Source organism: Sphingomonas oligoaromativorans, assembly GCF_011762195.1.
Lineage (GTDB): Bacteria > Pseudomonadota > Alphaproteobacteria > Sphingomonadales > Sphingomonadaceae > Solisphingomonas > Solisphingomonas oligoaromativorans.
Genome location: NZ_JAASQK010000003.1, coordinates 164,068 through 386,449, shown reverse-complemented (window position 1 = coordinate 386,449; position 222,382 = coordinate 164,068). Strand labels below are relative to the sequence as shown.

The window sequence follows — 222,382 nt, the reverse complement described above, 5'->3', positions numbered from 1 at the left end:
CGAATCTGGAAGGATCATCAAGATGGCGGAGCGGGAGGGATTCGAACCCTCGAGGAGCTTTGGACCCCTACACACTTTCCAGGCGTGCGCCTTCGACCACTCGGCCACCGCTCCGTGCCGGGGGCTGCTAGCGACATCGGAGCGCTTCCGCAAGCTCTCGCGCTATGGCAGGCTGCCGGAATGCGTCGATCCGTCCTGTCGCCCGCCTTTCTCGCCCTTCTGCTGACGGCGGCGTCGCCGCCTCCTGCCGCCCTGTCACCGGGCGAGATCGTCGCTGCGGCGCCTCCCGGCGCGTGGCAGGCGGTTGCGCCCGACGATCTGCTGGTGATGGATCTCACCAATGGCCCGCGCGTCGTGATCGAACTGGCGCCCGACTTCGCGCCCGTCCACGTCGCCAACATCCGGGCGCTCGCCCGCGCGGGATGGTTCGATGGCAGCGCGGTGGTGCGCGTGCAGGATAATTATGTCGTCCAATGGGGCGGTGCCGACGGGAAAAAGCCGCTTCCGGCCGGTGTGATCGCGCATCCGCCGGCGGAATATGAGCGGCCGCTGGCCGGGCTGACGGTGCGGCCGCTGGGCTCGCCCGATGCCTATGCGCCGCGTGTCGGCCATGCGGATGGCTGGCCGGTCGCGAGCGACGGCCGGACGGCGTGGCTGACCCATTGCTACGGGATGGTCGGCGTGGGCCGCGACATGCCGCCCGACACCGGGACCGGCGCCGAACTCTATACGGTGATCGGGCAGGCGCCGCGCCATCTCGATCGCAACATCGCGCTGGTTGGCCGGATCGTGGAGGGGATCGAGCTATTGGCGGCGCTTCCGCGCGGAACGGGCGATCTGGGCTTCTATACCGATGCGCGACAGAGGCTCGCGATTCGCCGGGTGCGGATCGCGGCCGACATGCCCGCCGCCGAGCGGCCGCGTTTCGAGGTTATGCGCGGGGACTCGCCGGCCTTCGCCGCCTATCTCGATGCGCGCGCCAACCGGCGCGACGCCTTCTTCGTGCGCCCGGCGGGCGGGGTCGATCTCTGCAACGCGCCGGTGCCCGTCCGGCCTCGGCATTAGGGTCTAGCGCGGTCGCTCGTTGCGCGAGGGGGCGGGAGCAGGAACCGCCCTATGCGCAGAACCGCCGGACGGGCCGTGCCAGCCATGGCCACCGGGGCCTCGGCCTCCGTTTCCACCATGCCAGCCGCCGCCGGGGCGCCCGTTCCAGCCGTGTGGGCCATGCCCCTTCCATCCGGGGTTGCCATGCCCGCCGGCCCAGCCGTGTCCGCCGTTCCATCCATGGCCGGGGCCGTTCCAGTGGTGGCGATGGCCGCCACGGTCGTAAACATAGAAGCCGGTGCCCGGATAATAGAAGCCGTCATACCAGCCATAGCCCGGCCAGCCATCATAGCCGCCATAGCCATCGCCATAGACGTCGCCGTAAAAGCCGCCGCCATAGACTCCGTAGCCGTCATAGCCGTCGTCGACACATCCGCCGAGCGCCAGCGCCGCGCCGGCCAGCGCCAGCAGCGGAAGCGCCCTGCGAAGCCGCCCCCGGCTCATGCTGTCGCGTGCCATCTCTCTCTCCATCGCGGAGGGGTTGCCTGGAGAAACCATTGTATCTCATGGGCTTGAACCGGCGCTGAACCCGCCCGGCCGACGATGGACAAGCGCGCGGTCAGAAGGGCAGCAGCTTCGATTGCGGCGTGAACTTCATATAGCCGACATTGGCGCCCAGCCGCCAGCCGACGCCCAGCCGGATCGGGATCAGCACGATGTCGCCACGGCGCAGATAGCTCGCGGTGAAGCCGCCGATGAAATAAGCGGTGCCCTCCGCCGCCGGGAAACGATGATAGGCATCCTGGCTGTCGTAGAGATTGTAGACGAGGATGAATTCCTTCGACGCGTTGCCGCCAATGTCGAAGCCCAGCGACGGGCCGGTCCAGTAGATCGGGCGGTCGCCCTCCACCTTGTGGTGCAGCACGCCCGAGCCGTAGCGCAGGCCGATGGCGAAGGCGCCGCTCGCCTCGCGGCCGGAGATATAGGCGGTGGGGCGGCCCTGATCCTTGAGGATCTTCTCGATGATCTTGGCGAGGCCCTCGGTGCCGCGGCCGAATACGCCCTCGGCGGCGTCGAGCACGTCGCTTTCCTGATAGGTCTGCGAATCCGAGGCTCGCGAGGCGTTGGTGGACGGCGGGGCGGCGCGCTCCTCGCTCTCTTCGGGGGCGGATGCCGGCGGTGGGGCGCCGCGATCCTCGGCGAGCGGAGGGGTATAGGCCGGGCCGCTGGTTTCGGGCTGGCCGTTGCCGAGCGCGTCGGCATGGGCCTGAGCGGAGGACGGGTCGACCGTGCGGATCTGCGCTGCGGCCGGCTGAGCCAGCAATCCGCCGAGAGCCGCGATGCCGGCGGCGGCCCCGAGCCGACGGGCGATGATCGTCATGAAACCTGTGCTCCCCAACTTCTCAAGGCTCTGGTTAACCGCGAAGCGCCTTAGCACGCAATGAATGGCAAGGGGGATGGATGCGGCACGACTCAATGGCAGCACATTTCACCGCGCAGAGGCAGTTGTGCAGTCCGAAAACCGTCGCTATAGCCCCCCGAAGCCGGCCCGGAGACGTGGGTGAGTGGCTGAAACCAACGCTTTGCTAAAGCGTCATACGGGAAACCGTATCGAGGGTTCGAATCCCTCCGTCTCCGCCACAAGCCCCAGAGGCATCGGTCACGCCGGCCCTTTCGAACGCATTCTCCGCTTCGTCCATCCGTGCCCCCACGAGGGTCAGGGGCCAGAGAGCTCTTTCAGCGCGGTGTTGGAGTCGGCGATCCTGTCCGGGTCGGCGGTGGCGCGCGTAAGGACGAGGGCACGCCCCTGCACATAGTCCCTGGCGGCATTGACGCAGTCGAGCGCGATGACGCGGCCCTGCTTCAGATAGACGATCGAGAAGGAGCGCGAAGCCGGATCGCCGCGCAATATCGCACGGTCATGGCCGGTCGAGAGGCCGACCGTCTGGAGCCGGAGATCATATTGGTTGGACCAGAACCAGGGCACCGCATGATAGGCTTCCGGCTCGCCGGTGATGGCCTTGGCCACCGTGGTCGCCATATCGTTGGCGTTCTGGACGGATTCGAGGCGGATCGCCATGCCGCCGGCAAACCCGTTGGCATGGAGCGCGCAATCCCCGACGGCGAAGATATCAGGCAGGGACGTACGGCCATGCTCGTCGACCGCCACGCCGTTACCGCCCTCCGCGCCGGCCGCCATCAGCGGCTCGACCGCCGGCAGGATGCCGATGCCGACGATCACCATCTCCGCCGCAATGATCTCGCCGTCCGCAAGGGCGACGCCCGTGACGCGGCCGTCCGTGCCCGCGATCCTCTCGACCCTCGCCCCCAGCCGGACATCGACACCATGCGCGCGATGCTCGCCCTCGTAGAAGCGCGACAGGGCTTCGCCCGCCACCCGTGCCAGCACACGATCGAGCGCTTCCAGCACCGTCACCCGCTTGCCGAGCTTGGACAGGACAGCCGCCGCCTCCAGCCCGATATACCCGCCGCCGATCACCACGACCCGCTCCGTCGAGCCCAGCTCGGCGATCATCCGGTCGACATCGGCGCGGCTGCGCACCGAATGGACGCCGGCGAGATCATGGCCTTCGCAGGCGATGCGCCGCGGATGACCGCCCGTTGCCCAGATGAGCTGGCCATAGCCGATCGTCGTGCCGTCATCGGTGGTGACGACATGCGCCTGGGGATCGACCGTGACGACACGCCGCCCGGTCAGCATCTCCACCTCGCGCTCGGCCCAGAAGGCGGCGGGGCGGATCATGATCCGCTCGAAGGGCTTTTCCTGCGCCAGATAATCCTTGCTGAGCGGCGGCCGTTCATAGGGAAGCTCGGGCTCCTCCCCGATCATCGCGATGCTGCCCGCGAACTTGCGCTGGCGCAGCGCGATTGCCGCCTGCGCGCCGCCATGGCCACATCCCACGATCACGACATCGGTGCGCATTGCGTTTCCCACGTCCCGTCCCTCCTCAACGCGGTGCCATGCGGATCGCACCATCGAGCCGGATCACCTCGCCGTTCAGCATGGGATTGCCGAGGATGCTCTCCACGAGCCGCGCATATTCCTCCGGCCGGCCGAGCCGGCTCGGATGCGGCACCTGCGTGCCGAGGCTGTCTTGCGCGGCTTGCGGCAGACCCATCAGCATCGGCGTCAGGAAGATGCCCGGCGCGATCGTCATCACCCGGATACGATGCTGGGCGAGATCGCGCGCCACCGGCAGCGTCAGCCCCACCACGCCCCCCTTGGAGGCCGCATAGGCCGCCTGCCCGATCTGCCCGTCATAGGCGGCGACCGAGGCGGTGTTGACGATCACGCCGCGCTCCTCGCCCACGGGCTCGGCGACGCACAGGCGGGCGGCGAACTGGGCGATCAGATTATAGGTGCCGATCAGATTGATCTCGATCGCCTTGCGGAAAGCGTCGAGCGGATGGGGTTTGCCCTCCTTCGACACCGTCTTGATCGCGGGCGCGACGCCGGCGCAGTTGACGAGGATGCGGGCGACGCCCTGCGCCTCCGCCGCACGATCGAGCGCGACCCCGACATCGCCCTCGCCGGTCACGTCGGCGCGCAGGAAGAGGCCGCCGATCGCATCGGCATGGGCACGGCCCGCCTCCTCGTTGAGATCGAGGATCGCCACCTTCGCGCCGCGCGCGGCCAGCATCGCCGCCGTCGCTCCGCCGAGCCCGGAGGCGCCCCCCGTCACGATCGCCGATGCACCCTTGATCTCCATGTCTTTCCCTCTTCAATCCTTGAGACGGACCAGGCCTTCCTGCGCCACCGAGGCGACCAGACGGCCGTCCCGCGTGAAGATGGTTCCGCGCGCCAGCGTGCGCGCGCCGCCCGTGAACGGGCTGTCCATCGCGTAGAGCAGCCATTCGTCGGCGCGGAAGCGCCGGTGGAACCAGATCGCATGATCGAGGCTGGCATCCTGCAAGCGCGGATCGCACCAGCTCACCCCCAGCGGCAGCAGCCCGGTGTGCATCAGATAGAGATCGGAAGCGTAACAGAGCATCCGCTGATGCTCGGCCGGATCGTCGCCGAGCGGCTTCCTGAAGCGGAACCACAGAGCCCGCCGGGGCAGCGACGGAGACGGCGAGACGGTGACGAAGGGTTCCACCGAACGGAAGTCGATGCCGATGTCCCGATCCCAGAAGGCGGCGCGGTGCGGGGGCATTCCGGGCAGCGCCGCCGCAATCACGTCATCCTGCGACGGCAGCGTCTCCGGGTCGGGCACGGCGGGCATGGGTGTCTGCTGGCCCGGCCCCTCCTCCTCGACATGGAAGGAGGCGGCGAGGTTCAGGATCACCGCATCGTCCTGCGTTGCCTGCACGCGCCGGGCGGAGAAACTGCGGCCGTCGCTGTCGCGGTGGACGGTGAAACGGATCGGCCGGTCGACGCGGCCGGCGCGCACGAAATAAGCGTGGCAGCTATGCACCAGCCGGCCGGCCGGCGCGCCGCGCTGCGCGGTCGCCAGCGCCTGCGCCAGCACATGGCCTCCGAACAGGCGCTCCAGCGGGCCACCGGTCGGCGGCACGGTGAAGACATCGGGCGCCACTTCGTCGAAGACGAACAGATTGGCCGGTACGCCGCCACGATCGGTCACGGGCTTCTCCTTGCTGTCCGAACGGCTTGGCAAAGCCGCCGCCGGAGGGGAAGCTGTGATCCTATCGAGGTGATGCCGATGACCGAAACCGCCCGCCCCTTCTCCGCCGCCCGTCCCAGCCGCTGCTTCGAGGATCTCGTGGTGGGCGAGGTCCGCCGCTCCGCGGCCCGCACCGTCAGCGAGGCCGATATCCTCGCCTTCGCGCGCGAGTGGGATCCGCAATGGTTCCACAGCGATGCCGAGCTGGCGCGCGGCTCCGTCTTCGGCGAGGTGGTCGCGAGCGGCATCCACGTCCTCGCGCTCTGGCGGCAGATGGATCATGAGATCAATTCCGACATCGACTTCGTCTGCGGCGTCGGCTGGGACGAAGTGCGGATGCGCAAAGCCGTCCGCGCCGGCGACAGCATCCATGTCACCTCCGAAATCGTCGAGCTGCGCCCATCGGCCTCGCGCAGCGATCGTGGCACCGCCATCACGCGCTACGCCGTCGTCAACCAGCGTGGCGAGGAGGCGGTGAGCTTCACCAGCATCAACCTCGTCTACACCCGCTCCGGCAGGCAGAGGGACGCGGCCAGCGCCTCCGCCTCCGCATAGGCCGTCGCCATCGCCGCCTCGACGACATCCTCCGGCCCGTAGGTCGGGCGGACATGGATCGTGTGGATGGCGCTGACGCCGATGAAGCGCAGCCAGGATTCGAGATAGGCGCGCTGGAAGTCGAAACCGGCCAACGGCCCGTCCGGCCGGACGTCGAGCGCGCCCGACGCGACGATCAGCGCGCTGCGCCCGGCGGCATGGCCCCGCCCTTCGCCGTCCACGACCGAAAAGGTCATGCCCGGCTGCGTGATGAGGTCGATATAATGTTTGAGCCGGTAGGGAATGCCGAAATTCCACATCGGCACGCTGAACAGCCAGGCATCGAACGACAGGAAATGCGCCGTCTTCTCGCGGATCGCATCCCAGTCACCGCGCACCGCCTCGCCGACGGGATCGCCGGCGATCAGGGCATAGCGTCCTTCGATGACGGGGCCGTCCAGCTCGGGCAGATCCGCCTCGAACAGGCCCAGACGCTCGACCTGCACGCCAGTCAGCCCCGAGATCAGCCGCCGCGCGACCGAGGCCGACCGCGAGCGCCCTCCGCGGGGGCTCGCCTCGACATGAAGCAGGCGGCCGATCGCCCTAGTCATCGGGAAGCTCGGCGAAGACCGTCCCGTCCTCGACATGGACGGGATAGACCGGCAGGCATTTCCTGGTGAGATTGCCCGACGGCGTGCCGTTGCGCAGATCGAAGCGGACACCGTGCAGCGGGCAGAAGAGATAAGGCCCCTTCACCCGCCCGCCTTCCAGATGGGAGAAGGCGTGGGTACACATATTGTCGGCCGCGAACAGGCCGGCGGTGCTGCGGCAGAGGAGGACGGAGCGCCCGGCTACGTCGAACGCCTTGTTGGCCCCTTCGGGCACCTCGCTGAGCGGAGCGATGCGGTGGCGGGCCATCAGCGCCTCTGATCGAAGCGGCGGCCGAGCATCGCGCTGGCGATGTTGACCTTCTGGATATCGATGGCGCCGCCGGCGATGCCCCAGCCCCAACTGTCCCGCAGCCGCCTCTCCATCGGGAATTCGCGCGAATAACCATAGGCGCCCATCAACTGCACGGCCTCCCCCGCCACCTCGCGCGCGATCGAATTGGCGAAGCATTTGGCGGTCGAGCTGTCGAGGATCGAGGGCAACCCATCCTCCGCATTGGCCGCCGCGCGCCAGATCAGCAGACGGGCGGCATCCACCTTCATATGCATCTCGGCGAGCTTGAGCTGCACCGCCTGGAACTCGACGATGGCCTTCCCGAACTGCCTGCGTTCCTGAACATAAGCGGCGACGTCCTCCAGCGCGCCGGACGCCTGCCCCAGCGCCATGGTGGCATTGCCGCAGCGTTCGAGATCGAACGTCTCCATCAGCTTCCGAAAGCCGCCCGCCGGCACCACGATATGGTCGAGCGGCACCTCGACATCGTCGAAATGCAGATCGCACGAGGGCACGCCGCGGAAGCCCATCAACTGCTCCGGCGGGCCGAAGCCGAAGCCCGGCATTCCCTTTTCCACCACCACCGCGCCGATCGCTTTCGGGCCGGGATCGTCCGACAGGCGGCAATAGACGAGATAGGCATCGGCATGGCCGCCGCCCGAGCACCAGCGCTTGGTGCCGTTGAGGATCAGCCTGTCGCCCTTCACCACGCCCTTCGTCTTGAGATCGGTCAGCGCCGAGCCCGCGTCCGGCTCGGACATGCCGATCGCCACCACCATCTCGCCCCGGCACACCGCCGGCACGATCCGCTGCTTCAAGGCGTCCGACCCGAAATGCTCGATCGCCCGCACCGGGCCGACCGAGGATTCGAAGATCGGGAAGGCGACCGCCGAGGATATCCTGGCGAACTCCTCCAGCACGATCAGCGCTTCGAGATTGCCGAGGCCGAGGCCACCCAGAGCCTCCGGCACATTGATCCCGAGGAACCCCATCTCGGCATAGCGTTTCACCAGTTCATGGCTGGGCGGCCTGTTGTCGCGCTCGCACGCGGCCGCGATGGCCGGCAACTCGGCGCGGGCGAAAACGCGGGCCGCCTCGCGCAATTCCTCCTGCTCGGACGTGAGCCTGAAATCCATGCCTCTCCCCCGCCTGTCCTATCGCGTCACCCAGTCGCCCAGCACCTGCTCGACGCGGGCTTCCGGCGGCACCTGATTGAGCCCGATCCGGCGATCCAGCTCCTCATGCCAATGGTAGATCCGCCGCTCCTGATAATTGAGCGGTATCCCGCGAAAGCCGCCGCTCTCCAGCGAGTCCTGGATCTGGGGAGCGTATTGGAGATCCTCGTAGAGGATGCGCTCCCAGTTGCGGATGCGCGTCTCCCAGAGTGGATGCGGTTGCTCGGGATCATGGTCCGGCGCGATCCAGCTCGACACCACCCGGCAGCTTCGCGGCCCCGTCGGCCAGAATTGCAGGATCGGAATGCCGCTGTCCGAAGGCGGCATCACGAAATTGGGATAGATGTGATAGCTGACATTGTTGTTGGCCGCGAGATCGCCCACCGTATCGATCCGCGGCATTCCGATCGTGCCGGGATCCTTCCAGTCCGGCCGGCTGTTGGGCGTACACATGCGGCTGTGGCCATTGGGCCAGAGCGTGACGATCATGCCGCGATGATCGAGGAAGCGGTCCACCGTCGACTGGTGGATGGACTTGATGTGATAGACCTCCAGAAAGGCGTCGAGCAGCACCTTCACATTGCAGCCGACCTCATAGCTGCGGCTGTCGACGAGGCGCAGGCGGTCGAGCTGGAACTGATCCAGCTCCCTAGCCATCGGGCCGATATGATCGATCAGCGGCTGGGCGTCCGGGTCTTCGTTGATGAAGATCAGGCTGCCCAGCATCTCGCAGCGGACCGGCACCAGCGAACGGCAGGCGAAGTCCAGCTCGACGAAATCGCGCTTGTCGCGCACCGCCGTCAGCTTGCCCTCCAGCGTGTAGCTCCAGCCATGATAGCCGCACACGAAGCCGCGCGCCTCGCCCGCGTCTCCGGTCACCAGCGGCGCGCCGCGATGCTGGCAGGTGTTGTAGAAGGCGCGGACCTCTCCCTTCAGGTCGCGCAGCACGATCACGGGCGCGCCGGTGTTGCGGGTGAGGAACCAGCGGCCGGGCGTCGCCACCTGATCGGTGTGGCCCGCATAGAGCCAGGCCCGCTTCCACATGCGATCCTTCTCGAGCGTCAGAAATTCGGGATCGACATAGCGACGGCCGGGAATGTCGGGCAGCCTGGGAAAGCCCTCGGGCGGCCCCTTGCGCGCCCGCTCGTCGTCCATGCGCTGATAATCGTCCCGTGCCCGGTCGTGGTGGATGGCATCCATCGATCCTGTCCCGTCGGTCTTTTGTCGTTGCCGATTGACTCGACCTAGCACAGTTCGACATAAAAACAATCATGAATGCTTTTTTATCGACACCGCACGCCCTTTCGCTGCACCATCTGACGGCGCTCGATGCCACGCCGGAGGAATTGATCGCGATCGCGGGGGAACTGCGCTGCGATCATGTCTGCCTGTTCGCCCATGTCCCGGAGGCCGCGCGGCACGTCTATCCCCGTGTCGGCGAGGGCGATGTGCCGGCGGTGGCGGAAGCGTTGCGCAAGGCGGGCGTCACGCTGTGCAACATCGAGGTCTTTCCGCTCGATTCCGATCCCGACTGGGCGGGTTTCGGGAAAGCGCTGGCGGTCGGCCACGCACTCGGCGCGACACGCGCGACCGCGCATGTCCATGATGCCGACGAGGCCGAAGGCGCGCGGCGGCTGGCCCGGCTCTGCGACATGGCGGCGGGGTTCGGCATCATCGTCGGGCTGGAGTTCAACGGCTTCTCGGCGGTGCGGACGATCGATCGGGCGGCCGCGATCCTCGCCGCCGCGGATCGCGCCAATGTGGCGCTGGTGTGCGATATGCTGCACCTCGTGCGCAGCGGCGGCGGCGCGGCGGACGTAGCGCGGCATCGCGACCGGATCGGCTATCTCCAGCTTTCGGACGGCCCTTCCGACATCGCCGCCGATCTGCGCTGGCACGAAGCGATCCGCGAGCGGATGTTGCCCGGCGACGGCGCCTTCCCGCTCGCCGCGACTCTCGCCGCGATCCGGCCGGGCACGGTGATCGACATCGAAGTGCCGCAGGCCGCCGCGCGCAAGGCCGGTGTCAGCGCACGCGAACGGGCGCGCCGGGCCGTGACGGCCACGCGCCACCTTCTCCCCCGAGCCACCAGCGAGGCACGGCCATGAGCTTCCGTCCGCAGATCATCCAGCACGCCTGGGTCGTGCCCGATCTCGCCACCGCGGCGCACCGCTGGCACGCGACCACGGGCATCGGCCCCTTCCTCGTCAACCGCGAACTGAAGCTGGATCAGCCCCGCTATCGCGGCCAGCCGACCGCCACGCGCTTCTCCACCGCTGTCGCGCAGCATGGCGAGGTGCAGATCGAGCTCGTCGAGCAACATGACGACAGCCCGTCCGCCTATCGGGACACGGTGCCGGCGGGGACGATCGGTTTCCACCATGTCGCCTTCATCGCCGGGGATTTCGACGCCGCGCTGGCGCACTATACCGATCGGGCTTTCGCGGTGGCGGCGGACGGTCGCTTCGGGCCGATGCGCTACGCCTATGTCGATACCGCCGTGGCGCTCGGCCATATGATCGAGATCGTCGAGGACAAGCCGGCCATCCGCGCCTTCTTCGCGGCGGTCCGCAAGGCGGCCGAGCGCTGGGACGGCGATCCCGCGACGTTGCTGCGCGAACTAGGCTGACAGCGCCACCGCGCGACCGAAAGCGAAACCGCAGCTTTCGTCGACGATCTGGAGCAGCTCCACGACATTGCCGTCACAGTCGCGCCCATAGGTGGCGCGCGTCGCCGCCGATCCACCGGGCGGGCAGGCGAACTCCATGCCCAGCCCCCTCAGCCGCTCATATTCGGCGAAGACGTCGTCGCAATAGAAGCAGAAATGGATGAGGCCATGATCGCACATCCGCGGATGCATCTCGCGGCCCTGCGGCGCGGAATATTCGAACACCTCGATGTAGAGATTGCCCAGCCGGATCATCTGGTAGCGCGCCGCGCTGTCCTGCAAGCCAACCATGGTGTCGATGCGGTCGTTGCCCGGCTCCCAGCCCCCGCCGCCGCAGCGCTCGAAGCCGAACCAGCGTTCATAATGATCGACGAAACGGCCGATGTCCGGCGTCGAGACGGCGAGATGGTGAACGCCCCGGATCATGACGGCGCCCCGGCGGCCTTCGCCGCCTGCACCGCCGCGACGATCTCCGCATTGCGGGGATTGCGGCGCAGCGTCAGGCCGCCGCTCACCTGAAGCGTCTGCCCGGTCAGGAAGCAGGCATCGGAGGCGAGCCACGACACCGCCTCGGCGACATCCTCGCTGGTGCCCACCCGGCCGAGCGGATATTCCCTGGCGAAGGCCGCGATCACGGCCGGGTTGCGGCCGGCCTTGCCGGTCATCGGCGTCACCGTGAAGCCCGGCGCGACCGAATTGGCGCGGATGCCGCGATGGCCGAACTCGTTGGCGATGCAGCGGATGACATGATCGGCGCCGGCCTTGGTGCCCATATAGGCGGCGTGATCCTCCAGCATGATCGTCGCCGTGGCAGAGGATATCTGGATCAGAGACCCGCCGTCGCGCATCACACGCAGCATGGCCTGATAGAAGAGAAAAGCGCCGACGAACTGGAGCGCGGTGATCCGCTCGATCTCCTCCTTCGACGTATCGAGGAAGGGGCGGAGCAGGCCCCAGCCGGTGGCGTTGACGGCGATGTCCACCCCGCCGAAACGCTCCCGCGCCGTGGAGGCGAGCCGCGCCAGATCCGCCTCGCTGGTGAGGTCGCAATCGTCGACGGCGAGGCCGCCCAGTTCCGCCGCCAACTCGGCCAGCGGCTCGGGATCGCGTCCGGCGACCACCAGCCGCGCGCCGTCGGCCGCCAGGCGCCGGGCGATCGCCTGCGCCATATTGCCCCGGCCGGCAGCCCCCACGACCACCGCCACCTTTCCCGTCAGATCGGCCATGCTCCTCTCCTTTTACTCGATAAAGACATTCATGACTGCTTTTTTCAAGACTCGATCCGCACAACCCCGTCGCTCGCAAACGCAGCACAAAATCCCGGTTTCCGAGGTGAAGCAGCCTCATAAAAAAGACATTTATGATTGTTTTTTGCAAGCGACATGCTAAGCCGGTCGCAACAGGGAGCCACATGAACCGATGGACGATGACCAGCCGACCGCCCCGCCGCGCCCCCAGGCCCGCCCCGATCCGAGCGATCCCACGCGGCCGAAACGCGGGCTCGACGAAGCGGCGCTGGCGACGCGCGAGACGGTATTCCGGCCGGACCTGCTCGCCGGCCATCGCATCCTGATTACCGGCGGCGGCAGCGGCATGGGCAAGGCGGCCGCCTTCCTCGCCGCGCGGCTGGGCGCCGACGTCGCGATCTGCGGGCGGGCGGCGGAGAAGCTGGAAGCCACGCGCGATGCGATCCGCGCCGCCACCGGGCGCGACATCCTGATCCGCGCCATGACCATCCGCGATCCCGATGCCTGCGAGGCGCTGATCGGCGAGGTGCATGACCGGCTGGGCGGGCTCGACACCCTGGTCAACAATGCCGGCGGACAATTCCCGCAGGATGCGATCGATTTCAGCCGCAAGGGCTGGCTGGCGGTGATCGACACCAATCTGAACGGCACCTGGTGGATGATGCAGGAGGCCGCCCGACGCTGGCGGGCGGAGGGCCAGCCGGGGCATGTCATCAACATGGTCGCCAATGTCGAACGCGGGATGCCGCAGGCGGCGCACACCTGCGCGGCGCGGGCGGGCGTGATCTATCTGTCCAGGACGGTCGCGACCGAGTGGGCGCCCTTCCGCATCCGGGTGAACTGCGTCGGCCCCGGCGTGATCGAGACGGAGGGTTTCGGCGTCTATCCCGAGGAGGCGCTCGGGCGCTTCCATATGGCCAATCCGATGAAGGTGCGCGGCAATGCGTGGGATGTGGCGGAAGCGATCGTCTATCTGGCCTCGCCGGCGGCGCGTTTCGTCAATGGCGACCTGATGATTATCGACGGCGGTCAGGCTCAGTGGGGCGTGGTGTGGCCGGGCGGGATGCCGGACTATTTCAACGAAGGCGGCGCGGCCTGACGACGCGCGCGAGGGAGACGAGGATGACGGGACGGGTGGCCGGCAAGGTGGCGCTGGTGACGGGCGGCGGCTCGGGGCTCGGCAAGGCCGATTGCGAGGCGCTGGCCCGCGAAGGCGCCGTCGTCATCGTCACCGACGTGAGGCTGGAGCCGGCGCAGAAGGTCGCCGATGCCATCGGCGGCGTGGCGATGGCGCTCGACGTCGCCTCCGAGGAGCAATGGATCGCCACCATCCGCGCCATCGAGGATCGGTTCGGCCGGCTGGATATCCTCGTCAACAATGCCGGCGTCGTGCTCTCCGCCGATGTCGAGGGGACGACGCTGGACCAGTTCCGCTTCGTCAATGCCGTGATGAGCGAGGGTGTCTTCCTCGGCTGCAAATATGCCATTCCGCTGATGAACAGGGGCGGTGGCGGATCGATCATCAACATGTCGTCGACCGGCGCGCTGCTCGGCTACCCGATCTTCTTCGCCTACTCCGCCGCCAAGGGCGCGGTGCGGTCGATGACCAAGTCGATCGCGGTGATGTGTCAGGAGAAGGGTTACAAGATCCGCTGCAACTCGGTGCATCCCGGCGCGATCGAGACACCGATGGTGCAGGAGGCCGAGGGAAGGCCCGGCGATGAGCAGGCGGTGCCCGAAGGCGTGCTGCCCGCAGGCTCCAAGGGGGCTCCGGCCGACATCGCCGCGATGGTGCTGTTCCTCGCCTCCGATGAATCGCGTTTCGTCACCGGCGCCGAATTCGTCGTCGACAATGCGGTGACGATCCGCCCCTTCTGAGGCTGGCGCTACTTCGCCAGCCAGCGATCCAGTTCCGTATGGAAATGGCGCAGCCGCGCCTCCTACTCGCCCCAGAGCGGGCCGCGGAAGCCGCGCGAGCGCGCGCCCGCCTGCACGATCGGCAGCAGATCGCTGTCCTGATCGAGCACCTCGCCCATGCCCGGCGGCTCGCCGAGCCCGGTGTGGATCACCTCCGGCCGCGTGGCGCCGGTGAGGTCCACCTCATCGCCCAACCCCATCCACAGCGGCGCGCCATAGCCCGGCACGTCGATATGCCGGTACAGGATCGTGGTGTCGTAGACGAACTGCTCGGGGTCGTCCGCGTGCGGCTTGAAACGGTGGAGGAACACCGCCTCGGGATGGCAACCGATCTGGGCATTGGGAAAGATGCCGAAGATCGTGCTGTCGGTGAGTTGCGCATCGCTGAACCGGCCATAATCGAGGCCGAGCTTCGCCGCCCGGTCGCGCTTGGCCATGGCGATCGCCGAGCGGCTGTCCTGCGCGGTGCCCTGGAAAGTCGCCGGGTCCAGCCCCGCATCGCTGAGCATCACGGCGATGCCGGGGTTGATCCCCTGCTGATCGGGGAAATGCGAATTGGGCTGGCCGAAGGGCACGAACTGGCGGCTCATGCCATGGGCATAGAGATCGATATGGGTGCGATCGTCGAGCATCCCCATCGTCTGCGGGTGGATCGCGTGGAGATGATAGCTTTCGTAGAAGGCATCGATCCCCCCCTTCCAATTGGCCGCCCAGTCCGATCGGCGATGCTGGACGACGTGCATCTTCCCGATCTCATAGGTCTCCAGCATCGGCAGGATGTCGCCGAGATATTCGGCGAGCGGCGGTACGTCGTCGGACATCGAGAGGAAGACGAGACCCGCCGCCTCATCCACCTTCACCGAGGTGAGATCCGTGCCGTGGCACAGCACCTCGGGGCGGAAGGTCTCGGCATCGGTGACGCGCAGGTTGCGGCCATCGAGGCCGAACTGCCAGCTATGGAAGGGACAGGTGAAGCTGGCCTGCGAGCCGACATCCCCCGTCACCAGCCGGCTGCCGCGATGCGGGCAGACATTGTAGTGCGCGGCCAGCCCGCCATCCTCGCGGCGGACGATGAGGAAGCTCTCGGCGCCGATGTCGAACTTCATCCAGTCGCCGGGCTCGCGCACGTCGCTGACCGGCCCGGCGAACAGCCAGGTCTTCGTGAAGACCTTCTCCCACTCCGCCTCGAAGAACGCCCGCGAGGTATAGCGGATCGGATCGGGCCGCGCGGTGCCGTTGTCGACATGGGGCGCCGCCCGGTCGAACGGATGTCGCGAGTCCCGGTGGACCGTCCAGCCGCGCGGATCATAGTTCATGCGCCCTCTCCCATCTTCCGGTCGAGTTCGGCATGGAAATGGCGCAGCCTCGCCTCCTGCTCGCTCCACAGCGGCCCGCGGAAGCCGCGCGACCGTGCGCCGGCCTGCACGATCGGCAGCAGATCGCTGTCCTGATCGAGCACCTCGCCGAGCCCCGGAGGCTCGCCGAGGCCGGTATGGACGATGTCCGGCCGCATCTCCCCGGTCAGGTCGATATCCTCGCCCAGCCCCATCCAGGCGGGCGCCGCATAGCCCGGCGCGTCGATGTGCCGGTAGAGAATGCAGGTGTCGTAGGTGAACTGGTTGGGATCGGTCGGGTGCGGCAGGAAGCGGTGGAGGAACACCGCCTCGGGGTGGCAACCGATCTGAGTGTTGGGGAACAGGCTGTAGACCGTCGAATCGCTCAACTGCGTATCGCTGAACTTGTCATAATCGAGCCCGTAGTCGGCCGCGCGCCGGCGCTTGGCGGCCTGTATGGCGGCGCGCGTCTCGTGCGCGGTGCCGGAGAAGGTCGCGGGGTCGATGCCGGCATCGCGCAGCATCATGGCGATGCCCGGATTGACGCTCTCCTGATCGGCGAAGCGCGGGCTCGGCTGGGCAAAGGGCACGAACTGCCGGCTGAAGCCGCCCGGATAGAGATCGATCTGCGTGCGGTCGTCCATCAGGCACTGAGTCTGCGGATGGACGGCATGGAGATGGTAGATCTCGGCGAAGGCATCCACCCCGCCCTTCCAGTTCGCCCCCCAATCCGACCGGCGATGCTGGACGACGTTCATCCGATCCATGTCGTAGAGCTCGAGATGCGGCAGGATCGGCGCCAGCCATTCCCTGAGCGGCTGGATATCCGGGTCCATCGCGATGAAGACGAGGCCCGCCGCCTCCTCGCAGCGCACAGACGTCATGTCGAGATCGTGGCAGAGCACCTCGGGCCGGAAGGTCTCGCGATCGGTGACGGCGATATTCTCGCCCTCCAGGCTGAACTGCCAGCTATGGAAGGGGCAGGTGAACCGGGAGACGCTGCCGAAATCCTGCGTCACAAGCCGGCTGCCGCGGTGCGGGCAGACGTTGTAATGCGCGTGGACGTCACCATCCTCGCCGCGCACGATGATGAAGCTCTCGCGGCCGATGTCGAACCGCGCGAAATCGCCGGGCTCGCGCACATCGGAGATCGGGCAGGCGAGCAGCCAGCTCTTCGCGAACACCCGCTCCCACTCGGCATCGGCGAAGGCCTTGTCATGATAGCGGTCCGGCTTCGGCCGCGCCGTGCCATTGTCGATATAGCGGTGCGCGTTGAACGGGTGCGGCGCGCCGATGTGGATATCCCACAGGCGGAAATCGAAGTTCATCGCCCTCTCTCCTGCCGAGTCCGGGTCGGGCCGGATCGACAAGCATAAAAAAACATGCATGAATGTTTGACAAGTCGGAATCGCAACCGGGCGGCCGACCCGCCGGCAACCGGGAGGAGAATGGGATGAGCCGTGCGTTCGGGCCGATCTTTCAGGTCGCTTATGTGGTGGAGGATGTGGAGGCCCATATCGACCACTGGACAAGGACGATGGGCGTCGGCCCCTTCTTCCGCTTCCCGCTGCCGCTCCCCTTCGCTTGGCTGGAGGTGCGCGGCGAGCGCGTGCCGGTGGATGCGCCGATCTACGAAAGCGTGGCGATCGCCTACAGCGGCGAGACGATGATCGAACTGATCCAGCCCGGCCCCGCCCCGTCCACCTATCGCGAATTTCTCGATGCCGGGCGGAAGGGCGTCCACCATCTCGGCACCTTCACCGACGACTATGACAAGCAGATGGCCGCCGCCCGCGCGGCCGGCATCGGCGTGGCGCTGGAGGGCGCGCTGCCGCTCTCCCGCTTTGCCTATCTCGATACCGACATCCTGTTCCCCGGCACGATGGTGGAGGTCATCGAGCCCCGTCCCTCGATGATCGAGCTGTTCGATGGGATCAGGGCCGCCTGCCGCGACTGGGACGGTCGGGAGCGCATACGGGCGATGTAGCCCGCGTCAGGGCTTGCCCTTGCGCAGACCATCCGCCCGCATACGCAGATATTGGCGGAGATGGGCGCGATCCTCGGCGCTCAGTTCCTCGAAGCGGGGCATTCCGTTGGGCACCAGCATTCCGTCATGGACGATGGCATCGAACGTCTCCGGCGAGACGATCGCGCCCGAGGTGCGCAGGTCCGGCGCGGTGCCGCCCGCGATCGCGCCGCCGCCATGGCAGACCGCGCAGCGCATGTTGAAGATCGCCTCCCCGACCTTGGCGGCGACAGGATCGGCCTTGAAGTCCGGGTCGCTCACCGCCTTCGGCGTGTAGGGAATCTTCGGCGGCAGCGTCCCCTTGCCGTCGAGCGCGAAGGTCAGCACGCGGCGCGCCTGCGTGCGGTAATCGATGCCGAACTTCGCGAGCAGCGGGCCGAACAGCCCGGCGCTCGTTCCCATGCCGGCGATCACCGTCACATATTGTCGGCCGTGGACCATATAGGTGATCGGCGGCGCCACCACGGCGGCCCTGGCGTCGAAGGTCCAGAGCGTCTTGCCGTTTGCCGCGTCATAGGCGGTGAAGCTCGAATCCGGGTGCCCCTGAAAGACGAGGCCGCCGCCCGTCGCCATCACCCCGCCGTTGAAATGGCCCGGCATCGGAAGCCGCCACGCCTGCGTCTGCGTCACCGGATTCCAGGCGACGAGATAGCCCTGCGTCTTCTCCCCCTTCGGCACCTCGATATCGGGCCGCACGCCATAATCGAGCGCCATCCCGCCGACGCGCTGCCAGTTGGCGGCGGTGATGCCGCTGTCGTCATAGGTGACCTGAAGGTCGATCGCGGGGATATAGACGAGCCCCGTCTGCGGGCTGAACGCCATCGGCGGCCAGCTATGCGCGCCGACCGGCGTGGGGCGGAAGGTCACCGGCCCCTTCTCGTAATGGATGTTGGGTTCTTCCACCGGGCGGCCGGTCTTGAGGTCGATGCTCTTCGCCCAGGTGGTGGTGACGAACGGCTTGGCCGAGATCAGCCTCCCGTCGGTGCGGTCGATCACATAGAGGAAACCGTTCTTGGGCGCGGTGATGAGCACCTTGCGCGGTTTCCCGTCGATGGTGAGATCCGCCAGTTCCATGTCCATCGCGGCGTTGAAGTCCCAGCTTTCGCCGGGGTTGATCTGATAATGCCATTTGTACGCACCGGTCTTCGCGTCGACGGCGACGATCGAGCAGAGGAAGAGATTGTCGCCCTTGCCCTCGCTGCGGATCTTGCGGTTCCAGGGGCTGCCGTTGCCGGTGCCGAGCAGGATGGTGTCGCTTTCCGCGTCATAGGTGATGGCGTTCCACACCGTGCCGCCGCCGCCATATTTCCACCACGGGCCTGCCCAGGTCTTCGCGGCCATCGCCATGGCCTTGTTCTCGAAGCCCTTCGAGGGGTCGCCGGGCACCGTGTAGAAGCGCCATCTCTGCTGGCCCGTCTCGGCGTCATAGGCGGTGGCGTAGCCTCGGATCGAGGCCTCGTCGGCGCCGCCATGGCCGATGATGACCATCCCGTCGAACGCACGCGGCGGGCCGGAGATGAAGCGCTGGTCGTCCTTGCCCATCGTCTCGGCGGTCCAGACCGGCCGGCCCGTCTTCGCGTCGATCGCGATCAGCCGGCCGTCCTGCGTGCCGATGAAGACCTTGCCGTTCCAATAGGCGATGCCGCGGCTGCCCCAGCCCTGCCGGAGCTTGTGGCCGGAGACTTCGGGCGCCTTGGGATCATAGGTCCACAACAGCCTGCCCGTCGCCGCCTCGAAGGCGCGAACGACGGCATAGCCGGTCGCGGTATAGACGGTGCCGCCCACCTCGATCGGCCCGCTGGCCGGGTTGCCGGGCGGCAGATCATAGGACCAGACGAGGCCGAGCCGCTTCACCGTGTCGCGGTTGATCTGATCGAGCGGGCTGTAATGCTGCTCGCCATAGGTGCGCCCGAAGGCCGGCCAGTCCCGCCCGTCGCTGCCGTCATGGAGCTGCTCGCGCCAGCCCGGCGGCCCCATGTCCGGCACCACCGCCACCTTCCCGGCCGGCGCCCCCGAAGGGGAATGGCAGGCCGGCAGCGCCAGAGCGGAGCACAGGCAGGCAAGGACACCAGCACGCATCGGCGATCCCCATTCTCGTCAGGCGCCAGAACAGCATGAATGCAGGGATATCCACCTGATTCATCGATACTTTTTAATATGATCCTGCTAGGATCAGGGCATCGCGAGTCTCCCCCGCCCGATGGCCGATCGTTCGCCCGAAGAAGGGATCGAGAAGGAGGAGAGACCATGCCCAATATCGACGTGCCTGACGCCCATATGACCGATCCGCTCGGCTATGTGCTGAGCCATCACGCGCCGGAGATCGGCCGCGCCGCCGGCGATTTCGTGCGCTCTGTCTATCAGTCGATGCGCCTGCCGCTCCGCGTCGCCGAGGCCGCGCGCTACCGCACCGCGCAGATCAACGGTTGCCTCGTCTGCCAGAGCTTCCGCGCCGGCGACCATCTCGATGCCTATCTGGAATCGGTCGGCGGCGATGCCTCGCGCTCGGTGGTGGCGCGGGGTGGAGAGAAGCCGGACGAAGCCTTCTACGCGGCGGTGGCGGAATGGCGCGCCTCGCCGCTGTTCGACACGCGCGAGCGGCTCGCCATCGAATATGCCGAGCGACTGGCCGACAATCCGCGCGACCTGCCGCAGGACGGCGCCTTCTGGGATCGCCTCCGCGCCGCCTACAGCGACGCCGAGATCGCCGACCTGACGCTGGCGATCGGCTGCTGGATGGCGATGGGCCGCTTCACCCATGTGCTCGGCCTCGACACGGTGTGCATGACGGACATGCTCCAGCCCGCCGGCTGATGCGACAAGGGCGGCCGGCAGACATGCGGGCCGCCCCATCGCTCAATTGCCGAACTTGAAGCCGAACTCGGCGCCGAAATAGCGCGGCGCGCCATATTGGCCGTCCGCCCACAGGCCGCCCACCACCTGCGCCGCCGTCAGATAGCGCTTGTCAGTGAGATTGCGGCCGACGAAGCGGACATAATATTTGTCCTGCGCCTCGGCGAGCGTGAGCGAGGCGTTCACCAGCGTGCGGGCGTTGAGATAGGTGTTCTCGTCCGGGCTGGTGATCGACTGGGTAGCGAGGTTGCGCCCGGTATAGGCGACGTTGCCGTTGAGCTGGACCTTGTAACGATCCCCCAGCGGCATCTCGTAGGTGGCGTCCACGGTCCACTGCCATTTCGGCAGACGATCGAGCGGTGCGGTCGAGAGGTCGTAGCCGGCCGGGATCGGCGTCACATATTTCTTATATTTGCCATCCTGATAGCCCATCACGCCGCGCAGCGTGAGGCCGTGGACGGGGATCAGCGTCGTCTCCAGCTCGACACCCTTCACCGTCGCCTTGGCGGCGTTGAAGAAGCGCGTCACCTGGAATTGCTGGCCATCCACCACCAGCGGCACGACGATCTGCTTCTGGAGGTTTGTGTAGTCGACATAGAAGCCGGTCAGGTTGAAGCGCAGGTGGTGATCGAGCAGTTCGGTCTTCACGCCGGCTTCATAGCTGTCCGCCTTCTCCGGCTTGGTCGCCGAGGCGGCTTCGGCGAAGGCCTGCTGATTCTCGGTGCCGTCCGCATTCACGAAGGGGTGGAAGCTGCCGATCTGATCGTTGAAGCCGCCGCCCTTGAAGCCGCGCGAATAGGTCGCATAGCCGTAGATGGTCGGCGTCGCCTGCCAGCCGATGCTGGCGCGCCACGTCGGCTCGTTGGCCCGGTCCTTCACCTTGATGACGCCATCGGGATAGGCGAAGACATTGGCGTCGAGCGCATCCTGCAACACGATCGACGGATCGAAGCCGCCGGTGAGCTGCTGCTGGAACACCTGCTGGCGGCCCCACCAGGTCTTGCGTTCCCAGGTGTAGCGGCCGCCGGCGGTCAGCGTCAGCGTCGGCGTGATCTTCAGCGTTCCCTCGATGAATGCCGCCGTCGAGCGCGCGTGCTGGGCATTGCAGAGCAGATAGGGATTGTCGTTCCACGGCCCGAACGCCAGCGGCCCGCTCGACAGATCGAGGAAGCCGAGGAGCTGCGCCACGCAGAAGTCGGTATTGTCCTTCTGATAGAAGCCGCCGGCGACGAAGTTGAACGGCCCCTTGAACGAGGACGCGAAGCGCAGCTCCTCCTGCCATGTCTTGCGGTTATCGTCGCGCTGGGCGTCGAACAGCGAGAGCACCGTTCCGTCCGACGCGACCGGCGCCGAGCCCATATAGGTGTTGGGCAGGCGTGAGCGCTGATAGCGATAGCCGCTGACCGAGGTGAAGGTGCCCCAGTCCATCTTATAGTCCATGGTGAGATAGCCGCCGTCGACCGAGATCTTCTGCCCCGATCCCATCTTGAGCAGCGCACCCTGCCGGTTGGTGATCGCGGCATTGTCGAGCGGGTCGCTGTGCTGGTTGGCGGCGGCGCCGAGCCCGAGCGTCGAGAACAGAAATGCGCTGCTGTCCGGCGTCAGATTGATCGCCGGCACGCTGTCCGACCGATCGCGCAGATATTCATATTGGGCGAGCGCGGTGAAGTTGGAGCTGGGCTCCCACAACAGCTTGGCGCGGGCGTTCCACACATCCTGCCCGCCGATCGCCTTGCCGTTGCCGCACCCTTGCGCACCGGCGAACTTGCTCGCGAAGGCCGAGGTGTTGAGCGGCGTCACGGGGCCGAAGCAGCCACCATCATGATAATAGCCGTCCGATCCGGTGTGGCCGATCACACCCCGGAAGGCGAGCGTGTGGCCGATCGGGATGTTCACCGCGCCCTGCGGGATCACCGTGCCGAAGCTGCCGGTCTGCATCCGGCCTTCCACCTCGAAATGATCGAGGTCCGGCCGCTTGGTCTTCACCACCACGGCGCCGCCGGTCGTGTTCTTGCCGAACAGCGTGCCCTGAGGGCCGCGCAGCACCTCCACCTGCGCGACGTCGAACGTGTCGAGCAACTGGGTCTGCACCGAGGGCACGACGAAATCGTCGACCAGCACCGCCACCGGCGGCTCGAAATAGACGATGATGTTGTTCTGGCCGACACCGCGGATCGAGAAGGACGCCGCGTTGAAACCGGTGATCGTCGCCGCCGAGAAGTTCGGCACGAAGGCGGCCAGATCGCCGATATTGCGGGGGCTCGCCTGCTGGATCAACTGCGAGTCCACGGCGGACACCGCGATCGGCGTCGTCTGAAGATTGGTCGCGCGCCGGGTGGCGGTGACGACGATTTCCTGAAGGCCGCTCGTCCCCGCTGTCGATGGGGCAGCCGCCTCGGCGGCAGGCGTCGGGGTGGGCGGCGGCGGCGCATCCTGCCCCCATGCCGGAGAAGCCATCGCGGCCATTGCAATGACGCCGAACGCGGTACTGCTCAACCACCGATGATGGGTCATCCCCTCGCTCCTCTCCCCTGTGGCACGACTTTACACGCCGCGCTCTCCAGAACGGCCTCAACTTACCCCGGTCCATAAAAAAAGCAATCATTCATGTATGTTTTACTTTGGGCCGGATTTCGCCGAGTTCACGGGCTTTTGATGCATCGCAGCAAGCTTCGAGCATCAAAATATGCCCTCTTGAAAAATCAGTCATGATTGTTTTCAATTGCCTCCACGGAAGATGCGAATCCGCACGCCGCAACCGGGAGAGGACGATTGGCCTACAGCTTCCTGTCGCGTTTCCGCATCAAGCCCGAACGGGAGGCCGAGTTCATCGGCCTCGCCCGCCGGATGGAGGGCCTGGTCGATCTCGAACCGGGCACGCTGGGCTTCCGGTTCTTCCGGCTCGAAGCGCCGCACATGTTCGCGGTGTTCGAGTCCTTCGTCGACGAGGCCGCCGACAAGGCGCATATGGAAACGGAGCATGGCCGGCCGCTGATCGAGCGGATGATCGGCTGCATGGACGGCGGCTATGAACGCGAGATGCTCCTCGATCTGGAGGCCGGCCAATGACGGACGCCCCGATCTACACCTATGGCCGGATGCTCCGCGCGAGCGCGGCGGCGCGGGGCGAGGCGGATGCGCTGGTCTTCCCCGACCGGCGATCGAGCCACGCGGAGCTGCATGAAGCGGCGCGCGCATGGGCCAGGGCGTTCATCGCCATGGGCATCCGGCCGGGGCAGAATGTCGGCATCCTGCTCACCACCCGCCCGGAATTTGTCGAGTTGCTGTTCGGCATCGTGATGGCGGGCGCGGTCGCGGTGCCGGTGAATGCGCGGTATCAGGCGCATGAGTTGGCCTTCGTGGTGAAGGATGCCGATCTCGTCACCCTCGTCACCACCGGCAAGGTGGCCGATCAGCTCAACTTCGCCGAGCGGCTCGGGGCGGCCTTCCCCGCGCTCGGAAAGGCCGATCCGCAGGCGCTGCACCTCGATGCCGCCCCCATGCTGCGGCGGATCATCTGCCTCGATCCCCCCTGTCAGCCCTTCATGATCTCGCGAGATGCCGCGCTGGCCATGGGCGAGGGCATCGCCGACGCCGATCTCGACGCCCGCATCGACGCCGTCGATCCCGAGGACATCGCCTTCATCCTCTACACATCCGGCACCACCGCCAATCCCAAGGGCGCGCTCATCAGCCATCGCGGGATCATCGGCAACAGCCGCAATCTGGGCGTGCGCTACCGGGTGACGGCCGAAGACAAGGTCTGGTCGCCGCTGCCCATCTTCCACATAGCCGGCATCCTGCCGCTCACCATGGTGCTGGATGCGGGCGGCGCCTATCTCACCGTGCCGCATTTCGATGCGGGCACCGCGCTCGCCATGCTGGGGCGCGAGGGCGCGACGGTCGCCTATCCCAGCTTCGTCACGATCATGCAGGATCTCATCACCCACCCGAGCTTCCCGACGACCGATCTTTCGAAGCTGCGGCTGATGAACTCCAATTTCGCGGTCCAGCCGGCGTGGATCAGGGAGGCGATGACTAGGGCGATGCCGCACACCGTGCAGGTCGGCACCTATGGGCTGACCGAGGGCGCGGGCACGATCTGCACCAGCCATATCGACGACAGCTTCGAACTGCGCACCGGCCGCCTCGGCGTGCCGCTCGCCGAATGGGAGGTCCGCATCGTCGATATCGAGACCGGTCGCGACTGCGCGCCCGGCGAACGCGGTGAGATCGTCGCGCGCGGGCCGAACATGCTGAAAGGCTATTACAACGCGCCCGAGAAATCGGCCGAAGTGCTGCGCGGCGGCTGGTTCCACACCGGCGACATCGGCTCCTTCGACGAGAGTGGCCACATCATGTTCCACGGCCGCACCAAGGACATGCTGAAGGTCGGCGGCGAGAATGTCGCGGCGGCCGAGATCGAGTCGATGCTTCAGACGCATCCGGCGGTGAAGCTGGCGCAGGTCGTGGGCATTCCCGATCCCCGCTATGTCGAGGTGCCGGCCGCCTTCGTCGAACTGGTCGCCGGCGCCACCGCCTCCGAGGCGGAGCTGATCGCCCACTGCAAGGGCCAGCTCGCCAGCTTCAAGATTCCGCGCCATGTGCGCTTCGTCGAGGAATGGCCGATGTCCACTTCCAAGATCCAGAAATACCGGCTGCGCGCCCGCCTCATCGCGGAACTCGGGCTCGGGGAGGCGGCATGAGCGGCAAGAGCTTCATCGCCGAACTGCGCTGCAAGCCGGACAGGCGCGCGGAGCTGATCCGTCTTCAGGCCGAGCTGAAGAGCCTCGTCCGCCAGACCGAGCCCGACGCGCTGGTCTATGAACTGTTCCAGTCCGACGACGACCCGGACCTCTTCCAGGTGGTGGCGACCTTCCGCGACGATGCCGCTTTCGATCATCACATGCGGATCGACTTCCACGAACGGCTCGTCCCGCCCATCCTCGACTGCCTCGCCGGCGAGATGAAGCTCCGCTTCTACCGGTCGCTCGGCGCATGACCCACGCGGAGGAGATCGACGATCTCATCGCCCGGCGCGACATCTACGCGGTGCTCACCCGCTATTCGCGCGCGCTCGACCGCTGCGACGTGGAGCTGATGAAATCGGTCTACTGGCCCGACGGCAGCGACCATCATGGCGTGTTCGACGGCAACGCCGCCGAGTTCGCCGAATTCATCGTCCGCGAGATCCAGAACTGGTTCGAGGTGACGATGCACGCGCTGATGAACGTGCATATGGAGATCGACGGCGACACCGCCTGCACCGAAACCTACCTCTTCGCCTATCACAAGGTCCGCGCCGAGAAGGCGCCCGACATCTTCGGCGCGCGCTACATGGCGATGTTCGAGGGCCATGGCCTCGATACCGGCCATCATCATTTCTATTTCGGCGGCCGCTATCTCGACCGGCTGGAGCGCCGCAACGGAGAGTGGCGGATCGCGAAGCGGCAGGTGGTGATGGACTGGAACGACAATCACCCGTCCGGCGAAATCCTGACGCAGGGCATGTTCGCCACGCTCCGTCCGCGAGGTGCGCGGGGCGCGGGCGACCTGACCTTCTCCAATCGCCCCTAGAGCAGTTCCGGCCGCTCGATCAGCGCGGCGAGCGCCGCCATGAAGCGGCCGGCATCCGCGCCGTCGATCGCGCGATGATCGCAGGACAGCGACAGGTGCAGCACCGGCACCACCCTGATCGCGCCTTCGTCGTCGATCGGCTCCGGCCGCGCCGCGCCGACCGCGAGGATCGCGCCTTGTGGCGGATTGATGATCGCATCGAACTGCTCGACGCCGAAGCCGCCCAGATTGGAGAGCGAGAAGCTGCCCCCGCTGAACTCCTCGGGGCGGAGCTTGCCGGCCTTCGCCTTGCGGATGAGCGCCGCCATCACGCCACGGATTTCCGCGACTGGCCGATCGTCGGCGCGCGTGACGATCGGGGTGACGAGCCCGCGTTCGGTCGCCACCGCCACCGCGATGTCGGCCGAGGCGAAGCGATGGATATCCTGGCCCTGCACCTGGATGTTGAGCTGCGGCACCTCCATCAACGCCAGCGCACAGGCGCGGATCAGATAGTCGTTGACGCTCGGGCGCTGCTCCCCGGCCGCCGCCGCGCGCAGCGCCAGCAGGCGATCCGCGCGAACCCGGCGGCGCACATAGAAATGCGGGATGGTCTGTTTGGCCTCGGTCAGCCGGCGCGCGATCGTGCGCCGCATCGACGACATGGGGATGATCTCGACGCCGCCGGAGGATGGCACGACTGCGGCGGCCGCAGGGATCGCCGCCAGCACGTCCGCCTTGCGGATGCGTCCGCGCGGGCCGCTGCCGGTCAGCCCCTCCAGCGGCACGCCATGCAGCGCGGAGAGCCGCCGCGCCATCGGGGTCGCAAAGCAAGAGGAAGGCGGCGAGGATGGCAGCACGCCGACCAGATGCGGCGAAACGGAAGGCCGAAGCGCCTGATCGACATCCTGCGCCGTGATCCGCCCGCCCCGCCCGGAACCATGCAGGTCGGCGACGTCCAGCCCCGCCGCCTGCGTCTTCTCGCGGGCCACTGGACTGATTGCCAGCCCGTCCGGGATTTCGCGCACCCGTTCGATGGCAGGCGGAGGCATGGCGACGCCCTGCTCGCTTCCGTCGAAGCGCGCATCGACCGCGCGGAAGCCCGCGATCACCGCTTCGACCTCCTCTGCACTGGCCTCGCCGCCATCGGACAGCACCGCCAGCAGCGCGCCGACCGGATAGGTCTGTCCGGCCTCGGCGATCAGGCGGACGAAACAGCCATCGGCTTCCGCCTCCACTTCGTTGGTGATCTTGTCCGTCTCGATCAGCGTCAGCACCGTGCCTTTGGCGAAAGGCTGGTTCTCGGCCACCATCCATTCCGCGACGGTGCCCTCGCTCATCTCGATGCCCCATTTGGGCATGGTGAAGGGCCTGAGCTTCGCCATCCGCGCCTCCCTCAGCGGAAAGCGAGGACGCGGCGCACCGCGGCCTCGACCTTCTGCGGGGACGGCACCCATGCCCGCTCCAGCTCGCGGGCGAAGGGGATCGGGCTGTGCGGCCCCGTCACCAGTCCGGGCGGCGCCTTCAGGCTGGTGAAGGCCCTGGTCGCCACCAGCGCGGCGATGTCGGCGGCGAGGCTGCACCGGGGCGGGCTTTCGTCCACCACCACCAGCCGGCCGGTCGCTTCCACGGAATCGAGGATCGCCTCCTCGTCGAGCGGGCTGGTGGTCCGCAGGTCGATGAGGTCGGCGCCGATGCCGTCCGCCGCCAGCCTGTCGCAGGCCTTTTCCGAAAAGCCGACCATCCGCCCGCAGGCGACAATGGTGACGTCGCCGCCCTCGCGCACCATGCGCGCCTCGCCGAAGCGCTGGCGATGCTCACCGTCGGGCACCTCGCCCTTCACGCCATAGAGCGCCTTGTGCTCGAAGAACATCACCGGATCGTCGCCGCGCAGCGCCTCGGTGAGCAGACCCTTGGCGTCGGCGGGGGTGGCGGGCAGCACCACCTTCAGCCCCGGCATCGCCGTCAGCATCGCATAGACCGACTGGCTGTGCTGCGCGGCCGTGTTCATCCCCGCGCCGTAGATCAGGCGGATGACCGCCGGGCAGCGTGTCCTGCCGCCGAACATGTAACGGAACTTGGCGATCTGGTTCCAGATCTGGTCGAGGCTGACGCCGACGAAATCGGCGAACATCAGCTCCGCCACCGGCCGCTTACCAGCCAGCGCCGCGCCGGCCGCCGCGCCGACGATGGCGCTCTCCGAGATCGGCGTGTCGATCACCCGCTCCGGCCCGAACCTGGCGAACAGGCCGCCCGATGTGCCCCAGATGCCGCCGATCGCCTCCGGGCCGCCGGCCGTGCCGTTGCCGCCCACGACGTCCTCGCCGAGCAGCATGATGTCGGGATCGCGCTCCATCTCGGCGTGGAGGGTGGAGAGGATCGCCTCACGGATGGTCATGACGGCCATGTCGGCGGCGCTCCTCAGAGATAATCCACATAGACGTCGTCGGCGACGGTCTCGGGATCGGGTGGCGGCGCCGCGCGAGCCTCGGCCACGGCGCCGTCGATCAGCGCGGCCACCTCTGCGTCCACGGCGTCGAGATCGGTGATGTCGAGCAGCTTCGCTTGCCCCACCTTCGCGCGGAAGGCCTTGAGGCAATCGCGCTCCTCGCGGATGCGGTCCAGCTCACCCTTGCCGCGATAACGCTGGGGATCGCCCTCGAAATGGCCGTAGAAGCGCTCGGTATCCAGTTCGATCGCCGCCGGGCCATGGCCTGCGCGGACATGCTCAAGCAACTCGCCCATCGCGGCATGGGTGTCGAAATAGTCGCAGCCGTCGGCGCGCCATGCCTTCATGCCGAACGCCTCGGCGCGGCTCGCGATGTCGTTCGCGGTGCCGACGGCATAGGCGTCGCCGGTATGCTCGGAATAATGGTTGTTCTCGAACACGAAGATGGCCGGCGCCTTCGTCACCACGGCCATGTTCATCGCCTCGAAGGTCGTGCCCTGGTTGCACGCGCCGTCCCCCGAGAAGGCGATCGCGACGCGCCCCCGGCCATCGAGCCGCGCCGCCAGCGCCGCCCCCACCGCCTGCGGCGCGCCGCCGCCGACGATGCCGTTCGCGCCCAGCATCCCGACGGACAGGTCCGCGATGTGCATCGATCCGCCGCGCCCCTTGCAGAGCCCGCCCGCACGGCCGAATATCTCCAGCATCATCCCCGTCACGTCGCAGCCCTTGGCGATGCAATGGCCATGGCCGCGATGGGTGGAGACGATCATGTCGTCGACGCCCAGATGATCGCAGACGCCCACCGCCACCGCCTCCTGCCCGGCATAGAGATGGGTGAAGCCGGCGATCTCGCCGGTCTTGATCTCCTCGTGCAGCCGCTCCTCGAACCGGCGGATGGTGGCCATGCGGCGATAGGCGCCGATCAGTGCTTCGCGGCTGAGCTGCATCCCCATCCCCTCACAGGTCGCCCGGCCGCTTGCCGTGCGGATAGACATGGTCGTCGATCACCTTGTGGAAATGGCGGATGCGCAGCTCCTGGTCCCCGATCCACAGGCCGGGGAAGGCATCGGAATACATCCCCTTCTGCACGGTCGGCAGATTGAACGCGTCCTGATCGAGCACCTGCCCGATGGAGCGGTCGCCATGCTTGAAGCGCTTGTGTTTCGGCCGCTCGGGCCAGGGCTGGCCCTGGGGCACCAGCTCGAACATCCAGATGTCATAATACATCTTGTCCGGGTCCGTGGCGTGCGGGCGCTGGCGGAACATCATGATGTCGTCCGAATGGACGTTGAGCGAGACGTTCGGGAAGATCATGTAGTGATAATCGTCGGTGAGCTGATCGTCGTTCAGCTCGGAATAGTCCTTGCCCTGCGCCGGCCCGTGCTCGCGCTTGAAGAGCTGCACGTCGCGGCGGATATCGGAGACGCGCCCCTCATAATCGGCCGGGTCCATCCCCGCCTTCACCATGATCTCATGGATCGCCGGCGGAATGGCCGACGGCAGCGCCACGCGCGGGCTGACCGTCGCGAAGGGGATCAGATAGCGGTTGTGCCGGCCGTAGCAGTCGATCTGGACGTTGACGTCGTCCAGATACCATTGGAGCTGCGGGTGGATGCCCTGCACATGATAGGTTTCGTTGAAGGCATCGACCGACGTCTTCCAGTTGCAATCCCACTCCACGGTGATGTCGCGCACCCAGGCCATGCGCTCGGCATGATAAGGCGCGATATGCTGCTGCATCGGATCGAGATAATCCGAGAGCGGTTCGACATCGGGATTGAGCGAGAACCAGACGAAGCCGCCCCATTCCTCACAAGGATAAAGCTTCATCCGCATTCCCGGAGGGCCGCCCTGCGGGAAGGTATCAAGATCGGGGATGCGCTCGATCCTGCCGTCGAGGCCATAGGTCCAGTGGTGATACATGCAGCGGAAATTCTGGACGTTGCCGCGCCCCTCCGGCCGCAGCTTGTTGCCCCGGTGAAGGCAGACATTGGGGAAGGCGCGCACCGAGCCATCGTGCTGGCGGACGATCAGCACGCTCTCCTTGCCGATCTCGGTGCAGATATAGTCGCCGGGCTCCCCCAGATCGTCGGACCGGCCGCCGAGCAGCCAGACCTTCGTCCAGATCCGCTCCCACTCCAGCTTCATGAAATCGTGCGAGGTATAGCGCCCGGCCGGGATGACCTCGTGACCGAGCTCGGGCGTTTCCGCCTTCCAGGCCGGCGTGCCGTCCGGCCAGTCCTGCGGGTTGACCCGGATCACGTCGATATGGCGTTTGACGTCCATCGCTGCCGCCCGCTCGTCAGAAATGCGTCCGGTTCGTGAAGCCGCCATCCACGACCAGATGCGAGCCATTGCACCAGCTCGCGGCGGGGCTGGCGAGGAAAGCGATGCAGCGCGCCACCTCCTCGGGCGTGCCCAGCCGGCCGGTCGGCTGCTGGCGGAGCTGGGCCTGATAGAATTTCTCCATCGTGCCCTTAATCATGTCCCAGTTGCCGCCCTCGAACTCGACGGGGCCTGGCGAGACGATGTTGACGCGGATGCCGTCCTTGCCATGGAAGAGCGCGAGCTGCTTGCCCCATGTTACGAGCGACGCCTTCATCGCGTTATAGGGCTGCGGCCCGCCCATCGCCTCCCCGGCCGAGGTGGTGGCGACCAGCACGATCGCGCCGCTCTTCTGCTCGGCCATCGCGGGGATCACCGCCTCGACCGCGCGGACCGGCCCCATCACGTCCACCTCGAAGGCGTTGGACCAATATTTCTCGCTGCCCATGCCGCCGCCCGCGGAACTGAGCGGGATCAGGACGTCGCAACCGCCAAGCTGGTCGAGCGCCCAGTCGAGCCAGGCCCTGTAGTCGTCGGCCTTCTTCACGTTCACGGCCTTGCCGACCACGCTGGTGCCGTAGCGCTTCAGGCTCGCCACCGCGTCCTTCACGCCATCCTCGGATCGGGCGGTGACGGCAAGGTCGCAACCCTCGCGCGCCAGCGTCTCGGCGACCGCCATCCCGATGCCGCGCGCCGCGCCCACGATGATCGCCCGCTTGCCCTGTAGCCCGAGATCCACCGCGCCTCTCCCGCTTCCCGTTCTCGCCGTTGGCCGGCCTTCGCCCTTTTCTGGACCAGCGATTGCCGGAGAGCAATACTAAAACATGCATGAATGTTTTTTTGATGATGCGCCACAACATGGCATCCGGGGCGGGGCAAGCTGTGCTAAGGGGGATATGTCGCGGTGCTTGACAGCGCGACCAAAAAACAAACATGCTTGTCTGAAGAAGGATGTATCATGGCGCTCGCAGCAGTTCGTTCAGGCACCACCACCCGCCAGCCGCGCGAGCGCGGACAGGGCGGGCAGACCCAGCAGTCGCTGAAGAGCGCGCAGACGCGGGCCAAGCTGATCGACGCCACGATCCGCTGCATCGTCAAGGTGGGCTATGCCAACACCACCACGCCGCAGGTCGCCGCGGAGGCGGGCCTGTCGCGCGGCGCGATGCTGCACCATTTCGAAAATGGATCGGCGCTCATCAAGGCCGCGATCGTCGAGCTGCACGAGAAGCGGCTCCGCGCCTTCCGCCGCGCGGCGGAAACCGAAAGCCACGATGTCGACACGCTGGTGCGGACCTATTGGCGACAGCTTCAGAAGCCGGCCTTCATCGCCTTTCACGAGCTGGCGCTGGCGGCGCGCACCCATGCCGATCTGGCCCGCATCCTCCATCCGCTCCAGGTCGAATATCGCGAGCGCTTCAACGCGCAGGCGATCGCCCTCTTCCCCGAATGGCAGGAGGACCGCGAACGGTTCGACCTCGCCATGACGCTCTCGCAGACGATGCTGGAAGGCATGGCGATCCACCGGCTCACCGGCGCGATGGACGAGGCGATGGTGGAACCCATGCTCGGCCTGCTCGAAGAGCAGATCCGCGCGATGAATCCCCGATTGTCGAAAGGTCAGCCTGATTGAGGCGGGCGCCCCCAGCGGATCGCGCGGCGGAGCAGCTCGGCATAGATCGGGTAGTTCCAGGCACAGCGCTGGGGATGCGGCCAGAAATCGGCCAGCGGGCGGAGATCATAATGGCCCCGGCAATGGCCGAGGGTGAGATAGAGTACCACCCCCTCGCCCACCCGCCGCTCGTAGAGGACGGGCACCTCCGCCTCGTCCCATGCGCGGTCGCGGAATTCGGGGCATTCGCCGGTGAAGCTGGTGTGCAGCAGCACGTCGATGTCGGCGGTGCGGTGGGTGAGGTAAAGCTCGTCCTCCACGCGGAAATCGCGCAGGCCCCGGGTCAGGTCATGATCGGGGCGCGTCACCATCACCTTGAACGGGGCGATCGGCGGATGGCCGGCGAAGCGCGTGCCGAGCAGCGCCGTGAAGGCCGGATTCTCGTCCGGCGTCTCGACCACGCCGTCATCGGCGAAGCGCAGCACGGAATTGGTGCCGTGCAGCGCCAGCCAGCGCCCCCCGCGCCGCAGGAAGGCCCCGAGCGCGGCCGTGCCGGCGGCATCGGGCAGCAGATCGCAGGTGTAGGTGATGAGCAGATCCGCCGCCGCCAGATTGGCGAGGTCCGCATAGTCGGCCGCTACCGTGGCGCGGATGTCCGGCTGCTCGGCCAGCAGCTTCAACAGCTCCAGACGGGCGAAATCGATATCATGATACTTCCCGGCCGCGATCAGATGGACCTTCATCCCATCCCCTCCCCTGCGTACGCACGCATGAGGCTAGGCGGGCCGGCGGGCTTGGCAAGAGGAGGGGTCACGCGATGAGCGGCCGGCTTCAGGGGCCGCTCGCCGGCGTGAGGGTGATCGACCTCACCAGCGTGCTGATGGGGCCTTATGCGACGCAGATCTTCGCCGATCTCGGCGCGGATGTCGTCAAGGTCGAGGCGCCGGACGGCGACACCACCCGCTATCTGCCGCCCGGCCCCGATCCGGCGCGCGGCGGCATGTTCCTGAACGTCAACCGCGGCAAGCGCAGCCTCGCACTCGATCTCAAGCAGCCGGCCGCGCGCGACGCGCTGCTGAAGCTGATCGAGGGGGCGGACGTGTTCGTCCATTCGATGCGGCCCGGCGCGATCAGGCGGCTGGGGCTCGACTATCCGGCGCTGCACGCGATCAATCCGCGCCTCGTCTACGCCAATCTCTACGGCTTCGGACGCGAGGGGCCGTATCGCGACTATCCCGCCTATGACGACATCGTGCAGGCGGCCTCCGGCCTCGTCGATCTCCAGGCCCGGCTGTCCGAAGGGCGACCGACCTATCTCGGCACCGTCGTCGCCGACAAGGTGGCGGGGCTGACCGGCACCTATGCGATCCTCGCCGCGCTCTTCGCCCGCACCCGTACCGGCGAGGGGCAGGAGGTGGAGGTGCCGATGTTCGAGACGCTCGTCTCCTTCACGATGATCGAGCATCTCTGCGGCGCGCTGTTCGATCCGCCGCAGGGGCCGCCCGAATATCCGCGCGTCACCGCGACCGCGCGACGCCCCTATGCGACGCAGGACGGCTTCATCGGGGTGATGATCTACAACGACAAGCATTGGCGCAGCTTCTTCCAGGCGCTCGGCGATCCCGAATGGACGCTCGACCCGATGTTCGCCTCGATGCGCAGCCGGACGGAGAATATCGGAACGGTGCTGACGAAGCTCGCCGAGGTGATGCGGGAACGGACCACCGACGAATGGCTTGCCCTGCTGCGCGCGGCCGAGGTGCCGGCGATGGCGATCGCGACGCTGTCCGATCTGCTCCACGATCCCCATCTGGAGGCGACCGGTTTCTGGAACGAACGGGAAAGCGAGTTCGGCCGGCTGCGCTTCCCCGGCATCCCCACGCGCTTTTCCGCCACCCCCGGCGCGATCGGCGATCCCGGCCCGGCACTGGGCGCGGACAGCCGGGCGATCCTCGCCGAAGCGGGGCTGGCCCCCGCCGCGATCGACGCACTGCTGGCCAGCGGCGCGGCGCGCGCTCCGGCATGAGCGGGGCGGGGCCGGAAGCGCATTGGCGCGCGGCGCTGGCCGAGGGGCGGCTGCTCCTCCAGCGCGCGCGGGCGAGCGGCACGGTGATCTTCCCGCCGCGCCTCGCCGAACCGGGCAGCGGCGATATCGCGCTCGACTGGATCGAGGCGAGCGGACTCGGGACCGTCCATGCCGTCACCGTCATCGCCCGCAAGCCGCCCGAGCCGCCCTACAATGTCGTGCTGGTGGAACTGGACGAGCATGTCCGCCTGATGAGCCGCGTCGAGGGTATCGCGCCCGATGCCGTCACCATCGGGATGCGCGTCCGCGCCCGGATCAGCGAGGAGGATGGCGCGCCCCTGCTGCTGTTCGAGCCTGTTTGATGGGCGGCCAATTCCCGCGCGGCGCGGCCTCCATTGCTGGCCTCGCCACCTTCGGGATCGGCGAGATGCCCGGCTGGTCCTCGCTGGAGCTCGCGGCGCAGGCCGGGCTGCGCGCGGTAGCGGACGCGGGGATGACGATGGCGGAGGTGGATGCGCTCTTCATCTGCCTGCCCGACGATCAGCTCGCGGGGTTGAGCTTCGCCGAATATCTCGGCCTCGCGCCGCGCTTCACCGATTGCAACCGCACCGGCGGATCGGCCTTCATGAGCCATGTCGCCACGGCCTCGATCATGCTGGCGGCGGGCTATATCGACTGCGCGCTGATCGCCTATGGCGCGAACCAGCGCAGCGCCGGCGGCAGGCTCGCGACGCCAGTGAGGAGCAATCGCTGGGAGGCGCCCTATCACCCGCTCTTCCCGGCCTCCTCCTACGCGCTCGCCGCCTCGCGCCATATGCATGACTATGGCACCACCCGCGCGCAGCTCGCCGAGGTGGCGGTGGCCGCACGGCGCTGGGCGGATACCAACCCGGAAGCCTTCGCGCACGGCCCGCTCACCATCGACGAGGTGCTGGCGGCGCGGATGCTCTCCAGCCCGCTGTCGGTGAGGGACTGCTGCCTCGTCACCGACGGCGCGGCGGCGCTGCTCCTTACACGCACCGATCGCGCCCGTGGCGGGCCGAAGGCGCCCGTCGCCATCCTCGGCGCGGCGGCGGCGACCTGGCACAACGCCATCTCGCAAATGCCCGATCTCACCACCACGGCCGCCGCCGAATCCGGCCCGCGCTCCTATGCGATGGCAGGGCTCGGCCCCGCCGAGATCGACGTAGTGCAGCTCTACGACGCGTTCACCATCAACACGATCCTGTTCCTGGAGGATCTCGGCTTCTGCCCCAAGGGCGAGGGCGGGCGCTTCGTCGAGGGCGGGATGATCGCGCCGGGCGGGCGGCTGGCGGTCAACACCAATGGCGGCGGGCTCTCCTGCTGCCATCCGGGCATGTATGGCCTGTTCGCGCTGGTCGAGGCGGCGCGGCAGGTGCGTGGCGAAGCGGCCAACCAGATCGGGGGCGTCGAGGTGGCGCTCGCGCACGGCAACGGCGGCACGCTCTCCAGCCAGGCGACGGCGATCCTTGGATCGGCCGCTACGCTTTAGCCCGCCCCTCGGCATAAGCGGCAATGCCTTCACGCGAGGCCGCCGACGCCAGCGTCTTTTCGCCATAGAGGCGCCCGAAACGCAGGCTCTCGTCGATCGACGCGTCCGCAGCCATGTCGTGCAGCATCTTGGCGTTGCGGACGGCCTCGGCATCATAGCCGGCGATCATCCCGGCCAGCGCCATGGCGCGCGGCAGCAGCTCGGCCCCCGGCACGACTTCGGTCACGAGGCCCAGTTCATGCGCGCGCCGGGCGGAAATCGGTTCGCCGGTCAGGATCATTCCCAGCGCGGCCGCGCGCGGCACCGCGCGGGCAAGGCGCTGGACGCCGCCTGCGAACGCGAACAATCCGCGCTTCACCTCGGCCAGCGCGAAATGGGCATGGTCCGCCGCCACGACGATATCGGCCGCCAGCACGATCTCGAAGCCGCCCGCCACCGCCGGGCCATTCACCGCGACGACCAGCGGCTTGTCCCGCCGGCGTTCGGTGATCCCGGCAAAGCCCCGGCCGGGGACGAGACCGAGCCCGGCACCACGCTCGGCCGCTTCCTTCAGATCCATGCCCGAGCAGAAGGCGCGGTCGCCGGTGCCGGTGAGCAACACGGCGCGGAGGGCCGGATCGCGCTCCGCCTCATCGATGGCGGCATCGATAGAGGCGGCGGTGGCGGCATCGATGGCGTTGCGCCGCGCCTCGCGGGTGATGGTGATGCAGAGGATCGCCTCTCGCCGCTCGATCCGCGCGCCCTCGCCCATGCCGCCGCCTCCCGCCCGTCCTGCCATCGCCATAGCATGTCTAGCAGAGGAACCCGCCATGGACATCGAAGCGCGCATCGCCCGGCTGGAGGCGGAATCGGAGATCCGGGGGCTGATCGCCCGCTATTGCTTCACCATCGACGACCGCGACCTGCCCGCCATCGCCGCGCTCTTCACCGATGATGCCCGTGTCGCATCGGAGGACGGCGTGATGGAGGCGCGCGGGATCGACGCGATCATGGCGCAATATCATGGCCGCTTCGCCGTTCTGGGGCCGGGCGCGCATTATATGCACGACGTCATGCTCGACTTTTCGGAGGATGACCCGACCCATGCCACCGGCCGCGTCTCGGGCCATGCGGAACTGTGGCGGCGGGATCGGATGATGGTGGCGGCCTTGCGCTATCGCGATGCCTATCGCCGCACGGAGGCCGGCTGGCGCTTCGCCGAACGCATCATCGGTTTCCTCTATTATGTGCCGGTCGGGGACTATCCCGGCATCCTCGCCCATCGGGACCGCAACCGCGCCTATGACACGCCGCGCCCCGCCGACTTCCCCGAGGCGCTGCCGACATGGCGCCATTATGAGGAGCGCGGCCCCGCCTGATCCCCGCGCATCGGATGCTCCTTCGTTCAGCCGTTGGACAGCCGCCTTTTCATACCCTATAGGGGTATAGTATCATCGATCGGACAGGGCATGAGTCACGTCGCCAGGGAAAAGCAGAAGCTGCTCAACCGGCTGAAGCGGTTGCGGGGGCAGTTGGAGGCCATCGAACGCGCGGTGGAGGCCGATGCGGAATGCGCGCGCGTGCTCCAGCAGGCGACGGCCTGCCGCGGCGCGCTGGACGGCTTCATCGGCGAGGTGATCGAGGATCATATCCGCGAGCATATGATGGATGCCGCCTCCCCCGACGATCCCCGCACGCAAGCCGGCGAAGAGCTGGTCGCGATCGTTCACGCCTATCTGACCTGAGCCCCATGAGCCGCCACCAGCACGACGCCCATGCCGGGCATCATCATGACCACGAAGCGCATGACCATGACCATCATGGGCATGGGCACGGGCACGACCATGGTCACGATCATCACCATCATCACGGCCTCGGCCACAGCCATGCGCCGGCCAGCTTCGGCCGCGCCTTCGCGATCGGAACGGCGCTCAATTTCGCCTTCGTCGGCGTCGAGGCGGCCTATGGCCTGGTCAGCGGCTCGATGGCGCTGCTCGCCGATGCCGGCCACAATCTCGGCGACGTGCTCGGCCTGCTGATCGCATGGGGCGCAACCGTGCTCGCCAGGCGCGGGCCGGGCGGGCGCTACACCTATGGCCTGCGCAGTTCGTCGATCCTCGCGGCGCTGCTCAATGCGCTGCTGCTGCTGGTGACGCTGGGCGTCATCGCGGTGGAGGCGATCCGTCGCCTGCTCGAGCCTGCCCCCGTCTCGGGCGGGACGATGATGATCGTCGCCGGCATCGGCATCGTCATCAACACCGCCACCGCGCTGATGTTCATGCGCGGACGCGATCACGACCTGAACATCCGCGGCGCCTTCCTCCACATGGCGGCGGATGCGGTCATCTCGGCGGGCGTGGTGGCGGCGGGGCTGCTCGTCGTCGCGACCGGCTGGAGCTGGATCGACCCGGTCACCAGCCTCATCCTCGTCGTGGTGACCGCCATCGGCACCTGGGGGCTGCTCCGCGATTCGGTGAACCTCAGCCTCCATGCCGCGCCGCCCGGCTTCAACCCGGAGGAGATCGGCGCCTTCCTGCGCGGCGTCGACAAGGTGACGGCGATCCACGATCTCCACATCTGGCCGATCAGCACCACCGAGACGGCGCTCACCGTCCATATGCTGATGCCGTCGGGCTATCCGGGGGACGCGTTCACGGTGGAGGTGGCCGCATCGCTCAGGGCGCGGTTCGGCATCGACCATGCGACGATCCAGATCGAGACGGAGCATGACACGCCCTGCGCGCTCGATCCGGCCTGCCGGGAAAGCGCCGCCGTCTGACGGTGCGGAGCTTCAGCGGCGGACCAGCCCGAACAGCCGGTCGCAGTCGAGCGCGATCCGCGCGGGCGTGACGTTGGTGACGCCGAGCAGCAGCCCCGGCCGCCGCGCGCCCGCGCCATACCAGCCCGAGAGCGGCACCGGCGCCAGGCCATAAGCCAGCGCGCGCCGCGCCACATCACCGTCGTCGACGCCTTCGGACAGGTCGACGCGCACCGCCAGCCCGCCCATCGGATGCACCGTCACCCCCTCGCCCTCGTGCGGGTGCAGCGCCTCCCGCAGTGCATCGGCGCGGGCGATATAGAGGCGCTTCATCCGGCGCAGATGGCGCAGATAATGGCCTTCCGCGAGGAAGCTCGTCACGGCGCGCTGTGCCTCCAGCCCCGGCGCGGGCGCGAGGCAGGCGGCGTAATCGCCGAAGCGCTCCGCCAGCCCCGCCGGCACCACGAGGAAGCCGAGCCGCAACGCCGGGCTGATCGTCTTGCTGAAGCTGCCGATATGGATCACGCGCCCTGCCAGATCGAGCGAAGCCAGCGCCGGCGCGGCGCGGCCGCGCAGTTGCAGCTCGCTCAGATAATCATCCTCGATCACCCATCCGCCGGTGCGCCCGGCCCAGTCGAGCAGCGCCAGCCGCCGGTCGAGCGCCATCGTCAGCCCGAGCGGCGCCTGCTGGCCCGGCGTCACCACCGCCAGCGCCGCGTCCGGGGCGAGCGCCTCCCCCGCCCCCACGTCGAGCCCCTTCGCGTCGACCGGCACCGGCACCGTGTCGACGCCGCCAAGCTCCAGGGCATGACGGGTCAGCGGAAAGCCCGGACTCTCCACCCAGGCGCGCCGCCCGCGCATCCCCAGCGCACCCAGCGTCAGGCCCAGCCCGCCCGCGAAACCGGCCGTGACGATTACCTGCGCCGGCAGGCAGGCGATGCCCCGCGCATAGCCGAGATAGGCCGCGATCTCCTGCCGGAGCGCGGGCAGGCCACGCGGATCGGGATAGCTCACCGGCTGCGCCGCCGCCGTCCGCGCCGCCGCCGACAGCAGCCGCGACCACAGCTTGAACGGAAAGGCATCCTGCGCCGGCACGCCCATCTGGAAAGGCAGCGGCTCCACGCCATGATCGTAGAACAGGCCGGGCAGCGGCGGCCGGATCGCCCTGTCGGCCGGCCGCGCCTCGACCGGCGGACGATCCGCCACGAACGTGCCCGCCGCCCCCGCGGACACGAGGAACTGCTCGTCCATCAGCCGCTCATAGGCCGCGCGGACCGTGCCGCGCGCCACGCCGAGCTGCGCCGCCAGATCACGCCAGGACGGCAGGCGCGCGCCGGGTTCCAGCCTCCCTTCCCGCACGGCGCGGCTGATGGCGTCATGGATCTGGAGAGCGAGCGTCCTCCGCGATCGGAGGTCGAGCGAGAGGTCGAGCGCGGCGTTCATGGCGCGATGGTACAAGAATTGACGCCGGTCTTGGTTCTTTTTCGGAAACTGCCCGTGCGCGAACCACGGAACCCCCAACCCAGGAGAAATCCCGATGGCTCACCATTACCTTCTCGCCGCCGCCGCCCTGCTGGCGACGCCCGCGCTCGCCGCGCCCCAGAACACCACGGTGACGCCGCAGTTCGCGCACGCGATCCCGAACATCCCCGGCAAGTCCCTGAAGGCCGTGGTCGTCCGCTATGCGCCGGGAGGCACGTCGCCCGCGCATCATCATGCCTCCTCGGCCTTCATCTATGCCTATGTGCTGGAAGGCGAGATCCGCAGCCAGGTGAACGACGAGCCGGCCCGCGTCTATCATGCCGGCGAGAGCTGGTACGAGACGCCCGGCGCGCACCACAAGGTCAGCGAGAATGCGAGCAAGACCAAGCCCGCCAAGCTGCTCGCCGTGTTCGTCGTCGACAGCGCCGACAAGGTGCTGACCACCCCCGACACCCACTGACGAAGAGAGCGCCCGGGCCGGAAGGGGGGAGCGGCCCGGGCGCTTCATCGCGCGAACGCTGAGCAGGGAGAGAAACTCAGAGTTCGATCGCCGCGATGATTCCGAAGATGGTGACCGCGCAGGCGATCACCACGGGGATGGAGAGAATCTGGATCGCCGCCTCGCGGCCGTTGATATGCCCCGTCCAGGTGTTCAGCCCCCTATCGAGGAAGCGGGCGAGGCCCGGCCGCCCTGCCCGCGCCGGCTCCTGCTTCAGGAAGAAGATCGGCACCGCGAAGAACACGGCCATATAGGCGCCGCTGATCGCCACCATCATCGCGGCGCGCAGATTGCCGGTGTAGAGCGTCAGGAACGCGCCCATGATCGCGCCATAGGCCGCCAGGATCATCCAGCCGAGCGCCGCCGGAACATCGGGCGCCGCCGCCTCGCCCATCACCGGCGCCCGGGCGACGACCGGAATCGGAGTGGGGCAGAGCGGCAGACCGAGCTGAACGTCATGGACCCCGTGAAGCTCGTGGTCCCGATCGAAGCCGTAAGCGAAAGAGTCCATGACCGGTCTCCTGTGCGCCCGCCGCGAAGGGCGGCGGAGAAGGTGCGAGGGAAGGACGCAAACAACGGGATGCACCGCCCGGAGGTTTGGGGAGGGAGAGGGGAGAGCCCCTCCGGGCGATGCAAGGCGTGGATGGCGGGAGCGGCCCCGCGCCATCGTCAGGCGGCCACAGCCGGCCTGTGATCGTAGAATTCCACCTGCATCCGCATCGCGCCGACCGGCTCGACATGGTGCAACTGGCCGGGCCGGATCAGTCCGGGGGTGGAAGGCGTGAGCAGGGCGGGCGGCACGGAGCCGTCCTCGATATGATAGCAGACGGCGCCTTCCAGCACGCGGATCACGCCCCATACGCCGGCTTTGGTGGAGTGCGCCCGGCGCAGCGCCTCCGGCAGCGTCTCCGCGTCGAACACGGGGGACGATCCGTAGGGGCTGGACGCCGGGGCCGCCGGCTCCGCCGCGACCGGCGCCTGCGCGGGGCCACGGAAACGGACGGCATGTTGGAGATTTTCCGAAATACGGCGCGCCTTGGCCTGCATGGCGGCGGCGCCTTCGGGCGAAAGCATCTCGGCGGTGGTCCGTTCCCAGATCGCCAGCCAGCGCTGGAACAGTTCGGGCGTGATGCGATCGGCATGGATCAGATGCTTCATCATCGGATTGCCCTTGTAGCGCCCGGTGGTCAGCATCACGGACGACCAGAAGGCGGCGAGCCGCTCCAGATGGTCCGGCCAGTCCTCCACGATGCTGTTGAACACCGGCCCCAGTTCCGCGTCCTCGCGCACGCGGCCGTAGAAGCGATCCATGAGCGCCGGCAGCGCGGCCTCGTCGATGATGGGGGTCTGTTCCACGACTCACCTCTAATCATTCATCTGAGATGCATGTATCTTGAGGCAGAGAAACATGCAATAGAAATACATGTTATTTTGCGACAGCCCGATTCCGGCTAGGCAAGCGGTATGAAACTGACGCGCTACACCGATTACGCGATGCGGGTGCTGATCCACCTGGGCTCGCGGGACGATGGCGATGGCGGCGGGCTCTCGTCGATCGCGGAGATCGCGCGGGTCTACGACATCTCGCAGAATCACCTGATGAAGGTGGTGCAGGATCTCGGCCATGCCGGCTTCGTGGAGACGGTGCGCGGGCGCGGCGGTGGCATCCGGCTGGGCCGGCCGGCCAAGGACATCAATCTGGGCGAGCTGGTCCGCCATACCGAGGCGGGCTTCGATCTGGTCGACTGCTCGACCTGCATGATCCAGTCGGCCTGCGGCCTGCCGCGCGTGCTGGCCGAGGCGACCCGCGCCTTCCTCACCGTGCTCGACAATTATTCGCTGGTCGACCTGCTCGACCACCGGCTCGATCTGCGCCGCCTCTTCTCCTTCGAGGACGACAAGCAGCCCTAGGCCGAGGCGCAATCCCAGGACGGGGTGCCGCGGAAGCATTCGACGAGGAAATCCACCATCGCGCGCACCTTGAGGCTCAGGTGCCGCCGGCTGGGGTAGACCGCGAGGATGTCGATGTCCGGCAGGCGATAGTCGGGCAGCAATTCGACCAGCCGCCCGGCGCGGATATCCTCGCCGACGAGGAAGGTCGGCTGGTTGACGATGCCCAGCCCCGCCAGCGCCGCCGCGCGCAGCGTGCCGCCATTGTTGGCGTGCATGATCGGGTTCATGCGGACCGGATGCGTCTTGCCCTGGGCATCGATGAAGGGAAGCGTGTCCCCGCCCGTCCACAGGCTGTAGGCGAGGAAGCTGTAGCGGGGCAGCTCCTCCAGCGTCTGCGGCGTGCCGGCGCGGGCGAGGAAGGCCGGCGAGGCGCAGAGCATGTTGCGCGAATCCGCCAGCTTGCGCCCGACATTGGCAAGCGACCCGCTGCGCGAGATGCGCACCGCGAGGTCATAGCCCTCCTCCACCAGATCGACGACGCGATCGCTGAGATCGATGTCCAGCTCGATATCGGGGTGGCGGGCCATGAACTTCGGCCAGAGCGGCGCGAGATGGTTCGTCCCGAAGCTCACCGGCACGTTGATGCGCAGCCGCCCCCTTGGATGGAGTGCCGAGGCCGACGCGATCGTCTCCGCCTCGGCGACATCCTCCAGGATCGACTTCGCCCGCTCATAGAGCGCCTCGCCGCTCTCGGTCAGCGACAGGCGACGCGAGGTGCGGTTGAGCAGCCGGGTGCCGAGATATGCTTCCAGTTCGGATACATAGCGTGTCACATTGGCGGGCGATGTATCCAATGCGTCGGCGGCGCGCGTGAAACTGCCTCTGGCCACCACCGTGGCGAACACCTCAAATGCACGCAGACGATCCATCGCGCTTCCCATCATTTCGTTTTACTGAAAGATATATGCAGTTTCGCCCCATTTATCCAGCATAGCCTGAAGCCTACTTACGATGCCGAGGCTGCGATCGGGCAGCCGGAATGGATGGAAAGGAAGTCATCATGGCACGTCTCTCCAACAAGACCGCGCTCGTCACCGGCGGCACCAGCGGCATCGGCCTGGAAACCGCCCGCCGCTTCATCGAGGAGGGCGCCCGCGTCATCGTCACGGGCACCAACCCGGACAATATCGCCGAGGCCCAGCGTGTGCTCGGCCCCGACGCCCTCGTCCTCAAGGCCGATGCAGGCGACGTCGCCGCCCAGAAGCTGGTGGCGGATGCGGTGAAGGCGCGCTTCGGCACGCTCGACATCGCCTTCCTGAACGCCGGCATCGCCGATTTCGGCCCCGTCGAGCAGTGGACGGAAGCCGCGTTCGACCGCAGCTTCGCGATCAATGTGAAGGGGCCGTATTTCCTCGTGCAGGCGCTTCTGCCGGTGCTGGCGAACCCGGCGTCGATCGTGCTCAACACCTCGATCAACGCGCATCTGGGGATGCCCGGTTCGAGCATCTATGCCGCCACCAAGGCCGCTTTCCTGTCGATGGCGCGCACGCTCTCGGGCGAACTGGTCGGTCGCGGCATCCGCGTGAACGCGGTGAGCCCCGGCCCGGTCCGCACCCCGCTGCACGATCGTCTCGGCTCGACGCCCGAGGAGAATGCTGCGATCGGCGATGCGATCAAGGCGCAGATTCCGCTCGGCCGCTACGGCCGCTCGAAGGAGATCGCGGACGCGGTGATCTTCCTCGCTTCCGACGAGGGCGGCTTCGCGCTCGGCACCGAGATCATCCTCGACGGCGGCATGGCGACGCTCTGAGCGCCGCCCTCCCCTGAATGTCCCGCGAGGGGCGGCCGGTCAGGCGATGGCCGGCCGCCCTTCGCGGCGCCTGGCGTCCCACACGGCCACCGCCCAGATCGCGAAACCGCCCAGCGCCAGCGCGCAGCCGACCGGCCCGGTCGAGGTCCAGCCCAGCCCGGCATCGATGGCCAGCCCGCCCAGGAACGGACCCAGCGCGTTGGCGGTGTTGAACGCCGAATGGTTGAGCGCGGCGGCCAGCGCCTGCGCATGTTCGGCGACATCCATCAATCGCGTCTGGAGCGCGGTGCCGAGCGCGCCGCCGATGCCGATCAGGAACACGTCCGCCATCATCCACCACAGATGCGGCGCGGCGAGCGGGAAGAGGATCAGCATCAGCGCCGAGAAGAGCAGCAGGCCGCCCGCGGTCGGCATCAGCGCCTTGTCCGCGAACCACGGCACGACGATGTTGCCGATGGTCATGCCGAGGCCGAACACCATCAGCACCACCGGCACGAAGCCCGGCGAAACATGCGTCACCTCCACCAGCGTGGTCGCGAGATAGGTATAGACCGCGAACAGCCCGCCGAAGCCGACCGCGCCGATCAGCAGCGTCAGCCACACCTGCACCTTGCCGAGCGCGCTCAGCTCGCGGAGCGGGCTGGCATCGGCGTGCGGCACGTCGCGCGGGGCATAGAGGATGACGAGCGCGACGGTGAGAAGCGCGAGCCCCGCGACGATCGCGAAGCCCGAGCGCCAGCCGATCGCCTGCCCGATCCAGCTCGCCGCCGGCACGCCGATCACGGTGGCGACTGTCAGGCCGAGCATGATCCGCCCGACCGCCATCGCGCGCCGGTTCGGCGGCACGAGCCCGGTCGCGACCAGCGCGGCGATGCCGAAATAGGCGCCGTGCGGAAGCCCCGCGATGAAACGGAACAGCAGCAGCCAGCCATAGCTCGGCGCCATGGCGGAGAGGCCATTGCCCAGCGCGAACATCGCCATCAGCGCGATGAGCTGCGTCCGCCGCGCGAGCTTCGCGCCGATCACCGCGATCAGCGGCGCGCCCACCACCACGCCCAGCGCATAGGCGCTGATGACATGGCCGGCGGTCGGCTCGTCGATGCCGAGCCCGCGCGCGAAATAGGGGAGCAGGCTCATCGAGGCGAATTCGGTCGTCCCGATCGCGAATCCGCCCATCGCCAGCGCGAACATGACGAGGCCGGGATGCGCGTGCGCTCCCTGCGGTGCGGACATGGCGAAACTCCGGGTACGATGTGGGCCGGCCGGGGTATCGCATATTTCATGCCGCGTCGCAGCATTTATCCTTGGGGCCGGGAAAGCCGCCGCGTCAGATAAGGCCCCGCGGCCCGAAGATATGGATCAGATTGCCGTCGGGATCGCGCAACATCGTGCCACGGCGATCGACGGAGATCCGCATTTCGGCCCAGACCATCTCGACGCCCCGTTCGGTGAAGCGGGCGGTCGCGGCGGGCAGGTCGTCGATTTCCAGCACCAGCGCCTTCCAGCCCAGCACGTCGAGATGATGCGGCGGCGCGGTGCGGTCGACGGGCGTGAAATCGCCACCGGTGTGGCAGACCAGTTCGATACGGAGGCCCGCGCCATCGATCATCGCATAGTCGGCGCCCACGGCGTCGAAGCGGCCACGTTCGGCAAGGGTGAAGCCCAGCACGTCACCATACCAGGCGACTGCGCGCTCCAGATCGGAAACGGCCAGCGCGACATTGTTGAAGCGGAGCCTCATCGGCGCCTCCCTCCCAAAGAAAGGGATCGCGAGCCGGAACGATCCCGGCCCGCGACCCGGACGGATCAGGCGTTCTGCGGGAAGAGCGCGCGACGGGTTTCCTCGTCGAAATCGGTCTTCAGCGTCAGCGCTTCCTTGATCGCATGGGCGCGTGCGGCGGCCGGGCGAGCCGAGATCTCGTCGTGCAGGCGCTTCACGTTCGGATAGTCGGTGAGGCCCTTCTCGCCGAGGATGTAGCCGGCGGCATTGCCCCAACCCCACAGCGCCATGTCGGCGATGCTATATTCGTCACCGGCGAGGTAGCGGTTGGTGGCGAGGCGCTCGTCGAGGACGCGATAATGGCGCTCGACTTCCTTGAGATAGCGGTTCTGGGCGTAGGGCAGCTTTTCCGGCGCGTGGTGGAGGAAGTGCACCGCCTGACCCGAGAAGGGCGAGAGGCCGGTCGCCACGAAGAACAGCCAAGAGATGGCCGCACCGCGCGCCTTGTCGTCGGTCGGCAGGAACTGGCCGTGCTTCTCGGCGAGATAGAGCAGGATGCCGTTGGAATCGAACACGGTGGTGTCGCCATCGACGATCACGGGCACCTTGTTGTTCGGGTTGATCGCGTGGAACCAGTCCTCATGCTGCTCGCCCTTGAAGGTGTCGACCTTGATGGTCTCGTAGGCGAGGCCCAGCTCCTCGAGCAGCAGCGCGGTCTTCATCGGGTTGGGCGACGGGTGGAAATAGAATTTCAGCATCATGGGTCTCCTGAGGATGCAGGCAGGGGTTCGGGCACGCGGGCCGCGTGACCGGGTGTCGGGCGGGCCTCCGGGGGAGGCCCGCGGGATGGGGTGGGATCAGCCCAGCGTTTCGCGGTTGGGCGGGCTGTCCAGATCGAGCACCGGGCCGGCCGGCACGACGCCATGCGGATTGATGGTCCGATGGCTCTGGTAATAATGCTTCCTGATATGCTCGAAGTTGACGGTCGGAGCGACGCCCGGCGTCTGGTAGATGTCGCGCAGATAGGCCGAGAGGTGCGGATAATCCGCGATCCGGCGCAGGTTGGTCTTGAAGTGGCCGACATAGACCGCGTCGAAGCGGATCAGCGTCGTGAACAGGCGGATGTCCGCCTCGGTCATGTCCGTACCCACCAGCCAGCGACGCTTCGACAGCCGTTCCTCCAGCCAGTCGAGCGTGTCGAACAGCGGGAAGACCGCCTCCTCATAGGCCGCCTGCGTGGTGGCGAAGCCGGCCTTGTAGACGCCGTTGTTGAGCGTGTCGTAGACGCGCGCGTTCACCGCATCGATCTCGGCGCGCAGCGCTTGCGGATAATAGTCGCCCGGCGTCGCGCCGATGCCGTCGAACGCCGAGTTCAGCATTCGGATGATCTCGGAGGATTCGTTGTTGACGATCGTGCCGCGCTGCCTGTCCCACAGGATCGGCACCGTGGAGCGGCCGGTGTAAGAAGGATCGGCGGCGGTATAGACCTCGTGCAGGAAGCGCGCGTTGTGGATCGGATCGGGCACCACGCCGGGGGCGTCGGCGAAGGTCCAGCCCTTCTCCAGCATCAGCCAGTTCACCACCGAGACGGAAATCATCTCCTCCAGCCCCTTGAACGCGCGCAGCAGGAGCGCGCGGTGCGCCCAGGGGCAGGCGAGCGAGACATAGAGATGATAGCGGCCGGGCTCGGCCTTGAACCCGCCCTCGCCGCTCGGCCCGGCGCTGCCGTCGGCGGTGATCCAGTTGCGGAAGGCCGCATCCTTGCGGACGAAGCGCCCGCCGGTCGACTTGGTCTCGTACCAGACATCGTGCCACTGACCGTCGACGAGCATGCCCATATCCGTCACTCCGCAAGGGATATCCGCCTCGCCCTTGTCAGGGGTGCGGGGAATGGGGCCGTCTACCCAGCATGTTTGGCCATATCGATGGCCCGCGACTGATCGCCGCGTTCCGTTTTCCTGAACGATCGCCCGTCAGGTGCTGAGCGGCAGGCCGAGCCGCACGAGCAGCCCGCCCAGATCCTCGCTCTCTTCCAGCGCCACCTGCCCGCCGTATATCTCCGCCACGTCGCGCACGATGGCGAGGCCGAGGCCGGTGCCCGGCTTGCCGGTGTCGAGCCGGGCGCCGCGCTCGAAGATCTTCTCGCGCTCCGCCTCGGGGATGCCGCGCCCGTCGTCCTCGACCAGTATCTCGACGCGGTCGTCCTGCTGCTGCACGGTCACGAACACGCGCCCGCCGCCATATTTGGCGGCATTCTCGATGAGGTTGCCGAGCAGTTCGTCCAGATCCTGCCGCTCCACCCGGACCGCGAGGCCGCGCGTGCCGTCCAGATCGATCACCACCTCCGGGAAGAGCCGGTCGACCGCATGGCTCACCGCCGTCAGCGAGGCCCAGACATCCGCGCGGCTCTGCGCCGATCCGCGCCGGCCGACGGCGCGGGCGCGGGCGAGGTGATGGTCCACCTGCCGGCGCATCGTCCGCGCCTCGCGCATCACCGTCTGCGGCAGATCGGGCGCGCCCGCCGTCACCGCGTTCATCACGACGGTCAGCGGCGTCTTCAGCGCATGGGCGAGGTTGCCGGCATGGGTGCGCGCCTCCTCGGCCTGTTTCTCGTTGTGGGCGAGCAGGTCGTTCAGCTCCTCCACCATCGGGCGGATCTCAAGCGGCAGCGCGACGTCGACCCGCGCCGCCCGTCCCGAGCGCACCGCCGCGATCGCGAGGCGCACCCGGCGCAGCGGCCACAGGCCATAGACGATCTGGAGCGCCGACAGCAGGATGAGGCCAAGCCCGAGGATGGCGAAGCTGCGGATCATCGTCCGGCGCAGCACCTTGATCTGGCCGTCCAGCACGTCACGGCTCTGCGCGACCTGGAAGCGCCACGTCACCGACGATCCCGGCAGCTTCACGTCGCGCTCGACCACGCGCAGCGGCTCGTCGCGGAACTGCTGGCTGTCATAGGCGTGGATGTCGGGATAGGCGTGGGCCATGTCGACGCTGAGCGTCTGGTCCCACAGCGAGCGGGACGGGAAGACGTCATGCCCCTTGCCGGACACCTGCCAGTAGAGGCCCGAATAGGGCTCCAGGAAGCGCTGGTCGGCGAGCGGGCGGCTGAAGCGCACCTCCCCGTCCGGCCCGATCTCCGACTGGAGGATCATCGAGTTCAGCACATATTGGAGCGAATCGTCGAAATTCCGCGTGATCGCGCCGGTCAGCACGCGGTCCAGCGCCACGTCGCCGCCGGCGAGCAGCAGCATGATCCACAGCGCCGCCATGCCGATCATGCGGCGGGTGAGCGACCCCGTGATCCGCGCGCTGCCCCGCCATTCCCGGCCCCGTGGGCGCAGGAAGGCGATGATGCGCAGCATGTTGAGCGGGCCGATCCACCAGCGCTCGCGCCGGCGGGGATCGCCGGCGGGCGCGGCGTCCGGGCCGGGCTCAGGCGTTGGCGGCGTCGGACTCTTCAAGGCTGTAGCCCAGCCCCCGGATGGTGGTGATGATATCGGTGCCGAGCTTCTTGCGGATGCGCGTCACGAACACTTCGATGGTGTTGGAGTCGCGATCGAAATCCTGATCGTAGATATGCTCGATCAGCTCGGTGCGGCTCACCACCTTGCCCTTGTGGTGCATCAGGTAGCTGAGCAGCTTATATTCCTGCGCGGTGAGCTTCACCGGCTCGCCCGCCTTGGTCACCTTGCCCGAGCGCGTGTCGAGGCGGACATCGCCCGCCACCAGCTCGGAGGAGGCATTGCCCGACGCCCGGCGGATCAGCGCGCGCAGGCGGGCGATCAGCTCTTCGGTCTGGAACGGCTTGGCGAGATAGTCGTCGGCGCCGGCATCGAGGCCCGCCACCTTATCCGACCAGCTATCGCGCGCGGTCAGCACGAGCACGGGCATGTCCTTGCCCTCCTTGCGCCAGCGGTCGAGCACGGTCAGCCCGTCGACCTCGGGCAGTCCGAGATCGAGGATGATCGCGTCATAATTCTCGGTGGAGCCCAGATAATGCCCGTCCTCGCCATCGGTCGCGAGATCGACGGCATAGCCCGCGCCCTCCAGCGTGGCCCGGAGCTGCCGCCCGAGCGTGGGTTCGTCCTCGACGACGAGAATGCGCATGTGCCTGGGCCTTTCCCTGTTCCTTGCCGCCTATCTGGCGCGGCAAAGATGAACGGGCAAGCAACGAGTGGGTTGCGCGGCCCGGAAAGCCCTCAGCGGGGCGAGCGGCCAACCTCCTGGCCGGTACGGCCATCCACGTCGATCCAGCTCACCGATCCGTCGCGCATGAACTTCAACCGGTAATTGCCCGAGCCCGCGTCATAGTCCGAACCGAGATAGTCGTAGCCGCGCATCCCGTGCTGCCACTGCTGCTGGATATCGCGCAACGGGCGCGCGCCCTCGCGCATCGCCTCGCGCGCGCGATACTGGTCGGGCGGACGGCGCGGGCCGGCATCGGCGGCCGACAGGCCGACGACGAGCAAAGGCACACACAACAGATACCGTCTCATCCGCATGGGGCTCGCATAGCCATGAAGGCTTGAACAAGCCGTGAATGCCGAGCCCATATTGGGACAGACGCCATTCTCGACGGGCTGTGGCCCCGGCGCATCGCATGGCTACCATTTCGGCGCGTCATGCCCTAGCTCCGCACCATCATGGCTGCACCCGTTCTTTCCTATGAAGACCTTGGCGTCGTCCAGGGCTCCGGCTGGCTCTTCCGGCACCTCGACATCCACATCGGCCAGCGCGACCGCCTCGCGCTGATCGGCCGCAACGGCGCGGGCAAGACGACGCTGCTGAAGCTGATCGCCGGCAAGCTCGATTCGGACGAGGGCCGCCGCACCATCGTGCCCGGCACGCGCGTCATCCTGCTGGAACAGGAGCCGGCGCTGACCGGCTTCGCGACGCTGCGCGATTACGCCCTCTCCGCCCCCGACGCGCCGCTGCCGCACGAAGTGGAGGCGATCGCCGACCAGCTCGGCATCGATCTCGACCGCTCCTCCGACACTGCATCGGGCGGCGAGCGCCGACGCGCCGCGATCTGCCGCGCGCTGGCGCAGGAGCCCGACGTGCTGCTGCTCGACGAGCCGACCAACCATCTCGACCTCGCCGCGATCGAGTGGCTGGAGGAGTGGCTGGCGCGCTTCACCGGCGCCTTCGTCGTCATCAGCCACGACCGCGCCTTCCTCACCCGCCTCACCCGCCAGACGCTGTGGCTGGACCGTGGCGGCGTGCGCCGTGCCGAGATCGGCTATGGCGGCTTCGAAGCGTGGACCGAGCAGGTCTATGCCGAGGAGGAGCGCAACGCCCAGCGCCTCGACGCGAAGCTGAAGCTGGAGGAGCATTGGCTCCAGCGAGGCGTGACGGCGCGCCGCCGCCGCAACCAGGGCCGGCTCGCCAAGCTGATGGAGATGCGCGCCGCGAGGAAGGCGATGGTCGGACCGCAAGGCACCGCCGCGCTCGCCACCGCGACCGACGACGCGCGCTCCAAGACCGTCATCGACGCCAAGGGCGTGACCAAGCGCTTCGGTGATCGCACGATCATCAAGGATTTCACGCTGCGCGTGCAGCGCGGCGACCGGATCGGCATCGTCGGCGCGAATGGTGCTGGCAAGTCCACGCTGCTCAAGCTGCTCACCGGCGAGATCCAGCCCGACGAGGGCACGATCGTGCAGGCCAAGACGCTGAACGGCGTCGTCATCGACCAGCAACGCAAGCTGATGGCGCCCGAGAAGCGCGTCCGCGACGTGCTGGCCGACGGCGGCGACTGGATCGACGTGCTCGGCACCAAGAAGCATGTGCAGGGCTATCTCAAGGAGTTCCTGTTCGATCCCTCGATCGCCGAGGCCAAGATCGGCTCGCTCAGCGGCGGCGAGCGCTCGCGCCTGCTGCTCGCCCGCGAGTTCGCCCGTGCGTCCAACCTGCTGGTGCTCGACGAGCCGACCAACGATCTCGACATGGAGACGCTGGACCTCTTGCAGGAGGTGATCTCGGACTATGACGGCACCGTCCTGCTCGTCAGCCACGACCGCGACTTCCTTGACCGCACCGTGACGATCACGCTCGGCCTCGACGGCTCGGGCAAGGTCGATGTGGTGGTCGGCGGCTATGACGACTGGGCCAAGCGCCGCGCACCCAAGGCGGAACCGAAGCGCCCCTCTGCTCCCAAAGCAGATGCGCCACAGGCCGCCGCCGCGCCGCCGAAAAAGTCCAAGCTCAGCTACAAGGACCAGCGCGACTTCGACATGCTGCCGGGCGAGATCGAGAAGCTGGAAGCCGCCATCGCCCGCGACGAGGCGGCGCTGGCCGATCCCGATCTCTTCGCCAAGAACCCGACGCGATTCGACACGCTGATGAAGGCGATCGAGACCACGCGCGAGAAGAAGGACGCCGCCGAGATGCGCTGGCTGGAGCTGGCGGAGATGGCGGACAATCTGGGCTGAGCGACAATTTTGGGGCGGATGGCGACAAAAGGGTTGCAGTCCGCCCCCAGCCGATCTAACAGCCCGCCTCCACAGCGCGCCCGTAGCTCAGCTGGATAGAGCATCAGACTACGAATCTGAGGGTCGGACGTTCGAATCGTTCCGGGCGCGCCAATTTCCCCCGCAATTACGATCGCGATCGTCGATGGGAGCATCTCCCGCGACGACCCGACGCGCGGACATCCATCGCCTGCACGAATATTCCGCCGGTCGGCGTCGCCGGTGCGGCCGGACGACACCGCCACTCACCGGGCGCCCTGTCGCGCCCGGTGATCGAAAGCAGGCGTTCAGCCCTGGATGAACGCGAGCAGATCGGCGTTGATGATGTCGGCGTGGGTCGTACACATGCCATGCGGCAGGCCTTCGTAGCTCTTGAGCGTCCCGTTCCTCAGGAGCTTCACCGAAAGAGGGGCGGAATCGGCATAAGGCACGACCTGATCGTCCGTCCCGTGCATCACCAGCACAGGCACCTCGATCGCCTTCAGATCCCCGGTGAAGTCCGTTTCGGAGAAGGCCTTGATGCAGTCATAATGGGCCTTGGCGCCGCCCATCATGCCCTGCCGCCACCAATTGAGGATAATGCCCTCTTTCACCTGCGCACCCTCGCGGTTGAAGCCGTAGAAGGGGCCGGCCGGCACATCGTGGAAGAACTGCGCCCGATTGGCGACCAGAGCGGCGCGGAAACCGTCGAACACCTCGATCGGCAGCCCGCCGGGATTGGCCTCGGTCTTCAGCATCAGCGGCGGGACGGCACCGATTAGGACCGCCTTGGCAACGCGGCCCGGCTCGGCGCGCGCGACGTAGCGGGCAACCTCGCCGCCGCCGGTGGAGTGGCCGATATGGATGGCGTTGCGGAGATCCAGCTTCGCCGCCAGCTCGATGACGTCGGCCGCATAGGTGTCCATCTCGTTGCCGGTGTCGGTCTGGCTCGAACGGCCATGGCCGCGCCGGTCGTGCGCGATCACCCGATAGCCCTTCTCCAGGAAGAACATCATCTGCGCATCCCAGTCATCGGCGCTGAGCGGCCACCCATGATGGAAGACGAGCGGCTGGGCATCCTTCGAACCCCAGTCCTTGTAGGAAATGATCGTGCCGTCTTTGGTGGTGAAAGTGCCGTCGGCCATGATCGCTTTCCTCTTTCGATGATGGAGATAAAGAATGGTGCAATATCGAATGCCGTGCGCACGATCGGAATATCTGCCATGCGCAGGGCGACCGGTCCGTAAATGGCCGATCCGCCCCTTGGCAAGACCGCTTTCTTCATTCTCCAGGGGCTGAGATCGGGGAAACATCTTCGCCCTTTCGCGCCAGGCCGTCCCCCGTTTCAGGCGACCAGCAGCCGCCCGGCCTGCGCGCGCGCTTCGTCGGTCACTTCGGCGCCGGAGAGCATCCGCGCGATCTCCTCGCGCCGCTCGGCCGCGTCGAGCAGGCGGACGCCGGTGCGCGTGACGGTGCCGTCATGGCTCTTGGCGATGAGCAGTTGCCGATCCGCGCGCGCCGCCACCTGCGGGCTGTGCGTCACCACCAGCAACTGCGCCTTGGCCGAGAGCCGCGCCAGCCGATCGCCGATCGCCGAGGCCACCGCGCCGCCGACGCCCCGGTCGATCTCGTCGAAGATCATCGTGCGCGCGCCCGCCGCCTCCGCCAGCGACACCTTGAGCGCGAGGATGAAGCGCGACAGCTCGCCGCCGGACGCGATCTTGGCCAGCGGCGCGAAGGGGGCGCCCGGATTAGTCGAGATCAGGAACTCCACCCGGTCGCGCCCCTCGGCGCTCCATTGCGATTCGGGCAGCCGCTCGATCGAGGTGCGGAATCGCGCGGCGTCGAGCTTGAGCGGCGCCAGCTCCTCCGCCACCGCCCGGTCGAGCCGCCCCGCCGCCTCATGCCGCGCGGCCGACAGCGCGCCCGCTTCCTCTTCATAGACCGCGCGGGCGGCCTTCACGGCGCGCTCCAGCGCCGCCAGCCCCTCGCCCCCCGCCTCGATGCGGGCCAGGCGCTCGGACAGCTCCTCCGCCAGCGCCGCGAGTTCGTCGGGCTGGACGCGATGCTTGCGCGCCACCCCGCGCAGATCGAACAGCCGCGTCTCGATCCGGTCGAGCCGCTCGGGATCGAAGGCGAGCGCCTGTGCCGCCGCCTCCAGCGCCTCCCCGGCCTCGGCCGCCTCGATCACCGCGCGGTCGAGCGCGGCCAGCGCGGAGGCCAGCGCCTCATGCTCGTGCGCCACCCGGTCGAGCCGCCGCGCCGCCTGCCGCAGCGCCGCCAGCGCGCCGTCCGATCCATCGAGATGCTGGGAGACGCCGGCCATATCCTCGGCCAGCCGCGCGCCCTTCTGCATGGCGGCGCGCTCCCCGGCGAGCACCTCCTCCTCGCCGGGCTCGGGAGCCAGCGTGGTCAACTCGCGGACGGCATGTTCCAGCCATTCGCGATCCCGCTCGGCGCCTTCGAGATCGGCCCGCGCCTGCGCCAGCCCGGCCTCGGCGGCGCGCCAGCGGGCGTGGGCCTCGCCGAGCGGCGCGAGATCGAAGCGACCGAAAGCATCGAGCAGCGCGCGATGGCCGCGCGCGTTGAGCAAGCCGCGATCGTCATGCTGGCCGTGGATCTCGACCAGCCGCCCGCCCAGTTCGCGCAGCAGCGCGGCGGAGGCGGGCTGGTCGTTGATGCTGGCACGGCTGCCGCCATCGGCCTTCACGATGCGCCGCACGATCAGCGGCTCGCCGGGTTCGCCCGTCAGCCCGTTTTCGGCGAGCAGGCCGGCCACGACCGCATCCTCACCCGGATCAAAGCTCGCGGTGACGACCGCCTGCGACGCGCCGTGGCGCACCAGCCCGCTGTCCGCCCGCTGGCCGAGCACCAGCCCGAGCGCATCGAGCAGGATCGACTTGCCCGCCCCCGTCTCGCCGGTAAGCGCGCCGAGACCCGCGGTGAAATCGAGGTCCAGCGCCTCGATCAGCACGACGTCGCGGATGGCGAGACGGATCAGCATGGCCCCTCTCTACGCGATCATCGCGCGAATGAGAACAGGCCATGAACAAAAAGCATCGGCAGGCGCTCGCCCGCCGGGGCTCACTTCTCCGACTTGTCCTTGTGGTGCTTCTTCTGCCTGGGCTCATGCTGGCCGTGATGGCGGCCCACCGTCTGGGGCGCCTTCTTGGTGATGAGCGTGTAGGCGCGCTGATACCATTTGGAGCCGGGATAGTTGTTGCCCAGCACCGCGGCGGCCTTCTCGGCCTCCACCGGCACGCCCAGCCCGAGATAGGATTCGGTCAGCCGCTCCAGCGCCTCGGGGACGTGGGTGGTCGTCTGATATTTGTCGACCACGACGCGGAAGCGGATGATCGCCGCCAGCCACTGGCCGCGCCGCTGGTAGAAGCGGCCGATCTCCATCTCCTTGCCGGCGAGGTGATCGTTGACGAGATCGGTCTTGAGGCGGGCATCGGCGGCGTAGCGCGAATCCGGGTAGCGGCGGATCAGTTCGCCCAGCGCGTCGAGCGCCTGCTGGGTGATCTTCTGGTCGCGGGTGACGTCGTTGATCTGCTCGTAATAATCGATCGCGATCAGGTAATAGGCGTAGGGCGCGTCGCGGTTGCCGGGGTGGATGGACAGGAAGCGCTGCGCCGAGGCGATCGAGGCGTTGTAGTCGCGCGCCAGATAATAGCTGTAGGCGCTCATCAGCTCGGCGCGGCGCGCCCAGATCGAATAGGGATGCTGGCGCTCCACCTCGTCGAAGAGCTGGGCGGCGATCTTGTATTGGCGCCGGTCCAGACGATCGCGGGCCAGCGTGTAGAGCGTGTCCACATCGCGGGCGATGAAGCGGGTATCCGCCTTCTTCTTGCCGCCGCCGGCACAACTGGCGAGGGGCGCAAAGGCGATCGCGGCAAGGGCCACGAGGAGGAGCGGGCGGGTGGCGGAACGCAGCATGACGATGCTCTTAGCGGCTCGATCCGAATGAGGGAAGCGGCCCGGATGATGGGCCGATGGCGAGGCCGGACAGTTTCGCTGCCGGCCTGAATGCGCTCTTAACGGTTTGATGGCACAAGGCGAGCCATGTTGCGCGTGCTGACCCTCTCCACCCTGTTCCCGGACGAGACACGGCCGACCTTCGGCGTGTTCGTCGAACGGCAGACATTGGGCCTCGCAGGCCTGCCCGGCGTGGAGGTGGAGGTGGTGGCGCCGGTGGGCCTGCCGCCGGGGCCGCTCGCCCGCCATCCGCGCTGGAAGGCGCTCGCGACGCTGCCGGCGGACGAGATGTGGAAGGGCCTCCCCCTCCACCGCCCGCGCTTCACCGCGATGCCGGGGCTGGGCGGTTTCAATCCGGGCGCGATGGTGCGCGCGCTGACCCCGTTCCTGACCGACATGCGCCGGCGCTTCCCCTTCGACGTGATCGACGCGGAATTCTTCTTCCCCGACGGCCCGGCCGCGACCCGGCTGGGCGAGGCGCTGGGCGTGCCCGTCTCGATCAAGGCCCGCGGCGCCGACATCCACCATTGGGGCCGCCGGCACTGGACGCGCGGGCAGGTCGCCGATGCCGGGCGCGGCGCGGCGGGAATGCTCGCGGTGAGCGCGGCGCTGCGCAACGACATGGTGGCGCTGGGCCTGCCGGGCGAGCGCATCCGCATCCATTATACCGGCGTCGACCTCGCCCGCTTCCGCCCTGTGGCGGATCGCGAGGCCGCCAAGGCCGCTCTGGGCATCTCTGGGCCGCTGCTGCTGTCGGTCGGGGCACTGATCCCGCGCAAGGGCCATGCGCTCGTCATCGAGGCGCTGGCGCGGCTGCCGCGCGGCACGCTGATGATCGTCGGCCAAGGCCCCGAACGCGCCGCGCTGGAGGCCCAAGCGGCGGCACGGGGGCTGAGCGACCGGGTGATGCTGCTCGGCCCCCGCCCGCATGAGGCGCTGCCCGCGCTCGCGGCGGCGGCCGATGTCGGCGTGCTGGCGTCCTCGTCGGAGGGGCTGGCCAACGCCTGGGTCGAATCGCTCGCCTGCGGCACGCCGGTGGTCATCAGCGACGTGGGCGGCGCGCGGGAACTGGTCGACCGGCCCGCCGCCGGGCGAATCGTCGCGCGCGATCCGGCGGCGATCGCGGCGGCCGTGGCGGACCTGCTCGCCTTCCCGCCGGACCCGGCCTCCGTCCGCGCGGCGGCCGAGCGTTTCACATGGGATGCGAACGCGCTGGCGCTGCGCGATCACCTCGCCGGACTGGCGGGGCGCTAGCGGTCCAGCCGCATCAGCGCGGCGACGATCTCGCGGCCCTCGGCGCGCAGCACGCCCCAGGCATGGGCGGCGGCGCGACTGTCCATCACCTCGAGCCCGATGCCCTTCGCCTCCAGCGCGGCGGCGAAGGCGGGCGACGGACGGCGCAGCGCCGCCCCGGTGCCGAGCAGGAGAAATTCGGCCGCCGGCTCGCGCGCCAGCAGCGGCGCGATGGCGTCAAGGTCGAGCGCGTCGACCGCCGGCGCCTGCCACGCCACCGCCGTCTCCGGGGTCAGCAGCACGCCCTCGGCATAGACCTGCTCGTCGATCCTGAAGCCGCCGCCGGAAAAGCCGCGAATGGCCGGGCCGGCGGCGACGGGATCGGGGGAGAATTTCGCCATGTCAGGGCTTCGGCGCGATCCGCTCGGCGCGGTCGCGGCCCGCCTTCTTCTTGTCGGTCGCCGCCGCCATCTGCCGGAAGCGGGACTTGTCGAGGCCGAGCGAGATCAACAGCGAGGACGAAACATAGATCGACGAATAGGTGCCGACCACGACGCCCAGGATCATCGCCGCCGTGAAGCCGCGCAGCACTTCGCCGCCGAACAGCAGCAGCGAGGCGAGCGCGAGGATGATCGTCAGCGAGGTCATCACGGTGCGCGGCAGCGTCTCGTTGACCGAGAGGTCGATCAGCTCGCCGAGCGGCATCTGGCGGTATTTCCGCATATTCTCGCGGATACGATCGTCGATCACGATCTTGTCGTTGATCGAGTAGCCGATGATCGTCAGCACCGCCGCGATGATGTTGAGGTCGAACTCCAACTGGGTCAGCGCGAAGAAGCCCAGCGTCATCAGCACGTCGTGAAAGATCGACACGAAGGTCGCCACGCCGAACTGCCATTCGAAGCGGACGATGCCGAACAGCGCGATGCAGGTGATCGCCACCACCACCGCCAGCACGCCCTTCTGGACCAGCTCGCCCGAAACCTTGCCCGAGACGGTCTGCACCTGATTGAAGCGGACGCTCGGATATTGGGCCTTGAGCGCCGCCTCCACCTTGGCGACCATCGCGTTGGTGGCGCCCTCGTCGGTCGAGTGCGGCACCGGCAGGCGGATGTCGACGGTGGTGCCGTCGCCGAAGGGCTGGAGCTGGGCCTGGCCGACGCCGAGATTATCGACGATGTGGCGCATCCCGCCGAGCGGCGCGGCGCCGTCGAACTTGGTTTCGATCGAGACGCCGCCGACGAAGTCGACGCCGAAGTTGAGGCCGCGCACGCCGACCAGCACGCCGGCCGCGATGGTGAGCAGCAGGGTGAGCCCGAAGGCCCAGCCGCGCAGCTTCACGAAGCCGATATTGGTGTTGTCGGGAACGATCTTGAGCAGGCGCATGATGTGGGTCGCCTCAGATATGAATGGCTTGCGGACGCGCCCGGCGGAGCCAGATCGCGACCATCATCCGCGTGAAGATCACGGCGGTGAACACCGACGTCGCGATGCCGAGCAGCAGCACCACGGCGAAACCCTTCACCGGACCGGAGCCCAGGATGAGCATGATGAGCCCGGAGATGGCGTGCGTCACGTTCGCCTCGAAGATGGTGCGGCTGGCCTCGCTATAGCCCAGCTCCACCGCCTGGATGACGTTGCGCCCGCGCCGGCGCTCCTCCCGGATACGCTCATTGATGAGCACGTTGGCGTCGACCGCGGTGCCGATCGTCAGCACGAAGCCCGCGATGCCCGGCAGCGTCAGCGTCGCATTCAGCAGCGCCATGCCGCCGAGGATCACCAGCACGTTGATGATGACCGCGAGGTTCGCATAGACGCCGAAACGGCCATAGGTGACGAACATGAAGATCACCACGCCGACCACCGCGATCGCCGAGGCGATCACGCCGGCATGGATCGAATCCGCGCCGAGCGAGGCGAGCACGGTGCGCTCCTCCACCGTCTTCAGCGCGATCGGCAGCGAGCCCGACTGGAGCGAGATCGCCAGCGCCTGCGCCGACTGCACCGTGAAGCTGCCCGAGATCGACGCCGATCCGCCGAGGATCGGCTCGTTGATGCGCGGCGCCGACAGCACGACATTGTCGAGGATGATCGCGAAGGGCTTGCCGACATTCTGCTGGGTCGTCTCCGCGAAGGAGCGCGCGCCGCGGCTGTTGAAGCCGATCGCGACGACGGCCTCGTTGTTCTGGTCGTAATCCTGCTTGGCGGTCTTCAGGTCCGCGCCGGTGATGATCGCCTGACGCACGACCGCGATCGGCGCGCCATTCTCATAATGCAGGATCTGATCGCCCACCGGCGCCTGTCCGGCTGCCACCTTGGCCGGATCGGCCTGCGTGTCGACCAGCTTGAACTCCAGCTTGGCGGTCTTGCCGATCAGCGCCTTCAACTGGGTCGGATCGCCGACGCCGGGCACCTCGACGAGGATGCGGTCGGCGCCCTGGCGCGCGATCGTCGGCTCCTTGGTGCCGAGCGCGTCGATGCGCTTGCGGACGATATCGGTCGCGCCCTCCATCGCCTGATTGACGAACTGGTCGATGCCGCCCTTGGTCGGCGTCATCACGATGCGGGTCGAATCGACCACGCGCACGTCCCAGTCGCGCTGGCCGGTGGAGCCCACCGGCGCGGTCAGTGTGCGGATCTTCTCCACCGCCGCGTCGACCTGCGCGGGATCGCGCACGAAGAAACTGAGCGCGCCATTGGCCGTCGAGATATCCCCGATCGCGATCTGCGGGCTCATCCGCCGCATCTCGCCGCGGATCGTATCCTCCATCGCGGCAAGGCGCGTCTTGGCGACGTCGGCCGTATCCGCTTCGAGCAGGATATGGCTGCCGCCGGCCAGATCGAGGCCGAGATTGATGCGCGGCGCGAAGCCGAGCCCCAGTTGCTTCGCCGTCGTCTCGGGCATCAGGCTCGGCACGGCGAGCAGGATGCCGATCAGCAGCACCCCGATGATCGAGGCGATCTTCCAGCGCGGGAAATCGAGCATGGCCCCCTCAGCCCCCTCAATCGTTCGCGGGCTTGGTCGTCCCGCGCACCTCGGTGAGCGTGGACTTGATCGCGCGGACGCGGACGCTGGGCGCGAGTTCGACCTCGACCTCGTCACCATCGACCTTGATGACGCGACCGACCAGGCCGCCGCCGGTGATGACGACGTCGCCCTTCTTGGCGCCTTCGATCATCGCCTTGTGCTGCTTGGCGCGGGCCTGCTGCGGGCGGATGAGCAGGAAATAGAAGATCACCACCATCAGGACGATGGGGATGAAACCGGAATAGGCCGCAAAACCGGTCGCGCCGGGCGCGGAGCCTATAGTCTGGGCATAAGCTGGGGACGAGAACATCGTTCGGTTCGGCCTGGCTGGGGCGCTCGTTCGGATGTGAAAAGCAGCCCATGTGGAGGGCGGGCGCCTACCATGCCGCTGCCGCCCCATGCAAGGCGCGGCTGTTTTGCCCGCTTGCCAAGCGCGTGACGGTCGCCTAATGGCCGCCGCCTAGGTCGGGGCGTAGCGCAGCCTGGTAGCGCATCAGACTGGGGGTCTGGGGGTCGCAGGTTCGAATCCTGTCGCCCCGACCATCCTTCCCTCACCGGACCCCAGTCTCTTTCACGATCGCCTGTTCGCGATCCTTTTCCCGTTCCCGATTCGCACCCGCAATGCCTCCATTTTGCGGGGCATCGCGCACGTCCGCGCAAAATTCATTTTCCTACACGAACCGATCTGGTTATATGAATCGGCTCCATCTTCGAGGAGCAGGTTCATGGACGCCAGCAATCTCATCGACGAGCTGATCCAGCGCGAGGGCGGCTACAGCGCGCGGCCCGCCGACAAGGGCGGGCCGACTCGCTTCGGGATCAGCGAGGCCGTCGCCCGCGCGCATGGCTACAAGGGCGACATGGCGAAGCTCCCCCGCGACAGCGCCGTCGCCATCTACCGCGCCGATTACTGGACGAAGCCCGGGCTCGACCGGATCGCCGATCTCTGCCCCACGGTCGCGGCCGAGCTGTTCGACACCGGCGTCAACATGGGCACCGGCACCGCCGCCGCTTTCCTCCGCCGGGCGCTCAACGCGCTCAACCGCAACGGCGCGGACTATGCCGACATCCCCGCCTCAGGCGCGGTCGACGCCGCCACGCTCGCCGCGCTGAAAGCCTTTCTCCGCACGCGTGGGCCAGCCGCCGGGACGGTGCTGGTGAAGGCGCTCGATGCGCTTCAGGGCGCGCGCTACATCGCGCTCGCCGAGACGCGGCCCGCCGACGAGGCCTTCCTCTACGGCTGGCTCGCCAACCGGGTCGGCTGAGATGGCGAGCCTGCCCCCCGCCCCGCTGCTCGCCGAGGAGCAGTCCGCCGACCGCTTCACCAGCCGCGCGCGGCCCGCCTTCCTCTATGTGATGTACGCGCTGCTGCTCGGCGCCTTCCCGATGGCGGGGATCGCCGCCGCCCGGCCGGATGTCGCCGCCCTGATGACGCGCGCGATCGCGGCCTATCTCGCCGCCATCCCCGAACCGCTCTATGCCCTCTTCGGAACCGGCTATCTCGGCTACACCGTGGCGCGGACATGGGGGAAGGCCGTGGGCGCGGAGAAATGAGAAAGGCTTCCTGCGTGTCAACTTCGTCGACTCCGTCCCCTTCGCCCGGCAAGCCCGTCATCCTCGTCGCCGCCCCGGTGCTGGCGCGCGTCCTTCCCCTGCTGTCGGCGCAGTATGACGTGCTGCCGCTCTGGGAGGAGAAGAGCCATGCCCGCATCGCCGAGGCGCGCGCGCTGGTGGTGATCGGGGAGACGCCGCTCGACACCGCGCTGGTCGAGCGGATGCCGAAGCTCGGCCTGATCGCCTGCTTCACGGTCGGCTATGACGGCATCGACGTGGGCTGGGCCAGGGCGCGGGGCCTCGCCGTCACCCATGCGCCCGGCGCCAATGACGAGGATGTGGCGGATCATGCGATCGGGCTGATCCTCGGCCACCGCCGCCAGATCGTCGCCGGCGACCGGACGGTGCGCGACGGGACGTGGAACCCGCACCAGCGCGCCTTCACCCGCTCGCTCGCCGGCGCGACGCTGGGCGTCGTCGGTTTGGGCGACATCGGCGCGGCCGTCGCGCGGCGGGCGGAGGCGATGCGGATGCGGATCGGCTGGTGGGGGCCGAACCCCAAGCCCGACGCGCCATGGCCCCGCGCGGAGAGCCTCGTCGCGCTCGCGCGGGAGAGCGAGATCCTCGTCGTCGCGGCGCGCGCCCATGCGGGCAATGCCCGGCTGATCTCGGCCGAGGTGATCGAGGCGCTGGGGCCGGAGGGCCTGCTGGTCAACGTCGCGCGCGGGAGCCTCGTCGACGAGGATGCGCTGATCGCGGCGCTGAAGGATGGCCGCCTCGGCGGCGGCGCGCTCGACGTGTTCGAGACCGAGCCGACACCCGCGGCGCGCTGGGCCGGCGTGCCCAACACCGTCTTCACCCCCCACACCGCCGGCTCCACGCAGGACGCCGTGCAGCGCATGGTGGCGATGCTGTTCGCCAACCTCGCCGCCTTCTTCGCGGGCGAGCCGCTCAGGACGCCCGCCGCCTGACCTTGGAAGGAATTCTCATGACCCACGACCATCCGCGCTGCGCCTGGGCCGGGAACGATCCGCAGATGCGCGCCTATCACGACACCGAATGGGGCGTGCCCGAGCGCGATTCGCGCGCGCTGTGGGAAAAGCTGATGCTCGACGGGTTTCAGGCGGGGCTCGCGTGGATCACCGTGCTGCGCAAGCGCGAGGCGTTCCGCGCGGGCTTCGCCGGCTTCGATCCCGAGGCCGTGGCCCGCTTCGGCGAGGACGACATCGTGCGGCTGCTCGGCGACGCCGGCATCATCCGTTCGCGCGCCAAGATCGAGGCGACCATCGGCGGCGCCCGCGCCTTCCTGGCGATGCGCGACAAGGGCGAGGATTTCTCAGGCTTCTGCTGGTCCTTCACCGGCGGCAAGCCGCTCGTGGGCGACGGTCATGTGCTGCCCGCGAAGACCGCGCTTTCCGAGACGGTCTCGAAGGCGCTCAAGGCGCGCGGCTTCAAGTTCGTCGGGCCGACGATCGTCTATGCGTGGATGCAGGCGACCGGCATCGTCAACGACCATGCCGCCCACTGCTTCCGGCGCGAAGCCGTCTAGGCCTTGCGCGCCGCCCGCGTCCTCGCGATCGCGTCCTTCAGCCCGTCATAGCCGACCGCGCCGTTGAGCATCGTGTCGCCGACCACGAAGGTGGGCGTGCCGGACAGACGGAGGCTGCGCGCGAGGTCCAGATTGGTTTCGATCTCGCGGGCGATCGCGGGGCTGTCGGCGGCCTTGGCATCGAGGCCGACGCTCTTCGCCGCGCGGTCGATCTTGGCGTCGTCGAGCGCGCCCTCGCCGTAGAGCGCATGGTGATAGGCGGAGAACTTGCCCGCCTGCGCCGCGACGAGGCTCATCCGCGCCGCGCGATCGCTATAGGCCGAGAGGATCGGCAGCTCCTTGTAGACCACCCGGATGTTGGAATCGGCCGCGATCAGCCTGTCCACGTCCGCCACGCTCGCCCGGCAATAGCCGCAGGCGTAGTCGAAATATTCGACCAGCGTGACGTCGCCCTTCGGGTTGCCCGCCACCGCGCCGGGGAAGGGCGTCTCGATCGCGCCGCGATGCGCGGCGATCAGGCTGGCGGTCTGCTTGTCCTGCAAGCGCTCCATCGCCTCGGGGATCACCTCGGGATGTTCGAGCAGATAGGTGCGGATATAGGCCCCCCGATCGGGCGCCTTGCGCAGATCGAGCCCGTGCATCGCCGCCACCGCCGCGATCGCGCCCACCGCCGCCGCCGCGCCGCCGCCGGCGATATTCTTCCAGTTCATTTGTGTCGCGTCCTGCTGTCCAGATTGTTGCGCGCGGTCACCGCGATGTCCTCGGCGCGCAGATAGTCGGGCGTGCCCTGCTTGATGCCGCGCAGCGCGGTCTCCGCATTGGACCGCGCGAGCGTGTCGTTGCCGTCCATGGCATAGCGCTCGGCCGTCGCGAGCGCGGCATGGGCCTCGTCGCCGCGCTGCGCGTAGACGGTGCCGAGCGCATACCAGGCGAGCGGATCTTCCCGATCCTTGGCGACCGAGAGCCTGAGCACCTTCTCGGCCTCGGCGAAATTCTTCGGATCGTCGGTGGCGAGCAGCGCATGGCCGAGCAGCGCCGAGATGAGCGGCGCGCTGCCAGACTGCGCCACCGCGACGCGCAGCGGCGCGAGCGCCTCCTTCGGATGGCCGTTCTCCAGCAGGATCTGGCCCTTGAGCTCGTTGAAATAGGGATCGAGCGGCGCCGTGCGGAGCAGCGCATCCGCCTCCATGTCGGCGCGATCGGGATAGGCCGCGCGGTGCCACGCATAGGCGCGGGCATAATGCGCGGGCACCGACTGGTCGCTCTCCGGGAACTTGCGCAGAGTCACGTCGGGATCCTGCACATAGCCCGCGAGCTTGGCCTTGATGCGCAGGAAGCGCGCCTGCTTGGCCGGATCGATCGGCGTGTTCCACCAGGGCGACTTTTTGAGGTCCGCCTCCAGCGCGGCCTGGCGGTCGGCGGTCATCGGGTGGGTCTGGGCGTAGGGATCGGTGTCGGCGTAGCTCGACGACAGGCGATATTCCTCCTGCCGCAGCTTGCCGAAGAACGAGATCATGCCCTTGCCGGAAAGATGCGCCTCGTTGAGATGCCGCACCGCCGAGGCGTCGGCGCTACCCTCCTGCCCGCGGCTGAAGGCGAGATAATTGCTCTGCGCGACCGTCGTGCCCGCGCCCAGCAGCGCCACGCCCGCGCCCGGCGCGCCGGCCGCCGCCGCCGCGATGCCGGCGAGCAGCGAGAGCAGCGCGATCCGGCCGGCCGGGCGCGCGCCCTCGTCGTTGCGGACGATATGGCCGCCTTCGATATGGCCGAGTTCGTGGGCGATCACGCCCTCGATCTCATTGGCGTTGTCCGCCGCCTCGATCAGGCCGGACTGGATGTAGATGATCTGCCCGCCCGCCACGAAGGCGTTGATCTCGGGATCCTGGATCAGCACGATCTGGAGCGCGCCGGGCGCGAGGCCCGCCGATTTCGCCAGCGGCTCGGAGATATCCTTGAGGAAGGTCTCCGTCTCGGTGTCGCGCAGGATCTGCGGCGCGGCCTCAGCCAGCACCGGCTGCGCCGCCACCGTGACGGTGAGCAGCAGCAGCGCCCAGAATCGGATCAGGCGGAAAAGTGCCGCGGCCATGCCCCCTCCTCGGCCCGCCCCGCTGAACCCGCGCTGAAAGCGGGTCCATCGGGTGCGCGACGGGGAGACGGCATGGCCGCTCACGTCCGTTCGGCTCAGTTGCCGAAGGTGCGCTGCCACCAGCCGCGACGCGGCGCGCCGTCGTCGCCACCGTCCGCCTGCGCCGCCTCGTCATTGGCGGGCTCGGCCGGAGCGGCCTCCTCGGCCACGGGGGCTTCGGCGGCGGGCGTCGCCTTCTTGCGGGTGCGGCGCGGCTTCGGCGCGGGCGCGGGCGCGGGCGCGGGCGCTTCCTCGGCGACGGCCGGTTCCGGCGCGGCTTCGGCGGCTTCGGCCTTCTTGCGCGGGGCACGACGCTTCTTCGGCGCAGGGGCCTCCTCGGCGGCCTCGACCACCGGCTCGGCCGGAGCGACCGCAGGCGCTTCCTCCGCCGCACGGGCGCGCGGACGGCGGCGGCTCTTCGGCTTGGCCTCGGCTTCGGCGGCGGCCGGCTCCGGCGCGCTCACCGGCGTCGCCTCGACAGGCTCGGCCTGGGTCAACACCTCGGGCGCCACATCGGCCACGTCGGTCGCGGCCTGGCCGACATCGCCGGCGTCGATGATGAGCGCCTCGCCACCCTCGCGACGGCGACCGCCGCGACGGCCGCGACGACGGCGACGGCCGCCTTCGCGATGCGCCTCGGCCTCGGCTTCGGCGGACGGCTCGACCGCCTCGGCAGCGTCGTCCTCGGCGCCGGCTTCCTCGTCATGCTCGGCCTCGGCGCCGTTCTCCGGCTGGCCATCCTCGCGGCGACCGCCACGGCGGCGGCGGCGACGGCGGCGGCGACCCCCTTCGCGGCCCTCGCCCTCGGCGCGCTCGCCGCGATCGGCGGCATCTTCCTCCGCCTCGGCCTCGGCCTCGATCTCCTCCTCTTCATCCTCGATATCGTCGAGGAAGTCGTCGGGCTCGGGCTCGGGCAGCGGCGCCAGCTTCGGCATCTGCGCCGGCGGCGGGCCGGAGATGTCCACCGTCATGCGCGCGCCCTCGTCATGATGATCGGGCATCACGTCGATCTCGACGCCGTAACGCTCCTCGATCTCCATGATCTCGGCGCGCTTGCGGTTGAGGACGTAGATCGTCGCCTCGCGGCTGGCGCGCAGCGTGAGCTGGGTGCCGCGACCGCGCGCGGCGGCCTCTTCGAGCAAGCGCAGCGCCGACAGGCCCGCCGACGAGGCGGTGCGCACGAAGCCGGTACCCTCGCAATGCGGGCAGATGCGGGTGGAGGCCTCCAGCACGCCGGTGCGCAGGCGCTGGCGACTCATCTCCATCAGGCCGAAGGACGAGATGCGGCCGACCTGGATGCGGGCGCGATCGTTCTTCAGCGCCTCCTTCATCGCCTTCTCGACCTTACGGATGTTCGATCCGTTCTCCATGTCGATGAAGTCGATGACGACGAGGCCGGCCATGTCGCGCAGGCGGAGCTGGCGGGCGATCTCGTGCGCGGCCTCGAGGTTGGTCGCGGTCGCGGTCTGCTCGATATTGTGCTCGCGGGTGGAACGGCCCGAGTTGATGTCGATCGAGACCAGCGCCTCGGTCGGGTTGATGACCAGATAGCCGCCGGACTTCAACTGCACGACCGGCTGGTACATCGCGGTGAGCTGATCCTCGACGCCGAAGCGCTGGAAGAGCGGAACCGGGTCCACATAGGGCCGGATCTTCTTCGCGTGGCTGGGCATCAGCAGCTTCATATATTCGCGGGCCGCGCGATATCCGGTCTCGCCCTCGACGATCACCTCGTCGATCTCGCGGGTGTAGATGTCGCGGATCGCGCGTTTCACGAGGTTCGAATCCTCGTAGATCAGCGCCGGCGCCGACGAGGACAGCGTCGCCTCGCGGATGCCGTCCCACAGGCGGGCCAGATAGTCGAAGTCGCGCTTGATCTCGACCTTGGTGCGCGACAGGCCCGCGGTGCGGACGATGCAGCCCATCGTCTTGGGGAGCTTCATCTCCGCCATGATCGACTTCAGGCGCTTGCGGTCGGCGACGTTCGAGATCTTCCGGCTGATGCCGCCGCCGTGCGAGGTGTTGGGCATCAGCACGCAGTAACGGCCGGCGAGCGACAGATAGGTGGTCAGCGCCGCGCCCTTGTTGCCGCGCTCTTCCTTGACGACCTGCACCAGCAGCACCTGACGGCGGCGGATGACGTCCTGGATCTTGTAGCGGCGGCGCAGGTTCTGGCGGCTGCGGCGCAGCGCCTCGACATGATCGCCATCCCCGCCGCGACCGGCCGAACGCGACGGCGCGGGCTTCGCCTCGTCGCCATCCTCATGGGGATGATCCTCGGCGGCGTCGAGCGTTTCGTGGCCGCCATCGGTGTCGAGCCGCTCGATCGACGCGGTGTCGATGTCGTGGGCCTGATCCTCATGATCGTCGTAATCGTCGTCATGATCGCCCGACAGCGCCAGCGCCTCCTCGGCCTCCTCGGCCAGCAGCGCGTCGCGATCCTCCTTGGGGATCTGGTAATAATCCGGGTGGATTTCCGAGAAGGCCAGGAAGCCGTGGCGGTTGCCGCCGAACTCCACGAACGCGGCCTGGAGCGACGGCTCCACGCGCGTCACCTTGGCAAGATAGATATTGCCCTTGAGCTGCTTGCGTTCGGCGGATTCGAAATCGAACTCTTCGATCCTGTTACCCTTGGCGACCGCGACCCGCGTCTCTTCGGGGTGGCGCGCGTCGATCAGCATGCGCATCGTCATTTATGATTCTCCGGGCGCGCCGGCCGCCGCGTTGGGGCAGCGGGTGCGCCGATATGCTTGAAAGCGAAAGAAAACATGGCCCGGCCGGCGCAACGCGCCTGGGGGCCATGGAGATGAAAACAGGTGCAAGGCAGGCCGGCGTCTTCGCGTACCGGGCCATTTCGGCCGGGCGCCCCATCCGCACGCCTGCATCCATTCGGATGCGGTCTGTGCGGAAAAGGATATGCGACATTGTGACGTCAACCTAAGGTGCCGGCCGCCGGAACGGCGCCGGGCTGGGGGCACGGGGCGATCGCCTTCATCGAAGCCGGCCGCTCGCGCGACACCCGTCTGGAGTGCTAGCATCTGCGTGGGCGCACGGCAAGCGGCCCGCCCGCGCGGATCAGGAGACGCCCGCCATGCCGATCATCGCCCGCCACCTCGCCATCCACGGCCGCGTGCAGGGCGTCTGCTATCGCGACTGGACGGTGCGGACGGCGACGTCGCTCGGGGTTTCGGGCTGGGTGCGCAACCGGCCGGACGGCAGCGTCGAGGCGCTGGCGATGGGCGAAGCCGGCGCCGTGGAGGCGTTCATCGCGCGCTGCCGGGGCGGGCCGGCGTCGGCGCGGGTCGATGGCGTCGCCATAAGCGAGGGCGCGCCCGAAGCGATCCAGGGCTTCGAGCGCCGCCCCACGGGCTGATCTCAGCCGAGCGCCTTCCACGCCGCGACGATGGCGCGGGCGCGCTCGCCCACCACCTCGGCGCTGTCGCCCGCCTTGTAGATGCCGCCACCGACACCGAGGCCTTCGCAGCCGGCCTCCAGCCACTCGCCGATATTGCCGGCGCCCGTGCCGCCGACCGCCCAGGTCGCGACGCCCTTGGGCAGCACCTCGCGGATCGCCTTCAGATAGCCGGTGCCATAGCCGACCGCCGGGAACAGCTTGAGCCGGCGCGCGCCCGCCGCCGCCGCGATGAACGCCTCGGTCGGCGTCGCGAAGCCCGGCATCGGCTCCATGCCCAGCGACACCGCGCGCGCGATCACCGCCGCGTTGGTGTTGGGCGTGACGATCAGCACGCCGCCCACCGCCTTCACCGCGTCGACCGCCTCGGGCTCCAGCACGGTGCCGGCTCCGCACAGCGCGCGGTCGCCCACCGCCGCGACGAGACGACGGATGCCCTCCAGCGGCTCGGGGGAATTGAGCGGCACCTCGATCAGGCGGATGCCGGCCTCGACCAGCGCCTCGCCGATCGCCACCACCTCATCGGGCTTCACGCCGCGCAGGATCGCGACGACGGGGGGAGCGCCGGCCGCGAGGATATCGTCGATGGTCATCATGCCTCCAATGCGGCGAACTGCTCGCCCAAAACCGCCAGACCGGCGAGCGCACAGGCATCGCCGTCCAGCATCGTCACCTCGACGCTCCGCGCAGCGGCGGCCCTGGCGTAGATGCCGCCGAGACCCGGATCGCCGACCAGCACCAGCCGCTCCGGCACGCCGCCGATCAGCGCCAGACCTTCCGCGATCTCGCCGCCGATCAGCAGCCCCGAGAGCAACCCCAGCGCCCAGCCGAGGCTCTTGCCCTCGGTGAGCTGCGCCGCGCGCGCCTCGAACAGGCTGGCGATCAGGCCGGTGCCGGCGCGCTCCAGACCCGCCGCGAAGCCCTCGTCGCGGCCCGACTGGTCGGTGCCGGCACGGGTGAGCGTCGAATGGTCGCGCAGCAGGCCGAACAACTCGCCGGTGAAGAAGGTGTGGAACCGTTCCACCCGTCCGTCGACCAGCTCCGCCCATTTGCTGTGCGTGCCCGGAAGCACCAGCAGATGCCGCCCGACGCCGAGCGACGGATCGACCCGCGCCGCGCCGAAGATCTGCGTCTCCTCGCCGCGCATCACGTCGGCGCGGCCGGCGAAGTTCGCGCCGCTCAGGCCCGGCGCGACCGTCACCCGGATCGCGCCGACGTCCACCGAGGCGGTCGAGCGCGCCCAGCCCGCCACGTCCGCCGGACAGCCCGCATAGGGCACCTCCAGCACGCCGTTGCGCGAGCCGGCCATGCCGCAGAGCAGCACGCCCGAGGCCTCCGCCTCGGCACGCCACGGCGAGACGGTCGCCGCCAGAGTCTCCGCCGGCGAGGCGTTGAGCTGGCCGATGCCGGGGCCGGCGAGCCGGTCCACGATCCGCCCTTCCTCGATGCGGAACAGGCGGAGCCGCGTCGTGCCCCAGTCGCCGAGGATCGCCATCAGCCGAGCTTCACCGGCGTGACAGGTGCGCCCGGCACATCGACCTCGAACGAGAAGAGGCCACCCGCGAGCGGCTGCTTCTCCAGCCCCGCCTCGTCGATGCCGATCCGCGCGGTGGTGGCGTAAGCGGTCTTGAGGTCCGGCCCGCCGAAGGCGAGCTTGGTGATGTTGGCGACGGGGAACTCCACCACCTGCACCAGCGTGCCGTCGGGCGCATAGCGCCGCGCCGACCAGCCATTCCAGAGCCCCAGCCAGACATGATCCTCGGAATCGATGGTCACGCCGTCGGGGAAGCCGTCCTTGGGGTCGATGCGGGCGAACACCTCGCCATCGCGCAGCATCGGATCGGCCGAGATGTCGAAGCGCCAGATCAGACCGCCCAGCGTATCGACATGGTGGAGCCAGCGCCCGTCGCCGCTGATCGCGGGGCCGTTGGTGATGGAGCACTCGCCGCCCGCGACATGGATCGCGCCCTTGTCATAGACATGGACGGCGCCGCTCAGATCGACCTCGGCATTGTCCATCGAGCCGAACCACAGCCGCCCCGAAGGATCAACCGAGGCATCGTTGAAGCGGTTGTTCGCGGCCATCTCGACACGGCCCAGTTCGCCGGTCACGCGGGTGCCGTCGAAATGCTGGAGGACATGGCCGTTGCCCAGCACGAAGCCGCCATCGTCTGCCGGCAGGATGAAGCCCGGCGATCCGCCGACCTCGAACGTATCCTGCTTGCCCGACGCGGGATCGTGGCGATGCACCCGCCCCTGCTTGATGTCGACGAACCAGAGCGCACCCGAGCGCGCATCCCACAGCGGTCCTTCGCCCAGCGTCGCGCCGAGCGGCCAGATGCACTCCACAGCCATCCCTTCCTTCATCCCGATTTACATCGTCCAATAATCATATAAATGGGCGACACAAGCCGCAAGCGCCGACCGGGATACCGGATCGGGCCGCAGAGAGGAAAATCCGTGCCGCTCGCCACCATCGATATCGCCGTCATCATCGCCTACGCGATCGCGATCTTCGGTCTCGCCCAATGGGTGAGCCGTGACAAGGCGGGCGCCGGCCCGAAGAACACCACCGACTATTTCCTCGCGTCGAAGAATCTCCCCTGGTGGGCGATCGGCGCGTCGCTGATCGCGGCCAACATCTCGGCCGAGCAGATCGTCGGCATGTCGGGCTCGGGCTATGCGATCGGCCTCGCCATCGCCTCCTATGAGTGGATGGCGGCGCTGACGCTCTTGATCGTCGGCAAGTTCTTCCTGCCGATCTTCCTGCGCAACGAGATCTACACGATGCCGCAGTTCCTCGAGAAGCGGTACGGCAGCGGCATCCGCACGCTGATGGCGATCTTCTGGCTCGTCCTCTATGTGTTCGTGAACCTCACCTCGATCATCTGGCTGGGCTCGATCGCCGTCACCAAGGTGGCGGGCGTCGACCAGACGGTGGCGCTCGTGGCGCTGGGCACCTTCGCCTTGCTCTACCAGATCCGCGGCGGCCTGAAGGCGGTGGCGCTCACCGACATCGTGCAGGTGACGCTCCTCGTGCTGGGCGGCCTCATCATCGCGTGGCTGACGCTCGGCAAGCTGGGCTCGGGCGACGTCTTCGCCGGCTGGCACAAGCTCGTCACCACCATCCCCGATCACTTCCACATGATCCTGAAGAAGGGCGATCCGCATTACACCGACCTGCCGGGTCTCTCTGTGCTAATCGGCGGCCTGTGGATCGCGAACCTCAGCTACTGGGGTTTCAACCAGTATATCATCCAGCGCGCGCTCGCCGCCAAGAATATCGCGGAAGCCCAGAAGGGCGTGCTGTTCGCGAGCTTCCTGAAGCTGCTGATGCCGCTCATCATCGTGCTGCCGGGCATCGCCGCCGTGGTGCTGGCGCCGGGCCTCGCCAAGCCCGACGAAGCCTATCCGACGATGATGCGCCTGCTGCCGACCGGCCTGCTCGGCCTCGTCTTCGCGGCGCTGATCGCGGCGATCATCGCGTCCACCGCGTCCAAGATCAATTCGATCGCCACCATCTTCACGCTCGACATCTACAGCAAGTTCGGCCCCAAGCGCGACGAGCGCCACCTCGTCATGGTCGGCCGCATCACCGCCGTCGTCGCGATCATCATCGCCATCCTCACCGCCCGCCCGCTGGTCGGCGCTTCGGAGCAGGCATTCCAGTTCATCCAGGAGTTCACCGGCTTCTTCACGCCGGGCATCACCGTGATCTTCCTGCTCGGCCTGTTCTGGAAGCGCGCCAACGAAGCCGGCGCCGTCACCGCCGCGATCGCCTCCGTGGTGCTGTCCTGGCTGTTCAAGGTCCAGTGGGCGTCGCTGCCCTTCATGGACCGGATGGGCGTGGTGTTCCTGATCGCGCTGGCGCTCGCCGTGATCGTCTCGCTGGTCACCCCGGCCCGCCGCGACACCGACACCATCACGACCGGCGACGTCCACTACGCCACCCGCACCGGCTTCAACATCGGCGCCACCGCCGTGATCCTGATCCTGATCGCCCTCTACGCCACCTGGTGGTAAGTCCCCCAAGGAACCCTGACGTCTGATGTCCACGACCGACAATAGCCCCCGCCGCCTCCGCTCGCGTGAGTGGTTCGACCGGCCGGGCGATCCCGACATGACGGCGCTCTATCTGGAGCGCTATCTGAACTACGGCCTGACCCGCGAGGAACTCCAGTCGGGCAAGCCGATCATCGGGATCGCGCAGACGGGGTCCGATCTGTCGCCCTGCAACCGCCATCATGTCGAGCTGGCCAAGCGGGTGCGCGAAGGCATCCGCGAGGCGGGCGGCATCGCGATCGAGTTCCCGGTCCATCCGATCCAGGAGACGGGCAAGCGCCCGACGCCGGGGCTCGATCGCAACCTCGCCTATCTGGGTCTGGTCGAGACGCTCTACGGCTATCCGCTCGACGGCGTGGTGCTGACCATCGGCTGCGACAAGACCACGCCCGCCATGCTGATGGGTGCTGCGACCGTGGACATCCCGGCCATCGCGCTCTCGGTCGGGCCGATGCTCAACGGCTTCCACAAGGGCGAGCGCACCGGCTCGGGCACGATCATCTGGAAGGCGCGCGAGATGCTCGCCGCCGGTGAGATCGACAATGCCGGCTTCATCGATCTGGTCGCCTCCTCGGCGACGTCGGTGGGCTATTGCTCGACCATGGGTACGGCGACGACGATGAACTCGCTGGCCGAGGCGCTGGGGATGCAGCTTCCGGGCTCGGCGGCGATCCCGGCGCCCTACCGCCAGCGCGCGCAGGTGGCCTATCTCACCGGCAAGCGCATCGTCGAGATGGTGAACGAGGATCTGCGCCCGTCGAAGATCATGACGCGCGATGCCTTCCTCAACGCCATCGCGGTCAACTCCGCCATCGGCGGCTCGACCAACGCGCCGATCCACTTGGCCGCGATCGCGCGCCATATGGGCGTCGAGCTGTCGTTGCAGGACTGGCAGGAGATCGGCCACGACATTCCGCTGCTGGTGAACCTGATGCCGGCGGGGCAGTATCTCGGCGAGGATTATTACCATGCCGGCGGCGTGCCGGCGGTGGTGGCCGAGCTCATGCGTCATGGCCTGATCCGCGAAGGCGCGATGACCGCCAACGGCCGCACCATGGGCGACAATTGCCGCGGCGCCGAGATCGTCTCGCCCGACGTGATCCGCACCTTCGAGACGGCGCTGAAGCAGAAGGCCGGCTTCCGCGTGATGACCGGCAACATCTTCGACAGCGCCATCATGAAGACCAGCGTGATCTCGGACGATTTCCGCGCGCGCTATCTCTCCAACGCCGACGATCCCGAGGCGTTCGAGGGCAAGGTCGCGGTATTCGACGGGCCGGAGGACTATCACCACCGCATCGACGATCCCGCCGAAGGCATCGACGAGTTCACCGTTCTCGTCATGCGCGGCGCCGGGCCGATCGGCTATCCGGGCGCGGCGGAGGTCGTGAACATGCGTCCGCCGGCCTCGCTGATCGAGCGCGGCATCACGGCGCTGCCCTGCATCGGGGATGGCCGCCAGTCGGGCACGTCGGGTTCGCCCTCGATCCTCAACGCCTCGCCGGAAGCGGCGGCGGGCGGCAACATCGCGATCCTGAGGAATGGCGACCGCATCCGCTTCGATGTCGGCCGGGGCCGGGTGGATGTGCTGATCGACGAAGCGGAGATCGCCACTCGCCGCGCCGCTCTGGAGGCGGCCGGCGGCTATCGCTACCCGGCGAGCCAGACGCCGTGGCAGGCGATCCAGCGCGACATCGTCGGCCAGCTCGGCACCGGCGCGATCCTCGAAGGCACCGAAGCCTTCCAGCGCATCGACGAGACCAAGGGCCTGCCTCGCGACAGCCATTGAGGCGCACACGCTCTTCGCCGTCGTGCCGGACTTGATCCGGCATCCAGAGCAACAGGCGCGGCGCTTGCGGCTCTGGACCCCGGATCAAGTCCGGGGTGACGAAGCGGGAGCGGCCTAGACCCGCTTCCCCTCGCGCCCCGCCAGCTCGACCACATAATGCCACGCCACCCGGCCCGAACGCGCGCCGCGCCCCGTCGCCCAACTCACCGCGTCGGCTCCGTCGAACGGCAGGCCGAGCTTCCTCGCATAGGCCTCGACCATCGCCAGATAGGTCGGCTGGTCGACATTGTGGAAGCCGATCGACAGTCCGAAGCGGTCGGCCAGCGCGAGGCGATCATCCATCACGTCGCGCGCATTCACCGCCCGGTCCTCCTCGCCGAACTCCCGGCTGACGATGTGGCGGCGATTGGCGGTGACGTGGAGCCGCGCATTGTCCGGCCGCGCCTCGGCGCCTCCCTCCAGCAGCGAGCGCAGGGTGCGTGGCCCCGCCGAGCCCTCCTCGAAGCCGAGATCGTCGACGAACAGCGCGAAGGCGCGGGGGCTGTCGGCAATGAGATCGAACAGATGCGGCAGCGTGTGGAGCGCGTCCGGCGCGACCTCGACCAGCGCGATATCCCTGCCCCCGGCCTGAAGCGCGCCGACCACGCTCTTCACCAGCGACGACTTGCCCGTCCCGCGCGCGCCCCAGAGCAGCACGTCATGCGCGGGCAGGCGATCGGCCAGCCGCGCCGCGTTCTGGAGGATCGCGGCCTTCTGCGCCTCCACCCCGGTCAGCAGGTCGAGCGCCAGCGGCCGGAAGGCGCGCGTCGCCACCAGCACGCCCTCGCGCCACACATAAGCGGGGTGCGCGGCCGGATCGGCGGCGGGCGGCGGCGGTGGCGCCATGCGCTCCAGCGCGGCGGCGATGCGGGTGAGGGTCGCGGGATCGGTCATGGCCGAACCCTCTAGGCGATTATCCCGACAGCGCAACAAAACATCACGATCGTCGTGAAATTAGAAATTATGCCACGCGTCAGGATTGGAGATCATAGGCATTGAGCAGATCGTAGAGCGTCGGCCGGCTGATCCCGAGCAGCCGGGCGGTGGCCGAGATATTGCCGTCCGCCCGCGCCAGCGCCTCGACGATCGCACGCCGGTCGGCGGCCTCGCGCACAGCGCGCAGGTTGATCGGCAGCGGCTCCTCGCAGGCACCGGCGGGGAGGTCGAGATCGGCGGCGGTGATGAGCTTGCCCTCCGCCATGATCGCGGCGCGCTTCACGCGGTTCTCCAGCTCGCGGACATTGCCGGGCCAGCTCCAGCCCGCGATCGCGTCGGCGGCGTCGGACGCGAGGCCCTTCACCTGCGGATTGATCGCGGGCGCGTGCCGCCTGAGGAAATGCCGCGCGAGCAGCACCGCGTCCCCCGCCCGCTCGGCCAGCGACGGCAGCCGCACCACCATCTCGGCGAGGCGATACCAGAGATCCTCGCGGAAAGCGCCGGACGCCACCATCGTCTCCAGATCGCGGTGCGTCGCGCAGACGATGCGGACGTCGACCGGGATGCCTTTCCGTCCGCCGATCCGCTCGATCACCCGCTCCTGGAGGAAGCGCAGCAGCTTTACCTGGAGCGGCAGCGGCACGTCGCCGATCTCGTCGAGGAACAGCGTGCCGCCGGACGCCTGCTCGATCTTGCCCTCGACGGTGCGGATCGCGCCGGTGAACGCGCCTTTCTCATGGCCGAACAGCTCGGCCTCCAGCAGCGTCTCGGGGATTGCGGCGCAGTTGATCGCGACGAACGGCCCCTTGGCCCGCCGGCTCGCCGTATGGAGGCCCCGCGCGACGAGCTCCTTGCCCGTGCCGCTCGCGCCCAGCACGAGCAGCGACACGTCGGTCTGCGCCACGCGCTCGACGGTGCGGGCGACCTTGAGCATCTCGGGCGCGGCGGTGACGATCGTGCCCAGCACCGTGTCGCCGGCCAGCGCCGCCAGCCGCGCATTCTCCTGTTCCAGCGCGTGGACGTGGAAGGCGCGCGCCACGATCAGGCCCAGCGTGTCGATGTCGACCGGCTTGGCGTAGAAATCCCACGCCCCCAGCGCAATCGCCTCGCGCGCGCTCTCCCGCGCCTCATGGCCGGAAGCGACGATGATCTTGGTATCGGGCTTGATCACCAGCATCTCGGCCAATGTGGCGAAGCCCTCGGAGGTGCCGTCGGGATCGGGCGGCAGGCCGAGATCGAGCGTCACCACCGCAGGCTCCTCGGCGCGCAGCGCGTCGATGGCGGCGGCGCGATCGGCGGCGATCACCACCTCATAGCCGTCATAGGCCCAGCGCAACTGCCGTGCGAGGCCGGGATCGTCCTCGACGACCAGCAGCTTGGGAAGCGCCTCTCCGCTCATGCCGCCACGGGCTCCTCGGCGAAGGGCAGCAGGATGGCGAAGCGGCTGCCCTCGCCCTCGCGGCTTTCCACCTCCAGCCGCCCGCCCATGCTGGCGACGAGCGAGCGCGCCTCGAACGCGCCGATGCCGAAGCCGCCGAGCTTGGTGGAATTGAACGGCTTGAACAGGCTGTGGCGGATGAAGTCCGCGCTCATCCCCCGGCCGCGATCGAGCACCGTCACCTCCACTTCAAAGCCCCGCCGGTCGATCGAGAGCCAGACGGGCTCGTCGGGCGGGCTCGCCTCGATGGCGTTCTGCACGAGATGGCCGATCGCCAGCTCCAGCCGCGCCGGATCGAACAGCGCGTGGACATCCAGCCGGCCGGACAGCGCGATCGGATGCTGGGTGCGGCAGCGCGCGGCGATCGCCTCCAGCACGGCGCGCGGGCGCGCCACGCGCGGCGGATCGGGGCGCTGCGTCCCCTGCGGCGAGAGGCGGGCGAGCAGGTCGTTCAGCCGCTGCACCGAATCCCGGAGCGTCGTCACCATGTCGGCGCGGAATGCGGGGTTGTCGGCGTGACGCTCGGCATTGCGGGCGACGAGGCCGAGCTGGCTCGCCAGATTCTTGATGTCGTGGACGATGAAGGCGAAGCGGCGGTTGAACTCGTGGAAGCGCCGCGCCTCGGCCAGCGCCTCCTGCCCCTGCGCTTCGGCGAGGTGGCTCGCCACCTGCCGCCCGGCGACCGAGAGGAGGTCATGATCCTCCCAGTCGAGCCGACGATCGACCGGCGGGCGCGCGAGCAGGATGAAGCCGGTCAGCCGATCGCCATGGACCAGCGGCACGCCCGCCCAGATCGAGGGGTCGCCGAGCACCCATGCCGGAATCAGCCGCCGCTCCTCCTCCGGCGCGGCGCGCAGCGCGTCGAGATCGAGCACGCGCGGATCGCGTTCCACCATCCTCGCGAAATCGATGCCGCAGCCCGCTGCGGCCCCGTCCGGCCACGCCGCCGGCTCGGCCGCGTCGAGCCGGCCCGACGACGTCATCACCAGCAGCCGCGCCTGCGGGGCGTCGGTGATGTCGGCGAGCGCGCGCTCGATCCTCTCCTCCAGCGCCTCGTCCGCGCCGCCGTCGCCGAGCGTGCGGGTGAAGCGCAGCCACTCGGCGCGATAGTCGTAGCGGTGGCGGAAGAGATGCTGGGCGAGCCGCAGCTTGAGCCAGCTCCGCGTCCGGCCCGGCGGCAGGATCATCATCGCCGCGAAGCTCGCCCCGAACACCACCATCGCGCGCGCCAGCCAGGCATAGACGAGGCCCAGCGGCTCCACCGCGTCCAGCAGCACCAGCGTGACCGCGAGATAGGCGAGCGAGGCGGCGATCGCCAGCACGCGCAGGATCATGGTGCGCGAGAGGTGGAGCGCACCCGGCCGCATCGCTCAGCGCGCCCGCACAGGCGTTGCGGGGACGCTCACCGCGCCCCCGATGGCCAGATCAGCACGCGCACCGTCTGCAACAGGATCAGCAGATCGAGGAAGGGCGTGTAGTTCTTGGCGTAATAAAGGTCGTATTCCAGCTTGTTGTGCGCATCCTCCAGGCTCGCGCCATAAGGATAGTTGATCTGCGCCCAGCCGGTGATGCCGGGCTTCACCATGTGCCGCTCGTCATAGAAGGGAAGCTGCTCGGCGAGGCTGGTGACGAACTGGAGCCGCTCGGGCCGTGGCCCGACGAAGCTCATCTTGCCTTTCAGCACCACCCAGAGCTGCGGCAGCTCGTCGATGCGGACCATGCGGATGAAGCGGCCGACGCGGGTGACGCGCGGATCGTTCTCCTGCGCCCAGACGGCCTGCCCCGCGACCTCCGCGTCCTGCCGCATCGAGCGCAGCTTGATGACGTCGAACTCCTCGCCGAACAGGCCGACACGCTTCTGCCGGTAGAAGGCCGGCCCCTTGCTCTCCAGCCGGATAGCGATCGCGGTCAGCAGGATCAGCGGCGCCGAGACGATCAGCATGAGGAGGCTGACGAGGATGTCGAACTGCCGCTTGGCGATGCTCGACAGGAAGCGGCCGGACGCGAACCCGTCCGAGAAGATCAGCCAGCTATGGCTCGCCGTGGCGAGATCGACGCGCCCGGTCTCGCGTTCGAGGAAGGTGGACAGCTCGCTGACATGCACGCCGGTCGTCTTGAGGCGCAGCAGATCCTTGAGCGGCAGCGCGTTGCGCCGCTCCTGAAGCGCCAGCACCACCTCGCTCGCCTTGAGGTTGACGACATGGTCGGCGAGGCTCTCGATCGCATCGCGGTTGATCGCGCCGCGCACCGCGTCCGGCCCGTCGTTCATGCCGATGAAGCCGCAGACCACGAAGCCTGCCCCCGGCTTGTCGCCCAGCGCCTTGATCCGCGCCGCGCGCGGCCCCGCGCCCAGCACCAGCAGCCGCCGCTTGAACGTCTCGGAGCCGAGCAGCCGCCCCAGCATCAGCCGAGCAGCCGTCAGCGCCGTGGGCGCGATCAGCGCGGCGTAGAGCGCGTTGGAGCGCCACAGCGTCAGCCCCGGAAACAGGAAGGACAGCACCGACACGATAATCATGCCGACCGCGACGCCGACGATCAGCCGCACCGCCGCGAAGCGCACCGAATGCAGCGCATCCAGCCCATAGACGCCGACAGCGACCAGCGCCGTCTCCACCGCCACGGCAAAGGTGATGAGCGGCCCGAGACGGTGGGTGAAGGGGGTGACGGCCATGCCGATCTGCCAGGCGCGCAGCACCCAGCTCGCCTCGGCCGCGCAGAACAGCAGCACGACGTCGACAAGGCCCAGCAGCAGCACCGCATGGGGGACATAATGCTTGAACAGTCTAATCACGCCCGCTTCCCCGCTTGCTGGGCCGACTTACCCTCGATGGGAGGGGGTGTCGCTCAAATTGACAAATAAATCCTGAAACCATCGCTGCGCTGGAGGATTGAGCGCATAAGGGCGGCTGTCCGGCAGGCCCAGTCACCGAATCGAGGCACTTGCATGACCGAGCGACGGCGGATCACCCCTGTCATTCTTTCGGGGGGCTCCGGCACGCGATTGTGGCCGTTGTCCCGGACGGAGCGTCCGAAGCAGCTCCTGTCGCTGACGCATGTCGAGACGATGCTCCAGATGACGGCGCGGCGGACGACGGGGGCGGAGCGCTTCGCGGCGCCGGTGGTGGTGGCGAGCGCCGCCCATGCCGACGCGATCGAGGCGCAGCTCCACGAGGCGGGGATCGAGCCCGGCACGCTGATCCTCGAACCCGCCGCCCGCAACACCGCGCCCGCCATCGCGCTGGCGGCGTGCGCGGCCGAGCCCGACCAGATGCTGCTGGTGATGCCGAGCGATCACGTCATCGGCGACGTGGCCGCCTTCCACGCCGCGATCGAGAAGGCGGTGCCGCTGGTGGAAGCGGGCTGGCTCGCCACCTTCGGCATCGCACCGACCTCGCCCGAGACGGGGTACGGCTATATCTGCCGCGGCGAGGAGATTGCGGCAGGCGTCCAGCGTGTCGCCCGCTTCGTCGAGAAGCCCGATCTTGCCACCGCCGAGAGCTATCTCGCTCAGGGCTGCTATTCGTGGAATGGCGGCATCTTCCTGTTCACCGCCGCGCGCTACATGGCGGCGCTCGATCTCCACGCGCCGGGCATCGCGGCGGCGGCCCGCGAGGCGGTGGCGTCAGGACGCTGCGAGGGCGGCCGGCTCCATCCCGATCCGCTGGCGTTCGGGCGCTCGCCATCGGATTCGATCGACTATGCGGTGATGGAGAAAGCCGATCGCGTCGCGGTCGTGCCGGTCGAGATGGGCTGGTCGGACGTCGGGAGCTGGGATGCGCTCCATGAGCTGGCGGTCAAGGACCATGACGGCAACGCCCATCATGGCGAGGTGCTCGCCATCGACACCTCCAACTGCCTGATCCGCTCCGAAGGCCCGCTGGTCGCCGCCATCGGCGTCAAGGATGTCATCGTCATCGCCACCCGCGATGCCGTCCTCGTCATGCCCAGAGGCGACAGCCAGCAGGTCAAGCGCGCCGTCGATCAGCTCAAGCGCTCCGGCCACGCCACGCTCGACCGGCCTTGCTGAGTCAGGATTCGGGCACCAGCTCCATCACGTCCATCTTCGATTCCCACGCCGGATAGGGCAGCAGCATCCGCCACTGATGCTCGCCCACCCGCTCGATCGCACCGACCATGTCGCGGTCGACGTCGCGGCCATAGGCGATCGGCTTCGATTCATCGCCAAGGATCATCGTGCCGAGGAAGATCGAGCGCGAGGCGCTGTCCGGGTAGATCCGCCCCGACGGCCGCTGGAGCCCGTTCAGCTCGATCAGCCGCTGCAACCTGTCCGACGGGCGAATCTGGCAACGGTGCATCGGATAGGCGACGAACGTCAGATGCCCCTCCTGCCTGGCGCCGAGCTTGATGACCCGGCAGCGATAGAAGCCGGCCGGCAGCGCCGCGCCGTCCAGCGCCGCATCGGGATCGAGCAGCCGCCCTTCGGCGTCGATCTCCGCGCCATGGCCGTGCGCGCGCGCCTCCGTCAGCGAATCGACGAACGCCTTGCGCCATGCGCGCAGGCGGACATGATCGGGATCGCTGATCGCGTCACGCCAGTCCGGCATGGGAGACTGGCCCGCGGCGCTGGCCGGCGGGCAGGCCCCCTTGGTCGCGCATCCCGACAGCCCCGCGAGCATCATCAGGGCGACGGAGGACACGACGGCACGGACGGGCATGGACGACCTTTCGACAGACTGGACGCAACCATAGCCTGCCCTGCCCGCCGCCGACAACGGCCGCCGCCTCAGCTCACTCGGCCGTCCAGCCGCCATCGATCGAATAGTTGGAACCGGTGATCTGCGCCGCCTCGTCGCGGCAGAGAAACACCGCCAGCGCCGCCACCTGCTCGGCGGTGACGAATTGCTTGGTCGGCTGGCCATCGAGCAGCACGTCATTGATGACCTGCTCGCGGGTGAGCCCGCGCGCCTTCATCGTATCGGGGATCTGGTTCTCGACCAGCGGCGTCCAGACATAGCCCGGCGAGATGCAGTTGACCGTGATGCCGAAGGTCGCCGTCTCCAGCGCCGCTGTCTTGGTGAGGCCGTCGATGCCGTGCTTGGCGGTGACATAAGCGGACTTGAACGGCGAGGCGACCTTCGAATGGGCCGAGGCCGTCGAGATGATGCGGCCCCACTTCTTCTCCTTCATGAAGGGGATCGCCGCCTGCATCAGATGGAAAGCGGAGGAGAGGTTGATCGCGATGATCTGGTCCCACTTGGCGACCGGGAAGGTGTCGATCGGCTCGACATGCTGGACGCCGGCATTGGCGATCACGATGTCCGGCCCGCCCAGCTCGTCATGGCAGCGCCGGACCATCGCGTGGATCGCGTCCGGCTTGGTCATGTCGGCGTCCGAATAGAGCGCCTTGCCGGACGTCGCCTCCAGGCCGGCGCGCTCCTTCTCGATCGCGGCGGCGTCGCCGAAACCGTTAATCATCACCTGCGCGCCCTCGGCCGCCAGCGCCTTCGCATAAGCGAGGCCGATGCCCGAGGTGGAGCCGGTGACGAGCGCGGTCTTGCCCTTGAGGAACATGAGGCTGTTCTCCTTGCAGTGGATGGTGCCGTCAGCGCGGCGTGAGATCGAAAGCGGCGGTCTTGCCGTCGAGGATGTTGGTGGCGAGCAGCGAGGCGTTGCGGATCGTCTCGGCGACGGCGTTGTGGCCGGCCTGCCAATGCTCGGCCTTGGTGCGTTCCGAAAACTCGTAATCGCGCGAGCCGCCCTCCCACGCGTTGGCGCGGTAGATGAGCTGGACGAGGCTCACCGCATATTCGTGCGCGATGGCGGTGAGCGCCTTGACGTCGGGATCGTCGCGCAGCTCGGGCGGCAGCTTGGCGAGCACGCGCGAGGCGACCTCGCGGCGCTTGCGCGCCTTCATCCGTTCGTCCGAGATGGTGCGCGTGCGGCTGGAATATTGGATCTCCTTGGAGCGGGCCATCACATCCATCATCGTCCTGGGCTTCACGCCCTGCGACGAGAACAGGTCGACCTGGAAGATCAGCAGGTCCGTCGTCTGGTTGTCGAGCACATGGCTGAGCGGCGTGTTCGAGACGACGCCCCCGTCCCACCACCATTTGCCGTCGATCTCGACCGGCGGGAGGCCCGGCGGCAGCGCGCCCGACGCCATGATGTGGCGATGGTCGATCCGGCATTTCCTCGTGTCGAAGAAAAAGAAATTGCCGCTCTCGATCTCGACCGCGCCGACCGACAGCCGCACCGGGCCGTCATTGAGCAGATCCCAGTCGACCAGTTCGTTGAGCGTCGCGATCAGCGGGGTGGTGTCGTAATAGCTGAGCGCCTCGCAGCTTCCCGGCGCGGCCATGATCGGCGGCAGCGGGCGCGGCGCGAAGAAGCCCGGCACGCCACCCGTCGCCACCATCGCGGCGGACCATTCGTGCAGCACCTCGCGCATCGAGTCCGACGCCCAGGGGATCGGGAAGCTCGGCAGGCTGGACGTCACCTTGTCCCAGAACTGCCGAAGCCGCTCGACCCGGCGTTCGGGCGGGTTGCCCGCGATCAGCGCGGCGTTGATCGCCCCGATCGAGATGCCGGCCACCCAGTCGACCTCGATGTCGACCTCGGTCAGCGCCTCGTAGACGCCGGCCTGAAAGGAGCCCAGCGCACCCCCGCCCTGGAGGACGAGGGCCACCTGATCGGGCAACGGCATGGGCGCATGGGTCTTGCGCCGGCGAGGATCGGCATCGGACATGGCGGTCATCCTGCGCCTGTTGTTGCAACGCATCAAGCATGGGTTCATGACAGTTTGGCAACCCAGGGCCAGGCCCGCGCATTCTTGGCGCGCAACGAATTTCGGGGAGGAAGCCGCCATGCGGCTCGACGACTACCGGACCAGCGACAATGTCGGCGACGAGCGCGGCCAGAATTATGGCGGCGGCGGAGGGTTCGGAGGCGGCGGCGGCATGTTCCCGCTGCTGCTCGGCTTCGTCTTCAACCGCTTCGGGATCGGCGGAATCGTCGTCCTCATCATCGGCGCGCTGATCTTCGGCGGCAATCCGCTGGCGCTGATGGGCGGCGACCATGCGCTGCCCCAGGGCAATGCCCCCGCCATCACCAGGGAAGGCGCGGCCCATGCCTGCGCGGTGGATGCGGCGAGCAAATTCTCCTGTCAGGTGCTGGCCTCCACCGAGGACACCTGGGCCAAGCTCTTCGCCGCGCAGGGCAAGCAATACACGCCCGCCGGCCTGATCTTCTACAGCCGCAGCGGCCTGTCCGGTTGCGGCGCCGCACAATCGGCGATGGGGCCGTTCTACTGCCCGAACGACCAGAAGGTGTATCTCGACACCAGTTTCTATGACGAGCTGAAGAGCCGCTTCGGCGCGCCGGGCGATTTCGCGCAGGCCTATGTCGTGGCGCACGAGGTCGGCCATCATGTGCAGGATCTGCTCGGCATCCTCCCCAAGGTGAGCGCGCAGCAGCGCAGCCTGAGCGCCAAGCAGGCCAATGCGCTTCAGGTGCGTGTCGAATTGCAGGCGGATTGCTTCGCCGGCGTCTGGGCCGCCAACAACCGCGACCGGCTCGATCCGGGCGACGTCGAGGAAGGCATGAAGGCCGCCCACTCGATCGGCGACGACACGCTCCAGCAGGAGGCGCAGGGCCGCGTCATGCCCGACAGCTTCACCCACGGCACCTCGGCACAGCGCATGGAGTGGCTGAAGAAGGGCCTCGATTCGGGCGATCCCGCCCAGTGCGACACCTTCGCGGCGGATGCGGACGCCTGATCGCATCCCGCAAGCCCCCTCCCGGAGGATCGACATGGACTATCTCAAGCTCGGCAACACCGGACTCGACGTCTCCCGCCTCTGCCTCGGCTGCATGACCTATGGCGTGCCGGATCGCGGCAACCATGCATGGACGCTCGACGAGGAGAGGAGCCGCCCGATCATCCGGCAGGCGGTCGAGGCCGGGATCAATTTCTTCGACACCGCCAACGTCTATTCGGACGGCACCTCCGAAGAGATCGTCGGCCGCGCGCTCAAGGAGTTCACCCGCCGCGAGGAAGTGGTGATCGCCACCAAGGTCCACGGCCGGATGCGGCCCGGCCCGAACGGCGCGGGGCTCTCCCGCAAGGCGATCCTGACCGAGATCGACGCCTCGCTGAAGCGGCTCGGCACCGATTATGTCGACCTCTACCAGATCCACCGCTTCGATCATGAGGTGCCGATCGAGGAGACTCTGGAGACGCTCCATGATGTCGTGAAGGCGGGCAAGGCGCGCTATATCGGCGCCTCGTCGATGGCGGCGTGGCAGTTCGCGACGATGCTCCACGTCGCCGAGCAGAATGGCTGGACGCGCTTCGTCACCATGCAGAACTATCTGAACCTCCTCTACCGCGAGGAGGAGCGCGAGATGCTGCCGCTCTGCGAGGCGGAGGGGATCGGCGTGATCCCGTGGAGCCCGCTCGCCCGCGGCCGCCTCACCCGCGACTGGGACGAGGCGACGGCCCGCTCCGACACCGACAATTTCGGCCGCACCCTCTACGCCGACACCGCCGCCGCCGACCGCAAGGTGGTGGAGCGCGTCGCCGAGATCGCGAAGGAGCGCGGCGTGCCGCGCGCCCAGATCGCGCTCGCCTGGGTGCTCTCCAGGCTCGAGGTGTCGGCGCCGATCGTCGGCGCGTCGAAGGCGGGGCATCTCGACGATGCGATCGCCGCGCTCGACATCGAGCTGAGCGACGAGGAGATCGAGCGGCTGGAGGAACCTTATGTTCCCCATGCGGTGGTGGGCTTCGAGATCAAGTCCTGATCCGCGAACGGCGCGCGTTCGTGCATCGCCCGAGCGGAGGATGACGGCCGTGGAACGCACGCCGCCTGTCCGCCTTTCGTCGCGCCTCGGCGACATGGCTTCCCTCCCGCCGCGAAAAGGGGTCTAACCGCAGCGGACATCGATGGAGGGATTGCCGATGAAGATGCGTCTCCTCGCAACCGCCGCCCTGCTGCTCTGGCCCGATATCGCCCTGGCGCAACAGCCGCAGACCCGACCCGCCCCCGGCGCGCGGCCCGAGCGGCCCGGGCCGAGCCGCCCCGGCGCCGGGCGTCCTGGAGGGCCGGGCCAGCATCCCGGCGGCCCCGGTCGTCCCGGTGGCTCCGTCGGCCCCAATCGCCCCGGTGGTCCGGGTCGCCCCGGCGGCAATGTCCGGCCGCCCAACCCCGGCCCCGGAGCCCAGCCTTCCCGTCCGGGCCGCCCGCCCGTGGGTCAGCATCCCGGCATCGGCCAGCGACCGCCCCAGCATCGCCCCGGCGCCGGCCGTCCGCCGCGCTTCAAGCCGATCCACGGGCCGGCCTTCCGCTATCCGCGCGGCTACAGCTATCGCCGCTGGTCCATCGGCCTGCTCCTGCCGAGCCTGTTCCTGTCCTCCAGCTATTATTTCGACAATTATCCCGCGCTCGGCGTCGGGCCGCCGCCGCCGGGCTGCCGCTGGGTGCGCTATGGGCCGGACCTGCTGCTGGTCGACGTCCGCACCGGCCGCATCCGCGACGTCCTCTACGGCGCTTTCTACTGACCCTGGACGGCGCGTGGCCTCAGGCCGAGGCCCGCGCCGCTTCCAACCCGCCGGTCAGCGCGCGCAGCACCGCCCCGTCCCGCAGTCGCGCGGGCTCGACATGCGCGGCGTAGAGCAACCCGATCTCGCGCACCTCCGCGAAGTCGGCGAGCTTCGGCCGCGCCACGCCGGGCGCGTGGAACCCCTCCGGCATCACCGTCACCCCCAGCCCGGCGCGGACCAGCGCGAGCGCGCGCTCGTCGCTGGTGGTGCGCGCCGCGAAGAAGGGGCGGACGCCGCGCGCGGTGAAGTGGCGGCTGGTGGCGGCGAGCATCTCGCACTGGCGGCGGACGATCATCGTCTCCCCCGCCAGTTCCTCCGCCTCGATCGCCACGCGCCCGGCCAGCCGGTGCCCCGCCGGCAGCGCCAGCGCATAGCCCTCGCGGAACAGCGGCTCATGGGCGAAGCGGTGATCGCCATGGACGAGCGTCAGCGCCACATCGATGCGCCCCCTCGCCAGCCGCTCCAGCAACTCCCGCTCGCGCCCTTCGACCAGCTCGACCCGCCCGTCCGACGGATGCAGCCGCGTCAGGAACGCCTCGATCCACGCCCCCGGCAGCGTCGGCAGCAGCCCGAGACGGACCGTCGCCTGCACCGTGGTGCCGCGCACCTCGCGCTCGGCATGGGCGAACTCGGCCTCGATGCGCCGGGCATGGACGGCGAAGCGCGCGCCCGCCTCGGTCAGCTCGACGCGCTTGTTGGTGCGGTGGAACAGCGCGCGGCCCATCTCGCGCTCCAGCTTGGCGATCCCGACCGACAGCGTCGGCTGCGACACGTTGCAGGCGGCCGCCGCCTTCGAGAAATTGCCCTGATCGATCACGCTCAGGAAATAGCGCAGCAGATAGCGGTCGATCATAGACCCCATCTATGATGTTCCCGAACGGCTTTCAATTTTCCTCGGGAGAGCCGCTGCTGTATCTAACCGGCAAAATGATCGGAGAGTGATATGCAGGCGTTCGACTTCGCTCTGGGCGAGATGGCGGACATGATCCGCGACACCACCCGGCGCTTCGCCACCGACCGGATCGCCCCCCTCGCCGCAGCCATCGACGCCGAGGATCGCTTCCCCGTCGAGCTGTGGCCGGAAATGGGCGCGCTCGGCCTGCACGGCGTTACGGTGGAGGAGGAGTATGGCGGGCTCGGCCTCGGCTATCTGGAGCATGTCATCGCCTGCGAGGAGGTGGCGCGGGCCTCCGCCTCGGTGGGCCTCTCCTACGGCGCGCACTCGAACCTCTGCGTCAACCAGATCCGCCGCTGGGGCTCGCCGGAGCAGAAGGCCAAGTATCTCCCCGGTCTGATCTCGGGCGAGCATGTCGGCTCACTGGCGATGTCGGAGGCGGGCGCCGGTTCGGATGTGGTGAGCATGAAGCTGCGCGCCGACAAGGTGGATGGCGGCTGGCGGCTCAACGGCACCAAATTCTGGATCACCAACGCGCCCTATGCCGAGACGCTGGTGGTCTATGCCAAGACGGCGCCGGACGCGGGCTCCAAGGGCATCACCGCCTTCCTGATCGAGAAGGGTTTCGCCGGCTTCTCGATCGGCCAGAAGATCGACAAGATGGGGATGCGCGGCTCGCCGACCGCCGAACTCGTGTTCAACGACTGCTTCGTGCCCGACGAGAATGTCATGGGGCCGGTGAATGGCGGCGTCGGCGTGTTGATGTCGGGGCTCGATTATGAGCGCGTGGTGCTCTCGGGCATCCAGCTCGGCATCATGCAGGCGTGCCTCGACGTGGTCCTCCCCTATGTCCGCGAGCGCAAGCAGTTCGGCAAGGCGATCGGCACCTTCCAGCTCATGCAGGGCAAGGTGGCGGACATGGTCGTCGCGCTCAATTCGTCGCGGGCCTATGTCTATGCCGTGGCGCGCGCCTGCGATGCGGGCCAGACGACCCGCTACGACGCGGCGGGTGCGATCCTGCTCGCCTCCGAGAATGCCGTGAAGGTCGCCAACGAGGCGATCCAGGCGCTCGGCGGGGCGGGCTATACGAAGGACTGGCCGGTCGAGCGCTTCGCCCGCGACGCCAAGCTGCTCGACATCGGCGCGGGTACCAACGAGATCCGCCGGATGCTGATCGGCCGCGAGCTGGTCGGCGCATGAGCGGCCGGGCGCACATCCTCCCCTGCAAGGGGAGGGGGACCGCCGAAGGCGGTGGAGGGGCGTCGACGCCCATGGCGAACGTCGCGCGTGCAGAGGGGGGCATACCCCTCCACCAGCCTGCGGCTGGTCCCCCTCCCCTTGCAGGGGAGGATTTCTGATGGGGCCGGTCCTCTCCACGCTCGCCGATCCTTCGTCCGAGGATTTCCGCCGCCGCGACGCGCACAACCGAGCGCTGGCCGACAAGCTCCGCTCCGATGTGGCGACCGCCGCGCTCGGCGGATCGGAGGCGTCGCGGGAGAAGCATATCGCGCGCGGCAAGCTCCTGCCCCGCGATCGCGTCGGCCATCTGCTCGATCCCGGCGCGCCTTTCCTCGAGATCGGCCAGCTCGCGGCGCATGGCCTCTACAAAAGCGAGGTGCCGGGCGCGGGGATGATCGCGGGCATCGGCCGCGTCTCGGGCCGGATGTGCATGATCGTCTGCAACGACGCGACGGTGAAGGGCGGCACCTATTACCCCCTCACCGTGAAGAAGCATCTGCGCGCGCAGGAGATCGCGCGGGAGAACCGCCTCCCCTGCATCTACCTCGTCGATTCGGGCGGGGCGAACCTGCCGCACCAGGCCGAGGTTTTCCCCGACAAGGAGCATTTCGGCCGCATCTTCTTCAATCAGGCGCAGATGTCGGCGGAGGGCATCCCCCAGATCGCCTGCGTGATGGGAAGCTGCACCGCGGGCGGCGCCTATGTGCCGGCGATGTCCGACGAGACGGTGATCGTCCGCAATCAGGGCACGATCTTCCTTGCCGGCCCGCCGCTGGTGAAGGCGGCGACGGGCGAGGTGATCTCGGCCGAGGATCTGGGCGGCGGCGATCTCCATGCGCGGAAGTCCGGCGTGGTCGATCATCTCGCCGAGAATGACGAACATGCGCTGACGATCGTCCGCGACATCGTCGCGACGCTGCCAACGGATCGCACCCCCGACATTGCACTGAAGGAGCCGCGCCCTCCGAAGCACGATCCGGCCGAACTCTATGGCCTGATCCCCCGCGACGTCCGCGCGCCCTACGATGTCCATGAGGTGATCGCCCGCATCGTCGACGGATCGGAATTCCACGAGTTCAAGGCGCTCTACGGCACCACCCTGGTCTGCGGCTTCGCGCATATCTGGGGGATGCCGGTGGCGATCCTCGCCAACAATGGCGTGCTGTTCTCCGAAGCCGCCGTGAAGGGCGCGCACTTCATCGAGCTCGCCTGCCAGCGCCGTATCCCGCTCTTGTTTCTCCAGAACATCTCGGGCTTCATGGTCGGCGGCAAATATGAGGCCGAGGGCATCGCCAAGCATGGCGCCAAGCTGGTGACGGCGGTCGCCACCGCGTCGGTCCCCAAGATCACCATGCTGATCGGCGGATCGTTCGGCGCGGGCAATTACGGCATGGCGGGGCGCGCTTATTCGCCGCGCTTCCTGTTCTCATGGCCCAACAGCCGCATCTCGGTGATGGGCGGCGAGCAGGCGGCCTCCGTCCTCGCCACCGTCCACCGCGACGCCGACAAGTGGACGCCCGAGGAGGCCGAGGCCTTCAAGGCCCCCATCCGGCAGAAGTACGAGGACGAAGGCAACCCCTGGAACGCCACCGCGAACCTGTGGGACGACGGCATCGTCGATCCCGTCCAGACCCGCGACGTGCTGGGCCTGAGCCTCGCCGCCTGCCTGAACACCCCCATTCCCGAGCGCCCGGCGTTCGGCGTGTTTCGGATGTAATGCGATGATCGAAAGCCTCCTCATCGCCAATCGCGGCGAGATCGCCTGCCGGATCATCCGCACCGCGCGAAAGCTCGGCATCCGCACCGTCGCCGTCTATTCCGACGCCGACGCGCACGCCCTGCATGTCCGCATGGCGGATGAGGCGGTCGCGATCGGCCCGGCCCCGGCGCGCGAAAGCTATCTCGTCGGGGATCGCATCATCGCCGCCGCCAAGGAGACCGGCGCCGAGGCGATCCACCCCGGCTATGGCTTCCTCTCCGAAAATGCCGACTTCGCCGAGGCCGTGACGGCGGCGGGGATCGTCTGGGTCGGGCCGAAGCCCTCCAGCATCCGCGCCATGGGCCTCAAGGATGCCGCCAAGAAGCTGATGCAGGAAGCGGGCGTCCCCACCACGCCCGGCTATCTCGGCGAGGACCAGCGGCCCGAGCATCTGAAGGCGGAGGCCGACACGATCGGCTATCCGGTGCTCATCAAGGCAGTCGCGGGCGGCGGCGGCAAGGGGATGCGGAAGGTGGAGGCGTCGGCCGACTTCCTCGACGCCCTCGCCTCCTGCCAGCGCGAGGCGGCATCGAGCTTCGGCGACGACCGGGTGCTGATCGAGAAATACATCCTCTCGCCCCGCCATATCGAGGTGCAGGTCTTCGGGGACGAACACGGAAACGTCGTCCACCTGTTCGAGCGCGACTGCTCGCTCCAGCGCCGCCACCAGAAGGTGATCGAGGAAGCCCCCGCCCCCGGCATGGACGAAGCGACGCGCGAGGCGGTCTGCGGCGCGGCCGTGAAGGCGGCCAAGGCGGTCGACTATGTCGGCGCGGGCACCATCGAGTTCATCGCCGACGCATCCGAGGGCCTGCGCGCCGACCGCATCTGGTTCATGGAGATGAACACAAGGCTTCAGGTCGAGCATCCGGTGACGGAGTCGATCACCGGGCAGGATCTGGTCGAGTGGCAGCTCCGCGTCGCGAGCGGTGAAGCGCTGCCGAAGCGTCAGGACGAACTCGCCATCGACGGCTGGGCGATGGAAGCGCGCATCTATGCGGAAGACCCGGCCAAGGGCTTCCTGCCGAGCATCGGGCCGCTCACCATCTATCGCGGTTGGGACGATGTCCGCGTCGACAGCGGCGTCGAGGAAGGCGGGCAGGTCACACCCTTCTACGACCCGATGATCGCCAAGCTGATCGCCCACGAGGCCACCCGCGAGGCAGCAGCGGAAGTGCTGGCCGAGGCCTGCGCCGCGACCGACATCTGGCCGGTCAGGACCAACGCCCCCTTCCTGTGGCGGGCGCTCGACCATGAGGACTTCCGCGCCGCCCGCATCGACACAGGCTTCATCGAACGCCACGGCGACAGCCTCCTCCCCCCCGCCGAGCCGACCGAGGACATGGTCCTGCAAGCCGCCGCCGCGATCGCGGTGCAGGAGGCGCATGGCGAGCCGACGATGGTCGATGCGGTCGACGGCAGCCTGCTCGGCAAGCCCGAGCGCGGCAGCGTGTGGCGCTCGCTGATGGGCTTCCGCGCCAATGCCGGGGCGGATCGCCGCATCCGCGTCGAGATCGACGGCAAGCCGTATGAGGCCGAACTCCCGCGCGACTGGGAGAAGGCCCCGGTGATCGGCGAGCCGGTCGATGACGGCGTGGTCGTCAATGACGACGGCTTGTCCTTCCTCGCCAGCGTGCCGCGCTATCATGGCGACACGGCGGGCATCTCCGACGGAGCCCTCACAGCCCCCATGCCGGGCCGCGTCGTCTCGGTGGAGGTGGCCAAGGGTGACAAGGTCGCCAAGGGCCAGCGCATCGTCGTCATCGAGGCGATGAAGATGGAGCAGGCGCTCATCGCCCCGTTCGACGGAATCGTGGCCGAGCTCGGCCCGCAAGCTGGCGCGCAGGTTTCCGAAGGCACTTTGCTCGCCCGCATCGAGCCGGAAGGATAAACACCGTTCGCCCTGAGCCTGTCGAAGGGCTGTTCTTCTCTTCAGGAAAGACACGGGCTTCGACAGGCTCAGCCCGAACGGATTGGGAAACGGAAGCGGAGTTGGGGATGCCCGGCAAATATTTCGACGAATGGCAGGTCGGCGACCGGATCGAGCATCCGATCCGCCGCACCGTCACCGAGACGGACAATCTCCTCTTCTCGACGATGACGCACAACCCGCAGCCGCTCCACCTCGACGCCGAGGCGGCGAAGGCCAGCGAGTTCGGCCAGATCCTCGTCAACGGCACCTTCTCCTTCGCGCTGATGGTCGGGCTGACGGTGGGCGAGACGACGCTCGGCACGCTGGTGGCGAACCTCGGCTATGACGCGGTGGTGATGCCGAAACCCGTGTTCATCGGCGACACGCTGCGCGCGACGAGCGAGGTGGCGGCGCTCAAGGACAGCAAGTCGCGCCCCAACGCCGGGATCATCACCTTCCGCCACGAACTCATCAACCAGCGCGGCGAGGTGGTCTGCCGCTGCCAGCGTTCGGCGCTGCTGCTGCGGAAGCCGGCATGAGGCTGCGCTCGCTGCTGTTCGTGCCGGGCGACCGGCCGGACCGGATGGAGAAGGCGCTCGGCTCCGGCGCCGACGCGCTGATCCTCGATCTGGAGGATGCGGTGACGCCCGCCGCCCGGCCTGAGGCACGCAAGGCCATTGCCGACTTCCTTGGCCGGACGGATCGGACGACGAAATTGTTCGTCCGCGTGAATCCGCTCGACGGCCACGACACCGATGCAGACCTCGACGCCATCGCCAAGGCACGGCCCGACGGCATCGTCTTCCCCAAGGCCGAGGGCGCGGCGTCGGTGCAGGCCCTGCTGGCGAAGATGGCGGCACGCGGGATCGACGCGCCCCTCATCCCCATCGCCACCGAGACGCCCGCCGCCATCTTCCAGCTCGGCAGCTATGCGGCCGTCGCGGGCAAGCTCTGCGGCCTCACCTGGGGCGCGGAAGACCTCCCCGCCGCGATCGGCGCCGCCACCAGCCGCGAGGCGGACGGTCGCTACACCGCGCCCTACGAAATGGCCCGCGCGCTGATGCTGTTCGGGGCCGCCGCCGCCGGGATCGCGCCGATCGAGACGGTCTATCCCGCGTTCCGCGATCTCGATGGCCTCGCCGCCTACGCCGCCCGCGCCGCCCGCGACGGCTTCACCGGCATGATGGCGATCCACCCCGCGCAGGTGACGGTCATTAACGAGGCCTTCACCCCCTCGCCGGACGCCGTTGCCCATGCCCGCGCGGTGGTGGAGGCCTTCGCCGCCGCCCCGTCCGCCGGCGCTCTCCAGTTCGACGGCAGGATGATCGACGCGCCGCATCTGAAACAGGCGAAAAACCTCCTCGCCCGCGCCGGAGAGGTTTGACGAACCACGCCTCCCCTCCATACATCGGACAATATGGAGACAATCACGAGCCAACGCCCCCGCCTGCTGGTGACACGGCGGTTGCCGGAGGCGGTCGAGGCGCATCTGTCGGCGCGGTTCGAGGCGGATTTCAACGCCGATGACACGCCGCTCGGCCGCGCCGCCCTGGCCGATGCGATGACGCGCTACGACGCGATCCTGCCCACGATCACCGACCGGCTCGACGCCGAACTCCTCGCCATTCCCGGCGCGACCGTCAGGATTCTCGGCAATTTCGGCGCAGGCTTCGAGCATATCGACCTCGCCGCCGCGCGGGCCGCGGGGATCGCCGTCACCAACACCCCCGACGCGCTGACCGATGCCACCGCCGACCTTGCCATCCTGCTGATGCTGATGGCCGCGCGGCCCGCCGGCGAAGGCGAACGCGAGCTGCGCGACGGCCGCTGGACCGGCTGGCGGCCCACCCACCTGATCGGACAGGGCGTCACGGCCAAGACGCTCGGCCTCGTCGGCTTCGGCCGCATCGCGCAGGCGACCGCGAAGCGTGCCCGCGCCTTCGGGATGTGCATCCGCTATGTCAGCCGCACCCGCGCTTCCGAGACGATCGAGGCGGCGTGCGACGCCACCCCCGCCGACACGCTGGAAGCGCTGGCGGCCGAGGCCGATGTCCTTTCGCTCCATGTGCCGGGCGGGGCGGCGACGCGCCACCTGATCGACGCGCCGCTGCTCGCGCGGATGAAGCCCCACGCCATCCTCATCAACACCGCGCGCGGGCCGGTGGTGGACGAAGCAGCGCTGGCCGAGGCGCTCGCGCAAGGCCGCCTCGGCGCGGCGGGGCTCGACGTCTATGAGCGGGAACCCGCCGTCCACCCCGCGCTGCTGGCGTGCGAGCGGGCTGTCCTGCTCCCCCATCTCGGCAGCGCGACGATCGAGACGCGCACCGCCATGGGGATGCAGGCCGCCGCCAGTCTCGAAGCCTTTTTCGACGGACGGGAACCGCCCAACCGTGTCGCGTGACGCCCTGCTCGACGCGACGGCGGCATGGCTCGCCCCGCTGCTCCGCGAGGCCCCGGCGGGCCGGCCGTTCGTGCTCGGCCTGTGCGGCGCGCAGGGCAGCGGCAAATCGACGCTCGCCGCCGGACTGGCGGAACGGTTCGAGCGGACGGCCATCCTCTCGCTCGACGATCTCTATCGGACGAAGGCGGAGCGTGTCGCGCTGGCCCGCACCACCCACCCGCTCCTCGCCACGCGCGGCGTGCCGGGGACGCATGACGTGGCGCTCGGCCTCGCCACCTTCGACGCGCTCGGCCGGGGCGAGGCGGCGGCCCTTCCCCGCTTCGACAAGGCCTGCGACGATCGTGCCCCGGCCGGACGATGGGGCCATGCCCCCGCCGGCACCCGGCTGCTGATCTTCGAGGGCTGGTGCATCGGCGCGCGGCCTCAGCCGGAAGTGGCGCTCATCGAGCCGATCAACGCCCTCGAACGCGAGGAGGATGCCGGCGGCCTCTGGCGCCGCGCCGTCAACGCCGCGCTGGCCGGCGAGTATCAGCGGCTGTTCGCGCGGATCGACCGGCTGATGCTGCTGGCGGCGCCGGGCTTCGAGGTGGTGCGGGGCTGGCGGATCGAGCAGGAGCGGGAGCTGCGCGCCCGCGCCGCCCCCGATGCGCCCGGCCTGATGGGCGACGCCGAGGTGGCGCGCTTCATCCAGCATTATGAGCGGCTGACCCGCCATATCCTCGCCGAAATGCCTGCGCGCGCCGATTGCGTGGCAAGGCTTGCGGCCGATCGCTCCTTGTTGTCTGTTCATGGTTCATGACACCGATAGCAATCCTCGATTCCCACCAGCATGTCTGGACGATCGGCGGCCCCGGCCAGAGCTGGCCCGGCCCCGATCTGCCCGGCCTCCACCGCGACTTCGGCCTCGCCGACCTGCGCGCGGCGGCGGAGGGCGTGGAATTGGCGGGCACGGTGCTGGTCCAGTCTCAGCCGGACGACCGCGACACCGACTGGATGCTGGCGCTGGCCGAGGGCGATCCGCTGGTCCGCGCGGTGGTCGGCTGGGCCGATCTGGCGAGCCCCGACGCGGCCGGGCGCATCGCGGCGCTCGCCCGCCATCCGAAGCTCAAGGGGCTGCGGCCCATGCTTCAGGCGATCGAGGACAGCGCGTGGATCCTCCGCCCCGAGCTCGCCCCCGCCATCGAGGCGATGATCGCGCACGGCCTGCGCCTCGACGCGCTCGTCCAGCCGCGCCATCTGCCCGCGCTCGCCCGCTTCGCCGCGCGCTGGCCGGCGCTGCCCATCGTGATCGATCATGGCGCCAAGCCCTTCGCCGCGACGCACGAACTCGATCCGTGGCGCGAGGAGATCGCCGCGCTCGCCGCCCTGCCCCATGTCCACGCCAAGCTCTCGGGCCTGCGCACCGAGCAGGCGCCGGGCCAGAGCGCCGACGCTCTCGCGCCTTATGTCGCCCACCTCGTCGCGCAGTTCGGCGAGCGGCTGATGTGGGGCAGCGACTGGCCGGTGCTGCTGCTCGCGGGCGATCGCTATACGGATTGGGTCGCGGACGCGGAGCGGCTGGCCGCCCCCGCCGACGAGGCCGCGCGCCGCAGCCTGTTCCACGACGCCGCCGTCCGCTTCTACGGGCTGTGACGCCTCCTCGATCCCTTCCAGCACTGGTAGACCGGACCCGATGATTATCTCCTCGACGCACGACTTCCGCGAAGCGGCCCGCCGGCGCCTGCCGCGCTTCCTGTTCGATTATGCCGACGGCGGCGCCTATGCCGAGGAGACGCTGCGGCGGAACGTGTCGGACCTTGCGGGGATCGCGCTGCGCCAGCGCGTCCTGAAGAACGTCGCCGACATCGATCTGTCGACCGAGCTGTTCGGCGCGCGGCGGCCGCTCCCCATCGCGCTCGGGCCGGTCGGCATCAGCGGCATGTACGCGCGGCGCGGCGAGGTGCAGGCGGCGCGCGCGGCCCATGCCGTGGGCATCCCCTTCACGCTGTCGACCGTCTCGCTCTGCTCGCTGACCGAGGTGACGGCCGCCACGCCGGGGCCGATGTGGTTCCAGCTCTATGTCATCCGCGACCGCGCTTTCATGCGCGACCTGCTCGCCACCGCCCGCGCGCGGGGCGCCGAGGCGCTGGTCTTCACCGTCGACATGCCGGTGCCGGGCGCGCGCTATCGCGATGCGCATTCGGGCATGTCCGGCCCGCGCGGGCCGATGCGGCGGATGATGCAGGCGATCGGCAAGCCCGGCTGGGCGTGGGACGTGGGCGTCCGTGGCCGCCCGCATCTGCTCGGCAATCTGGAGCCGGTGCTCGGCAAGGACAGCGGGCTCAACGACTATATCGGCTGGCTCGGCCGCAACTTCGATCCGTCGATCTCGTGGGACGATCTCGACTGGATACGCTCCGAGTGGAAGGGGCCGCTCATCATCAAGGGCATCCTCGATCCCGAGGACGCGAAAGCCGCCGCCGGCATCGGCGCGGACGGCATCGTCGTCTCCAACCATGGCGGGCGACAACTCGACGGCGTGCTGTCCTCCGCCCGCGCGCTGCCGGGAATCGCGGACGCGGTGCGCGGCCAGCTCACCGTGCTGGCGGATTCGGGCATCCGATCGGGGCTCGACGTGGTGCGGATGCTGGCGCTGGGCGCGGAGGGCGTGCTGCTCGGCCGCGCCTGGCTGTTCGCGCTGGCGGCGCGCGGGGAAGCCGGCGTCGCGCAGATGCTCGATCTCTTCCAGCGCGAGATGCGCGTCGCCATGGCGCTCACCGGCGTGCGCACCATCGCCGGGATCGACCGCTCGATCCTCGCCTGAACTGGTGTGCCAGCGCTTGCATTCGCGCAGGCCTGCGCTTAGCGAGGACGACATAATGGTAAGGACAGTGAGAGGGAAAGTGGCCAGACAGCCTGTTCGGGAGCTGCGCGCATGATCGGCGCGGGACGCATCGTCTGCTTCGGCGAGCTGCTGCTGCGCCTCTCCCCTCCGGGGCGGGAGCTGCTCTTCCAGGGCGGCACGCTGGACGCCAATTTCGGGGGTGCGGAGGCCAATGTCGCGATCGGCCTCTCCCGCCTCGGCCACCGGACCGCGATGGTCAGCGCCGTGCCCGCCCATGCGGTTGGCCAGGGCGCGGTCGATCATGTCCGCCGCCATGGCGTCGATGCGAGCGGCATCGCGCGGACGCCGGGGCGGCTCGGCCTCTATTTCCTGACGCCCGGCGCATCGCTGCGCGCCTCCTCGATCGTCTATGATCGCGCGGGGAGCAGCTTCGCGGAGGCCGACGCCTCGTTGTTCGACTGGCCGACACTGCTCGACGGCGCGGCGATGCTCCACCTCTCCGGCATCACCCCCGCGCTCGGCCAGCGCTCGGCGGACATGGCCATCGCCGCCGCCCGCGCTGCGCGCGCGGCGGGGATCGCCATCTCGTTCGACGGCAACTACCGCCCCTCGCTCTGGCAGGCGTGGAACGGCGACGCGCGCGCCATCCTGTCCGAGCTGGTCGGCATGGCGGACATCCTGTTCGGCAACCATCGCGATGTCGCGTTGCTGCTCGACAAGCCGTTCGACGGCGACGGCCCGGACCGGCGGCGCATCGCGGCGGAAGCGGCGTTCGAGGCCTTTCCCTCGCTCAAGCTGATCGCCTCGACCGCCCGCCATGTCGTCGACGCCGACCATCACCGCCTCGCCGCCCGCGTCGACCTGCGCGATCGCGCGCACCAGACCGACGAGGTGGCCGTCACCGGCATCGTCGACCGGATCGGCGGCGGCGACGCGTTCGCTTCAGGGGTGCTGCACGGGCTGATCGCGACGGGCGACCCGGCCGAGGCGGCGCGCGCCGGCCTCGCGCTCGCGGCGCTCAAGCACAGCCTGCCCGGCGACGCGAGCCTGTTCGGCACCGCCGATATCGACGCCTTCTGGGACGGCGGCCTCGACGTCCGCCGCTAACCCCTCCCTTCCTCATCCCGACACCGGAGACATCCGCGTGAGCAAGCTCGAACTGCATCCCGACCGGCTCTTCCCCGCCGACCCGACCACCCGCGCCATCGCCCGCCGCCTCTACGAGACGGTGAAGGATCTGCCGATCGTCAGCCCGCACGGCCACACCGATCCGGCCTGGTTCGCCACCAACGAGCCCTTCCCCGATCCCGCGCGCCTGCTCATCACGCCGGACCATTATGTCTTCCGCATGCTCTACAGCCAGGGCGTGCCGCTCGACGCGCTCGGCGTGCCCACCGTCGACGGCAGCCCCACCGAGCAGGACGGCCGCAAGATCTGGCGCCTCTTCGCCCGGCATTATCATCTGCTGCGCGGCACCCCATCGCGCATGTGGCTGGACTGGGTGTTCGCCGAGGTGTTCGGCCTCGACGTGCTGCTCTCGGCCGAGACGGCGGATCATTATTACGACACCATCGACGCCGCGCTGAAGACCGACGCCTTCCGCCCGCGCGCGCTGTTCGAGCGCTTCAACATCGAGGTGATCGCCACCACCGAGAGCCCGCTCGATCCGCTCGACCACCACAAGGCGATCCGGGAGAGCGGCTGGAACGGCCGCGTCGTCACCGCCTATCGCCCCGATCCGGTGATGGACCCGGAAGACCCCCGCTTCATCGAGAATGTCCGCCGCTTCGGCGCGATGGCGGGCGAGGATGTCTCGACCTACGCCGGTTACCTCCGCGCCCACCAGAACCGCCGCGCCCATTTCCGCGCCGCCGGCGCGACCTCGACCGACCATGGCCACCCCTCGGCCTTCACCGCCGATCTGCCCCGCGCGGAGATCGAGGCGCTCTACGCCAAGGTGTTGACCGGCCCGGTGACGCCTGCCGAGGCGGAGCTTTTCCGCGGACAGATGCTCACCGAGATGGCGCGCATGTCGATCGAGGACGGGATGGTGATGCAGCTCCATCCCGGCGTCTCGCGCAGCCACAATCCGTCCGTCCTCGCCCGCTTCGGGCGCGACAAGGGCGCCGACATCCCGCTCGCCGGCGAGTTCGTGCGCTGCCTCAAGCCACTGCTCGACGCGCATGGCAATGATCCGCGCCTGACGCTGATCCTCTTCACGCTAGACGAGGATGTCTATGCGCGCGAACTGGCGCCGCTCGCCGGCCATTATCCGTCGCTGCGGCTCGGGCCGCCCTGGTGGTTCCACGACAGCCCCGAGGGGATGCGCCGCTTCCGCGAGCGCGTCACCGAGACGGGCGGCTTCTACAACACCGTCGGCTTCAACGACGACACCCGCGCCTTCCTGTCGATCCCGGCGCGGCACGACGTCGCGCGGCGGATGGACTGCGCCTTCCTCGCCCGCCTCGTCGCGGAGCATCGCCTCCCCGAGGACGAGGCGCTGGAGGTGGCCCATGCGCTGACCTACGGGCTCGTGAAGCAGGCCTACAAGCTGTGAGCCGCCTCTCCTCCGCGACGCTGGAGACGCTGCCCGTCGATGTCGAGCGCCCCGGTTACGACCGGGCGCAGGTGAAGACCGGCGTCGTCCATCTCGGCATCGGCGCCTTCCACCGCGCGCATCAGGCGGCCGTGTTCGACGCGGCGCTGACGGCGGGCGATCTGCGCTGGGGCGTGCTCGGCGTGTCGCTGCGCTCGGCCGGGGTGCGGGACCAGCTCGTGCCGCAGGACGGGCTCTACGGCCTCGTCGTGCGCTCGGGCGAGCAGCAGCGCATCCGCATCCTCGGCGCGGTCAAGGACGTGCTGGTCGCGCCCGAAGACCCGGCCCGCGTGGTGGCGGCGCTGGCCTCGGCGGACGTGCATCTCGTCACGCTCACCGTCACCGAGAAGGGATACCGGCTCGATCCTGCGACCGGCAGGCTGATCGAAGGCGATCCCGACATCGCCGCCGATCTCGCCGACCTGTCCGCCCCGCGCACCGTGCCGGGCTTCCTCGTCGCCGGCCTCAAGGCGCGGCGCGCGGCGGGGCTGCTGCCCTTCACCGCCGTCTCCTGCGACAACCTGCCGCACAATGGCCGCCTGCTGCGCAACGCGGTGCTGGCGATGGCGCGCGCGCATGATGCGGCGCTGGCGGCGTGGATCGAGGCGGAGGGCGCCTTCCCGCAGACCATGGTGGACCGCATCGTTCCCGCCACTACCGACGCCGACATCGCCGCGCTGGCCGAGCGGATCGGCGTCGAGGATCGCGCTATGGTGAAGACCGAGCCCTTCACCCAATGGGTGATCGAGGATCGCTTCTGCGGCCCCCGCCCGGACTTCGCCGCGCTCGGCGTGCGGCTCACCGCGGATGTCGCGCCGTGGGAGGAGGCCAAGCTCCGCCTGCTCAACGGCGCGCATTCGGGCATCGCCTATCTGGGCGGGCTCGCGGGGATCGAGTTCGTCAACCAGTTCGTCGCACGCCCCGAAGGCCGCGCCTTCGTCGAGGCGCTGTGGGACGAATCGGCCGAGACGCTCTCGCCGCCGGAAGGGCTCGATATCGACGCCTATCGCGGAGAGCTGATGGCGCGCTTCGCCAACAGCGCGCTCCAGCACCGCACCCGCCAGATCGCGATGGACGGCTCGCAGAAGCTGCCCCAGCGGCTGCTCGCGCCGATCCTCGCGCGGCGGACGGCGGGGAAGAGCGTCAACCGCCTCGCGCTCGCCGTCGCTGCGTGGATGCGCTGGCAGGGCGGCGTCGACGATGCGGGCCAAGGCTTCACCGTCGACGATCCGCTGGCGGGCCGCACCGCCGCCGCGCTCGAAGGCTGCACCAGCGCCGCCGCGCGCGTCGCCGCGCTGATGGCGATCGAGGCGATCGTGCCGCCCGCGCTCGCCGCTGATGCGGAGTTGGTCGCGGCCATCACCGGCCATCTCGACCGCATCGAACGCGAAGGCGCACTGGCCGCCCTTCGCGCTTGACCTTCCGGGGGACATGGGGGATCGCGCCCTCATGGTCCCCCGCATCCTGATCGACACCGCCGAGATCCCCGGCGGCGACACGCTCCGCCTGTTCCGGCGCGGCGCGGAATGGTCGATCATGCTTGGGCCCAACGAGCTGATGAACAGCCGGCTGTCGGGCTCCGAGGAAGCGCTGGCGACGATGTCGTGCGAGCGGATCGCCGGGCGGCCGAAACCGCATCTGCTGATCGGTGGGTACGGCATGGGTTTCACGCTGCGCGCGGCGCTGGCGGTGCTGGCCGGGGATGCGCGCGTCACCGTCGCCGAGCTGGTGCCCGCCGTGGTCGACTGGGCGAAGGGGCCGATGGCGGAGTTGACCGGAAACTACCTCGACGATCCGCGCGTGGACGTCCGCATCGCCGATGTGGCCACGCTGATCGGCGGCGCGCGGGGCGCCTATGACGCGATCCTGCTCGATGTCGACAACGGCCCGGACGGGCTCGTCCGCGCCGCCAACGACCGTATCTATGACGGCGACGGCCTCATGGCGGCGAAACGCGCGCTGCGGCCCGGCGGGGTTCTCGCCATCTGGTCCTCGGCACCCGACAGGAGCTTCACCCACCGGCTGAAGCGCGCGCGCTTCGACGTCGAGGAAGTGGCGGTCCGCGCCCGCGCCTCGGGGGCCGGCGCGCATCATGTCATCTGGTTCGCCCGCGCCTAGCGCCGGCGCCGCCCGCTCCCGATCGCGACCTTCACCGCCTCATAGGGGTTCATGCCCGATTCCAGCCGGTCGCGGATGAGTTCGGTGTCGGCCATCACCTGCGGCGCGTCGAGGCGCAACCCCGGCCCGATCCGGTGCCCGTCGCGCTCGCAATAGCGCTCGCCGGCCCCGTCCTCGTGCCAGCCCAGCCGGGGATCGCGGATGAAGGGGAAGTCCGGGCTCGGATCGGCATCGAAGGGCGTGACGCAGTAAAGCCGCTCGCCGATCTCGACCAGCGAATGCAGCACCAGCACATTGGGCTGGCGCCACCAGCCGGTCACCATCGTCGCGCGGCCGGTCGGATCATGCTCGGCGTAGAACCTCGCATTGGTGTGGCACTCGCGCGTCGGCGCGTTGAGGATGGCGGCGCCGCGCGGCACGCCGCGGATCGCACGCTCCACCGGCAGGCTCAGGATTTCGCGCACCGCATCCCGTTCCCAGCGCGACGGCGGAAACATCCATTGTTCGGCGCTGGCGAGGAAGGTTTCGCGCAGCCGCTCCAGCCGGGCCTTGGCCTCTCCCATGGCAAATCTTCTAACCCACTCAGGACACGAGCTTTAATGCACCGCCCCAGCGGAGGCGATCTAGCCATCAGTCTAACGCGGGAGACGGGGCTCCGATCCCGCACAGGGACTCGCCAAGCGGCGCGCGGGACGGCAGGATCAGTTCCATGTCGTTTCGAATCTCCGCCGATCGCCTCTCCTGGTCGCGTCTGGCGCCCATCCTGTCCCGTGTCGCCCTGATCGGGCTTGCCGGCGCGGCCGCCGCCGCCCCGGCCCCCGCGCCGCGCCGCCTGCCGGACGCCCTCAATTTCTCGACGGTGAGCGGCCCGGTCGTCGCGACCCCGGCCGACATCTACGGCCCGCTGTTCCGCGACGTGCAGATCGCCAGGATCTTCCCCGACGGCAAGACGTTCGCGGACGCCATTCCCAATCGCGATCCCGGCCAGATTCTCGCGGATTACAAGGCCGCGCACCTGAAGGGCGGGGCCGCGCTGCGGCGTTTCGTGCTCGCCAACTTCACCGTGCCTTCCGCCCCCTCGGCGCCGCCGCCCCAGGCAGGCGCCGCGAACACGCCGCTGCTCGCGCACATCGCCGCGCTGTGGCCGGTGCTCACCCGCCAGCCCGGCGCGGTGCCGCCGGGAAGCTCCGCGCTGGCGCTCACCAGCCCCTATGTCGTGCCGGGCGGCCGCTTCCGCGAAATCTATTACTGGGACAGCTACTTCACCATGCTCGGGCTGGTCCGCGACCAGCGCACCGATCTGGTGGAGGGCATGATCGACGACTTCACCACGTTGATCGAACGCTACGGCCATATCCCGAACGGCACGCGGACCTATTATCTCAGCCGGTCGCAGCCGCCGGTCTATTATCTGATGCTCGGCCTGTCGCCCGCGCACGACGTCGCCACCTTCCGGCGGCGGCTGGCGGCGCTGCGCCGCGAACATGCCTTCTGGATGCGCGGCGAGGACGGGCTCGCCCCCGGCCAGGCGCGGTTCCACGTCGCCCGCCTGCCCAACGGCGATCTCGTCAACCGCTATCGCGACGCGCGCGCCACCCCGCGCGAGGAAAGCTATGCGGAGGATGTCGCCACCGCCGCCGGATCGCGCCGGGTGCCGGGCAATCTCTATCGCGACCTGCGCTCGGCGGCGGAGAGCGGGTGGGACTTCTCGTCCCGCTGGCTCACCGATCCGCAGGATCTGCGCACCATCCGCACCACCGAGATCGCGCCGGTGGACCTCAACAGCCTGATGTACGGCATGGAGCGGATGATCGCGATCGCCTGCGCCCGCGCCGTCGATCAGGCCTGCGCGCGCGAATATACGGCGCGCGCCAATGCCCGCGCCAACGCGCTGCGCACGGATTTCTGGGCAAGCCGCGAAGGCCGCTTCGCCGATCTCGAATGGCGCACCGGCAAGCCGACCAGCCGGGTGACGGCGGCGACGCTCTTCCCGCTGTTCGTGGGCGCCGCGCGCCCCGATCAGGCGCACGCCGTGGCGCAGACGGTCCGCCGACAGCTCCTCGCGCCCGGCGGCCTGCGCACCACCACCATCGCCAGCGGCCAGCAATGGGATATCCCGAACGGCTGGGCGCCGCTCCAGTGGGTGGCGGTCGAGGGGCTGCGCCGCAACGGCGAGCAGGCGCTGGCGAAGACCATCGCGGAGCGCTGGCTGGGCACGGTGGCGAGCCGCTATCGCGCCTCCGGCAAGCTCGTCGAGAAATATGACGTCGAAAATCGCCGCGGCGGCGGCGGCGGCGAATATCCGCTCCAGGACGGCTTCGGCTGGACCAACGGCGTCACCCGCGCGTTGGCGGCCGATTACGCAATTCCCAACGGAAATTGAGGAATTCGAAGCACTTGCCTGAGAACTGTGCCCCCAGAGCCACACCCTCCCCCTAAAATGATGCAGTGCGACATAAGTCGACCGCCGTCGCAAATCTGACATTTGCCAACGCTAGTCGCCCCGCTAGCAGCGCGAAATACTCTTCGTCAGGGTCTACACAACAGGGGAATTCCAAAGTGAATATCGTGAAGCTTAGCGCACGCGCATCCGTGTCGCTTCTCGCGTTGGCGGCGATCACGCCGGCTTTCGCGCAGTCGACCGGCTCGCAGGATTTCGACCAGCCGCAGATCCTCGTCACCGGTTCGCGCATCAAGCCGCTCGAAGGCGTGTCGCTGCCCGATACGCCCAAGGCCCGTTATGTGCTGAATTCTGACTTCATCAAGAATCAGCGCCCCGGCCAGTCGATCGACGACATCATCAACATGATTCCGGGCGTCAGCTTCCAGAACAACGACCCCTATGGCAACTCGGGCGGTACGCTGAACATCCACGGCTTCGACTCGAGCCGTATTTCGCAGACGTTCGACGGCATCCCGCTGAACGACACCGGCAACTATGCCATCTACTCGCAGCAGCAGCTCGATTCGGAACTGATCGATCAGGTCAACGTCAGCCTCGGCTCGACGGACATCGACAGCCCGACCGCGTCGGCCACCGGCTCGACCGTCAACTACACCATCCGCAACCCCACCGAGGACTTCCACGTCCGTCTGGCGGGCTCGTTCGGTGAGTATAACTATCTCCACATGTTCGGCGTGGTCGACACCGGCACCTTCACGCCGTTCGGCACGCGCGCCTTCCTTTCGGCCAGCACGGCGTCGAACACCAACCCGTTCAACCATGCCAACCAGACCGAGAAATATCAGTACAACGCCAAGATCTATCAGCCGATCGGCGATAATGGCGACTTCGTCTCGGTCGCCGGCAACTATAACGTCGGCCGCAACGGCAACTTCTCGTCGATCCCGCTGCGTCTCGACACCGCCGGCCGTTCGGTCGGCCCGTCGAGCACGACCGGCCGCTTCCCGCTCACCAAGAGCGAGCGCGAATATGATCTCGGCCACTGCACGGCGGCGCCCGCCGTCGCCGGGCAGGTCGACAAGCCGGCCGCCGTGCCCTGCGGCTCGCTCTACGATTACAGCTTCAACCCGTCGCACACCGGCAACATCCGCGTGAACTCGCGCTTCACGCTGGCCGACGGCCTCGTCCTGACGTTCGATCCGAGCTATCAGATCGTCAAGGCCAACGGCGGCAACAGCGCCGTCACCGGCTTCGAGGGCACCTACACCAAGGCGGGCCTCCCCGCGGGCGGCATCACCGGCTATATCGGCGGCAAGCCCTATTTCGGCGGCGTCGACCTGAACGGCGACGGCGACACGCTCGACTCGGTCGAGCTGTATGCGCCGAGCCACACCGAGACGCATCGCTGGGTGATCCTCACCTCGCTGCGCTACGACATCAACAGCACCCAGACCGTCCGCGTCTCCTACACCTTCGATCATGGCCGCCATCGCCAGACCGGCGAGGTCGGCTATCTGAAGGCGGACGGCCATGCCGTGAACCTCTACCCGATCGAGAACCCGATCCTCGACGCCGACGGCAACAAGATGGAGAAGCGCAACCGCCTCTCCTACGCCATCCTGAACCAGGTGTCGGGCGAGTATCGCGGCACCTTCTTCGACAGCAAGCTGACCATCAACGCCGGTGTCCGCGCGCCGTTCTTCAAGCGCGATCTCACCAACTACTGCGTCAGCGAAGCGGGCGGCAGCGGCTTCGTCGACTGCATCCCCGACGCCGCCGATCAGCAGGCCTTCCTCGCCGCGAACCCGACCTTCGTCGGCCCGCAGCATCGCGTCATCAACTACAGCAAGGTGCTGCCGAGCGCCGGGCTGGTCTACAACTTCCTGCCGAAGTTCAGCCTGTTCGCCAGCTACGACAAGGGCCTCCAGGTTCCGGGCACGGACAACCTGTACAACGCCTTCGCCTATCCGCTGTCGAACCCGATCTCCAAGCCCAAGCCGGAGACGACCGACAATCTGAACGCGGGCGTGCGCTACAAGTCGAGCAAGGTGCAGGCCGAGCTGTCGGGCTGGTACACCTTCTACCAGAACCGCCTGGCCTCGTCCTACGACCCCGATCAGAACATCACGATCTACCGCAACCTCGGCACCGTGCATAAATATGGCGTCGACGGCTCGGTGTCGTACCAACCGATCCCGCAGGTCACCCTGTATGGCTTCGGTTCGTATCTGAAGTCGAAGATCCTCGACAATGTGGCGTCGGGCGCGACCAGCGTGTTCCTGACCGCCGGCAAGCGCGAATCGGACTCGCCGACCTACACCGTCGGTGGCCGCGCGCAGGGCAATTTCGGCCCGCTCGAGCTGGGCGCGCAGATCAAGCGCACCGGCCCGCGCTACGTCAACGACCAGAACCTGCCGGTGTTCGCGAACGGCGTGCAGGTCTATGGCGCGAAGGCTCCGGCCTACACGCTGGTCGATCTCGACGCGCGCTACTCGCTCGAGGGCCTCGGCCTGAACGACCGCACCTGGGTGCAGCTCAGCATCACCAACCTGTTCGACAAGCTCTATGTTGGCGGCTTCAGCTCCAACACGTCGAACACCTCGATCCCGTTCGCGTACATCGGTTCGCCGCGTACCATCTCGGGCACGATCAACTTCGGCTTCTGATCTCGATCGGAAGCGTCGCTTCGGGGGCGGCCGGCCATGCGCCGGCCGCCCCTTTCTTTTGTGCGACCGGGCCGCATTTCGCCCCTGACATTCGCATGTAACACGCGCATATGATGCGCGCCGCTCATGATCGGCCCAGCCTCACCCCGCTCGACCCGGATTCTCGCGCTCTCGACGCTGCTCACGCTGGCGGCCTGCGGGGGCGACAGGAAGCAACCGCCCAAGCCCACGCCGACCGTCGGCGTGGTCGTCGCCCGGCCGGAGACCGTCGCGATCGACACGGAGCTTCCCGGCCGCACCGACGCCTATCTGATCTCGGACGTGCGCCCGCAGGTATCCGGCGTGGTGCTCAAGCGGCTCTTCACCGAGGGCAGCCTCGTCCGCGAGGGGCAGCCGCTTTATTTGATCGATCCCGCGCTCTATCGCGCCGCCGTGGGGCAGGCGCAGGGCCAGCTCGCCTCCGCCGAGGCCAATGCGGTGGCCGCCCGTCTCAAGGCCGAGCGTTACAGCGATCTGGAAAAGATCAACGCGGTGGCCAGGCAGGACGCCGCCGACGCCCGCGCCGCCGCGGGCCAGGCCGAGGCCGCGATCCAGCAGCAGAAGGCCGCGCTCGACACCGCGCGGATCAACCTGCGCTACACCAGCGTGCTGGCGCCGATCTCGGGCCGGATCAGCCGTTCGTCGGTGACCCCCGGCGCGCTGGTGACGGCGGGGCAGACGACCGCGCTCGCCACCATCACCACGCTCGACCCGATCTATGTCGATATCCAGCAAAGCTCGACCGAGCTGCTCCAGCTCCGCAAGGCGATCGCGGCCGGCGGCGCGCTGCCCAACGAGGCCGCCGTCCGCCTCAAGCTGGAGGATGGCAGCGACTATCCAGAGACCGGCAAGCTCGAATTTTCCGAAGTGAATGTCGACATCGCCACCGGCGCCGTGACGCTGCGCGCGCGCTTCCCCAACCGCCAGGGCCTGCTGCTGCCGGGCATGTATGTCCGCGCTGTGGTGAGCCAGGCGCTGCGCAAGGATGCCTTCCTGCTGCCCGAGGCGGCGGTCGTCCATGATCCGCGTGGCGCGGCTTCCGTGCTGGTGGTCGGGCCTGACGACAAGATCGTGAAGAAGCTGGTCACCGATGAGGGCCTGCACCGGAATCGCTGGATCGTGACGCAGGGCATTGCCCCCGGCGACCGGGTGGTGATCGAAGGCAGCGGCAAGGCGCGTCCGGGTCAGGCCGTCCACGCCGTCCTCTCCACCGGCTCCCAGGCCGAGGCCGCCGCGATCGACCCCACGCCCGCCGCGGGCAAGGGCAAGGATGGCCGGTCGGGCGTCGCCCGATGATCTCGCGCTATTTCATCGAGCGGCCCATCTTCGCGTGGGTCATCGCGATCGTCATCATGCTGTGCGGCATCGGCGCGGTGACGCACCTGCCGATCGCACAATATCCCGACATCTCGCCGCCGCAGGTGAGCATCCGGGCCAATTATCCGGGCGCATCGGCGCAGGTGCTTCAGGATTCGGTCACGCAGGTGATCGAGCAGCAGCTCACCGGCCTCGACGGCCTGCTCTATTTCCAGTCGACGTCGAGCGACACCGGCTCGGTGCAGATCACCGCCACCTTCAACAACGGCACCAACCCGGACATCGCCCAGGTGCAGGTGCAGAACAAGGTGCAGCAGGCGCTGCCCCGCCTGCCCCAGCAGGTGCAGCAGCAGGGCCTGACCGTCGAGAAGCGCCAGCCCGACTATCTGATGCTGGTCGCCGTCTACGACAGCTCGAACATGACCCAGTCGTCCGACGTGGCCGACTTCATGGTCTCCAAGCTCCAGGATCCGCTGAGCCGCGTCGACGGCGTGGGCGAGGTCGACGCGTTCGGCACCCAATATGCGATGCGCGTCTGGATGGACCCTTACAAGCTCAACGCGCACCAGCTCCAGCCGGCGGACGTGTCGGCCGCGATCCAGGCGCAGAACGTGCAGGTCGGCGCCGGCCTGATCGGTGCGCAGCCCTCGGTGAAGGGGCAGGAACTGAACGCCACCGTCACCGCGCAATCGCGCCTCAACACGCCCGACCAGTTCCGCGCCATCATCCTCAAGACCGAGAGCGACGGCTCGGTGGTCCGCATCGGCGACGTGGCGCGGGTGGAGCTTGGGCAGGAAAGCTACACCTCGATCTCGCGCTTCTCGGGCCATCCGGCCGCCGCGATCGCCGTGTCGCTGGCGCCCGGCGCCGACGCGCTCAAGACGGCGGAGGCGGTGAAGGCGCGGGTGCAGCAGCTCTCCAACATCTTCCCGGACGGCTACAAGATCTCCTACCCACGCGACAGCACGGACTTCATCAAGCTCTCCATCGCCGAGGTGGAGAAGACGCTGTTCGAGGCGATCGTGCTGGTCGTCATCGTGATGTTCGTCTTCCTCCAGAGCTGGCGGGCGACGCTGATCCCGGCGATCGCGGTGCCGGTGGTGCTGCTCGGCACGTTCGGCGTGCTGGCGCTGTTCGGCTATTCGATCAACACGCTCACCCTGTTCGGCATGGTGCTGGCGATCGGCCTGCTCGTCGACGACGCGATCGTGGTGGTCGAGAATGTCGAGCGCATCATGGAGGAGGAGCGCCTCTCCGCCCATGATGCCACCATCAAGTCGATGAGCGAGATTTCGGGCGCGCTGGTCGGCATCGCCATGGTGCTGTCGGCGGTGTTCCTGCCGATGGCCTTCTTCGGCGGGTCGACGGGCATCATCTATCGCCAGTTCTCGATCACCATCGTGTCGTCGATGGTGCTGTCGGTGATCGTGGCGCTGATCCTGACCCCGGCGCTCACCGCCGCGCTGCTCAAGCCCAGGCATGAGGAGCACAAGAGCGACAACGCGTTCAACCGCGCCACGACCCGCTTCTTCACCTGGTTCAACGATCGTTTCGACCGGGGCGTGAAGAAATATCAGGCTGGCGTCGGCTATGTGATCGACCGGACGCGCTGGTTCATGATCGCCTTCGTGGGCGTGGTGGCGCTGCTGCTGTTCCTGTTCGTGCGGCTGCCCACCGGCTTCCTGCCCACCGAGGATATCGGCCAGGCGATCGTCCAGTATTTCCTGCCCGCCGGCGCCACGCAGGATCGCACCATGGCGGTGAGCCAGGCGGTGGAGAAATATTTCCTGCATCAGGAACATGATGTGCAGGACATGTTCGCCAATTCGGGCCGCAACTTCTCGGGCTCGGGGGACAATGTCGGCCAGGCCTATCTGATCCTGAAGCCGTGGGACGATCGCAAAGGCCCCGCGAACAGCGCCAACGCCATCACCCAGCGCGCGCAGAAGGCGCTCGGCGGGATGCGCGACGCGCGCGTGCTGACCGTGCTGCCGCCCGCCATCCGCGGCCTCGGCCAGACCAACGGCTTCACGCTCGAGATCCTCAACCAGGGCGGGCTCACCGATCAGGAGTTCGCCGCCGCCAAGGACAAGCTGATCGCGGAGGCCAATGCCGATCCGCTGCTGGATGCGGTCCGCCTCGGCAGCCTCGAGGATACGCCCCACCTCCATATCGACGTGGACGAGTCCAAGGTCGGCGCGCTCGGCCTGTCGCAGAGCGACGTGAACTCCACGCTTTCGGCGGCGTTCGGCGGCACCTACATCAACGATTTCGTCGATCGCGGCCGCGTGAAGCGCGTCTATATCCAGGGCGACGCCCCCTATCGCGGCACGCCCGAGGATCTGGCGGCGTGGCACGTTCGTTCGTCCAACGGCACGATGGCGCCTTTCTCGGCCTTCTCCAGCTATAGCTGGACCAAGGCCCCCTCGACGATGCAGCGCTTCAACGGCGTCTCCTCCTACGAGATTCAGGGGCAGGCGGCGGCGGGCCACAGCTCGGGCGCGGCGATGGACGAGATCCAGAAGCTCGCCGAGCAGATTCCCGGCATCGGCACCGCATGGTCCGGCCTCTCCTATCAGGAGCGGCTCTCCACGGGGCAGGCGCCGACGCTCTATGCGCTGTCGGTGCTGGTGATCTTCCTCTGCCTCGCCGCGCTCTATGAGAGCTGGTCGATCCCGATCTCGGTGCTGCTGGTGATTCCGCTGGGCGTGATCGGCGCGGTGCTGGCGGTGATGGTGCGCGGGCTCGACAACGACATCTATTTCCAGGTCGGCCTACTCACCACGATCGGCTTGTCGGCCAAGAATGCGATCCTCATCGTCGAGTTCGCGGAATTCGCCGAGGAGCGCGGCAAGACGCCGCTCGAAGCCGCGCTCGAAGCGGCTCGCCTGCGTCTCCGCCCGATCCTGATGACGTCGCTGGCGTTCGTGGCGGGCGTGATCCCGCTCGCCATCGCAACGGGTGCCGGCGCGCAGAGCCGGGTCGCGATCGGCACGGCGGTGGTCGGCGGCATGATTACGGCCACCAGCCTCGCGATCTTCTTCGTGCCGATGTTCTTCGTCGCCGTCCGCTGGCTCTTCACCCGCGGCGGCAAGAAGGCCCACGCGATCGATTGACCCCCATGACCCCGGTCAGGCGGCGGCCAGCGCCGCCTCGGCCGGGGTGGTCTCCTCGATCCAGCCGCCGCCGAGCACCCGGTCGCCGGCATAGAGCACCGCCGCCTGCCCCGGCGCGACGCCATATTCGGGCGCGTCGAACGTCACGGTGTCGCCCTCGAAGCGCGCCGGCACCGGCTTCGCCATCGAACGCACCTTGGCGGTGATCGGGCCTGAGAAATCCCCGCCCAGCCAGTTGATCTCGGAGAGGCGCGCGGCGCTCACCCCCAGCGCCCGGCGCGGGCCGACGATCACGCGGTTCCGCTCGGCATCGAGCTTCACCACATAGAGCGGCTCGGGCGAGCCCCCGATCTCCAGCCCACGGCGCTGGCCGACGGTGAAGTGGATGAGGCCGCGATGCCGGCCCAGCTCGCGCCCCTCCAGATCGACGATCGCGCCCGGCGCCTCGGCCTCGGGGCGGATCTTGCGGACGACGCCGGCATAATCCCCGTCGGGCACGAAGCAGATGTCCTGACTGTCCGGCTTGGCGGCGACGGCGAGGCCCATCCCGGCCGCGATCTCGCGCACCGCGGGCTTGGGCATTCCGCCCAGGGGGAAGCGGAGGTAGTCGAGCTGGTCCTGCGTGGTGGCGAAGAGGAAATAGCTCTGGTCGCGCGCCGGATCGGCGGCACGGTGGAGTTCGGCCCCGGCCGCGCCCTCGACGCGGCGGACATAATGGCCGGTGGCGAGGCAGTCCGCCCCCAGCTCGCGGGCGAGGCGCAGCAGGTCGGTGAATTTCACCCCCTGATTGCAGCGCACGCAGGGAATCGGGGTGCGCCCCGCCATATAATCGTCTGCGAAGCGGTCAATCACGCTCTCCCGGAACGCGCTCTCATAGTCGAAGACATAATGCGCGATGCCGAGCGTGTCGGCGACGGCGCGCGCATCGCGGATGTCGCGGCCGGCGCAGCAGCTCCCGGAGCGGCCGACGGCGGCGCCATGGTCGTAGAGCTGGAGGGTGATGCCGATCGTCTCGGCGCCGCTGCGCGCGGCGAGCGCGGCCACGACGGAACTGTCGACGCCGCCGGACATGGCCACGACGATGCGACGGCCGGCAAGATCGGCCCCAAGCTGGAAATCGGCGTTCATGATGGCGGCGCCCATAGCCGATTCCGGCCCGCACGGCAAAAGCGCACCCGCGTTTACCAATCGTTATCCATCCCAGCCCTAGCCTCGGAGCCCCCTCCACGATGCGGTGCTGCTTATGGACCCCAATCGAATCGCCGCCATGCCGAACGAGCTTCCGCTCGATCATGCGCTGCTGATCGCAGGCGCGGCCGTCACCCAGGCATCGACGCGCACCGCCGTGCTGGCGGAGAGGATGGCGCAGCAGCGCCAGGCGCATTTCGGTGATTCGGTGAGCGCGCTCGTGGAAATCTTCTCCGGGCGCGATGCCACGGCGGCGGCGCAGCTTCAGGGCAGCTTCCATCCCCGCGTGGCCCATGCGGCGGCCGGAAAGGTTCGATCAAGCTTGATGAAGCCGGGCTTTACCTTGGCATTTTAGCGTTCTTTCAACCGGTGATGCGTAAGGATCACCCAACACGACGGGGGAGCGTCGTCGGCCCATGGCCCAGTTCGAGGTGTAGATGATCGAGAACCAGAAGATTCGCCCGGCACAGGTTATCGGACCGCTCGGCGAGCCGCTGACGCTGGACAGCCTTCCGCCGCCCGAGACGCAGCGCTGGGTCGTGCGTCGCAAGGCGGAGGTGGTGGCCGCCGTCAACGGGGGGCTGCTGACCGTGGACGAGGTTTGCGACCGGTATCGGCTCAGCCTGGAGGAATTCGCGAGCTGGCAGCGCGCGGTGGACCGTTCGGGGATGCCGGGCCTGCGCGTGACGCGCATCCAGCATTATCGCTCGGTGTACGAACGCCAGCAGAAATACTGACGCCCTCTTCCGCGGCGTTTCAGCAGACGGCCGCCCGCGCACCCGCGCGGGCGGCCGTTCGCATATGGCCCCGATCAGGAACGTAATCGTTGGCCATGCGTATCAACTCCCAGCAGCACCGTTTGGAGGAAACAACACCGAACGGCGCCGGAGGAGGGTAAAATGGCAATCATCATCTGGCTGGTTCTGGGCGGCGTCATCGGCTGGCTGGCGAGCATCCTGATGCGGACCGACGCTCAGCAGGGCATCATCCTCAACATCGTGGTCGGGATCGTGGGCGCCTTCATCGGCGGCATCATCTTCAACCATGACATGAACAATATGGACTTCTCGCTGACCGCGCTCATCGAGGCGTTCATCGGCGCGGTGATCCTGCTCGCGATCGTCAATCTGGTGCGTCGCGGCTCGGTCCGCTGATCGTCCCTCGCGAAGTTCGGGAGGCGCGCCCGCCGGTGCGCCTCCCCCGTCGGATCACTGAAGCTCGAAGGTGACGTTCAGCGACACGTTGACCTTCTGCTCGCCGGGCTGAAGCTCGGTCGAGGCCTTGTCCATCCGCGCCATCATCATCGGGCGCGGGGCCGCCGGCGGGCTGTAGCCGCCCGCCTCGCTGATCGCGACGATCCGCTTCACGCCCATCCCGGCCGCCCTGGCATAAAGATCCGCCCGCGCCCGCGCCTTCTGGAGCGCCTGCGTCCGCGCCTCGTCGAGCGCGGCCTCGGGATGCTCGATGCCGAAATCCGGCCCGTTGATCTGGTTCACGCCCTGCCCGACCAGCGCGTCGAGGATCGGCCCCGCCCGCTGGATGTCGTGGAAGACGATGCTGAGCTGGTTGGACGCCTGATAGCCGGTGATGACCGGCGCCTGCCCCTCGGCATAGCGATATTGCGGCTGGAGGCTGAGCGAGGACGTGCGGATATCCTTGTCGGCCACGCCCGCGCGCTTGAGCGCCGCCACCGCCGCCGCCAAGCGCTTCGCATTGTCCGCCATCGCCGAGGCCGCGCTCGACGACTGGGTGGTCACCCCGGCGCCGATCGTCGCCATGTCGGGCGCGCGCGTCACCTCGCCCTCGGCGCTGATGTCGAGCCGGGTGCCCGCGATCGGCACGGTCGCCGGCTCGTCGGCGCGGGCGGCGACGGGCAGCGCCATCGTGGTGGCGATCGCGAGCGCAGGCAGCAGCATGGCCTTCATAGAGATACTCCCCAAAACCGGGCGGACCCTGCCCGGACATGCGACGTTCCGTGCCGATCCGCGGCCGAACCGTGGCTGAACGGCGCCGACAGCGATCATTCACCTCTTTTGGGGGAGAATGAAGCCCCGCCCGAAAAGCCACGGCTTCTCCTTATCCATCGCTTGCGCCTAGTGATGTATTCATATAATACACCAGTGGGACGCCCTATAGGGCGAGGCAGGATATCGGGTGAGGGGCATGAATTACGAGCATGGCGGGTGGAGCGATGACGTCGACGAGACGGCGCCCGACAACAGCACGACCACCCGCCGGCGCCGCCTGATCCTGATCGCGGGCGTGTCGATCGCGCTCATCGTCGTGCTCGGGCTCGCATTCGGGCGCGGACACAACAAGCCTGCCGCGTCCGGGCCTTCGGTGCCCACCGTCACGGTGATCGTGCCCGGCCGCATCTCCGTCGCCGCGACCACCACCGCCACCGGCAACCTCCAGGCCAAGCGCGCCATGCCGGTGGGCGTGGCGGGCGAAGGCGGCATGGTGAGCCGTGTGCTGGTGGACGCCGGCCAGTGGGTGAAGGCGGGGCAGACGCTCGCGACGGTCGATCCCGCCGTGCAGGCCGCGCAGACCAGCCAGATGCAGGCGCAGATCACCTCGGCCCAGGCCGACGCCAAGCTCGCCCAGACCCAGCTCGACCGGGCGCTCGCGCTCGTCTCGCGCGGTTTCATCAGCAAGGCCGACATCGACCAGCGCACCGCCACCCGCGACGCCGCCAACGCCAAAGTGAAGCTCGCCCAGGCGCAGTATCGCGAGATGGCGGCGCGCCTCGGCCGGCTCGACATCCGCTCGCCGTCGGCGGGCCTCGTCCTCGAACGCAACGTCGAGCCGGGGCAGATCGTCAGCTCGGGCTCGTCCGCCCTGTTCATGGTCGCGATGGATGGCGTGCTGGAACTTCAGGCCAAGCTCGCCGAGCAGGATCTGGCGGACGTGAAGGTGGGGATGCCCGTCACCGTGACGCCGGTCGGCGCGTCCAGGAGCTTCACCGGCACGGTGTGGCAGGTGTCGCCGATCATCGACCCGACGACCCGGCAGGGCGTGGCGCGCGTGCAGCTCGCCTATTCGCCCGAGTTGCGCCCCGGCGGCTTCGCCACGGCCATCTTCTCGGCCCAGCACGTCCAGGCGCCGGTGCTGCCGGAATCGGCGGTGCTGAGCGACGCGCAGGGCAATTATGTCTATGTGATCGACAAGAACAACATGGTCGCGCGCCGCGGCGTGAAGATCGGCGACGTGTCGGATACGGGGATCGCGATCCTCTCGGGCCTTAGCGGCGACGAGCGGGTGGTCTATTCGGCCGGGGCCTTCCTCAATCCCGGCGAGAAGGTCATCCCCGACCTGAAGCGCGCGAACTGACGGCCGACGATCGAGGACGGGACAAGAGCGATGCGTAACATCTCCGCCTGGTCGATCCGCAATCCGGTGCCGTCGCTGGTGCTGTTCGCGGCGCTGACGCTGGCCGGCATCATCGCGTTCATGCGGATGGACGTGAACAATAACCCGGATATCAGCTTCCCCGGCGTCAATGTCGACATCAGCCAGCCAGGCGCCGCGCCGACCGAGCTGGAGACGCAGGTCACGCAGCGCGTCGAGGCCGCCGTGCGCGGCATCTCGGGGGTCGACGAAATCCAGTCGACGATCACCGAGGGCTCGTCCTCCACCTTCGTCCAGTTCACCATCGGCACCCCGGTGGACCGCGCCGTCAACGACGTGCGCGAGGCCGTGTCGCGCATCCGCTCCGACCTGCCGGACGGCATCCTCGAGCCGCAGGTCAGCCGCGTCGACATCGACGGCGATCCGATCGCCTTCATGTCGGTGGAATCGACCGGCATGACGCTCGAACAGCTCTCCTGGTACGTCGACAACACGATCGCGCGCCGCCTGCTGTCGATCTCCGGCATGGCGCAGGTCGAGCGTTCGGGCGGCGTGACGCGCGAAATCCGCGTCGTGCTCGATCCGGCCAGGATGCAGGCGCAGGGCGTCACCGCCAGCCAGGTCAACGCCCAGCTCATGGCGATGAACCTCAACGCCGCCGGCGGCCGCGCCGAGATCGCCGGCGCCGAACAGTCGGTCCGCGTGCTCGGCAACGCCAAGGATGCCTATGCGCTGAGCCAGAAGCAGATCCAGATCTCGGCCGGCCGCATGATAAAGCTCGCCGACATCGCCACCGTGAAGGACAGCTACGCCGAGCAGCGCAAGCTCGCGAAGATGAACGACCGGCAGGTGCTGAGCTTCGATCTCCAGAAGGCCAAGGGCTATTCGGACGTCACCGTCTACGACGAGGCGATGAAGGCCCTGAAGCAGATCGAGAAGGACAATCCCAGGGTCCACTTCACCCAGCTCTACGCCTCGGTCGACTATACCAAGATGCAGTACAAGTCGGCCATCCACGCGATGATCGAGGGCGCGGTGCTGGCGGTCGTGGTGGTGTTCTTCTTCCTGCGCGACTGGCGCGCGACGGTGATCTCCGCGCTCGCCATCCCGCTCTCCGCGATCCCGACCTTCTGGGCGATGGACCTGCTGGGCTTCACGCTCAACGGCATGACGCTGCTGGCGTTGAGTCTCGTGGCGGGTGTGCTGGTCGACGACGCCATCGTGGAGATCGAGAATATCGTCCGCCACATGCGGATGGGCAAGACCGCCTATCAGGCGGCGATCGACGCCGCCGACGAGATCGGCCTCGCCGTCGTCGCCACCACCTTCTCGATCGTGGCCGTGTTCCTGCCGGTCGGCCTGATGCCGGGCGTCGCCGGGCAGTTCTTCAAGAATTTCGGCCTGACCGTCGTCGCCGCGGTGCTGATGAGCCTTGCCGTCGCGCGTCTCGTGACGCCAATGGTCGCCGCCTATTTCCTGGAGGCCCACGGCGCGCAGGAGCATGGCGAAAGCTGGATGATGCGGCGCTACATGAAGGTGCTGCGCTGGTCGCTCAAGCATCGCTGGTGGACGATGGCGGGCGGCGCGGCGGCGCTGGTGGCGACCGTCTTCTCCTTCGCGACGCTGTCCTTCCAGTTCCAGCCGCCGCTCAATTTCGACTTCAGCCAGGTGAAGATCCAGCTCGTGCCCGGCGCGACGCTGGAACAGACCACGGCCGTCGCCGACAAGACCGCGGCGCTGGTCCGCCAGCAGCCCGAGGTCGCCGCCGCCTTCGAAAGCATCCGCGTCGGCAATGCGACGATCTTCATCACGCTGAGGAAGGACCGCAAGCGCACCTCAATCCAGTTCGAGCGCGATCTCGCGCCGGTGCTCAACAAGATCGCGGACGCCCGCATCAACTTCCAGTCGCAGTCGGGCGGTGGCGGTCGCGACATCTCGCTGCTGCTCGCCAGCGACGATCCCGACAAGCTGGAAGACGCCGCCAACAAGGTGGTGGCCCAGATGAAGGGCATCTCCGAGATCGTCGCTCCGCGCGTCGAAGGCGATCTGCCGCGGCCCGAACTCATCATCAAGCCGCGCTTCGATCTCGCCGCCGACATGGGCGTGTCGACGCAGGCGCTGTCCACCGCGATCCGCATCGCGACGCTGGGCGACATCGACCAGAACGTGGCGAAGTTCTCGCTCTCCGACCGCCAGATCCCGATCCGCGTGGTCATCAACGAGAACAGCCGCCGCGATCTCTCGACCATCCAGAACCTGCCGGTGCCGACGACGCGGGGCGGATCGGTGCCACTGCGCGTCGTCGCCGATATCGGCTTCGGCGAAGGCCCGTCGCAGATCCGCCGCTACAATCAGGAGCGCCGCCTGCTGATCTCGGCGGACCTCGCGCCGGGCGTGGTCGCGGGCGACGCGATGAAGAAGATCTACGCGCTGCCGGCGGTCGCCCACCTGCCCGACGGCGTCGAGCGGCCCAATTATGGCGATGCCAAGTGGCAGGCCGAGATGATTACCAACTTCGTGATCGCGCTCGCCTCCGGCATCCTGCTCGTCTTCGCGGTGCTGGTGCTGCTCTACAAGCGGGTGGTGCCGCCGTTCGTGAACCTGAGTTCGCTGCTGCTGGCGCCCTTGGGCGGTGCGCTTGCGCTGCACATCGCCGGCATGGCGGATTCGCTCCCGGTGCTGATCGGCGTGCTGATGCTGCTCGGCATCGTCGCCAAGAACTCGATCCTGCTGATCGACTTCGCGATCGAGGAGATGGCCCGCGGCACGCCCAAGTTCGAGGCGATCATGGAAGCCGGGCACAAGCGCGCCCAGCCGATCATCATGACCACGGTGGCGATGGTCGCCGGCATGATCCCGACCGCGCTTTCGATCAGCGGAGACGGCTCGTGGAACCAGCCGATGGCGGTGACCGTGATCGGCGGCCTGATCTGCTCGACGATGCTGACGCTGGTGATCGTGCCGGCGGCCTTCAGCCTCGCCGACGGGTTCGAGCGCCGGATCGGGCCGTGGGCGCGCCGCGTGTTCACCACCGGCGGCCAGCACGGCCATGGCCAGGCGACCGGCCCGCATCCAATCAACGTGAGCCAGGCGGCGGAATGAACCTTCTGCCGCCTCGCGCCTTGAAGGGGGCATGACGAGCGTAGCGTCCTTGGCCCGACACCGCGTTTCCCTGTCCGACAACGGCGCCGCCACCATGCGCAGGGTGGCGGGCGGGTTGCTGCTGGCGATGGCAGCGCTCTATCTCGGCGCGCGCGCGCTGGAGCCGCACCATCCCGCGCTGGGCTATGTCCGCGCCTTCGCCGAGGCCGCGATGGTGGGCGGGCTGGCCGACTGGTTCGCCGTCACCGCGCTCTTCCGCCATCCGCTCGGCCTGCCGATTCCGCACACCGCGATCATCCCGCGCAACAAGGATCGGATCGGCGACAGCCTCGCCGCCTTCCTGCGGCAGAATTTCCTGATCCCCTCGGTGGTGGCGCGGCGGATGCGCAGGCTCGATCTGGCGGGCGCGGCCGGGCGCTTCCTCGCCGCCCCCGGCGCGAGGGCCGAGGAGGCCAGCCGCCTCAGGATCGGCGCCTCGCGCCTGATCGCGGATATCGTCGGCGCGCTCGATGCCGAGCGGCTGGGCGGCATGGTCCGCTCCGCCGCCGCGCAGAAGCTGCGCGCGCTCGATGTCGCCCCGATCCTGGGGCAGGCGCTTGACGCCGCGATCGACCGGGATCGGCACATCCCCATCCTCGACGGCGCGATCGACTGGCTGGGCCGCGCGCTGCTCGCCAACGAGGATGTCATCCGCGCGATGATTAGCGAGCGCGCCGGATCGGTGCTGCGCTGGACGGGCCTCGACGAGACGCTGGCCAACAAGATCCTCGACGGCCTCTACCGCCTGATCGACGAGGTCGCGACCGACCCGGACCATCCGTTGCGCGACAAGGCCGAGGCCGGGCTGATCGACCTCGCCCGACGCCTGCGCGAGGACGAGGCGCTCCAGCAGAAGGTCAACGCCTTCAAGGACGAGGTGATCGACAGCCCGGCGGTCGGTGCGTGGCTGGATGGGCTGTGGGGTCAGGCGCGGCTCGCGCTGCTGAAGGGCGCGCGCGATCCCGACGCGGCGATGGCCGGGCGGCTAGGCGAGGCGCTGCGCCAGTTGGGCGCCACGCTCCAGAGCGAGCCCCGCCTCGCCCGCACCATCAACATCTTCGCCAGGCGGGCGGCGGTGGGCGTGGCGGCGGCCTATGGCGACGGCATCGTGCGGCTCGTGTCGGACACTGTGCGCGGCTGGGATGCCGTGACCGTCACCAACCGGCTGGAGCAGGCGGTGGGCCGCGACCTCCAATATATCCGGGTGAACGGCACGCTGGTGGGCGGGCTGGTCGGCCTCGCCATCCACATCGTCGACCGGCTGCTCTGACACGGCAGAACAGGCGCCCTCCCGAAGGAAGGCGCCCGTCCTGAGGCCGGCCCGGTCAGGCGGCCATGCGGATGTCGGCGGCGTGATCGGGATAGGGGGCGTGATCGGCCTGATCGACGGCTTCCCCGGCCAGCTCGCTCGCGAAGCCATGGTTGACGTCGCGGTGATGGGCCTCGTCCTCGCGGATCACCAGCACCACGTCGCGCAGCGTCGCTCCGGCCGGCAGATGCCAGTAATGGCGGGCGATCGCGGGGGCCGGCCCATTGGCGTGGCGGCCGGCGTCGATCTCGGCGAGATAATGGGTGTAGCTGACGACCGCCTCTTCCTCGAAATAGCCGACCAGCCGGTGCGCCACGCGCGGCGCCAGAAGATAGAGCGCGAAGAAGCCGATGTAGAACAGCCACTGCACCGCGAGGATCAGCATCCGCTCGAACAGGTTGGGCCGGGCCACCTCGATGAAAGTCATCAGGTGCATCCGCTCATTCTCCGCTTCCTCCATCAGGGTGCGGATCCAGCCATGATCGTCGGTCATGCGGCGCAGGCAGCGCAGATGGGTGAGCGTCGCGCCGACCATGCCCGGCACGGCGGCCACCGTCTCCAGCACGATCGCGCGGTGGCCATAGCGGCGGGCGAACAGCGTGTCGGCGAAGAAGCGGAGGAACTTGGTCACTCCATATGCGAACGCATCGCCCGCATCCCGCGGCTCGTGATGGCGTTCGGCGAAGGGTTTGGCGGCTTCGGTCATGACACGAACTCCCTTTGTCCGGGCCGGTCTCCGCCGGCCGAGTCACGAATGATGCATGTGGAATACTCCTTTCAACGTGCCGGTCAATATAAGATGCATTTCTTAAGAATCTTTTTTGTGCGCTGCACCCGGGCGAATGAAAACGACCGCCGGCGGGCCTCCCACCGGCGGTCGCGATGCTGTCTCTCCCTACGGGGCGGGCGCTTATTCGTCGGGTTGGCGCTCGATCTCGGCACCGACGGCGGAGAGCTTCTCCTCCAGCCGCTCATAGCCGCGATCGAGATGGTAGACGCGATGCACCTTCGTCTCGCCCTCGGCGGCGAGGCCGGCGAGCACGAGGCTCATCGAGGCGCGCAGATCGGTCGCCATCACTTCCGCGCCGACCAGCCTGTCGACGCCGCGCACCACCGCCGCGCGGCCGCGGACCTGGATGTCGGCGCCCATGCGCGCCAGTTCCGGCACATGCATGTAGCGATTCTCGAAGATCGTCTCGGTCAGCACCGAGGCGCCATCCGCCAGTGACAGCATCGCCATGAACTGCGCCTGCATGTCGGTCGGGAAAGCCGGATAGGGCGCGGTCGAGATGGTCAGCGGCTTGAGCTTGCCGTCGGCCGCGACGCGGATGCTGTCGGCCGTCTCGGTGACGTGCAGCCCCGCCTCGCGCAGATCGGCGAGGATCGCGGTCATGTCCGCCGCCCGCGCGCCGACCAGCTCGAGATCGCCGCCGGTGATCGCCGCCGCGCAGGCATAGCTGCCCGCCTCGATGCGATCGGGCATGACCTGATAGGTGGCGCCGTGGAGGCGCGGCTTGCCGTGGACGATCAGCCGCTCGGTGCCGATCCCCTCGATCTCCGCGCCCATCGCGACGAGGCAGCGGCAGAGATCGACGATCTCGGGCTCGCGCGCGGCATTGTCGATGATCGTCTCGCCGGTGGCGAGCGCGGCCGCCATCAGCGCGTTCTCGGTGGCGCCGACCGAGACGATCGGGAAGACGATCTGCCCGCCGCGCAGGCCACCGTCCGGCGCGATGGCGCGGACATAGCCATGGGTGATCTCGATCTCGGCGCCCAATTGCTCCAGCGCCTTCAGGTGAAGGTCGATCGGCCGGTTGCCGATCGCGCAGCCGCCGGGCAGCGACACGGTCGCCTCGCCCATCCGCGCGATCAGCGGGCCGAGCACGAGGATCGAGGCGCGCATCTTGCGCACGAAATCATAGGGCGCGGTGGTCGACGTGATCCGCTTGGCGTCCAGAGTCATGGTGCGGCCGAACTCGTCGGGGCTGCCGCCGGCGATCGCGGTCGAGACGCCCATGCCGTTCAGCAGATGCCCGAAGCCGTCGACATCGGCCAGACGCGGCAGATTGCCGAGCGTCAGCGGCTGATCGGTCAGCAGCGCGCAAGGCAGCAGCGTGAGCGCGGCGTTCTTGGCGCCCGAGATCGGAAGACGGCCCGAAAGCGTGCGGCCACCACGGATGACGATCCTGTCCATGACAGCGCTCCTAGAGCATCCCCACGCGCGCGCAAGACAACACTCGCGCGGGCACGAGCCGCCGTCTCCCCGATCGTGCCAAGTGCTTCAAAATCTTGATCGTTGTTAGCGCGGAATGGGCGCGTTCCGCCTACAGCTTGGCGCGATTGCAAGGGGGCGCAGCGGAGAAGCGGTGGAAAAAAGCTGTCTGGCGGAACGGCTCGGCCGATATCTGCATCTTGTCGAGTCCGAGCGCCGGGCGCTTCTGGAGCTGGAGGAAGTCGAGCGGTCGGTTCCGCGCGGCACGGTGCTGCGCGCCGAACAATCCCCCACGCGCGAGCTATATGTGGTGCGCAAGGGCTGGCTCTACAGCTCGATGCTGCTGGCGGACGGCAACCGGCAGATCCTGACGCTCCACCTCCCCGGCGAGCTGGCGGGCGAGACCAGCCTTGCCTGGAACCACGCCCCCTTCACCATCACCGCCGCCACCGACGCGACCATACGCATCATCGACAAGGCGGCGCTGCGCGGCCTGTTCGAGCGGCATCCCCGGCTGGCGATGCTGATCCACACGCTGGCGCAGGCCGAGCGGGTGATGCTGGCGGACCGGCTCGCCTCGGTGGGCCGCACCTCGGCGCGGGCGCGGGTGGCGGCGTTGCTGGTCGACGCGCTGCGCCGGCTGCGCGCGAACGGCGAGCCGATCGAGGAGGGCATCCCCCTCCCCCTCACGCAGGAGGAGATCGGCGACGCGACGGGACTCACCGCCGTCCACGTCAACCGGATGATCCGCCAGCTCGCCGAAGCCGGGCTGATCTCGCGCACCAATGGGCGGGTGCGCATCCTCGACGAAGCGGAACTGGCCGCCGTCGCCAACCATGTCGACCGTTACGGCACGATCGACACCGGCTGGCTGCCCAGCGCGCTGTCCTGAAGGTTCAGCCGAGCAGCGCCTCGTTCGGCGTGCCGCCCGGATAGGCCACGAGCAGGTCGATGCCGGGCTTCACCTCGAAGGGCACCGCACTGTCGGCCAGCCAGACGCCGCCCGGCCCGATCGGCTGACCGTCGATCACGCCCTCGCCCTTGAGCGGCACCAGCCACACCGGCCGCTCATGCGTCGCGGCGAGCGTGCCGGCGCGCACCGAAGTCCAGCGTTCCGTGACGAAGGCGCATTCGGCGGAGAGCAGGCGACGGCCCGGCTCGATGTCGCGCGGCTGGAAGGGCGCGACATAAGGCACCGGGTCCGCCACAGCCACGCCGTCGTCGACATGCAGCTCGCGTGCGCTGCCATAGTCGTAGAGCCTGTAGGTCAGGTCGACATTCTGCTGAAGCTCGACCAGCACGAGCCCCGGCCCGATGGCGTGGACGGTGCCCGCCGGCGAATACCAGAACTGATCCGCCTTCACCGCCTTCCAGTCGAGCTTGTCCTCGATCGATCCGTCGAGCGAGGAGGCGCGCAGCTCGTCCTTGGTCATCGGCGAGCGGGTGCCGATGGCGATGGTGGCGTGCGGTTCGGCGGCGAGGATCTGCCACGCCTCGCTCTTGCCGCGCTCATGGCCCCGCGCGCGGGCGTCGGCGTCGTCCGGGTGGACCTGCACCGACAGCTTCTCCGAGGTGAAGAGATATTTGACGAGGAGATCGGGATCGTCCTCGCCGACGCCCTTGGGCGCCTGGAACCAGATCTCGCCGACGGGATCGCCGCCTTCGGGAACATCCTCGAAGCCCGGCCACAGATCATGGCGCCCCCAGGGCTTCTCGACGCGCTTGGTTTCGAGGCGGATGACGGGCATCGGAAGTCTCCAGTCTGGGGCGTCTGCCGAACGCCTTCGACAGTGATCCGTTTCCCCTGCCCGCTCAAGCGTCAGTTGGGAAGGTGCGTGTCGACCTTTTCCACCCATTCCGGGAAAAAGCTCGGCTCGCGTGACGACCAGCCCACCGCCGTCGCCGCCGCCTCGCTGATCGACTGGAGCAGCGCGCGCCGCCGATCGGGATGGAGATGCGGCAACGCCGCCGCCGCACAGAACGCCCCCGGCAGCCATGGCCGCACCGACGCACCCAGCAGCCGCTCGTAGAGGAAGCGATATGCGCCGAAGCTGCACAGCCGATCCTGCCCGAGATCGAACGCCGACATGGTGACCAGAGGCGCCATGAACGGCTCGATCGCGTCCAGCCCGCTATCGTCCGGGATGATGTCGCGCAAGGAGGTGAGCCGCCCGTACATGCGGGTCTGCGCCCGGATGCTGGCGGATTCCACCACGTCGCGCGACCAGCGGCCGAGCGCGTCCTGACGATCGAGCCCGACGTCGAGCGAACGCCGGATATATCGCTGCGTCGAAGCGGGGAAGGAGGCAAACTCCCTCATCTCCGCCAAAGCCATTGCACCGTCTGCCGGTCTTGCCTGCGTACCCATTGCCTTTCCCCACCATGGCAACAGAAAGGTTACGCCTCACCCGGTTGCGCGAGGATTAACCGTCACCGCTGCCGTGGCACAAAAGAAACACATAGAACCGTTGCGGCGCAACATCCGTAAAGCCTGTCATGAAGGGATTAGTGCCGAATAGGGGCAGGCTGTATCCGAACGGTAACGGTCAAAAGGCCTGCGAGTCAGCCGGTTAGGTGGATTCGGAGCCGGCAGCGCGCTGTCCGGCGCCCTGAAAATGGCGCTGCTCTGGCGGGCCGGGAAAACTTTCGTCTAATCCGATCGGCTGCTGTGTCGGGGCCGACACGCCCCCGCGCCAAAGGGGTGCATCGGCGCGCATGAATCGCTAAGGGGCGCCCCCATGACCGATCCCTTGACGATCCGCCGGCTCTATGGCCGCCGGCAGGGCCACGCGTTGCGCGCCGGACAGGCCGCGCTCGTCGAAGAGTTCCTGCCCAAACTGTCCGTGCCCGAGGAAGGCCCGCTCGATGCCGCGCGCCTGTTCGGCGCCGACCGGCCGCTTGCGCTGGAGATCGGCTTCGGCAAGGGCGAGCATATGGCGCAGCAGGCCGCAATGCGCCCCGAGATGGGCTTCATCGGCTGCGAGCCCTTCCTCGACGGCGTGGTCGGCGCGCTGATGCAGGTGCGTGACCGGGGGCTCTCCAATGTCCGCATCCATATGAACGACGCGCTGGAGGTGATCGAGCGGCTCCCCGATGCGAGCCTCGACCGGGCGTGGCTGCTCCATCCCGATCCCTGGCCCAAGGCGCGCCACGCCAAGCGCCGCTTCATGAACCCCGGCCCGATCGGCCTGCTCGCGTCCAAGATGAAGCCGGGCGCCGAGTTCCGCTTCGGCACCGACCATCCGGTCTATGTCCGCTGGGCGATGATGGTGATGGGCTCGCTGCCCCAGTTCGAATGGCAGGCGAAGGGGCCGGGCGACTTCCTCGTCCGCCCCAACGACTGGCCCGAGACGCGCTATGAGCAGAAGGCGCGAGCGAAGGGCCATGAGGTCTGGTATTTCCGCTACATCCGCACGGATGTGCCGGCCACGGTGCGTTCCGCGGCGTGACGAGCCCTCGGGGCACCGCTCGGGAGAGGCGCCCCGACCGGCCGCTTACTTCTTCTTCGGGGTCAGCTTGATGAGGCGGCCGGCGTCCTCGTCCTCGATCACCCAGACCGCGCCGTCCGGGCCGACCGCCACGTCGCGGATGCGGTGGCCCATGTCCCAGCGATCCGCCTCGCGGGCGCCGTTGGGGCCGTCGAACGCGACGCGGACCAGCGACATCGCCTTCAATCCGCCGATGAAGGCCGAGCCCTTCCACTGCGGGAACAGGCTCTTGTAGTAGAAAGCGAGGCCCGCCGGCGCGATCACCGGGGTCCAGTAGACCACCGGCTTCTCGAACTCGGGGCGGGTGTCGTGCGGCGGGATCGGCGAGCCGTCATAGTTGATGCCGTTCGAGACGGTCGGCCAGCCATAATTCTTGCCCGGCGTGATGATGTTCAGCTCGTCGCCGCCCTTCGGCCCCATCTCGACCTCCCAGAGCGTGCCCTTGGCGTCATAGGCGAGGCCGTAGGGGTTGCGGTGGCCGGTGGTCCAGGTCTGCGCCTTGACGCCGCCCTCGGCGTACATCGGATTGTCGGTCGGCACCGAGCCGTCGAGGTTCAGGCGGATGATCTTGCCGAGCGCCTGATCCGGGTCTTGCGCCGGCGTCTTGCGCATCCGCTCACCGGAGGCGAACAAGATATGCCGGCCGGCCGGATCGAAGGTGATGATGCCGCCGAACTGGCCGCCGTCGCCCTTGGGCATCTGCCGCCAGATCACCTTGAGGCCTTCGAGCGCCGTGCCCTTCAGCGTGGCGCGCGCGACGGCGAGGCTGCTTCCGCCCTCGCCGGGCTCGGAATAGCTGATATAGACCTGATGGTCGGCCGCGTAATGGGGCGAGATCGCGACGTCGAGCAGGCCGCCCTGCCCTTCATACTGCACCGCCGGCACGCCGGAGACCTCCTGCTTCTGGCCGGTCTGGCTGACGAGGAAGATTTTCCCCGGCTTCTCGGTAATCAGCATGTGCCCGTCGGGCAGGAAGGCGATCGCCCACGGGAAGTTGAAGGTCGCGACCGGGGTCTCGACGAAGGGCTTCACCGGATTGGGCCTGGCGTTGCCGAAATTCATCTCGGCGGCCACCGGCATCGCTGTCATCGCGGCGGTGGCGAACAGGGCGGCGGCGAAAAGGGCTTTGCGCATGGGATGAGTCTCCGAACCGGCTGCCCGCCCCCCGGCATCGGCAGCCTGCGTTCCGCACCACGCTTGCCGATCGTCGTCAACCGGATTATAGAGACGGTGCCTTCTCGACATTGGAAACTCTGCCGAGGCTGGTCCCAGACGGGGCCGGCTGGAAGGCGCTTGACCATCCAGCCGGGAATCGCATGACCGACATCGCCGTCCTCACCAGCCTGATCGAGCCCGAAGCGAACGCGCTCGGATTCGCGCTGGTCCGCATCAAGATGATCGGCGGCAAGTCCGACCCGACGCTCCAGATCATGGCCGAGCGCCCGGATACGCGCCAGCTCGACATCGCCGATTGCGAGGCGCTGAGCCGCCGAATCTCGGACGTGCTCGACGCCGCCGATCCGATCGAGGAGGCCTATCGGCTGGAGGTGTCGTCGCCCGGCATCGACCGCCCGCTGACCCGCGAGAGTGACTTCGCCGACTGGGCCGGCTTCGACGCCCGCGTCCGCCTCGCCGAGGAGATCGACGGGCGCAAGCAGCTCGACGGCCGCATCCTCGGCATCGAAGGCGGCACCGTCACCGTCGCCCTTTCGAAGGGCGGCGCCGAGTTCGCCTTTCCCTTTTCCGCCATCGCGTCGGCCAAGCTGCTCTTGACCGACGCGCTCATCAAGGCCACCGCGCCCCTCTCGACAGAGGGTGCGGACTCTATCGTCAAGGAAGGATAAGCCCGTGGCCACCGCTATTTCCGCCAACAAGGCCGAACTGCTCGCCATTGCCGATTCGGTCGCGCGCGAAAAGCTGATCGACCGCGAGATCGTCATCGAGGCGATGGAAGACGCGATCCAGCGCGCCGCCAAGACGCGCTACGGCGCCGAGAACGACATCCGCGCCAAGATCGACCCGAAGACCGGCGACCTCCGGTTGTGGCGCGTCGTCGAGGTGGTCGAGGCGGTCGACGACTTCTTCAAGCAGGTGTCGGTCGCCGACGCCCAGAAGCTCCAGAAGGGCGCCGCGATCGGTGACTTCATCGTCGATCCGCTGCCGCCCATCGAGTTCGGCCGCATCCAGGCGCAGGCCTCCAAGCAGATCATCTTCCAGAAGGTCCGCGATGCCGAGCGCGATCGCCAGTTCGCCGAGTTCAAGGATCGCGTCGGCGAGGTCATCACCGGCGTCGTCAAGCGCGTCGAGTTCGGCCATGTCGTCGTCGATCTCGGTCGCGCCGAGGGCGTCATCCGCCGCGACGCGCAGATCCCGCGCGAAGTCGTCCGCGTCGGCGATCGCATCCGCTCGCTGATCCTCAAGGTCGCGCGCGAAGTGCGCGGGCCGCAGATCTTCCTCTCCCGCGCGCACCCGGACTTCATGAAGAAGCTGTTCGCGCAGGAAGTCCCCGAAATCTACGACGGCGTCATCACCATCATGGCCGCCGCCCGCGATCCGGGCTCGCGCGCCAAGATCGGCGTCATCAGCCGCGATTCGTCGATCGATCCGGTCGGCGCCTGCGTCGGCATGAAGGGCAGCCGCGTGCAGGCCGTCGTGCAGGAGATGCAGGGCGAGAAGATCGACATCATCCCCTGGTCGCCGGACGTCGCCACCTTCGTGGTGAACGCGCTCCAGCCCGCGCATGTCGCCCGCGTCGTCATCGACGAGGATGACGAGCGCATCGAGGTGGTCGTCCCCGACGATCAGCTCAGCCTCGCGATCGGCCGCCGCGGCCAGAATGTCCGTCTCGCCAGCCAGCTCACCGGCAAGGCGATCGACATCCTGACCGAGGCCGACGCCTCCGAGAAGCGCCAGAAGGAATTCGTCGAGCGCTCCGGCATGTTCGAGGGCGAGCTGGACGTCGACGAGACGCTGGCCCAGCTCCTCGTCGCCGAGGGTTTCGGCGCGTTGGAGGAGGTCGCCTATGTCGACCCGGCGGAACTCGCCGCGATCGAGGGCTTCGACGAGGATCTCGCCGCCGAGCTTCAGAGCCGCGCGCAGGAAGCGCTCGACCGCCGCGAGCAGGCCGCCCGCGAGGAGCGTCAGGGCCTCGGCGTCGAGGACGGCCTGGCCGAACTGCCCTATCTCACCGAAGCCATGCTGGTGACGCTGGGCAAGGCGGGCATCAAGACGCTCGACGATCTGGCCGACCTCGCCACCGACGAGCTGGTGCAGAAGAAGCGCTCGGAACCGCGCCGCCGCAACGACAGCGCGCCCTCCAAGCAGCGTTCGGAGGACAAGGCCGGCGTGCTCGCCGACTATGGCCTGACCGACGATCAGGGCAACGAGATCATCATGGCCGCGCGCACCGCCGCCGGCTGGTTCGCCGATCTCGAGCAGACGCAGGAGGACGCGGCTGCGGATGGCGAGCAATGAGAACCCTGACGGCCTGACGCCGAAGGCATCGCGTACCCCACGCGAAACCCATGAGCCCGAGAGGAAATGCATCCTCTCGGGCGAGCATGACGCGCGCGACGCGCTGATCCGCCTCGCCATCTCGCCCGACGGGCTGGTGCTGCCCGACGTGCGCGCCAAGGCGCCGGGTCGCGGCGCGTGGCTCGGCGTGGACCGGCCGACGCTTGAGGCGGCGATCGCCAAGGGCAAGTTCCGCGGCGCGCTGGCGCGGGCCTACAAGGGCAAGCCGCTCACCGTGCCCGACGATCTTGGCCAGATGATCGAGACGGCGCTGGAACGCGCCTTCCTCGATCGGCTCGGCCTGGAATCGCGCGCAGGCAAGCTGGTGATCGGCAGCGACCGGATCGACGAAGCCGCCCGCAAGGGCCGCGTCCACCTGCTGATGCACGCGTCGGACGCCGGCGAGGATGGCTCGCGCAAGCTCGATCAGGCGCTGCGCGTCGGCTCCGATGCCGAAGGAAGTGGCTTGCGGGGTCTGGTCATTCCGGTCTCGCGCACCATATTGGCAATGGCGCTGGGCCGCGAAAATGTGGTACATGTCGCGCTCGTCGACCGGGCTGCCGCCCGGCGCGTCGGCGATGCGCTCGCGCGCTGGCGCGGATTTATCGGACGGGACGGTGAGGCCGAGCCTCGCGACTCTTCGCGGGGCCGTTCGGCTTCGGCCACTTTGAACGAAGCGGGCCTTCCCGCCGATGGTGATGACGATGGCGGCCATGCCGCCCTGGATGACGTGGGGATTTGAGTAGTCGATGAGCGATCAGGACAAGCCGAAACTGGGTATGCGCGCGCCGCTGGGCCTCACGCGCACGGTCGAGACGGGCAAGGTGAAGCAGAGCTTCAGCCATGGCCGTTCGAACACCGTCGTCGTCGAGGTGAAGCGCCGCCGCGTGCTCAGCCGGCCGGGCGAAGAGCCGCAGGTCGAGGCACAGGCCCCCGAACCCGTCGTCGAGGCGCCCGTCGTGGCTGCCCCGCCCGCGCCGACCCCGCCGCCGGCGCCCGCGCCTGCTCCGGTCGAGCCCGCCCCCGTGGTGGCCGCGCCGGTCGAGGCCGCGCCGGAACCGGCTCCGGCCGCGCCGACGCCCGCCCCGGTTGAGCCGGTCGCCGAGGCGCCCGCCGCCGCCGCGCCGGAAGCCCCGGTGGCGAAGGCTCCCGAGCCTGCGCCCGCCCCGGCCCCCAAGCCAGCGCCGGCTCCGGCGCAGCAGGCTCCGCGCCCGGCCCCCACGCCGGCCCGCGCCGCGCCGCCGCGCCCGAACCGCCCGCTGACCCCGCTCGAGCGTCGCGAGCAGCTCGAGCGCTTCCAGCGCGAAGCCGAGGAAGCGCGCATGGCCGCGCTTGAAGACGCCCGCCGCCGCGAGGACCGCGCCCGGCAGGAGGCTTCCGAGGAAGAGAAGCGTCGCGCCGAGGAAAATCGCCGCGCCGCCGAGGAAGCCGAGCAGCGCGCGGCCGAAGAGGCTGTCCGCGCCGCCACCGAGGCGGCCGAGCAGGCCGCCGCCGCCAAGGCCGAAGCCGAGGCCGCCGCGTCTCAGCCCGCCGAGCCGGAAGCCCGCACCGCCGGGGGCGCCAACCCGCCGCCGCGCCGCTTCACGCCGGTCGCGGCGCCCAAGCGCCCCGAGCCGGCGCGCCCGTCGCGCGGCCGTCAGGGCGACGATCGCCGCCAGTCCGGCAAGCTCACCGTCACGCGCGCGCTCGACGACGAGGGTGGCGCCCGCGCCCGCTCGCTCGCCGCGCTCAAGCGCGCCCGCGAGAAAGACAAGCGCGCCCACCAGTCGGGCGGCCCGCAGGCCAAGCAGGTCCGCGACGTCGTGGTGCCGGAGGCGATCACCGTCGCCGAACTGGCCAACCGCATGGCCGAGCGTGGCGCCGATCTGGTGAAGGCGCTGTTCAAGATGGGTATGCCCGTCACGCTCACCCAGACGATCGATCAGGACACCGCCGAGCTGCTCGTCACCGAGTTCGGCCACAACCTGAAGCGCGTCAGCGAGAGCGACATCGACATCGTGGCCTCCGAGGACAATGATCCCGAGGACAAGCTGCTGCCGCGTCCGCCGGTCGTGACGATCATGGGCCATGTCGACCACGGCAAGACCTCGCTGCTCGATGCCCTGCGCGGCACCGACGTGGCGGCGGGCGAGGCCGGTGGCATCACCCAGCATATCGGCGCCTATCAGGTGACGGTGAAGTCGGGCGACAAGGTCACCTTCCTCGACACGCCGGGCCACGAAGCCTTCTCCGACATGCGCGCGCGCGGTGCCAACATCACCGACATCGTCATCATCGTGGTGGCCGCCGACGACGGCATCCGCCCGCAGACGATCGAGGCGATCAACCACACCAAGGCGGCCGGCGTGCCGATGATCGTGGCGATCAACAAGGTCGACAAGCCGGGCGGCAACCCGCAGCGCGTCCGCGAGGCGCTCCTCCAGCACGACGTGCAGGTGGAGAGCATGGGCGGCGACGTGCAGGAGGTCGAGGTCTCCGCGCTCAAGAAGACCGGTCTCGACGAGCTGATCGACAAGATCCTGCTCCAGGCCGAGGTGCTCGAACTCAAGGCCAATCCCGATCGCGAGGCCGAAGGCACCGTGGTCGAGGCGCAGCTCGACAAGGGCCGCGGCCCGGTGGCGACGATCCTCGTCCGCAAGGGCACGCTCAAGGTCGGCGACATCTTCGTCGTCGGCGCCGAGAGCGGCAAGGTCCGCGCGCTGATCGACGACAAGGGCAAGAATGTGAAGCAGGCCGGCCCGTCCGTGCCCGTGGAGGTTCTCGGCCTGTCGGGCGTCCCCGGCGCCGGCGATCCGCTGTCGGTGGTCGAGAACGAGGCGCGTGCCCGCGAGGTCGCGGCCTATCGTGCCGGCGTCATCCAGCGCAAGCGCACCACTTCGGCTCCCGCGAACCTCGAGACGATGTTCTCGGCGCTCCGCGAGAAGCAGGCGCAGCAGTTCCCGGTGGTCGTCAAGGCGGACACGCAGGGTTCGGTGGAAGCCATCATCGGCTCGCTCAACAAGATCTCGACCGACGATATCCAGGTGCGCATCCTGCACTCGGGCGTCGGCGGCATCACCGAGAGCGACGTGACGCTGGCGGCCGCTTCGCGCGCGCCGATCATCGGCTTCAACGTCCGCGCCAATGCCAAGGCCCGCGAGATCGCCACCCGCGATCAGGTCGCGCTGAAGTATTACGACGTGATCTACGACCTGCTCGACGAGATTCGCGCCGCGATGGCCGGCCAGCTCGGGCCGGAAGCGATCGAGCATGTCGTCGGCCGCGCCGAAATCCGCGAGGTCTTCTCGGCGGGCAAGCATGGCCGCGCCGCCGGTCTGCTCGTGGTCGAGGGCTTCATCCGCAAGGCGCTCAAGGCGCGCATCACCCGCGAGGATGTCATCATCTACAACGGCTCGATCGCGTCGCTGCGTCGCTTCAAGGACGATGTGGCGGAAGTCCGCGCCGGCCTGGAATGCGGTGTGACCTTCGAGAGCCACACCGACATCAAGCCGGGCGATTTCCTCGAGACGTTCGAGGTCGAGCTGCGCGAGCGCACGCTCTGATATTGATCGTCATGCCAGCGAAAGCTGGCATCTCGCGCGGCTGGACGGGCACGATCCCTCCAGCCGCCTGAGGCCCCGGCTTTCGCCGGGGTGACGAGCCTTTTTGGGAAGTCTCGCCATGCGCCACAACGAAACCTCCGAGGGCCGCTCCGTCCGCCTGCTGCGCGTGGGCGAGCAGGTCCGCCACATCCTCGCCGAAGTGCTGGCCCGCGGCGACGTGCATGACGACACGCTCGCCAGCCACACCGTCTCGGTGACCGAGGTCCGCATGTCGCCGGATCTTCGCCATGCCACCGTGTTCATCAAGTCGCTGCTCGGCGCGGACGAGGAGGCGGTGCTGAAGGCGCTGCGCACCAACACCGCCTATCTCCAGCGCGAGGTGGCGCGGCGCGTGAACCTGAAGTTCGCCGCCAAGCTGAAGTTCCTTGCCGACGAGAGCTTCGACGAGGGCAGCCATATCGACAGGCTGCTGCGCGATCCCAAGGTGGCGCGCGATCTCGACGAAGCGCCCGCGTCGCTCGATGGCGGCGACGACGAGGAATAATATCCGGGTCAAATTGACTCGCATTTGATCCGGGTATAAATCATCCTCCGCAACAGGGGATGATGATGAAGACCTACACCGCTTTCGCCCAGGACATGTGGCTCGCCACCGGCACGCGCGAGGAGGTGGCCGCCGCGCTCCGCGCCATGCCGGAGATGGAGCGGTCGTCCGATCTGCTCGTCTTCGACGATGAGGATGGCCGCCAGATCGACTTCGACCTGCGCGAGACGCCTCCGGTGGAGGAGCCCCCCCGCCCGCGCGGCCGCCCCAGCCTTGGCGTGGTGGCGCGCGAGGTGACGCTGCTGCCCCGCCACTGGGACTGGCTAAGCGAGCAGCCCGGCGGCGCATCCGCCGCGCTCCGCAAGCTCATCGACGCCGCCCGCAAGGCGGAGGGCAATGGCCCCGCCCGCCGCAATGCCGCCTATCGCTTCATCACCGCCATCGCCGGCGACCGGCCGCATTATGAGGAGGCGATCCGCGCGCTCTATGCCGACGACCGCGCCCGTTTCGAGACATTGAGCGAAGGCTGGCCCAGCGCGGTCCGCCGCCACGCGATCGGCCTGGCCTGGGCGGATGATGAGGCGGGCGGGGCGAAGGCCGATACCGCGCCTTAACGTCTCGCCGTCATGCTGCCCGGTCGAATCGGACGGAGTGCGGATATGCGGGGGTTCGCGATCGGGGCGCTGGTGGCGGCCGCGCTGATCGGCTGGGCGGCGGGCGGCGGACGATGGCCGGCGCTCCGCCCCGCGCCATCCGCGCCGCATGTCCTGATCGCCCACGCCAGGCCCGCCGCCACGCCGCCCGCTCCGGCTCCGGCCCCGGTGCCCTTCCTCACCCCCGGCACGCTCACCATAGCGCGCGGGGCCGAAGGACATTTCTTCGTGGACGGCGACATCGCCGGCACGACGCTCCGCTTCGTCGTCGACACCGGCGCCTCGGCGGTCGCGATCGGCCGCGACGATGCGCAGAGCGCCGGCATCAACCTCGCCGCGCTCGATTTCAACCATGAGGGGCAGACCGCCGGCGGCACCACCCGCTACGCCCCGGTGACGCTGCCGCGCGTGCGGGTGGGCAGCATCGAGCTGCCCGACGTGCAGGCCGTGGTGCTCGACGTGCCCAGCACGCCGCCGCTGCTCGGGCAGAGCTTCCTCGGCCGCATCGACAAGGTGTCGATCGAGGGCGACCGGATGACGCTCAGCAAGCTCTAGGGCGATTCCGAAGCGGGCGGATTCCATCCGCCGACCCGGAAATCGCGGCAAAGCGGAGCCCCGTTGCACGGGGCGGCCGCGCGTGACAGACGGAGCACTGCCATGGCCAAGCTCTATTTCTATTATGCCTCGATGAACGCGGGAAAATCGACGATCCTGCTGCAATCGAGCTTCAACTATGCCGAGCGCGGGATGCGGACGATGCTGTTCACCGCCGCGGTCGACGATCGCCACGCGCAGGGCGTGATCCACTCGCGCATCGGGCTGGAGGCGAGCGCCATCCCCTTCGACGCGCAGACCGACCTCCACGCCATGGTCGCCGCCGAGACGGAACAGGAGCCGGTCGGCTGCGTGCTGGTCGACGAGGCGCAGTTCCTCAGCCGCGCGCAGGTGTTCCAGCTCGCCCGCGTCTGTGACGAGTTGGGGGTGCCGGTGCTCTGCTACGGTCTGCGCACCGATTTCCAGGCGGAATTGTTCGAGGGATCGGCGACGCTGCTCGGCATCGCGGACAGCTTGCAGGAGATCAAGACGATCTGCTCGTGCGGCCGCAAGGCGACGATGAACCTGCGCGTCGATGCCGGCGGCCACGCCATCACCGAAGGCGCGCAGACCGAGATCGGCGGCAACGACCGCTATGTCGCGCTGTGTCGGCGCCATTATATGGAGCAGATGGGGCAATGAAGGCCGACGTCGGCGCCCTGAGCCCCGCCATGGCGGACGGCGCGCTTCGGCTGGAGCCGCTCGCGGAGGCGCACCGCGCCGGCCTCGCCGATGCCTGTGCCGCCGACACGACGATCTGGGACATCTATCCGAGCGACTGGTCGCCCGCCGGCTTCGACGCCAATTTCGACGCGGTGCTGGAGGCGGCGCACCGCATCGCCTTCGCCATCCTCGACAAGGGCGTGGTGGTCGGCATGTCGAGCTATCTCAACCCCAGCGCCGTCCATGGCTCTACCGAGATCGGCGGCACCTATCTCGCCCCGCACGCACGCGGCACCGGGATCAATGCCCGCTTCAAGCGGCTGATGCTGGAGCGCGCGGCGGAGGCCGGCTTCCACCGCATCGAATTCCGCGTCGACACGCGCAACACCCGCTCGATGGCGGCGGTGGAGAAGCTCGGCGCCACGCGCGAGGGCATTCTGCGTCGCCATATGGTCACATGGACCGGGCATGTCCGCGATACGGCGCTCTATGCCCTGTTCATCGACGGGTTCGACGAACCGGTCTAGCCTCGGCGCCGATCCGACCGGGAGAAGAGCCCATGCGTGCCCTGTTCGCCGCCCTGCTGATCGCCACCCCCGCGCTGGCCGTGCCCCAGGCGCCCGAGCCGCCGACCGGCCCCGAGGCCGTGGTCCTGGGTTTCCGGCAGGACGGCCTCACCGATTATCGCATCGACGGCAAGCGCGGCATCTATCTGCGCGCGCAGGATGGGCACTGGTATTATCTCCGCGTCCGCCCCGAATGCCCGCGCCTCGCGGCCGCCGACGGCTTCGGCGTGGAGACGGGGCCTGCGGGCCGGCTCGACAAATACAGCACCATCAGCGTGCAGGGGCAGCGCTGCTGGCTGAGCTCGGTGGTCCGCTCGCCGGAGCCGCCGGGCTATCGTTCGGGCAAGCGCAAGCATCGCTGAGGCTTGCCGCCGGGAGCCCGCGGGCCTAGGCCGCGCGCCCATGACACAGGACAGGAATGGCCCGGCTCTCCACGGCTGGCTCATCATCGACAAGCCGCTCGGCCCCGGATCGACCGACATCGTCTCCGCCGCCAAGCGCGCCTTGCGGCAGGGCGGCTATGCCAAGGTGAAGGTCGGCCATGGCGGAACGCTCGATCCGCTCGCGTCCGGCGTGCTGCCGATCGCGCTCGGCGAGGCGACCAAGCTGTCCGGCCGGATGCTCGATGCCGACAAGGCCTATGCCTTCACGGTGAAGTTCGGCGAGCAGACCGACACGCTCGACCTCGAAGGCAAGGTGATCGCCACTTCCGATGTCCGCCCGACGCGCGAGGTGCTGGAAGTGGTGCTGCCGGACTTCACCGGCCCGATCGCGCAGGTGCCGCCTGCCTATTCCGCGCTCAAGGTCGACGGCCAGCGCGCCTATGACCTCGCCCGCGCCGGTGAGGAGGTGCAACTCGCCAGCCGCAACGTGACGATCCATGCGCTCACCATCGAGGCGGCGAGCCCGGAAGAGGCCACCCTCGTCGCGACCGTTTCGAAGGGCACCTATATCCGCAGCCTCGCCCGCGACATCGCGCTGGCGCTGGGCACGGTCGGCCATGTCACCATGCTCCGCCGGCTGAAGGCCGGGCCGTTCACGCTCGAAAAAGCGATATCGCTGGACTCTCTGGCCGATCTGGGCCAAGGGCGCACGCTTGAACAGGCACTCTTGCCGCTGACGGCGGGGCTGGACGACATCCCGGCTCTACCCGTCACGCCCGATCAGGCAGGGGCGCTCCGTCAGGGGCGTCAGGTGATCGGGATCGCTGCAACACCAGGCCCCTATCTCGCGACCGCCGGGTCTGTTCCGGTCGCCCTCGTCGAGAGTGACGGGATGGGGATCAGGGTGGTGCGCGGATTCAACCTCTGATCGAAAGGATGACACGATGTCGATCACTGCCGAGCGCAAGACGACGCTCATCGAAGAGAATGCCCGCGTTTCCGGCGACACCGGTTCGCCCGAGGTCCAGGTCGCGATCCTGACCGAGCGCATCAAGAACCTCACCGAGCACTTCAAGGGCCACGCGAAGGACAACCACTCGCGCCGCGGCCTGCTCATGATGGTCAACAAGCGCCGTTCGCTGCTCGACTATCTGAAGAAGAAGGACGTGCAGCGCTACGCTGACCTGATCGCGAAGCTCGGCCTTCGCAAGTAAGTCGGACGGCCCGCCATCGGCGGGCCGTTTCGCATTTGCGGAATTGAAATTCGGGCTGGCGCTTTGCGTCGGCCCGTTCCAGCATCCAAGGCTGGAGAAAAACGACAGCCAGGCAATCCGGCCGACTGTCGAGGGACCACCGGTTCCGAACCGCGCAGACCGGCATGTCTGCAACTGAGGCCCCGGCCGCATAGGGCGCCCGGAGTGAAGGAAATAAGATGTTCGATATCAAGAAGGTGGAAATCGAGTGGGGCGGCAAGCCCCTGACGCTCGAGACGGGCCGCGTCGCCCGTCAGGCCGACGGCGCGGTGATCGCGACGCTCGGCGAGACGGTGGTGCTGGCCGCGGTCACCGCCGCCAAGTCGGTGAAGGAAGGGCAGGACTTCTTCCCGCTGACCGTCCACTATCAGGAGAAGTATTTCTCGTCGGGTCGCATCCCCGGCGGCTTCTTCAAGCGCGAGCGTGGCGCGACCGAGAAGGAGACGCTGGTCTCCCGCCTGATCGATCGCCCGATCCGCCCGCTCTTCCCGGAAGGTTTCTACAACGAGATCAACTGCATCGTGCAGGTGCTCTCCTATGACGGCGAGAACGAGCCTGACATTCTGGCGCTGGTCGCCGCGTCGGCCGCGATGACGATCTCGGGCGTTCCCTTCATGGGCCCGATCGGCGCCGCCCGCGTCGGCTACAAGGATGGCGAGTACATCCTGAACCCGACCGACGCCGAGGTTGCCGAAGGCGAGCTCGATCTCGTCGCCGCCGCCACCCATGACGCCGTGATGATGGTCGAATCCGAAGCCAAGGAGCTTTCGGAAGAGACGATGCTCGGCGCCGTGATGTTCGCGCACAAGGCCTCGCAGCAGGTGATCGACGCGATCATCCAGCTCGCCGAGAAGGCCGCGAAGGATCCGTGGGAGCTCAAGACCGGCGCCGACAACACGAAGGTCAAGGCCGAGCTCAAGAAGCTCGTCGGCAAGGACATCGAGAAGGCCTACAAGCTGGTCGACAAGTCGGCCCGCTCGAACGCCCTCAACGAGGCGCGCGCGAAGGCCAAGGCCGCGATGGCGGAGAAGACCCCGCAGGAGCAGCTCGTCGCCGCCAAGCTCGTCAAGAAGCTCGAAGCCGACATCGTCCGCACCGCGATCCTCAAGGACGGCCGCCGCATCGACGGCCGCGACACGAAGACCGTGCGCCCGATCGAGGCGACCGCGCACTTCCTGCCCCGCGCCCATGGCTCGGCGCTATTCACGCGCGGCGAGACCCAGACCATCGCCACCTGCACGCTGGGCACCAAGGACGCCGAGCAGATGATCGATGGCCTGACCGGCCTGCGCTACGAGCATTTCATGCTCCACTACAACTTCCCGCCCTACTCGGTGGGTGAAGTGGGCCGCTTCGGCGCGCCGGGCCGTCGCGAGATCGGCCATGGCAAGCTGGCGTGGCGCGCGCTGCACGGCGTGCTGCCGACGAAGGAGGAGTTCCCCTACACGATCCGCCTGACCTCGGACATCACCGAGTCCAACGGCTCGTCGTCGATGGCGACGGTCTGCGGCGGTTCGCTCGCCCTCATGGACGCCGGCGTGCCGATCAAGCGCCCGGTCTCGGGCATCGCGATGGGCCTGATCCTCGAAGGCAAGGACTTCGCCGTCCTGTCCGACATCCTCGGTGACGAGGATCATCTCGGCGACATGGACTTCAAGGTGGCCGGTACGTCGGAAGGCATCACCAGCCTTCAGATGGACATCAAGATCGCCGGCATCACCGAGGAGATCATGAAGGTCGCCCTCGAGCAGGCGAAGGGTGGCCGCGCGCACATCCTCGGCGAGATGGCCAAGGCGCTCGACCACACCCGCACCGAGCTTTCGGCCCACGCGCCGCGCATCGAGACGATCAGCGTCCCCAAGGACAAGATCCGCGACGTGATCGGCACCGGCGGCAAGGTGATCCGCGAGATCGTCGCCACCACCGGCGCCAAGGTCGACATCGACGACGACGGCACCGTCAAGATCTCGTCGTCCGACGTGGCGCAGATCGAGGCCGCCAAGAACTGGATCATCGGCATCGTCGCCGAGGCCGAAGTCGGCAAGATCTACAACGGCAAGGTCGTCAACATCGTCGACTTCGGTGCGTTCGTGAACTTCATGGGCGGCAAGGACGGCCTCGTCCACGTCTCCGAGATGAAGAACGAGCGCGTCGCGTCGCCGAAGGACGTCGTGACCGAAGGCCAGGAAGTGAAGGTCAAGGTTCTCGAGATCGATCCGCGCGGCAAGGTTCGCCTGTCGATGCGCGTCGTCGATCAGGAGACCGGCGAAGAGCTGCCCGACACCCGCCCGCCGCGCGAGCCGCGTGAGGGTGGCGATCGTGGCCCGCGTGGCGACGGCCGTGGCCCGCGTCGCGATGGCGATCGTGACCGTGGTCCGCGCCGCGACGGCGGCCGCGGCGGCGAAGGCCGTGGCGATCGCGGTCCGCGCCGTGAGCGCGGCGAAGGCGGCAAGGATGACGGTGGCGAGTTCGCCCCGGCCTTCCTGACCCGCAACGACGACTGATCGATCCCCTCAAGGGATCGTGAAGACCGGAAGGGGCCTCGTCGCGACGAGGCCCCTTCTTCGTTTGGGGCTATGGCTGCTGCTGCGGCGCCGGCTGATCCGCGCCCGATTTGCGGATGCCCTTGGCCCGATCCTCGCCTTCCTCGCGGATGGCGTCGGCCTGATCCTTGTAGATGTCCCTGGCGATGCCGGTGGGCTGGGCCTGTGCCTGGCGCTCGATCGCATCGGCGCGGGCATCGTAATTCGCCTGCACGGCATCCGCATTCGTGCGGTGGCAACCGCCGAGCCCGGCCAGCAGGATCGCGAACATGATGGCGGCACGCATCGCCCTCTCCTCCCAGTCGCGGCTAAGCGACCGAGCTTCCCCAAGGGTTCCGTCGATGTCGAGAGAAGTGGGGAGCTTCTGTTGCTCGGTGCTCCCCGTACCGCCGGTGTCCGATTCTGTTGCCCGGTTCGGCCCGAACCGCGTTCAAGCCTTGTAATCTAAGCCGTGAGGCCTTGATTACGCGGCAATCGCGAGCGCCTCGTTATCGTTGGCACTTGTGGATTTGATCGGTTTAACGGCTCAATCAGGCCGGGCAAAAACCTCGCGCTCGTACACACGTCGATCCTAGTTCGGCCCCATCAGAAGACCGGACCGAAGTCCGGCTTGTGGTGGAGCCGCCGGGTACCGCCCCCGGGTCCGCTGCGCCTCACACGAAACCATTTATCACCATAGCCGGGCGAACCCGGCACCACCGGATATAGGGGTGCGCGGCCGCCCGTGCAACCGCGCATCGCCCGCTCAGCCGCGCTTGCGCAGCTCGTCGCGAATCTCGCGCAGCAGCGTGACGTCGGCGGCTTCGGTGGCCGGCGCTTCCGGCGCCTTGGGCATGGCACGGTTCACCGCGCGGACCAGCAGGAAGATGATGAAGGCGATGATGAGGAAATCGACCGCCTGCGTGATGAACTCGCCATAGCCGAGCAGCGGCACGCCCGCTTTCTTGAGCGCGGCATAATCGGTGAGCGAGCCGGTATATTTCTCCGGCACCGGGCCGAGCTGGATGAAATAGCCCGAAAAATCGAGGCCGCCGAAGAGCTTGCCGACCACCGGCATGATGATGTCGTCGGTCAGCGAGGTGACGATCTTGCCGAACGCGGCGCCGATAATGACCGCGACGGCCAGATCCATAACGTTGCCGCGATTGATGAAATCCCTGAATTCCTTGAACATGGCCGCCCTCCTTGTCGTTCGTGCCCTGACGTCAGGGTGGACCGATCGCCCGACAGGCACAAGACGACACGTTGCGGCCCCCCTGCCGGCAGTGTATTGCCGGGATCAGACGCCTCGTGGAGTTCCGACGCATGATGTTTCGCCGCCTCTCCCTCGCTGCCCCGCTCGCCGCGATCGCACTCGCCGGCTGCGGCGTGAACGCGATCCCCACCGCCGATGAAAATGCCAAGGCCAAGTGGGCCGACGTGCAGAACCAGTATCAGCGCCGCGCCGATCTGATCCCCAACCTCGTCGCCACCGTGAAGGGTTATGCCACGCACGAGCAGCAGACGCTGGAAGGCGTGACCGAGGCGCGCGCCAAGGCGACCTCGATCACCGTCTCCGCCGACGATCTCAAGGATCCGGCGAAGGTGAAGGCCTTCCAGGACGCGCAGAACCAGCTTTCGGGCGCGCTCGGCCGCCTGCTGGCGGTGCAGGAGAGCTATCCGCAGCTCCAGGCGGACCAGAACTTCCTCGCGCTCCAGAGCCAGCTCGAAGGCACCGAGAACCGCATCGCCGTCGCGCGGAGCGACTATAATGCGGCGGTGCAGGCCTATAACACCCGCATCCGCACCTTCCCGGATACGATCACGGCGAAGATCATCTACGGCGCCAAGCCGATCACGCCCTTCACGGCGACCGCCCCCAATGCCGAGGCGGCGCCGAAGGTCAGCTTCTGACGAAGGCCATGCGCGCATCCCCCCTGCCCCGTCTCCGCGCCGCCTTCGCGGGCGCGGTGGCGATGCTGCTCCTGCTGATGGCGACGCCCGCCTTCGCGCAGAGCTTCCCCGCGTTCACGGGGCTGGTGGTGGATGCCGCCAACATCCTCCCCGCAGACCGCAAGGCCGCGCTGGAGCAGAAGCTGGAGGCCTTCCAGCAGAAGACCAGCCGCCAGCTCGTCGTCGCCACCATTCCCGATCTCGGCGGCGACGACATCGCGGATTATGGCTACAAGCTCGGCCGGGCGTGGGGCGTGGGGCTCAAGGGCGCCAACAACGGCGCGATCCTGATCGTCGCGCCCAACGACCGCAAGATGCGGATCGAGGTCGGCTACGGCCTCGAAGGCGTGCTGACCGACGCCTATTCGAGCGTCATCGTCAACACCAAGCTCCGCCCCGCCTTCAAGGCCGGCGACCTGCCCGGCGGCATCGATGCGGGCGCGGATGCGATCATCGACATCCTCTCCGTCCCCGACGATCAGGCCCGCGCCAAGGAGCAGGCGGCGGTCGCGGCCTATGACAAGGCGCATAAGCGATCGGGCGAAGGCGGCGTGCCGCTGGGCGCGCTGATCCCGATCATCGTCATCGGCTGGGTGGTGCTGGGCGGCCTGTTCAGCCGCCGCCGATACGGCGCGCGTTATGGCGGCAGCAACTGGCCGATCTTCCTCTGGGCCGCCGCCGATGCGCTGAGCGACCGGGGCCGGGGCGGCGGATGGAGCGGCTGGGACAGCGGTGGCGGCGGCGGTTCGTCCGACGGCGGCGACGGCGGCTGGGGCGGCGGCGGCTTCACCGGCGGCGGAGGAGGCTCCTTCGGCGGCGGCGGATCGTCGGGTAGCTGGTGAGGGGCATGATGAAGCTCAGCGAGCAGGACCGTATCCGCGTCGGCGAGGCCGTGACCCGCGCCGAGGCGGACAGCGACGGCGAGATCGTCACCGTCGTCTCCAACTTCTCCGACGCCTATCATGACGCGGTGCTGCACTGGGCGCTGCTGGTCGCCTTCCTCGCGCTGGCGGTGGTGGCGGCGGCGCCGGGATTCTTCATCGGCCTGCTGGACCGGATCACGGGCGGCTGGCTGATCTGGACGCCGCGCGAACTGATGACCGCGCTGCTGGCGATGGTGCTGGTGAAGTTCCTCGTCGCGCGCTGGATCTTCGGGCTGAAGGCGATCCGCTTCGCGCTTGTCCCGGCCTCGACCAAGGCGCGCCGGGTGCGCCGCCGCGCGCTCCTCCTCTTCCGCCTCGCCACCGAGAACCGCACCCGCGCCAAGACCGGCGTGCTGCTCTATTTGAGCCTCGCCGAGCATCGCGCCGAGATCGTCGCAGACGCCGCGATCAACGCCAGGGTCACGCCCGAGACATGGGGCGAGGCGATGGCCGCCCTGCTCTCCGCCGTGCGCGACGGGCGGCCGGGCGACGGCATGGTGGCGTCGGTCGAGAAGATCGGGCAGGTGCTTGCGACACATTTCCCCCGCTCGCCCGACGACAGCAACGAACTGCCGGACCGCCTGATCCTCCTATGACCGATCCCGATTTCACCGCCCCCGAGGAGATTCGCTGGGCGGGCCGCTTCATCGCCGCCAAGACGCGCGGCAAATGGGAATATGTCGGCCGCACGCGCAACGTCCGCGCCGCCGTGATCGTCGCGGTGGACGACGGCCATGTGCTGCTGGTCGAGCAATATCGCGTGCCGCTCGGCCGCCGGTGTCTCGAAGTCCCCGCCGGTCTCGTCGGCGACGAGACCGAGGGCGAGCCGGTCGAGGCCGCCGCCGCGCGCGAGCTGGAGGAAGAGACCGGCTACCGCGCCGACCGGATCGAGACGATCGGCGAGTTCGCCTCCTCGCCCGGCATGGTATCGGAGACGTTCACCCTGGTCCGCGCCGTCGGGCTCACCAAGGTGCATGAGGGCGGTGGCGTCGAGGGCGAGAACATCACCGTCCACCGCGTGCCGCTGGCGCATGTGGCGCAGTTCCTCGCCGAACGCCGCGCGGCGGGCGTGATGGCGGATGTGAAGCTGCTGTTGCTGCTCGGCGCGGGAATCCTCGCGAGCGCCTGACGCCGGACAGCAAAACGGCCTTCGCGGCCTGAAGGAGACTTACTCGCCGGCGGGCGTGATCGGGCCGACCGCGAAATTCTCGGCATAGGTCTGGAGCTTCAGCGTGCGCTCAGGCCCCGTCACCACGCTCACGGCGATGCCGTACTGATCGGCATAGGCCCTGGCCGCCTCCAGCGACGGGAAGGTCAGGCGCACCTGCTCGTTGGTGTCGCCGGAGCCCGCCCAGCCGGTGAGCGGATCGGGCTTCTTCGCCTCGGCCGGCTCGAACTCGAGCGTCCAGGTGCCGACACGGGCGCGGCCCGACTGCATGGCATTCTTGATCCGCTGATAGATGCGCGCGGCCATTGTCGTTTCCTCGGGGATTCTTGCTTGGGGAGCGCTTGCCGCACGGGGCAAGCCCCCGTCAAGCCCGGCGTGGTCAAGTCCGCCGGGACGCCTTCTTGGTGCGCAGCGTCGGATCGGCGGCGGCGGGATCGTCGGGCCACGGATGGCGCGGGTAGCGGCCGCGCATCTCCTTGGCGACGGCGGACCAGCTTCCCGCCCAGAAACCGGGCAGGTCGCGCGTGGTCTGGATCGGCCGCCCCGCCGGCGAGGTGAGCGAGAGGATAATCGGCACCTGCCCGCCCCCGACGGTCGGGTGAACGGAAAGGCCGAACAGAGCCTGCGGCCGCAGCTCGACGGTCGGCCCGCCATCGGCGGCATAGTCGATGGGATGCGAGCTGCCGGCCGGAGTCGAGAGCCGGTCCGGCGCCAGCCGGTCGACGGTGCGGCGCCCGTCCCAGCCGATGAGCCCGTCGATGGCATTGGCGATGTCGCCCGCCGGGATCGCATCGAGCCGCCGCCGCCCCTCGACCAGCGCGGGCAGCCAGTCGTCGAGCCCAACGAGCAGCGCCTCGTCGGAGAGATCGGCGAGTGCGGGATCGAACCTCCGCGCGAAGGCGGCCCGCTCGCGCAGGCGGGCGACGCCTTCGGGCCAGCCCAGCAGGCCGAGCCCCCCGGCTCGCACGCCCTCGACGAGCGCGGCGGCGACGGCCTCCGGGTCGGGCTTGTCGTCCGGGCCGCCACCCAGCCGAAGCTGGCCGAGCCGCCGCTCGCGGGTGGCGACGATGCCGCCGGTCGCCGGATCGAACCGAACGGAGCGGACCGCCTCGATGCGATCGCCATAGAGGCGTTCGATGGTCGCCCGCTCGATGGTCGCGGCGGAGAGGATGCGGGCGCCCGCGGCGATGCCCTGCGTCTCGGCGACGGCGAGCCACGCCTCGCGCGCGAGGGGCGACAGCGGATCGAGCCTGAAGCCGCGACCGCCCGCGCTCGCCCATGTCTCGCCCGAGGTGTCGCGGCGGCGCGCGATCCGGTCCGGGTAGGCGAGCGCCACGCAGGTCGCGACCTCCTCGCCATCGACCGGGCCATGCGCCGCATCGCCGCCGACCAGCTTCGCCCAGCGCCAGGCGAGGCCCCGCGCCGCCTCAGCCCGCTTGCCGCGCTCGCCCCGCCAGCGCTGGAGCCGCTGCGCGAGATCGGGCGCATCGCCGCCCAGCCCGCGTTCGGAGAGCAGCGCCGCCACTTCGCCCGCCACGCCGGCCAGCCTCAGAGGCGCGGCCGCCACGAGCATATGCCCGAGCCGCGGCGGGAGCGGCAGTGCGGCGATGGCGCGGCCATGCGCGGTCGGCCGCCCGTCGGCATCGATCGCGCCGAGCGAGGCGAGCCGCCCCCGCGCCTCCGCCACGGCGGCGGCAGGCGGCACGTCGAGCCAGCGGAGCCGCGCCGGATCGGCCACGCCCCAGATCGCGCAATCGAGCAGCAGCGTGGAGAGATCGGCTTCGAGAATCTCGGGCGGATCGTAGGGCGGCAGGCCGGCGGTCGCGGCGGCCTCCCACAAGCGATAGACCACACCCGGCGCCTGACGCCCGGCACGGCCCGCGCGCTGGGTCGCGGCGGCCTGGCTCACCCGCTCGGTGGAGAGGCGGGTGACGCCCGCCGCCCGATCGTAGCGCGGCCGGCGTGCAAGGCCGGAGTCGACAACGATCCGCACGCCGTCGAGCGTCAGGCTGGTCTCCGCGATCGACGTCGCCAGCACCAGCTTGCGCGCTCCCGCCGGCGCGGCGGCGATGGCGGCGCGCTGCTCGGCGGGGTCGAGACTGCCATGGAGGCGGTGGAGAAGGATGTTCGCCGGAAGACGGTCGAGCCGCTCGGCGGTGCGCTCGATCTCGGCGACGCCGGGCAGGAAGGCGAGCAGACCGCCCTCCGCTTCGTCGGCCAGCGCCTGCCGGATTGCGGCGGCCATCGCGTCCTCGATCCGCTGGTTCGAATCGCGACCGAGATGGCGATGCTCGATCGGGAAGCTGCGGCCGGCGCTCTCGATCAGCGGCGTGCCCTCGCCCATCAACCGGGCGAAGCGTTCGCCGTCCAGCGTCGCCGACATCGCCACCAGTCGGAGATCGGGGCGGAGCGCCCCCTGCGCATCCAGCGCCAGCGCGAGGCCGAAGTCACTGTCGAGGCTGCGCTCATGCACCTCGTCGAACAGCACGGCGGAAACGCCCGCCAGTTCGGGATCGGCCTGGATGCGGTTGCGGAAAATGCCCTCGGTCAGCACCGTGACGCGGGTGGCGGCCGATCGCTTCGTATCGAGGCGGGTCGCATAGCCGAAGGTCTTGCCGACCGGCTCGCCCGCGAGCTGCGCCATCCGCTCGGCCGCCGCGCGCGCGGCGAGGCGGCGGGGCGAGAGCAGCAGCACCTCGCCCGCACACCATGGCTCGCCGATCAGCGCCGGTGCCACCGCCGTCGTCTTGCCCGCCCCCGGAGGCGCCACCAGCACGGCCGACGGCCCGGCGCGGAGCGCGGCGAGGAGATCGGGAAGGACGGCATGGATCGGCAGGTCGGTCACGCCGAGCGGCTTAGGACGGTCGCGAGCGGGCGTCCATCGCGGGCTCTTGTCGCCGCCCCCGCCCCGTCCCAGACTGCCCGCATGAACTGGGTGACGCGATTCTATCTCGCTCTCCGCGGCAATGGCTGGTTCCAGCCGAATGCGGCGGGCGGCCTCCTGCCCTTTCCGTTCGCCTGGCAGGCGTGGCTGATGACGCTGGGCCTCGTGCTGCTCCTGCTCGCCACCATCTGGCTTCCGAACGCCGTGGCGTGGGCGGCGCGCATCGCGCTGGCGACCCTCTATATCCTGGTGGGTATGCTCACCTACGAGCAGCCCGACCGACCGCCTCAATAGGCGCGCGACACCGCGAACTGGGCGGCTTCGATCAGCGCGGACTTGGCTCGGCCGTCCGGGAAGCGGCCGAGCGCCGCGATCGCGCGCTGGCCGTAATGGCGGGCGCGGGCCAGCGTGTCGGCCACGGCGTTCGACTCTTCGAGCAGGGCGTTGGCATGGGCGAGATCCTCGTCCGACACGCGGCGGCCCTCGATCGCGTCCTTCCAGAACTTCCGCTGGACGTCGTCGCCGCGCGCATAAGCGAGGATGACGGGCAGCGTCACCTTGCCGTCGCGGAAATCGTCGCCGGTGTCCTTCCCCATCGTGTTGCCGTCCGACGCGTAATCGATCGCGTCGTCGACGAGCTGGAAGGCGATGCCGAGGTTGCGGCCATAGGCGTCCAGCGCCTCCTCGTCGGCATCGTCACGCTCGGCGACCACGGCGGCGATGCGGCAGGCGGCGGCGAACAGCGCGGCGGTCTTGGCGCCGATGATCGCGAGATAGCGCTCCTCGTCGGTCTCGATGCGGCGCTGGGCGGTGAGCTGGGCGACCTCGCCCTCCGCGATCACGGCGGACGCGTTGGAAAGGATGCGCAGCACCCGCAGCGAGCCGTCCTCGACCATCAGCTCGAAGGCGCGCGAGAACAGGAAATCGCCGACCAGCACGCTCGCCGGGTTGCCCCAGATGATGTTGGCGGTGCGGCGGCCGCGGCGCATCCCCGAGCCGTCGACGACATCGTCATGAAGCAGCGTCGCGGTGTGGATGAACTCGACCGTCGCGGCCAGTTTATGCTGCCGCGTGCCGCCATACCCCAGCAGCTTCGCGCAGGCGAGCGTCAGCATCGGGCGCATCCGCTTGCCGCCGCCGGCGATCAGATGACCCGCCAGCTCCGGGATGAGCGGCACCTCGCTCTGCATCCGCTCCAGGATCACCGTGTTCACCTGGTTCATGTCCGACGCGATCAGCGCCACCAGCGGATCGAGCGAGGGCGCGGGCGTGCCCGGCGCGGCGGAGTGGAGGGGATGGACAGTCGCGGTCATGTCGGGCCGTCCTGTGAGCCTTGATGCGTATAAAGGCAAGCGAGGCTTGCATGTCGGGCGGGCGCCCGCGAAGAGAGCGGGGGATTTTGCCGGAGGACGCACGCAGGATGACCGACGACACGCTCAAGCGCTACCGCGAGAGTATCGACAATATCGACGCGGCGCTCGTGTTCCTTTTGGCCGAGCGCTTCAAGGTCACGCAGGCGGTGGGGCGCTACAAGGCCGACGTGGGCCTGCCGCCGGCCGATCCGGGCCGAGAGGGCCAGCAGATCGCCCGGCTGCGCGGCCTCGCCGAGGCGGCGCATCTCGATCCCGATTTCTCCGAGAAATTCCTGCGCTTCATCATCGACGAGGTGATCCATCACCACGAGCGCGTCCGCGAAGGCTGACGCGCCCGGAGGCCGGCGCGCCGCCCGTCAGTGGGCGAGCGCCCGGTTGTCCACCATCACGCGCACTTCGTCGGCGAGGTGGATGGGGTTGAAGGGCTTCACGATCACGCCATGCACGCCCATCCGGCGATAGGCCTCGATATCGGCCTTGCCGGCGCGCGCCGTCATGAAGATCACCGGCAGATTCGCGTAGACGGCGAAGGCGCGCACCGCCTTGAGCGCGGCCGGGCCATCCATATCCGGCATCATCACGTCGAGCAGGATCGCGTCCGGTCGCCAGCGGGCGGAGCGGAGCAGCGCCAGCATCTCGATGCCCGAGCCGACGGAGCGCACCTCCATCCCCGGATCGAGCCCCAGCGCCATCACCGCGATGGTGCGGATGTCATGATCGTCGTCGACGCACAGAATCTTCATGGGTTCGTTCATAAGCCAGCCACGTTAACAGGCTCCCCGGCCAGGATCTGGCGGATCGTATGCGCCAGGCTGGTCAGCGAGCGTCGGGATTTGATGAGCACGGCATCGACACGGCCCCGTACCTCGGGGCCGACATCCTCGGCCGAATAGATGATGGTGGGGATCGCCCTTCCGTCGGCGGTGGACAGATCCGGCAGCAGATCGAGCCCGGAGCCGTCGGGCAGGTTGAAGTCGAGGATGACGACATCCGGCACATGGTTCGCCAGCAGCGCGCGCGCCGAGGCGATGCTGGTCGCGCGCAGCACGCGGCCCTGATCGGCCAGCGCCATGGCGGTCACCTCCTGCACGTCGGGATCGTCGTCGATGTGCAGGAGGGTCGGGCGATCGGAGGACATATGGCCGACGGCGCGGCCGATCGCCTGGCGCAGCCGCTCGGGCTCGAGCGGCGTGTCGAGCCAGTCGACCAGATCGAGCCCCTCCGGGCCGCTCGCCTCCGCCCCGGCGCCCGAGACGACGATCACCGGCAACGCGCGCGTCACCGGATTGCGCCGCAGCGCGCGGACCGTCTCCAGCCCGTCGCCGTCCGGCAGCATCCGCTCGATCAGCATGACGTCATAGCGGCCGGAAGCCATGCTCTCTTCCGCCTCCTGCCCGGTGCCGACACGATCGACGACATATCCCTCCTGATCGAGGACGGCGCGGAGCGCGGCGGCCGGCTCCTCCTGCGGCTCGCAGAGCAGCACGCGGGCGCGGCCCTGCTCGTCGGCGGTGAGCGCCGCCTTGTGGGCCAGCGGCAGCGAACAGGTGAGCCGCGCGCCGCCGCCATCGGCGCTGCCGAACCAGATGCGGCCGCCATGGGCCGCCATGATCTCGCGCGAGATGGCGAGGCCGAGGCCGGTGCCGCCGCCGGTCGCCCCCGCGCCGGCGCCGTCTCGCGCGGCAGGGTGACGCGCCTGGGCGAAGCGCTCGAAGATGCGGCTGTGAAACTCGGCGGGGATGCCGGGGCCTTCGTCCTCGACCGCCAGTTGCGCGGTGCCGCTCTCCGCCAGCAGCGACACCCGCACCTCGCCCCCTTCCGGCGAATAGCGGATCGCGTTGGACAGCAGGTTGGTGACGACCTGGAGCAGCCTCTCCTCATCGCCCTGCACGACGATCGGCCGTTCGCGCGCCGACAGCTCCAGCCGCACCCGCCTTGTGTCGGCGAGGCCGCGGCTTCCCTCGATCGCGCGCTCCGCCATCGCCACCAGATCGACCGGCTCGCATTCGAACCGCATCCGGCCCGAGCTGATCTTCTCGATGTCGAGAATGTCGTTGATGAGGCGGATCAGGCGGCGGCTGTTGTTCTCGGCGATCTCCACCAGGCGATGCGCCGCATCGGGCAGCTCGCCCACCGATCCCGCCCGCAGCAAGCCCAGCGAGCCGACCACCGAGGTGAGCGGCGTGCGCAGCTCGTGGCTCACCGTGGCGACGAACTCGTCCTTCAGCCGCTCCACCGCCTTGCGCTCCGAAATGTCGCGGATCGCGGCGACGATGTGCAACTCGCCCGGCAGCGGCATCAGGCCGAGCCCGATATCCACCGGCACGAGATGTCCGTCGCGATGGCGGACGGTGCGATCGAGCCAGCCGGTCTGCTCCAGCCGCCCGTCGACCAGCCCGACGCGCGTGTGGAAATGCCCCTCGCCGTCCATCACGTCGAGCAGGGTGGAGGCATCGCGACTGACCAGCTCGGCCGGGCCATAGCCCAGCATCCGCGTCGTCGCGGCGTTCACCGCCTCGATCATGCCCTGCGGATTGAGGATCACGATCGCGTCGGTGGTGCTGGCGAAGATCGCCCGGAGCCGCGCCGCCGCATCGTGCGCGCGAAGCTCGACGCGATGCTGCTCGATCCGCGAGCGCCAGAGCATCCACAGCGCCAGCATCAGGATCAGGCTGACCGTCAGGTTCAGCGCCCAGACGAAGCGCTGAAGCGAATCATTGCGATCGCGGATGAGCTGGAGCCGGGCCGCGAGCGTGCCCTCCTCCTTGGCGATCAGCGCGGTGACGATGCCATAGGCCTCGTCCGCCTGACGGCGCTCGTCCGGGCTCGGGAGGTCCGCCTCCGCCGCCGTCCCCGGTTCGCGTCCGTGGATCGCGTCGGTCATCCGGCCGAGCCGGGCGCCGAGCAGGAGTTGGAGCCGCGCGATCCGTTCGGACTGCGCCGGCTCGTCGTCATATAGCTCGTTCAGTTGCGCGAGATCGGTCGCCACCCGCAGCCGCGAGCGATCGAAATTGCGCAGCATCACGGCATCGCCGGTGAGGATATAACCCCGCTCCGCCGCCTCGGCGTCGGACAGCTCGCGCAGCAGCTCGCTGGTGACGATCCGCTTCTCGAACGAGGCGCGGATGACGCTCCGCATCGCCCGCAGATGGCCCGTCTGCAAGCTGAACCACAGCGCCAGCGCGAACAGAAGCAGCGGGCTCAACATGCCCAGAAGCAGGAACGGCGTCCGCGACGGCCGGCGCTGCACGGGTGCGGCGGGCGCGAGCAGCGCCTCCATCATGGGACGTCGTCCGGCCGATCCGCCAGGAGGGGTTGCATGGCGAGGATCGCCTGGGTGCGGTTGGTGACGCCGAGCTTGCGGAAGATCGCCGTCATGTGCGCCTTCACGGTCGCCTCCGTGACACCGAGTTCGCCGGCGATCTGCTTGTTGAGGCGCCCGTCCGCCAGCGCCATCAGCACCCGGAGCTGCGCATTCGACAGTTCGGAGATGCGCTGCCGCGCCACCACCGTTTCCGTGCGCCCGTGGCCGATACCCGCGGGGAAGACCGTCTTGCCGGCCAGCACCATGCGGAGCGAGGCCAGCGTCTCGTCGAGCGGCTGGGCCTTCGACAGATAACCGGCCGCGCCGAGCGCCCGCGCCGCCTCCACCAATTCTGGCTGCTGCCGGGCGGAGACGATCACGATCGGCACGTCGCCCAGCGCGTGCTGGAGCCGCAGGAACCCGGAGAAGCCCCGCGCATCCGGCAGGATCAGATCCAGCAGCGCGAGCCGGTAGCCCTTGTGGCGGGCTATGGCCGCCTCGGCTTCGGCGATGCTGCCGACACTGTCGATGGTCAATTCCGGCATGGCGACGCGCGCGGCGAGGGCCAGCCCTTCACGGATCAGCGGATGATCATCCGCAAGCAACAAACGCGCTGCCAAACGCCACCCCCTGTCTGAACGGAGCGCCCCCGCACCCCTTTTCCTCTACCTTGGTCGATATTTGCTTTAGAATTTGCAGAAACTCCCTCTCTATTCAATGAAGCATTCGCCCAGATTTGGGGCAACAGAGAGAAATGTGATTTGCACAGTCGTGCTACAAACTGGATTAATACGATGGTGGAAAATCCATCCATTCTTGTTGTAGATGACGAAGCGGTTAATCGCGGCATCGCGTCCGTGATGCTGGGGCAGGCCGGCTGGCATGCCGACACGGTGGAAGACGGGGCTTCGGCGATCCTCGCCGTGCGCAGGCGGGCTTACGCGCTGGTGCTGATGGACATCCAGATGCCGGACATGGACGGCTTCGAGGCGGCCGCGGCGATCCGTGGCGAGGGCGGCACCATGCCGATCGTCGCCTTCACCGCGCTGTCGCATACCGAGACCGCCGCTCGGCTCCATGGCGCGGGCATGGACGGCTATATCGGCAAGCCCTTCACCGCGCCCGAGCTGCTCGCCGCGGTCGAGCCGTGGCGGCCGTCGGCGAGGCCGCATGACAGCGCACGCCTCGCCGCCCTGTTCGGCGAGGCGGAGATCCTCGCAATGCTGGGCCGCTTCCGCGATCAGCTCGCCGATGCCCTGACGGCGCCGGACGGCCCGGGTGAACGCCGCTCCCGCGCGCATCGGGTGGCGGGGATCGCCGGCACGCTGGGTTTCCCCGAAGTCTCCCGCATCTGGCTCGCCGTGTCGGAGGGCGAAGATTCGCAATGGGAAGCCGCCCGCGTCGCCGCCCGCAAGGCGCTGGCGGAGCTTGGCCGCCCGCAGGAAACGCCCGGAGAGGCTAGACCCTAGTCTAAATCGCCCGGCCGGCGGCTTTTCCGCAGAAGCTTGTTAACCATGCCCGGCGCTTCTCGATCCTGCCAAGCACAACAGGATCCAGCCATGTTCCAGCCTCATTCACCGACCCGCGTCATCGGCCTCGCGGCCCTTGCCGTCGCCGCGACGGCGCTGGGCTCCGCGCCGGCCAAGGCCGACTCCTCCACGGGCACGATCGGCGTCTCGCTGAACGTCAACGCCTCCTGCATGGTTAACGGGGCCGCGATGGCGTCGAGCCTCGGCCAGATCGGCAGCATCGCCTTCACCGATCAGTCGGGCATCTTCGGGGACACCAGCGCACAGCTCGTCGCCACCGGCGGCGGCAACGCCATTTCGGTGCTCTGCTCACCCGGCCTCACGCCTTCGCTGACGATCGGCACGGGCGCGCACGACGACAGCGGCGTGCATCGCATGGCGTCGGGCAGCAACATGCTCCCCTATCATCTCTACAGCGACGCCGGCGCCACCGACGAGATCACCATCAACCAGCAGATCAGCCTCGGCACCGCGACGACGACTGCGTTCAGCGTGCCGCTCTATGCCCATGTCAACAGCGGCGGCGTGATCCTGCCCGCGGGCTCCTATACGGATACGATCCAGGTGACGCTGAACTGGTAGCATCGGGGGAAGGCGGGAAAGGGCGATCGCCGTGCGCCGCCTCGGGCCTCTCGCAACCGCCCTGATCGGCCTACTCGCGGGAGGGCCGGCCTCGGCGCAGATGACCAAGGCGTTTCAGGTTTCCGCCGATATCGTCAACGGCTGCCTCGTCGCCACGGGCGGATCGGGCCATTGGGGCGACATCGCGCTGGGCAGCGTCTCCAGCTCGGCGACGGGGACGGTGGAGGCGGACCTGCTCTCGGGCGGCGCGAACGGCATCCAGATCGACTGCACGCCGGGCCTGACCGTCAGCCTGACCGCCGACAACGGGAACCAGCCGAGCGGAGGGGTGCGTCAGCTCGCCATCGCGGGGAATGCCGGCGCGCGGGTGCCGTACCAGCTCTACGCCAACGGCAGCGCCACGCCGTGGACGAGCCAGGCGGTCAGCCTCTCCTTCCCGGCGGGCACCTCGCACATGGCCTTTCCCGTCCACGCCAAGGCCACCTTGCCCGGCTCGATGGTGGCCGGCGCCTATTCCGACACGGTTCGCGTGACGCTCAGTTGGTGAGCGCGCGCCTCGCATTGGGGGGATTGATGTGATGACATGCCGCGCCCTTGCGCTGCCCTTTCTCGCCGCCGCGATGCTGGCCGCCACGCCATCGCACGCGGGATCGGTGGTGCTGTGGCCGATCGATCCCGTCATCGCGAGCGGCGAGAAGGCCACCGCGCTCTGGATCGAGAATCGCGGCAACACCCCCGTCACGCTCCAGATCCGCTCCTTCGCGTGGAGCCAGTCCGGCGGGGACGATCGTTTCGACCGGCAGGACGAGGTGATCCCGAGCCCGCCCATCGCCAATGTCGCGCCCGGCCAGCGCCAGCTCGTCCGCATCATCCGCCGCGCCGCCGGCGCGGCCTCGGCGGAGCATTGCTATCGCCTGCTGATCGACGAGCTGCCGCCGCCGATCGACTCCTCGCGCACCGATGCGGTGGGCGCGCATCTTGCGGTGCAGATGCGCTATTCGATCCCGCTCTTCGCCTATGACGGGGCGGGCGCCCATGGCACGCCCGCGCTCGCGGGGCGCACCGTGCTGGTGGGCGGCAAGCCCTATGCCGAAATCCGCAACACGGGTGATCTCCACGCCCGGCTGGTCGATCTGCGGGTGGTGCGCGGCGGGCGGACGGTGACGGCGGCGGGCGGGCTGCTCGGCTATGTGCTGGCGGGCTCGACGATGCGCTGGCCCCTGCCGGCGGACGCGCCGGTCGACGGCACGCTCGTCGTCAACGTCAACGGCCGCGACATCAGCCTGACGCCGACAGCCTGAGCCCGCGCACCGATGCCATGCGGCGCCTCCTTCTCCTCTTCCTCCTTCCCTCGGGGCTCGGACAGACCGGGGCGGCAATCGCGGCCGCCAGCCTGCCGCCGATCGACCCGGCGCCGGCCAGCCAGCCGCTGTTCGTGGAGATCGTGCTCAACGGCCGCCCGTCCGGCGACGTGGTGCCGCTGATGCTGCGCTTCGGCCAGCAGATGGTGAACAGTGCGGACCTGCGCGCGGCCGGGCTGCTGGTGCCGGGAGACGGCCTCGTCGACGTGGCGCATATGCATGGCCTGACCGCGCAATATGACGCGATGGGGCAGACGCTGCGCATCGACGCCTCCCCCGATCTGCTGCCGACCAGCCATATCGTCGCCGAGAATCGCGAACGCAGCCCGACCGTCGCCAATGTCGGCGCGATGCTGAACTACGACGCCTATGTGCAGCACGGCGGCGGCATCACCAGCGCATCGCTGTGGACCGAGCAGCGGCTGTTCGGTCCGTTCGGCACGCTCTCCAACGACGGCACGCTGCGCGCGGTGCAGGGCGGCGGCTCCTCCGCGCCGCAGGGCTATCTGCGCTACGACACGCGCTATCGCCATGTCGACGAGGACCATGCGCTGGCCTTCACGGCGGGCGACCTCATCACCCAGTCGCTGCCCTGGACCACTTCGGTGCGGATGGGCGGCTTCCAGATCGCGCGGGACTATCGGGTGCGGCCGGACCTGCTGACCATGCCGCTGCCGAGCTTCGCGGGAAAGACGGCGGTGCCCTCCGCCGTGGACCTGTTCGTCGACGGCTATCGCCAGCAGGGCGCGGACGTCGCGCCGGGCCGCTTCGTGCTCGACAACATCCCGGTGGTGAACGGCGCGGGCGAGGCCACCATCATCACCACCGACGCGGTCGGCCGTCAGGTGGCGACCACCATCCCCTTCTACGTCTCCTCCCAGCTCCTCAAGCCCGGCCTGCTCGACGGCTCGGCCGAGATCGGCTTCCTGCGACGCGCCTATGGCGTCCGAAGCTTCCGGTACGGCGCGCTGGCGGCCAGCGGCACGGTGCGGCGCGGGCTCACCAGCCATGTCACGATCGAAGCGCATGGCGAGACGACGCGCGGGCTGGCGCTGGGTGGCGCGGGCATCGTCTGGGCGCCGGGGCTGATCGGCACGCTCGCCGTCTCCGCCGCCGCCAGCCATGCCGATGGACGCACCGCCAGCCAGTGGACGGTGGGCTACAGCTATTCCTCGCGCCGCTTCACGATCGGCGCCGAGCATGACCAGCGCTCCGGCGCCTATCGCGACCTCGGCAGCTTCGACCTCGCCAGCTTTGCCCCGACCCGCCGCAGCGACCGCGTCGTGGCCAGCGTCAATTTCGATCGGCAGGGCAGCGTCGGCCTTGCCTTCATCGACGCGCGCACGCTCGCCGGCCCGCGCACGCGGATCGGATCGCTCTCCTATTCCCGATCGCTCGGCCGCGTCGCCAGCCTGTTCCTGAGCGCGGACCACGACTTCAACGCCCACAGCAGCAGCGCACAGCTCCGCCTGATCGTGCCGTTCGGCCGCAACACGGTGAGCGCGGGCATCAGCCATGATCCGAGCCGGGGGCTGCTCGGCGAGCTGGATTATGCCCGCTCGGTGCCGAGCGAGGGCGGTCTGGGCGCCAATGCCAGCCTCGCCTCCGACGAGCATGGCCGCGCTTATGGACAAGGCACGCTCACCTGGCGCGGTCCGGCGGTGGAAGTGCAGGCCGGGGGCGCCTTCGCGCGGGGGCAGAACTCGCAATGGCTGGGCGCGACCGGCGCGCTGGTGGTGATGGATCACGACTGGTTCGCCGCCAATCAGGTATCGGACGCCTTCGCCGTCGTCTCCACCGACGGGATGCCGGGCGTACCGGTCTCCTACGAGAACCAGCCGATGGGCGTCACCGACAGGCGCGGCCATCTCTTCGTGCCGGTCATCACCTCCTATCATACCGGCCGCTTCGCCATCGACACGCTGGGCCTCCCCGCCGACCGCGTCGCGACGACGGTGGAGCGGCGCGTCGCGCTCCGCGAGGGCACCGGCGCGCTGGTGCGGATGGGTGTACGCACGGTGCGCAGCGCCACCGTGACACTGGTGGACGAACGCGGCCGTCCGCTGGCCCCCGGCGGCCGGGTCAGCCGCGCCAACGCCGCCGACACCGAGATCGGCTGGGACGGCATCGTCTATCTCGACGACATCGCCGGCCGCACGACGCTCTCCGTGCTCCGTCAGGACGGCCAGCACTGCCGCGCGGAGGTGGTGCTGCCCGCCGACGCCAAACCGCTCGCGCAGATCGGGCCGGTGCCATGCCGGTGAGCCTCGCCCGCCTCCTCGTCGCCCTGCTGCTGGCGCTGGGCGTGCCCGGCGTGGCGCAGGCGGCATCCTATTGCACCGTCTCGAACCCGGCTTTCACCTTCCAGCCCTCCTCTTCCTACGACGTGCAGGCACAGACCATCCCGGCCATCAACGGATCGGCGGGCCTCACCTGCAACGCCTCGGCGATCGCCTTGCTCGGCACCAACTATGCGAACGCGACGATGACGAGCGCCAACGGCTTCAAGCTCCTGACCGGCCCCGGCAGCGATGCCATCCCCTTCAGCGTCTCGGCCGATCAGGCGGGGACCATCCCGTTCACGCAGGGCGGGACGGTCAATTATACGGACAGCGCGCTCCTCTCGCTGGGCATCCTGACCGGCGGCACCTTCACGCCGAAGATGTATATGAAGCTCAGCGCCGGCCCGAACGTCGCCGCCGGCACCTATACCGGCACGCTGACGGTCGCCTGGAGCTGGAACATCTGCATCGTGGCGGTGGTGGTGTGCGTCACCTCCGATACCGGCACGGGCACCTCGACGATCGTGGTGACGCTCAAGGTCAACGCGGACTGCAAGATCACCGCGAACGACGTGAGCCTCGGCAGCGCCCCGCTCGCCAGCCAGTTCGGCATGGCCACCAAGGCGGTGCTGACCGACTGCACCAGGGGCAGCAGCTATCAGGTGTCCTTCACCGCCGGCGGCAACACCAGCGCGCGGCCATGGCGGGCGATGAGCGACACCGGCGGCCACAGCCTCCAGTACAACATCTATCTTCCCGACGGCGTCACCATCTGGGACCAGAGCAATCCGCAGACCAATCAGGCCAATGGCGGCAAGGGCACCGGCCTCGTCTCGCCGGCCCAGCAGCAGACCTACAAGATCGGCGTCAACCCGGCCCAGACGACGCCGCCGGCCGGCCATTATACCGACACGGTCAGCGTCGTGCTCAGCTTCTGAATGCGCCCGGATGGCTCGACAGGCGGGGGATTCTGTGGTGGGGGAAGGCCATGTCGACGCCCCTTGCGCTGCTTCCGCTGCTGGCCCTGCTGGCCCTGCCCGCCCCGTCGCAGGCCGCCGCCATCGACGTGGCCGTCACCAACGTCACCTCGGCCAAGGGGCGCATCCATGTCGACATCTGCCCGCAGGAGAAATTCCTGAAGGAGGATTGCCCTTATTCGGCCGAGGCACCGGCGACGATCGGCACCACCGTCGTCACCGTGCCCGACGTGCCGCCCGGCCGCTATGCCGCGCAGGTCTTCCACGATCGCAACGGCAACGGGAAGGTGGACCGCGCGCTGTTCGGCATCCCGACCGAGCCGCTCGGCTTCTCGCGCGACGCGCCCGTCCATATGAGCCCGCCCAAATTCGCCGATGCCGCCTTCGATCATGGCAGCGAACGGCAGCGCATCACGCTTGCGCTGCGCAGCTTCCTCTGAGGGCGCCGGCATGATCCGTTCCCTCGATCGCCTCGTCGCGCTTGCCTGCCGTCGCCCGTGGTGGGTGCTGGCCGCCGCGCTGCTGCTCACCATCGGCGCGCTGCTCTTCACCAGCGACCGCTTCGCGATGACCACCGACACCTCGGCGCTGATCTCCGACACGGTCGGCTGGCGCGTGAACGAGAAGAAGATGGACGCCGCCTTCCCGCAGAACGGCGATTCGGTGCTGGTGGTGATCGACGGACAGACGCCCGAGCTGGCCGAGCGCGCCGCCGCCGGGCTCGCCGCGAAGATGGCCGCCGACCCCGCCCATTTCCGCCGTGTCGTGCGCCCCGACGGCGGCGACTTCTTCGCCCGCGAGGGCCTGCTGTTCGGCAGCGAGGCCGATGTCGCCGCCGCGACCAGGCAGATGGTGGACGCCCAGCCCTTCCTCGGGCCGCTCGCCGCCGATCCCTCGCTGCGCGGGATCGCGGGCGCGCTCGACACGATGTTGCAGGGCGTCGCGCGCGGCGACGCGACGCTCGCCCGGATCGACCGGCCGATGGCGGCGCTGGCCGACGCGCTCGACAGCCAAGCGGCGGGCAAGCCGGCCTTCTTCTCGTGGCAGGCGCTGTTCGGCTCCGACAAGGGATCGCTGGCGGCCCCCAGGCGCCGCCTCGTGCTGGCGACGCCGGTGCTCGACTATGGCTCGCTGATGCCGGGAGAGCCCGCCACGAACGCGGTGCGCACCGCCGCGACGCAGCTTGGCCTCGACCCCGCCCATGGCGTGACCGTCCGCCTCACCGGCTCGGTGCCGCTCGCCGACGAGGAGTTCGCCAGCCTCGCCGATCATGCCTGGCTGGTCGGCGCGGTGATGGTGCTCGCCATGCTGCTGACGCTGCGTCTCGCGGTGCGCTCGTGGAAGATCGTCGGCGCGATCCTCGTCACCACCATCGCCGGCCTCGTCATCACCACCGGCATCGGCCTCGCCGCGGTGGGGCAGCTCAACCTGATCTCGGTCGCCTTCATCCCGCTGTTCGTCGGGCTCGGCGTCGATTTCGGCATCCAGCTCGGCGTGCGCTTCCAGGCCGAGCGGCTGGAGCATGAGGACCATGCCGCCGCGATGTGCGCCGCCGCCCGCGCGCTGGGCGCGCCGCTGCTGCTGGCGGCGGGCGCGGTGTGCCTCGGCTTCATGGCCTTCCTGCCGACCGCCTATGTCGGCATCGCGGAACTGGGCGTGATCGCCGGGCTCGGCATGATCGTGGCGCTGGCGCTGTCGGTGACGCTGCTCCCCGCGCTGCTGATGCTGCTCAAGCCCGGCCACCCGCAGGCCGAACTCGGCAATCCCAGGCTCGCGCCCGTCGACGCCTTCCTGATGCGCCGCCGCAAGCGGGTGCTGGGCGTGTTCGGGGTGTCGATGGTGGCGAGCATCGCCAGCCTCGCCTTCGTCCATTTCGACTTCAACCCGCTCCACCTGCGCAATCCCGCCGGCGAGGCGATGGCGACACTCTCCGATCTGGTCCACGACCCGGATCGCGATCCCAACACGATCGACATCCTCGCCACCGACCTCACCCATGCGCGGGCGCTGGCCGACACGCTGTCCAAGCTGCCCGAGGTCGGCCACGCCGTCACCGCCGCGAGCTTCGTGCCCGAGGATCAGGCGCCCAAGCTGGCGCTGATCGGCAATGCCTCGGCGCTGCTCGACTTCACCCTCAACCCCTTCGCGCCCGCCTCACCTCCGAGCGATGCCGAGACGATCGCAGCGCTCCGCCACACCGCCGAGGGCCTGCGTACCGCCGCCACCGGCTCGACCCGCGCGGACGCCGACGCCCGCCGCCTCGCCGACGCCTTCACCCGCCTCGCCGGCGCCCCCGAGACGGCACGCACCGCCGCGACCGCGATGCTGGTGCCGCCGCTCGGCACGATGCTCGATCAGATGCGCGCCGCCCTCTCGGCCCAGCCGGTGACGGTCGACACGCTGCCCGCCGACATCCGGCAGGACTGGATCGCCAGGGACGGGCAGGCCCGCGTCCAGCTCGTCGCCGCCGGCACCGATCGCAGCGGCCCTGCGCTCGCCGCCTTCGTGCGCGCCGTCCGCCATGTCGCGCCGTCGGCCACCGGCACCGCCGTCTCGACGCAGGCCGCCGCGCACACCGTCGCCATGGCCTTCGTCGAGGCCGGGCTGCTCGCGCTGCTCGCCGTCAGTCTGCTGCTCTATGCGGTGCTGCGCGATATGCGCGAGGTGGCGTTCACGCTCGCGCCGGTGGTGCTGTCGGGCTTCCTGACGCTCGGCACCTGCGTGCTGATCGGGCAGCCGATCAACTTCGCCAACATCATCGCCTTCCCGCTGCTGTTCGGCGTCGGCGTCGCCTTCCACATCTACTTCGTGATGGCGTGGCGGAGCGGGGCGACCGATCTGATCCAGTCGCCGCTCGCCCGCGCGGTGTTCTTCTCGGCGCTGGCGACGGGGAGCGCCTTCGGCTCGCTCTGGCTCTCGCGCCATCCGGGCACGGCCAGCATGGGCAAGATCCTGATGATCTCGCTCGCCTGGACTTTGGTCTGCGCGCTGATCTTCGAACCGGCGCTGCTGGGGGACAACAAGCGCGTCCGCCGCGCCTGACGCCCCCCGCGCGAGCTTATTTCACCGCGTCGAGCTGGCCGAGGCGCTTCACCATCGCGGGAAGGCCGCCTTTGGCGACGGTGGTCGCCAGATCAGCGCGCTGGAGCGCGAGATTGGAGACGCCGCTGGAGATCACGTCGACGATCTTCCACTGCCCGGCCGACTGGCGCATCCGGTAGAACAAAGGGGTGCCGGCGATCGTCACCTTCACAACCCGCTCTGGCCCGCGCTCGATCACCTTGGGATCGACGATGAACTTCTCCCCCGAATAGCTGGTGAAGTTGCGCGCCAGCGACACCGCCGAATGCCGCGTCAGCGCGCCGATCGCCGCCGACTTGTCCGCCGCCGACGCACTCGCCCAGGCCGGCCCGGCCACCAGCGCCGCGATTCCGGGCATGTCGTAATAGGCCTTCACCACCGTCTCGAAGCGCTCGGCGCGCGCGGGGAGCGGCAGCTTCGCCTTCATGATGGCGATCACCGCGTCGTTATAGGCCCCGATCCGTCCCGCCGAATCGCCGGGCTCCGCCTGCGCCGCGGCCGGGATCGCCATCAGCGCCAGGGCGGCGGCAATGCGTGTCTTGTATGTCACGGTCGTCATCCTTTGGTCAGCGAGGCTTCATCGCGGATGGCGTCATAACCGGCTCTGAACAAGGGTCGAGCCGAAAGGTTGCACGCTGTGACCTTTCGCCGATGCGGCGAAGCGACTATGTGTGCGCGCCATACCCGCCTGGAGATATTGATGGTAAAGGTGCTTCTCGCCCAACCCCGTGGCTTTTGCGCAGGCGTCATCCGCGCGATCGACATCGTGGATCAGGCGCTGGATCGGGTGGGGGCGCCCGTTTATGTCCGTCATGAAATCGTTCACAACCGTCACGTCGTCGACACGCTGAAGGCAAAGGGCGCCGTGTTCGTCGAGGAGCTGAACGAGGTGCCGACCGGCGCCGTGACGATCTTCTCCGCGCATGGCGTCAGCCGCACGGTGCAGGCCGATGCCGAGGCGCGCGGCCTCCCCGTGATCGACGCCACCTGCCCGCTGGTGAGCAAGGTGCATATCCAGGGCCGGCGCTACGTCCAGGCGGGGCGCACGCTGGTGCTGATCGGCCATGCCGGCCACCCGGAAGTCGAAGGCACGCTCGGCCAGATCGACGGCGAGGTCCATCTCGTCGGCACGCCCGAGGAAGTGGAGAGCCTGCCGCTCGCGCTCGACGCGCCGATCGCCTACATCACCCAGACGACGCTCTCGGTGGACGACACGCGCGCGATCATCGCGGCGCTGACCGCCCGCTTCTCCGACGTCACCGGCCCCGACACGGCCGACATCTGCTACGCCACGCAGAACCGCCAGTCGGCCGTGCGCGAGCTGTGCGAACATGCGGACATGCTGCTGGTCGTCGGCAGCCCGAACAGCTCCAACTCCAACCGCCTGCGCGAGATCGGCGAGGAGATGGGCAAGCCGAGCTTCCTCATCGCCGACGGCTCGCAGCTCGATCCGGCCTGGCTGGACGGCGTCGGGACGATCGGCCTCACCGCCGGCGCGTCGGCGCCCGAAGAGCTGGTGCAGAGCGTCATCACCGCGATCCGTGCGATCACCCCCACCACCGTCGAAAAGCTCGACGGCCTCGAAGAGAATGTGCAGTTCCGCCTGCCGCCGGCGCTGGAGCGCCTGCCCCAGCGCGCCCGCGTAGCCTAAGGACTTATTATGGGCCTCCCCCTCGCCGTCACCGCGCGCATCGGCGCCTACACCGTCAAGCAGCACATCAAGGGCGGCAAATATCCGCTCGTTCTGATGCTGGAGCCGCTGCTGCGCTGCAATCTCGCCTGCCCCGGCTGCGGCAAGATCGACTATCCCGATGCGATCCTGAACCAGCGCCTGAGCTATCAGCAGTGCATGGACGCGATCGACGAATGCGGCGCGCCCGCCGTCTCGATCGCGGGCGGCGAGCCGCTGCTCCACCGCGAGATGCCTAAGATCGTCGAGGGCTATCTGGCGAAGAAGAAGCTCGTCATCCTCTGCACCAACGCGCTGCTGCTCAAGAAGAAGATCGACGACTATAAGCCGCATAAATTCTTCACCTGGTCGATCCATCTCGATGGCGACAAGGGGATGCACGACCATGCGGTCGATCAGGACGGCACCTATGAGGTCGCGGTCGAGGCGATCGAACTCGCCAAGTCCAAGGGCTTCCGCGTGCAGGTCAACTGCACCGTTTTCGACGGCGCCGACCCGGCCCGCCTCGCGGCCTTCTTCGACGAGATGAAGCGCCTCGACGTCGAGATCACGCTGTCGCCGGGCTATGCCTATGAGCGCGCCTCGGATCAGGAGCATTTCCTCACCCGCGAGCGCACCAAGAAGTTCTTCCGCGACGTGTTCTCGCGTGGCAACGGCGCGAAGAACTGGGCGTTCACCAACTCGCCGCTGTTCCTCGATTTCCTCGCCGGCAATCAGAGCTACCAGTGTACGCCATGGTCGATGCCGCTGCGCACCGTCTTCGGCTGGCAGAAGCCGTGCTATCTCGTCGGCGAAGGCTATGTGAAGACCTTCGGCGAGCTGATGGAAGGCACCGAATGGGACAAGTTCGGCGTCGGCAAATATGAGAAGTGCTCGAACTGCATGGTCCATTGCGGCTTCGAGGGCACCGCGGCGACCGACGCGATCCGCCATCCGTTCAAGATGATGGGCGTCGGCCGCAAGGGCATCCGCACCTCCGGCCCGATGGCGAAGGATATCGACCTCAGCACGGCGCGCCCCGCCGAGGACGTCTATTCAAGCCATGTCGAGCGCGAGCTAGCGCTGATCGCCAAGAACAAACCCGGCGCGTCCAAGCATGTTGTAACCGCGGACTAATGTCCGCATCGCGCGATCGGCGTCCATCGCGACGCCGATCAGCGCGGGAAGCTGCCATGGCCGCGTCAGGATCGCGAGCAGCACCGCCCCGATCCTGACGCCGCCGTCCGGCCCCATCGCCACCTGCGCCGCCTTGGGCAGCGTGCGATCGGCGGCATCCGAGATCACGCGGGCCACGACGAAGGGCAGATTGTGCCGCTCGGCCACGCGCGCGGCGATGTGGCTCTCCATGTCGCAGGCGCAGGCGCGGGTGGAGAAGTGCAGATCCTCCTTCTGCCGCGCCGTCACCACCATCGCGCCGTCCGCATGGATGCGGCCGACCACCGCGCCCGGCAGGATTTCCGCCACGCGGTTGATCCACGCCTTGGAGGCCTCCGTCTTGCGCGAAGGGGCCTGCCCCAGCGGCTTGTGCTCGCGACGCGCATTGCCCGCGCCGACGCTCCATTCGCGCCGCTCCATGCCGGAGGGCGAGATGGTGCCGACCACCCAGTCCCCCACCGCCATGCGCGGCGCCAGAGCGCCCGCCAGCCCCATGGAGAGGATCGCGGTCGCGCCCGCCGCGACGCCCGCCTCCAGCTCGGCCTCCAGCCGCGCCGGATCGGTGCCGCCGACCACGACCTGAACCCCATCGCGCTTCAAGGCCTTGGCCTCGCGCTTCATGCCTGTCGCGATCAGGATCATCACATGCCGTAGGCTACGCGCCGCGTGTTGCCGCGCTTGAGGTTGCGATAGCGGGCGAGCGCCCAGAGCGGGAAATATTTCGGGTAACCGTGGTAGCGGAGATAGAAGACGCGCGGGAAGCCGCCGCCGGTATAATGCTCCTGCCCCCACAGGCCATCCTCGGCCTGATGGCGTTCCAGCCACGCGATGCCGCGCACGACGGCCGGATGATCCACCTCGCCGGCCGCCATCAGCCCGAGCAGCGCCCACGCCGTCTGCGAGGCGTTGGAGGGCGCCGGCTCATGACCTTTACGCGCCAGATCATAGCTGTCGCAGCTCTCGCCCCAGCCGCCGTCGGCGTTCTGGATCTGGATCAGCCAGCGCGCCGCGCGGCGCATCATCTGGTTGGCCGGATCGATCCCGGCGGCGTTGAGAGCGCACAGCACCGACCATGTGCCGTAGATGTAATTGACGCCCCAGCGGCCCCACCAGCTCCCCTCCGGGTGCTGATCGCGCTTCAGCCAGTCGAGCGCGGCCACCATGCGGGGGCTGTCGAGCGGCTCGCCGACCTGCGCCAGCATCGACACCACGCGCGCCGTCACGTCGGCGGTCGGCGGATCGAGCAGCGCGCCATGATCGGCGAAGGGGATGTCGTTCAGGTAGAAATGCGTGTTGTCGGCATCGAACGCGGCATAGCCGCCGTCATGGCTCTGGAGGCCGACATTCCACTCCACGCCGCGATCGATCGCCTCGTCATAGCGATCGCCGAGCGCCGGCCGCGCGCGATCCATCGCCATCACCACCACGGCGGTGTCGTCGAGGTCCGGGTAATGATCGTTGCCGTACTGGAAGGCCCAGCCGCCGGGGCGGACGTCGGGGCGCGTCTCCTGCCAGTCGCCCTTCACGTCGAGAATCTGGCGCGGTTTCAGCCAGTCGAGCCCGCGCACCGCCGACGCCTCCGCCACATCCCCGCCGGCTTCCAGCATGGCGTGGGCGGCCAGCGCCGTATCCCACACCGGCGAGACGCAGGGCTGGCAATAGACCTCGCCATCCTCGCGGCGGACGAGCAGCTTCTCGACCGAGGTACGCGCGATCGCCCGATGCGGATGATCGGGCGCGTAGCCGAGCGCGTCGAACATCATCACGCTGTTGGCCATCGCCGGATAGATGGCGCCGAGGCCATCCTCGCCGTTCAGCCGCTCCACCACGAAATCGACGCAGGCCTGTATGGCGCGCTGGCGCAGCTTCTTCGGCCAGAAGCGGCGACCGCGCTTGAGCACGATGTCGAGCGCGCCGAAGCCCGTCTCCCACACCCACTTGCCCGGCAGCGCGCGCTTCAGGATGTGGCGGCCGGGCGCGTAAAGCTCGTCCACCTTCACGCCGCGCGGATTCCTCGCGACCGGGCGCTTGGCCGCCAGCACGAGCAGCGGCACGATCACGGTGCGCGCCCAGTAGGACATGCGATAGAGGTTGATCGGGAAATTCTTCGGCGCGAGCATCAGCTCGACCGGCATTTCCGGGATCACGCTCCACTTGCCCGCCCCGAACAGCGCGAGCTGGATACGCGTGAAGACGTTGGAGGCCCCCGCCCCGCCGCGCTTCAGGATTTCGGCGCGGGCGCGGGCCATGTGCGGCGCGTCGATGTCGTCGCCGATCATCTTGAGCGCATAATAGGCCTTCACCGTCGCCGAAATGTCGAAGGCGCCGTCCTGATAGAGCGGCCAGCCGCCATGGCCGCCCTGAATCCGGCGCAGATAGCGGCCGATCGCCGCCTCCAGCTCCAGATCGTCGGGCTCGCCGAGATAATGGCGCAGCAGGATATATTCCGACGGGATGGTGGCGTCGGCTTCCAGCTCGAACACCCAGTGGCCATCCTCGCGCTGGGCCTTGGTCAGGGCCTCGGCGGCACGGCCGATCGCCGCTTCGACGCTGTCGAGCGGGTCGGTGGGCAGTCCTTCGGCGAGATCGTCAGCGCGCAACAGTTCCGGTCTCCATCTGGTGAGCGCACGCCGCAGCCGTCCGGCCGGAGCGGAGCGCGCCTTCGATGGTCGCCGGTAGCCCGGTTTTCGTCCAGTCGCCAGCCAGGAACAGGTTGTCCCATTTCGTTTGGGCGCAGGGGCGGCGGCGATCCTGCTCAGGCGTGGCCGCGAAAGTGGCGCGTTTCTCGACGACTAGCTGCCAGCGGGGGAGGTCTGCGGACAGGTTGTGGACCTTCGCCACATCCGCCCAGAGGCGGGCCGCGAGCGCCCCGCGATCCTCGTCGAGCAAGCGATCGCCCGCGCTGGTGGTGGTCGAGAGTCGATCGGGAAAGGCGAACACCCACTCCGCCGTCCCGCCGATCACGCCGGTGATGGGCGCGGCGCCGGGAGGCGCGGGATGAAGGAAGTGGGCGTTGACGATGGCATTGTGTTCGTCAGGGACGGTCAGGCCGGGAACGAGGTCCGCCGCCACCCACGCCGGCACCGCCAGCACCACAGGCTCTCCGGCCGCGATCTCCTCACGGCCATCGGCGAAGTCTAGCGCGGCGATGCGCCCCTCACCCCACTCCACCGAGCGGAGGCGGCGGCCGAGGCGGATCGTCGCGCCCCGCGCCTCCAGCCACGCCAGCGCGGGCTCGACGAAGGCGGCGGCCAGTGTCGGCTCGGCAACGAGCGGGAAGCAGGCCGCCCCGCCCTTCGCCAGCGTCTCACGCACCACAGCCCCCGCGAGCGCGGCCGAGCCCTCCGCTGCCGGCGTGTTCAGCGCCGAGACGAGGAAGTTCGCCAGCAGCCCGTCCCAGAGCGGCCCTTGCGTCGGCAGCACATCGCGGATGCGCTGGTCAGGCCGCGCCCCGAGGAGCTTGGCCAGCGCCAGATAGTCGCCCGGCTTCGTCCCCGGCACCCGGCGGTTGCGGGCAAGAATCCACCACGGCAGCGGCCCGCTATTGGGGCGCAGTTCCCAGCGCCTGCCCGAGGCCACGTCCATATAGGGAAAGCGCGCCTCGCTCGGCCCGGCGAGGCGATCGCCCGCGCCGATCTTCGCGAGATAATCGCGCACCCCATGATTGCCCGAGAGGACGAGGTGATTGCCGTTGTCGATCACCAGCCCAAGCTGCGGATCGCGATAAGAGCGGCAGCGCCCGCCCGCCTGCCGCGCGGCATCGCTGAGCGTGACGGCGAACCCGGCCTCGGTCAGCGCGACGGCGGCGGACAGCCCAGCCAGCCCCGCGCCGACGATATGCGCCCTCTTCACCGCCCGAGCCGCAGCCGGATCAGCGTCCAGGCCAGCGCCAGCCGGTTGTGGCGGACGCGGCTGCGCGGCGCGGTCCAGCCCGCCTTGAGCATCCGGCGCAGCAGCTCGGAATAGGCCGCCTCCATCAGCCGCGGCGCGATCAGATGGCCGCGCGGGCGGGTGGAGAGGATGCGGTGCGCCTCGGCATAATGGCGCTTGGCCCGCTCGGCGACAATGCGCGCCGCGCCGTCGATGCGGGGATCGTCGATGACCGCCGCGATCTCGTCGCCGATCGCGATGCCCTGCGCCTCGATCGCCTCGCGTGGCAGATAGGCGCGGCCGATGCCGGCATCCTCGTCGATGTCGCGCAGGATGTTGGTGAGCTGGAGCGCGCGACCGAGATGATAGGCGAGGTCGATGCCCGGCGTCTCGTCCATGCCGAAGATGCGCACCGACAACCGCCCCACGGCCGAGGCCACCCGATCGCAATAGAGATCGAGCTCGTCCATCGACGGGAAGCGGATGTCGCGGTCGAGGTCCATCGCCATGCCGTCGATCACGGCCTCGAAGTCGGCGCACTTGAGGCCGAAGGCGCGGATATGCGGAACCAGCATCGCCGCCACGCCCGGCTCGCCGCCCGCGAAGAGACTGTCGAGATCGATCCGCCACTGGTCGAGCGCGACCCTGCGGCTGGCCGGATCGCCCTGCTGATCGTCGGCGATGTCGTCGACGATGCGGCAGAAGTCATAGACGGCGTACATCGCCTCGCGCTCCGCCTTGGGAAGCACCTTCATGCCGGCGTAGAAGGAGGAGCCGGCGGCGGCGGGCTGGGTCTGCGCGGTCATCGGAACGCCACCAGCCGGCCAAGCGCCGCGCCGGACGCGAGCAGCAGCGCCTCCGCCTTGCCATGATGCACACGCTCGGAAAGCGGATCGCGGCGACGCAGGCGCGCGGCGAGGCTGACGGCAAGCCGCTGGATCACCGCCACCTCGACGCCCAGCCGCCGGTCGCGGATCGAGCGCGCGAAGGGAGCCGACTCCGCGAGCAAATGCTGGCAGCGCTCGGCCAATGCGGAAATGAGCTGCTTCAAGGCCGGGGAGGCCCGATCCGCGCCCAGTTCCTCGACCGTCACCCCGGCCGCCTTCATCAGATCCCGCGGGATATAGACGCGGTCGATCGCGCGAACATCCTTTCCGCAATCCTGAAGATGGTTGATGATCTGCAACGCCGCGCAGAGCGCATCGTTCATGGGCCACGTCGCGCGGCTCTCGCCATGCACGTCGAGCACGAAGCGGCCGACCGGCATCGCCGAATAGCGGCAATAGTCGATCAGATCGTCCCAGCTCTCGTACCGCAGCTTGGTGACGTCGCGGCGGAAGGCTTCCAGCAGATCGAGCGCGTGGGAAGGATCGAGCCCGCGCTCGGCCATCACTTGGCGCAGGGCCACAGCACTCGGCTCGGCGTCGGACTCGCCGGTAATGCCGGCGCGCATCGCTTCCAGCCGGGCGAGCTTTTCGGCGGCCGGGGCCGTCTCATGATCCGCGATGTCGTCGGCCAGCCGCGCGAAGCGGTAATAGGCCATCACCGGCGCGCGGTACTGCGGCGCGATCAGCACCGAGGCGACAGGGAAATTCTCGTCGCTATGGCCCTTGCCCGAGGCGAGGTCGGCTGCGGTCGAAGCGCTCATGATTGCATCCGGGCCTGCGCCCGTCCCTTCCACATGCCGCCGCGTCCCTGCCAGTGACGCCACGCGGAGAACCAAGTCGCGCCGGCGTAGAACATGCCGATCAGGGGCAAGGCAAGCCCCCAGAGCGGCGAACGGCGGTAGAAGCGCAGCATCGGCTGGAGGCAGATCGCCATGGCGAGCCACGCCAGCGCGCCCGCGACCCGAGCCCCGCCATGCCCGAACAGCGCCAGCAGCGGCGGCGCCAGATAGACGATGCCCATGCCGAGGAGCGTGCCGAGCAGCATCAGCGGCGAATAGCCGAGCTGGGCATAGGCCGAGCGCGCGATCATCATGCCGACCTCGCGCCAGCCGCCATAAGGCCGGATGCTCGCCGAGCGGCGCGTGAGCGAGAGGCGGATCGGCCCCTGACGCTTCATGGTCGCGCCCATCGCGCAATCGTCGATGATCGCGTCCGCAATGACGGCGACGCCGCCTGCATCGGCCAGAGCCTGACGCTTCACCAACATGCAGCCGCCCGCCGCCGCCGCCATCTTCGCGGCCGGACGGTTCACGCGGGCGAACGGGTAGAGCATCTGGAAGAAGAAGACGAACGCCGGGATCAGCGCCTTCTCGGCGAAGGTGGAGCAGAGCAGCTCCGCCATCAGCGAGTTGAGCGCGAGGCCGTCCTTCTCGCTCCGCGCGACCAGCGAACGCAGCGTGTCGGGCTGGTGCGCGATGTCGGCGTCGGTCAGCCAGAGATAGTCGGGCGCGACGCCCGCTTCCTCGATGCCGTTGCGCATCGCCCAGAGCTTGCCCGTCCAGCCGGCGGGCGGGGGCGAGCCCGCGATCACGGTCAGCCGGTCGGAACCGAGCCTGGCGGCCGCCTCGCGGGCAACAGTCGCGGTGCCGTCGCTGCTGCCGTCGTCGACCAGCACGATGCGGAATTGGCCCGGATAGTCCTGCGCGATCAGCGAGCCGATCGCCTGCCCGATCACCGCCGCCTCGTCGCGCGCGGGGACGACCGCCGTGACGCTCGGCCAATGGGCGAGAGCGGGCGCCATGCCCTCGTCGGTGTCGCGCGCCAGCCAGAAGCCGTCGCGGAACAGCAGCATCCCCAGCCAGACGAGCAGCGACAGAAGGCCGAGGATCATCATCCGATCATGCCCTCCTGACGGAACCAGCCGATCGCGTCGGCGACGGCTTCGCGCCACGGCCGCGCGGTGTAGCCGAGTTCGGCCTTGGCCCGCTCCGAACTGAAGAACATGCGGTATTTCGCCATGCGCAACGCATCGCGCGTCAGCATCGGCTCGCGGCCCGTCATCCGCCCCCATGCCTCGGACACGACCGCCAGCGGCATCAGCGGCAGACGCGGCAGGCGAATGGTCGGCGGCTTGCGGCCGACGAGGTGCGCGACCTCGGCCAGCATCTCCTGCAACGACACATCCTCGCCGCCGAGGATATAGCGCCGCCCCGGCACGCCCTTCGTGAGCGCCAGCAGATGCCCGCGCGCCACATCGTCGACATGGACGAGGTTGAGCCCGGTATCGACGAAGGCCGGAATCTTGCCGGTCGCCGCCTCGACGAGGATACGGCCCGTCGGCGTCGGCTTCACGTCGCGCGGGCCGATCGGGGTCGAGGGATTGACGATGACGGCGGGCAGGCCCTGCTCGGCCACCATCCGCTCGACCAGCCGCTCGGCGACCACCTTGGAGCGTTTATAGGCGCCGATCGCAGTCTGCTCGGTCAGCGGCCGGTCCTCGCCCGCAGCCCCGCCATCGAGCGGCGCGATGGTGGCGACGCTGCTGGTATAGACGATCCGCTTCACGCCCGCCGCCAGCGCCGCTTCCATCACGGCGCGCGTGCCTTCGCGGTTGTGGCGGACGATCTCTTCCGGGTCGGGCGCCCAGAGGCGATAGTCGGCCGCGACATGGGCGAGCGCGGTGCAGCCCTCCAGCGCCCGCTCGATCGAGGCGCGGTCAAGCATGTCGCCGCGCACGATCTCGCCGGGGAAGTTTTGCAGATTGGTCGCCGGGCTCGTCGAGCGCGCGAGGCCGCGCACGCGCCAGCCCTCGGCTGCCATCACACGCGCCACCGCCGCGCCGACGAAGCCCGACACGCCGGTTACGAGGATCGTTTCGTCTCTTGCCATCGGGGCTGGCTTCTAGGCGTCGGGAGAGGCATTTGGGAAGCTCAGAAGCGCCCATCATGACGCGCGTTTAAGGATTTGGTGTGCCCGGCTTCATCTCGATGGCCCTAGCGTTCGTCGCCATGATCGGGGTCGCCTACACGCTCGCCGCAACGGCGCTGGCCGGACGATGGCGTCCGCGCGACCCCGCCGAGGCGCCGGCGGATGCGCCCTCGGTCACGATGCTGAAGCCGCTCCACGGGCCGGAGCCGATGCTGGAGGCGAAGCTCCGGGGCTTCCTCGATCAGGACTATCCCGCGCCCGTCGACATGGTCTGCGGCGTCTCCCGCGCCGACGATCCCGCAGCGAAGGCCGCGCGCGCGGTGGGCGCGACGCTGGTGGTGGATGGCAGCCGGCATGGCAGCAACGCCAAGGTCTCCAACCTCATCAACATGGCCCCGCAGGCCAAGGGCGACATCATCATCCTCTCGGACAGCGACATGGCCGTGCCGCGCGACTATGCCGCGCGCATCGCCGCCGAGATGGCCACGCCCGGCGTCGGCATCGTCACCCTGCTCTATGCCGGGCGCGGCGACGGCGGCGGCTGGTCGAGGCTCGCGGCGGCGGGCATCTCGTGGGGCTTCCTGCCGAGCGTGATGGTCGGGCTCGCCACCGGCATGGCGCACCCCTGCATGGGCTCCACCATCGCGATCCGCCGCGAGACGCTCGATGCCATCGGCGGATTCGAGCGCTTCAAGGATCTGCTCGCCGACGACCATGCCATCGGCGCGGCGGTGCGCGAGACGGGGCTCGCGGTGGTCGTGCCGCCGATGATCGTCGCCCATGGCTCGACCGAGGCGAGCCTCGCCGAACTGGTCGCCCACGAACTGCGCTGGAACGCCACCGTGCGGATGCTCGATCCCGCCGGCTATGCGGGCAGCGTCGTCACCCATCCCACCGCCTTCGCCCTTCTCGCCATGGCCATGGGGGCCGGCTGGTGGGTGCTGGCGGCCGCGCTTCTCTCCCGGCTCGCACTTGCCGCGCGGATCGACTATATCGCCGGCGAACGCACCGCGCCGCTCTGGTGGCTGCCGGCGCGAGACCTGTTGTCGTTCGGCCTCTATGTCGGGGCCTTTTTCACCCGCCGTGTTGATTGGCGCGGGCAGCGCCTTCATATGGCCGATGACGGCCGCATGACGGCCGAGACGGAGACTCGATACCCATGACGCTGCGCACTCTGTTCATGCAGGGCCCCTCGTTCGACGGCTATGACGGCGGCGCCGGCGCCCGCTACCAGATGAAGCGCGAGGTCAAATCCTTCTGGTATCCGACCTGGATCGCCCAGCCCGCGGCGATGATCGAGGGCTCGCGCCTGATCGACGCCCCCGCGCAGGACCAGAGCTGGGACGACATCAAGCATGAGGTGGACGACAAGGATCTCATCATCCTCCACACCTCGACGCCGAGCTTCAATCAGGACACGCGCACCGCCGAGCTCATCAAGGAGCGCAACCCCAAGGCGCTGGTCGGCATGGTCGGCGCCAAGGTGATGATCGAGGACCAGAAGAGCCTCGAAGCCTGCGCCGCGCTCGATTTCGTCTGCCGCGAGGAATATGACTTCACCTGCGTGGAGCTGGCCGAGGGCCGTCCGCTGGCGGAGATCGACGGCATCACCTGGCGCGCGCCCGACGGACAGATCGTCCGCAACAAGGACCGCGCGCAGATCGAGGACATGGACGTGCTGCCGATGGTGTCGCCGATCTATCGGCGCGACCTCGACCTGCTGAAATATTATGGCGGCTACCAGCGCCACCCCTATGTCTCGTTCTACACGGGCCGCGGCTGCAAGAGCCGCTGCACCTTCTGCCTCTGGCCGCAGACGATCAGCGGGCACAATTATCGCCACCGCACCGTCGGCAAGGTGATCGAGGAGGTCCAGTACATCCTCAAGGAAATGCCGGAGATCAAAGAGATCTTCTTCGACGACGACACGCTGGCCGATGCGCATGAGTTCGTCGTCGAGCTGTCGGGCGAGCTGAAGAAGCTTGGTTTCGGCAAGCCCGGCTTCCCAGTGACGTGGGGCTGCAACGCCAAGGCGAACGTGCCCCAGCCCGTCCTCAAGGCGATGAAGGAAGGCGGCTGCCGCGTTCTGCTCGTCGGCTATGAGAGCGGCAACCAGAAGATTCTGCACAACATCAAGAAGGGCCTGCGCGTCGATGTGGCGCGCCAGTTCACCAAGGACGCGCACGCGCTCGGCCTGACGATCCACGGCACCTTCATCCTCGGCCTCCCCGGCGAGACGCTGGAGACGATCGAGGAGACGATCAAATACGCGATCGAGATCAACCCGCACACCATCCAGGTGTCGCTGGCGGCGCCCTATCCGGGCACGTTCCTGTATAACCAGGCGGTCGAGAACAAGTGGTTCGACGGCAGCGACCATCTGCTGACCGACGGCGGCACCCAGATCGCGCAGCTCAGCTACCCGCACCTCTCGTCGGAGGTGATCTTCGACAAGGTCGAGGAGTTCTACAAGCGCTTCTACTTCCGCCCCCGCAAGATGGGCGCGATGGTGGGCGAGATGCTGCGCGACTGGGACATGATGAAGCGCCGCCTGCGCGAAGGCGTCGAGTTCTTCTCCTTCCTCCACAACCGGAAGAAGGCCGCGTAAACCCTTTCGCCATGCTGACGCAGGTCAGCATCCATTCGCGCTCCGTCGGGGGAGCGCGAATGGACCCTGAAACAAGTTCAGGGTGACGAGGAATGGACGGGATGGCACGCACTCTCATCGTCACCTCGGATGATTTCGGGGCGTCGCCCGCCGTCAACGAGGCGGTCGAGCGAGCGCACGCCCACGGCATCCTCACCGCCGCCTCGCTGATGGTGGCCGGCGATGCCGCCGCCGATGCGGTGGCGCGCGCGAAGCGGCTGCCGGCGCTAGGCGTGGGGCTGCATCTCGTGCTGGTCGAGGGGCGGCCGATGCTGCCGGCGCGCGAGGTGCCCGATCTTGTCGACGAGACCGGCCATTTCCGCACCAACATGGCGCTGGCCGGCGTCAACTTCTTCTTCCGCCCCTCCGTCCGCCGGCAGCTCGCGGCCGAGATCGAGGCCCAGTTCGCCGCCTTCCACGCGACCGGCCTGCCGCTCGATCATGTCAACGCGCACAAGCATTTCCACCTGCACCCGACGATCGCCGGCCTGATCCTCTCGGTCGGCCGCCGCTACGGGCTCGCCGCCGCCCGCGCGCCGGTCGAGCCGCTGGAGATGATCGCCGCGATCGAGCCCACCCCGCAGACGCTCGCCGGGCGCATCGCCGGGCCTTATGCGAAGAGCGTCGCCCGCCGCTTCCGCGCCGCCGGGCTGGTGGTGCCGGACCGGGTGCTCGGCCTCGCGTGGAGCGGGCGCATGACCACCGCGCGGGTCCGAGCCCTGATCGAGCGGCTCCCCGACGGCGTCTCCGAGCTTTACTGCCATCCCGCCACCGAGGACGAGTATCCGGGCTCGGCGCCGGGCTACGCCTATCGCGCCGAGCTGGCGGCGCTGCTCGACCCCGGCGTCCGTGCGGCGGTGACGCAACGCGGCATCCGGCTCGGTCGTTTCGCCGATATTCCGGGGAAGCGGGAGCTGGCGGCATGAGCATTTCGAAAGGCCCGAAGACACAGTGACGTCCCATCTGCGCTGGCCGATCGCGCTGGCCACCCTTGCAGGCCTCGGCGCCGCCATCTGGGCGATCGGCTCGGTCGGCTTCTCCGCGCTCGCCCATGCCGCGCTGCGCATGGGGGCCGGCGGCTTCCTGCTGTTCTGCGTCGGCAGCCTCGCGCTCTCCGCCATATTGGGAGCGGCGTGGCTCGCCTCGATGCCGGGGCAGCCGCTCCGCCAATGGCCGCTCTTCACCTGGGCGCGGATGGCGCGCGAGGGAGCGAACGATCTCCTGCCCTTCAGCCAGGTCGGCGGCCTCGTCGTCGGCGCGCGGACGCTGACCGGCGCCGGCCTGCCGGGTGCCCGCGTCTATGCCGCGATGGTGGTGGACCTCACCACCGAGATGGCGGGCCAGGTGGTGTTCACGCTGTTCGGCCTCGCCGTGCTGGGCTCGGTGCTGGTCGACGGCACGCAGCACAATGTCGCGCCGCTGGCATGGGTGGGCGCGGGCGTCACCATCGCGATGACCGGCGCCTTCATCCTGCTCCAGAAACCGATGCTGAAGCTGGCCGGCGCGCTGGCCGAGCATCTGCTGCCCAACGCGCATATCTCGCTCGACCGGCTCCATGCCGAACTGTCGGACATCTACCGGCGGCGCGGCGCGGTGGCGATGTCCTTCCTGCTCAACCTGCTCGGCTGGTTGGCGGCGTCGCTGCTCGGCGCGCTGGCGCTGATGCTGATCGGCGATCCGATCCCGGTGTGGCGCGTGATCGCGCTCGAAAGCCTGATCTTCGCGATCCGCGCCGCCGCCTTCGTCATCCCCGGCGCGATCGGCGTGCAGGAGGCGGGCTATGTGCTGCTGGGGCCGCTGCTCGGGCTCGATCCGCAGGCGGCGGTGGCGCTGTCGCTCATCAAGCGCGCGCGGGATATCGTGATCGGCCTGCCCTCGCTGATCGCATGGCAGGCGAACGAGATGCGGCCGCGCCGGGCGGGCAGGGCCTGATGCGGCGGGCGGGCCAGCTTCTCGCGGCGCTACTCGCCGTCGCAGCCGCGCCGCCGCCGTCCGCGCCGGAGCCCGGTACCGACGAGGGCCATTGCCGCCCCGGAGACAGCAGCCCCACCATCGAAGTCAGCGTCGAAGGCCTCAAGGACCGCACCGGCGTGCTGCGGCTGGAGCTTTATTCCTCCGATCCCAAGGATTTCCTCGCCGGCGACAAGGATCTGCTGGCCGCCGGCAAGACCTTCCGCCGCGTCGTCGAGGCGCCGCCCGCGAGCGGCCCGGTGAAGATGTGCCTGCGCGCGCCCGCTCCCGGCACCTATGCGCTGGCGCTGATCCACGATCGCGACAACAAGCGCAGCTTCAGCATCTGGCACGACGGCGTCGGCTTCGCGGGCAATCCCCCCGTCACCCATGGCAAGCCGCCGCCCGAAAAGGCCCGCATCACCATCGGAAACGGGCGGACAGAAACCGTCATCATCATGAACTATATGCGGGGGCTGTTCACGTTCGGGCCGATCGGGGGGAAATGATGGCCGGCATCCCGCATCGCGGGCCGCGCGCGGGGAAAGCGCTGCGGACCGCCAGTTATTCGCGCTTCTGGGCGGAGATCCTGATCTGGGCGAGCCGCCGCTGCCCGCACTGAGCGGCGGCTCCCCCGGTCAGAAGGCGTCGGCGTCCAGCGCCATCAGCGAGCGCTTGCCCGACTTGATGGCGAGGAACATCGCCGTCGCCTGCGGCAGGATGCGATCGAAGAAGAAGGACGCGGTGGCGAGCTTCGCCTTGTAGAAACCCGCATCCTCGCCCGCCCCTTCCGCAAGCCTGGCGGTCGCGATCGTCGCGGCCTTGAGGAAGGTGTAGCCGATGCCGACCAGCCCCATCAGGCGCAGATAGTCGGTGGCGGCGGCACCCGCCTCCTCGGGGTCTTTCAGCCCTTTCTGCGCGATCATGCCGGTCGCAAGCTGGAGCGCGCCGAACGCCTGCTGGAGGCCGCCGGTGAAGGCTTTCAGCGCCTTGTCCTCGGGCGCGCCCATCTCCTCGATCAGGTTGGAGACGGCGTGGAAGAAGGGCCTGAGGTTCCGCCCCATGTTCGCCGGCAGCTTGCGGCCGACAAGGTCGAGCGCCTGCACGCCGTTGGTGCCCTCGTAGATCTGGGCGATGCGGCTGTCGCGGACGAACTGCTCGACGCCATGCTCGCGGATATAGCCGTGCCCGCCATAGGTCTGGACGGCGAGATTGGCCGCTTCCGAGCCGAAATCCGTGAACAGCGCCTTCACCACCGGGGTCATCAGCGCGATGAAGTCGGTGGCGCGCTGCTTCACCTCGGGGTCGTCCGAATGCTTCTCGGCGTCGAGCGCGCGCGCGCACCATTGGCCGAGTGCGCGGCAGCCTTCCGCATAGGCGCGCATCGTCATCAGCATCCGGCGCACGTCCGGGTGGACGATGATCGGGTCCGCCGGCAGGTCCGGGCGCTTCGGGCCGGAGAGCGAGCGGCCCTGCAAGCGGTCCTTCGCATAGGCGACGGCCGACTGGTACGCGATCTCGTTGATGCCGAGGCCCTGCACGCCGACCGAGACGCGCTCGGTATTCATCATCGTGAACATCGCCGCGAGGCCCTTGTTGGGCTCGCCGACGATCCAGCCGGTCGCCTCGTCGAAGTTCATCTGGCAGGTGGCGGACGCCTTCATGCCCATCTTGTGCTCGATCGCCGCGACCGAGACGCCGTTGGACGGGCCGGGCGTGCCGTCGTCCTTGGGCAGGAACTTGGGCACGAGGAAGAGCGAGATGCCCTTCACGCCCTTGGGCGCATCGGGAAGCCGCGCCAGCACGAGGTGGATGACGTTCGACGTCAGGTCATGGTCGCCGGCCGAGATGAAGATCTTGGAGCCGGTGACCTTGTAGCTGCCGTCCGCCTGCGGCTCGGCCTTGGTGCGCAGCAGGCCGAGATCGGTGCCGCAATGCGATTCGGTGAGGCACATCGTCCCCGACCATTCGCCGCTGACCATTTTGGGCAGATAAGCCTGCTTGAGCGCATCGGTGGCATGGCCCTCAATCGCGGTGGTCGCGCCGTGGGTGAGGCCGGGATAGAGGCTGAAGGACAGGTTGGTCGAGCAGATCATCTCCTCGACCAGCTTGTTCACCGTCTCCGGCAATCCCTGCCCGCCCCATTCGGGATCGGAAGCGAGCGCCGTCCAGCCGCCTTCGCGGAAGGTGTCGTAAGCCTGCCTGAAGCCCTGTGGCGTGCGGACGACGCCATTCTCATAATGGCAGCCCTCGATGTCGCCGCTCGCGTTGAGCGGCAGCAGCACGTCCTTGGCGAGCTTGTTGGCTTCCTCCAGCACCGCGTCGAGCAGGTCTGGGGTGAACTCCTCATGCGCCTTGAGGCCGCCGAAGCCGTCGCCCTCGAACAGCTCGTGGAGCACGAAGCGCATGTCGCGCAGCGGCGCGTCATAGGTCTGCATCGTCTCTTGTCCTCTCAGTTGCGCAGCGGCTTGCCGGTGGTGAGCATATGCTCGACACGGGCCTGCGTGCGCGGATCCTTGACGCTGGCGAGGAACGCCTTGCGCTCCAGACGCAGCAACTGCTCCTCGGTGACGGTATCGACCAGATCGGCCTCGCCGCCGGTCAGCACCTCGGCCAGACGATCGGAGACGACACCGTCATAGGCGGTGGCCATGCCCTTCTTCTGGAAGTCCTTGACCGCGAGGCCGAGCCCGACGCGCCCGCTCTCGCCGGGCAGCCTGAACACAGGCGGCTCGGGCGGGGTGTAGCCGTCGGCCAGCGCCAGCGCCTTCGCCTTGGCGTCGGCCAGCAGCCGGTCGCGGTTCATGGTGATGCCGTCCGTCTCCCGCAGGAAGAGATGCTCCTTGGCCTCCGCGGCCGACTTGGCGACGGTCGCGGTCGAGACGGTCTGGAACACCTTGGCGACGGCCGGCATCGGCCCCCTGGGCATCGCCTTGGCCTTCTGCCAGCGATCGAGCATCTCGCCGTTTCCGCCCCAGCCCGGCACCAGCCCGACGCCGCATTCGACGAGGCCGATATAGGTCTCGGCATGGGCCTGGATGGCGTCCGCGTTGAGGCAGATCTCGCACCCGCCGCCGAGCGCGAGGCCCGCCGGCGCCGCGACCACCGGGAAGGGCGCATATTTGAGCGCCTTGAACGCCGCCTGCCCGCCCGCGATCAGCTTGTCGATCTCGCTCCACGCCGCGATGTTCACCGCGAACAGCGCGAGGCCGAGGTTCGCGCCCGCCGAGAAGTTCGAGCCCTCGTTGTAGACCACCAGCGCCTTGAACTGCGCCTTCACCAGCGGGATCGCCTGTTGGATGAGCTTGATGATCTCCTCGTCGAAGGAGTTCATCTTGCTGGTGAACTCGAGCACGACGACGCCGTCGCCCACATCCCACAGCGAGGCCGAGGCGTTCCTGAGCAGCGGCTCGGAATGGCGCTTGATGTCCTCCAGCAGCACCACGCCCTCGGCGCGGACGACATCGCGATAGCTGCCGTCGGCCGCGAGATACTGCCGCTTGCCGTTCTCGACGCGGTAGAAGGGGTTGGTCCCCGCCGCCTTGAGCAGCGCCGGCACCGGACGGCCCTCCGCCGCCAGACGCTCGGCAAGCTTGCCCGGCCCGAGCTTGTCGATCAGCTCGAACGGCCCGAACTTCCAGTTGTAGCCGAGTTTCATCGCATCATCGATGGCGACGATGTCGTCCGCCGCCTCGCCGACCAGCTTGGCCGCATAGGACAGAACATGGCCGAGGATCGTCCACGCATAGTCGCCGGCCTTGCCGGGCAGCGCGACGAGCGCGGCGAGATCCCTGTCGGCCTTGCCGGGCAACTTCTCGGGCTTGCGCTCCGGGCGATATTCGCCGGTCGAAAGGTCGAGCGCGAACTTGGTGCGCTTGCCGTCCGCGCCCTTCTCCAGCTTGTAGAAGCCGCCCTTGCCCTTTCGGCCGGTGAAGCCGTCCGCGATCATCCTGTCCACGAGCGGCATCGGCCGCACCGTGTCGAAATAGGGATCGCCCGCGGGCAGGGTGGAGGACAGGCTCTTCGAGAGCAGCGGCATCAGGTCCACGCCGACCAGATCGATCAGCGCGAAGATGCCGGTCTTGGGCACGCCCATCGGGCTGCCGCCGATCTGGTCCGCCTCCTCGATCGAGACGCCGAGGTCCATCGCCGCGTTGACCGCGATGGCGAGCCAGTAGGTGCCCAGGCGATTGGCGATGAAGCCCGGCGTGTCCTTGGCTCGGATCACCCGCTTGCCGAGCGCGCGGTCGGCGAAATCCTCGACCTTGCGGGCCAGCGCCTCGTCGGTCGCCGGGCCGGTGACGATCTCCAGCAGCCGCATGTAGCGCGGCGGGTTGAAGAAGTGGGTGATGAGGAAATCGCGCTTGAACTGGTCCGAACGGCCCTCGACCAGCCTCTCCAGCGGGATGGTCGAGGTGTTGGAGGAGACGGCGGTGCCCGGCTTCTTCACCTCTTCCAGCTTGGCATAGAGCGACTGCTTGATGTCGAGCCGCTCGACGATCGCCTCCACGACCCAGTCGCATTCCGCGACGCGGCCGAGATGATCGTCGATATTGCCCGTCTCGACCAGCTTGGCCGCGCGCTTCGACATGAAGGGCGCCGGATCGGTCTTGAGCATTTTCGCGACCGCGCCCTTGGCGATGGCGTCGCGATCGGCGCCGTCCTTCGGCACGATATCGAGCAGGAGCACCGGCACGCCCGCATTGGCGACCTGTGCGGCGATGCCCGCGCCCATCGTGCCGGAGCCGATGACGCAGACTTTCCTGATGCTGTCGGCCATGGTCATGCGCGCTCCAGAACGGTGGCGATGCCCTGCCCGCCGCCGATGCACTGGGTGGCGAGCGCGTACTTGCCGCCCTCGCGCTCCAAGAGCGCCGCCGCCTTGCCGACGATGCGCGCGCCGGTAGCGCCGAGCGGATGGCCGATGGCGATCGCGCCGCCGTCGATGTTGATCGTCTCTTCCTTGAGGCCGAGATCGCGGATGCAGGCGATCGCCTGGCTGGCGAAGGCCTCGTTGATCTCGACCACGTCGAGGTCGGCGGCGGTGATGCCGGCGCGCTCCAGCGCCTTCCTGGACGCGCCGATCGGGCCGAGGCCCATCGTCTCGGGCGCGCAGCCCATGATGCCGACCGACTTGATCTTGGCGAGCACCTTGAGGCCATGCTTCGCGGCGAACTCCGCCGAGGTGACGAGCACGGCAGACGCGCCGTCGGTCAGCGGCGAGGAGGTGCCGGCGGTGACGGTGCCGTCCTTCGAGAAGGCGGGCTTGAGGCCGGCGAGGATCTCGGCGGTGGTGTCCGGGCGGATGATGCCGTCCTCGGAGACATCGCCGGTCTTCGTCCTGATCGGGATGATCTCGTCGCTGAGCTTGCCCGAGGCGCGGGCGGCGGCGGCCTTCTGCTGGCTCTTCACCGCGAGCGCCTCCTGCTCGGCGCGGGTGATCTGGTATTTCCCGGCGACATTCTCCGCCGTCTCGCCCATGCCCATATAGGCGCCGGGGCGCTTGGCGACGAGCTCCGGCGAAGGCAGCGGGTTGAAGCCCATCATCGGCACCCGGCTCATCGATTCGATGCCCGCGCAGATGAAGGCCTCGCCCGCGCCGATCGCGATCTGGCCCATCGCATAATGGATCGCGCTCATCGACGAGCCGCAGAAGCGGTTGATCGTGACGCCGCCCACCTGAAGCGGGAAGTCGGCCAGCAGGCCGATGAGGCGCGCCACGTTGAGGCCCTGCTCGCCCTCGGGGAAAGCGCAGCCGAGCACGATGTCCTCGATCTCGGCCGGATCGACCTTGGTCTTCTCCAGCAGCCCGCGAATCGTCTGGGCGGCGAGATCATCCGGCCGGACACGCGCCAAGGCGCCCTTGTTGGCGAGGTGGAAGGGCGAACGGGCGTAACCCGCGATCACGACATCGGTCATGCGAATCCTCTCCAAGAACGGCCCGGACGATCAGTGCCGCGCCGTGTTGCCTTTAAGGTGCGATGATTTCCCTATACGTCAACCAAATTTTCGGTCACAGTCTGCGAGTCGCCCCGCCCCAGCGGCGGGTGACGACCATAAGCGCCATCAAAGAGCGCGGGTATGTTGAGAAGCATATGGAGGAGAGGCGATCGTGATGACGATGCTTTTCGCGGCGTTGCTCGCCGCCCCGTCGGCCGACAGCGTCGTCGGCCAGTGGATGACCGAGACCCGCCACGGGATCGTCAACATCCAGCGCTGCGGACCCTCGATCTGCGGCACGCTCATCACGTCGGACGGCATCAAGGCCAATCCGGCGCTGAAGGACGCCAACAACAAGGACGAGAAGCTTCGCGATCGTGCGCTGAAGGGCGTCACCATGCTGCAAGGGTTCACCCAGAGCGACGGCATGTGGGACGGCGGCACCATCTACAACGCCGAGGACGGCCGCATCTACAAAGCGCGAATCACGCCGGTGGATGCCAACACGCTCAAGCTGCGCGGCTGCGTGTTCGTCCCTCTTTGCAAAACGCAAACCTGGACCCGCGTACGCTAAGCGTCCGCCGGCAGTCCGCCGACCAGCAGTAGGGGAGTTGCATAATGAGAATCCGTAGGGGAATCGCCCGAAAGGGAGCGCTGGCTGCCGCCACCGCGGTGTCCGCTCTGGCGATGGCGGGGCAGGCCCATGCCGCCGCTTTCTACATTCAGGAGCAGTCGACCAAGGGCCTCGGCCGCGCCTTCTCGGGCGAAGTGTCCGAACAGGGCGCGCAGCAGATGTGGTGGAACCCCGCCGCGATCGGCGGCATCGACAGCATCCAGAACTATGTCGGCTTCACCGCGATCATCCCGCACGCCGACGCCACCAACGTCAATTCGACGATCACCCGGCCGGGCTTCCCGCTGGGCGCCGCGGTCGGCATTCCGGCGCTCGGCAACATCGCGGGCGGCACCTATCCGGTGGGCGGATCGCAGAACACGCACAACCCGATCAACACCGGCTATCTGCCCAATGGCGGCTTCGCGCTGCCGCTCGGCGACAGCCTGGCGTTCGGCTTCACCATGACGTCGCCGTACAGCTTCACCAGCAATTACGACGCCGATAGCTGGGCGCGCTATGCCGCCGACAAGTCGCGCCTGCGCACCTTCGATCTCCAGCCGGTACTCGCCTATCACAGGGGCGGGCTCAGCATCGGCGCCGGGCCGAACGTGGAATATGTCCGCGCGACGCTCAGCAACTATCTGCCCGATCCGCTGCCGAGCCTGGCCGGCATCCCGGTCGTCGGCCCCGGCCTGTCGGCGGCGCTCAACACCAATGACGGCCACCAGTATCTCAAGGGCTCGGGCTGGGACGTCGGCTTCTCGGCCGGCTTCCAGTATCATAACGACAAGATCGATCTCGGCGTCAGCTACAAGTCGAAGATCAAGCATCATCTGAAGGGCCACCTCATCATCGACGGGCTGACCGGCCTGCTCGCGACGCAGGGCGCCAACCAGCGCGTCGACGACGCCCATGCCGACTTCACCACGCCCTGGCAGGTGATCTTCGGCGCCCGTTACCATGTCACGCCGCGGCTCACCCTCAACGGCCAGATCACGCGCTTCGGCTGGAGCAAGTTCGACGCGATCAACCTGTCCAACCTCGGCGCCAATGCCGATCAGTCGGTGCCGGAGAAATACCACAATAGCTGGACCTATGCGGGCGGCGTGGACTTCAAGGTGACGCCGGTCTGGACGCTGCGCGCCGGCGTGCAGCGCGATCTGTCGCCGATCGGCGCCGGCGAGCGCGATCCGCGCGTGCCCGACGGCAACCGCTGGAACTTCGCGGCGGGCACCAGCTACGCCATGACCAGCCACTTCACGATCGACGCGGGCGCCAGCTACGACAAGATCAAGAGCAACCCGATCGACAAGACCGAGGCCGCCTATGTGGGCACCCCGCTCCAGACGATCATCCAGAATGACGGCGTGCTGCACAACGCCAACGCCGTCATCCTTTCCATTGGCGGGAGCGTGACCTTCTGATGACTATGCCGGCCGTTCATTCCGGGGAGCGGCCGGCGCCGCCGGGGGGTGGCCCGACCGGCCAATCCCCCACCTTCGCGCCGCGGCTGCTGACGGACCTGCTCGACAATGCCGTCGCCCGCTGGGGCGAGCGGATCGCGATCGATTTCCTCGGCCATCGCTGGACCTACGGCGAATTGGGAACGCTGGTGGAGCACGCCGCGCGCGGGCTTCAGGATATCGGCGTGAAGCCGGGCGACCGGGTCGGGCTCTGCCTGCCCAACATGCCGCATTATGTGATCCTCTATTTCGCGACGCTCAGGATCGGCGGCATCGTCGTCAACCTGAACCCGCTCTATGTCGAGCGCGAACTCTGCCACCTTCTGGAGGATTCGGGCGCCAGCGTCGTCGCCACCGTCGACATCGCCTCGATCCACGACAAGGTCACCCACGTCGCCGAGAAGGTCGGCGTGCGCAAGCTGATCGTGTGCCCGCTGTCGGAGGCGCTGCCGCGCTTCAAGTCGATCGCCTATCGCGTTCTGAAGCGGAAGGAGATCGCGCACGTCCCGCATGACGCGCTGCACATGTTCTTCGCCCAGCTCACCGCCAACCACCGGCCGCACACGCCGATCACGGTGGCGCCGGACGACGTGGCCGTGCTCCAATATACCGGCGGCACCACCGGCGAGCCCAAGGCGGCGATGCTGACCCATGCCAATCTCACCGCCAATTCGGCGCAGATGATCGCCCATGTCGGCCACCTGCCCGACGAGCAGGAGCACACGCTGGGCGTCCTCCCGCTGTTCCACGTCTTCGCGCTGACGACGGTGCTCAATTACTCGGTCGACACCGGCGCCGAGATGGTGCTGCTGCCGCGCTTCGAGCTGAAGCAGATGGTGGACACGGTCGCCCGCACCCAATGCACCCAGCTTCTCGCCGTGCCGACCATCTATGGCGCGCTGAACGGCCTGCCCGACAGCGAGCTGGCCAAGCTCAAGTCGGTCAGGCGCTCGATCTCGGGTGGCGCGCCGCTGCCCTTCGACGTGCGCCAGCGCTTCGAGGCGCGGATGGGAACGCCGGTGGTGGAGGGCTATGGCCTGTCCGAGGCCTCGCCGATCATCACCTGCAATCCGCTCGGGAAAGAGCCCAAGGACAACAGCGCCGGCCCCGCCTTCCCCGGCACGACGATCGAGATCCGCGATCTCGACGATCCGCACAAGATTCTGCCGGTCGGCGAGCGCGGGGAGATCTGCGCGCGCGGGCCGCAGATCATGAAGGGCTATTGGAACCGCCCCGACGCCAACCAGGAGGTGTTCGTCGACGGGGCGCTGAGGACGGGCGACGTCGGCTATCTCGACGAGGACGGCTATCTCTTCATCGTCGACCGCATGAAGGACATGATCCTGTGCGGCGGCTACAACGTCTATCCGCGCACCATCGAGGAAGCGCTCTACGAGCATCCGGCGGTGGCGGAAGCGGTTGTCATCGGCGTGCCCGACACATATCGCGGCCAGGCGCCGAAGGCGTTCGTGTCGCTGCGGCCGGGCATGGCCGCCACGCCCGAGCAGCTCCGCGGCTTCCTCACCGACAAGCTCAGCAAGATCGAGATGCCCCGCGAAATCGAAATCCGAGACAATCTGCCCAAGACGCTCATCGGCAAGCTCTCCAAGAAGGAACTGATCGCAGAGGAGCTGGCGAAGGCCGCCCATGACTGACGATGGCCCCAAGGCGCAGGGCGACACCGACCTCAGGGGCATTCAGCAGGTCGCGTCCGATCTCGGCGTCACCACGCGGACGCTGCGCTTCTACGAGGACAAGGGGCTGATCGAGCCGCGCCGGGTGGGCACGACGCGCGTCTACACAAGGCGCGAGGTCGGGCGGATGCATCTCATCCTGCGCGGCAAGCGGCTTGGCTTCTCGCTCCGCGAGATCCAGGAGTTCCTCGACCTCTACGACGCCGATCCGCAGCATGTGGAGCAGATGCGCCGCCTTGCCACCCGCGCCCGCGAGCGTGCCGACGAGCTGGAGCAGCAGAAGATCGCGATCGAGCAGACCATCGTCGAGCTGCGCCAGATCGAGCGCGAGGCGCTGGAGCGCGTCGAGGGCGCCTGAGCCGACGTTCGACGGGTGACAGTCGGCCCCGTCATGCTACAGGCGGAGGGTCTGGGGGAGGCTCGTCCGGGTGCGATACCATAAGACCCTGCGTTATTTCGTCATTCTACGCCGCCAATTCCGGCAGAGCGAAGCGAGCTTCATCCTGCTCGCCGTTCTGGTGGGTGCGCTCGGCGGCGGGCTGGCGGTCGCGCTGGGGCTGGCGGCGCACATGCTCCAGCATCTCCTCTACGCGCTGCCCGGCACGACCCGGCTGAGCGGGATGACCGCGCTCGAGCCGATCCGGCTGCTGGCGCTGCCGCTGGGGGGCGCGCTGCTCGGCCTGCTCCACCTCGCGCTCCAGCGCTGGCGGCGGCGCACGCCGGTCGACGTCGTCGAGGCGAACGCGCTGCATGGCGGCGCCGTGCCCTTCCGCGACAGCCTGACGGTGACGGGGCAGACCTTCATCTCCAACGGCTTCGGCGCCTCGGTGGGGCTGGAGGCGGCCTATGCGCAGATCGGCGGCGGGCTCGCCTCGGTGATCGGCCGCTGGTTCAGCCTGCGCCGTTCGGACCTGCGCACATTGGTCGGCGCCGGCACGGGCGCTGCGATCGGCGCGGCGTTCGGCGCGCCGCTGACCGGCGCCTTCTACGCCTTCGAGATCGTCATCGGCGCCTATACGCCCGCCGCGATCGCGCCCGTCGCCGCCGCCACCATCGCCGGCGTCGCCACCGCGCGGACGCTGGGCGCGGTGCCCTATCTCATCACCGCCGCGTCGACCGGCATCACCCGCAACCTGGATTATCTCGCCTTCGTCGGCATGGGGCTGGCCTGCGCCTTCGTCGGCATCCTGCTGATGCGGGCGGTGAGCCTGCTCGAGATCGGCGTGCGCAAGACCGGGCTACCGCCCGCGCTCCGCCCGATGATGGGGGGCATCCTGCTGATGCCGATCGCCTATCTCGCCCCGCAGGCGCTCTCGGCGGGCCACGAGGCGCTGCACCTCACCCTCGCCAGCGACGTGCCGCTCGCCATGCTGTGCGCGATCTTCGGGCTGAAGATGCTGGCCTCGTCGGTGTCGCTCGGCTTCGGCTTCCGCGGCGGGCTGTTCTTCGCCTCGCTCTATCTCGGCGTGCTGGTCGGACGCATCTATGCCGACGTGGTGGAGCTGTTGCTGCCGGGACAGCATCTCTGGACGCAGGACGCCGCGCTGGTCGGCATGGCGGCGCTGGCGGTGTCGGTGATCGGCGGGCCGATGACGATGAGCTTCCTGGTGTTGGAGGCGACGCGCGATTTCCAGCTCACCGCGATCGTGCTCACCGCCTCGCTGGTGGCGAGCGCGCTGGTGCGAGAGCTGTTCGGCTACAGCTTCTCGACCTGGCGCCTGCATCTGCGCGGCGAGGTCATCAAGTCGGCGCGCGACATCGGCTGGGTGCGCCAGCTCACCGCCGGCAAGATGATGCGGCGCGCGCCCGCCTGCCTCCCCGCGGACACCAGCATCGCGGAGTTCCGCCGCCGCACCCCGCTCGGCTCGACCAGCCGCGTCGTGCTGCTCGACGAGAAGAATCAGTATGCCGGGCTGGTGCCGACCGCGCAGGCCTATGTCGACGGGCTCGACCTTCATGCCAAAGCGACCAGCCTCGCCCGCCACCCCGACGACACCATCACGCCGGACAGGAACATCGCCGAGGTGATGCAGGTGTTCGACCGGCTGGGCGTCGACGATCTCGCGGTGGTCGCCACCGACGGCACGCTGCTCGGCCTGCTGACCGAGGCGCATGTCCGCAAGCGCTATGCCGACGAGCTGGAGAGCGCCCAGCGCGACCTGTTCGGCGAAAGCTGAACCCTTATTCCTCCCAGCCGCCGCCGAGCGCCAGGAACACGTCGATCTGCCGGTCCGTCAGCTCCGACTGCGAGGCGGCGAGCGCGGCCTCGGCATTGGCGAGGTTGGACTGCGCGGTCAGCACGTTGATGAAGCCGGTGCGGCCGAAGCGGAACAGGCGGTTGGCCTGATCGCTCGCCTTCTCGGCATCGTCGCGCGCCAGTGCGAGCGCATGGTCATGGTCGATCTCGCGCGCATAGGCGGTAAGCGCCGTCTCGGTCTGGCGCAGCGCCTCGATCACCGTGCCGTCGAAGCGCGCGGAGGCGATGTCCGCCGCCGCGCCCGCCGCGTGGATGCGCGCATGGATCAGCTTGCGGTTGGGGAAGTTCCACGACACCAGCGGGCCGATGCCGCCGCCGAACGTGTCGCCCGAGTTGAACAGCTTGAACGGGCCGGCAAAGCCCATCGAGCCGCCCAGCGTCACCTTGGGATACAGCTCCGCCATCTCGACGCCGATCGTGGCGGTGGCGGCGGCGAGGTTGCGCTCGGCCGCGCGGATGTCGGCGCGGCGGCGGATCAGGGCCGAGCCGTCGCCGATCGGGATGGGCTGCCTGAGCGCGGGCGGGGCCGGACAGCTTTCCAGCTCCCTGGGATAGTCGGACGGCGCGCGGCCCATCAGCGCCGCCAGCTCGAACAGCGCCGCCTGACGTTTGGCGATGATCGTCGGGATGGCGGCGGCGCTCTGGTCGGCGGCGCCGCGCGCGCGCGTCACGTCGAAATTGGTGCCGCGCCCGCCCTTGAACAGCCGATGGGTGACGTCGAGCGTCTGGCGCTGGATGTCGAGCACATGTTGCGTCGCCGCCAGCGTGCGGTTGGCCGAGCAGGCCGCCGCATAGCTCCGCGTCACCGCCGCCGCGATCGCGACGCGGACCTGATCGCGTGCCGCCTGCGCCGCCTCGGAACTGTCCTTCGCCGCCTCGATCCCGCGACGGATGCCGCCCGCCAGATCGAGCGGATATTCGACGCCGACCCCCAGCGTGTAGGAATAAGCGGTGCCCGGCAGCGGCTCGGTGAAGAAGCCCACCCGCGCCGCCTCGGCACCGGTGGTGATGCTGGTCTGGATGGTGCGCCCGGCCTCCGCCTCGCGCACGATATAGCTCGCGCGGCGCAGGTTGGCGTCGGCGGCGCGCAGGTCGGTATTCGCCTTCAGCGCCTCGGTGACATAGCTGTCCAGCCGTGCATCGTCATAGAGCCGCCACCAGTGATCGGGCAGCGGCGCCTGCGCATAAGCCGGCTCATCCCCGCTCGCGAAGGCGCGGTTGGCGGCCGGCGCCTTGGCCATGGCGTTATCCGGCACATGATAGTTCGGCCCCGCCGTGCAGGCGGCCAGCGCCAGCGCGAGCAGGGAAGCGGCGGGCGCGATCCTCACCGGCGCGGCCCCTGCGTGTTGGCGGCGGGCTGGGGTTGCGGCTGGGGCTGCGCCGGCTTCTGCTGCTCGGGCTGGAGGATGGTGACGGTGGCCGTCCGCCCGGCGATGAGCTGCGTGCCCCTGGGCATCCGGTCGACATGGATGCGGACCGGAATGCGCTGCGCGAGGCGGACCCAACTGAAGGTCGGCTGCACCTCGCGGAGCTGATTGGCGGTATCCTTGCTCTGATCGTCGGCGATGCCGGCGCTGATGCTGTCGACATGGCCTTCGAGATCGCGCTCGTCGCCCATCAGGCGGATCTTCGCCTTGTCGCCGACATGGATGTGGCGGAGCTTGGTCTCCTCGAAATAGCCCTCGATGCGCAGCGAATCCATGTCGACCACCGCCATCGCCTGATGGCCGGCGCCCAGATAGTCGCCCGGATGCAGATCGAGATTGGTGACGATGCCGTTCACCGACGCGCGGATCGCGGTGCGCGCGACGTTGAGCGAGGCGGTCTGGCGGGCGGCCAGCGCAGCGTCGAGCGCGGCGGCTGCGGTCGCCACCTTGGCGACATTCTCCTCATGCGTCTCGGTCGCGACCAGATCGCCCAATGCGAGGTCGCGCTTCGCCACGCGGCGCGCCTGCTCCAGCGTGGCCCGCGCGCTGGCGATGCTGGCGTCCGCCTGGTTGAGCGCATCGGCGTAACGTGGCTGGTCGACCACGAACAGCAGATCGCCCTTGTGGACGAACTGGTTGTCCCTCACCGCCACGGAGGTCACCAGCCCGCCGACGTCCGGCGCCACGCGCACCACGTCAGCGCGGACATGGCCGTCGCGCGTCCAGGGATCGGTCTCGTAATGGCGCCACAGCCGGACCGCCACGAGGACGGCCAGCACGACGATGCTCAGGGTCACGGCCCAGCGGGCGAGCGGCGCGAGGATACGGTTCATGGATGCAGTCCGAATGTGGTCGTGAGGGAGGCCAGAAGGCCGAGGATGAGCAGGAACAGCGCCACGTCCACCAGCGGACGATAGGCGACCAGCCGATAGGCGCCCACCAGCGCCAGCAGGCGCGAGAGCAGCACGACGATCGCCAGCGCCGCGATGGCGAGCACCAGCAGCGAGGGCAGGAACACGCCCCCGATCGAAACCTCGCCGATCATGCGGGCGATCCCCTGTAGGCCGGCGCCTGCGGGAACAGGTTGCGGCGCAGGCTGGTGAGCAGCACGAGGCCCTGCCGCCGCCGCTCGGCCAGCGGATCGGCGGCGAAGGCGGCCACGGTGCGGTCGATCTCGGTGAGCAGCCCTTCGGGCGGCGGCACCGTCCGCACCGGATCGAGATCGATGAAATGGCGCCAGATGCCGGCCAGCGTATCGGCGATCAGCCCGTGCTGCTCGGGCGTGGAGCTGTGGCCGAGCCGATCCAGCTCACCGGCGACGAAGCCGATGCGCAGGTCCACCAGCGCGTCGAGCAGCGGCTTGCCGGGATCGGGCGCCTGCTTCGCCAGCCGGGGCAGCAGCAGGCCGATCCGGTCGAGCATCCCGCTCGTCCAGCGCGCGGTGCCCGGCGCCCGGCCCCGCGCGCGGCGGGCCACGTCGCGCCAGCCGGCGCGGACCAGACGGGCGACGCTGTGCTCGGTGCCGATCGTCTGGAACAGCCCGACCGTCACCACCGCGAACCCGGTGCCGACGAGTTGCGACAGAGCCCCGTTGGCGAAGGCCGCGAAACTGTCCTTGTAGGTGGCGTTCAGCCCCACAGTGTTGGGGAAGGCGAGCAACATGCCGAGCGACACCAGCGTCAGCGGCGGCCGCGCCAGCATCGATCCCATCAGCAGCAGCGGCGGCGCCAGCACGGCGGCGAGCGTGACGAAATCGGTGGTGCGGGGCAGGATCGCATAGGCCCACAGCATCGCCACGCCGAGCCCGATCGCCGAGCCGATGAAGAAGGTGAAGATCACCGGCCCCGGATCGTCGACATTGCCGAACAGCGCGCAGCACACCCCCGCGATCAGCACCGCGCCCGCGCCGTCCGGCCAGGCGGTGCCGATCCAGAAGGCGCAGCCGAGCGCGATGGTGGTGATGGTGCCGAAGGCGGCGCGCACCGCAAGCCCCCGATCGCGATGGAGCGCACGCCCCCCGGCCTGCGCCAGCAGCTCGCCGACGCGCGGCGAGAGCGCGCGCGGGCTGGGCGAGTGGATCTGATCCTGAAGATCCCGGCAGTCGCGATGCGCGGCGATCAGGTCCGCCACGCGCGCCAGCAGGTTGAGCAGCAGCATGTCGCGCCAGACCGGCTCCGGCCCGCCGGGGGGCGGCTCCAGCATCCGCGCCTCGTCGATCATCCGGGCGGCGGTCTCGCCCCGATCCGGCCTGTGTACGCCGCCCTCCAGCCAGATGCGGACCCGCCCGACATACTCCGCGACGGGCTCCGGCACCCCATCCTCGCAGGCGGAGAGCGCCACCAGCCGGTCCTCCACCGTGCTCGCCAGCGGCAGGAAGAGCGAAAGCTGATCCTCCATCGCCCGCACCGTCCGCACGCGGGGCAGCAGGCGCGCGGTGTCGAACGGCAGGTGGATCGAGAGCTGGTGCAGCTCGGAGAGATCGATGGCGAGGCGGCGGCGTTCGCGATCCAGCGTCTCCTCGCGCACGCCCGACAGCGCGGCGCGCGACCAGCGCTCGGCATCGTTGAGGATCGTCTCGATCCGCTGGAGCAGCCGCGCCGTCACCGAACGCGGCAGCACGAGGCCGTGGACCAGGCTGCCCGCGAGGATGCCGATGGTGATCTCCTGCACGCGCAGGCTCGCCACGTCGAAGATCGCGCCCGGCGTATCCACGCTCGGGAAGCCGATGATGCTGGCGGTGTAGCCGGCCAGCAGGAAGATGTACGCGCGCGGCGTCCGGTCGAGCAGCGAGACATAGAGGCACGCGCCCAGCCACAGCGCCAGCGCCATGCTGAGCACCGCCGGTTCGTTGACGAAGGTGGGCACCAGCACCACCGCCGCCGTCGCGCCGAGCAGCGTGCCGATCAGCCGGAACGCCGCCTTGGAGAGCACCGCGCCGGCCAGCGGCTGCGCCACGATGTAGGAGGTCGTCACCGCCCAATAAGGCCGCACGAGCCCGATCCTGAGCGCGACATAATAAGCCAGCATCGCCGCGATGAAGCATTTGACCGAGAAGAGCACGGCCTCCGCGTCGGCCTTCACCGCGCCTTCTCCCGCTGGGCCAGCATCCGCTGGTCGAGCCAGGCGAGCACCCGGTTGGCGGTATCGAGATCCTTGTCCTCGACGCCCTCGAACAGATGATGGCGGATCGCGCGGAGCGAGGTTTCGATCCGGCCCACCATCGCGCGGCCGGGCTCGGTCAGAAAGATGCGGTTGGCGCGGCGATCCCGCGCGTCGGTGCGGCGTTCGGCCAGGCCGGCCGCCTCGAGCTGATCGACGAGGCGCACCAGCGATGCGCCCTGTATGTCGAGCGCCACGGCCAGCTCCGTCTGGCGCACGCCGTCGCCGAGCCGCCCGACATGGAGCAGCAGCCAGCCCGTCGCATCGGACAGGCCGAGATCGGCCACGGCGCGATCGGCCTCCGCCCGCCAGCGGCGCGCGAGCGGCAGGATGCGGCGCGCGAACTCCGCTTCGGCTTCGGCTCGTGAAATCATTAGTGGCCTAATCATTTTAAGGCGGCCAAAATGCAAGCCGAAAATCGGGGTGGAGGCCGCATCAGGATGCGGGCCTCACCTGCTCGGCGATCCAGTCGAGATAGTCCGCCGCGCCGCCGATCACGGGCGTCACCAGCACCTCGGGCACGGCATAGCTGTGGAGCGCGAGGATGCGGGCCTGCACGGCGAGCGCGCGTTCGGCGCTGGTCTTGATCGTGAGCAGCAATTCGCTGGCCTGCTCCACCTCGCCCGCCCAGCGATAATGGCTCTCGATGGCGGACACCTGCACGCAGGCGGCGAGCCGTTCCTCGACGAGCGCGCCGGCAACGCGATGCGCGTCCTCCCGCCCCGCGACGCTGGTCGTGATGACAACGCATTCGGTCACCGTCGCCCCCTCCGCCCGCCGATTCGTAGCCGCCAAGATCGCACGCCCGGCGGGAAAGTCACGCCCCGCCGCGACCGGCCAGCAGGGCGGCCGCGGACGCCACCTCGTCGCGCAGCCAGGCGATGAACGCCTCCACCCGCGCCACGCGGCGCATGTCGCGATGGACGACCAGCCAGAAGCTCCGCTCGATCGACACCTCGCGCCTGAGCACACGCACGAGACCGGGCGTGGTGTCGCCGAGGAAGCAGGGCAGGATGCCGCATCCCGCGCCGCTCGCGATCAGACGCGCCTGCGCGGTGATGCTGGAGGATCGGATCTCCGCCTCCAGCCGCTCGTCCACCTCGGCGAGATAGCGCAGCTCGGGCGCATAGATGAGATCGGGCACATAGCCGACCAGCCGCCGCCGGGTGAGCGCATCGACACTCTCGACCGGCCCGGTGCGATCGAGATGCTCGCGCGCGGCATAGACGCCCAGCCGATAGTCGGTGAGCTTGGCGGCGATCAGCGGGCCGCCCCGTGGCCGCGCGAGCATGATCGCGATATCCGCCTCGCGCCGGGAGGGATTGAGGAAGCCGGTCGACGCGATCAGGTCCACCGCCACGCCGGGATGCCGCCCGGCGAAGCCCGCGAGCCGAGGCGCGATGAAGCCGCTGCCGAAGCCTTCCGACACGCTCAGCCGGATCGTGCCGCCGAGCGCCGCCCCCTCCTCCGCCTGCTGCTGCACGGCACGCGCCCCCGCCTCCATCGCCTCGGCATGGGCAAGCAGGCGATGGCCGCCTTCGGTGAGGCTCTGACCCGCCGGTCCATGCTCGAACAATGTGGTGGCGAGCGCCGCCTCCAGCCGCTGGATGCGCCGGGCGACGGTGGTGGCGTCCTGCCCCGCCGCGCGCGCCGCCGCCGCCAGCGTGCCGGTGCGCGCGAGCGCGAGGAAGACGCGCATGTCGTCCCAGTTCATCGCGGGAAAATCCCGCCCTGCGATTTCGCAGATCGTGTTTGCATTTCGTCGCCCTTGCCTGCGGGACTGCATAGGCCGATGACGGCCCAAACGACAAGGAGAGGCAGTGTGCTGGATATCGGCCATGTGATCGCCGGTGGCGCTTCGGATGCGGCAAGCGCGCGCTACGGCGACGTTTTCGATCCCAATTCGGGCAAGGTGCAGAAGCGCGTGGCGCTGGGCACCGCCGCCGATCTGGAGCGCGCCGTCGCCGCCGCGCAGGCCGCCCAGCCCGGCTGGGCCGCGACCAACCCGCAGCGCCGCGCCCGCGTGATGTTCAAGTTCAAGGAACTGGTCGAGGCGAACATGGAGGAGCTGGCGCACACGCTGGCCTCCGAACATGGCAAGGTGATCGCCGATGCCCGTGGCGATCTCATGCGCGGCCTCGACGTCATCGAGTTCAGTTGCGGCATCCCCCACGCGCTGAAGGGCGAGTTCACGCAAGGGGCCGGCCCCGGCATCGACGTCTGGTCGATGCGCCAGCCGCTCGGCATTGGCGCCGGCATCACCCCGTTCAACTTCCCGGCGATGATCCCGATGTGGATGTTCGGCGTCGCCATCGCGGTCGGCAACGCCTTCATCCTCAAGCCCTCGGAGCGCGATCCGTCGGTGCCGGTGCGCCTCGCCGAGCTGATGCTCGAGGCGGGGCTTCCCGAGGGCATCCTCCAGATCGTCCATGGCGACAAGGAGATGGTGGACGCGATCCTCGATCATCCGGCGATCGCGGCGGTGAGCTTCGTCGGCTCGTCCGACATCGCGCATTATGTCTATTCGCGCGGTGTCGCGGCGGGCAAGCGCGTGCAGGCGATGGGCGGCGCCAAGAACCACGGCATCGTCATGCCCGACGCCGATCTCGATCAGGTGGTGAACGACTTGTCCGGTGCCGCTTTCGGCAGCGCGGGCGAGCGTTGCATGGCGCTGCCGGTCGTCGTGCCGGTCGGCGAGGATACGGCGGAGCGCCTGCGCGCGAAGCTGATCCCCGCGATCAATGCGCTGCGTGTCGGCGTCTCGACCGACCCGGAGGCGCATTACGGCCCGGTCGTCACCGCCGCGCACAAGGCGAAGATCGAGAATTACATCCAGATGGGCGTCGACGAGGGCGCCGAACTGGTGGTCGACGGCCGCGGCTTCACGCTTCAGGGGCATGAGGAGGGCTTCTTCGTCGGCCCGACGCTGTTCGACCGCGTCACGACGAAGATGAAGACCTACAGGGAAGAGATTTTCGGCCCCGTCCTCCAGATCGTGCGCGCGCATGATTTCGAGGAGGCGCTGCGTCTCCCCTCGGAGCATCAATATGGCAACGGCGTCGCGATCTTCACGCGCAACGGCCACGCCGCGCGCGAGTTCGCGGCGCGCGTGAATGTCGGCATGGTCGGCATCAACGTGCCGATCCCGGTGCCGGTCGCCTATCACACGTTCGGCGGCTGGAAGCGCTCGGCGTTCGGCGACACCAACCAGCATGGCATGGAAGGCGTGAAGTTCTGGACCAAGATCAAGACCGTCACCGGCCGCTGGCCCGACGGCTCGGCCTCGGGCGACAACGCCTTCGTCATCCCGACGATGGGGTGATACGCACTCATTTTCGCGACATTTCGCCCACCCAGACGGAGTGCGAATGGATGCTGAAACAAGTTCAGCATGACGAAGATAGAAACGTCACCCTGACGAAGGTCAGGGTCCATTCGCGCTACGCCCGTGGCGGAAAGCCCAGTTCGATCGCGCGATCCTCCCATAAGGGGTTGGCACGTTCGATCAGATTAACCTTCCATTCGCGCCGCCACGCCTTGAGTTGTTTCTCCCGCGCGATGGCGGCGGGCATGGTGTCGAAAATCTCGTAGTGGACCAGCCGATGCACCGCGTAACGGCTCGTGAAACCCGCCATAGCACCACCCCGATGCTGGTGAACACGCGCCATCAGATCGGATGTCACGCCGATGTAGAGCGTTCCGTGCCTGCCACTGGCGAGGATATAGACGCAAGGCTGGCGTTCGATCATCGGGCCTAGTGAGAATGGATGCTGACCTGCGTCAGCATGACGAAAAGAGAGGATGCGGCAAGCGCCGATGACCCAGTTCGACCTCACCGACGATCAGCGCGAGATCCAGGAACTCGCCCGCCGCTTCACCGCCGACGCCATCACCCCCCACGCCGCCGAGTGGGACGAGAAGCACATCTTCCCCCGCGCCACCGTCAAGGCCGCCGCCGAGCTCGGCTTCGGCGCCATCTATGTGTCCGAAGAGTCGGGCGGCATCGGGCTCGGCCGGCTGGAGGCCGCGCTCATCATGGAGGCGATGGCCTATGGCTGCCCCTCCACCTCCGCCTTCATCTCGATCCACAACATGGCGACCTGGATGATCGATCGCTTCGGCGGCGAGGCGGTGAAGGCCAAATACCTCCCCGATCTCGTCCAGTGCGAGCGGATCGCCTCCTATTGCCTCACCGAGCCGGGCTCGGGCTCCGACGCCGCCGCGCTCAAGACCAAGGCGGTGCGCGACGGCGACCATTATGTCGTCACCGGCTCCAAGGCCTTCATTTCGGGCGGCGGCGAGAATGAGGTCTATGTCGTCATGGTCCGCACCGGAGAGGACGGGCCGAAGGGCATCTCCTGCCTCGTGATCGAGAAGGACATGGCGGGCGTCAGCTTCGGCGCGCAGGAGAAGAAGCTCGGCTGGCGCTCGCAGCCGACGGCGCAGGTGAATTTCGACGGCGTGCGCGTGCCGGTGGAGAATCTGGTCGGCGCCGAGGGCGAAGGCTTCAGGATCGCGATGGCGGGCCTCGACGGCGGCCGCATCAACATCGGCGCCTGCTCGCTTGGCGGCGCCCAGCGCGCGCTCGACGAGGCGCAGCGCTACACCTCCGAGCGCCGCCAGTTCGGCACCCGCATCATCGATTTCCAGAACACCCAGTTCCAGCTCGCCGACATGGCGACCGAGCTGGAGGCCGCCCGCGCCCTCCTCTACATGGCCGCCGCCAAGGTGACCGACGGCGCCCACGACAAAACCAAATTCGCCGCGATGGCCAAGCGCCTCGCCACCGACACCGGCTCGGCCGTGGTCGATCGCGCGCTCCAGATGCATGGCGGCTATGGCTATTTGCAGGACTATCCGATCGAGCGGATCTGGCGCGATCTGCGCGTCCACCGGATCCTCGAAGGCACCAACGAGATCATGCGCATGATCGTCGCGCGGGAGATGATGAAGCAATGACCTACGAAACCATCCTCGTCGAGCAGCACGACGCCGTCACGCTCCTCCGCCTCAACCGTCCGCAGGCGCTGAACGCGCTCAACTCGACGGTGCTGAAGGAGATGGTCGCGGCCGCCCGCACCTATGACGCCGATCCGAGCCAGCGCTGCATGGTCGTGACGGGCAGCGAGAAGGCGTTCGCGGCGGGCGCCGACATCAAGGAGATGGAGGCGATGGGCTTCGCCCATGCCTATGGCACCAACTTCTTCGCCGGCTGGGAGGATTTCACCCGCACGCGCAAGCCGATCATCGCGGCCGTCGCCGGCTATGCGCTGGGCGGCGGCTGCGAGGTGGCGATGATGTGCGACTTCATCCTCGCCGCCGACACCGCCAGGTTCGGCCAGCCCGAGATCAAGCTCGGCGTCGGCCCCGGCATGGGCGGATCGCAGCGGCTCACCCGCGCGGTGGGCAAGGCGAAAGCGATGGAGATGTGCCTCACCGGCCGGATGATGGACGCGGTGGAAGCCGAGCGCTCCGGCCTCGTCGCCCGCGTCGTCCCCGCCGACGAGCTTCTCGACGAAGCGATGAAGACCGCCAGGACCATCGCCTCGATGCCGCCGCTCGCGACGCTCGCCAACAAGGAGATGGTCAACGCCGCGTTCGAGACCGGCCTCGCGCAAGGCATCCTGTTCGAGCGGCGCCTGTTCGCGGGCCTGTGCGCCACCGACGACAAGGCCGAGGGCATGAAGACCTTCGTCGAGAAGCGCCCCGGCAACTGGACGGGCAAGTGATCCCACAACCGTCATCCCGGACTTGATCCGGGATCCAGAGCCTCAGGGCACAAGGTTCGGGGCTCTGGATCCTGACGTTCGTCAGGATGACGGAGACTGCAAATGGAGAGGACAGGACATGGCACGCATCGGCTTCGTCGGGCTTGGCAATATGGGCGGTGGGATGGCGCTCAACCTCGTGAAGGCGGGGCATGAGGTCGTCGCCTTCGATCTCGCCGAGCCAGCGCTCGCCCGCGCGCGCGACGGCGGCTGCGCCATCGCGGAATCCGCCGCCGAGGCCGCGGCGAAGGTCGATGCGGTCGTCACCATGCTGCCCGCAGGCAAGCATGTGGCGAGCGTCTATGGCGAGCAGATCTTCGGCGCGGTGAAGCCGGGCACGCTGCTGATCGACTGCTCCACCATCGACGTCGCCACCGCCCGCGCGGTGATCGCGCAGGCCGCGGAGCGTGGCTTCGAGATGGTCGACGCCCCCGTCTCGGGCGGGATCGCGGCGGCCAATGGCGGCACGCTCACCTTCATGGTCGGCGGCACGGATGCGGCCTTCGCGCGCGCCGAGCCGATCCTCGCCCGGATGGGCAAGGCCGTCATCCATGCCGGCGACGCGGGCGCGGGGCAGGCCGCCAAGATCTGCAACAACATGATCCTCGGCAGTCAGATGATCGCCACCTGCGAGGCGCTGGCCATGGCCGTCCGGCTCGGGCTCGATCCGCGGAAATTCTACGATATCGCGTCCAAGGCATCCGGCCAGAGCTGGTCGCTGACGAGCTATTGCCCACTGCCCGGCGTCGGCCCGGAGAGCCCCGCCGACCGCGGCTATGAAGGCGGCTTCGCGGCGGCACTGATGCTCAAGGATCTGAAGCTCGCCATGCAGGCGGCGCAGGGCGTCGACGCCGCCGTTCCGATGGGATCGGCCGCCGAGGCGCTTTATCAGAGCTTCGTGAACGCCGGCGGCGGGCACCGGGACTTTTCGGCCATCATCGCGATGCTCGACGGCCGCCAGCCCGGCTGATCGACTCCGCAACAATCGGACATCCGCCCGACAGATAGGCCTGCCACTGCCCTCTTCGATGAAGGAGAAGGCAGCGATGGCCGGGAGAATGACTCGGGCGGAGCGTTGCCGGGCCGGGCGGCACACGCCCGTTCCGGCGCGCCGACAGCCGGATGGCGATGTCGATCGCGGCGTCTGCCGCTATTGCCGCCGGCCGATCATGCGGACTCAGGCGACGCGAATCTGGTTCCTGGCGACGATGCTCGCCTGAGCGGGCGGAGGCTCAGCCCCCGAAGCCGCCACCGCCCATGCCGCCGCCATGGCCGCCATGATGACCGCCATGACCGCCTCGCCCACCGCCGCCGCCGCCGTTGCGGCCGCCATAGCCGCCCTTCCGGCCGACATGGAGATCGAGCTTGGGCAGTTCGTCGCGGGTCAGCACACCGTCGCCATTCGCGTCGAGCAGCTTGAAGCGCTTGGACGCCGTCATCGCGAACTCCTGCCGCGAGACGGCACGGTCGAAATTGGTGTCGGCCGACACCACCGGTTCGGGCGAATCGAGAAAGCCGTAGCGCCCCGCGCCGAGTCGCGTCGGATAGGGCGGCGGGGTGACATGGCCGTCGTCGTCCGTCTTGGCGAGCGACGGGTCGCCATAGGTGCTCAGCACGCGGATCTCCGGCGCGACGTCGGTTTCGTAATGCTCGATCTCGTCCGGGCCGATCAGCCCGTCATGATCGGTGTCGAGCGTCGCGAAGAAGCGCATCGCATCGGCCTCGAACTCCTTGGGCGTGATGCGGTTGTCATGATCGGCGTCGGCCTTGCGGAACCATTCCTCCGCCCCCGACACGCCCTCGGCGCCGTGGAAGGGCTCGCCCATCGGGCTGATGAAGATGTGCCCGCCGGCCAGCGGCGTCACCGCCGGCGCGGGCGCGGAGACAATCACGGACGAAGCCGGAGCGGGCGCGGCCCCCGGCGGCGGCGTATCCTGCGGAGCCGCGACCGCCGCGCTCCCCATCAGCAACCACGCCCCGAACGACCATCCCGCGAACCGCATGCCCATATCCTCTGGTCCTCTTGTCCCTGTGCCGATAGCGCGATGGGCGCCGCTGTCAAAGCGGCAGCAGGACGCGAGCAAGCAGACCGCCGCCGGCCCGGTTGAAAAGCGTCACGTCCCCGCCGTGCGCACGCGCCACCGCCCGCGCGCTGGCGAGGCCGAGGCCGCTGCCGCCCGTCTCCCGGTTGCGGGAAGGCTCGGCGCGGAAGAAGGGCTCGAACACCCGCTCCAGCAGCGCCTCGGGAAGCCCCGGCCCGTCGTCGGCCACCTCGATCAGCGCATGACCGTCGGGCCTGGCGATCCGCACCCGCGCCTGCCCCGCATAAGTGACCGCATTGCCGATCAGGTTGGAGAGCATCGCCTTCAGGCCCGCCACATCGGCCTCGATCACCAGATCCTCGCCAGGCTCGACCGTCACGTCCGCGCCCATGTCGACCATGCCGTCCGCCACGCTTTCGGTAAGCGCGCGGAGGCTGAGCTTCTGCCGGCGCGGCGGGCGGCCGGTGTCGCGCACGAAGGCGAGCGCGGCGGCGATCATCTCCTTCATCTCGCCGATATCGGTTTCCATGGCGGAACGCTCGGCGGGCGCGACCTTCTCGACACGCAGCGCGAGCCGCATCAGCGGCGTGCGCAGATCATGCGCCATCGCCGCCGCCATCGTCACGCGATCCTCGACATAGCGGCCGATGCGGGCCTGCATCTCGTTGAAGGCGCCCGCCGCGAGCGCGACCTCGGCCGGCCCGTCGACCAGCAGCGGCGGCGCGCGGGGATCGCGGCCCAGCCGCTCGGCGGCGGCGGCGAACAGCCCGATCGGCTTGGCGACATGCCGCGCCACCAGCCAGGCGAAGGGCAGTGCCGCCACCAGCGTTCCCAACAGCCACAACAGGATGCGCCAATGCCAGGGCTCGATCCCCTGATGCCGGACCCTGACCACGCGCCAGCGCCCGTCCGCCATGCGATAGGCGGCGGTGAAGTGCCCGAACAGGATCTCGCCCTGCTCGCCATGCGCATGTTCGTAACGGCGCGGCCTCGGCGGCCCCATGAACAGCGGCGGCCGGTCGATCACGACATGGACGTCATCGACGGACGCGCCGAGTCGCTCGGCCAGACGCTGCCGCACATGCTCGCCATGGGGCTGGCCGTCATCCGGCGGCGGCGCCCATTCGATCGAGACGTGATAGTCGCCATTGCCCGGCACATCGCCATGCAGCACCTGCGCCACCTCGGCGATCGGATAGAGGCGCGGCGTCGGCGGCGGCACCGACACCAGCATCGCGAAATCGAGCAACTGCGCGCCGAGCAGCGCGAACAGCATCACACCGAAGATGCGCAGGAACAGGGGCAGCCGGTGCCGCGCCGGAATGGCCTTCACGCCTGCGTCACCTTGGGCACGAACATATAGCCTTCGTTGCGGACGGTGCGGATCAGGTCGCTGTCGCCGGCGCGCAGCTTGCGCCGCAGGCGGCTGACCTGCACGTCGATGGCGCGATCGAACGCATCCGAATCCGGCCCGCGCGCGCTGTGGAGCAGCTCCTCGCGGGTCAGCACCCGGCGCGGACGCTCGGCGAAGACGCGCAGCACCGCGAACTCACCGTCGGACAGATGGACCAGCACGCCCTCCGGGTCGAACAGCTCGTGCGAATCGAGATCCATCCGCCAGCCCATGAAGGCGAAGCCCCGCCGCGCCTCGGCCTCGGGCGCCTTCTGCCGGCGCAGCAGCGCGCGGACATGGGCGAGGATCTCGCGCGGGCTGCACGGCTTGGAGAGATAATGGTCGGCGCCCAGCTCCAGCCCGACGATGCGATCCTGCTCGTCGCCCAGCGCGGAGAGGAGGATGACCGGAGGCCCGCCCGCCTGCACCAGGCGCCGGCAGGCGGTGAGCCCGTCCTCGCCCGGCATCATCACATCGAGGATGACGAGATCGACCCCGCCGCGCGCCAGCACCCGGTCCATCTCCGCGACGCCGGACGCCGTCGTCACGCGATAGCCGTAGGTGCCGAGTCGCTCGGCCAGCAGCAGGCGGATGCCGGCGTCGTCGTCGACGACCAGCAGATGCGCGATCGACTCTGCGGCGCGCTCGGGGAACGGTGCCTCCATGTTCATCCTCCCGCGATGCCGCGAAGATGTGTGCGGCGGATTTCGATGGTGCTACTCTGCGGACATTCCGCCGACACAAAAGCGGGTGAACCAGGATCGTCAACCACTTGAGGGGATATCCTTTGCGCACGCTGTTCCTGATCGCGCTCGCGGCCGGCCTTGCCGCACCGGCGCTCGCCGCCGATCCGGCGACGCCCGCCCGCGCTCCGCACGCCGGCTGGGCCAGGCCGGACTTCGCCAAGATCCGCGCCCAGCATGTCGACGACGTCGCGCTGCTGCTCGGCCTGCGGGCCGATCAGCGTCCGGCGCTCGAGGCCTTCCTGAGCGCGATCGAGCCGCATCATGGCTTCCGCGAAGGCGGGATGCGGCCGCCGGAGGGCGCGACGCCACCCAGCGCCGACGAGGGCACTCTGGCCCGGCTCGACCGCATGTCCGCCCACCTCGACCGCCGCGACGCCGACGCCAAGCAGAAGATCGACGCCACGCGGAAATTCTACACCAGCCTCACCCCCGATCAGCAGCATCGTTTCGACGCGCTGGACCGGCTCCACCATCATGCGATGGGCGAGCGGATGGGGATGCGCGGCGGCCGGCAGGGCCATGGCCATGGCGGCCACGGTGGCAAGGACATGCCGCCGCCCCCGCAGAACTGATTTCCTGAAAGCCTCCCGGCCGGGCGTCCGATCAGGCGCCCGGCTTCAGGCGATAACCCACGCCCAGCTCGTTGACGATCAACGACGGGCGCGCCGGGTCCGCCTCCAGCTTCTGGCGCAGGCTGCGCACGACGATGCGCAGATATTCCACCCGATCGGCCTGCGCCGGCCCCCATACCTCGCGCAGGATCTGGGCGTGGCTCAGCACCCGGTCCGGCTTCGCCGCGAGCAGCGCGAGTACGCCATATTCCTTGGGCGCGAGATGCACCTCCGTGCCCGAGCGCGTGACGCGGCGATGATCGAGATCGATCACCAGCCCGCCGCCCGCCTCGATCCGGTGCGTGGCGCCCTGCGCGTCGAGCCGGTGGCGCAGCGCCGCGCGGATGCGCGCCAACAACTCCTCGGTATCGAACGGCTTCACCAGATAATCGTCGGCGCCGAGATCGAGCGCGGCGACCTTCTCCGACGTCGCCTCGCGCGCCGAGACGACGATCAGCGTCGCCTCGCCGTCGCGCTTGAGCAACTGCACCAGCTCCAGCCCGTCCCGATCGGGCAGGCCGAGATCGAGCAGGATCACCTGCGGCTTCTCGATCGGCAGCAGCGACAGCGCCTCGCGCGCGCTTCCGGCCTCGGCGACGGCATGGCCGGCCCGCTCCAGCGTGACGCGCAGCAGGCGGCGGATGGCGGGATCATCCTCGATGACGAGCAGCTTGGGGGGCAGGGCCATGGCGCGACGATTATGCCGTTGCCGCGCCTGCGTCGAGCCAGCCGGTAGCCTGATCCGTTATGCGGGCGTACAGATCGTCCCTTATGGCCAGCCATACCGCCCAACCGCCCCGCCCCTCACCCGAAGCCCTGCTGCGCCACGCGACGCGCGAGGCGCGCGGGCAGCTCAAGATCTTCCTCGGCGCGGCGCCGGGCGTCGGCAAGACCTACGAGATGCTGACCGACGGCGCCGAACGGCTGCGCGCCGGCGTCGACGTGGTGGTGGCCGTCGTCGAGACGCACGGGCGCGCCGAGACCGAGGCGCTGATCCAGCCGTTCGAGATCATCCCCCGCCGCGAGATCGAGCATCATGGCCGCCCGCTCACCGAAATGGACATCGACGCGGTGTTGGCGCGCCGGCCGCAGCTCGCCCTCGTCGACGAATATGCCCATTCCAATGTCGAGGGCAGCCGCCATCCCAAGCGCTGGCAGGATGTCGAGGAACTGCTCGCCGCCGGGATCGACGTCTACACCACGCTCAACATCCAGCATGTCGAGAGCCTCAACGACGTGGTGGCGAGCTTCACCCGCGTCCGCGTCCGCGAGACGGTGCCCGACAGCGTGTTCGAGGGCGCCGAGATCAAGGTGGTCGACCTGCCGCCCGACGAGCTGATCGAGCGGCTGAAGGACGGCAAGGTCTATGTGCCGGAGGAGGCGACGCGCGCCCTCCAGCATTTCTTCTCCAAGCCCAACCTGTCGGCGCTGCGCGAGATGGCGCTGCGGCGCGCCGCACTCAGCGTCGACCGGCAGATGCTGGAGATGCTCGACGCGGGCGCGCTGCCCGGCGTCTATGCCGGCGGCGAGCGCGTGCTGGTCGCCGTCAGCGAGCAGCCCGGCGGCGACGCCCTGATCCGCGTCGCCAAGCGCCTCGCCGATGCATTGCGCGCGCCATGGTCCGCGATCGTGATCGAGACGGCGCGGGCCGAAGGCTTCAACGAGGCGCAGCGCCAGCGCGTCGCCGACGTGCTGAGGCTCGCCGCCAGCCTCGGCGCGACCATCGCGCGCGTGCCGGCGGAAGACGTCGCCTCCGGCCTCATCGATCATATCGCGGGCACCCGCACCACCCAGCTCGTCATCGGCAAGTCGCGGCGGAGCTGGTGGTTCGAGGCGCGCCACGGATCGGTGGTGGACCGGCTGCTCAAGGAGGGGCCGGAAGGCCTCGCGCTCCACGTCATCCCCGCCACCGCGCCGGCCGAGCGTCCGCGCCGCGGCCTCGCGCCGCTGACCCGCGGCTGGGGCGGCCCGTCGAGCTACGGCGCGGCGCTGGCGCTGGTGGCCGTGACCACGGTGATCGACCATTTCGTGGAGCCGCTGGTCGGCGCGGGCGGGCTCGATCTCATCTATCTGCTGCCCGTGATCCTGACGGCGGCGCGCTTCGGCCTGCGCACCGGCCTGTTCGCCAGCCTCGCGGCGGGGCTCGCCTACAATTTCTTCTTCCTGCCGCCGCTCTACAATTTCACCATCGCCGACCCGCAGAGCCTGCTCACCATGCTGGTGCTGATCGGCATCGCCGGGCTGGTCAGCCATCTCGCCGGGCGGCTCAAGGCGCGCGCGACGCTCTCCACCCGCAGCGCCACCGAGAACGCCTCGGTCGCCGCCTTCGCGCAGGCGCTGGCGCGCTCCTCGACCTGGCAGGAGACGGCCTCGACGATCTGCACCGAGGTCGGCCTGCTGCTCGGCTGCGACACGCTGCTGCTGGCCGAACGCGATGGCGTGGTGATGGTGAAGGCCGCCGTGCCCGAGGCCGCGCCGCTCGGGCCGGTGGATCAGGCGGCGGCCGAATGGTGCTGGAGCCGGGGCGAGCCCGCCGGGCGCGGCACCGCGACGCTCACCGCCGCCGACTGGCAGTTCCACCCGCTCAAGACGGCGCTCGGCACGCTCGCCGTGCTCGGCCTCGCGCGCGACGACGGCACCGATCCGGTGCCCGCCGATCGCACCGTGCTGCTCTCCACGCTCGTGGGCCAGGCGGCGCTGGCGCACGAGCGGCTGCGGCTGGAGGGCGAGATGCGCGAGCTCGGCCTGCTCAAGGAGCGCGACCGGCTGCGCGCCGCGCTGCTCTCCTCGATCGGGCACGATCTGCGCACGCCGCTCACCTCGGTGGCGGGCGCGGTCGAGGCGCTGGCGGCGGAAGCCCCCGCCTCGCCCGCCGTGGCGATGGCCCGCGCCGAGGTCCGCCGCCTCAAGCGCTTCCTCGACAATCTCGTCGACATGGTCCGCATGGACGCGGGCGCGCTCCAGCTCGTGCCCGAGCCCATCGATCTCACCGACGCCGTCAGCAGCGCGGTCCACGATCTGCGCGACACGCTGCGCCACAACCGCATCGACCTCGCCATCCCCGGCACGCTGCCGCTGGTGCGGACCGATCCGCGGCTGCTCCACCACATCCTCATCAACCTGCTCGCCAACGCCACCCAGCATGGCGGGCCGGAGGGGCCGATCGCGATCGAGGCGCGCCGCGTGGCGGGCGGGCTGCTGCTCGAGGTGCGCGATCATGGCCCCGGCATCGAGCCCGGCGCCGAGGAGGCGATCTTCGAGACCTTCGCGCGCGGCAAGGGCAGCGACCGGAGCGGCGATTCCGGCCTCGGCCTCGCCATCGTCAAGGGTTTCGCCGACGCGCTCGGCATCGGCGTCGCCGCCGCCACCGATCCGGCGGGCGGCGCCATCTTCACGCTGGACATCCCCGAAGAGGCGCTGGTCGCAGCCTGAAGGGGGTATCACGGATGGCCGTTGCCGCAGCGGGCGGATCGGCCGATAGGCTCCACCACCGCTCGCCGGGGACGCATGGGATGAACCGCTGGACGATCGCCGATATGGGCCGGCAGGATGGCCGACGCGTCATCGTCACCGGCGCCAACAGCGGCATCGGTTATGAGACGGCGCGGGCGCTGGCGGAAGCGGGCGCGACGCTGATCCTCGCGGCGCGGGACGAGGCCAGGGGCCGGGCCGCGGCGGAGGCGATCGGCCATGGCGCGGTGTGGCGGCCGCTCGATCTCGCCTGCCTCGCCTCGGTGGAGCGATTCGCCGGCGAGCAGCTCGCCGCCGGCCATCCGGTCGACCGGCTGATCCTCAACGCCGGCGTGATGGCGCTGCCCGAGCGGCGCGTCTCGGCGGACGGGTTCGAGCTTCAGCTCGGCACCAACCTGCTCGGCCATTTCGCGCTGGCGGCGCGGCTCTGGCCGCTGCTGGCGGCAGGCGCGCGGGTGGTGCCGCTCGCCAGCATCGCCGCGTGGCGGGGGCGGATCGACTTCGCAGACCCGATGGCGGAGCGGCGTTACGACCCCTGGGCCGTCTATGCGCAGAGCAAGCTCGCCATGCTGATGTTCGGGCTGGAGCTGGCGCGCCGCGCGGTGGGCACCGGCGTCGCGAGCGTCCCCGCCCATCCCGGCTTCGCGCGGACCAGCCTGCTCGCCAACGGGCCGGGGACGCGCGGCCTTCGCGGCTGGTCGATCCGCTATCTGGGCAATCTCGTCAGCCAGTCGGCCGCCGCCGGCGCGCTCCCGGTGCTGCGCGCCGCCACCGATCCCGACGTGCATTCGGGCGATTATCTGGGCTCGACCGGCCCCTTCGAGCTGCGCGGACCGCCGGGGCGCGCCGCGCTTCCGCCCGCGACGCGCGACCATGACGCCGCCGCCCGGCTCTGGGCGATGGCCGAGGACTGGGTGGGGCTGCCCTTCCGGCCCTAATCCTCGCGCTTCGCCCCATCGAGCAGCGCCTTGCGCCGGGCCTGTTCGGCGGCCTCGGCCTCGCGCTCGGCCCTGGTGCGGCCGAACTTGGCGCGGTTCGCCTCGGCCTGCTTCGCCGCATCCACGCGCGCCTTCGCCTTGCGGGCGCGGTTGAGGTTGACGATCTCGGCCATCAGCGATGCTCCAGTTGGGCGGCCAGCCAGCGGGCGGCGGCCTCGGGGCTCGCCTTGTCGCGATCCCGGTCGACCATGTAGTTGGCGCGGCGCATCGCTTCCACCGGGATCGCGCCGATCAGCGGCCGGATCGCGCCGAGAAAGCGCTGGTCTTCCGCATGGGCCGGCGACACCAGCAGGATCGCGTCATAGCCGGGCAACGCGTGCGCCGGATCGGGGAGCACCGCCAGATCGTCCGCCGCGATCCGCCCGTCGCTGGAGAAGGCGGAGATGACGTCCGCCTGTCCGCTTTCCAGCGCGCGATACATGAAGCTCGGCGCATAAGCGCGCGAGGCGGCGAAGCGCAGCCCATAGGCCTCGCGCACCGCCCGCCATTCGGGCCGCGACAGGAATTCGAGGTCCGCCCCCAGCGTCAGCGACGGCGCGGCCGCCGCCAGCGTGCGCAGATCCGTGACATGATGTCGCGCCGCGCCGGCCTTCGTCATCGCCAGCGCATAGGCATTCTCGAAGCCCAGCGGCCCGAGTAGCGCGGCAGGCTTCAGGAAATCGGCGATCCCGGCCAGCGTCTCTGGTTTCGGCGCAGGCTTGCTCCGGTGCATCGAATCCGCCCAGATCGTGCCCGAATAATCGACATAGACGTCGATATCGCCCTGCCCGAGCGCCCTCAGCGCCACCGCCGAGCCCAGCCCCTCGCGATAGCTGACCGCATAGCCTGCCCGCTCCAGCCGTGCGCCGATCAGCCGGGCGAGGATGAACTGTTCGGAGAAATTCTTGGCGCCGACCACCACCGGCCGCGCGCCTCCGCCCAGCATCGGCGCGCAGGCCAGCAGCAGCCCCGCCACGACACCGAGGCTGCCGAGCGTCAGAGACCAGCGCTCGCGCCGCGCCAGCCCGCGCTCGATCAGCGCCAGCAGCCCGTCCGCGACGAGGGCCAGCGCCGCCGACGCGAGGCAGCCGGCCAGCACCTGCGACCAGTCCTCGGTCTGGAGGCCGGAGAAGATGAGGTTGCCGAGGCTCGCCGCGCCCACCGTGGTGGCGAGCGTCGCCGCGCCGATGGTCCAGACGGTCGCGGTGCGGATGCCGGCCATCACCACGGGCGCGGCGAGCGGCGCCTCGACCAGCCGGAGCCGCTGCCCGGCCGTCATGCCGAGGCCGTCCGCCGCCTCGATCACCGCCGGATCGAGCCCGCGCAAGCCGGCCACGACGTTCCGCAGGATCGGCAGCAGCGCATAGAGCGCGAGCGCCAGCCACGCCGGCAGGAAGCCCAGCGCCGGCACGCCATGCCCGATCGCCAGCAGCAGCGGATAGAAGAGCGCCAGCAGCGCCAGCCCCGGAATCGTCTGGATCACCCCCGCCACGCCCAGCGCCGCCCCCGCCAGCCGGGGCCTGCGCGCCGCGACGAGCCCCAGCGGCAGCGCCACCACCAGCGCCAGCCCCAGCGCCGCGGCCGACAGCAGCAGGTGATGCGCGGCGAGGCCGGGCAGCGGAACGAGCAATTCGCTCACGCCTTCAACGCCTCGATCCGTTCCGCCTGCCGCGCCGCCACCGCGACGAGCGCGCTCGCCTCCTCGCCCGCGCGGCCGGCGAGCATGTCCGAAGGCGTCGCATCGCCGACGATCCTGCCCTTCGCCATCACAAGGATACGGTCGGCCAGCAGCAGCGCCTCGGCCATGTCGTGCGTCACCATCAGGCTGGTGAGGCCGAGCCGCTCGTGCAGATCGCGATACCGCCGGCCGATCGCATCGCGCGTCACCGGATCGAGCGCGCCGAAGGGTTCGTCGAGCAGCATCAGCCTCGCCCCCGTCGCCAGCGCGCGGGCGACACCCACCCGCTGCCGCTCGCCCCCCGACAGCGCCGAGGGCGCGCGGGACGCATAGGCGACAGGCAGTTCCACCATCTCCAGCAGCGCCGCGACATCGGCCGGAGGATCGCCCGCAAGGCGCGGCACCAGCGCGATATTCTCGGCGACGCTCATGTGCGGCATCAGCCCGATCGACTGGAAGACATAGCCGATCCGCTGCCTGAGCGCGTAGGCCGGCCCCTCCGCCACATCCGCACCGCCGAGCAGAACGCGCCCCGAATCGGGCTCCACCAGCCGGTTGACCATGCGCAGCAGCGTCGACTTGCCCGCCCCCGATCCCCCGACCAGCGCCACGAAGCTGCCCGCCGCAATCGTGCAATCGACGTCCGAGACGGCGGCGCCGGCAAAGCGTTTCGTCACGCCTTCGAATCGGATGTCCGGCCCGCGCTCGTCCAATCGCCCCTCCGCTGGCGCACCGCCGCCGGCTCTTCTACTGTCCGGCAAGCATGACCGTCCGTCAAACCCCCTGGGGGCCTTCCCCCGACGCCGCCGCCATCGACGCGATGGCCCGCGCGACCATGGCGCGCCTGCCCGAGCCCTTTCGCCTTCATCTGGGCGATGTGGTGCTGCGCGTCGAGGAGTTCGCCGACGAGGCGACGCTCGACGAGTTGGGCATAGACGATCCCTTCGCGCTTTCCGGCCTCTATCGCGGGCGGCCCGTGGGCATGAAAAGCGTCGAGGATAGCGGCGCCCTGCCCGACATGGTCCACCTCTATCGCCGCCCAATCCTGGACGAATGGGCTGAGACGGGGGTGACGCTGGAGGCTCTGGTCGCGCATGTTCTGATCCACGAGGTCGGCCATCATTTCGGCCTGTCGGACGACGACATGCACGCGCTGGAGGCCTCCGCCTCATGATGCTGGCGATGCGGGGGATCGCCTGCCTGCGCGGCGAACGGCTGCTGTTCGAGGGGTTCGATCTCGTGCTGGAGGCCGGCGGCGCGCTGGTCGTCACCGGCCCCAACGGCATCGGCAAGTCGAGCCTGCTGCGCATCGCCGCCGGCCTGCTCCGCCCCGCCGCCGGAGCGGTCGAGCGGCCGGCGCGGGTGGCATGGCTGGGCGAGCAGGCCGCGCTCGACGGAGACCGGACGCTCGGCGAGGCGCTCGGCTTCTGGGCGAAGCTCGACCGCGCCGAGGGACTGGAGGCGGCGATGGAGGCGATGGACGTCGCGCATCTCGCCCGCGTGCCGGTGCGCTGGCTCTCGACCGGCCAGCGCCGCCGCGCCGCGATCGCGCGCACCATCGCCGGCGCCGCGCCGCTGTGGCTGCTCGACGAGCCCTCCAATGGGCTCGACGTCGAGGGCATCGAGCGGCTCGGCCACGCCATGGCCGCGCATCGCGCGAAGGGCGGAGCGGTGCTGGCGGCGAGCCATGTGCCGCTGCCGCTCGACGGCGCCCGGACGCACGCGCTGGCATGATCCTCACCCTCATCCGCCGCGATGCCGCCCGTGGCCTGCGCGCCGCCGGATTGCCCGTCGCCTTCTTCCTGATCGCGGCGACGCTGTTCCCCTTCGCGGTCGGGCCGGACGCGAAGCTGCTGGCGAAGACCGGCGGCGGAATGCTGTGGCTCGCCGCGCTCCTCGCCGCCCTGCTGCCGGTGGAGCGGCTGGTGGCGCCCGATGCCGAGGCCGGCATCCTCGACCAGCTCGCCGTGCGCGGGTTCGCGGACGAGGCGGTGGCAGCGGCCAAGATCGCGGCGCACTGGCTGGGCTTCGGCCCGCCGCTGATGCTGGCGGCGCTGCCCGGCGCGGCATTGCTCGGGCTCGACGGGGCGACGCTCCTCCGGCTGGAGGCGGGGCTCGCCATCGGCACGCCGGCGCTGGCGGCGCTCGGCTTCACCGTCGCGGCGCTGACGGCGGGCCTGCGCGGCGCGGGCGCTCTCGCCGGCCTCATGCTGCTGCCGCTCGCCGTGCCGCTGCTGATCTTCGGCGCGGGTGCGATTCAGCCGGACGGAGCCAGCGCCATGAAGCTTCTCGCCGCCGTGTCGCTGCTGTTCGTTACGGGTGCATCCTTTGCCGCCGGTGCCGCGTTGAGGGCGATCAGGGAATGACCATGAAGGAGACCATGATGCGCAAGACGATGCTGCTCGCTGCCTCTCTTCTCGCCGCCGCGCCGGCCCTCGCCGCGCCGCCGCCGCCCAAGCCGACCACCGTCACGGTCAACATGGGCGACCGCAAGTTCCACCCGCAGGTGATCCGCCTGAAGGGAGGCCAGCTCTATCGCCTGCGCCTCGTCAACCCGGACCGCACCGAGCATGATTTCTACGCGCCCGCCTTCTTCGGCGCGGCGAGGCTGTTCCCGGCCGATGCCGGCGCGCTCCAGAAGAGCCGACTCAACGTGCCGGGCCATTCGAGCCGCACCATCCGCCTGATCCCGCGCCGAGGCCATTATGATCTCAAATCCTCGAAGGCGCTCGATGTCGCCTCGGGGATGCAGGGGCAGATTCTGGTTTACTGAATCCTTCTTTCGTCATGCCGGCTTCCGCCGGGATGACGGGCGGGAAGCGGCGATCAGTCCCGCGTCCAGCGGGCGAAGATGGCGGTGGGGAGCAGCAGGCCGCGCGCCTCCTCGCGCACCGCCATCTCGCCGGCCTCGACCCGCCCGCCGAGCGGGGCGGTCGCCTGCCGCAGAAGCTCCGCGATCGCCAGCGCCGACATGCGCACCGCATAGGCGGTCAGCACGAGGAACTTCGACTCAGGCGTCAGCAGCTTCACGCAATCGGCGATCAGGCCGGGGAGCCCCTCCTCCAGACGCCATGTCTCGCCGGTCGGCCCGCGCCCGAACTTGGGCGGATCGAGCATGATGCCGGCGTAGGTCCGCTCGCGGCGCACCTCGCGCGCGGTGAACTTGACGGCATCGTCGATCATCCAGCGGATCGGCTTGTCGGCCATGCCGGACAGCACCGCGTTGGCCTTGCCGTTCTCGACCGACTTCTTCGACGCATCGACATGGGTGACGCGCGCGCCCTTGGCCGCCAGAGCCAGCGAGCCGACGCCGGTATAGCCGAACAGGTTCATCACCTCGTCGCCCTCGGCCACCCTATCCCGCATCCACGCCCATTGCGGCGCCATGTCGGGGAAGAAGGCGAGGTGGCGGAAATTGGTGTTGGCGGCGTGGAATTTCACATCCTGCCAGCCGAGCGGCCAGTCCTTGGGTACGTTGCGGCCGAGATGCCAGCGGCCGCCGCCCTCCTCGTCGGAAGCGCCGACGAACTCGCCGTCATGCTTCCACTCGTCGGACGCCGGCGCCCACATCGCCTGCGGCTCGGGGCGGACGAAGCGGAAGCGGCCATAACGCTCCAGCTTGCGGCCATGGCCAGAATCGACGAGCCCGTAATCGGCCCAGGGTTCGGTGATGAGGGTATCGAGCTTCACCGGATATCCGTTCACGCCACGCGGGCGAGCTTGCCGCCGACGCTGGCGGTCGCGAGGCCGCCGGAGAGCGCCGTCGCCCCCGCCTGACGCGCCTGTGCGAGATCGACGCCATCGATCTGCGCCACCGTCTCGGCGACGGGGACGATGCGGCCCTGCACCTGCACCTGCCGCGCCAGATGATCGCAGCGCGACTGCACCGATTCGAGGCCCATCAGCAGGCCGGCCTTGGCCTGCGCCTTGGCACGCTGAAGCTCGACCTCCGCGAGATCGTCGGCGGAGCGGGCCAGCACCTCGCGCGAGAGCGCGAAGGCACGCGGCGCCTCCGCCTTGGCCGCCGCGCAATAGACGCCGAGCTGCCCGGTGTCGGCAGAGGCCGCGCTCCACGCATAGATGGAGTAAGCCAGCCCCCGCTCCTCGCGCACCTCCTGGAACAGCCGCGACGACATGCCGCCGCCGACCGCACTCGCGAAGAGGTTGAGCGCATAGACATCGTCATGGCGCTGATCGACGCCGGGATGGGCGAAGGCGATGTGGACCTGATCGAAGCGCCGCGCGTCGGTGACGACGCCGCTGGTGAAACGCGCGGGCTCGAACACCGGCGGGCGACCCGCCGCGAGATCGCCGAAGCGCGATTCCGCGAGCTTGAGCAGCGCATCCTCGTCGACCTTGCCGGCAGCGGCGAGGATCAGGCCGGACGGACGATATTGCTCCTCCAGCCAGCGGCGCAGCGCCGCCACGTCGATCGCGGCGATGCTGGTCTCGTCGCCCAGCACGGGGCGGCCATAGGTCTGCCCCTGATAGGCGGCGGCCGAGAGATGATCGAAGATGATGTCGTCCGGCGTGTCACGCGATTCGCCCAGTTCGGCGAGCACGACCTGCTTCTCGCGCTCCAGCTCCTCGGCCGAGAAATGGGGGCCGCGCACCAGATCGGCGATGAGGCCCACGCCCAGCGCCAGATCGTCCGGCAACAGGCGGGCATGGAAGACGGTGGTGTCGCGCGAGGTCCAGGCGTTGAGCTGGCCGCCGACATCCTCGGCGGCTTCCGCGATCGCGCGCGCGCTCCGCTCGCCCGCGCCCTTGAACACCATATGCTCGACCATGTGAGCGAGGCCGGTGAGATGCGCGGGCTCGGACCGGCTGCCGACATCGGCATAGAGGCCGACCGCCAGCGTCTCGACACCGGGCATCGGGTCGATCGCGACGGTCAGCCCGTTGGGCAGACGGTGGAGCTTCGCGGTCATCCGCGCGCGACCGCCCGCTCGGCGATATAGCCGGTGATGGCGTCGAAGCTGGCGGGGAGGACGGCGCAGCGCTCCTCCTTCTCCATCAGCCCCGCAATCCGCTCAGGGAGCGCCGGGCGGACACCGGTCGCCGCCTCCACCGCATCGCCGAACTTGGCCGGATGCGCCGTCGCCAGCGTGACCACCGGCACGTCGGCCGGCAGATCGGCGGTGCGCGCGGCGGCGAGCCCGATCGCGGTGTGCGGATCGATCACCTGCCCCGCCGCGCCATGCGCCCAGCGCATCGCCTCCGTCATCGCGGCATGATCGACGCGGGCGCTCGCGAAATCGGCCGCCGCGCGATCGCGCATTCCGGTGGCGAGCGTCATCGTGCGATCCCGCTCGAAGCCCTGCATCGCCGCCGACAGCGCAGCGCCATCGCGACCGTGCAGATCGAACAGCAGCCGCTCGAAATTGGAGCTGACCTGGATGTCCATCGACGGCGTCGCGGTGGGCGAGACGGTGCCGGTCGAGTAATCGCCTGCCGACAGTGCGCGGTGGAGGATGTCGTTGACGTTGGTCGCGACGATCAGCCGCGCCACGGGAAGCCCCATGCGGCTCGCCACATAGCCCGCGAACACGTCGCCGAAATTGCCGGTCGGCACCGAGAAGGCAACCGCGCGATGCGGCGCGCCGAGGCGGACGGCCGTGTAGAAATAATAGACGATCTGCGCCGCGAGCCGCGCCCAGTTGATCGAGTTCACCGCAGAAAGCTGGAAGCGGCCGGCGAAATCCCTGTCGCCGAACATCTGCTTCACCAGCGCCTGCGCCTGGTCGAAATCGCCCTCGATGGCGATGTTGTGGACGTTGGACGCGAGCACCGTCGTCATCTGCCGGCGCTGCACGTCGGAGACGCGGCCCTTGGGGTGCAGCATGAAGATGTCGACATGCGCGCGGTTGGCCACCGCCTCGATCGCCGCCGATCCGGTATCGCCCGAAGTCGCGCCGACGATGGTGAGATGCTGGTCGCCCTTCGACAGGAAGCGCTCGAACAGCAGGCCGAGAAGCTGGAGCGCCACATCCTTGAAGGCCAGCGTCGGCCCGTGGAACAGCTCCAGCAGGAAATGGCGCTCGTCGAGCTGCGTGAGCGGCGTCACGCCGGCATGGCTGAAGCGGCCATAAGCCGCCTCGCACAGCGCGCGCAGCTCCGCCTCGCTCAGCGCCTCGCCGACGAAGGGCGTGAGAATCCGCACCGCCGTCTCGGCATAAGAGAGGCCGGCCAGTGCCTCGATCTGGGCGCGCGTCAGCGTCGGCCAGTTTTCGGGGACATACAGGCCGCCATCGGAGGCAAGACCGGTGAGCGTGGCGGCTTCGAAGCCGAGCGCGGGAGCGCGCCCTCGGGTGCTGATATAGCGCATATGGCCCGGCGGCTTAAACGTCGGGGGCCGGGGCGGCAAGCAAACAAGACTTGTCGCCGCCGCAGATGACCCTTGTCAGGAAGCGGCAGGCGGCCGCCGGCGCCGGAGCGCGATGCCATAGATGACCACCGCCACGCCCGCGAACAGGAACCACTGCACCGCATAGGCGAAATGATTGTTGGGGATCTCGTCCAGGCTCGGCGGCGCGCTGGGCTGGAGGCCGGGCGCGGGCTCGTCCGACACGAGCAGCACCTGGCCGTCATGATCGGGGCCGATCACGCCGCGAACCTCTCCGCCCTTCCACTGGGCGGGCGCGCCGGAATCCTTGGACCAGCCCATGTCGACCGCGATGCCCGGCCCCTCGGCGCCGGTGCGGCAGTCGGCGACGTGCCGCCAACCGGGCTCGCCCGCGCGGTTGCGCCCCGCGCTCGCGCGCCAGCCGACCGGTTGCAGGCAGAAGGCCTCGGCATGGCGGAACAGCAAGGCCCGGTCGGTCGGGATGCGCGGGAAGGCCACCACCGGCTTGCCGGCCGCGGCGGCATATTCGGCGAGCAGCGTCTCCTTCTGGTGCAGCCGCCCGATCTGCCAGACGCCGAGCGCCACCATCGCCGCCACCGCCAGCGCGACGAGCAGCGTGGGCAGCACGGGCAGGCGCAGACGGTCGCTCATCGCTCGGCCCGATCTTCGACGATACGCCCCTCACGGGCACGATGACGATATTCGGACGCGATCAGCATCCCCTTTGCGACGCGCAGCGCCCCGATCACCAGCCCGATCGTGATGGGCGGCCACAGCAGGACATGCACCCAGACCGGCGGATGGGCGGTCAGTTCCAGCGTGATCGCGCCGATGGAGACCAGCGCGCCGATGACGAGCGTCAACAACGCCGCCGGGCCGTCGCCGACATTGAAGGCGTCATAATCGAGCCCGCAGGCCCGGCATCGCGACGCGAAGCGGATCATGCCGGCGAACAGCGTCGGCGCACCGCAGCGCGGACAGAGCCCCTTCAGCCCCGCCTCCACGATCGCGGGCGGAGGCGAAGCCGGCGGGTCGATCTCGGGCGCGCCCGTCATCGCGGCATTCTCCGGGGCGGAATGAAGGGCGGAAGCCTCCGCCCCCGCCCTTCATTCCTGGGCATCGCGGGGTCGTCAGCTCGCGTAGGTCGCGCCCCAGCCACCCCAGACATAGATCGAGATGAACAGGAACAGCCACACCACGTCGACGAAGTGCCAGTACCAGGCCGCCGCCTCGAAGCCGAAATGCTGGCGCGGCGTGAAGTCGCCCCGATAGGCGCGGAACTGGCAGACCGCGAGGAAGATGGTGCCGACGATCACATGGAAGCCGTGGAAGCCGGTCGCCATGAAGAAGGTCGCGCCGAAGATGTTGCCCTTAAAGGCGAAGGGCGCGTGGATATATTCCCACGCCTGGATCGACGAGAACGCCAGGCCCAGCGCGATCGTACACCACAGCCCCTGCTTCAGGCCCCTGCGGTCGCCATGGATCAGCGCGTGGTGCGCCCAGGTGACGGTCGTGCCCGAGCACAGCAGGATCATCGTGTTGAGCAGCGGGAGCTGGAACGGATTGAGCGGCGTGATCCCCTTGGGCGGCCACACGCCGCCGACCGCTTCCACCGCCTTGGGGAAGAGCGAGGCGTCGAAGAAGGCCCAGAACCAGCCGAGGAAGAACATCACCTCCGAGGCGATGAACAGGATCATGCCGTAGCGCAGATGAAGCTGCACGACCGGCGTGTGATCGCCGGCATGGGCCTCCTTCACCACATCCACCCACCAGCTCGCCATGCAGAACAGCACAAGCAGAAACCCCGCCGGCGCGATCAGCGTGCCGTAGGGGACGGAGTGAAGATACATGACGAAGCCGGAAGCCAGCACCAACGCCGAGAAGGCTGTCAGCAACGGCCAGGGGCTCGGGGGCAAGATATGATAGTCGTGGTTCTTCGCACCGGCCATCGCTGCATCCCTTGTTTCCGGCTCTATTCGGCCTGATTCATCCTGAGCTTAGCTATCGCTGGGCTTCTGGTCCACAGGATAGAATGTGTAGGAAAGCGTGATTTCGCTGACCCCCTGATCGTCGCGATCCTTGAGGAATTGGGGGTCGATGTAGAACACCACCGGCATACGCTGCGTCTCGCCGGGCTGGAGCGTCTGCTGGGTGAAGCAGAAGCACTGCACCTTGACGAAATATTGCGCGCTCTGATCCGGCGAGATGTTGAAGGCGGCCGAACCCGTCACCGGCTTGTCGGTGAGGTTGGTGGCGTTGAAGAAGGCGAGCTGGCGGGCGCCGATCGCCACGCGCTCGGTCTTCTGCTCGGGCTCGAAGCGCCAGCCGAGCGCGGGGCTGACATTGGCGTCGAAGCGGACGGTGACGATGCGGCCGGTTGAGCCCGGCGCCTTCGCCCCCTCCTCGATGCGGGCGGTGCCGCCGAAGCCGGTCTTCTGGCAGAAGATACGGTAGAGCGGCACCGCGGCAAACCCCACGCCGACCATCGAGCAGGCGACGGCGCCCGCGATCAGGCCGGTGCGGAGATTGCGCGAGACGCTCACCCCGCTCTCCTCATAGCATCTTCGCGATGCTGATCGCGTAGAACAGGACGACCAGCGCGAACAGGATCAGCGCGGTCACGATCGAGCGCGACCGCTGCCGCTTGCGGATCGCCTCGTCGTCGGCCGGGGTGGGATCGGGCTGGGCCATCAGGCGAACCACAGCCTGTCGACCACCAGCACGCCGAAGCTCGCGAACAGATAGAGGATCGAATAAGCGAACAGCCGCCGTTCGGCCTTCATCAGCGCGGGGTCTTCCTCGCGGCTGAAGCCGACGCGGATGGCCAGCATCAGGAAGATCGCGTTGAGCACCGCCGCGGCCACGCCATAGATCGGCCCGGCAAGCCCCAGCGGCCATGGCAGGATCGCGACGGCCACCATCGGCAGCGTGTAGAGAAAGGCCTGGAGCCGCGTCGCCCTGGTGCCCGCCACCACCGACATCATCGGCACGCCGGCGGCCGCATAATCCGAATTCACGAACAGCGACAGCGCCCAGAAATGCGGCGGCGTCCACAGGAAGACGAGCAGGAACAGCAGCACCGGCAGCAGATCCACCCGTCCCGTCACCGCCGCCCAGCCGATCAGCGCCGGGAAGGCGCCGGCCGCCCCGCCGATGACGATGTTCTGCGGCGTCCGGCGCTTCAGCCAGACGGTGTAGATCAGCACATAGAAGAGGATCGACACGGTGAGGATCGCGGCCGCCAGCAGGTTCACCGCCAGCCCCATCAGCACCACCGAGAAGGCGCCCAGCCCGACGCCGAAATGCAGCGCCGCCTGCCGCTCCATGCGCCCCGCCGGCAGAGGCCGGTTGCGGGTGCGTTTCATCTTGGCGTCGAGATCGGCCTCATACCACTGGTTGAGCGCCGCCGCCGCGCCCGCGCCCATGGCGATGCACAGGATCGCGGTGAACGCCAGCACCGGATGGATATGCCCCGGCGCGATCAGCAGCCCGCATAGCCCCGTGAACACCACCAGCGTCATCACACGCGGCTTGGTCAGCGCCCAGAAGTCGCGCCAGTCGGCTGGTAGCCCCGCAGCAGGGGCGTCGATAGGCGCAGTCGCCATTCGGTCCTTCATCGTAAATGCCGTCACCCGGAATGAGTCCCCATCCCGGGCGCGGCCCTTAGCAGAAATCCGCCCTGCTGTGGAATCGGGCGCACCCGAAGGATCAGTCGATCCTCGGGAGCGTCTCGAACTGGTGATAGGGCGGCGGGCTCGGCAGCGTCCACTCCAGCGTGGTGGCGCCTTCGCCCCAGGGATTGGCCGGCGCCTTCTTTCCCGCCGCGAACGTGTAGATCACGTTGACGAAGAAGATCATCATGCCGACGGCCATCACCTCATAGCCATGGCTGGCGACGCCGTTCCACTTGGCGAAAGCATCCGGGTAATCCGGGTAACGCCGCGGCATCCCCTGCGCGCCGAGGAAGTGCATCGGGAAGAACAGCATGTTCACGCCGATGAAGAATATCCAGAAATGCAGGTGGCCGAGCAGCTCGCTGTACATCTTCCCCGACATCTTGGGGAACCAGTAATAGAAGCCCGCGAACAGCGAGAACACCGCGCCCAACGACAGCACATAGTGGAAGTGGGCGACGACGTAATAGGTGTCCTGGAAATAGTTATCGATGCCGCCATTGGCGAGCACCACGCCGGTCACGCCGCCGACGGTGAACATGAAGATGAAGCCCAGCGCCCACACCATCGGCACCCTGAAGTCGATCGAGCCGCCCCACATCGTCGCGATCCAGGAGAAGATCTTGATGCCGGTCGGCACCGCGATCACCATCGTCGCGGCGGTGAAGTACATCTTCGTGTTCACGTCGAGGCCGGTCGTATACATGTGGTGCGCCCACACGACGAAGCCGACCACACCGATCGCGACCATCGCATAGGCCATGCCGAGATAGCCGAACACCGGCTTCTTCGAGAAGGTCGCGATGATGTGGGAGATCATGCCGAAGCCCGGCAGGATCATGATGTAGACCTCGGGATGCCCGAAGAACCAGAACAGATGCTGGTAGAGGATCGGATCGCCACCGCCCGACGCATCGAAGAAGGTCGTGCCGAAATTACGATCGGTCAGCAGCATGGTGATGGCAGCGGCCAGCACCGGCAGCGCCAGCAGCAGCAGGAAGGCCGTCACCAGCACCGACCAGGCGAAGAGCGGCATCTTGTGCAGCGTCATGCCCGGCGCGCGCATGTTGAAGATGGTGGTGATGAAGTTGATCGCGCCGAGAATCGACGAGGCGCCCGCGAGATGGAGCGACAGGATCACCATGTCGACCGATGGCCCGGCGGACCCCGATGTCGAGAGCGGCGCATAGAGCGTCCACCCCGTCCCCGCGCCAT

The 222,382-nt window shown here is 68.8% G+C and carries 217 protein-coding genes, 4 tRNA genes, 1 other RNA gene and 1 pseudogene (1 of these 223 cut by a window edge); 115 read left to right on the top strand and 108 right to left on the bottom strand.

Annotated features, from left to right (window positions below; all coding sequences use genetic code 11):
- Positions 1 to 23: 23 nt before the first annotated feature.
- Positions 24 to 114: transfer RNA gene (locus FHS98_RS08300), tRNA-Ser, on the bottom strand.
- 66 nt (positions 115 to 180) lie between these two features.
- On the opposite strand from FHS98_RS08300, the gene FHS98_RS08295 reads away from it, so the two are divergent.
- The gene (locus FHS98_RS08295; RefSeq protein WP_167102781.1) at positions 181 to 1,065 is read left to right on the top strand and encodes a peptidylprolyl isomerase; all 885 of its coding nucleotides are present in this window, start codon (positions 181 to 183) and stop codon (positions 1,063 to 1,065) included.
- Positions 1,066 to 1,068: 3 nt separating this feature from the next.
- Here FHS98_RS08295 and FHS98_RS08290 read toward each other — a convergent pair whose 3' ends face one another.
- Complete coding sequence (locus FHS98_RS08290; RefSeq protein WP_167102778.1) at positions 1,069 to 1,563, bottom strand: hypothetical protein; 495 nt, start codon at positions 1,561 to 1,563, stop codon at positions 1,069 to 1,071.
- A 100-nt stretch (positions 1,564 to 1,663) separates the two neighbouring features.
- A complete protein-coding gene (locus FHS98_RS08285) occupies positions 1,664 to 2,425 on the bottom strand; it encodes a DUF1134 domain-containing protein (RefSeq protein ID WP_167102776.1) in 762 nt (253 codons plus the stop codon).
- 170 nt (positions 2,426 to 2,595) lie between these two features.
- On the opposite strand from FHS98_RS08285, the gene FHS98_RS08280 reads away from it, so the two are divergent.
- Positions 2,596 to 2,685, top strand: a tRNA-Ser gene (locus FHS98_RS08280).
- A gap of 76 nt (positions 2,686 to 2,761) precedes the next feature.
- Here the strand turns inward: FHS98_RS08280 and FHS98_RS08275 are convergent.
- The 3 genes from FHS98_RS08275 to FHS98_RS08265 are packed head-to-tail and all read right to left on the bottom strand — an operon-like array spanning position 2,762 to position 5,648.
- Positions 2,762 to 3,988, bottom strand: coding sequence for an NAD(P)/FAD-dependent oxidoreductase (locus FHS98_RS08275; protein ID WP_167103073.1), 1,227 nt, complete (start codon positions 3,986 to 3,988; stop codon positions 2,762 to 2,764).
- Between the two features lie 25 nt (positions 3,989 to 4,013).
- Complete coding sequence (locus FHS98_RS08270) at positions 4,014 to 4,775, bottom strand: SDR family NAD(P)-dependent oxidoreductase (protein ID WP_167102773.1); 762 nt, start codon at positions 4,773 to 4,775, stop codon at positions 4,014 to 4,016.
- Between the two features lie 12 nt (positions 4,776 to 4,787).
- Positions 4,788 to 5,648 (bottom strand): acyl-CoA thioesterase domain-containing protein, encoded by an 861-nt coding sequence (locus tag FHS98_RS08265; protein WP_167102769.1) that lies wholly within the window; start codon positions 5,646 to 5,648, stop codon positions 4,788 to 4,790.
- Between the two features lie 78 nt (positions 5,649 to 5,726).
- Here FHS98_RS08265 and FHS98_RS08260 point away from each other — a divergent pair, with 78 nt between their 5' ends.
- Entirely contained in the window at positions 5,727 to 6,242 is a 516-nt protein-coding gene (locus FHS98_RS08260) for a MaoC family dehydratase (RefSeq protein WP_167102766.1), read from the top strand.
- On the opposite strand, the gene FHS98_RS08255 is transcribed toward FHS98_RS08260, so the two are convergent.
- From FHS98_RS08255 to FHS98_RS08240, 4 genes are read right to left on the bottom strand one after another with little or no spacing between them, the layout of a single operon-like run.
- On the bottom strand, positions 6,188 to 6,832 hold the full coding sequence (locus FHS98_RS08255) for an FMN-dependent NADH-azoreductase (RefSeq protein ID WP_208402115.1): 645 nt from the start codon (positions 6,830 to 6,832) through the stop codon (positions 6,188 to 6,190). The genes FHS98_RS08260 and FHS98_RS08255 overlap by 55 nt on opposite strands.
- Positions 6,825 to 7,139 (bottom strand): Rieske (2Fe-2S) protein, encoded by a 315-nt coding sequence (locus FHS98_RS08250; RefSeq protein WP_167102763.1) that lies wholly within the window; start codon positions 7,137 to 7,139, stop codon positions 6,825 to 6,827. The genes FHS98_RS08255 and FHS98_RS08250 overlap by 8 nt, the downstream gene beginning before the upstream one ends.
- Positions 7,139 to 8,299: an acyl-CoA dehydrogenase family protein gene (locus tag FHS98_RS08245; RefSeq protein ID WP_167102760.1), complete on the bottom strand. Its 1,161-nt coding sequence runs from the start codon at positions 8,297 to 8,299 to the stop codon at positions 7,139 to 7,141. Before FHS98_RS08245 ends, FHS98_RS08250 begins: the two co-directional genes overlap by 1 nt.
- Positions 8,300 to 8,317: 18 nt before the next feature.
- Positions 8,318 to 9,538, bottom strand: a complete 1,221-nt coding sequence (locus tag FHS98_RS08240; RefSeq protein ID WP_167102757.1) for an aromatic ring-hydroxylating oxygenase subunit alpha — start codon at positions 9,536 to 9,538, stop codon at positions 8,318 to 8,320.
- Between the two features lie 71 nt (positions 9,539 to 9,609).
- Between FHS98_RS08240 and FHS98_RS08235 the strand changes: the two genes are divergently transcribed.
- A complete protein-coding gene (locus FHS98_RS08235) occupies positions 9,610 to 10,446 on the top strand; it encodes a sugar phosphate isomerase/epimerase family protein (RefSeq protein ID WP_167102754.1) in 837 nt (278 codons plus the stop codon).
- On the top strand, positions 10,443 to 10,967 hold the full coding sequence (locus FHS98_RS08230) for a VOC family protein (RefSeq protein WP_167102751.1): 525 nt from the start codon (positions 10,443 to 10,445) through the stop codon (positions 10,965 to 10,967). Before FHS98_RS08235 ends, FHS98_RS08230 begins: the two co-directional genes overlap by 4 nt.
- Here the strand turns inward: FHS98_RS08230 and FHS98_RS08225 are convergent.
- Positions 10,959 to 11,432 carry a VOC family protein gene (locus FHS98_RS08225; protein WP_167102748.1) on the bottom strand — a complete coding sequence of 158 codons (474 nt, stop codon included), beginning with the start codon at positions 11,430 to 11,432 and terminating at the stop codon, positions 10,959 to 10,961. The genes FHS98_RS08230 and FHS98_RS08225 overlap by 9 nt on opposite strands.
- Complete coding sequence (locus FHS98_RS08220; protein ID WP_167102745.1) at positions 11,429 to 12,232, bottom strand: SDR family oxidoreductase; 804 nt, start codon at positions 12,230 to 12,232, stop codon at positions 11,429 to 11,431. The genes FHS98_RS08225 and FHS98_RS08220 overlap by 4 nt, the downstream gene beginning before the upstream one ends.
- A 193-nt stretch (positions 12,233 to 12,425) precedes the next feature.
- On the opposite strand from FHS98_RS08220, the gene FHS98_RS08215 reads away from it, so the two are divergent.
- Positions 12,426 to 13,352, top strand: coding sequence for an SDR family oxidoreductase (locus tag FHS98_RS08215; RefSeq protein ID WP_167102742.1), 927 nt, complete (start codon positions 12,426 to 12,428; stop codon positions 13,350 to 13,352).
- Positions 13,353 to 13,375: 23 nt separating this feature from the next.
- Positions 13,376 to 14,131, top strand: coding sequence for an SDR family oxidoreductase (locus FHS98_RS08210; protein WP_167102739.1), 756 nt, complete (start codon positions 13,376 to 13,378; stop codon positions 14,129 to 14,131).
- A 62-nt stretch (positions 14,132 to 14,193) separates the two neighbouring features.
- Here the strand turns inward: FHS98_RS08210 and FHS98_RS08205 are convergent, their stop codons facing one another.
- A complete protein-coding gene (locus FHS98_RS08205) occupies positions 14,194 to 15,486 on the bottom strand; it encodes an aromatic ring-hydroxylating oxygenase subunit alpha (RefSeq protein WP_167102736.1) in 1,293 nt (430 codons plus the stop codon).
- The gene (locus FHS98_RS08200) at positions 15,483 to 16,832 is read right to left on the bottom strand and encodes an aromatic ring-hydroxylating oxygenase subunit alpha (RefSeq protein ID WP_167102733.1); all 1,350 of its coding nucleotides are present in this window, start codon (positions 16,830 to 16,832) and stop codon (positions 15,483 to 15,485) included. The genes FHS98_RS08205 and FHS98_RS08200 overlap by 4 nt, the downstream gene beginning before the upstream one ends.
- 125 nt (positions 16,833 to 16,957) lie before the next feature.
- Here FHS98_RS08200 and FHS98_RS08195 point away from each other — a divergent pair, with 125 nt between their 5' ends.
- On the top strand, positions 16,958 to 17,491 hold the full coding sequence (locus tag FHS98_RS08195) for a VOC family protein (RefSeq protein WP_167102729.1): 534 nt from the start codon (positions 16,958 to 16,960) through the stop codon (positions 17,489 to 17,491).
- Between the two features lie 6 nt (positions 17,492 to 17,497).
- Here FHS98_RS08195 and FHS98_RS08190 read toward each other — a convergent pair whose 3' ends face one another.
- Positions 17,498 to 19,609: a PQQ-dependent dehydrogenase, methanol/ethanol family gene (locus tag FHS98_RS08190; protein WP_243847910.1), complete on the bottom strand. Its 2,112-nt coding sequence runs from the start codon at positions 19,607 to 19,609 to the stop codon at positions 17,498 to 17,500.
- Positions 19,610 to 19,777: 168 nt separating this feature from the next.
- Here FHS98_RS08190 and FHS98_RS08185 point away from each other — a divergent pair, with 168 nt between their 5' ends.
- Entirely contained in the window at positions 19,778 to 20,344 is a 567-nt protein-coding gene (locus FHS98_RS08185) for a carboxymuconolactone decarboxylase family protein (protein ID WP_167102726.1), read from the top strand.
- Positions 20,345 to 20,386: 42 nt separating this feature from the next.
- On the opposite strand, the gene FHS98_RS08180 is transcribed toward FHS98_RS08185, so the two are convergent.
- A complete protein-coding gene (locus FHS98_RS08180) occupies positions 20,387 to 22,897 on the bottom strand; it encodes a TonB-dependent receptor (RefSeq protein WP_167102723.1) in 2,511 nt (836 codons plus the stop codon).
- A 258-nt stretch (positions 22,898 to 23,155) separates the two neighbouring features.
- Here FHS98_RS08180 and FHS98_RS08175 point away from each other — a divergent pair, with 258 nt between their 5' ends.
- From FHS98_RS08175 to FHS98_RS08160, 4 genes are read left to right on the top strand one after another with little or no spacing between them, the layout of a single operon-like run.
- Positions 23,156 to 23,452: a putative quinol monooxygenase gene (locus FHS98_RS08175; RefSeq protein ID WP_167102720.1), complete on the top strand. Its 297-nt coding sequence runs from the start codon at positions 23,156 to 23,158 to the stop codon at positions 23,450 to 23,452.
- Positions 23,449 to 25,089: an AMP-binding protein gene (locus FHS98_RS08170; protein ID WP_167102717.1), complete on the top strand. Its 1,641-nt coding sequence runs from the start codon at positions 23,449 to 23,451 to the stop codon at positions 25,087 to 25,089. The genes FHS98_RS08175 and FHS98_RS08170 overlap by 4 nt, the downstream gene beginning before the upstream one ends.
- Positions 25,086 to 25,385 (top strand): putative quinol monooxygenase, encoded by a 300-nt coding sequence (locus tag FHS98_RS08165; protein ID WP_167102714.1) that lies wholly within the window; start codon positions 25,086 to 25,088, stop codon positions 25,383 to 25,385. The genes FHS98_RS08170 and FHS98_RS08165 overlap by 4 nt, the downstream gene beginning before the upstream one ends.
- Entirely contained in the window at positions 25,382 to 25,960 is a 579-nt protein-coding gene (locus FHS98_RS08160) for a nuclear transport factor 2 family protein (protein WP_167102711.1), read from the top strand. Before FHS98_RS08165 ends, FHS98_RS08160 begins: the two co-directional genes overlap by 4 nt.
- Here the strand turns inward: FHS98_RS08160 and FHS98_RS08155 are convergent.
- From FHS98_RS08155 to FHS98_RS08135, 5 genes are read right to left on the bottom strand one after another with little or no spacing between them, the layout of a single operon-like run.
- Positions 25,957 to 27,324 carry a 2-oxo acid dehydrogenase subunit E2 gene (locus tag FHS98_RS08155; RefSeq protein WP_167102708.1) on the bottom strand — a complete coding sequence of 456 codons (1,368 nt, stop codon included), beginning with the start codon at positions 27,322 to 27,324 and terminating at the stop codon, positions 25,957 to 25,959. The two genes, FHS98_RS08160 and FHS98_RS08155, sit on opposite strands and share 4 nt — an antisense overlap.
- An 11-nt stretch (positions 27,325 to 27,335) precedes the next feature.
- Positions 27,336 to 28,346, bottom strand: coding sequence for an alpha-ketoacid dehydrogenase subunit beta (locus FHS98_RS08150; protein ID WP_167102705.1), 1,011 nt, complete (start codon positions 28,344 to 28,346; stop codon positions 27,336 to 27,338).
- 14 nt (positions 28,347 to 28,360) lie between these two features.
- Positions 28,361 to 29,335 carry a thiamine pyrophosphate-dependent dehydrogenase E1 component subunit alpha gene (locus tag FHS98_RS08145; RefSeq protein WP_167102702.1) on the bottom strand — a complete coding sequence of 325 codons (975 nt, stop codon included), beginning with the start codon at positions 29,333 to 29,335 and terminating at the stop codon, positions 28,361 to 28,363.
- Between the two features lie 10 nt (positions 29,336 to 29,345).
- Positions 29,346 to 30,674: an aromatic ring-hydroxylating oxygenase subunit alpha gene (locus FHS98_RS08140; RefSeq protein WP_167102699.1), complete on the bottom strand. Its 1,329-nt coding sequence runs from the start codon at positions 30,672 to 30,674 to the stop codon at positions 29,346 to 29,348.
- A 16-nt stretch (positions 30,675 to 30,690) separates the two neighbouring features.
- Entirely contained in the window at positions 30,691 to 31,452 is a 762-nt protein-coding gene (locus tag FHS98_RS08135) for an SDR family oxidoreductase (RefSeq protein WP_167102696.1), read from the bottom strand.
- Between the two features lie 219 nt (positions 31,453 to 31,671).
- Between FHS98_RS08135 and FHS98_RS08130 the strand changes: the two genes are divergently transcribed.
- On the top strand, positions 31,672 to 32,343 hold the full coding sequence (locus FHS98_RS08130; protein ID WP_167102692.1) for a TetR/AcrR family transcriptional regulator: 672 nt from the start codon (positions 31,672 to 31,674) through the stop codon (positions 32,341 to 32,343).
- Here the strand turns inward: FHS98_RS08130 and FHS98_RS08125 are convergent.
- Complete coding sequence (locus FHS98_RS08125; protein WP_167102689.1) at positions 32,331 to 33,065, bottom strand: ThuA domain-containing protein; 735 nt, start codon at positions 33,063 to 33,065, stop codon at positions 32,331 to 32,333. The two genes, FHS98_RS08130 and FHS98_RS08125, sit on opposite strands and share 13 nt — an antisense overlap.
- 74 nt (positions 33,066 to 33,139) lie before the next feature.
- Here FHS98_RS08125 and FHS98_RS08120 point away from each other — a divergent pair, with 74 nt between their 5' ends.
- The 3 genes from FHS98_RS08120 to FHS98_RS08110 are packed head-to-tail and all read left to right on the top strand — an operon-like array spanning position 33,140 to position 35,861.
- Complete coding sequence (locus tag FHS98_RS08120; protein WP_167102685.1) at positions 33,140 to 34,348, top strand: CaiB/BaiF CoA transferase family protein; 1,209 nt, start codon at positions 33,140 to 33,142, stop codon at positions 34,346 to 34,348.
- A complete protein-coding gene (locus FHS98_RS08115) occupies positions 34,345 to 34,710 on the top strand; it encodes a Zn-ribbon domain-containing OB-fold protein (RefSeq protein ID WP_167102682.1) in 366 nt (121 codons plus the stop codon). Before FHS98_RS08120 ends, FHS98_RS08115 begins: the two co-directional genes overlap by 4 nt.
- A complete protein-coding gene (locus tag FHS98_RS08110; RefSeq protein ID WP_167102679.1) occupies positions 34,710 to 35,861 on the top strand; it encodes a thiolase in 1,152 nt (383 codons plus the stop codon). The genes FHS98_RS08115 and FHS98_RS08110 overlap by 1 nt, the downstream gene beginning before the upstream one ends.
- Here the strand turns inward: FHS98_RS08110 and FHS98_RS08105 are convergent.
- Positions 35,851 to 36,645 carry an enoyl-CoA hydratase/isomerase family protein gene (locus FHS98_RS08105; RefSeq protein WP_243847909.1) on the bottom strand — a complete coding sequence of 265 codons (795 nt, stop codon included), beginning with the start codon at positions 36,643 to 36,645 and terminating at the stop codon, positions 35,851 to 35,853. The two genes, FHS98_RS08110 and FHS98_RS08105, sit on opposite strands and share 11 nt — an antisense overlap.
- A gap of 25 nt (positions 36,646 to 36,670) precedes the next feature.
- Here FHS98_RS08105 and FHS98_RS08100 point away from each other — a divergent pair, with 25 nt between their 5' ends.
- From FHS98_RS08100 to FHS98_RS08090, 3 genes are all read left to right on the top strand, one after another.
- Complete coding sequence (locus tag FHS98_RS08100; protein WP_167102676.1) at positions 36,671 to 37,219, top strand: nuclear transport factor 2 family protein; 549 nt, start codon at positions 36,671 to 36,673, stop codon at positions 37,217 to 37,219.
- 90 nt (positions 37,220 to 37,309) lie between these two features.
- Entirely contained in the window at positions 37,310 to 37,585 is a 276-nt protein-coding gene (locus tag FHS98_RS08095) for a metal/formaldehyde-sensitive transcriptional repressor (RefSeq protein WP_167102672.1), read from the top strand.
- Between the two features lie 5 nt (positions 37,586 to 37,590).
- Positions 37,591 to 38,619 (top strand): cation diffusion facilitator family transporter, encoded by a 1,029-nt coding sequence (locus FHS98_RS08090; protein WP_167102669.1) that lies wholly within the window; start codon positions 37,591 to 37,593, stop codon positions 38,617 to 38,619.
- Positions 38,620 to 38,631: 12 nt separating this feature from the next.
- On the opposite strand, the gene pdxR is transcribed toward FHS98_RS08090, so the two are convergent.
- Positions 38,632 to 40,041 carry a MocR-like pyridoxine biosynthesis transcription factor PdxR gene (gene pdxR / locus FHS98_RS08085; RefSeq protein WP_167102666.1) on the bottom strand — a complete coding sequence of 470 codons (1,410 nt, stop codon included), beginning with the start codon at positions 40,039 to 40,041 and terminating at the stop codon, positions 38,632 to 38,634.
- Between the two features lie 94 nt (positions 40,042 to 40,135).
- Here pdxR and FHS98_RS08080 point away from each other — a divergent pair, with 94 nt between their 5' ends.
- On the top strand, positions 40,136 to 40,540 hold the full coding sequence (locus FHS98_RS08080) for a cupin domain-containing protein (RefSeq protein ID WP_167102663.1): 405 nt from the start codon (positions 40,136 to 40,138) through the stop codon (positions 40,538 to 40,540).
- Positions 40,541 to 40,616: 76 nt separating this feature from the next.
- On the opposite strand, the gene FHS98_RS08075 is transcribed toward FHS98_RS08080, so the two are convergent.
- Together FHS98_RS08075 and FHS98_RS19055 are read right to left on the bottom strand one after the other, a co-directional pair.
- Complete coding sequence (locus tag FHS98_RS08075) at positions 40,617 to 41,090, bottom strand: hypothetical protein (RefSeq protein WP_167102660.1); 474 nt, start codon at positions 41,088 to 41,090, stop codon at positions 40,617 to 40,619.
- 158 nt (positions 41,091 to 41,248) lie between these two features.
- Positions 41,249 to 41,935 (bottom strand): TehB-like domain-containing protein, encoded by a 687-nt coding sequence (locus FHS98_RS19055; protein WP_341786042.1) that lies wholly within the window; start codon positions 41,933 to 41,935, stop codon positions 41,249 to 41,251.
- A 108-nt stretch (positions 41,936 to 42,043) separates the two neighbouring features.
- Between FHS98_RS19055 and FHS98_RS08060 the strand changes: the two genes are divergently transcribed.
- Positions 42,044 to 42,490, top strand: a complete 447-nt coding sequence (locus tag FHS98_RS08060) for an Rrf2 family transcriptional regulator (protein ID WP_167102657.1) — start codon at positions 42,044 to 42,046, stop codon at positions 42,488 to 42,490.
- Here the strand turns inward: FHS98_RS08060 and FHS98_RS08055 are convergent.
- A complete protein-coding gene (locus FHS98_RS08055) occupies positions 42,487 to 43,401 on the bottom strand; it encodes a LysR family transcriptional regulator (RefSeq protein ID WP_167102654.1) in 915 nt (304 codons plus the stop codon). The two genes, FHS98_RS08060 and FHS98_RS08055, sit on opposite strands and share 4 nt — an antisense overlap.
- Positions 43,402 to 43,532: 131 nt before the next feature.
- On the opposite strand from FHS98_RS08055, the gene FHS98_RS08050 reads away from it, so the two are divergent.
- On the top strand, positions 43,533 to 44,282 hold the full coding sequence (locus FHS98_RS08050; protein WP_167102651.1) for an SDR family oxidoreductase: 750 nt from the start codon (positions 43,533 to 43,535) through the stop codon (positions 44,280 to 44,282).
- A 39-nt stretch (positions 44,283 to 44,321) separates the two neighbouring features.
- Here FHS98_RS08050 and FHS98_RS08045 read toward each other — a convergent pair whose 3' ends face one another.
- The 7 genes from FHS98_RS08045 to FHS98_RS08015 all read right to left on the bottom strand — a co-directional run bounded on the left by FHS98_RS08045 (position 44,322) and on the right by FHS98_RS08015 (position 50,501).
- The gene (locus FHS98_RS08045) at positions 44,322 to 45,515 is read right to left on the bottom strand and encodes an MFS transporter (RefSeq protein ID WP_167102647.1); all 1,194 of its coding nucleotides are present in this window, start codon (positions 45,513 to 45,515) and stop codon (positions 44,322 to 44,324) included.
- A gap of 94 nt (positions 45,516 to 45,609) precedes the next feature.
- Positions 45,610 to 46,023 carry a VOC family protein gene (locus FHS98_RS08040; protein WP_167102642.1) on the bottom strand — a complete coding sequence of 138 codons (414 nt, stop codon included), beginning with the start codon at positions 46,021 to 46,023 and terminating at the stop codon, positions 45,610 to 45,612.
- Positions 46,024 to 46,088: 65 nt separating this feature from the next.
- Positions 46,089 to 46,760 carry a glutathione S-transferase family protein gene (locus FHS98_RS08035; RefSeq protein WP_208402148.1) on the bottom strand — a complete coding sequence of 224 codons (672 nt, stop codon included), beginning with the start codon at positions 46,758 to 46,760 and terminating at the stop codon, positions 46,089 to 46,091.
- A 99-nt stretch (positions 46,761 to 46,859) separates the two neighbouring features.
- Positions 46,860 to 47,840, bottom strand: coding sequence for a glutathione S-transferase family protein (locus FHS98_RS08030; RefSeq protein ID WP_167102638.1), 981 nt, complete (start codon positions 47,838 to 47,840; stop codon positions 46,860 to 46,862).
- Positions 47,841 to 47,975: 135 nt separating this feature from the next.
- A complete protein-coding gene (locus FHS98_RS08025; RefSeq protein WP_208402147.1) occupies positions 47,976 to 49,283 on the bottom strand; it encodes a sensor histidine kinase in 1,308 nt (435 codons plus the stop codon).
- A gap of 154 nt (positions 49,284 to 49,437) precedes the next feature.
- Entirely contained in the window at positions 49,438 to 50,112 is a 675-nt protein-coding gene (locus FHS98_RS08020; RefSeq protein WP_167102633.1) for a response regulator transcription factor, read from the bottom strand.
- 92 nt (positions 50,113 to 50,204) lie between these two features.
- Positions 50,205 to 50,501 carry a hypothetical protein gene (locus FHS98_RS08015; protein WP_208402114.1) on the bottom strand — a complete coding sequence of 99 codons (297 nt, stop codon included), beginning with the start codon at positions 50,499 to 50,501 and terminating at the stop codon, positions 50,205 to 50,207.
- A 147-nt stretch (positions 50,502 to 50,648) separates the two neighbouring features.
- On the opposite strand from FHS98_RS08015, the gene FHS98_RS08010 reads away from it, so the two are divergent.
- Both FHS98_RS08010 and FHS98_RS08005 read left to right on the top strand, forming a co-directional pair.
- Complete coding sequence (locus FHS98_RS08010) at positions 50,649 to 52,436, top strand: ABC-F family ATP-binding cassette domain-containing protein (RefSeq protein ID WP_167102627.1); 1,788 nt, start codon at positions 50,649 to 50,651, stop codon at positions 52,434 to 52,436.
- Positions 52,437 to 52,512: 76 nt separating this feature from the next.
- A tRNA-Arg gene (locus tag FHS98_RS08005) sits at positions 52,513 to 52,589 on the top strand.
- A 173-nt stretch (positions 52,590 to 52,762) separates the two neighbouring features.
- On the opposite strand, the gene FHS98_RS08000 is transcribed toward FHS98_RS08005, so the two are convergent.
- The 3 genes from FHS98_RS08000 to FHS98_RS07990 all read right to left on the bottom strand — a co-directional run bounded on the left by FHS98_RS08000 (position 52,763) and on the right by FHS98_RS07990 (position 56,393).
- Complete coding sequence (locus tag FHS98_RS08000) at positions 52,763 to 53,599, bottom strand: alpha/beta fold hydrolase (protein ID WP_167102622.1); 837 nt, start codon at positions 53,597 to 53,599, stop codon at positions 52,763 to 52,765.
- 200 nt (positions 53,600 to 53,799) lie between these two features.
- Positions 53,800 to 55,458, bottom strand: coding sequence for a DNA repair protein RecN (gene recN, locus FHS98_RS07995; RefSeq protein ID WP_167102617.1), 1,659 nt, complete (start codon positions 55,456 to 55,458; stop codon positions 53,800 to 53,802).
- Positions 55,459 to 55,538: 80 nt separating this feature from the next.
- Positions 55,539 to 56,393 carry an outer membrane protein assembly factor BamD gene (locus FHS98_RS07990; protein WP_167102613.1) on the bottom strand — a complete coding sequence of 285 codons (855 nt, stop codon included), beginning with the start codon at positions 56,391 to 56,393 and terminating at the stop codon, positions 55,539 to 55,541.
- Between the two features lie 126 nt (positions 56,394 to 56,519).
- On the opposite strand from FHS98_RS07990, the gene FHS98_RS07985 reads away from it, so the two are divergent.
- Positions 56,520 to 57,686, top strand: a complete 1,167-nt coding sequence (locus FHS98_RS07985; protein ID WP_167102610.1) for a glycosyltransferase — start codon at positions 56,520 to 56,522, stop codon at positions 57,684 to 57,686.
- On the opposite strand, the gene FHS98_RS07980 is transcribed toward FHS98_RS07985, so the two are convergent.
- Genes FHS98_RS07980 through yajC form a run of 4 tightly spaced genes read right to left on the bottom strand, consistent with a single transcriptional unit; the run spans position 57,683 to position 61,003 of the window.
- Entirely contained in the window at positions 57,683 to 58,066 is a 384-nt protein-coding gene (locus FHS98_RS07980; protein WP_167102606.1) for an Mth938-like domain-containing protein, read from the bottom strand. The genes FHS98_RS07985 and FHS98_RS07980 overlap by 4 nt on opposite strands.
- 1 nt (position 58,067) lies before the next feature.
- Positions 58,068 to 59,051, bottom strand: coding sequence for a protein translocase subunit SecF (secF, locus tag FHS98_RS07975; protein ID WP_167102601.1), 984 nt, complete (start codon positions 59,049 to 59,051; stop codon positions 58,068 to 58,070).
- 13 nt (positions 59,052 to 59,064) lie between these two features.
- The gene (gene secD, locus FHS98_RS07970) at positions 59,065 to 60,651 is read right to left on the bottom strand and encodes a protein translocase subunit SecD (RefSeq protein WP_167102598.1); all 1,587 of its coding nucleotides are present in this window, start codon (positions 60,649 to 60,651) and stop codon (positions 59,065 to 59,067) included.
- A gap of 16 nt (positions 60,652 to 60,667) precedes the next feature.
- Complete coding sequence (gene yajC, locus FHS98_RS07965; RefSeq protein WP_167102595.1) at positions 60,668 to 61,003, bottom strand: preprotein translocase subunit YajC; 336 nt, start codon at positions 61,001 to 61,003, stop codon at positions 60,668 to 60,670.
- 156 nt (positions 61,004 to 61,159) lie between these two features.
- Between yajC and FHS98_RS07960 the strand changes: the two genes are divergently transcribed.
- The 5 genes from FHS98_RS07960 (at position 61,160) to FHS98_RS07940 (ending at position 63,796) form a co-directional block, all read left to right on the top strand.
- Positions 61,160 to 61,236 (top strand) — tRNA-Pro (locus tag FHS98_RS07960).
- A 182-nt stretch (positions 61,237 to 61,418) separates the two neighbouring features.
- A complete protein-coding gene (locus FHS98_RS07955) occupies positions 61,419 to 61,958 on the top strand; it encodes a glycoside hydrolase family 108 protein (RefSeq protein ID WP_167102592.1) in 540 nt (179 codons plus the stop codon).
- 1 nt (position 61,959) lies between these two features.
- Positions 61,960 to 62,247, top strand: a complete 288-nt coding sequence (locus tag FHS98_RS07950; RefSeq protein WP_167102590.1) for a 3TM-type holin — start codon at positions 61,960 to 61,962, stop codon at positions 62,245 to 62,247.
- 14 nt (positions 62,248 to 62,261) lie between these two features.
- Positions 62,262 to 63,218, top strand: coding sequence for a 2-hydroxyacid dehydrogenase (locus FHS98_RS07945; protein ID WP_341786041.1), 957 nt, complete (start codon positions 62,262 to 62,264; stop codon positions 63,216 to 63,218).
- 17 nt (positions 63,219 to 63,235) lie between these two features.
- Positions 63,236 to 63,796 carry a DNA-3-methyladenine glycosylase I gene (locus FHS98_RS07940; RefSeq protein WP_167102583.1) on the top strand — a complete coding sequence of 187 codons (561 nt, stop codon included), beginning with the start codon at positions 63,236 to 63,238 and terminating at the stop codon, positions 63,794 to 63,796.
- On the opposite strand, the gene FHS98_RS07935 is transcribed toward FHS98_RS07940, so the two are convergent.
- From FHS98_RS07935 to FHS98_RS07925, 3 genes are all read right to left on the bottom strand, one after another.
- Entirely contained in the window at positions 63,793 to 64,506 is a 714-nt protein-coding gene (locus tag FHS98_RS07935; protein WP_167102580.1) for a DsbA family protein, read from the bottom strand. The two genes, FHS98_RS07940 and FHS98_RS07935, sit on opposite strands and share 4 nt — an antisense overlap.
- Positions 64,503 to 65,882: a M48 family metalloprotease gene (locus FHS98_RS07930; RefSeq protein WP_167102577.1), complete on the bottom strand. Its 1,380-nt coding sequence runs from the start codon at positions 65,880 to 65,882 to the stop codon at positions 64,503 to 64,505. The genes FHS98_RS07935 and FHS98_RS07930 overlap by 4 nt, the downstream gene beginning before the upstream one ends.
- Before the next feature lie 95 nt (positions 65,883 to 65,977).
- Positions 65,978 to 68,614: an Rne/Rng family ribonuclease gene (locus FHS98_RS07925; protein ID WP_208402112.1), complete on the bottom strand. Its 2,637-nt coding sequence runs from the start codon at positions 68,612 to 68,614 to the stop codon at positions 65,978 to 65,980.
- Positions 68,615 to 69,012: 398 nt separating this feature from the next.
- On the opposite strand from FHS98_RS07925, the gene FHS98_RS07920 reads away from it, so the two are divergent.
- Positions 69,013 to 69,294: an acylphosphatase gene (locus FHS98_RS07920; protein WP_167103052.1), complete on the top strand. Its 282-nt coding sequence runs from the start codon at positions 69,013 to 69,015 to the stop codon at positions 69,292 to 69,294.
- 2 nt (positions 69,295 to 69,296) lie between these two features.
- On the opposite strand, the gene FHS98_RS07915 is transcribed toward FHS98_RS07920, so the two are convergent.
- From FHS98_RS07915 to FHS98_RS07905, 3 genes are read right to left on the bottom strand one after another with little or no spacing between them, the layout of a single operon-like run.
- Complete coding sequence (locus FHS98_RS07915; RefSeq protein ID WP_167103049.1) at positions 69,297 to 69,926, bottom strand: 2-dehydro-3-deoxy-6-phosphogalactonate aldolase; 630 nt, start codon at positions 69,924 to 69,926, stop codon at positions 69,297 to 69,299.
- On the bottom strand, positions 69,926 to 70,828 hold the full coding sequence (locus FHS98_RS07910; RefSeq protein ID WP_167102574.1) for a 2-dehydro-3-deoxygalactonokinase: 903 nt from the start codon (positions 70,826 to 70,828) through the stop codon (positions 69,926 to 69,928). Before FHS98_RS07910 ends, FHS98_RS07915 begins: the two co-directional genes overlap by 1 nt.
- Positions 70,828 to 71,688: an SMP-30/gluconolactonase/LRE family protein gene (locus FHS98_RS07905; protein WP_167102571.1), complete on the bottom strand. Its 861-nt coding sequence runs from the start codon at positions 71,686 to 71,688 to the stop codon at positions 70,828 to 70,830. Before FHS98_RS07905 ends, FHS98_RS07910 begins: the two co-directional genes overlap by 1 nt.
- A gap of 105 nt (positions 71,689 to 71,793) precedes the next feature.
- Between FHS98_RS07905 and FHS98_RS07900 the strand changes: the two genes are divergently transcribed.
- The gene (locus FHS98_RS07900) at positions 71,794 to 73,356 is read left to right on the top strand and encodes a sodium:solute symporter family transporter (protein WP_167103046.1); all 1,563 of its coding nucleotides are present in this window, start codon (positions 71,794 to 71,796) and stop codon (positions 73,354 to 73,356) included.
- Between the two features lie 25 nt (positions 73,357 to 73,381).
- On the top strand, positions 73,382 to 75,184 hold the full coding sequence (locus FHS98_RS07895) for an IlvD/Edd family dehydratase (protein ID WP_167102568.1): 1,803 nt from the start codon (positions 73,382 to 73,384) through the stop codon (positions 75,182 to 75,184).
- Positions 75,185 to 75,298: 114 nt separating this feature from the next.
- On the opposite strand, the gene FHS98_RS07890 is transcribed toward FHS98_RS07895, so the two are convergent.
- The 4 genes from FHS98_RS07890 to FHS98_RS07875 all read right to left on the bottom strand — a co-directional run bounded on the left by FHS98_RS07890 (position 75,299) and on the right by FHS98_RS07875 (position 80,388).
- Entirely contained in the window at positions 75,299 to 76,117 is an 819-nt protein-coding gene (locus FHS98_RS07890; protein ID WP_167102565.1) for an ATP-binding protein, read from the bottom strand.
- Positions 76,118 to 76,196: 79 nt separating this feature from the next.
- Positions 76,197 to 77,558, bottom strand: a complete 1,362-nt coding sequence (gene prsR, locus FHS98_RS07885; RefSeq protein WP_167102562.1) for a PEP-CTERM-box response regulator transcription factor — start codon at positions 77,556 to 77,558, stop codon at positions 76,197 to 76,199.
- Positions 77,555 to 78,964: an XrtA/PEP-CTERM system histidine kinase PrsK gene (prsK, locus tag FHS98_RS07880; protein ID WP_167102559.1), complete on the bottom strand. Its 1,410-nt coding sequence runs from the start codon at positions 78,962 to 78,964 to the stop codon at positions 77,555 to 77,557. Before prsK ends, prsR begins: the two co-directional genes overlap by 4 nt.
- A gap of 35 nt (positions 78,965 to 78,999) precedes the next feature.
- Positions 79,000 to 80,388, bottom strand: a complete 1,389-nt coding sequence (locus FHS98_RS07875; RefSeq protein WP_167102556.1) for a TIGR03013 family XrtA/PEP-CTERM system glycosyltransferase — start codon at positions 80,386 to 80,388, stop codon at positions 79,000 to 79,002.
- A 153-nt stretch (positions 80,389 to 80,541) separates the two neighbouring features.
- Between FHS98_RS07875 and FHS98_RS07870 the strand changes: the two genes are divergently transcribed.
- Positions 80,542 to 81,624, top strand: a complete 1,083-nt coding sequence (locus tag FHS98_RS07870) for a mannose-1-phosphate guanylyltransferase/mannose-6-phosphate isomerase (RefSeq protein ID WP_167102553.1) — start codon at positions 80,542 to 80,544, stop codon at positions 81,622 to 81,624.
- Position 81,625: 1 nt separating this feature from the next.
- On the opposite strand, the gene FHS98_RS07865 is transcribed toward FHS98_RS07870, so the two are convergent.
- The 3 genes from FHS98_RS07865 to FHS98_RS07855 form a co-directional block, all read right to left on the bottom strand.
- Entirely contained in the window at positions 81,626 to 82,273 is a 648-nt protein-coding gene (locus FHS98_RS07865; protein WP_167102550.1) for a DUF4893 domain-containing protein, read from the bottom strand.
- Positions 82,274 to 82,346: 73 nt separating this feature from the next.
- On the bottom strand, positions 82,347 to 83,129 hold the full coding sequence (locus tag FHS98_RS07860) for a 3-hydroxybutyrate dehydrogenase (protein ID WP_167102548.1): 783 nt from the start codon (positions 83,127 to 83,129) through the stop codon (positions 82,347 to 82,349).
- A 31-nt stretch (positions 83,130 to 83,160) separates the two neighbouring features.
- A complete protein-coding gene (locus FHS98_RS07855) occupies positions 83,161 to 84,303 on the bottom strand; it encodes a patatin-like phospholipase family protein (protein WP_167102545.1) in 1,143 nt (380 codons plus the stop codon).
- Positions 84,304 to 84,421: 118 nt separating this feature from the next.
- Here FHS98_RS07855 and ypfJ point away from each other — a divergent pair, with 118 nt between their 5' ends.
- The 3 genes from ypfJ (at position 84,422) to FHS98_RS07840 (ending at position 87,114) form a co-directional block, all read left to right on the top strand.
- A complete protein-coding gene (ypfJ, locus tag FHS98_RS07850) occupies positions 84,422 to 85,333 on the top strand; it encodes a KPN_02809 family neutral zinc metallopeptidase (protein ID WP_167102542.1) in 912 nt (303 codons plus the stop codon).
- A gap of 34 nt (positions 85,334 to 85,367) precedes the next feature.
- Positions 85,368 to 86,357: an aldo/keto reductase gene (locus tag FHS98_RS07845; RefSeq protein ID WP_167102539.1), complete on the top strand. Its 990-nt coding sequence runs from the start codon at positions 85,368 to 85,370 to the stop codon at positions 86,355 to 86,357.
- 157 nt (positions 86,358 to 86,514) lie between these two features.
- On the top strand, positions 86,515 to 87,114 hold the full coding sequence (locus FHS98_RS07840; RefSeq protein WP_167102537.1) for an RcnB family protein: 600 nt from the start codon (positions 86,515 to 86,517) through the stop codon (positions 87,112 to 87,114).
- Positions 87,115 to 87,133: 19 nt separating this feature from the next.
- Here FHS98_RS07840 and FHS98_RS07835 read toward each other — a convergent pair whose 3' ends face one another.
- A complete protein-coding gene (locus FHS98_RS07835; RefSeq protein ID WP_167102534.1) occupies positions 87,134 to 88,009 on the bottom strand; it encodes a LysR family transcriptional regulator in 876 nt (291 codons plus the stop codon).
- Positions 88,010 to 88,099: 90 nt separating this feature from the next.
- Between FHS98_RS07835 and FHS98_RS07830 the strand changes: the two genes are divergently transcribed.
- The 13 genes from FHS98_RS07830 (at position 88,100) to FHS98_RS07770 (ending at position 102,900) form a co-directional block, all read left to right on the top strand.
- On the top strand, positions 88,100 to 89,251 hold the full coding sequence (locus FHS98_RS07830; protein WP_167102532.1) for an isovaleryl-CoA dehydrogenase: 1,152 nt from the start codon (positions 88,100 to 88,102) through the stop codon (positions 89,249 to 89,251).
- Positions 89,252 to 89,405: 154 nt separating this feature from the next.
- Complete coding sequence (locus tag FHS98_RS07825) at positions 89,406 to 91,007, top strand: carboxyl transferase domain-containing protein (protein ID WP_167103043.1); 1,602 nt, start codon at positions 89,406 to 89,408, stop codon at positions 91,005 to 91,007.
- A 4-nt stretch (positions 91,008 to 91,011) separates the two neighbouring features.
- Positions 91,012 to 92,940 carry an acetyl/propionyl/methylcrotonyl-CoA carboxylase subunit alpha gene (locus FHS98_RS07820; protein WP_167102529.1) on the top strand — a complete coding sequence of 643 codons (1,929 nt, stop codon included), beginning with the start codon at positions 91,012 to 91,014 and terminating at the stop codon, positions 92,938 to 92,940.
- Positions 92,941 to 93,047: 107 nt separating this feature from the next.
- Positions 93,048 to 93,500, top strand: coding sequence for a MaoC family dehydratase (locus FHS98_RS07815; RefSeq protein ID WP_167102526.1), 453 nt, complete (start codon positions 93,048 to 93,050; stop codon positions 93,498 to 93,500).
- Positions 93,497 to 94,345: an HpcH/HpaI aldolase/citrate lyase family protein gene (locus tag FHS98_RS07810; RefSeq protein ID WP_167102523.1), complete on the top strand. Its 849-nt coding sequence runs from the start codon at positions 93,497 to 93,499 to the stop codon at positions 94,343 to 94,345. The genes FHS98_RS07815 and FHS98_RS07810 overlap by 4 nt, the downstream gene beginning before the upstream one ends.
- A gap of 33 nt (positions 94,346 to 94,378) precedes the next feature.
- Positions 94,379 to 95,362, top strand: a complete 984-nt coding sequence (locus FHS98_RS07805; RefSeq protein ID WP_167102520.1) for a 2-hydroxyacid dehydrogenase — start codon at positions 94,379 to 94,381, stop codon at positions 95,360 to 95,362.
- Between the two features lie 37 nt (positions 95,363 to 95,399).
- Positions 95,400 to 96,161, top strand: coding sequence for a kinase (locus FHS98_RS07800; protein WP_243847927.1), 762 nt, complete (start codon positions 95,400 to 95,402; stop codon positions 96,159 to 96,161).
- Positions 96,158 to 96,994, top strand: a complete 837-nt coding sequence (locus FHS98_RS07795) for an amidohydrolase family protein (RefSeq protein ID WP_208402111.1) — start codon at positions 96,158 to 96,160, stop codon at positions 96,992 to 96,994. Before FHS98_RS07800 ends, FHS98_RS07795 begins: the two co-directional genes overlap by 4 nt.
- Before the next feature lie 40 nt (positions 96,995 to 97,034).
- On the top strand, positions 97,035 to 98,165 hold the full coding sequence (gene lldD, locus FHS98_RS07790) for an FMN-dependent L-lactate dehydrogenase LldD (RefSeq protein WP_167102514.1): 1,131 nt from the start codon (positions 97,035 to 97,037) through the stop codon (positions 98,163 to 98,165).
- A gap of 111 nt (positions 98,166 to 98,276) precedes the next feature.
- Complete coding sequence (locus tag FHS98_RS07785; RefSeq protein WP_167102511.1) at positions 98,277 to 99,293, top strand: sugar kinase; 1,017 nt, start codon at positions 98,277 to 98,279, stop codon at positions 99,291 to 99,293.
- Between the two features lie 37 nt (positions 99,294 to 99,330).
- Positions 99,331 to 100,743, top strand: coding sequence for a glucuronate isomerase (gene uxaC, locus FHS98_RS07780; protein ID WP_167102508.1), 1,413 nt, complete (start codon positions 99,331 to 99,333; stop codon positions 100,741 to 100,743).
- Entirely contained in the window at positions 100,740 to 102,200 is a 1,461-nt protein-coding gene (locus FHS98_RS07775; RefSeq protein ID WP_167102505.1) for a mannitol dehydrogenase family protein, read from the top strand. Before uxaC ends, FHS98_RS07775 begins: the two co-directional genes overlap by 4 nt.
- A 31-nt stretch (positions 102,201 to 102,231) precedes the next feature.
- Positions 102,232 to 102,900 carry a spermidine synthase gene (locus FHS98_RS07770; protein ID WP_167102502.1) on the top strand — a complete coding sequence of 223 codons (669 nt, stop codon included), beginning with the start codon at positions 102,232 to 102,234 and terminating at the stop codon, positions 102,898 to 102,900.
- Here the strand turns inward: FHS98_RS07770 and FHS98_RS07765 are convergent.
- Positions 102,897 to 103,463, bottom strand: coding sequence for a hypothetical protein (locus FHS98_RS07765; protein ID WP_167102499.1), 567 nt, complete (start codon positions 103,461 to 103,463; stop codon positions 102,897 to 102,899). The genes FHS98_RS07770 and FHS98_RS07765 overlap by 4 nt on opposite strands.
- Before the next feature lie 146 nt (positions 103,464 to 103,609).
- Between FHS98_RS07765 and treA the strand changes: the two genes are divergently transcribed.
- From treA to FHS98_RS07745, 4 genes are all read left to right on the top strand, one after another.
- On the top strand, positions 103,610 to 105,283 hold the full coding sequence (treA, locus tag FHS98_RS07760; RefSeq protein WP_167102496.1) for an alpha,alpha-trehalase TreA: 1,674 nt from the start codon (positions 103,610 to 103,612) through the stop codon (positions 105,281 to 105,283).
- Between the two features lie 185 nt (positions 105,284 to 105,468).
- Positions 105,469 to 107,970, top strand: coding sequence for a TonB-dependent receptor (locus FHS98_RS07755; protein ID WP_167102493.1), 2,502 nt, complete (start codon positions 105,469 to 105,471; stop codon positions 107,968 to 107,970).
- A gap of 126 nt (positions 107,971 to 108,096) precedes the next feature.
- On the top strand, positions 108,097 to 109,305 hold the full coding sequence (locus tag FHS98_RS07750; protein ID WP_167102490.1) for an efflux RND transporter periplasmic adaptor subunit: 1,209 nt from the start codon (positions 108,097 to 108,099) through the stop codon (positions 109,303 to 109,305).
- Positions 109,302 to 112,442 carry an efflux RND transporter permease subunit gene (locus FHS98_RS07745; RefSeq protein WP_208402110.1) on the top strand — a complete coding sequence of 1,047 codons (3,141 nt, stop codon included), beginning with the start codon at positions 109,302 to 109,304 and terminating at the stop codon, positions 112,440 to 112,442. The genes FHS98_RS07750 and FHS98_RS07745 overlap by 4 nt, the downstream gene beginning before the upstream one ends.
- Positions 112,443 to 112,457: 15 nt before the next feature.
- On the opposite strand, the gene mnmA is transcribed toward FHS98_RS07745, so the two are convergent.
- Entirely contained in the window at positions 112,458 to 113,570 is a 1,113-nt protein-coding gene (gene mnmA, locus FHS98_RS07740; protein ID WP_167102487.1) for a tRNA 2-thiouridine(34) synthase MnmA, read from the bottom strand.
- A gap of 115 nt (positions 113,571 to 113,685) precedes the next feature.
- Between mnmA and FHS98_RS07735 the strand changes: the two genes are divergently transcribed.
- From FHS98_RS07735 to FHS98_RS07725, 3 genes are all read left to right on the top strand, one after another.
- On the top strand, positions 113,686 to 113,985 hold the full coding sequence (locus tag FHS98_RS07735) for a hypothetical protein (RefSeq protein ID WP_167102484.1): 300 nt from the start codon (positions 113,686 to 113,688) through the stop codon (positions 113,983 to 113,985).
- A gap of 82 nt (positions 113,986 to 114,067) precedes the next feature.
- Positions 114,068 to 114,367 carry a CtrA inhibitor SciP gene (gene sciP / locus FHS98_RS07730; protein WP_019832573.1) on the top strand — a complete coding sequence of 100 codons (300 nt, stop codon included), beginning with the start codon at positions 114,068 to 114,070 and terminating at the stop codon, positions 114,365 to 114,367.
- Positions 114,368 to 114,529: 162 nt separating this feature from the next.
- Positions 114,530 to 114,784 carry a GlsB/YeaQ/YmgE family stress response membrane protein gene (locus FHS98_RS07725; protein WP_167102481.1) on the top strand — a complete coding sequence of 85 codons (255 nt, stop codon included), beginning with the start codon at positions 114,530 to 114,532 and terminating at the stop codon, positions 114,782 to 114,784.
- A 54-nt stretch (positions 114,785 to 114,838) separates the two neighbouring features.
- Here the strand turns inward: FHS98_RS07725 and FHS98_RS07720 are convergent, their stop codons facing one another.
- Positions 114,839 to 115,555, bottom strand: coding sequence for an SIMPL domain-containing protein (locus tag FHS98_RS07720; protein ID WP_167102478.1), 717 nt, complete (start codon positions 115,553 to 115,555; stop codon positions 114,839 to 114,841).
- A 238-nt stretch (positions 115,556 to 115,793) separates the two neighbouring features.
- Here FHS98_RS07720 and FHS98_RS07715 point away from each other — a divergent pair, with 238 nt between their 5' ends.
- From FHS98_RS07715 to FHS98_RS07705, 3 genes are all read left to right on the top strand, one after another.
- The gene (locus FHS98_RS07715) at positions 115,794 to 116,960 is read left to right on the top strand and encodes an efflux RND transporter periplasmic adaptor subunit (RefSeq protein ID WP_167103034.1); all 1,167 of its coding nucleotides are present in this window, start codon (positions 115,794 to 115,796) and stop codon (positions 116,958 to 116,960) included.
- A gap of 30 nt (positions 116,961 to 116,990) precedes the next feature.
- Positions 116,991 to 120,080 carry an efflux RND transporter permease subunit gene (locus FHS98_RS07710; protein ID WP_167102475.1) on the top strand — a complete coding sequence of 1,030 codons (3,090 nt, stop codon included), beginning with the start codon at positions 116,991 to 116,993 and terminating at the stop codon, positions 120,078 to 120,080.
- A gap of 94 nt (positions 120,081 to 120,174) precedes the next feature.
- Positions 120,175 to 121,389 carry a DUF445 domain-containing protein gene (locus tag FHS98_RS07705; protein ID WP_167103032.1) on the top strand — a complete coding sequence of 405 codons (1,215 nt, stop codon included), beginning with the start codon at positions 120,175 to 120,177 and terminating at the stop codon, positions 121,387 to 121,389.
- Between the two features lie 55 nt (positions 121,390 to 121,444).
- Here FHS98_RS07705 and FHS98_RS07700 read toward each other — a convergent pair whose 3' ends face one another.
- Positions 121,445 to 122,134, bottom strand: coding sequence for an alternative oxidase (locus FHS98_RS07700; RefSeq protein WP_167102472.1), 690 nt, complete (start codon positions 122,132 to 122,134; stop codon positions 121,445 to 121,447).
- A gap of 204 nt (positions 122,135 to 122,338) precedes the next feature.
- Positions 122,339 to 123,622: a UDP-N-acetylglucosamine 1-carboxyvinyltransferase gene (gene murA / locus FHS98_RS07695; protein WP_167102469.1), complete on the bottom strand. Its 1,284-nt coding sequence runs from the start codon at positions 123,620 to 123,622 to the stop codon at positions 122,339 to 122,341.
- Positions 123,623 to 123,794: 172 nt separating this feature from the next.
- Between murA and FHS98_RS07690 the strand changes: the two genes are divergently transcribed.
- Positions 123,795 to 124,532, top strand: coding sequence for a helix-turn-helix domain-containing protein (locus FHS98_RS07690; protein WP_167102466.1), 738 nt, complete (start codon positions 123,795 to 123,797; stop codon positions 124,530 to 124,532).
- A 4-nt stretch (positions 124,533 to 124,536) separates the two neighbouring features.
- Here the strand turns inward: FHS98_RS07690 and FHS98_RS07685 are convergent, their stop codons facing one another.
- Positions 124,537 to 125,388, bottom strand: coding sequence for a class I mannose-6-phosphate isomerase (locus FHS98_RS07685; protein WP_167102463.1), 852 nt, complete (start codon positions 125,386 to 125,388; stop codon positions 124,537 to 124,539).
- Between the two features lie 71 nt (positions 125,389 to 125,459).
- Positions 125,460 to 126,008: a hypothetical protein gene (locus FHS98_RS07680; protein WP_167102460.1), complete on the bottom strand. Its 549-nt coding sequence runs from the start codon at positions 126,006 to 126,008 to the stop codon at positions 125,460 to 125,462.
- A gap of 370 nt (positions 126,009 to 126,378) precedes the next feature.
- On the opposite strand from FHS98_RS07680, the gene trmB reads away from it, so the two are divergent.
- Complete coding sequence (gene trmB / locus FHS98_RS07675) at positions 126,379 to 127,089, top strand: tRNA (guanine(46)-N(7))-methyltransferase TrmB (RefSeq protein WP_167102457.1); 711 nt, start codon at positions 126,379 to 126,381, stop codon at positions 127,087 to 127,089.
- A gap of 45 nt (positions 127,090 to 127,134) precedes the next feature.
- Here the strand turns inward: trmB and FHS98_RS07670 are convergent, their stop codons facing one another.
- On the bottom strand, positions 127,135 to 128,262 hold the full coding sequence (locus FHS98_RS07670) for a PQQ-dependent sugar dehydrogenase (protein ID WP_167102454.1): 1,128 nt from the start codon (positions 128,260 to 128,262) through the stop codon (positions 127,135 to 127,137).
- Positions 128,263 to 128,444: 182 nt separating this feature from the next.
- On the opposite strand from FHS98_RS07670, the gene rimP reads away from it, so the two are divergent.
- From rimP to pnp, 14 genes and pseudogenes are all read left to right on the top strand, one after another.
- A complete protein-coding gene (gene rimP / locus FHS98_RS07665; RefSeq protein ID WP_167102451.1) occupies positions 128,445 to 128,972 on the top strand; it encodes a ribosome maturation protein RimP in 528 nt (175 codons plus the stop codon).
- Between the two features lie 4 nt (positions 128,973 to 128,976).
- Positions 128,977 to 130,602 (top strand): transcription termination factor NusA, encoded by a 1,626-nt coding sequence (nusA, locus tag FHS98_RS07660; protein ID WP_167102448.1) that lies wholly within the window; start codon positions 128,977 to 128,979, stop codon positions 130,600 to 130,602.
- Positions 130,589 to 131,383, top strand: a complete 795-nt coding sequence (locus tag FHS98_RS07655) for a DUF448 domain-containing protein (protein ID WP_208402108.1) — start codon at positions 130,589 to 130,591, stop codon at positions 131,381 to 131,383. The genes nusA and FHS98_RS07655 overlap by 14 nt, the downstream gene beginning before the upstream one ends.
- 7 nt (positions 131,384 to 131,390) lie before the next feature.
- A pseudogene (locus FHS98_RS19135) lies at positions 131,391 to 131,486 on the top strand (hypothetical protein); the annotation flags it as partial.
- A 27-nt stretch (positions 131,487 to 131,513) separates the two neighbouring features.
- Positions 131,514 to 134,183 carry a translation initiation factor IF-2 gene (gene infB, locus FHS98_RS07650; RefSeq protein ID WP_425057339.1) on the top strand — a complete coding sequence of 890 codons (2,670 nt, stop codon included), beginning with the start codon at positions 131,514 to 131,516 and terminating at the stop codon, positions 134,181 to 134,183.
- A 118-nt stretch (positions 134,184 to 134,301) separates the two neighbouring features.
- The gene (gene rbfA, locus FHS98_RS07645) at positions 134,302 to 134,727 is read left to right on the top strand and encodes a 30S ribosome-binding factor RbfA (RefSeq protein WP_167102442.1); all 426 of its coding nucleotides are present in this window, start codon (positions 134,302 to 134,304) and stop codon (positions 134,725 to 134,727) included.
- A gap of 62 nt (positions 134,728 to 134,789) precedes the next feature.
- Positions 134,790 to 135,341 (top strand): DUF2239 family protein, encoded by a 552-nt coding sequence (locus FHS98_RS07640; RefSeq protein WP_167103028.1) that lies wholly within the window; start codon positions 134,790 to 134,792, stop codon positions 135,339 to 135,341.
- A 45-nt stretch (positions 135,342 to 135,386) separates the two neighbouring features.
- Positions 135,387 to 135,935: a retropepsin-like aspartic protease family protein gene (locus FHS98_RS07635; RefSeq protein ID WP_167102439.1), complete on the top strand. Its 549-nt coding sequence runs from the start codon at positions 135,387 to 135,389 to the stop codon at positions 135,933 to 135,935.
- A 102-nt stretch (positions 135,936 to 136,037) separates the two neighbouring features.
- Positions 136,038 to 136,616 (top strand): thymidine kinase, encoded by a 579-nt coding sequence (locus tag FHS98_RS07630; protein ID WP_167102436.1) that lies wholly within the window; start codon positions 136,038 to 136,040, stop codon positions 136,614 to 136,616.
- Complete coding sequence (locus FHS98_RS07625) at positions 136,613 to 137,164, top strand: GNAT family N-acetyltransferase (protein ID WP_167102433.1); 552 nt, start codon at positions 136,613 to 136,615, stop codon at positions 137,162 to 137,164. The genes FHS98_RS07630 and FHS98_RS07625 overlap by 4 nt, the downstream gene beginning before the upstream one ends.
- 32 nt (positions 137,165 to 137,196) lie before the next feature.
- Positions 137,197 to 137,565 carry a hypothetical protein gene (locus FHS98_RS07620; RefSeq protein ID WP_167102430.1) on the top strand — a complete coding sequence of 123 codons (369 nt, stop codon included), beginning with the start codon at positions 137,197 to 137,199 and terminating at the stop codon, positions 137,563 to 137,565.
- Positions 137,566 to 137,605: 40 nt separating this feature from the next.
- Positions 137,606 to 138,514 (top strand): tRNA pseudouridine(55) synthase TruB, encoded by a 909-nt coding sequence (gene truB / locus FHS98_RS07615; RefSeq protein ID WP_167102427.1) that lies wholly within the window; start codon positions 137,606 to 137,608, stop codon positions 138,512 to 138,514.
- Positions 138,515 to 138,530: 16 nt separating this feature from the next.
- Positions 138,531 to 138,800: a 30S ribosomal protein S15 gene (gene rpsO / locus FHS98_RS07610; protein ID WP_167102424.1), complete on the top strand. Its 270-nt coding sequence runs from the start codon at positions 138,531 to 138,533 to the stop codon at positions 138,798 to 138,800.
- 218 nt (positions 138,801 to 139,018) lie between these two features.
- Positions 139,019 to 141,343 (top strand): polyribonucleotide nucleotidyltransferase, encoded by a 2,325-nt coding sequence (gene pnp, locus FHS98_RS07605; protein WP_167102422.1) that lies wholly within the window; start codon positions 139,019 to 139,021, stop codon positions 141,341 to 141,343.
- A gap of 70 nt (positions 141,344 to 141,413) precedes the next feature.
- Here pnp and FHS98_RS07600 read toward each other — a convergent pair whose 3' ends face one another.
- The 3 genes from FHS98_RS07600 to mscL form a co-directional block, all read right to left on the bottom strand.
- A complete protein-coding gene (locus FHS98_RS07600) occupies positions 141,414 to 141,668 on the bottom strand; it encodes a hypothetical protein (RefSeq protein ID WP_167102419.1) in 255 nt (84 codons plus the stop codon).
- A 105-nt stretch (positions 141,669 to 141,773) separates the two neighbouring features.
- Positions 141,774 to 142,116: a transfer-messenger RNA gene (gene ssrA / locus FHS98_RS07595) on the bottom strand.
- 11 nt (positions 142,117 to 142,127) lie between these two features.
- Positions 142,128 to 142,556 (bottom strand): large conductance mechanosensitive channel protein MscL, encoded by a 429-nt coding sequence (gene mscL, locus FHS98_RS07590; RefSeq protein WP_167102416.1) that lies wholly within the window; start codon positions 142,554 to 142,556, stop codon positions 142,128 to 142,130.
- Positions 142,557 to 142,687: 131 nt separating this feature from the next.
- Between mscL and FHS98_RS07585 the strand changes: the two genes are divergently transcribed.
- Genes FHS98_RS07585 through FHS98_RS07570 form a run of 4 tightly spaced genes read left to right on the top strand, consistent with a single transcriptional unit; the run spans position 142,688 to position 145,366 of the window.
- A complete protein-coding gene (locus tag FHS98_RS07585; RefSeq protein WP_167102413.1) occupies positions 142,688 to 143,275 on the top strand; it encodes a LemA family protein in 588 nt (195 codons plus the stop codon).
- Positions 143,276 to 143,283: 8 nt separating this feature from the next.
- The gene (locus tag FHS98_RS07580; protein ID WP_167102410.1) at positions 143,284 to 144,156 is read left to right on the top strand and encodes a TPM domain-containing protein; all 873 of its coding nucleotides are present in this window, start codon (positions 143,284 to 143,286) and stop codon (positions 144,154 to 144,156) included.
- An 8-nt stretch (positions 144,157 to 144,164) separates the two neighbouring features.
- Complete coding sequence (locus FHS98_RS07575) at positions 144,165 to 144,833, top strand: TPM domain-containing protein (protein ID WP_167103026.1); 669 nt, start codon at positions 144,165 to 144,167, stop codon at positions 144,831 to 144,833.
- Positions 144,830 to 145,366, top strand: a complete 537-nt coding sequence (locus FHS98_RS07570) for an NUDIX hydrolase (RefSeq protein ID WP_167102407.1) — start codon at positions 144,830 to 144,832, stop codon at positions 145,364 to 145,366. Before FHS98_RS07575 ends, FHS98_RS07570 begins: the two co-directional genes overlap by 4 nt.
- Before the next feature lie 39 nt (positions 145,367 to 145,405).
- On the opposite strand, the gene FHS98_RS07565 is transcribed toward FHS98_RS07570, so the two are convergent.
- Together FHS98_RS07565 and hrpB are read right to left on the bottom strand one after the other, a co-directional pair.
- Positions 145,406 to 145,711: an ETC complex I subunit gene (locus tag FHS98_RS07565; protein WP_167102404.1), complete on the bottom strand. Its 306-nt coding sequence runs from the start codon at positions 145,709 to 145,711 to the stop codon at positions 145,406 to 145,408.
- Between the two features lie 73 nt (positions 145,712 to 145,784).
- The gene (gene hrpB / locus FHS98_RS07560; RefSeq protein WP_167102401.1) at positions 145,785 to 148,250 is read right to left on the bottom strand and encodes an ATP-dependent helicase HrpB; all 2,466 of its coding nucleotides are present in this window, start codon (positions 148,248 to 148,250) and stop codon (positions 145,785 to 145,787) included.
- 81 nt (positions 148,251 to 148,331) lie between these two features.
- Here hrpB and FHS98_RS07555 point away from each other — a divergent pair, with 81 nt between their 5' ends.
- Positions 148,332 to 148,583 carry a hypothetical protein gene (locus FHS98_RS07555; RefSeq protein WP_167102398.1) on the top strand — a complete coding sequence of 84 codons (252 nt, stop codon included), beginning with the start codon at positions 148,332 to 148,334 and terminating at the stop codon, positions 148,581 to 148,583.
- On the opposite strand, the gene FHS98_RS07550 is transcribed toward FHS98_RS07555, so the two are convergent.
- Positions 148,577 to 149,602 (bottom strand): polyprenyl synthetase family protein, encoded by a 1,026-nt coding sequence (locus FHS98_RS07550; RefSeq protein ID WP_167102395.1) that lies wholly within the window; start codon positions 149,600 to 149,602, stop codon positions 148,577 to 148,579. The genes FHS98_RS07555 and FHS98_RS07550 overlap by 7 nt on opposite strands.
- Before the next feature lie 107 nt (positions 149,603 to 149,709).
- Between FHS98_RS07550 and FHS98_RS07545 the strand changes: the two genes are divergently transcribed.
- Positions 149,710 to 149,991, top strand: a complete 282-nt coding sequence (locus FHS98_RS07545) for a chorismate mutase (protein WP_167102392.1) — start codon at positions 149,710 to 149,712, stop codon at positions 149,989 to 149,991.
- Between the two features lie 27 nt (positions 149,992 to 150,018).
- Here the strand turns inward: FHS98_RS07545 and FHS98_RS07540 are convergent, their stop codons facing one another.
- Genes FHS98_RS07540 through FHS98_RS07530 form a run of 3 tightly spaced genes read right to left on the bottom strand, consistent with a single transcriptional unit; the run spans position 150,019 to position 153,586 of the window.
- A complete protein-coding gene (locus tag FHS98_RS07540) occupies positions 150,019 to 150,417 on the bottom strand; it encodes a response regulator (RefSeq protein ID WP_167102389.1) in 399 nt (132 codons plus the stop codon).
- The gene (locus tag FHS98_RS07535; protein WP_167102386.1) at positions 150,414 to 152,945 is read right to left on the bottom strand and encodes an ATP-binding protein; all 2,532 of its coding nucleotides are present in this window, start codon (positions 152,943 to 152,945) and stop codon (positions 150,414 to 150,416) included. Before FHS98_RS07535 ends, FHS98_RS07540 begins: the two co-directional genes overlap by 4 nt.
- A complete protein-coding gene (locus tag FHS98_RS07530) occupies positions 152,942 to 153,586 on the bottom strand; it encodes a LuxR C-terminal-related transcriptional regulator (RefSeq protein WP_167102383.1) in 645 nt (214 codons plus the stop codon). Before FHS98_RS07530 ends, FHS98_RS07535 begins: the two co-directional genes overlap by 4 nt.
- Positions 153,587 to 153,760: 174 nt before the next feature.
- Here FHS98_RS07530 and FHS98_RS07525 point away from each other — a divergent pair, with 174 nt between their 5' ends.
- The 8 genes from FHS98_RS07525 to FHS98_RS07490 all read left to right on the top strand — a co-directional run bounded on the left by FHS98_RS07525 (position 153,761) and on the right by FHS98_RS07490 (position 162,739).
- Positions 153,761 to 154,435 (top strand): response regulator, encoded by a 675-nt coding sequence (locus FHS98_RS07525; protein ID WP_167102380.1) that lies wholly within the window; start codon positions 153,761 to 153,763, stop codon positions 154,433 to 154,435.
- A gap of 90 nt (positions 154,436 to 154,525) precedes the next feature.
- Positions 154,526 to 155,077 carry a Csu type fimbrial protein gene (locus FHS98_RS07520; RefSeq protein WP_167102377.1) on the top strand — a complete coding sequence of 184 codons (552 nt, stop codon included), beginning with the start codon at positions 154,526 to 154,528 and terminating at the stop codon, positions 155,075 to 155,077.
- Between the two features lie 100 nt (positions 155,078 to 155,177).
- On the top strand, positions 155,178 to 155,624 hold the full coding sequence (locus FHS98_RS07515; protein ID WP_167102374.1) for a Csu type fimbrial protein: 447 nt from the start codon (positions 155,178 to 155,180) through the stop codon (positions 155,622 to 155,624).
- A 31-nt stretch (positions 155,625 to 155,655) separates the two neighbouring features.
- Positions 155,656 to 156,378, top strand: coding sequence for a fimbrial biogenesis chaperone (locus FHS98_RS07510; RefSeq protein ID WP_167102370.1), 723 nt, complete (start codon positions 155,656 to 155,658; stop codon positions 156,376 to 156,378).
- Positions 156,379 to 156,395: 17 nt separating this feature from the next.
- A complete protein-coding gene (locus tag FHS98_RS07505; protein ID WP_167102369.1) occupies positions 156,396 to 158,702 on the top strand; it encodes a fimbria/pilus outer membrane usher protein in 2,307 nt (768 codons plus the stop codon).
- Positions 158,699 to 159,658: a spore coat protein U domain-containing protein gene (locus FHS98_RS07500; RefSeq protein WP_167102366.1), complete on the top strand. Its 960-nt coding sequence runs from the start codon at positions 158,699 to 158,701 to the stop codon at positions 159,656 to 159,658. The genes FHS98_RS07505 and FHS98_RS07500 overlap by 4 nt, the downstream gene beginning before the upstream one ends.
- A gap of 50 nt (positions 159,659 to 159,708) precedes the next feature.
- The gene (locus tag FHS98_RS07495; RefSeq protein ID WP_167102363.1) at positions 159,709 to 160,137 is read left to right on the top strand and encodes a DUF2141 domain-containing protein; all 429 of its coding nucleotides are present in this window, start codon (positions 159,709 to 159,711) and stop codon (positions 160,135 to 160,137) included.
- Positions 160,138 to 160,147: 10 nt separating this feature from the next.
- Positions 160,148 to 162,739, top strand: a complete 2,592-nt coding sequence (locus tag FHS98_RS07490) for an MMPL family transporter (RefSeq protein ID WP_167102360.1) — start codon at positions 160,148 to 160,150, stop codon at positions 162,737 to 162,739.
- A 16-nt stretch (positions 162,740 to 162,755) separates the two neighbouring features.
- Here FHS98_RS07490 and FHS98_RS07485 read toward each other — a convergent pair whose 3' ends face one another.
- A complete protein-coding gene (locus tag FHS98_RS07485; protein ID WP_341786039.1) occupies positions 162,756 to 163,328 on the bottom strand; it encodes an ABC transporter substrate-binding protein in 573 nt (190 codons plus the stop codon).
- 150 nt (positions 163,329 to 163,478) lie between these two features.
- Between FHS98_RS07485 and ispH the strand changes: the two genes are divergently transcribed.
- On the top strand, positions 163,479 to 164,429 hold the full coding sequence (ispH, locus tag FHS98_RS07480) for a 4-hydroxy-3-methylbut-2-enyl diphosphate reductase (protein WP_167102354.1): 951 nt from the start codon (positions 163,479 to 163,481) through the stop codon (positions 164,427 to 164,429).
- Between the two features lie 9 nt (positions 164,430 to 164,438).
- Complete coding sequence (hpnH, locus tag FHS98_RS07475; protein ID WP_167102351.1) at positions 164,439 to 165,584, top strand: adenosyl-hopene transferase HpnH; 1,146 nt, start codon at positions 164,439 to 164,441, stop codon at positions 165,582 to 165,584.
- On the opposite strand, the gene FHS98_RS07470 is transcribed toward hpnH, so the two are convergent.
- From FHS98_RS07470 to hpnA, 7 genes are read right to left on the bottom strand one after another with little or no spacing between them, the layout of a single operon-like run.
- The gene (locus FHS98_RS07470; protein ID WP_208402106.1) at positions 165,525 to 166,265 is read right to left on the bottom strand and encodes a phosphorylase family protein; all 741 of its coding nucleotides are present in this window, start codon (positions 166,263 to 166,265) and stop codon (positions 165,525 to 165,527) included. The two genes, hpnH and FHS98_RS07470, sit on opposite strands and share 60 nt — an antisense overlap.
- Positions 166,265 to 168,223 (bottom strand): squalene--hopene cyclase, encoded by a 1,959-nt coding sequence (gene shc / locus FHS98_RS07465; protein WP_208402105.1) that lies wholly within the window; start codon positions 168,221 to 168,223, stop codon positions 166,265 to 166,267. The genes FHS98_RS07470 and shc overlap by 1 nt, the downstream gene beginning before the upstream one ends.
- Complete coding sequence (gene hpnE, locus FHS98_RS07460) at positions 168,213 to 169,475, bottom strand: hydroxysqualene dehydroxylase HpnE (protein ID WP_167102345.1); 1,263 nt, start codon at positions 169,473 to 169,475, stop codon at positions 168,213 to 168,215. The genes shc and hpnE overlap by 11 nt, the downstream gene beginning before the upstream one ends.
- Complete coding sequence (gene hpnD / locus FHS98_RS07455) at positions 169,472 to 170,299, bottom strand: presqualene diphosphate synthase HpnD (RefSeq protein ID WP_167102342.1); 828 nt, start codon at positions 170,297 to 170,299, stop codon at positions 169,472 to 169,474. The genes hpnE and hpnD overlap by 4 nt, the downstream gene beginning before the upstream one ends.
- Positions 170,296 to 171,141 carry a squalene synthase HpnC gene (gene hpnC / locus FHS98_RS07450; RefSeq protein ID WP_167102339.1) on the bottom strand — a complete coding sequence of 282 codons (846 nt, stop codon included), beginning with the start codon at positions 171,139 to 171,141 and terminating at the stop codon, positions 170,296 to 170,298. Before hpnC ends, hpnD begins: the two co-directional genes overlap by 4 nt.
- On the bottom strand, positions 171,138 to 172,274 hold the full coding sequence (locus FHS98_RS07445) for a glycosyltransferase (protein ID WP_167102336.1): 1,137 nt from the start codon (positions 172,272 to 172,274) through the stop codon (positions 171,138 to 171,140). The genes hpnC and FHS98_RS07445 overlap by 4 nt, the downstream gene beginning before the upstream one ends.
- Positions 172,271 to 173,269: a hopanoid-associated sugar epimerase gene (hpnA, locus tag FHS98_RS07440; protein WP_167102333.1), complete on the bottom strand. Its 999-nt coding sequence runs from the start codon at positions 173,267 to 173,269 to the stop codon at positions 172,271 to 172,273. The genes FHS98_RS07445 and hpnA overlap by 4 nt, the downstream gene beginning before the upstream one ends.
- 98 nt (positions 173,270 to 173,367) lie before the next feature.
- Here hpnA and hpnI point away from each other — a divergent pair, with 98 nt between their 5' ends.
- From hpnI to FHS98_RS07415, 5 genes are all read left to right on the top strand, one after another.
- Positions 173,368 to 174,471 carry a bacteriohopanetetrol glucosamine biosynthesis glycosyltransferase HpnI gene (gene hpnI / locus FHS98_RS07435; RefSeq protein WP_208402136.1) on the top strand — a complete coding sequence of 368 codons (1,104 nt, stop codon included), beginning with the start codon at positions 173,368 to 173,370 and terminating at the stop codon, positions 174,469 to 174,471.
- On the top strand, positions 174,468 to 175,916 hold the full coding sequence (hpnJ, locus tag FHS98_RS07430; protein WP_167102327.1) for a hopanoid biosynthesis associated radical SAM protein HpnJ: 1,449 nt from the start codon (positions 174,468 to 174,470) through the stop codon (positions 175,914 to 175,916). The genes hpnI and hpnJ overlap by 4 nt, the downstream gene beginning before the upstream one ends.
- A gap of 101 nt (positions 175,917 to 176,017) precedes the next feature.
- A complete protein-coding gene (gene hpnK, locus FHS98_RS07425; protein ID WP_243847904.1) occupies positions 176,018 to 176,881 on the top strand; it encodes a hopanoid biosynthesis-associated protein HpnK in 864 nt (287 codons plus the stop codon).
- 25 nt (positions 176,882 to 176,906) lie between these two features.
- The gene (locus FHS98_RS07420) at positions 176,907 to 177,887 is read left to right on the top strand and encodes a lysylphosphatidylglycerol synthase domain-containing protein (protein WP_167102321.1); all 981 of its coding nucleotides are present in this window, start codon (positions 176,907 to 176,909) and stop codon (positions 177,885 to 177,887) included.
- A complete protein-coding gene (locus FHS98_RS07415; RefSeq protein ID WP_243847903.1) occupies positions 177,842 to 178,414 on the top strand; it encodes a DUF2141 domain-containing protein in 573 nt (190 codons plus the stop codon). Before FHS98_RS07420 ends, FHS98_RS07415 begins: the two co-directional genes overlap by 46 nt.
- A gap of 129 nt (positions 178,415 to 178,543) precedes the next feature.
- On the opposite strand, the gene FHS98_RS07410 is transcribed toward FHS98_RS07415, so the two are convergent.
- The 3 genes from FHS98_RS07410 to FHS98_RS07400 are packed head-to-tail and all read right to left on the bottom strand — an operon-like array spanning position 178,544 to position 183,824.
- A complete protein-coding gene (locus FHS98_RS07410; RefSeq protein ID WP_167102318.1) occupies positions 178,544 to 180,343 on the bottom strand; it encodes an acyl-CoA dehydrogenase C-terminal domain-containing protein in 1,800 nt (599 codons plus the stop codon).
- Between the two features lie 14 nt (positions 180,344 to 180,357).
- Positions 180,358 to 182,685, bottom strand: a complete 2,328-nt coding sequence (locus FHS98_RS07405; RefSeq protein ID WP_167103019.1) for a 3-hydroxyacyl-CoA dehydrogenase/enoyl-CoA hydratase family protein — start codon at positions 182,683 to 182,685, stop codon at positions 180,358 to 180,360.
- Positions 182,686 to 182,687: 2 nt separating this feature from the next.
- Complete coding sequence (locus FHS98_RS07400) at positions 182,688 to 183,824, bottom strand: thiolase family protein (protein ID WP_167102315.1); 1,137 nt, start codon at positions 183,822 to 183,824, stop codon at positions 182,688 to 182,690.
- Positions 183,825 to 184,020: 196 nt separating this feature from the next.
- On the opposite strand from FHS98_RS07400, the gene FHS98_RS07395 reads away from it, so the two are divergent.
- From FHS98_RS07395 to FHS98_RS07375, 5 genes are all read left to right on the top strand, one after another.
- Positions 184,021 to 184,419: a DUF2147 domain-containing protein gene (locus FHS98_RS07395; protein WP_243847902.1), complete on the top strand. Its 399-nt coding sequence runs from the start codon at positions 184,021 to 184,023 to the stop codon at positions 184,417 to 184,419.
- Positions 184,420 to 184,517: 98 nt separating this feature from the next.
- Positions 184,518 to 185,885 (top strand): OmpP1/FadL family transporter, encoded by a 1,368-nt coding sequence (locus FHS98_RS07390; protein ID WP_341786038.1) that lies wholly within the window; start codon positions 184,518 to 184,520, stop codon positions 185,883 to 185,885.
- Positions 185,885 to 187,579, top strand: a complete 1,695-nt coding sequence (locus FHS98_RS07385; protein WP_167102309.1) for a long-chain-fatty-acid--CoA ligase — start codon at positions 185,885 to 185,887, stop codon at positions 187,577 to 187,579. The genes FHS98_RS07390 and FHS98_RS07385 overlap by 1 nt, the downstream gene beginning before the upstream one ends.
- Positions 187,572 to 187,976, top strand: a complete 405-nt coding sequence (locus tag FHS98_RS07380) for a MerR family transcriptional regulator (protein ID WP_167102306.1) — start codon at positions 187,572 to 187,574, stop codon at positions 187,974 to 187,976. The genes FHS98_RS07385 and FHS98_RS07380 overlap by 8 nt, the downstream gene beginning before the upstream one ends.
- 70 nt (positions 187,977 to 188,046) lie before the next feature.
- On the top strand, positions 188,047 to 189,795 hold the full coding sequence (locus FHS98_RS07375; RefSeq protein WP_167102303.1) for a chloride channel protein: 1,749 nt from the start codon (positions 188,047 to 188,049) through the stop codon (positions 189,793 to 189,795).
- A gap of 4 nt (positions 189,796 to 189,799) precedes the next feature.
- Here the strand turns inward: FHS98_RS07375 and FHS98_RS07370 are convergent, their stop codons facing one another.
- The 7 genes from FHS98_RS07370 to FHS98_RS07340 form a co-directional block, all read right to left on the bottom strand.
- A complete protein-coding gene (locus FHS98_RS07370; RefSeq protein ID WP_167102300.1) occupies positions 189,800 to 191,203 on the bottom strand; it encodes an efflux transporter outer membrane subunit in 1,404 nt (467 codons plus the stop codon).
- On the bottom strand, positions 191,200 to 192,135 hold the full coding sequence (locus FHS98_RS07365; protein WP_167102298.1) for an HlyD family secretion protein: 936 nt from the start codon (positions 192,133 to 192,135) through the stop codon (positions 191,200 to 191,202). The genes FHS98_RS07370 and FHS98_RS07365 overlap by 4 nt, the downstream gene beginning before the upstream one ends.
- The gene (locus tag FHS98_RS07360) at positions 192,132 to 192,347 is read right to left on the bottom strand and encodes a DUF1656 domain-containing protein (protein WP_167102295.1); all 216 of its coding nucleotides are present in this window, start codon (positions 192,345 to 192,347) and stop codon (positions 192,132 to 192,134) included. Before FHS98_RS07360 ends, FHS98_RS07365 begins: the two co-directional genes overlap by 4 nt.
- Positions 192,344 to 194,383: an FUSC family protein gene (locus FHS98_RS07355; RefSeq protein ID WP_167102291.1), complete on the bottom strand. Its 2,040-nt coding sequence runs from the start codon at positions 194,381 to 194,383 to the stop codon at positions 192,344 to 192,346. Before FHS98_RS07355 ends, FHS98_RS07360 begins: the two co-directional genes overlap by 4 nt.
- The gene (locus tag FHS98_RS07350; protein WP_167102288.1) at positions 194,380 to 194,835 is read right to left on the bottom strand and encodes a MarR family winged helix-turn-helix transcriptional regulator; all 456 of its coding nucleotides are present in this window, start codon (positions 194,833 to 194,835) and stop codon (positions 194,380 to 194,382) included. The genes FHS98_RS07355 and FHS98_RS07350 overlap by 4 nt, the downstream gene beginning before the upstream one ends.
- 61 nt (positions 194,836 to 194,896) lie before the next feature.
- Complete coding sequence (cutA, locus tag FHS98_RS07345; RefSeq protein WP_167102285.1) at positions 194,897 to 195,220, bottom strand: divalent cation tolerance protein CutA; 324 nt, start codon at positions 195,218 to 195,220, stop codon at positions 194,897 to 194,899.
- Positions 195,221 to 195,278: 58 nt separating this feature from the next.
- On the bottom strand, positions 195,279 to 196,175 hold the full coding sequence (locus FHS98_RS07340) for a LysR family transcriptional regulator (RefSeq protein ID WP_167102281.1): 897 nt from the start codon (positions 196,173 to 196,175) through the stop codon (positions 195,279 to 195,281).
- A gap of 108 nt (positions 196,176 to 196,283) precedes the next feature.
- Here FHS98_RS07340 and FHS98_RS07335 point away from each other — a divergent pair, with 108 nt between their 5' ends.
- Positions 196,284 to 197,783, top strand: coding sequence for a CoA-acylating methylmalonate-semialdehyde dehydrogenase (locus FHS98_RS07335; protein WP_341786037.1), 1,500 nt, complete (start codon positions 196,284 to 196,286; stop codon positions 197,781 to 197,783).
- A 118-nt stretch (positions 197,784 to 197,901) separates the two neighbouring features.
- On the opposite strand, the gene FHS98_RS07330 is transcribed toward FHS98_RS07335, so the two are convergent.
- On the bottom strand, positions 197,902 to 198,210 hold the full coding sequence (locus tag FHS98_RS07330; protein WP_167102278.1) for a GIY-YIG nuclease family protein: 309 nt from the start codon (positions 198,208 to 198,210) through the stop codon (positions 197,902 to 197,904).
- A 67-nt stretch (positions 198,211 to 198,277) separates the two neighbouring features.
- Between FHS98_RS07330 and FHS98_RS07325 the strand changes: the two genes are divergently transcribed.
- The 4 genes from FHS98_RS07325 to FHS98_RS07310 all read left to right on the top strand — a co-directional run bounded on the left by FHS98_RS07325 (position 198,278) and on the right by FHS98_RS07310 (position 201,449).
- Positions 198,278 to 199,420 (top strand): acyl-CoA dehydrogenase family protein, encoded by a 1,143-nt coding sequence (locus FHS98_RS07325; protein ID WP_167102275.1) that lies wholly within the window; start codon positions 198,278 to 198,280, stop codon positions 199,418 to 199,420.
- Positions 199,417 to 200,190: an enoyl-CoA hydratase gene (locus FHS98_RS07320; protein WP_167102272.1), complete on the top strand. Its 774-nt coding sequence runs from the start codon at positions 199,417 to 199,419 to the stop codon at positions 200,188 to 200,190. Before FHS98_RS07325 ends, FHS98_RS07320 begins: the two co-directional genes overlap by 4 nt.
- Before the next feature lie 118 nt (positions 200,191 to 200,308).
- Positions 200,309 to 201,199, top strand: a complete 891-nt coding sequence (gene mmsB / locus FHS98_RS07315; RefSeq protein ID WP_167102269.1) for a 3-hydroxyisobutyrate dehydrogenase — start codon at positions 200,309 to 200,311, stop codon at positions 201,197 to 201,199.
- Positions 201,200 to 201,275: 76 nt separating this feature from the next.
- Positions 201,276 to 201,449, top strand: coding sequence for a hypothetical protein (locus FHS98_RS07310; protein ID WP_167102266.1), 174 nt, complete (start codon positions 201,276 to 201,278; stop codon positions 201,447 to 201,449).
- A gap of 12 nt (positions 201,450 to 201,461) precedes the next feature.
- Here the strand turns inward: FHS98_RS07310 and FHS98_RS07305 are convergent, their stop codons facing one another.
- From FHS98_RS07305 to FHS98_RS07295, 3 genes are read right to left on the bottom strand one after another with little or no spacing between them, the layout of a single operon-like run.
- Positions 201,462 to 202,232, bottom strand: a complete 771-nt coding sequence (locus FHS98_RS07305) for an EF-hand domain-containing protein (RefSeq protein ID WP_167102263.1) — start codon at positions 202,230 to 202,232, stop codon at positions 201,462 to 201,464.
- Positions 202,233 to 202,287: 55 nt separating this feature from the next.
- Entirely contained in the window at positions 202,288 to 203,604 is a 1,317-nt protein-coding gene (locus FHS98_RS07300) for a sensor histidine kinase (RefSeq protein WP_341786036.1), read from the bottom strand.
- Positions 203,601 to 204,329: a response regulator gene (locus FHS98_RS07295; protein WP_167102260.1), complete on the bottom strand. Its 729-nt coding sequence runs from the start codon at positions 204,327 to 204,329 to the stop codon at positions 203,601 to 203,603. The genes FHS98_RS07300 and FHS98_RS07295 overlap by 4 nt, the downstream gene beginning before the upstream one ends.
- A 122-nt stretch (positions 204,330 to 204,451) precedes the next feature.
- On the opposite strand from FHS98_RS07295, the gene FHS98_RS07290 reads away from it, so the two are divergent.
- Entirely contained in the window at positions 204,452 to 204,982 is a 531-nt protein-coding gene (locus tag FHS98_RS07290; RefSeq protein ID WP_167102257.1) for a Spy/CpxP family protein refolding chaperone, read from the top strand.
- 31 nt (positions 204,983 to 205,013) lie between these two features.
- Here the strand turns inward: FHS98_RS07290 and FHS98_RS07285 are convergent, their stop codons facing one another.
- Positions 205,014 to 205,709, bottom strand: a complete 696-nt coding sequence (locus tag FHS98_RS07285; protein WP_208402101.1) for a response regulator — start codon at positions 205,707 to 205,709, stop codon at positions 205,014 to 205,016.
- An 83-nt stretch (positions 205,710 to 205,792) separates the two neighbouring features.
- Between FHS98_RS07285 and FHS98_RS07280 the strand changes: the two genes are divergently transcribed.
- Positions 205,793 to 208,453, top strand: a complete 2,661-nt coding sequence (locus tag FHS98_RS07280; protein ID WP_167102254.1) for a sensor histidine kinase — start codon at positions 205,793 to 205,795, stop codon at positions 208,451 to 208,453.
- A 14-nt stretch (positions 208,454 to 208,467) separates the two neighbouring features.
- Positions 208,468 to 209,430, top strand: coding sequence for an SDR family NAD(P)-dependent oxidoreductase (locus tag FHS98_RS07275; RefSeq protein ID WP_243847901.1), 963 nt, complete (start codon positions 208,468 to 208,470; stop codon positions 209,428 to 209,430).
- Here the strand turns inward: FHS98_RS07275 and FHS98_RS07270 are convergent.
- Genes FHS98_RS07270 through FHS98_RS07260 form a run of 3 tightly spaced genes read right to left on the bottom strand, consistent with a single transcriptional unit; the run spans position 209,427 to position 211,860 of the window.
- The gene (locus FHS98_RS07270) at positions 209,427 to 209,603 is read right to left on the bottom strand and encodes a DUF4169 family protein (protein ID WP_167102251.1); all 177 of its coding nucleotides are present in this window, start codon (positions 209,601 to 209,603) and stop codon (positions 209,427 to 209,429) included. The genes FHS98_RS07275 and FHS98_RS07270 overlap by 4 nt on opposite strands.
- Positions 209,603 to 211,108, bottom strand: coding sequence for a glycine betaine ABC transporter substrate-binding protein (locus FHS98_RS07265; RefSeq protein ID WP_167102248.1), 1,506 nt, complete (start codon positions 211,106 to 211,108; stop codon positions 209,603 to 209,605). The genes FHS98_RS07270 and FHS98_RS07265 overlap by 1 nt, the downstream gene beginning before the upstream one ends.
- Positions 211,105 to 211,860 carry an ATP-binding cassette domain-containing protein gene (locus FHS98_RS07260; protein WP_167102245.1) on the bottom strand — a complete coding sequence of 252 codons (756 nt, stop codon included), beginning with the start codon at positions 211,858 to 211,860 and terminating at the stop codon, positions 211,105 to 211,107. Before FHS98_RS07260 ends, FHS98_RS07265 begins: the two co-directional genes overlap by 4 nt.
- 50 nt (positions 211,861 to 211,910) lie before the next feature.
- On the opposite strand from FHS98_RS07260, the gene FHS98_RS07255 reads away from it, so the two are divergent.
- From FHS98_RS07255 to FHS98_RS07240, 4 genes are read left to right on the top strand one after another with little or no spacing between them, the layout of a single operon-like run.
- On the top strand, positions 211,911 to 212,321 hold the full coding sequence (locus FHS98_RS07255; protein ID WP_167102242.1) for a metallopeptidase family protein: 411 nt from the start codon (positions 211,911 to 211,913) through the stop codon (positions 212,319 to 212,321).
- On the top strand, positions 212,318 to 212,881 hold the full coding sequence (gene ccmA, locus FHS98_RS07250) for a heme ABC exporter ATP-binding protein CcmA (protein WP_167102240.1): 564 nt from the start codon (positions 212,318 to 212,320) through the stop codon (positions 212,879 to 212,881). The genes FHS98_RS07255 and ccmA overlap by 4 nt, the downstream gene beginning before the upstream one ends.
- Entirely contained in the window at positions 212,878 to 213,513 is a 636-nt protein-coding gene (locus tag FHS98_RS07245; protein ID WP_167102237.1) for a heme exporter protein CcmB, read from the top strand. The genes ccmA and FHS98_RS07245 overlap by 4 nt, the downstream gene beginning before the upstream one ends.
- A 2-nt stretch (positions 213,514 to 213,515) precedes the next feature.
- Positions 213,516 to 213,920, top strand: a complete 405-nt coding sequence (locus tag FHS98_RS07240) for a cupredoxin domain-containing protein (protein WP_167102234.1) — start codon at positions 213,516 to 213,518, stop codon at positions 213,918 to 213,920.
- A 53-nt stretch (positions 213,921 to 213,973) separates the two neighbouring features.
- Here the strand turns inward: FHS98_RS07240 and FHS98_RS07235 are convergent, their stop codons facing one another.
- From FHS98_RS07235 to ctaD, 10 genes are all read right to left on the bottom strand, one after another.
- Entirely contained in the window at positions 213,974 to 214,837 is an 864-nt protein-coding gene (locus FHS98_RS07235; RefSeq protein WP_167102231.1) for a class I SAM-dependent methyltransferase, read from the bottom strand.
- Between the two features lie 11 nt (positions 214,838 to 214,848).
- Complete coding sequence (locus tag FHS98_RS07230; protein WP_167102228.1) at positions 214,849 to 216,078, bottom strand: M16 family metallopeptidase; 1,230 nt, start codon at positions 216,076 to 216,078, stop codon at positions 214,849 to 214,851.
- Positions 216,075 to 217,475, bottom strand: coding sequence for a threonine synthase (gene thrC / locus FHS98_RS07225; protein WP_167102225.1), 1,401 nt, complete (start codon positions 217,473 to 217,475; stop codon positions 216,075 to 216,077). The genes FHS98_RS07230 and thrC overlap by 4 nt, the downstream gene beginning before the upstream one ends.
- A gap of 75 nt (positions 217,476 to 217,550) precedes the next feature.
- The gene (locus FHS98_RS07220) at positions 217,551 to 218,144 is read right to left on the bottom strand and encodes an SURF1 family protein (protein ID WP_167102222.1); all 594 of its coding nucleotides are present in this window, start codon (positions 218,142 to 218,144) and stop codon (positions 217,551 to 217,553) included.
- Positions 218,141 to 218,548: a DUF983 domain-containing protein gene (locus FHS98_RS07215; RefSeq protein ID WP_167102219.1), complete on the bottom strand. Its 408-nt coding sequence runs from the start codon at positions 218,546 to 218,548 to the stop codon at positions 218,141 to 218,143. Before FHS98_RS07215 ends, FHS98_RS07220 begins: the two co-directional genes overlap by 4 nt.
- 75 nt (positions 218,549 to 218,623) lie before the next feature.
- A complete protein-coding gene (locus FHS98_RS07210) occupies positions 218,624 to 219,442 on the bottom strand; it encodes a cytochrome c oxidase subunit 3 (protein ID WP_167102216.1) in 819 nt (272 codons plus the stop codon).
- Between the two features lie 48 nt (positions 219,443 to 219,490).
- Positions 219,491 to 220,036: a cytochrome c oxidase assembly protein gene (locus FHS98_RS07205; RefSeq protein ID WP_019833997.1), complete on the bottom strand. Its 546-nt coding sequence runs from the start codon at positions 220,034 to 220,036 to the stop codon at positions 219,491 to 219,493.
- 10 nt (positions 220,037 to 220,046) lie between these two features.
- Positions 220,047 to 220,184, bottom strand: a complete 138-nt coding sequence (locus FHS98_RS07200) for a hypothetical protein (RefSeq protein ID WP_167102214.1) — start codon at positions 220,182 to 220,184, stop codon at positions 220,047 to 220,049.
- Positions 220,184 to 221,098 (bottom strand): heme o synthase, encoded by a 915-nt coding sequence (locus FHS98_RS07195; RefSeq protein WP_167102211.1) that lies wholly within the window; start codon positions 221,096 to 221,098, stop codon positions 220,184 to 220,186. The genes FHS98_RS07200 and FHS98_RS07195 overlap by 1 nt, the downstream gene beginning before the upstream one ends.
- A 103-nt stretch (positions 221,099 to 221,201) precedes the next feature.
- On the bottom strand, positions 221,202 to 222,382 hold the 3' portion of the coding sequence (gene ctaD / locus FHS98_RS07190; RefSeq protein ID WP_167102208.1) for a cytochrome c oxidase subunit I. Its footprint extends 493 nt past the window's final position; only the last 1,181 of its 1,674 coding nucleotides appear in the window; its start codon lies beyond the right edge, outside the window; its stop codon occupies positions 221,202 to 221,204.

Excerpts from the sequence above, each read along its gene's own strand:
- FHS98_RS08295 (WP_167102781.1), top strand. The coding sequence starts at position 181 with ATGCGTCGATCCGTCCTGTCGCCCGCCTTTCTCGCCCTTCTGCTGACG.
- FHS98_RS08290 (WP_167102778.1), bottom strand. The coding sequence starts at position 1,563 with ATGGCACGCGACAGCATGAGCCGGGGGCGGCTTCGCAGGGCGCTTCCG.
- FHS98_RS08285 (WP_167102776.1), bottom strand. The coding sequence starts at position 2,425 with ATGACGATCATCGCCCGTCGGCTCGGGGCCGCCGCCGGCATCGCGGCT.
- FHS98_RS08275 (WP_167103073.1), bottom strand. The coding sequence starts at position 3,988 with ATGCGCACCGATGTCGTGATCGTGGGATGTGGCCATGGCGGCGCGCAG.
- FHS98_RS08270 (WP_167102773.1), bottom strand. The coding sequence starts at position 4,775 with ATGGAGATCAAGGGTGCATCGGCGATCGTGACGGGGGGCGCCTCCGGG.
- FHS98_RS08260 (WP_167102766.1), top strand. The coding sequence starts at position 5,727 with ATGACCGAAACCGCCCGCCCCTTCTCCGCCGCCCGTCCCAGCCGCTGC.
- FHS98_RS08255 (WP_208402115.1), bottom strand. The coding sequence starts at position 6,832 with ATGACTAGGGCGATCGGCCGCCTGCTTCATGTCGAGGCGAGCCCCCGC.
- FHS98_RS08250 (WP_167102763.1), bottom strand. The coding sequence starts at position 7,139 with ATGGCCCGCCACCGCATCGCTCCGCTCAGCGAGGTGCCCGAAGGGGCC.
- FHS98_RS08245 (WP_167102760.1), bottom strand. The coding sequence starts at position 8,299 with ATGGATTTCAGGCTCACGTCCGAGCAGGAGGAATTGCGCGAGGCGGCC.
- FHS98_RS08240 (WP_167102757.1), bottom strand. The coding sequence starts at position 9,538 with ATGGATGCCATCCACCACGACCGGGCACGGGACGATTATCAGCGCATG.
- FHS98_RS08235 (WP_167102754.1), top strand. The coding sequence starts at position 9,610 with ATGAATGCTTTTTTATCGACACCGCACGCCCTTTCGCTGCACCATCTG.
- FHS98_RS08230 (WP_167102751.1), top strand. The coding sequence starts at position 10,443 with ATGAGCTTCCGTCCGCAGATCATCCAGCACGCCTGGGTCGTGCCCGAT.
- FHS98_RS08225 (WP_167102748.1), bottom strand. The coding sequence starts at position 11,432 with ATGATCCGGGGCGTTCACCATCTCGCCGTCTCGACGCCGGACATCGGC.
- FHS98_RS08220 (WP_167102745.1), bottom strand. The coding sequence starts at position 12,232 with ATGGCCGATCTGACGGGAAAGGTGGCGGTGGTCGTGGGGGCTGCCGGC.
- FHS98_RS08215 (WP_167102742.1), top strand. The coding sequence starts at position 12,426 with ATGGACGATGACCAGCCGACCGCCCCGCCGCGCCCCCAGGCCCGCCCC.
- FHS98_RS08210 (WP_167102739.1), top strand. The coding sequence starts at position 13,376 with ATGACGGGACGGGTGGCCGGCAAGGTGGCGCTGGTGACGGGCGGCGGC.
- FHS98_RS08205 (WP_167102736.1), bottom strand. The coding sequence starts at position 15,486 with ATGAACTATGATCCGCGCGGCTGGACGGTCCACCGGGACTCGCGACAT.
- FHS98_RS08200 (WP_167102733.1), bottom strand. The coding sequence starts at position 16,832 with ATGAACTTCGATTTCCGCCTGTGGGATATCCACATCGGCGCGCCGCAC.
- FHS98_RS08195 (WP_167102729.1), top strand. The coding sequence starts at position 16,958 with ATGAGCCGTGCGTTCGGGCCGATCTTTCAGGTCGCTTATGTGGTGGAG.
- FHS98_RS08190 (WP_243847910.1), bottom strand. The coding sequence starts at position 19,609 with ATGCGTGCTGGTGTCCTTGCCTGCCTGTGCTCCGCTCTGGCGCTGCCG.
- FHS98_RS08185 (WP_167102726.1), top strand. The coding sequence starts at position 19,778 with ATGCCCAATATCGACGTGCCTGACGCCCATATGACCGATCCGCTCGGC.
- FHS98_RS08180 (WP_167102723.1), bottom strand. The coding sequence starts at position 22,897 with ATGACCCATCATCGGTGGTTGAGCAGTACCGCGTTCGGCGTCATTGCA.
- FHS98_RS08170 (WP_167102717.1), top strand. The coding sequence starts at position 23,449 with ATGACGGACGCCCCGATCTACACCTATGGCCGGATGCTCCGCGCGAGC.
- FHS98_RS08165 (WP_167102714.1), top strand. The coding sequence starts at position 25,086 with ATGAGCGGCAAGAGCTTCATCGCCGAACTGCGCTGCAAGCCGGACAGG.
- FHS98_RS08160 (WP_167102711.1), top strand. The coding sequence starts at position 25,382 with ATGACCCACGCGGAGGAGATCGACGATCTCATCGCCCGGCGCGACATC.
- FHS98_RS08155 (WP_167102708.1), bottom strand. The coding sequence starts at position 27,324 with ATGGCGAAGCTCAGGCCCTTCACCATGCCCAAATGGGGCATCGAGATG.
- FHS98_RS08150 (WP_167102705.1), bottom strand. The coding sequence starts at position 28,346 with ATGGCCGTCATGACCATCCGTGAGGCGATCCTCTCCACCCTCCACGCC.
- FHS98_RS08145 (WP_167102702.1), bottom strand. The coding sequence starts at position 29,335 with ATGCAGCTCAGCCGCGAAGCACTGATCGGCGCCTATCGCCGCATGGCC.
- FHS98_RS08140 (WP_167102699.1), bottom strand. The coding sequence starts at position 30,674 with ATGGACGTCAAACGCCATATCGACGTGATCCGGGTCAACCCGCAGGAC.
- FHS98_RS08130 (WP_167102692.1), top strand. The coding sequence starts at position 31,672 with ATGGCGCTCGCAGCAGTTCGTTCAGGCACCACCACCCGCCAGCCGCGC.
- FHS98_RS08125 (WP_167102689.1), bottom strand. The coding sequence starts at position 33,065 with ATGAAGGTCCATCTGATCGCGGCCGGGAAGTATCATGATATCGATTTC.
- FHS98_RS08120 (WP_167102685.1), top strand. The coding sequence starts at position 33,140 with ATGAGCGGCCGGCTTCAGGGGCCGCTCGCCGGCGTGAGGGTGATCGAC.
- FHS98_RS08115 (WP_167102682.1), top strand. The coding sequence starts at position 34,345 with ATGAGCGGGGCGGGGCCGGAAGCGCATTGGCGCGCGGCGCTGGCCGAG.
- FHS98_RS08110 (WP_167102679.1), top strand. The coding sequence starts at position 34,710 with ATGGGCGGCCAATTCCCGCGCGGCGCGGCCTCCATTGCTGGCCTCGCC.
- FHS98_RS08105 (WP_243847909.1), bottom strand. The coding sequence starts at position 36,645 with ATGGCGATGGCAGGACGGGCGGGAGGCGGCGGCATGGGCGAGGGCGCG.
- FHS98_RS08100 (WP_167102676.1), top strand. The coding sequence starts at position 36,671 with ATGGACATCGAAGCGCGCATCGCCCGGCTGGAGGCGGAATCGGAGATC.
- FHS98_RS08095 (WP_167102672.1), top strand. The coding sequence starts at position 37,310 with ATGAGTCACGTCGCCAGGGAAAAGCAGAAGCTGCTCAACCGGCTGAAG.
- FHS98_RS08090 (WP_167102669.1), top strand. The coding sequence starts at position 37,591 with ATGAGCCGCCACCAGCACGACGCCCATGCCGGGCATCATCATGACCAC.
- pdxR (WP_167102666.1), bottom strand. The coding sequence starts at position 40,041 with ATGAACGCCGCGCTCGACCTCTCGCTCGACCTCCGATCGCGGAGGACG.
- FHS98_RS08080 (WP_167102663.1), top strand. The coding sequence starts at position 40,136 with ATGGCTCACCATTACCTTCTCGCCGCCGCCGCCCTGCTGGCGACGCCC.
- FHS98_RS08075 (WP_167102660.1), bottom strand. The coding sequence starts at position 41,090 with ATGGACTCTTTCGCTTACGGCTTCGATCGGGACCACGAGCTTCACGGG.
- FHS98_RS08060 (WP_167102657.1), top strand. The coding sequence starts at position 42,044 with ATGAAACTGACGCGCTACACCGATTACGCGATGCGGGTGCTGATCCAC.
- FHS98_RS08055 (WP_167102654.1), bottom strand. The coding sequence starts at position 43,401 with ATGGATCGTCTGCGTGCATTTGAGGTGTTCGCCACGGTGGTGGCCAGA.
- FHS98_RS08050 (WP_167102651.1), top strand. The coding sequence starts at position 43,533 with ATGGCACGTCTCTCCAACAAGACCGCGCTCGTCACCGGCGGCACCAGC.
- FHS98_RS08045 (WP_167102647.1), bottom strand. The coding sequence starts at position 45,515 with ATGTCCGCACCGCAGGGAGCGCACGCGCATCCCGGCCTCGTCATGTTC.
- FHS98_RS08040 (WP_167102642.1), bottom strand. The coding sequence starts at position 46,023 with ATGAGGCTCCGCTTCAACAATGTCGCGCTGGCCGTTTCCGATCTGGAG.
- FHS98_RS08035 (WP_208402148.1), bottom strand. The coding sequence starts at position 46,760 with ATGCTGAAATTCTATTTCCACCCGTCGCCCAACCCGATGAAGACCGCG.
- FHS98_RS08030 (WP_167102638.1), bottom strand. The coding sequence starts at position 47,840 with ATGGGCATGCTCGTCGACGGTCAGTGGCACGATGTCTGGTACGAGACC.
- FHS98_RS08025 (WP_208402147.1), bottom strand. The coding sequence starts at position 49,283 with ATGATCGGCATGGCGGCGCTGTGGATCATGCTGCTGCTCGCCGGCGGC.
- FHS98_RS08020 (WP_167102633.1), bottom strand. The coding sequence starts at position 50,112 with ATGCGCATTCTCGTCGTCGAGGACGAACCCACGCTCGGGCGGCAGCTC.
- FHS98_RS08015 (WP_208402114.1), bottom strand. The coding sequence starts at position 50,501 with ATGAGACGGTATCTGTTGTGTGTGCCTTTGCTCGTCGTCGGCCTGTCG.
- FHS98_RS08010 (WP_167102627.1), top strand. The coding sequence starts at position 50,649 with ATGGCTGCACCCGTTCTTTCCTATGAAGACCTTGGCGTCGTCCAGGGC.
- FHS98_RS08000 (WP_167102622.1), bottom strand. The coding sequence starts at position 53,599 with ATGGCCGACGGCACTTTCACCACCAAAGACGGCACGATCATTTCCTAC.
- recN (WP_167102617.1), bottom strand. The coding sequence starts at position 55,458 with ATGCTGATCCGTCTCGCCATCCGCGACGTCGTGCTGATCGAGGCGCTG.
- FHS98_RS07990 (WP_167102613.1), bottom strand. The coding sequence starts at position 56,393 with ATGCTGCGTTCCGCCACCCGCCCGCTCCTCCTCGTGGCCCTTGCCGCG.
- FHS98_RS07985 (WP_167102610.1), top strand. The coding sequence starts at position 56,520 with ATGTTGCGCGTGCTGACCCTCTCCACCCTGTTCCCGGACGAGACACGG.
- FHS98_RS07980 (WP_167102606.1), bottom strand. The coding sequence starts at position 58,066 with ATGGCGAAATTCTCCCCCGATCCCGTCGCCGCCGGCCCGGCCATTCGC.
- secF (WP_167102601.1), bottom strand. The coding sequence starts at position 59,051 with ATGCGCCTGCTCAAGATCGTTCCCGACAACACCAATATCGGCTTCGTG.
- secD (WP_167102598.1), bottom strand. The coding sequence starts at position 60,651 with ATGCTCGATTTCCCGCGCTGGAAGATCGCCTCGATCATCGGGGTGCTG.
- yajC (WP_167102595.1), bottom strand. The coding sequence starts at position 61,003 with ATGTTCTCGTCCCCAGCTTATGCCCAGACTATAGGCTCCGCGCCCGGC.
- FHS98_RS07955 (WP_167102592.1), top strand. The coding sequence starts at position 61,419 with ATGGACGCCAGCAATCTCATCGACGAGCTGATCCAGCGCGAGGGCGGC.
- FHS98_RS07950 (WP_167102590.1), top strand. The coding sequence starts at position 61,960 with ATGGCGAGCCTGCCCCCCGCCCCGCTGCTCGCCGAGGAGCAGTCCGCC.
- FHS98_RS07940 (WP_167102583.1), top strand. The coding sequence starts at position 63,236 with ATGACCCACGACCATCCGCGCTGCGCCTGGGCCGGGAACGATCCGCAG.
- FHS98_RS07935 (WP_167102580.1), bottom strand. The coding sequence starts at position 64,506 with ATGAACTGGAAGAATATCGCCGGCGGCGGCGCGGCGGCGGCGGTGGGC.
- FHS98_RS07930 (WP_167102577.1), bottom strand. The coding sequence starts at position 65,882 with ATGGCCGCGGCACTTTTCCGCCTGATCCGATTCTGGGCGCTGCTGCTG.
- FHS98_RS07925 (WP_208402112.1), bottom strand. The coding sequence starts at position 68,614 with ATGACGATGCGCATGCTGATCGACGCGCGCCACCCCGAAGAGACGCGG.
- FHS98_RS07920 (WP_167103052.1), top strand. The coding sequence starts at position 69,013 with ATGCCGATCATCGCCCGCCACCTCGCCATCCACGGCCGCGTGCAGGGC.
- FHS98_RS07915 (WP_167103049.1), bottom strand. The coding sequence starts at position 69,926 with ATGACCATCGACGATATCCTCGCGGCCGGCGCTCCCCCCGTCGTCGCG.
- FHS98_RS07910 (WP_167102574.1), bottom strand. The coding sequence starts at position 70,828 with ATGGCGATCCTCGGCGACTGGGGCACGACGCGGCTCCGCCTGTTCCGC.
- FHS98_RS07905 (WP_167102571.1), bottom strand. The coding sequence starts at position 71,688 with ATGGCTGTGGAGTGCATCTGGCCGCTCGGCGCGACGCTGGGCGAAGGA.
- FHS98_RS07895 (WP_167102568.1), top strand. The coding sequence starts at position 73,382 with ATGTCCACGACCGACAATAGCCCCCGCCGCCTCCGCTCGCGTGAGTGG.
- FHS98_RS07890 (WP_167102565.1), bottom strand. The coding sequence starts at position 76,117 with ATGACCGATCCCGCGACCCTCACCCGCATCGCCGCCGCGCTGGAGCGC.
- prsR (WP_167102562.1), bottom strand. The coding sequence starts at position 77,558 with ATGAGCGGAGAGGCGCTTCCCAAGCTGCTGGTCGTCGAGGACGATCCC.
- prsK (WP_167102559.1), bottom strand. The coding sequence starts at position 78,964 with ATGCGGCCGGGTGCGCTCCACCTCTCGCGCACCATGATCCTGCGCGTG.
- FHS98_RS07870 (WP_167102553.1), top strand. The coding sequence starts at position 80,542 with ATGACCGAGCGACGGCGGATCACCCCTGTCATTCTTTCGGGGGGCTCC.
- FHS98_RS07865 (WP_167102550.1), bottom strand. The coding sequence starts at position 82,273 with ATGCCCGTCCGTGCCGTCGTGTCCTCCGTCGCCCTGATGATGCTCGCG.
- FHS98_RS07860 (WP_167102548.1), bottom strand. The coding sequence starts at position 83,129 with ATGTTCCTCAAGGGCAAGACCGCGCTCGTCACCGGCTCCACCTCGGGC.
- FHS98_RS07855 (WP_167102545.1), bottom strand. The coding sequence starts at position 84,303 with ATGTCCGATGCCGATCCTCGCCGGCGCAAGACCCATGCGCCCATGCCG.
- ypfJ (WP_167102542.1), top strand. The coding sequence starts at position 84,422 with ATGCGGCTCGACGACTACCGGACCAGCGACAATGTCGGCGACGAGCGC.
- FHS98_RS07845 (WP_167102539.1), top strand. The coding sequence starts at position 85,368 with ATGGACTATCTCAAGCTCGGCAACACCGGACTCGACGTCTCCCGCCTC.
- FHS98_RS07840 (WP_167102537.1), top strand. The coding sequence starts at position 86,515 with ATGAAGATGCGTCTCCTCGCAACCGCCGCCCTGCTGCTCTGGCCCGAT.
- FHS98_RS07835 (WP_167102534.1), bottom strand. The coding sequence starts at position 88,009 with ATGATCGACCGCTATCTGCTGCGCTATTTCCTGAGCGTGATCGATCAG.
- FHS98_RS07830 (WP_167102532.1), top strand. The coding sequence starts at position 88,100 with ATGCAGGCGTTCGACTTCGCTCTGGGCGAGATGGCGGACATGATCCGC.
- FHS98_RS07820 (WP_167102529.1), top strand. The coding sequence starts at position 91,012 with ATGATCGAAAGCCTCCTCATCGCCAATCGCGGCGAGATCGCCTGCCGG.
- FHS98_RS07815 (WP_167102526.1), top strand. The coding sequence starts at position 93,048 with ATGCCCGGCAAATATTTCGACGAATGGCAGGTCGGCGACCGGATCGAG.
- FHS98_RS07810 (WP_167102523.1), top strand. The coding sequence starts at position 93,497 with ATGAGGCTGCGCTCGCTGCTGTTCGTGCCGGGCGACCGGCCGGACCGG.
- FHS98_RS07805 (WP_167102520.1), top strand. The coding sequence starts at position 94,379 with ATGGAGACAATCACGAGCCAACGCCCCCGCCTGCTGGTGACACGGCGG.
- FHS98_RS07795 (WP_208402111.1), top strand. The coding sequence starts at position 96,158 with ATGACACCGATAGCAATCCTCGATTCCCACCAGCATGTCTGGACGATC.
- lldD (WP_167102514.1), top strand. The coding sequence starts at position 97,035 with ATGATTATCTCCTCGACGCACGACTTCCGCGAAGCGGCCCGCCGGCGC.
- FHS98_RS07785 (WP_167102511.1), top strand. The coding sequence starts at position 98,277 with ATGATCGGCGCGGGACGCATCGTCTGCTTCGGCGAGCTGCTGCTGCGC.
- FHS98_RS07770 (WP_167102502.1), top strand. The coding sequence starts at position 102,232 with ATGGTCCCCCGCATCCTGATCGACACCGCCGAGATCCCCGGCGGCGAC.
- FHS98_RS07765 (WP_167102499.1), bottom strand. The coding sequence starts at position 103,463 with ATGGGAGAGGCCAAGGCCCGGCTGGAGCGGCTGCGCGAAACCTTCCTC.
- treA (WP_167102496.1), top strand. The coding sequence starts at position 103,610 with ATGTCGTTTCGAATCTCCGCCGATCGCCTCTCCTGGTCGCGTCTGGCG.
- FHS98_RS07750 (WP_167102490.1), top strand. The coding sequence starts at position 108,097 with ATGATCGGCCCAGCCTCACCCCGCTCGACCCGGATTCTCGCGCTCTCG.
- FHS98_RS07745 (WP_208402110.1), top strand. The coding sequence starts at position 109,302 with ATGATCTCGCGCTATTTCATCGAGCGGCCCATCTTCGCGTGGGTCATC.
- mnmA (WP_167102487.1), bottom strand. The coding sequence starts at position 113,570 with ATGAACGCCGATTTCCAGCTTGGGGCCGATCTTGCCGGCCGTCGCATC.
- FHS98_RS07735 (WP_167102484.1), top strand. The coding sequence starts at position 113,686 with ATGGACCCCAATCGAATCGCCGCCATGCCGAACGAGCTTCCGCTCGAT.
- sciP (WP_019832573.1), top strand. The coding sequence starts at position 114,068 with ATGATCGAGAACCAGAAGATTCGCCCGGCACAGGTTATCGGACCGCTC.
- FHS98_RS07725 (WP_167102481.1), top strand. The coding sequence starts at position 114,530 with ATGGCAATCATCATCTGGCTGGTTCTGGGCGGCGTCATCGGCTGGCTG.
- FHS98_RS07720 (WP_167102478.1), bottom strand. The coding sequence starts at position 115,555 with ATGAAGGCCATGCTGCTGCCTGCGCTCGCGATCGCCACCACGATGGCG.
- FHS98_RS07715 (WP_167103034.1), top strand. The coding sequence starts at position 115,794 with ATGAATTACGAGCATGGCGGGTGGAGCGATGACGTCGACGAGACGGCG.
- FHS98_RS07710 (WP_167102475.1), top strand. The coding sequence starts at position 116,991 with ATGCGTAACATCTCCGCCTGGTCGATCCGCAATCCGGTGCCGTCGCTG.
- FHS98_RS07705 (WP_167103032.1), top strand. The coding sequence starts at position 120,175 with ATGCGCAGGGTGGCGGGCGGGTTGCTGCTGGCGATGGCAGCGCTCTAT.
- FHS98_RS07700 (WP_167102472.1), bottom strand. The coding sequence starts at position 122,134 with ATGACCGAAGCCGCCAAACCCTTCGCCGAACGCCATCACGAGCCGCGG.
- murA (WP_167102469.1), bottom strand. The coding sequence starts at position 123,622 with ATGGACAGGATCGTCATCCGTGGTGGCCGCACGCTTTCGGGCCGTCTT.
- FHS98_RS07685 (WP_167102463.1), bottom strand. The coding sequence starts at position 125,388 with ATGCCCGTCATCCGCCTCGAAACCAAGCGCGTCGAGAAGCCCTGGGGG.
- FHS98_RS07680 (WP_167102460.1), bottom strand. The coding sequence starts at position 126,008 with ATGGGTACGCAGGCAAGACCGGCAGACGGTGCAATGGCTTTGGCGGAG.
- trmB (WP_167102457.1), top strand. The coding sequence starts at position 126,379 with ATGACCGATCCCTTGACGATCCGCCGGCTCTATGGCCGCCGGCAGGGC.
- FHS98_RS07670 (WP_167102454.1), bottom strand. The coding sequence starts at position 128,262 with ATGCGCAAAGCCCTTTTCGCCGCCGCCCTGTTCGCCACCGCCGCGATG.
- rimP (WP_167102451.1), top strand. The coding sequence starts at position 128,445 with ATGACCGACATCGCCGTCCTCACCAGCCTGATCGAGCCCGAAGCGAAC.
- FHS98_RS07655 (WP_208402108.1), top strand. The coding sequence starts at position 130,589 with ATGGCGAGCAATGAGAACCCTGACGGCCTGACGCCGAAGGCATCGCGT.
- rbfA (WP_167102442.1), top strand. The coding sequence starts at position 134,302 with ATGCGCCACAACGAAACCTCCGAGGGCCGCTCCGTCCGCCTGCTGCGC.
- FHS98_RS07640 (WP_167103028.1), top strand. The coding sequence starts at position 134,790 with ATGATGAAGACCTACACCGCTTTCGCCCAGGACATGTGGCTCGCCACC.
- FHS98_RS07635 (WP_167102439.1), top strand. The coding sequence starts at position 135,387 with ATGCGGGGGTTCGCGATCGGGGCGCTGGTGGCGGCCGCGCTGATCGGC.
- FHS98_RS07630 (WP_167102436.1), top strand. The coding sequence starts at position 136,038 with ATGGCCAAGCTCTATTTCTATTATGCCTCGATGAACGCGGGAAAATCG.
- FHS98_RS07625 (WP_167102433.1), top strand. The coding sequence starts at position 136,613 with ATGAAGGCCGACGTCGGCGCCCTGAGCCCCGCCATGGCGGACGGCGCG.
- FHS98_RS07620 (WP_167102430.1), top strand. The coding sequence starts at position 137,197 with ATGCGTGCCCTGTTCGCCGCCCTGCTGATCGCCACCCCCGCGCTGGCC.
- truB (WP_167102427.1), top strand. The coding sequence starts at position 137,606 with ATGACACAGGACAGGAATGGCCCGGCTCTCCACGGCTGGCTCATCATC.
- rpsO (WP_167102424.1), top strand. The coding sequence starts at position 138,531 with ATGTCGATCACTGCCGAGCGCAAGACGACGCTCATCGAAGAGAATGCC.
- pnp (WP_167102422.1), top strand. The coding sequence starts at position 139,019 with ATGTTCGATATCAAGAAGGTGGAAATCGAGTGGGGCGGCAAGCCCCTG.
- FHS98_RS07600 (WP_167102419.1), bottom strand. The coding sequence starts at position 141,668 with ATGCGTGCCGCCATCATGTTCGCGATCCTGCTGGCCGGGCTCGGCGGT.
- mscL (WP_167102416.1), bottom strand. The coding sequence starts at position 142,556 with ATGTTCAAGGAATTCAGGGATTTCATCAATCGCGGCAACGTTATGGAT.
- FHS98_RS07585 (WP_167102413.1), top strand. The coding sequence starts at position 142,688 with ATGATGTTTCGCCGCCTCTCCCTCGCTGCCCCGCTCGCCGCGATCGCA.
- FHS98_RS07580 (WP_167102410.1), top strand. The coding sequence starts at position 143,284 with ATGCGCGCATCCCCCCTGCCCCGTCTCCGCGCCGCCTTCGCGGGCGCG.
- FHS98_RS07575 (WP_167103026.1), top strand. The coding sequence starts at position 144,165 with ATGAAGCTCAGCGAGCAGGACCGTATCCGCGTCGGCGAGGCCGTGACC.
- FHS98_RS07570 (WP_167102407.1), top strand. The coding sequence starts at position 144,830 with ATGACCGATCCCGATTTCACCGCCCCCGAGGAGATTCGCTGGGCGGGC.
- FHS98_RS07565 (WP_167102404.1), bottom strand. The coding sequence starts at position 145,711 with ATGGCCGCGCGCATCTATCAGCGGATCAAGAATGCCATGCAGTCGGGC.
- FHS98_RS07555 (WP_167102398.1), top strand. The coding sequence starts at position 148,332 with ATGAACTGGGTGACGCGATTCTATCTCGCTCTCCGCGGCAATGGCTGG.
- FHS98_RS07550 (WP_167102395.1), bottom strand. The coding sequence starts at position 149,602 with ATGACCGCGACTGTCCATCCCCTCCACTCCGCCGCGCCGGGCACGCCC.
- FHS98_RS07545 (WP_167102392.1), top strand. The coding sequence starts at position 149,710 with ATGACCGACGACACGCTCAAGCGCTACCGCGAGAGTATCGACAATATC.
- FHS98_RS07540 (WP_167102389.1), bottom strand. The coding sequence starts at position 150,417 with ATGAACGAACCCATGAAGATTCTGTGCGTCGACGACGATCATGACATC.
- FHS98_RS07535 (WP_167102386.1), bottom strand. The coding sequence starts at position 152,945 with ATGATGGAGGCGCTGCTCGCGCCCGCCGCACCCGTGCAGCGCCGGCCG.
- FHS98_RS07525 (WP_167102380.1), top strand. The coding sequence starts at position 153,761 with ATGGTGGAAAATCCATCCATTCTTGTTGTAGATGACGAAGCGGTTAAT.
- FHS98_RS07520 (WP_167102377.1), top strand. The coding sequence starts at position 154,526 with ATGTTCCAGCCTCATTCACCGACCCGCGTCATCGGCCTCGCGGCCCTT.
- FHS98_RS07515 (WP_167102374.1), top strand. The coding sequence starts at position 155,178 with ATGACCAAGGCGTTTCAGGTTTCCGCCGATATCGTCAACGGCTGCCTC.
- FHS98_RS07510 (WP_167102370.1), top strand. The coding sequence starts at position 155,656 with ATGACATGCCGCGCCCTTGCGCTGCCCTTTCTCGCCGCCGCGATGCTG.
- FHS98_RS07505 (WP_167102369.1), top strand. The coding sequence starts at position 156,396 with ATGCGGCGCCTCCTTCTCCTCTTCCTCCTTCCCTCGGGGCTCGGACAG.
- FHS98_RS07495 (WP_167102363.1), top strand. The coding sequence starts at position 159,709 with ATGTCGACGCCCCTTGCGCTGCTTCCGCTGCTGGCCCTGCTGGCCCTG.
- FHS98_RS07490 (WP_167102360.1), top strand. The coding sequence starts at position 160,148 with ATGATCCGTTCCCTCGATCGCCTCGTCGCGCTTGCCTGCCGTCGCCCG.
- ispH (WP_167102354.1), top strand. The coding sequence starts at position 163,479 with ATGGTAAAGGTGCTTCTCGCCCAACCCCGTGGCTTTTGCGCAGGCGTC.
- hpnH (WP_167102351.1), top strand. The coding sequence starts at position 164,439 with ATGGGCCTCCCCCTCGCCGTCACCGCGCGCATCGGCGCCTACACCGTC.
- FHS98_RS07470 (WP_208402106.1), bottom strand. The coding sequence starts at position 166,265 with ATGATCCTGATCGCGACAGGCATGAAGCGCGAGGCCAAGGCCTTGAAG.
- hpnD (WP_167102342.1), bottom strand. The coding sequence starts at position 170,299 with ATGACCGCGCAGACCCAGCCCGCCGCCGCCGGCTCCTCCTTCTACGCC.
- hpnC (WP_167102339.1), bottom strand. The coding sequence starts at position 171,141 with ATGAGCGCTTCGACCGCAGCCGACCTCGCCTCGGGCAAGGGCCATAGC.
- FHS98_RS07445 (WP_167102336.1), bottom strand. The coding sequence starts at position 172,274 with ATGATGATCCTCGGCCTTCTGTCGCTGCTCGTCTGGCTGGGGATGCTG.
- hpnA (WP_167102333.1), bottom strand. The coding sequence starts at position 173,269 with ATGGCAAGAGACGAAACGATCCTCGTAACCGGCGTGTCGGGCTTCGTC.
- hpnI (WP_208402136.1), top strand. The coding sequence starts at position 173,368 with ATGGCCCTAGCGTTCGTCGCCATGATCGGGGTCGCCTACACGCTCGCC.
- hpnJ (WP_167102327.1), top strand. The coding sequence starts at position 174,468 with ATGACGCTGCGCACTCTGTTCATGCAGGGCCCCTCGTTCGACGGCTAT.
- hpnK (WP_243847904.1), top strand. The coding sequence starts at position 176,018 with ATGGCACGCACTCTCATCGTCACCTCGGATGATTTCGGGGCGTCGCCC.
- FHS98_RS07415 (WP_243847903.1), top strand. The coding sequence starts at position 177,842 with ATGGCAGGCGAACGAGATGCGGCCGCGCCGGGCGGGCAGGGCCTGATG.
- FHS98_RS07410 (WP_167102318.1), bottom strand. The coding sequence starts at position 180,343 with ATGCAGACCTATGACGCGCCGCTGCGCGACATGCGCTTCGTGCTCCAC.
- FHS98_RS07405 (WP_167103019.1), bottom strand. The coding sequence starts at position 182,685 with ATGGCCGACAGCATCAGGAAAGTCTGCGTCATCGGCTCCGGCACGATG.
- FHS98_RS07400 (WP_167102315.1), bottom strand. The coding sequence starts at position 183,824 with ATGACCGATGTCGTGATCGCGGGTTACGCCCGTTCGCCCTTCCACCTC.
- FHS98_RS07395 (WP_243847902.1), top strand. The coding sequence starts at position 184,021 with ATGACGATGCTTTTCGCGGCGTTGCTCGCCGCCCCGTCGGCCGACAGC.
- FHS98_RS07385 (WP_167102309.1), top strand. The coding sequence starts at position 185,885 with ATGACTATGCCGGCCGTTCATTCCGGGGAGCGGCCGGCGCCGCCGGGG.
- FHS98_RS07380 (WP_167102306.1), top strand. The coding sequence starts at position 187,572 with ATGACTGACGATGGCCCCAAGGCGCAGGGCGACACCGACCTCAGGGGC.
- FHS98_RS07365 (WP_167102298.1), bottom strand. The coding sequence starts at position 192,135 with ATGAACCGTATCCTCGCGCCGCTCGCCCGCTGGGCCGTGACCCTGAGC.
- FHS98_RS07360 (WP_167102295.1), bottom strand. The coding sequence starts at position 192,347 with ATGATCGGCGAGGTTTCGATCGGGGGCGTGTTCCTGCCCTCGCTGCTG.
- FHS98_RS07350 (WP_167102288.1), bottom strand. The coding sequence starts at position 194,835 with ATGATTTCACGAGCCGAAGCCGAAGCGGAGTTCGCGCGCCGCATCCTG.
- FHS98_RS07340 (WP_167102281.1), bottom strand. The coding sequence starts at position 196,175 with ATGAACTGGGACGACATGCGCGTCTTCCTCGCGCTCGCGCGCACCGGC.
- FHS98_RS07330 (WP_167102278.1), bottom strand. The coding sequence starts at position 198,210 with ATGATCGAACGCCAGCCTTGCGTCTATATCCTCGCCAGTGGCAGGCAC.
- FHS98_RS07325 (WP_167102275.1), top strand. The coding sequence starts at position 198,278 with ATGACCCAGTTCGACCTCACCGACGATCAGCGCGAGATCCAGGAACTC.
- FHS98_RS07320 (WP_167102272.1), top strand. The coding sequence starts at position 199,417 with ATGACCTACGAAACCATCCTCGTCGAGCAGCACGACGCCGTCACGCTC.
- mmsB (WP_167102269.1), top strand. The coding sequence starts at position 200,309 with ATGGCACGCATCGGCTTCGTCGGGCTTGGCAATATGGGCGGTGGGATG.
- FHS98_RS07310 (WP_167102266.1), top strand. The coding sequence starts at position 201,276 with ATGGCCGGGAGAATGACTCGGGCGGAGCGTTGCCGGGCCGGGCGGCAC.
- FHS98_RS07305 (WP_167102263.1), bottom strand. The coding sequence starts at position 202,232 with ATGCGGTTCGCGGGATGGTCGTTCGGGGCGTGGTTGCTGATGGGGAGC.
- FHS98_RS07295 (WP_167102260.1), bottom strand. The coding sequence starts at position 204,329 with ATGGAGGCACCGTTCCCCGAGCGCGCCGCAGAGTCGATCGCGCATCTG.
- FHS98_RS07285 (WP_208402101.1), bottom strand. The coding sequence starts at position 205,709 with ATGGCCCTGCCCCCCAAGCTGCTCGTCATCGAGGATGATCCCGCCATC.
- FHS98_RS07280 (WP_167102254.1), top strand. The coding sequence starts at position 205,793 with ATGGCCAGCCATACCGCCCAACCGCCCCGCCCCTCACCCGAAGCCCTG.
- FHS98_RS07275 (WP_243847901.1), top strand. The coding sequence starts at position 208,468 with ATGGCCGTTGCCGCAGCGGGCGGATCGGCCGATAGGCTCCACCACCGC.
- FHS98_RS07270 (WP_167102251.1), bottom strand. The coding sequence starts at position 209,603 with ATGGCCGAGATCGTCAACCTCAACCGCGCCCGCAAGGCGAAGGCGCGC.
- FHS98_RS07255 (WP_167102242.1), top strand. The coding sequence starts at position 211,911 with ATGACCGTCCGTCAAACCCCCTGGGGGCCTTCCCCCGACGCCGCCGCC.
- ccmA (WP_167102240.1), top strand. The coding sequence starts at position 212,318 with ATGATGCTGGCGATGCGGGGGATCGCCTGCCTGCGCGGCGAACGGCTG.
- FHS98_RS07245 (WP_167102237.1), top strand. The coding sequence starts at position 212,878 with ATGATCCTCACCCTCATCCGCCGCGATGCCGCCCGTGGCCTGCGCGCC.
- FHS98_RS07240 (WP_167102234.1), top strand. The coding sequence starts at position 213,516 with ATGAAGGAGACCATGATGCGCAAGACGATGCTGCTCGCTGCCTCTCTT.
- FHS98_RS07230 (WP_167102228.1), bottom strand. The coding sequence starts at position 216,078 with ATGACCGCGAAGCTCCACCGTCTGCCCAACGGGCTGACCGTCGCGATC.
- thrC (WP_167102225.1), bottom strand. The coding sequence starts at position 217,475 with ATGCGCTATATCAGCACCCGAGGGCGCGCTCCCGCGCTCGGCTTCGAA.
- FHS98_RS07220 (WP_167102222.1), bottom strand. The coding sequence starts at position 218,144 with ATGAGCGACCGTCTGCGCCTGCCCGTGCTGCCCACGCTGCTCGTCGCG.
- FHS98_RS07215 (WP_167102219.1), bottom strand. The coding sequence starts at position 218,548 with ATGACGGGCGCGCCCGAGATCGACCCGCCGGCTTCGCCTCCGCCCGCG.
- FHS98_RS07210 (WP_167102216.1), bottom strand. The coding sequence starts at position 219,442 with ATGGCCGGTGCGAAGAACCACGACTATCATATCTTGCCCCCGAGCCCC.
- FHS98_RS07200 (WP_167102214.1), bottom strand. The coding sequence starts at position 220,184 with ATGGCCCAGCCCGATCCCACCCCGGCCGACGACGAGGCGATCCGCAAG.
- FHS98_RS07195 (WP_167102211.1), bottom strand. The coding sequence starts at position 221,098 with ATGGCGACTGCGCCTATCGACGCCCCTGCTGCGGGGCTACCAGCCGAC.